Origin of the sequence: Tepidiforma thermophila (genome assembly GCF_002563855.1) — a bacterium.
Taxonomy (GTDB): Bacteria; Chloroflexota; Dehalococcoidia; order Tepidiformales; family Tepidiformaceae; genus Tepidiforma; species Tepidiforma thermophila.
Genome location: NZ_PDJQ01000001.1, coordinates 2,407,498 through 2,638,183, shown reverse-complemented (window position 1 = coordinate 2,638,183; position 230,686 = coordinate 2,407,498). Strand labels below are relative to the sequence as shown.

Genomic DNA, 230,686 nt, shown 5'->3' with positions numbered 1-230,686 from the left:
ATTTCGTCGTAGTTGATGGCGTCCCCATACGGCGGGTCAGTGATGAACAGGTCGGCGGGCCAGTCCGTCTCCTGGGCCGGCCGGCACGCAACCACCCGTTCCGTCGCCAGCGGTTGCGATGGCAGGTCGTTCAGCAGGCCGTACGGGGCGAGATTGACCAGGCCGCGCCCGCCCCAGTCGTACAGGGTATTGAGGGCCTGGTTGTAAAACACCTTCTGCACGCTTCCGCCGCCACCGGCTGAGCGGTGCCAATGACTGAGCTTCGCGTTCACGTCCAGCGATTTGGCCACCAGCAGGGAGCAGGCGGCCGAGGGGCTGTGGCCGTTGAGGAGCCCGTTGAGGAGCAGCTGACGCGGGGTGAAGAGGTGGTGCCAGTACGTCCAGCCGCGCGTTCTGATCGGCTCGTCGGTTTTTTGCCCGGGCTCAATCGGCATGTCGGGGATCCAGCCGTTCTGCTGCCACTCTTCGAGGTGCGCGGCGACGTAGTCGTGGCAGCGTTGCTCGCGGTCGAGGTCCTCATCGGTCACCGCACGGAATTCGGTCTCCCGCCCACCCTCGCGCTGCCACTGGATGCAGTACAGCCGCTCCTGGAAGATATCGCCTGGCCGGGGCGCGATGTCGGTGCGCTCCCACCGGCGGAGGCGATTGCCGGTTGTGCCGTCGGGCAGGCGGAAATCGCCGCGCAGGGCCGGGATGGAGGTGCGGTACTCGCGGCCGTCGACCGTGTGCACGAGGTAGGGGTCCTGGCCCCGGCCGGCCGAGCGGACGGTGCCGCTCCGGTCGGCGCGCTCCAGCTCGGCATCGCTGACCCCGCTGCGGATGGCGATGTCGTACCGGCGATTGACCGGGTCGGGGATGAGTTCAGCAATGACCCGGTAGCCCTTGCTGACGACCAGCGTGGTGAGCATCGGGACCATCCAGCCGGTCTGGGGGCAGCGCGTTTCGAGGCAGTAGAGGTAGGCCTTGCCGCGCCAGCCTCGACCGTCCGTCTCAACACCGAGGCGGTCCAGCTCTGAGCGGACGGTCTCCACCAGCGCCTTCGCCTCGGCCCGGAGCCGTTCCCGCTCCTCGGGCGTGCCGCCCACAATGTGAAAGGCACCCCAGGTAAGCATTGCAGCCACGGGGTTGAGGTCGGCGCCGTAGGCGTCGCAGCCGACCCGTGCTGCCTCGAACGGGATCTGGCCAGAGCCGCTGAACGGGTCGGCCACGCGAGGGCGGCGGCCGAAGCGCATGATTCCCAGCTGCTCAACGAGTTCCTGCAGGCTGTGTGCGCTGGTGCCGAGGTGGGCGTTGACCCGTTCCCAGATGTGGTCGTGGAGGTCGGGGACCTCCTCGGGCCGCCGCAGCTCCCGGATCAGCTCCCGGTAGGAGCGGGTCTCCGGTTCGAGGAACCGCGCCTCGAGCCACCGGCGGTCCGCCTCGGGCAGGTCGGGCCGCCAGGCGACCCGGACGATGGCGTACTGCGGGTCGGCGAGGTCGATGGGGGCCGTTTTCGGCAGGATGGGGGGCGCGACGGTGAAGTAGTCATAGATGTTGCTGATGGTTACGCGCTCGAGGATCTCGCGCGGTTTCGGGCGCTGCTTCGCCCGCGCGGCGAGCGAGGCGTCGTCCATCCCCATCAGGAGCTCGAAGATCTCAAGGTCTTTCGCCGGGTTGCCGGTCGCGGGAAGCAGGGAGGCGAGGACGCAGGCGCGGTTGAGGATGAGCGGCTTCCGGCCCTTCCAGTATGAGCCGAGCCCGGTGAGAGTCTGGCCGTGGACGGCCATGCGCTCCTTGTAGGTTTCGGCGGAGAGCTTTTGGACCGGGAGGAGGCGTTCGATAAGGGCCGGGGCATCGGCCAGTGACCCCGGGGTCACGGGTGGTGCGGGCGATGCTGCTGTGGTCATGGGGCACTCGCAAACAGGGGGAGGTCGGAGAGGTCGGGCTCGGGCGGGCGCGGCCGGCGGAGTTCGGGAATGGCAAGAGCGCCGTCGGTCAGGGCAAAGAACAGAGCGCGGCGCCAGCCTTTTCCGCGGTCTTCCGGGCGGCCGGAGGCGGCGACGGTGCGGAGGAAGAGCCACCAGCGCTCTTCCGGCCGGAAGGCTGCCCAGGTGCGGCAGATGACGGACACCTGGTCGGGGTCGGCCTCTTCGGCGGCCCAGGCGAGGACGCAGAGTTCGCGGCCGAGGATGCGGTCAACGAGGTTTTCGCCGGTGTGCCACCGGGCAGTGCCGAGCTTCGCCTCCTTCAACCGGGCGTTGAACGCTTCCTCGGCGGTCGGGGCGATGAGCTTCCAGGTTGGGTACCGGAGGTGGACCCGGTCCTCCTCTGTCGGGATGCCCTGGTAGCCGCCCCGGAAGCCGAAGTATTCGGCGATGCGAACCGGTTGACCCGGTCGGTCCGGGATGTAGACCTTGAAGACGTGGGCGCCGAAATCCCGGGCAGCCCCGAAATCGATGATGTCTTTGCGCCTGCTCATGGCTGCTGTACGTCGACGCTGGAGAGGTTGATTCCGGCCAGCTCGGCGAACTCGAGGAGGTCCTGCCCTCTGGCAAACGCCGCCCCCTGGAACTGCATGACGACGCTGGCATCCGGGCCGAACGCCTCTGACTGGAGGGCGCCGAGGATGCCCTCGAGGTAGGCTGCATTGCAGTCGATCCCGTTGAGGGTAGCTCTCGCAATCTGCTGGCCGTGCGGGCTCGCGGCGCTCACCGTGAGCACCACATCCGAGAAGGTGAACCCCCGCTGGCTCGCCAGTTGCAGCGCATCGTAGACGTCCTTGCGTGAGCTAAGCGAGACATTACCCTTCTTGGCTCTCACCCTGGCGGGCTGCTCCGGTTCGACGCTTGTCCCCGCCGATCCGCGCTGCGGGAAGCGAAAATCGACCGACCGCTCGTTATTGCCGGCCCGCGCAAACACGCGCATCGATACTTCGGTGTCGGGGATTTCCACGGGACCTTCGTAGAGGACACCGTTGCGCGGGTCGCTTGCATCGAGCGTGTAGCGGATCTCGTCGGAGCGCGGGAGCACAATGAGCGTTACGCGCCGCTTCAGGCCTGCCTCATCCAGCAGATTCTGGATTTTGAGGGGGTGCTTCCAGACGTACGGCTCTCCCGTCTCATGCTCCCCGCTCGGGTCGACGGCGAGGAACTCGACGCGCAACGCCGTCGTTTCGAGCTCATCGCCCGGGAGGACGTTGCTGGCTGTCGAGACCGTAGCATCCTCCGCGTAATGCACACGCGGCGCAGGGCCGGCATCGGTTGCAGTGACTCTCAGTCGAACCTTGCCGGCATCGTCTGGCTCGCTGGGTACGACTGCGACTGACGTCTTCTTCTTTCGCGGCTGCTTCGAGATGTACCCGTTCCTAAGGTCTTCCCACAGGCCGCGGTTGCAGGCGATTTGCTTGAGATCGTCGAGACCCCTTTTGGGGAGCCAGACCATACGCGGCTCCGACTCATACCGCACGACGATGTCCTGCCAGCGCGCCTCAACCATGCCCTGGGGCCAGAGCACGTCCTCGGCCAGTTCACGAACGGTGTCGAACCCTTTTTCGACGTCGAAGTAGAGCTTCGCGGGCGGTACGGTCAGGATTCTCTCGATGTCGCTCTCGCCCGAGAACGGCTTAGACTGGTCACTCTGCCACTTCACGTGGAGTTCGTCGAGACTGGCGGGTTGGTCCTTCCGCTGGCGCGGGACGAGCAGTCGGTCCAAGAGGTTCAGGATTGTGGTGGTAAGCCCCTGCTCGTAGGCTGCACGTTTTTCCTCGAGCTCCTCGCGTTGTGCGTTGTTCAGGCCGGGCCGCTCGGCGCCCTTTCGTGCCGCATACAGGTTCCGAGCGGCCTCGTCGAGCCGGACGAGGTCCGACGACTGGCCAGTCAGTACGAGCAGGTTGTTTTTCCGGTCGAGGTCGTTGAAGAACGCTCTAATGCGGTCGATCGTACTGTCCGCGGGGTTCATCACCGCCAGGACGCGGTCCTTGCCAACCTCTGCAGCGAGCTCATCCATAGTGGGAAAGACCAACAGGGCTCCGTAGGCCGCCTTCCGTTTCGGTTCAAAGAGCTCCTTTATGCGCCCGCGAAGCAGCGCATCCACCTGCGGCTGCGGTGCGTCCCGGGCGATGTTCTGGAGCATGCGAGTCAGGTTCTCCTGCCGGTCGAAGTAGTACCGGCCCTCTGTCGTGTGATGGAGGTACCAGGCCTGCTCCGCCAGCTTTCGGAACGCCTCCTTGAACCGTCCGAGGTCACGGCCGGGCGTCGCCAGGCACTCGAGCAACTCTCCCTCGGTAAGCCCCTTCACGGCCTCAACAGCGGTCGAGAGGCTGGCGACTAGCAGCAGGCTTGCGACCTGTGCTGCGTCATCGCTCCCGGCGGTAGCATCAATCTGCTGGGCGTGGGCACTTCCGGCCTGGTCCCAGATGTCGCGCGAGATGACGTCGCTCATTCCGGAGATGTTCTGAAGCGATTCCCGCACGTCCCGGTCAGAGAGGTCGAAGTGCTGTGGCCCGATGAGGTAGACGTCGTCGCTCGGACGGTTCCAGACCGACCTCAACAGCCGCGACGAGAGTTCCAGCAACCCCCGGGTTTGTCTGAAGTCTTCGTTTTCTTTAAAGAGGGCAACGATGTTCTTGAACCGGGGATGGAACGGATAGGTATCCGGCACCTCATCGGCGATAGCGTCGGCGCCGGGCTGGAGCAGCCTGGCATCGACGCCCTCCTGGAGAATGTCGCGAAATCGCTGGGCGACCTGCCGAATTTCGGCGTCATCTGGCAAAGACCTGAAGAGCCGCTTGCGGAGAATTTCGTAGACCTCGTTGCTGGACAGGTCAACCGGGACGATCGCGCGTTCGAGCCGGCCGATTTCCCGGCGGGCATCTTCGAGCGCACGGTTGATGAGGCTACTGCCCGCCGAGTAGGCGGCGGCGAGGTCAGAGACGACGATGCAAACATTGCGCTTCTTGCTTGCGGCGGTCAGCAGGTTGGCAAAGGCCCTGGTGACGATATCCGCAACGGTGCCCTGACCAATCGGCTTTGTGATGTACTCATTGAAATACGGCGGCATTTCGTCGAGGAGGATGAGGACGGGCAGGTCATCGCTGAAGAGCTGAAGCCAGTCCTCCTCCCCCGGAGCCTCAGGTCCGGATTCCCAGAATCGTTTAAACAGTTCAGCCTTGCCCAGCTGCCGGGCGATCAGACCCCAGAAGTACTCCTTCGGGCTGTTGCGGCCGTTGAAAGCGGCAACCCTGGCGGACTCGAAGACGTTGATGTACCGGACGTCCGGGATGACGCGATTGCGGAGGTCGCGGTCGCGAGCCAGGAGGCCAAAAGCGACCAGGAGATGCGTCTTGCCGCCGCCCATGGCCTGCTTGAGATGGAAAACTGAGTCATTTGACTTCCCGGCCAGCCTCGCGATTCCCTCTGAAAGGAGGATGCGCATCCCCTCCGTTACGAAGGTGCGCTCAAAAAACGCATCGCCAGTGCCCTCGTTGTTGATAAGCTGGTCGAGCTGCTCGACCTGATCGCTCACGTGGATGTCGAGCGCTTTCTCCTGAAGCACGCACGCCTGCTTGACGGTTCTCATATCGTACCTGGTCCTTGCTACTCACCGGCGGTCGCCCGGAACTCGACCGCGCCCGCAGCCCCGAGCCAGGAGCACAGCGGCGCGGATAGGGCGCACCGCGGCATTTTACGCTCCCCGGGCGTCACGCGTTGTCGCTTTCCTGTCGTGGATCGGTATGGCCGACGCGGACCGGGGTTTGAGTTGCACGGTCGTCCCACAGCCCGAAGCGGCCGAGGCCCAGGTGGTAGTCGCGCACGAGCTCGGCCAGCGCACGGCGGAGCTCCGGGCCGACGGCCGCCCGCCAGAGGACGGGGACGCGTTCGCCGTCCGGCTCGACGGCCACCATCAGCACGACCTCGCGCCCCGGGTGGCGACGACAGAGGTCGGCCACCGCCTGCGCGAACCGCTGCGCCGCCTTGTGGTCGCCCTGCTCGCGCACGGTGAAGCGGCAGCGCGGCCGGAGCCCCAGGGCGAGCCCCAGGCGGACGAGGTGGCCGCCCGGACGGGGGAGCCCCTTAAGCAGTGCGGCGACGGCTTCACGGCTCGCACGCAGCTCTGCCACGAGGGTCTCCCCCTCCGGAGTGTCGGGCCAGGTTGCGTGCACCTCCCCCCCTTTGTCGAGTGCGAGACGGATGCCCGCTCGCAGGCAGCGGTCGATGAGCTCCCGCACGTCCCCGGCGGCCGGCGCGCCGCTCACAGGACGCCCTCCCGCAGCCCGGCGGCGACGGCGGCCGCGCGGAGGTGCCAAACATTGCGCTGCGCACCGCCCACCGCCCGGCGCACGGTGGCCGTCTCCCGCTGCTGCTCGATGGAGGCGAGCAGCCCGGCCTGGCGGAGCGCCCGGCTCATCGCGCGGCGCGTCGCGAGCAGGGAGTCACCGGGCGGCGCTGCGCCCTGGGCGACCCGCATGGCGGCGTCGGGGTCGAGGTAGAGGTCGGCGCCGTCGAGCCACCCGATGCAAACGCCTCTGGGGTGCCATCGCCACTCGTCCCCGCGTGACTCCTCCCGCCACCCCCAGGCGTCGGCGTCGTCGGGCGGCGGCGCCTTGCCGTCGCGACTGGCGACGTGGGCCAGCCCGCTCCCCAGCGCGGAGCGGATGAGGTCGAGGAACCGCCGCGCCGGGTCGCTCTCCCGCTGTGCGGCGGCCTGGACGGCGGCGCCCTCGTCGCCGAGGGCCTCGACCGCCCGCGCCATCAGCCCGCCCGCCTCACCGGCGGTGATGGCGCCGGCCTCGACGGCGAACTCGAGGAAGGCGCCCAGGGCAGTCTCCAGGGCCGCCTGCGCCGCTGCCGTCCGGCCGTGCCGCCCCGCCGCAAGCTCAGCCCTGCGCGCCTCCACGCGGGCCCTGGCCGCGGCGCGGCGGGCGTCCAGTTGCGGGGCAAGCCACGCCAGGTAGCTGGCCAGGGCGCCGGCGAAGACGCCGTCTGCGGCCAGCCGCTGGAGCTCGGTCAGCCGGTCGAGGTCGACGTCGTCCGGCTCGACCTCGACCACCCAGGTGCGGGCCCGCAGGCTGTGGCCGGGCGGGATGTCCTCGCCCGTGCTGAGGACCAGGCAGCGCGGCGGGCGGGCGGCCCGCAGGCGGGCGTCCCGGCTGAGCCGCTGGCGCCCGGCGTGGTTGCCGGCGCCGCGCAGCAGCTGCTCCGCCTCACGGTACAGCCGAGCGGCGTCCTGGGCTGAGCCGGACGGCACGAAGTCATCGACCACCAGCACGCAGTCCTTGGCGAGGAAGGCGAGCGTCTCGAGGGCGTTCGCGGTCGACCGCCAGCTGGCCGGCAGGTGTCGGGCGTCCATGCCGGCGCCGTAGAAGCGCTGGACGAGGGCGGCAAGCTCCGTCTTGCGGGCGCCCGTCGGGCCGGCGAGGTGGATTGCGAAGTCCGGTTCGAGGAGCGGCGGCAGGACGGCCGCGGCGAGCAGCGGCACGCTGACGCGGTCGGGCGCTACGTCGAGGAGCGCCAGGGCGCCGCTGATGGCTGCCCGGAGCTCATCGCCTGCCGGCGGCGCCGGCAGGACGAACCGCCCAAGCTCAGCGGGCAGGCGGACCTCCAGCCCGTCGGCCCCGACCGCGCCGCCGGCGTGGAGGAACGCGTGCCGGCCATCGGCCTCCCGCCAGCCGAGGTGGGCGTAGACGTGCCGCCGGGCGATGCCCGCGCGGGATGAGATGGCCTGGATGGCGGCGCGCAGGTGGTCGCGCTTCGACGGCCCGGCCGCCACCTGGGCCTCGGGGCCCAGCTTCGCCACCGGCCAGCGCATCGTCTCGAACTCCTCCGCGCGGACCTCAGCCCGGACCGTGCGGCCGGCGACGGAGGCCTCGAGCTCGAACTCCCGCACCTGCTCGGCGCCGTCGTCAACTGTCACGTCGTCCGTGATGCGGGCGGTGAAGTTTGCCAGCTGCTCGAGGACGTCCTCTCCATCCCGCCCCTGCCGGCGCCGCCAGGTGCCCTGCCCGTCGGCGAAGTACTCCTCGCCCGCGCCGTCGGCTGCCGACAGCTCCGCCACCGCCGGGCGGCCGGGCTCGTAGCGGGCGATAGACGCCGCAATCCGGCGGACCTCGTCGTCCGGGAGCGGCGGGACGCAGCGCGCGGCATTGATGGCGCGCAGCTCCGCCTCGATCCCCGCCTGCGAAAGCCCCCAGCGGCGCAGCTTGCCGGCCACGCTCGCCAGGTAGTCGTTCCGCTGGCCTTCCCGCACCGGCTCGCCCTCCAGCTCGCGGTAGAGCGGCGCTTTCCGTGTGCAGGCGCGCTCGAGGAGCCACGCCGGGGCGGGCGCCGGCGGGAGGTCCTCGGTGCTCGCCTCGACTTCGTAGGACGCCCCGCTGGGATGGACCGAAGGCGGGGCGACCACGTAGCCCCCATCCCCCTTCAGGTCGACGCCGTCGGCCAGCTTCCGCGAGGGGAGCGGCCCGTCGATGGCGAAGTAGTAGTGCCGTCCGCCGCCGCCGGTGAGCACCGTCCAGGTCTCGGGGTAGCCGCCCGCATCCGTCGGGATGCCCCAGCCGCCGTGCTGTGCGAGCAGCCCGTCGAGCGCCTCGTCGCCGCCGTTCCGGGGGTCGATGTCGAGCACGGCGAGCTTCGAGACAGTGCCGGTGGCGATGCCCACGTTCGCCCTGGGCCAGCGGCGCCACCAGGCCTCGATGGTGGCCGGGTCGGTGGTGGCGTCCTTGACGCCGTGCTCGGTCAGCGGCTCCTTGCCGCGCGGCCTGAGCGGGAGCACCGCCCAGCCGCGCCGGGCGTAGGCGAGGGCGGCTTCCAGCAGCGGACTTGCACGGCCAGGGCCCGCCCTGCCAGAGTGTGGGTGGCGGGGCTCATCGGCCATCGGGCGCTCCCTGCTGGAGGAGCTCCTCGAGGGCCGCGGCGGGGACCAGCCGCCGGCGCCCCACCTTGATGCTCCGCAGCTGGCCGGACCGGACAAGCTTGATGGCCAGCGTGCGGCCGATGCCGAGGGCCTGGGCGGCTTCGGCGATGGAGTAGGCAAGCTTCGGCCCCATCACCGACCTCCCAGGCCCGCGGCCTTCATGCGGCGCTCAATCAGCGCCTCGACGTCCTGCCGCAGTACCATCCGGCGCCGCCCCACCTGGAACGAAGGGAGCTCGCCCTGCTTGATGAGCTCGAAGACCTTGTTGCGGCCGCAGCGGAGCATCATGGCCGCCTCCTCTACCGTGAACGTCTCCATACGAGACCTCCAGAGGTTGCTGCTGCCCCTGAGAGTGCACGTGGTAAAGTGCCGCCGTAAGGGGTGTTTTGTGGACAAATCTGGGACACGGCCGCCGGGCGAAGTCATCACTGCTGCTGAGCTATCAGGCACCTCGCTTGAGAAGGAGTTCGGGCTGCCGTATGACTCCCTATGGGTGCTGCCCGAGCGCGTCGAAATCGTGGGCGATCTCGTGCGCTGGTGGTTTCCCGGCGGTCCGAAGCAACGCGTCGGTTCGAAGGGCATGCTCGAGGCGTTCATCCGGCTCGCCGACTCGCGCGGAGTCGAACGCTTCGTGAAGAAATACGGCCCCCTGGGCCTGTGTGCTGGACATGGCTTCCCGAAATGTATGGCCTGCCTCGTCACGAGTCGGGGTCCGCTGGACGGGAACGCTTACTACGAGCGATTGCTGACAGGCGTGCCATTGCTCGACGGGGCTTACAAGGAGGAACGGGTCGACGGATACCTGCTCTTCAGCCGCGTCGCGCGAGCGATGCTCTACATCGGCGTCCAGCTGCGGCAGAACAATCCCGGGAGCGACGCTGACTGGCGCACCCTATGGGAATGGGGGATGTTTGAGCCGCGCCTGTGGGTGGAGATTGAGGGCCTGTGGGCGATAGCGACCTACAACTGGGGGGACCGAAGCGCTCGGGCCGGGCCTCTGCTCCCCATGCAGATGATGGAGGCCTATCTCGGTATTCGCGAGCAAGCATGCTGTACGGAGGCTGTTGTCCTGCTCGATGGCCGCCTGCTGGCAGATTTCCTGAACACTTGGCTTTTGCGAGGCCAAACAACCCCTGTGCTCGACCGGGAATGGGTCACCGGGGGGGTGCTCCCAGACCCCCGAGTGCGTCTGGGCGGCACGGGGTTTGGCCGCATCGGCATGCGATTGCTCGCCACCATCGTAGGCGCGGACCTTGCGGTCTGTGACGGTTGCCTGCAGGTCTACGAGCGCTATGTGAGCGCAGCCCGCACCAACGCTAATTTCTGCCCACGGTGCCACGAGGACGGAACCAAGGAGCGGATTCGCAAGCGAAAGTACCGGTCCGAAAAGCCACCCAAGCGACAAAGGGCATTAGATGTTTGAGATGACCGCCTACGACAGCTGGGCCTGAGGGGCGGACAACCCGCCGCCGTTCCGCCGCGCCTCCAGCGGGCCATGGTCTCTGGCGGTGACGGGTCGGCTGTCGTGACACTCGCGGATGGGGAGCGCAGCGGCGCGGCCGCCATGCGGTCGTGAAGGCACGTCGATAGCCAGCAGGGGGCGCCGGCCGCGAGGGGGGTAGGGCAAAGTCCCTCCGCGCGCCGCCAGGACCGCGCCGGGGGCGGTGATTTTTCGCGCGGTCATGATAAGTTGGGCGCAGGTCTCTCTCAGGCGTCCTCGGCCTGGTCTCCCTCATCCTCGAAGGGCGAGTACAGCATCTCGAGGATGTCGTCCACAGCGCGGGAGCCGTCCTGGATACGGAGTAACTGCCGGCCTCGCGGTGTCAGGCCGAACCGCTCCTCCCACGCTGCCAGTTGGCGGCTGAGCTGCGCCACCCTGGCATACAACGGGTTCAGCCGCGGCCCGCTGGCTGACTTAACCGTCGGCGCCGCGGCACACAGGGAGGACAAGCGCTCGTACTCGTCGATGTCGCGCATCCAGCGGTACAACGGGACGGCATCGGCGACAGGGTCGACCAACTGCCCCGCGGACGACGTCCAGAGGGACGTCCACGCCTCGAGGGCCAGGCGCCGCTCGCCGGTGTCCTCGAGCGGGAAGGGCGGGATGCAGTCGGGGCGGCCACCCTGGATGCGGGGCGCCACACGGGCGCGGCTGCCGCGGGGGTTGCTGAGGAGATGGCGTGGGGTGCGGGGCCGGCCAGCCATGCCGCCATGATATCGCAGCGAAATTCATTTTGTACAAGGGCGCGAATCGGCGCGCGGCCCTCTCACGGCCACCGGTCAGAAAAAACCGAATTCATTGCGGCGAACCGCATCGGCTAATGCACCGCAGCGAAGGTGCGGCCTGGCGGCCCCGGGCGGCTCGTCCCCCGAGTGCCGGGCGCCGGCCGGCGGCAGGGGCCACGCGCCGCAGCCCCGGCGGGAGATGTCGGGAGCGTCGGGATTGCCGCTTCACGCCGGAGCCGAACCCGACTACCCCCGCGGCCTTCTGCGGACTGCCACGGGCCCCCACGGCAGCTCTCTGTCTGGTATGTCAGGTATGTCGGGTTAGATAGAGAGTTATATATACGCCCCCCCTTTGCTGTGACGGGGGGTGGCTGGTACATATTTGGTACATATCTACCAGCGACATTCAACGTCTCCGCGTGGCACTAGGCGGCCTCTTCCAGATTCGGGACGTACCATAACGAACGACCGCGCATCAATTGCCGGGAACACACGGTTCACGGGGTCGGGCTCGGGTATCGGCTTCGTATAGGCCATCGGTCGAGCGAACCTCTCCTTCGAATTCGGGGCACGGCAGAACCCGCGCCCGCAGCAGTGCAGCGCCGAACCTACGGATGCGCCTCCGCCCGGTCAACTGTCCGGACGGCCAGCAAGGAAACCGTCCGCCCGATCCGCTACAGTACGCCCCCGAACACGCTACCCGGAGCTCCAGCACATGCCCCGTCTTCGCCAGGTCCCCCGCGCCGAAGCCTCGCCCGAGGCGCTGAAGGCATACGACCGCCTCTTCGGCGACCGCGACCCTGTCGCCCAGCCCGGCACCGCCACCGGCACCCCCGGCAACTGGTGGACCGTCTTCGCCCTCGTCCCCGATGTCCTCGTCCACGCCCAGGACGGCTTCGCCCTCCTCAACAGCCGCCGCCGCACGCTCACGCCCTACCAGCGCGAACTCGCCCTCGTCCGCACCGGGTTCGCCGCCGGCAGCCAGTTCGTCTTCTCCCAGCACTGCAAGGCCGCACGCGCCGCCGGCGTGCCCGAAGAAAAGCTCGCCGCCATCCCCGCCTGGGGCGTCCGCCCCGTCTTCGACGCCGTCGACCGCGCCATCCTCGCCTACACCGATGAACTCGTCCTCCAGGACGGCCGCGTCCAGGATGCCACCTTCGCCGCCCTCCGCGAGGTCCTCACCGATGAAGCCATCCTCGAGCTGACCTACGCCGTCGCCACCTACCGGATGCACGCCACCATCTGCCGCGCGCTCCGCCTCGAGTACGACGACATCGACGAACGCATCGTCGAGGTCCCGGCCCCCGGCCAGGGCGCCGGCGCCTTCGATGTCATGGGCCAAATCCAGCGCTGAAGGCTACTCGGCCGCCCCGCCTGCCGCGATGTGCGCCTGCCAGTAGTGGTTGCACTTCGCGACCACCGTGATCACGCTCTTCACCTCGTTCTTCAGCCGGAACGACGGGTGCGCCGGCACCAGCAGCCGCTCCTCGTCGCACCTGGCATCGACGTTCTCCAGGATGATCGATGCCGCCATCCAGGCCGCCATCTTCTTCGAATGGCAGGTCACCGCCAGCCAGCCCGGCTCCGCCGCCGGCTCCGAATACAGCCCCGTCGTCTCATAGATCCCCCGCCGGATCTCCGCGATCGCGTCGATTTCGGGGTTCGCCGGCACCTCGAGCGGGTTCTCGACCGCGTGCAGCGCATCCTCCTCGCCCCGGTGCGGCGGCCCGCCGTAGAGCGCGAGCTCGCAGAACCCCTGCCACATCGCGCCCCAGTCCGGCCGTCCATCCTCCCGGTACACGAACGGCGCCGAGCTCATGCTCGCAGCCTTCGAGGTCGGCGGCGCAACGAACCGGATCTCCCACCCGCCGTCGTCCTCGGAAAGCCGGTCCAGCGTCGACTCGAGCGTCCGCGACCCGCTCGCCGCCAGCGCCACCGGCGCCCCGGTGAACCCCGAAAACGACCGGCACAGCTCCTCAACGTCGATCAGCAGCTCCGCCGGGAATCCCTCGTGCACCAGCACGGCCAGCGTCGGCCGCCCTTCGGTGCTCCCCGCTCCATGCTCCGCAATCGATACCGAACCTTCCTGCTCCATGGCCAGTATTCTGCAAGAGGTAGCAGGTGCAGTAAACTGCAGCTACCACGCGCGGAGGCTCCCATGCCCCTCTACGACTACCACTGCGAACGCTGCGGCCTCGACTTCGAAGTCTCCCGCAGCATCAAGGACTCCGACATCCCCGCCGACTGCCCAATGTGCAACATCCCGGCGAAGCGCGTCTTTACCGCGCCGATGATGACCTTCACCCGCGGTGCCGCCCGCGAATCCCTCGGCAACCCGGCTCCCGCCTCCGGCGGAGCCCGCTGGTCCCACCACGGCCACAGCCACGGCCCCGGCACCCGCCCCCACTCCCACTGAACCTCCCCCGGCGCGGTAGACTCCGCCCGTGGACCCCGACCTCCGCCGCCGCCTCGAAGCCGTCGTCGGGGCAGCCCACGTCCTCGACGACCCCGATACCCGCGCCTCCTACGAAACCGACTGGACCCGCCGTTTCTCCGGCCCGGCCGCCTGTGTCGTCCGGCCAGCCTCTGCTGCGGAGGTCGCCGGCGTCCTCCAAATCTGCCGGGCCGCCGGCATCGCCGTCGTACCGCAGGGCGGCAATACCGGACTCGTCGGTGGCAGCGTCCCGCGAGCCGGCGAAGCCGTCCTCAGCCTCCGCCGCCTCGACGCCATCGAGGACTTCGACGAAGTCGCCGGCGAAGTTACCGTCGGCGCCGGTGTCACCCTCGAACGCCTCCAGGAGCACGTCCGCGCGGCCGGCTGGGACGTCGGCGTCGACCTCGCCTCCCGCGCCAGCGCCACCATCGGCGGCATGGTTGCCACCAACGCCGGCGGCGTCCGCGTCATCCGCTTCGGCCCCATGCGCCACCAGCTCATCGGCATCGAAGCTGTCCTGGCTGACGGCGCCATCCTCCGCCGCCTGCCCGGCCTGCTGAAGGACAACACCGGCTACGACCTCCCCGGCCTCCTCGCCGGCAGCGAAGGCACCCTCGCCGTCATTACCCGCGTCCGCCTCCGGCTCGTTCCCCTCCGCCCCGCCCGCGCCGTGGCCCTCCTCGGCCTGCCGTCCCTCGACGCCGCCCTCCAGGTCGTCCGGGCCGTCCGACGCGCAGCCCCGGGCCTCGAAGCCGCCGAAGTCTTCTTCCCCGAGGGCCTCGACCTCGTTCTCCGGCACACGCACCTCGCCCCGCCCTTCCCGCGGCCCTACCCCTGCTACCTCCTGCTCGAATGCGCCGGACCCGCCGACCCCGCCCCCGCGCTCGCCGCCGCGCTCGAACCCGTCGCCGACCCCGCCGCAACCCTCCTCGCCACCGACCGCGCCGACCGCGACCGCCTCTGGGCCTGCCGCGAACGCCACACCGAGGCCATCTCCGCCGAAGGTATTCCCCACAAGCTCGACGTCACCCTCCCCGCCGACCGCCTCGCTGCCTTCGAACCTGCCGTCCGCGCTCGCCTCGCCGCCGTCCGCCCCGCTGCGCGGCCCATCCTTTTCGGCCACGCCGGCGACGGCAACCTCCACGTCAACATCCTCGGCCTCGACCCCGACGACGACGCCGCCGATGGCGCCGTCCTCGAACTCGTCGCCTCCTTCGGCGGCTCCATCAGCGCAGAACACGGCATCGGCATCGCCAAAAAGCCCTGGCTCAGCCTCACCCGCTCCCCTGCCGATATCTCTGCCATGCGGGCCATCAAACGGGCGCTCGACCCGGCCGGCATCCTCAACCCGGGCGTTATCTTCGACCTGGAGCCGCCGGCCCCTGGCGTCGCAGAACCTCCCGGGCGCGTCTGATACGGGAGCTCATCGTGGCCTACCGAATGTTCGACCACGGCCGATTCGTCGAGTTCCGCCTCCTCGGCATCGTACGCGGCGTCGATCTGCCCGGCGACGACTGGTACCGCCGCATCGTCCAGTCCGGGCGCCTCCTGCTCGACGCCACCGACGTGCAAGACATCACGACCGATGTCCTCTGGCTCGCCGGCTTCGCCCGTTCCGTCCAGTCCCTGGGTCCCTTCCGGACTGCCGTCGTCGCACCATCGCCCCTGGTCTTCGGCACGTTTCGCCAGGCGCTCGCCTACCGCGGCGAACTCCCCCATCCCGCCCCGGTCGAGTTCTTCACCGCGCGCGAGCCCGCTATCGACTGGCTGCTGGCGTAACTGCCCTCGGAAACTGGCTACACACCCCGCCTCATCAGCAGAGCGGCGCGTTCCCTGGCTTCCCGCATCGCCTCATCAAGGTCCGGTACCGTGCGTTCCTCGCGCGGTTCGGTAAACACGAACACCACCGACGCCACCCGCCGCCCCGTCGCCTCCTCCGCGGCCGCCGCATACGCCCCGCCCTGCAGCCGGTAGATCGGCATCACCCGGTCGATCTCCTCCGCGCTCCGCAGCCCGTCGGTCTTGTAGTCGACGATCACCAGCCCGTCCGGACTTTCGTACAGGAGGTCGATGAACCCCTCCACCACCGTCCCGTCGAGCTCTGCGCCGACGTACACCTCGCGCCAGTACCGTCCGCTGGCAACCGCCGCCTGCACCGCCTGCGACGCGAGGGCACTCCGCGCCAGCCGCGCCACCTCCTCCCGCCGGTCGCCGATCCCCTCGGCCTCCGCCTGTGCCCGCGCGGCCTCCTCCAGCCCGTTCCCCGTGGCAAGGTCGATGCCCTGCAGCACCGCATGGACCGCCCGGCCGAGCGAGGTGCCGGCCCGGCCCTTCCGCCACGGCTCCTCGGGTCCCGCCAGCTCGTCGGCCGGCTCCTCCGGGACATCCGCCAGCCCCTCGTGCGCGATGGTGCTCGCCGCCGCCACCGGCGCCCGCCCCGCCTTCGCCGCCAGCGCCGCCCGGGCTGCCATCCATGCGGCCCGCTCCGGCACCGGCGGGGCGCCCGACGAAACACCATCTGCCGTCGGCGCTGCCGGCAGGGTGCCGGTGCTGGCTTCGAACCGCTCCCACGTCTCCGGCGGCGCCCCCTCGAGCGCGCGCTCCACCCGCGCCGCCAGGGATTTTTCCGTGCCCTTTTTCGCCCGATACAGCGATACGGTGAGCGCGTGCTCCGCCCGCGTTGCTGCCACGTAGAACAGCCGCGCCTCCTCCGCTGCCTCCTGCGCGTCCTCTTCGGCCTCGACCGCTGCAAACCCTGCTGTCGCGAACGCCCCATTCCCGCTCCCGCACCGCACCTCCGGCGGCAGCCCGCTCCCTTCCGGCGGCCACCAGACCCGCGCATCGTCGTTGCTCCTGCCTTCAGTCCCGAGCCCCATCACGAACACCACCGGGAACTCCAGTCCCTTCGCCGCGTGGATGGTCATCGCCCGCACGGCATCGTCGTCCGGCTCGGGTGCGATCGCCTCGTTCACGCGCACGCCCTCCTCCCGCTGCTGGTCGAGCCACGCGATAAACTGCCGCAGCGTCGCCACCGAGCCGCGCACCGTTAATGCCCGCGCCTGCTCCGCGATAATCCGGTACCGGCGCCATGCCTCCCGCGGGCGCAGGTCGCCGAGCGCCGCCAGGAGCAGGTGGCACTCCCCCAGCAGCCGCTCGATCAGCCCCGCCGGCGTCATCGTCCACCGCTCCCGGTGCCACGCCGCCAGCCGCTCGAGCGCCCTCCGCACGCGCTCCGGGCTGCCGTCCGGGACCGCTGCCTCGTAGCTCCATCTCCCGCCGGCCGCGGCGTGCTCCGCGAGCTCCGCATCCGTGCAGGCGAACAGCGGCGACCGCAGCGCCGCTACCAGCGCCACCTGGTCCGTCGGGTCGTCGATCGCCGTCAGCACATTCGCCAGGTCGCGTACCTCCTCCGCCGCGTACATCAGCGACTGGCTCTCGATCCGGAACGGGATGCCCCGGTCCGCCAGCGCCCGCTCCAGCGCCGGCAGCCCCGTCCGCCGCGGCAGCAGGATGCAGATGTCCTCGAACCGCGTCCCGCCCTCTCCCCCGGCCCAGTTCTCGGCCCGCGCCCGCAGCACGCCCAGCGCCACCTCGGCAGCCTCCCGCTCGCGGACCTCCCCGGCGCCCGCGCCCTCGACGGGCCCGCCCAGGACCCGTACCGGCTCGCCTTCCGGCGCATCGGGCCGCGCCTCCAGCGGCGTCCAGGGCGCCTGCACATTGCCGCCGTCGTCGAACAGCCGCCCGCACACCCCGTTCACCCACGCGACAATCCGCCGCGCCGAGCGGAAGTTCGTCGTCAGCTGTACCGCATCAGAACCGAACGCGCCCATCGCGGCCCGGTAGATGCGGATGTCTGCCCGCCGGAACCGGTAAATGGATTGCTTCGGGTCGCCCACGAAGAAGAGCCGGCCCTGCGCCACCGTCGTCTCCTGCCACGCCACGACGGTGCGCGGCTCGCCCGCGATGAGCGCCGCCAGCTCCACCTGGAGCGGGTCGGTGTCCTGGAACTCGTCGATCAGAAGATGCGGGAATCGCTCGTGCACCGCCCGCCGAGCTGCAGGGTCGGTCCGCAGCAGGTCGACCGCCAGCACGAGCAGGTCATGGAACGTGAGCCGGCCGCTCCGCCGGCGGTCCCCGGCGTACCTCAGTGCGAACGTCTGCACCGCCGGCAGCAGGTTCCCCAGCGTCCACGCGCGCACCTCCTCCAGCCATGCCTCGAAGCCCTCTTTCACCGGCTGGAACGTCCCCCGCTTCCCCTTGTTCAGTTTCACGGGTGGCATCCTCGCCGCCAGCGTGAGCAGCTCGACCAGCCGCTGGACTCGCTCCTCAGCGGTCTCGGCGCGCTCAAACGCCCGGTTCGCCGCCTCCAGTCGGTCTGCCGTCCTGCAGAGTTCCGCGAAATATTCCGGAAACGTGCGTGTTTGCCCCTCTGGGTCCACCTCATCCAGCAGCGCACGCAGCGGCGGCTCCCAGTCCGGCTCCCCGGGACGCTCGAACGTCACCCCACGCAGCCGGTCCCAGTCCGCCGCGAACTTCCGCGCCAGCCCCCGCAGGTGCCGCGGCTGCAGCCCGAGCGCATAGCCGACCGTCACCGCCTGCGCCGTCGTATCCCCCTGCTCAATCTCATCGAGGAACCGGCGCACCTGCTCCCGCGTCTCCAGCTCCTCCTCGGTTTCGTCGAGCACGTCGAACTCCGGCGGCAGCCCCGCCTGGACCGGGTGCGCCGCCAGCAGCTTCCGCGCAAATGCATGGATCGTCTGGAACGCCGCGCCGTCGATCCCCGCCGCCGCTTCACGGCAGCGCGCTCGCGCCTCCTCCGTCAGCCCCGCGTACTCGCCGTCCCCTGCCGCCGCCCGCTCCAGCTGCTGGCGCACCCGGTCCGTCAGTTCGGCGGCGGCTTTCTCGGTGAACGTAATTGCGGCTATCTGGTCGATCCGGGCGCCGTCGGCAACGAGCGCGACAATCCGCCCAACCAGCGCCGTCGTCTTCCCCGTGCCGGCGCCCGCCTCCACGAACATCGTCCTCCGCGTCTCGCGGAGAATACGCTCCCGCGCGTCCCGGTCCGCCAGCATCATGCCTCGCCCTCCTCTGCAGCCGGCTCGCCCTCCCGGAGCACGACAGCGACGAACTGCTTCAGCCGCGGGTCCTGCTTCCATCGCTCCCACAGCCGCTCGCGGTCGCTCCCCGGGCACACCCGGTCGAACGGGCAGAAGCGGCAGTTGTGCCACCGGTCGAATTTGGGCGGGCCAGCAATCGCCGGGTACAGCCCCTGCTCCCGCAGCGCCATGGCCTCACCGACTACCCGCCGGAACTGCTCCTCCGTCGAACTGTCGAGCGTCACCTCGCGCCGCTCGAACTCCCCCTCCTCCGAGATGAACCAGTAGAGCGCCCGCGGCGGCGTGCCGCCCCCCTGCCCTGCCGCCAGCGCGTAAATCGGCAGCTGCAGCAGCCACCCGCCATCCTGCTTCGCGAGCTGGCTGCCCTTCGCCGCCCTGAAACTGTCCGCGCTGCCCGTCTTGTAGTCGATGACCACCAGCCCGCCATCCTGCCTGACATCGACCCGGTCGGCCTTCCCCCGGAACGCAATCCGCCGCCCCGGGCCAACCTCATACTCGACCGTCCGTTCGCTCCCGCCCCCGAACGCCAGCTCCGCATCCCGGATCGCTGTGCCCTCTTGCGCCCGCCACCTCCAGTCCTCGTCGAGAAACCGCGCGAGGTCCTGCCGGATTCGCTCCTTGGTCGCCGACCAGCTCGCCGGCCGCCCGGTCACCCCCCGCCGCTCGTACTCCGCGAAAGCCCGGTCCGCCAGCTCGAGCAGCAGCCTCCGCTCACCCTCGGTCCACTCCCCGGCAATGACCTCAGCATGCCGCTGCTGTTTCACCTCCAGCACAAACCGCTCCAGCACCTCGTGCACCAGGCTGCCCCGGGTTGCCGGCTCAATCGTATCCAGCTCTTCCGGCCGCTCCGCCTCCCGCACCCGCAGCTCGTGGCCGAGGAAAAACCGGAACGGGCAGCTCGTCAGCGCCTCCAGCGCGCTCGCCGAGAACTCGATACCTGGCTCCAGCCTCCGCCCGATCGCCGCCCCCGTCCACGGCCCAATCCCCGGCGACCCGCCGGCGGCCGACATCCGCGAACGCTCCGCCCGCGCCGTGATGCCGTCCTGCACCCCCAGCTCGACCAGCAGCCGATGCCGCCACGGCTCCGCCGTCGCCCGCGACACTTCCGCGAGGTCCCGCTCGTGAACGTCCGCAAACCCGTCGCCCGCCTTTATCCACGCCGCGAACGAGTCCACAACCGTCAGCCAGCCCGGCCGCGCCGCTGGCTCCCGCCCCCATCGCTCCAGGTCGCGCCCGTAGACCGGCCCGCCGTTGAGCACGCCCGCCGCCTCGAGGAACCACCGCGACGGCTGCGCCGGCCGCTGGTCCCGCAGCGAGACCCGTGGTGCCGTCACCACGCACGTCCCCGCGCTCGCCGCGACCGCCAGGTAGGCCCGCCGGGCCTCCACCAGCCGCTCCGCCGCCGAGGGCACCGCGCCGTCCAGCTCCCGCCGCAGCCGCTCCGGCAGCAGCGGGTCGTCTGATGGCTGCGGCGGGAAGACCCGCTCCGCCATTCCCAGCACGAACACGTGGTCGAAGCCCATGCCGGCCGCCTCCGCCACCGTCCCGGTGAAGACGCCTTCCCCCAGCTTCCCGTGCCGCCCCGCCGGGACGTCCAGCGCCTCCCGCAGTGTCGCCTCGAACACCGCCAGCCCCACCGGGCTCGCCCCGTCCGCAGTCGCGCCGCCCAGCCCCTCGAGCACCCGGACCACCTCGTCGTAGGCCGCCAGCTCCGCCTCGGCCAGTCCACCGCCGGCGCCCGCGTTGAAGCGCGCCAGCCACGACCGCGGCAGCCACTCCGCGAGCGCTGCAGCCGCTGTGCGTGCCCACGCCGCCACCGTCAGCGCCCGCCGGCCGTCGAATCGGTCCGCCGCATCGGCCACGAACATCGCCATTCGCTTCGCCTCAGCCGCTCCCGCATCCCGCCACGCCTCCAGTCCGGGCGAATCCGCAGCCCGTGCCGCCCGTCCGGCCCGGACCACCGCTTCCGCTCGCTGCCACTGGCCGAGCCCCCGGACGACACCGGCTTCGCGCGAGAGGGTGTCCCACGCGTGCCCCGGCACCTCCTCGCCCTGCACCACCAGCGGCGCCGAAGTCAGCCAGTCTGCGACCGCATCCCGCCGCCACTCGCTCCGTGCCGCCCGCAGCGCCCCGAGCACTGCCCGCCCTGCCAGCGACTCCCCGAGCGTGCGCAGCCCCGGGCCGTTGTGCGGCGTGCCGCTCGCCTCCAGCCGGTCGTGCACGAGGCTCGCATACTGCTCCGCATTCCCATACAGAATCGCCATCCTGTGCAGCGGTATCCCGGCCTCGGCCAGCCGCCATACCTCGCGCGTCGCAAACCGGACCTCCTCCTCGGGGTCAGGCAGGCTCGCGAGCCGCCCCGGCAGCCGCGGCGCTGGCGGCCCTCCCGGCGGGTCGGCCCCGAGCAGCCGGCACCACGCCGCTGACCGGCTGTCGACCTCGCGGTCGCCCGTCAGCCCAAGGATGACCGTCGCGCCGGCCGCCCGCGCGAGCTCCGCCGCTGCCCGCGTCATCCGGTCCGGCAGGTAGAAGATCACTGTCCCGGCCTCCCGGACCGCCGGGTCGCCCTCCCGGAACGCCGCCGCAGCCTCCACCACCAGGTCGTGGTCGTCGTACAGGTCCCGGGTCGCCCGCCGCGCCGCGAGCACCACCCGGACCGCCTCCGCGACCAGCGGCTCCGGGTGCGCCTCCAGCCGCTCAATCACCTCTGCAGGTGCGCCTTTCAGGTCCGAAGCCAGCGCGGCCAGCCGCCGGAGCGTCGCCGGGTGGTCCGCCAGCTCCCCGAGCCGGCCCCCGGACGCCGCCGCCGCGACGCGGAGGTGCTCCAGCCAGAGCCAGCGCGTCCGCGGCCGCATCCCCCGCGCCTGCAGCCGCGGCGCCGCCGCCAGCTCCGCCAGCCGTTCCACGACGAGGAACCGCACATTGGCCACCGGCCGCTCACGCACCAGCCAGCGCCGCACGTCCAGCGCAACCAGGTTCGAGGGCACCACCACAGTCACCGGCGCAAGCGGGTCGCTGCCCCGCCCCTCAGCGATGACCCGCGCGAGCACGACGCGCGCCTTGCCGTACTCCGTCCCGATGACCCGCACCGCTGACATCGCGCCCTCCAGCCTGGCTACCCGGCCATGCTACCGCTCCCGCGCGACAAACCCTGTCGCATTCCGCCTGCTTAGCCCCCCAGCATCCGCAGGGCGTACTCCATATTCGACTGCATCGAAGGGGCGATCTCCTCCCAGTGCGGGTCGTGCCGCTTGCCGCGGCGGTGCAGCATCAGGTTGAACCCCGTGATGATGCCGAACTTGTACGCCGCCAGCGCCTTGAACCAGCGGATATCGCCCGGCCGTCCGCCCATCGCTTCCCAGTACCACGCTTCCAGTTCGTCGGCGTGCGGCATCCTGCTCCCCCGGTCGTGCGCCCACGCCGCCGGGTCGCTGAACACGCACACCCAGCCGAGGTCGTTCAGCGTCGGGCCCACCCCGCACAGCTCCCAGTCGATGACCGCCAGCAGCTCCCCCTCCGGCGAATACAGCAGATTCGACCACTGGAAATCGCCGTGGTACAGCCCGATCGGCGCATCGTGCGGGATGTTCCGCAGCAGCAGCTCCTTCACCCGCGGCTGCAGCGCCAAGAGCTCCGGCTCGGCCGCCCGCTCGTAAAACCGGTCCCAGCGCGTCACGTCGAACTCGTATCCCCAGAACTCCCCGAGGTAGCCGAGCCGCTCGCGCGGAACCCGGTGAATCCCCGCCAGCGCCGTCATCGCCTGCCGTGCCATCTCCCGCAGCTGCGCATCGCTGAACCGCTCCGGGTAGTCGTCCTTCAGCGTGTCGCCGGGAAGCCGCGGCTGCACGAAGTACGGCAGCCCGAACCAGTCCGGCTCGGTCCCCGCCCAGAGGATGGGCGCATGCGGCACGCCCGTCCCCTCCAGCGCCCGCACCGCCGTCACCTGCCGCATCAGGTCGGCTGTCCCCTCCAGCTTCACCCCCGGCGGCGGCAGCCGGAGGAAGTACTCCCGCCGCTCCCCGCTCGAGAGCACAGCGTCGAAAAAATACGAGAAGCCCGCGTGCCCGGGGCCGCGCTGCACGTTCTCGACCCGCGCGCCCGGGTCCCCCAGCTTCTCACGCACGAACGGCACCAGCCGCGCCTGCAGTTCATCGAGCTCCATCGTCCCTGTCCCCAGCCTGGATTCGGTCGCCGGCTGCCGGCGTCCGAAGCATGGCGATTTCCCGTCCGCGGCGCAACGAAACGCCGAGGACCCCGCCCGGGCCCCCGGCGCGCGCTGACCGGTCCTCCGGCCTACTGGAGGCCGAAATCCCAGCCGTTGCCGGCCTTGAAGCTCTGCAGGATCCGACGCGAGACCACCATCCGGTGCACCTCATCCGGACCGTCGTAAATCCGCGCCGCCCGGGCGTTCCGGTACATCGACTCGAGCGGCGTGTCACCCGAGACGCCCAGCGCCCCGTGCACCTGGATCGCCCGGTCAATCACGTTGTGCAGCACCTGCGCCCCGAAGAACTTGATCGCCGAGATCTCCACCCGGGCCTCGTCGCCCTGGTCGATCTTCTTCGCCGCCGAGAGCGTCAGCGCCCGCGCCGCCTGGATCTCCACATAGCTGTCCGCGATCCAGTTCTGCACGGTCTGCTTCTCCGAAAGCGTCGAGCCGAACACCTCGCGCTTCAGCGAGTACTCGCACATCAGCTCGAACGCCCGCTGCATCTGGCCCAGCCACCGCATGCAGTGGTGAATCCGCCCCGGCCCGAGCCGCTTCTGCGCAATCCGGAAGCCGCTCCCCGGCTCGCCCAGCGTGTTCGTGATCGGCACCCGCACGTTCGTGTACCGGATTTCACAGTGCGAGCCCTCCGTCTCCCCCATGACCGGCACCGGCCGCACGATCTCGAACCCCGGCGTGTCCGTCGGCACCACAATCTGCGTGAACCGTCGGTGCGGCGGCTGGTCCAGCTCCGTCGCGCACATCACGATCGCGAACGTCGCGCCCTCCGCCTGGCTCGTGAACCACTTGTGGCCGTTGATCACCCACTCGTCGCCGTCGCGCACCGCCGTCGTCCGCAGCCCCGTCGGGTCCGCCCCCGAAACCTCCGGCTCCGTCATCGAGTAGCACGACCAGATCTCGCCGGCCACGAGCGGCTTCAGGTACTTCTCCTGCAGCTCCTTCGAACCGAACTGCCAGAGAATCTCCGCATTCCCCGAATCCGGCGCCTGCGAACCGAATGCAATCGGCGCATACGGGCTCCGCCCGAGGATCTCGTTCATGTACACGTACGGCATAAAGCCGATCCCCATGCCGCCTGCAGCCGCCGGCAGGTGGGGCGCCCACATGCCGAGCGATTTCGTCATCGCCTGCAGCTCCTTCATCTTCTCCCGGCCGGCCGCCGATTGCCGCGGATGGTTCGCATGGAAGAACGGCTCGTTCGGGTAGATATGCTCCGCCATGAAGGCCTTCACCTTCTCACGGAGCTCCATAATCTCGGCGTCGGTCAAAACCCGGTCGCCTGCGTGCGGGTGCTCGGCTGTCGTCATCTCAAACCCATCCTCAGGTCGCGATATTGCTCCCGAACTCTACCGCGCTCCCCACGGCTCCGCTACCGCCCGTGCAGGTGATGCTCTTCGCCCGCCGCGTGGTAATGGTGCGCGTGGTGCATCCCGCGCCGCCGGTGCAGCCACCCCGCCACCAGCCCGTGATTCGGCGCAAACACCAGCGAAACGAGGAACAGGCCGGTCGCCGTCAATACAATTGTCGCCCCCGCGGCCGTCCCGGCATGGTACGACACGTACAGCCCGCCCACCCCCGATACCGCCGCCAGCAGCACACTCAGCCCAATCATCCGCAGCAGCCGGTCCGTCAGCAGCCGCGCCGCGGCCGGCGGGGTCACCACCAGCGCCAGCACGAGGATGTTTCCCACCGTCTGCAGGCTCACCACAATCGTCGCCGCCACCAGCAGGAGCAGCAGCAGGTCGAGCGCAAACACCGGGTAGCCCAGCGTCCGCGCCATCACCGGGTCGAAGGCCGCCAGCGTCAGCTCCTTCAGCACCAGCACCATCACGGCCGCTACCACCGCCGCGATGACCGCGGTCACCAGCACGTCCTGCGACGACACCCCGAGGATGTTCCCGAACAGCAGCGACCCGAGGTCGCGCCGAAAGCCGCCCTGCCGGCTCAGGATGACCACCCCGAGCGCGAAGAACGCCGCGAAAATCACGCCGATCGCCGAGTCCTCGCTCACCCGCCGGCTCCTCGCCAGCACCCCAATGCCCAGCGCAGTCAGGGTCCCGAACCCGAACGCCCCGATGAGGATGCTCTGGCCCGCGAGGTAGCTCAGCACCACCCCCGGGAAGACCGCATGCGCCAGCGCATCCCCGATGAAGGCCAGCCCCCGCAGCACGACGAAGCACCCCACCAGCCCGCACAGCGCGCCGATGATCAGCACCTCGAGCAGCGCCCGCTGCATAAACCCGTACTGGAGCGGCTCGGTCAGCCAGCTCATGGCAGCCGCTCGAACACGGGAACCTGCTCGAACACCGCAACCTGCCCGCCGAACGCCGCCCGCAGGTTTTGCGGCGTGAACGTCTCCGGCGTTGGACCGAATGCCACCATCCGCCGGTTCAGCAAGAGCACGTGCGTCGTTGTTGCCCGCACCTCGTCGAGGTCGTGCGTCGCAAACAGCACCGTCACCCCGCCGCGCGCGAACGCCCGGATCTGCTCATGGAACACCGCCCGGTTCTGCACATCGACGCCCGTGAACGGCTCATCGAGCAAGACCAGCTCCGGCTCCTGCACCATCGCCCGGGCGAGAAAGATCCGCTGCTGCTGCCCCCCAGAAAACTGGCTGATATGCCGGTGGCCCAGCCCGCCAAGCCCGAGCGCCTCCAGCGCCGCCTCGGCCGCGGCACGGTCGGCCCGGCCCGGCCACCGGAGCCACCCGAGCCTTCGGTACCGGCCCATCATCACCACGTCCAGCGCCGTGACCGGGAACTCCCAGTTCACTTCCTCCCGCTGCGGCACGTACGCGACCCGCCCGGACAGCTCCCGGAGCGGACGCTCGCCGAACCGGATCTCGCCCTCCCGCAGCGGCAGCGACCCCGCAATCGCCTTCAGCAGCGTCGATTTCCCGCTCCCGTTCGGCCCGATCAGCCCGACTACCGACCCCGGCGGGATGCTGGCCTCCACGTCGCACACCGCGAGGTTGTGGCCGTAGGCAATGGCCACACCCGAGAGCACGAGCGTTCGGCTGCGCGCAGCGATCCCCTCTGCCTGGTCCGCGTCCCCTATCTCAGCGCCTCCGCAATGAGCCGCGCGTTGTGCAGCAGCATGCCGTGCACCGTGTCGGCGCCGCTGCCTGCCGGCCCCAGCGAGTCAGCATACACCCCGGTCACGACCCGTACCCCGGTATCCTTCGCCAGCTGCTCCGCAACCTTCGGGTCAATCTCCGCCTCGGCAAGGATCGCCTTCACGCCCTCGCTGCGGATGAGGTCCGTCAGCTTCGCGAGGTCTTGCGCCGAAGGCTGCGCCTCCTTCGCCGTCCCCGGGATAATCGCCCCGATAATCTCAATCTGGTACCGCTTCGCGAAGTAGTTCAGCGATTCGTGGTTCGTCACCACCTTCCGCGCCGCCGCCGGAATCGGCTCGAACAGCGCCCTGATCTCGCGGTCCACCTCGTTGAGCTTCTTCGCGTACGCCTCCGCATCCGCCCGGTAGGTTGCTGCGTTTTCGCCGTCGACCTCCGCCAGCGCCTCCGCGATGTTCTTCACCATCACCTTCACGTTCTCCGGGTCATGCCACACGTGCGGGTCGCCTTCCCCGTGCTCATGACCGTGGTCGTCCTTTTCTTTATCCGCTTCGGAACCGTGGTCATCGTGCGCCTCACCCTCGAGCGGCTCGATGCCTTCTGTCGCCACCACCACCTTCGCCTTCGTGCCCGAGTTCTTGATCAGGTCGTCAAGCCACTCATCCAGCCCAATGCCGTTCTTCAGCACAAGGTCCGCGTTCTTCAGCGTCCGCGAATCCTGCGGCGAGGGCTCGTAATCGTGCGCGTCTGCCCCGGCCTGGAGCAGCACCGTCAACTGCACCCGGTCCCCGGCCACCTCCCGCACAAGCGCGCCGATCTGCGTCGTCGTCGCGACAACCCGTACCCCCTCGCCGCCGTCGTCGTCATCTCCGCCGCACGCCGCGCCGAGCGTCGCAGCGGCCAGCGCCGCCATCACCAGCGCCAACCCGAACCACGTCTTGCGCATCCCCGCCTCCTCTGAGAGTTCGTATCAGCAAGTCACGATACTGAGTCTCAGAGATGCGGGCAACCGCGCGCCCTCCCCGGTTCCCGGCACCCGACCGCCCCTCAGAGCAGCCCCGGCTGCGTTCCCTCCCTGGTCCCGTCCGTCGCCCCGGTGCGCCCTCCGGCAATCTGCACCACCTCCGCCGGCTGCGCCGCGGCAAACCGCCCCGGCTGACAGGTCAGCACTACCACCTGCACCTCGCTCGCGAGCTCTGCCAGCACCCTCGCAATCTCCTCCAGACGCTGCTCGTCGCTCCAACCCAGCGCATCGTCGAGGAAAAAGGGCACCCCATCTCGGGCTGCGGCCGCCGCACACGCTGCCCGGTGCAGGACCGCCAGCTGCTCCCGCGCCCCAACGCTCAGGTCCTTCACATCCAGCCATGTGCCGTTCAGCCGCCGCCGCTTCGGGGCCAGCTCCGCGTCAAGCTCGACCGCGAAATCCTCCCCGAACACCCTCCGCCCGAGTTCCGCCATCCGCTCCGCCAGCAGCGGGCCGTACATCCGCTGTGCCGCCTCCCGGTGCTTCTCCAGTGTCCGTAAGAGGAGCCGCGCTGCCTCCGCCTTCCGCTCCACCCGCTCCGCGCGCTCTGTCGCGGCCTCGAGCCGGCTCCGGGCCTCATCCAGCTGCGCCTGTAGCGTGCCGTCGCCCGCGTGCCTGAGCGCGCCGCGCGCTTCATCCATCTCTCGCTCCGCCTCACGCAGCCGCCGCTTCCCCGTTTCGAGCTCCGAAGCAACCCGTTCGAGCTCCGGTCCGGGGTCGCCGATCTCTGCCAGCCGGGCGCGCACCTCCTCAAGTCTGCGCTGCGCATGAGCCGCCGCGCCGCGCGCCGCTGCGAGCTCCTCGTCGAGCCGCGCCGACGGCCGCTCCCGCTCGGCCTGCTCCGCCTCCGCCCGCAGCCGCTCCAGGAGACCCCGGCTCCGTTCAACCCGCTTTGCGATCTCCCCCACGGCCGCATCCGCCCCGCGCAGCGCGCCCTCGGCCTCCCGCGCGGCCCGTTCTGCCGCCTCGGCGGCCGCGCGCGTCTCCTCCACCTCTGCGTCGCCCGTTTCTTTTGCCCGCCGCGCCTCCTCGATGGTCGCCGGCAGCGTCCGCCCCGCATGCGTCGCCCGGTACGCCGCGATACGCCCGCGGGTCCGCGCGAGCCGTCCCTCCAGGTCCTCGCGGTTTGGCAGGTCCATCAGCTGCCCGTGGATCGTCCGCTCCGCCTGCTCCACCTCCTGCCTCGCCGCCAGCCGCCGCTGCTCCAGCTCCCGGGCCTCTTGGGCGTTCTCCGCCCCGGCCTGCGCGAGCAGCCGTTCCAGCTCCTCCCGCCGCTCCCGCAGCCGCCCCTCCAGCAGCCCCTGGCTCTGCGAGGGACGCACCACCACCGCGAACCCGCCCGGCAGGTCGATCCGCCGCTCCTCCGTCACCTCCACCTTCAGCAGCCCCCGCTCGAGCGGCCGCTCCTCACCATCGACCACCACCGCCGCCCCCGCCGGTCCCTCCACCTCCACCTGCACCACCACCGCACGCAGCTGCGCCTCCGTCCGCTGCACCTGCTGTTCCGCCTCCTCGACCCGTTTGAGCAGCTCCGGCGTGACCCGGCAACCGGCCAGGAACGCCTGCGCCGCCTCCCGCCGCTCCTCCGCCTCAACAATCGCCTGCAGCCGCCGCTCCATCTGCGCTGCCTGGAGCAGCTCCTGCGCATAATTCAAGTCGTCTGCCAGCGTTTTCGCCCGTGCACTCGCCGTCTCGAACTGCTTCTCGGCCGCGTTCGCTGCCTCCCGCTTCGCCCGCGCCTCGCCCTCCAGCTCCGCGAGCTCCCCGCGCCGTGCCGCAAGCTCCCCTTCCAGCGACTCCAGCTCCCGCGCGAGCCGCTCCGCCTCCCGCCCGCGCTCGGCCCGCCGCTGCACCTCCTCGCCCACCTGCCGCAGCTGCGCCTCCGCAGCCTCCAGCTCCTTCCGGGCGAGCTCCTCCGCGTGCTCTGCCTCTCGCCGCGCTTCGAGCCGTGCGCCGAGCTCCCGCTGCCCGGTCTCCAGCTCCCGGACCCGCTCACGCAGTTTCGCAACCTCCGGCTCCAGCTGCCGCACCCGCTCCGCCTTCTCCTCCAGCGCCCGGACCTCGGCCCCGAGCTCCGCAACCTGCTGCTGCGCCTCTTGCATTATTTTCCGTGCCGCCTGGAGCTCGTCCGTCTCCCGCTCCTGCTTCTCGGTGTAGTAGCGGCCAAACTCCTTCTTTGCGCGCTCGAACAGCCCCTCGCCGGCGGGGTCGGATCCCGCCGCGGCATCCAGCGCCGCCAGCAGCCGCTGGCTCTTCGAGAGTCCCCCGGGCGTAACGAGGCTCTCGCCCTGCAGCACCCGCAGCGACTCGAACAGCGCCTCGTCGACCGCCTCCTCGAGCAGCCTGCGCGCCTGGTCATGCGCCTCGCGCCCGCTGTACACCGCCTCGCTGCTGCCCGAGACCTCCAGCTCCGTCACGCCCCGCCGATTGAACACCTTCCGGTACCGGCAACGCCTCCCGCCGATGCTGAACTCCAGCTCTACCTCCGGGTCCGCATCCCGCCCCAGCGGCCTCACCCGCCGCACCTCCTCCGCGTTCGACGCCGCCGTGAAGTCGAACAGCAGCCTGATCGCCTCGACGATGCTGCTCTTTCCCGCTTCGTTCGGCCCCTCGATGACGAGCAGCCGCCCCTCGGGAAACTCCACCCGCGCGTCCGAAATCCCCCGGAAGTTCCGCACGGTCACCCGGTGGTACCTCATGCCGACCCCCTCGCCAGCCGGTAGAGCAGCGCCAGCGCCTCGCTCGCCGCCTCGGCATCAGGCCCGCCACCCTGTGCCAGAGCGTCGAGCTCCTCTGCCGCCGCTGCCGCATACCCGGTAAGCCCCAGCGACGCGATGCTTTCGCCGTTCGCACGGACCACGAACTCGCGGTACCGCTCCCACGGCTCGACCGCCGCGAACGATGCCTTTAGCTCTTCCACCGCGGCCTCGATGGCCCCCAGCAGCTCCGGCCCGCCCATGCCGCGAATCCGCAGCCGCAGGATCGTCCGTCGCCGCTCCGGCAGCCGGTCCAGCTCCTCCAGTGCAGCCCGCAGCTCCTCGCTGCTCGAAATCTCCAGCGCCCGTTCGACGAACCGCCACCGCCCGACCGGCACCGCCCGTACCGCGCACCCGCCCCCGTTGAGGTCCACCACAAGCACCTTCCCGGGTTCCAGCTCGTCATAATCCGTCTGCTCCGGCGTCCCCGAATACCACGCCCGGCCGCCGCAGCCGATGTCCGTCGTCGAATGGCGGTCCCCAAGGGCGACGTACCCAATCCCGTGCTCCCGCAGCGCCGCCTCGATCCACGCCCGCTCCAGCGTAACCGCAGCCTCCGGCCCGCGCTCCACCTGCCCGTGCAGCACCAGCACCCGCTCGCCCGCACGCGCCCCAAGCGCTGCCGCCGCAGCACGGACCTCCTCCCGTCCCGGCGCCTGCTTGCTCCGCCACGGCACCCCCGCCAGCCACGTCCCGGGTGCCGCTTCCACCGGCTCCGGCCCGAGCACGTGTACGTTGCCCGGCTTCCGCCCCAGGAATCGCTCCGATTCCCACACCGACCCCGGCGCGAGCGGGTCATGGTTTCCCGGGAGCAGGTAGAACGGCACCCCGGCATCGCGCATCGCATCCAGCGCCCGCGTCACCACCTCCCGCCCGACCAGGTTCGTTTCGAACACGTCCCCCGCCACCACCACGAACGCCGCCCCCTCTTCCCGCGCAATCCGCCCCAGCGTCTCGATCGCCTCGACCCGCGCCGCCCCGTACCGCGCCTGCGCGTCGCTCCCCAGGAAGTGCCGGGTCATGCCCAGCTGCCAGTCCGAGCTGTGGAGAAACCGCACCACGCGCGGACACTAGCAGAACAGACGTTCGCATGCAAGCCTGTCCGCCGGCTAGCCCTCACAGGTCAGCGGCAGCAGCACCCGGAACGTTGTCCCCTTCCCCTTTTCGCTCTCCACGTGCACCGCTCCCCGGTGCCCGACCACCACCCCAAGCACCGCCGCCAGCCCCAGCCCGCGTCCCTGGAACTTCGTGCTGAAGAAGGGCTCGAAAATCCGCTCCAGCGTCGCGGCGTCCATCCCGACCCCGGTGTCCGCCACCTCAAGACACGCGTACGCCCCGGGCTGCGCGTCGGCGCACCCGAAGCAGGTGCGCTGGCGGCACCGGTCCAGGTATGCCCGCGTCACGCGCTGGTGCCCGACCCGCACCGTGAGCGTTCCCCCGCCCTCGGCCATCGCCTCGGACGCGTTGATGATGAGGTTCATGAGCACCTGCCGGATTCCCACCGGGTCGGCCATCACCACGACCGGCGTTTCCGGCAGGTCCGTCGTCGCCATGACGCCGTTGCCGAGCGCCCCTCGGAGCATCCGCAGGGTATCGAGTGTGACCGCAATCAGGTCGACCGGTTCCCGCGCCAGCTCGCCCCCGCCCGCAAACCGCAGCATCTGCCGCACCATCTCCGCAGCCCGCCGCCCCGCCTCCCGGATGTCCTCCAGCGCCTCCCGCAAAAGTGAGTCCTCCCCGGCACGCTGAAGGGCGAACTCTGCATTGCCGGTCACCGTCGCCAGGATGTTGTTGAAGTCGTGCGCAAGCCCCGCCGAGAGCACCCGCAGGCTCTCCAGCCGCTCTGCGCGCGCCGCCGCGGCCTGCATCTGCAGCTGCTCCGTGACGTCCCGCACAATGCAGGCAACCATGCGCTCCTCGCCGACCTTGACGGGGATCAGCGCAATCTCAGCCATAAACTCCTCGCCGTTCGCCCGCACTGCCGCCACCGGCGCCCGCTCCTGCATCCCCCGCGGGCTGACCGCCGTCGCAAAGAAGTCCATCATCAGCCCGGCATGCCGCTCCCGCATTCGCTCCGGCACAAACGCCTGCACGCTTCGCCCGGCGGCGCCCTCCGCCGTCATCCCGAAGATCTGTTCCGCCGCCGGGTTCATCGCCTGGACCCGCCCGGCCCCGTCCACCAGCAGCACCCCATCGGGCGCCCCGGCCACTACGGCCTCCTGCCAGGTTGCAGTCGGCCGCCCGACGTGAATATGGTGCGCCATCGCCGTGCCCTCCCCGTGGCAGCCAGCATGATAGGTCCGCAATGTGACCATAAATGCGGGACTTCCCCGACACCGCCGTTCTTCAAATATTTCTCTTTGGTTTTGGGCAAACCCTCCCGCAGGCACCCCCGCTGCCCGGTTCGAACTTCGCTTTGCCATGAAGAAATTTCACAAAGCCGTCCTGAAGGGTTTCTCCCGATGGCATGTTGGGTATCCCGTGACCGATTGATAGGAGGCAATCGGCCGCGAAGCCCGGTTGCAAACCACCTGCCCGGGAGTCCCGCTATGTCCGACCGCCTCACCCAACGCCTCCACATCGACCGCGCCGACCAGGCCCTCCGCCTCCGCTGGGTCGGCATCTCCGACCGCGACGCCGCGCTCGTCCGCCGCGCCGCCGCCCTCCTCCGCCCCCAGGCCGAGGAGATCGTCCGCCGCTTCTACGACCACGCCGCGGCCTTCCCCGAATGGCAGCGCAAGGTCCAGGAGGCCGGCTCCACCCGCGCCCGCCTCGAAGCAGCCCAGCTGGACTACCTCCTCCGCCTCCTCGACGCCCGCTTCGATGAGGAGTACTTCGAACACCGCCTCCGCGTCGGCGCCGCCCACGCCCGCCTCCAGATCGAGCCCCGCTGGAACGTCGGCAACTACGGCATCTACGGCCAGCTCCTGTTCCCGCTGCTGGCGAAGAAGCTCAAGGGCCAGGATCTCGCCGACACCATCGCCGCATTGATGAAGGTTTTCGTCCTCGACGCTTCGCTCGCCGTCGAAACCTTCATCAGCGAGGGTGTCCTCGAGAAGCTCGTCGATATCCACGATACCCTCGGCCAGCCCCTCCAGAACCTCGGCCAGAACATCGCCCAGGTCGATGTCGCCGCCCGCGAAATCGCCGGCGCCGTCTCCGAAGTCGCCCGCGGCGCCGCCACGCAAACCTCCACGATGTCCGCCCTCAACGCCGAAATCGATGCCCTCGGCGAGGCCAGCGAGGGGGTCGCCCGCGCCGCCGCCGGCCAGGCAGCTGCCCTCGACGAAGCCGTCCGCGCCACCGATACCGTCCAGCAGGCGCTCGAACGCGCCCGCGCTGCGGCTGCCTCCGCTACCGAGCGGGGTGAAGCCTCCCTCGCCGAAGCCCGCGAAGGCACCGCGGCCGTCCAGCAGACGGTCGAGGCCATGGCCGCCATCCGCGACACCGTTCGCCAGACGGCTGCCGAAATCGAAGACCTCGGCCGGCAGGGCTCGCAAATCGGCGCCATCGTCCAGGTTATCGACGACATCGCCGCGCAGACCAATCTGCTCGCCCTGAACGCCGCCATCGAAGCCGCCCGCGCGGGCGAACAGGGCCGCGGCTTCGCCGTCGTCGCCGAGAACGTCCGCTCCCTCGCCGAGCGCACCGCCGTCGCCACCAAGGAGATCGCCGCCCTCATCGGCGCCGTCCAGGGCGGCACCCAGCGCGCCGTTCGCGCCATGGAGACCTCGATGGCCAACGTCGACGAAGGCGCGGCCCGCGCCGAGCGCGCCGGCGCCGCCCTCGAGCGCATCGTACAGGGCGCTACGGTCGTCAATGACGAAATCCGCCGCATCTCCGAAGCCGCCCGCTCCGTCGATGAGAGCGTGGCCATGGTCGTCGATATCCTCGAGCGCGTCGCTGGCCTCGCCCGTGAGTCGGCCGCCCGCGCCGCCGAGATGACGGCCGCCGCCGATCGGGTCCGCCACGCCGTCGCCGATGCCTCCGCTGTCGCCCAGCAGTCTGCCGCCGCCAGCCAGCAGGTTTCGGCCAGCGTCGAAGAGATCGCCGCCCAGGTCTCCGAAATCGCCCGCGAAACCCAGGCGCTCGCCGGCAGCACCGCCGAGCTCGCATCCTTCATCCTCCGGTTCGGCACCCTCGCCCATAACTCCCGCGGCGAAACCTTCACCCTCCGCCAGCCCGCCGCGGCCTGACACCCCCGCCGGGGAGGGCCGGCCCCGTTGCATCCGGCCCTCCCGGCCCGCCTCCCGTGGGCCGATCGGCCCTCACCCGGGCGCAGGTTTCGCCCTACCCTCCAATCGATTCCTTCAATGGCCGAAACGCTCACCCCCCAGCTCGAACTCCTGCCCCCGGCGCGCCGCCTCCTGCTCCTCGGCCTGAAGCAGCTCGGTGAAACCGACGCCGAGTCCCTCTCGCGCGTCGCCTACCTCTCCGTCCCTGCCGTGCGCGCCCACCTTGCCGGCCTCGCCCGCCACGGCCTCGTTTCCATCACCCGGAAGCCCGAAGGCCCCGGCCGCCCCCGCAACCGCTACGCCCTCACGCCGCGCGCAGAAGCCCTCTTCCCCCAGGGCTACGCCCGCATCGCACACTGGCTCCTCGAGGCCGCCGAATCCGACCCCGCTCTCCGGAAATCGCTCTTCCGCGCTTTCGTCGAAGCCCGCCTCCGCCAGGCAGCCGAAGCCTTCGATGCCCCCGCTCCGGCCGGCCGGGTCCAGCAGCTCGTGCGCGTCCTCGACGAACTCGGCTACTACCCCCTCCTTGAAACCATCCCCGGCAGCAAGTGGCGCCTCACCCTCCGCCACTGCCCGTTCGTCGAACTCGTCGCCGACCACCCCGAGATCTGCGCCATCGAATCCCGCGTCATCCAGGTCGCCCTGCCCGGCGGCCGGGTCGAACGCACCTGCGCCCGGAGCGAGGGTGCCCCGGCCTGCACCTATCTCCTGCAAGGTTTCCACTGATTCAATTCGGAAACGTCGCAGCGTTCGCGACAGCGTTCGCGCAAGTCGAACCCTGCCGGTATCGTTGCCCCCGTGTTGGGGAGCGAACCGCCCCAGGGCGCCAGCATCAACTACCTGTCCCCCACCCGGCAGGCGCTGGTGGTAGCCATCAAGGTCCTCGGCGAAGCCACCACCGACGAGCTTGCCCGCGAAACCTTCCTCTCCCCTGGCGCCGTCCGCCAGCACCTCCTCTCTCTCGAAGCCCAGGGCCTCGTCACGTTCACCAAAGTCCGTGAAGGCCCCGGCCGCCCGCGCCATGTCTTCCGCCTCACCCCCCGCGGCGAAAGCCTGCTCCCGCAGCTCTATCCCGACCTCGCCGTCACCCTCCTCGCCGCCATCCGCGGCGAATCTCCGGAACTCCTCGATCGCGCACTCGCCGCAGTTGTCGAGCAGCAAGTGCATGCAGCCGAAAGCCAGCTGCTCGCCCTCGCCCGCGACGACCGCATCGTCGGTGTCCTCGAACTGTTCGAGCGGTTCGGCTACTTTCCGCGCGTGGAGCTTCCCGACGACCGCTCGACCCGCATCGTCCTCCGCCACTGCCCGCTCCTGAAGCTCGCCGCCGAAATCCCCGAGGTCTGCGAGGCCGAGTGCGCAATCCTCCGCGCCGTCCTGCCCGGCATGACCGTTGAACGCGTCGAACACCGCCTCGCCGGCGACCCCATCTGTACCTACGAACTCACCCCCGACGAATAATCCGCCGACCCCGCTGAGCGGACCCGCGCAGGTAAGCGCTGCTCCGCGGGCGCCCCCGCACGCATCTTGCCCGTCCCTCCGCTACCCTCGTCGCATGAGCGCTCCCTCGCCCTTCATGCAGGAGGCCATCCGCCTCGCCGCATCCGTCCGCGGCCGCACCTCCCCCAACCCCTGGGTCGGCGCCGTACTCGTCCGCGACGGCCAGGTCATCTCCCGTGGCGCAACCGCCCCCTACGGCGGCCCTCACGCCGAAGCCGCCGCCCTCGCTGGCGTCGATGCCCGCGGCGCTACCCTCTACTGCACCCTCGAGCCCTGCGTCCCCTTCGAAGGCAAGCGCACCCCGCCCTGCTCCGACGCCATCATCCATGCCGGCGTCGCCCGCGTCGTCGTCGCCCTCCTCGACCCCCACGTCGGCGGGCCCGGCGTCCAGCGCCTCCGCGACGCCGGCATCGAGGTCACCGTCGGCGATGGCGCCGAGGCCGTCACCGACCTCCTCCGGCCCTACCTCAAGTGGCGCCAGCTCGGCCTCCCGTACGTCATCGCAAAGTTCGCCGTCAGCCTCGATGGCGCCGTCGGCGCCCCGTCCGCCGGTATTACCTGGCTCACCGGCCAGGCCGCCATCGAACGCGCCCACCGCGACCGCGACTGGGTCGATGCCATCCTCGTCGGCAGCGGCACCGTCCTCGCCGACGACCCGGCCCTCACCGCCCGGCCCGGCGGCCAGCCCGCCGAGCGCCAGCCCGTCCGCGTCGTCCTCGATGCCCGGGGCCGCACCTCACCCGACTCCCGCGTCTTCGCCCCGGGCGCGCCGGTCATCGTCGCCACCGCGCACGGCTCACCGACGGAGTGGCGCGAAGCCCTTGTCCAGCGCGGCGCCACCCTCCTTGAGCTCGACCGAAGCGCTGGCCGCCTCGAACTCCGCCAGCTCCTCCGTACCCTCGGCCAGCGCAACATCCAGTCGCTCGTTGTCGAGGGCGGCCCCACGGTCCATGCCTCCTTCTTCGAAGCCGACCTCGTCGACGAGGTCCACGCCTACGTTACCCCGCGGCTTCTCGGCAGCGCCGGCATTCCGCTCGTGCCCGCCGGCACCAAGCTGCCGGTCATCCACATCGACCCCGTCGAAATCGCCCCGCTGCCGCCCGACGTGCTCATCCGCGGCTACACTGGCAGCTGGCAGCCGCCCCTGCCCATCCTCGCACCGGAGCACTGAATGCCGCGCAACTGGATCGTCGTCGGCTCCCCCGAAATCTTCGAAACCACCCGCGCCCTCGGCTTCACCCGCCACGGCTTCAAGAGCACCCGCCGCAACATGGCAAACAGCATCCAGCCCGGCGACCTGCTCGCTTTCTACATCTCAGGACGCAAGCAGTTCGCCGCTATTTGCCGCGTCACTTCCCCGGTCGTCGAGGAGCACACGCGCATCTGGCAGAGCGCGAAGAAGCCCGACGAGCTCTACCCCTACCGCGCCGGCATCGAACCCGTCATCGTCCTGCCCGAAGACCGCTGGCTCGATGCCGAGCCCTACCACGACCGCTTCCGCTGGACCCAGCGCTGGCCCCGCGCCAACTGGACCCTCGCCTACCAGGGCAACCTGCACGAAATCCCGCAGGAAGACATGGACCTGCTGCTCGCCGATTTCGAACGCGCCGCCCGCGGCGAAACCGCCCCTACCGCCTAGGATGACTTCCGGATGGTCCGCAGCGTCACCAGGTGAAGCGTCACCGCTACGCCAATCGCAATGAGCGCCAGCTGCACCCACGGCATGTCGATAAAGTACTCGCTCACCCCGATGCCGACCCAGAGCGTGGCGATGGACCACACTTTCGCCCCCACCGTCGCCCCGCGCTGCTCCTTGTAATCCCGCAGGTGCCGCCCGAACCACCGGTTGGTCGTGAGCCACCGGTACGCCCCCGGCGAACTCTTCCCGTACAGCCCCGCAGCTCCGAGGAAAAATACCGTCGATGGCAACAGCGGCAGGAACAGCCCCAGGATGCCGATACCCACCAGCGCGCTTCCCAGCCCCACGTAGACCCACCGGCGGACGCCCCGCGTTGTCGCCTGCCGCGGCACAGCGGCCGAACCTTCCAATTCTCCCATACCGGCGAAACCGGTCTCCTGCACTGCAGAAACAGTATGCCATGCGCGAAATGCCCCGTCACGGCCATTCGTGCCGTTCGCAGGCGTCCGCTCGGTCCTCTACCACGTAACGCGCCGCAGGGCGCCCCCGCTCAGGATGTACGCATCGCTCCCCCGGACCGCAAACGCCCGCGCCCCCGCGAAATCCGGGTGCCGGTACTGCCGCTCGAACGCCCCGTCGCGCAGGAACACCACCACGCGGCTGTTCGCCGGGTCCAGCACCGCCACCTCCGCCGCCGAAAGCGCCTGCGGCGTCTCGGCCGCTACCAGCTTCCGGTCGATCCCCGCCTGCGACAGCGTCAGCGCCACCCCCCCGCCGATGAACCGGTGGAGCGTCCCGTCGGCGTCAGCCGTCAGGATCTCGCTGTCCACGAACAGCCGCCGCGCGTTGGCGAGGTCCGCCGTTTCCAGCGCTTTCGCCGGCGGATTCGGGAACCCGTCCCGCTCCTGGGCGTACCGGTACACCACTTTGTGCGCCGCATCCAGCACATACAGGTCGCGTCCCCGGACGGCGATATCCGTCACCACCAGCCCCTCCGGCGTGTTAAACGCCAGCGCCGTCAGCTCGCGGTTCTCCCAAGCCCACAGCCGGTTCTGGTGATCGACGATCAGGAGGCCAGGCGACCCCCGGTCGCTCGCCTCGAGGTATGCAATGGCCACCGGCCGTCCGCGCTGCGCCGCGGCATCCTCCCCGTACACCGCCGTCGCCGACCCGTCCGCCAGCGCCACCGCGATTACCTGCGGCGTCGCCGCATCGAGCAGATAGACGTGGTCGCGGCCGGCGACCATGCGCGACGGCGCTACCGGCCGCTCGCCGAACCGGTCCAGCGACGCCACTACCTCGACCGATGACGGCTGCATCACCCGGTCCATCTCGTTCAACGCGCCCGCAACCTCGTTGAAGAGCGTCTCGGCCTGCGGGTCGCCGGCCTGGAGTTCGCGCGCCTTCAGCAGCAGCGCCTGCGCCTCCACCAGCGCCGTCCGCCGGACCGCCGGGTCGTCGACCACCCTCGCGATTGCCAGCTTCTGGGCCGCCCCGGTCACCAGGTTCGAATACTCCGCTCCCGGGTCTCCCCGCAGCATCGAGGGCAGCGTCAAAACCCCGACCAGCAGCACCAGCACCGCCAGCCCGGCCATAATGACCGCCCATGTCGGCGGCAGCTGGTAGCTCCCCAGCCGCGGCCGGTCGAGCGTCCCGCTCCCGCGCCAGCGTCCCCCCATCGACGAGCGCACCCGCACCAGCGATCCCGAGCCCGGTGCGAGCCCCGTCTCACGCGTGACCGCCGCCGCCGAGGGCGCGTCCCCGTTCGGCCGCGCCCTCCGCTCTGCAGCCAGTTCATCCACGAGCGGCAGGTCCAGCGCCTCTGCCGAAGGCCCCGGCTTCGGGCCCTCCGCCGGCGCGAGGCTCCGGGTGAAGCTCTGCGCGCGCGGATTCCGTCGCGGCGCCGGCGGTGGAGGCGGAGGTGGGCTCCCGGCGGTCGCAGCCGCCGCGCCCCACGTGGGCCGCATCCCACCGGCCGCAGCGCCGGTCCCGAGCGCGGCCCGTGCCCGTTCGGCCCGCTCCCGGCTTTCGCTCACCACCCGAACCAGCGCCGAACGCCGCTCTCCCGCGGCCATCGGCAGCGCAGCCTCCTGCTCCCCCGCGTCCGCGGCGGGCGCCGCTACCGGCAGCCTCCGCGGTGTGACCCGCTCCAGCTCCTGCCGCGCCTCGAGGACCACCCCCTGGTGCTCGTCCTCAACGAACAGGCTCGGCTGGTACAGCCGCTCCTCCCGCGACGCCCCGGCTCCCCCGCCGGTCGCATCGATGACCGCGCCTCCTGCCGGCGCCGAATCCTCCGCCGGCGCCCTGCCGCCCTTTGGCCCCGTTCCCGGCAGCGCCGCAAGCAGCACCGTCTGGTGCCGCAGGTGCTGTACCCGCCGGTACAGGTCCGGCAGCACCTCCTCGAGCGGCAGTGCCGCGATCCCCCGCAGCACCTCATCCTCGACCTCGGCCAGCGCCGGCGTCGAAAGCAGCACCACCCGGTCGCCCGCCCCGAACGGGAGCCGCCGCAGCAGCGGCCCCGGTCCCTTCCCGCCGGCTATCGGCTGGTCGAACGGCGGCTCCGGCCGGAGCAGCTCCGCCCGTCCGCCGTGCACCGCGACGGCAGCCGACGGCCCGGCCTGCCCCAGGACCACCTGGCTGCCTCGTCGCACCAGGCAGCTGACCCCGAGCGCTACCCGGTGCTGCGCAATACTCTTCCGGTTCCAGTCGGCCACCGCCCGCTCCGCCTCGGCGAACAGCCGCCGGAGAATGCCCGTCAGGCTCATATCGAGCCCTGCCAGCGCCTGCCCCATCGCCGAAACGACGTGCCCGGCGAACGCCTCGCCCGCAGGCGTCGTGCCCTCGGCAACGATGAAGAGCTCCACGCGGTCGTCTGCGGGGCCCCGGCCGTGGAATACCCCGGCGTTCGGCCCCCGGTCGACCGGTTCGTGATCCACGATCGCGAACTGGCCAACCTGGAGTGGCTCGGTCACGGGCGACCGTCCTCCAGCTCACAGTGTTGGTCACGGGGGAATGACACGATGCCCCCGGCAGCCAAAGCTGCCAGGACCCCGCCGGCACCGTCGGCCACTATACCACCGCTTCCCACCACCAAACCAACCCGGAACGCTCCCGTCTTTCGGGGAAAACCCTCACCCGTCGGCGTCGCGCCCCGCATCTGCGAGCCGCGCGAGCGCCTCGCCGGTCAGCCGATAAGTCGTCCATTCGTCCATCGCCACCGCGCCGAGGGCCCGGTAAAACCCGATCGCCGGCTCGTTCCAGTCGAGCACTGCCCACTCCAGCCGGGCGCACCCGCGCTCCACCGCCAGCGCCGCCAGCCGCGCCAGCAGCGCCCGCCCGTACCCTCGCCCCCGCGCCCCCGGCCGCACGAACAGGTCCTCGAGATAGATCCCCGGCCGCCCTTCCCACGTGCTGAAGTTGTGGAAGAAAAGCGCGAACCCCTGCACCCCGCCCTCGTCTTCCGCAAGCAGCACCTCCGCGTACGGCCGCGGCCCGAACAGGTGCTGCCCCAGCCGGTCCCGTTCCAGCCGGACCGCATCCGGCTCGCGCTCGTACTCGGCCAGCGCCCGGATCAGCTCGATGATGACGTCGAGGTCGCCCGGCCCGGCAAAACGGACCCGCATCACGCGTCCACCAGCTCCACCCGCGAGACCGTCGCCCCCTCCTTCGCAATCCGCGTCACCAGCGCGCGGCCGTCGTACCCGGCCGCCTTCGAAGCCGCCAGCATCGCGTTCGCCACCGCCCGCGCGGGCTCCTCCGGGCAAATCGCCGCCACGGAACTCCCGGCGCCGCTCAGCCACGCCGCATACGCCCCGGCCTGCCGCGCCGCCGCGAAAATATCGAACAGCGGCGGGAAGAGCGCCGCCCGCTGCCGCTGGTGCACCCGGTCATCGGTCGCCTCTGCCAGCAGCTCCATCCTCCCCGAGGCCATCGCCGCCACGAACAGCGCTGCCCGGCCGATGTTGTGCACCGTGTCCGCCTTCGAATAGCTCTCCGGCAGCGCCTTCCGCGCCTCCTTCGTCGGCATCGAATGCTCCGGGATCAGCAGCGCAATGTGCGCGTCCGCCGGGAAGCGCGATGCCGCGCGCACATAGTGCCCGTCTGCCCCCTGTACGCACACCTGCAGCCCGCCGAACAGCGCCGGGCAGGCGTTGTCCCCGTGCCCCTCCAGCTCGCTTACGAGGTCCAGCAGCGCCTGCTCGTCGAACACCCCGCGCTCCAGCTCGTTCACCGCCAGCACCCCCGCCACCCGCGCTACGGCGCTCGCGCCCAGCCCGCGCCCGAGCGGGATCGCCACCTGGTAGCGCACGCGCACCCCCCCGGGCAACGGCTTTCCCAGCCGCTGGTACGCGTGCCGCACCGCCGAAAGAACCATCTTCTCACCGACGTCCTCGGTCGGCGGCTGCTCCGCCTCGCAGAATGTCACCGTCACCGATGCAAACATATCCAGCGCGAGCCCAAGGCAATCGAACCCCGCGCCGAGATTCGCGCTCGTCGCTGGCACACGAACGGTTATGGCCGTACCCGGCATCGCTGCCTCCCTGTTCCCGGTTCCCAAAGCCCGCATGGTACCAACCACCCCCGCCAAACCTCCATCGCCCCGCCCCACCTTGCTCGTTCCAGCAGCCGTGCCATAGTATCCCCCGACTTGGGGAGGTTAGGGATGTATCAGTTTCCTAAATGCCGCAAATGTGATTACGGGGACCTCGTCCCCTTCTCCGATTTCGGCAGCCAGGGCGCACCCATCCACTTCAAAGCCTGGGTCTGCACCAACCCCGATTGCGGCTACAACATCAAAATCCGCAACGGCGACATCTTCATCGACGAGCCCATCAACGACGGCCAGGGCTACGTCCGCCGCTAGCTCGCGCGCGGCGCGCCGCCGGTCCACGCGGGACCGCGGCCTTGTGATAAACTGAACGAGCGATGGCACAGCCCAACAAGGTCTACCAGCCCCTGCCCCTGCGGACCGAGAGCGACGTCGAGCAGGAAGTCCAGCAAAACATCCTCGTCACCAGCGTCGACCAGGTCCTCAACTGGGCGCGCAGCTCCTCGCTCTGGCCCTGCATGTTCGGCCTCGCCTGCTGCGCCATGGAGATGATCGCCACCGCTACCCCGCGGTACGACATCGCCCGCTTCGGCGCCGAGATCTTCCGCGCCTCGCCCCGCCAGGCCGACCTGCTCATCGTCCCCGGCACCGTCACCTGGAAGATGGCCCCCGCCGTCCGCCGCATCTGGCTCCAGATGCCCGAACCCAAGTGGGCCCTCGCCATGGGCGGCTGCGCCATCATGGGCGGCCCCTTCGCCTACGCCTACAGCGTCACCCCCGGCGTCAACACCCTCCTGCCCGTCGATGTCTACGTCCCCGGTTGCCCGCCCCGGCCTGAATCGCTCCTCACCGGGCTCATGCTCCTCCAGGACAAGATTAAGAAGGACACCATCGGCAAGGGCTGGGTCCGCCGCGACGTCGAACCGCAGTTTCAGCGCTACCTGCCCGAGGGCGACCCCATCCGCAAGGAGCTCGAGTCGCTCTGGCCGCCCTACATCGACTACGACCGGCCGCCCCAGGGCGACGCCTTCGGCGACCGCTAACACACGCACCACACATCCCGACCGGGTGGGCCCCCACACGGTCCTGTCACGGAGGTCCACCTGTGCCTGCAGCATCCTGGGAAGAAATCGAACGCCTCGCCCGCCCCTTCTTCGAGCAGGGCATCCAGCCCGACCGCTCCGACCTGCTCGAAGTCGCCTTCACGGGTGACTTCTCCGACGACGCCATCGACGCCATCGACTCCCTCGACGGCAAGCCCATCCCCAGCCTCGAAGCGCTCCGCGAAAAGCTCGCCGCCAACGGCGTCCTCGCCGGCTGACCGGGCCCCCTCTCCCGGCCCCACCGGCCCTCGACGCGGCCCGCCGCCGGGAGCACACTCCTCCGCGTGAGTGACCGTTTCGCCGACCGCCGCGAGGCCGGCCGCCTGCTCGGCGAAGCCCTCCGCAGGCTCGCCCTCCCGCCCGGCACCATCATCCTCGGTCTCGCCCGGGGCGGCGTCATCGTCGCTGCCGAAGCTGCGCGCGCGCTCGGCCTCCCCCTCGATGTCCTCGTCGTGCGGAAGCTTGGCGTTCCCGGGCAGCCTGAGCTTGCCTTCGGCGCCATCGCCTCCGGCGGGCACCGCGTGCTGAACCCCCACGTCATCGCCGAGGCCGGCATCACCGATGCCGAGATTGCCGCCGTCGCCCGCGACGAAGAGCGCGAACTCCAGCGCCGCGAGGCTGCCTACCGCGGCGGCCGCCCGCCCCTCGACCTCCGCGGTCGCACCGTCGTCCTCGTCGATGACGGCCTCGCCACCGGCGCATCCATGCGCGTCGCCGTCGAAGCCGTGCGCGCCCTCGGAGCCGCGCGCGTCATCGTCGCGGTCCCCGTCGCACCCCCGGGCGTTTGCGAAGAGCTCGCCGCCGAATTCCCCGGCCTCGAATGTCTCGTGCTCCGCACCCCCGAACCGTTCTACGCCGTCGGCCTCTGGTACCGCTCCTTCCCCCATACCACCGATGAAGAAGTAACCGCCGCCCTCGCTGCTGCACCCGCCGGCTGAACAGCCCCACCTGCACGGCCCTCGCTACACTGATCTCGTGGCGTCCTCCACGATCTCCGAAAAGCTTCGCAAGCAGCTCGCCGCCCTCCCCGCCCGGCCCGGCGTCTACATCATGCGCAACGCCGCCGGCGAGGTGATCTACGTCGGCAAAGCCGCCCGCCTGCGCGACCGCGTCCGCTCCTATTTCGGCTCGCCCCGCGGCCTCGAACCGAAAACCCGTGCCCTCCGCGAACAAATCGACGATTTCGAATACATCGTCGTCTCCAGCCCCGCCGAGGCCCTCCTCCTCGAAGCAGCGCTCATCAAACGCCACCAGCCCTTCTTCAACATCCGCCTGAAGGACGACAAGCGCTACCCCTACCTCAAAATCGACCTCCAGAACCCCTGGCCGCGCGTCTCCATCACCCGCCGCATCGAAAACGACGGCGCCCGCTACTTCGGCCCCTACGCCAGCGCCGGCTCCGTCCGCGCCACCCTCGACCTGACCAAGAAGCTCTTCCCCTGGCGCTCCTGCACCAAGGAGATCACCGGCCGCGACCCCCGTCCCTGCCTCGACTACTACATCAAGCGCTGCATCGCGCCCTGCACCGCCTACTGCACGAAAGAGGAGTACGACGAGGTCATCCAGCAGGTCATCCTCTTCCTCGAAGGCAAGGCCGACGACGTGCTCCGCCGCCTCCGCAAACAGATGGACGACGCCGCCGAGCGCCTCGAATTCGAGCGCGCCGCCCAGCTCCGCGACCAGATCCGCGCCATTGAGCGCACCGTCGAAAGGCAGCACGTCGCCACCACCCGCAACGAAGACGCCGACATCTTCGGCCTCGCCCGCGACGGCGACGACGCCTGCGTCCAGGTCTTCTTCATCCGCGGTACCCAGATGATCGGCCGCGACAGCTTCATGCTCGCCGGCGTCCGCGACGAGCCCGACGCCACCGTCCTCGCCAACTTTCTCCTCCAGTACTACGAGGGCGCCCAGTACATCCCGAAACTCGTCGCCGTCCCTGCCGAGCCCGAAGACCGCGAGAGCATCGAGGAGCTCCTCACCGAAAAACGCGGCTCCCGGGTCGAAATCCGCATCCCGGCCCGCGGCGAAAAACGCCGCCTCGTCGACCTCGCCGCCGAAAACGCCCGCGAGGCCCTCGCGGTCGCCCGCGTCCGCTGGCTCGCCGATGCCAGCAAAACGGAGCAGGCGCTCGAACAGCTCCGCGAAGAACTCTCCCTGCCCGCCACCCCGCACCGCATCGAGTGCTACGACAACTCCAACATCCAGGGCACGAGCCCCGTCTCCAGCATGGTCGTCTTCGTCGACGGCCGCCCCGCGCCCAACCAGTACCGCCGCTTCCGCGTCAAAACCGTCCAGGGCGCCAACGACTTCGCCACCATGCAGGAGGTCCTCCGCCGCCGCTTCGGCCGCCACGCCCGCACGCCCGAGTCGCTCCAGGCCGCCGAAAGCCCTGGAGCGGAACAGTCGCCGGCCGACGCCTGGGACCTCCCCGACCTCGTCATCATCGACGGCGGCAAAGGCCAGCTCTCCGCTGCCCTCGAAGTCATGCACGAGCTCGGCGTCCACCATATCCCGGTCGTTGCCCTCGCCAAGCGCCACGAAGAAATCTTCGTGCCCGATGACGACGAGCCCATCATCCTCCCCCGCGGCTCCGAAGCCCTCTTCCTCGTCCAGCGCATCCGCGACGAAGCCCATCGCTTCGCCATCACCTTCCATCGCCAGGTCCGGGGCAAATCCACCATCCAGAGCGCCCTCGACACCATCCCCGGCATCGGCCCGAAACGGAAGAAGGCGCTGCTCAAGAAATTCGGCAGCGTCAAGGCCATCCGCGAAGCCGACGTTGACGAAATCGCCGCCACCGTCGGCTTCACCCGCGCCCTCGCCGAGCGCGTCAAAGCCCAGCTCTAGCCACGGCGACCGCTCCGGCCCGGCCCGCTACAGTGTTGAGGTGCCCCTCCGCATCCTCGCCCTCGGCGATTCCTACACCATCGGCGAAGCCGTCGACCCCGCCGAGCGCTGGCCCGCACAGCTCGCCCGCCGGCTCCGCTCGGCCGGCTTCGACCTCGCCGACCCGGTCATCATCGCAACCACCGGCTGGACTACCGCCGAACTGGCCGCCGCCCTCGATGCCGCCTCGCCCGCGGGCCCCTTCGACCTCGTCACCCTGCTCATTGGCGTCAACGACCAGTATCGCGGCCTCCCCTGCGACGAGAGCTACCGCGCCCGCCTCGATGCGCTCATCCTCCGGGCGGTCGCCAGCGCAGCCGGCGACCCCTCCCGGGTGGTCGTGCTCTCCATCCCCGACTGGGGCGTCACCCCCTTCGCCAACGGCCGTGACCGCGCCCGCATCGCCGCCGAAATCGACGCCTTCAACGAGGTAAACCGCGCAGCGGCCGCTGGCGCCGGCGCCCGCTGGCTCGATGTCACCCCCGTCTCGCGCGAAGCGGCCCGCGACCCCGGCCTCCTCGCCGGCGACGGCCTTCACCCCTCCGCCGCCATGTACGCGCGCTGGGTCGAACTCCTCCTCCCGCACGCCCGGGCCATCCTTGCCCCCTCCGTATCCGGCTCCTGACCCCGCCCCATCGACGCGCCGCTGCGAATGTCCTACCGTGGAACCGTCATGGCCGACCGGATCGAACGTGAAATCGAAGAGCTGCTCGCAAAGCTCGATACCGAACTCCCGGAGGGCGGCCGCCAGCCCATCTCGCTCGAGGAGCGCCGCCGCCGACGGAAGCCGCGCCGCTCCCTTCCACGGCTCTCGCTCCCCGACCTCGACCCTGCCCGTCTCCTCCTCGCCGGCGCCGGCACGATGATCGCCGGCCTCTTCCTCTCCATGTTCTGGAGCCCGCTCATCTGGGTCTCCTTCGCCGGTGTCGTCATCTTCATCAGCGCTTTCCTCCTCTCCTTCCGCAGCCGCCCCGTCGGGAGCATCGGCGGCTCGCGCCCCCGCCGCGTCTACTGGCGCGACCGCTACATCGACTACGGCCCGCCCGGGCACACCAGCCGCTTCCGCAACCCTTTCCGGCGCCGCTAGCCTTTCCGGGCACATTACGCCCTCGCCCCGTACCCTCGGGAACGTGATGCGCCGCTCTTTCCTGCTCCTTGCGGCCCTCCCGGCGCTCCTCCTCGCTGCCGCCTGCTCCAGCCGCGAACCCGCCGTGGCCCCGGCCGCGACCGACACGGCCGCGCCCGCAGCGGCATCGTCTCCGGCACCGGCGTCACCATCCGCCCCGCCTGTCACGCGCACGCCCCCCGCCCGCGGCCAGGCGTCCGGTCCCGCCGGCCACGACGCCGACCTCGCCTTCGCCCACGTCGCAGCCCTCGCGCGCGAACCCCGCGTCGCTGGCACGCCCGCTGAACTCCGCGCCGTTGAGTACCTCGAGGCGCAGCTCGCCTCCTTCGGCTATGACGTCGAACGCATGCCTTTCACCTTCGAGGACGACCCCTTCCGTGTCGGCGAAGTCCGTGTCCGCGGCGCGGCCCTCGAAGCGCTCACCATGTCCGGCAGCCCCGGCGGCACCGTCGAAGCCCCCGCCGTATTCGTCGGCCTCGCCGACGACGCCGGCATCGCTGGCCGCAATCTCACCGGCCGCATCGCCGTCGCCGAGCGTGGCGGCCTCACCTTCGCCGCCAAGTACCAGAACGTCGCCGCCGCAGGCGCCATCGGGCTGGTTGTCGTGAACAACCAGCCAGGCCCCTTCTCCGGCAATCTCACCCTCTCCGCCCGTTTCCCCGTGGTCTCGGTCGCGCAGGAAGCCGGCGCCGCCCTCCTCGAAGCTGCCCGTGCCGGCGAGCCGGTTACCCTCACAGCGCCCCCGGCCTCGGGCGGCACCCGGGCCTACAACGTCATCGCCCGCCCGCCCGGCACCGCCGCCTGCGCCGTCATCGTCGGCGGCCACTTCGATACCGTCCCCGGCGCACCCGGCGCCAACGACAACGCCAGCGGCACCGCCAACGTCCTCGAGCTTGCCCGCGCCTTCGCCGTCGGCGGCCCGCGCCCCGGCCTCTGCTTCGCCCTCTTCGGCGCCGAAGAATCCGGTCTCCACGGCAGCCGCGCCCTCGTCGAACGGCTCCGCGCCGAAAATGCCCTCCCGCGCTACATGGTCAACCTCGATGTCACCGGCATCGGCCAGCGCATTGAGGTCATCGGCGACACGTCAGCCGCCGCCCGCGCCATCGACCTCGCCCGTGCGGCCGGCCTCGATGCCGTCCCCTCGCGGCTGCCGCCCAACTCCGGCAGCGACCATATGAGCTTCGCCGATGCCGGCGTCGAAGTGGTCTTCTTCACCTCCGGCGACTTCTCCACCATCCACTCGCCCCGCGACGTCGTCGAGGCCATCGACCGCGCCATCCTCGACGCCATCGGCGACGCCGCGTATCTCCTCGTCGCCGACCTCCTCCGCGAGGTTGGCTGAGACCCGTGCCCGGTCCTAGCATGGTTCCCATGGCCATTGCCGCACCCCGCCGCCTCACCGCCGCTGCCGCCGCCCTCGCGATGGTGGCTGGCTTCTTCGCTGCCGCCTGCGGCGGCGGGGGTCAGCCGGAATCCGCCGGCGGCGAACGGATTACCGACCCTGCCCGTGTGCCCACGGCCACCCCAATGCAGAACCCGGTCCTCTACCGGATCCAGGGCAACCAGGTCATCCTCGAAGGCGGCAACTCCGCGTCGCTGACCCCCACGGGCGGCGCCTCCACCCCAACACCGCGCAAGACCTACACCGTCAAGCCCGGCGATACCTGTTCCGGCATCGCCGCCGCCGAGGGCATCAGCCTCGACGCCCTCATCAAAGCCAACCCCACCGCCTGCGATAACCTCCGCCCCGGCGATTCCATCGTGATCCCTGCTCCCACACCCACCCCGGTCGCGGGCGGCACCGGCGGCCTCACCTCCAACCCCACCGTCCGCCCCACGCCGACCGTCCCGCGGTCTTCAGGCGGCTCCTCCAGCGGCTCCGGCAAGGTCTACGTCGTCAAGCCCGGCGATACCTGCGCCGACATCGCCGCCAGCTACGGTGTCTCCCTCCAGGAGCTCATCGCCGCCAACGGCTTCAGCCCCGACTGCCCGCTCCAGGTCGGCCAGGAAGTCAAAATCCCCTAGGCAGCGCGCCGCTCCCGCTCAGTGGACGGACGCTGCCGGCTCCCGGTCGTTCCGGCCGATTGCCGCCGCCAGCACATCCGGGCTGATCCCCGCCTTCCGCGCCGCCGCTGCCAGCGAAGCACCGAGGTCGTCCCGGTCGAGCCCGAACGCCCGGAGCTGCTGCACGGACGCATGCTGCGCTCGCAGCACCTCGTATAGCGAAACCCGTTCCGCAATCGCTGCGCCACTGACCATGCGTGTCACCCCCACACAATGGCGTGTATCCTGCACGCCCCGCATCACAGCCGGGTCACATCCGCGTGAAGTTCGGATGTCACAGGAACCCTACCGTACGATGCCCCGCCGCTCCCGTCAGCGGCAGCGACCAAAATTTCACGTTCCGTGCCCGATTGCGGGGCTCCCCGGTGCGAATCCCGAATCCTGCGGGCGCCGGAAAACAACAAAGGGACCTGGCGGCACCGTACGCCAGGTCCCTTACGCAGCACGCCCGGAGGGGACAGGGGAGGCGGCTGCATCGGGAACGTCCCGATGCCTGCATCATCACATCCGCCTGTGAACCCGGCGTTATCACCCCGTATCGGTCATGTTTCGCGCCCCAGCCACTCCGCCAGCACCTCCGCGGTATGCTCTCCCAGCTTTGGAGCTGGCCGGCGCAGCTCCCATGCCGTCGCACCGAACCGGTATGGCGCGCCCGGCATCCGCACCGGCCGTCCCTCGCGGCCCTCTCCCTCGACGTCGACCCAGAAACCCCGGTCCTCCCAGTGCGGATCGAAGAGCGCCTCTTCCGGGCTGCGGACGATGCCCCAGGCCTGCCGCCGCTCCTGCCCGCCCCGGTACACCTCCTCCGCCGTATGCGCTGCGATGAACCGCCCCAGCTCCGCGAAGATCTCCGCCGCCTCGGGGCTCCCCCGCGCCGCCTGCCGGTTCAGCGGGTCATCGAACCGCGGCTCGTCGAACTGCAGCCCGAACCCCTCCGATTGGAACCATTCCTTTATGCGCTTCCAGCTCGCGTTGTCCCGCCCCACCCCGAACACCAGCACCCAGCGCCCGTCGCCCGCCCGGTAGAGCCACCGCTCCGTCCGCGTTGCCGCCGCGTGCCGCCCCGTCTGCCGGATGACGTTGATCCGCTGCGTGAACCAGTACGGCAGCGCAACCTCCGTTGTGCTGCTGATCGCCTCGTGCGCCGAGCAGTCGATGAACTGGCCCTCGCCCGTCCGGTCCCGCCAGAGCAGCGCGGCAAGGATGCCCTGCACTGCATAGTGGCACGCGGTCAGGTACCCCTGGTCCCCGTGCCCGCGGATCGGCGGCGCGTCCGCCGCGTCCTCAGGGTCATACCCGTTCATCATCATCGCCCCGCCCAGCGCCAGCGAGACCATGTCGGTCGCCTCGTAGTGCGCCCAGGGCCCGTCCTGCCCGAACGGCGTCATCGCGCACCAGATGAGGCCGGGCGCCCGCGGCGCGACCGCCCGGTACCCGGCCCCCAGCCGGTCGAGCTCTCCCGGCTTCCCGTCCTCGATCACGATATCCGCGGCTGCAGCGAGCTCGCGCCATGTCGCCGCGCCGTCCTGCTCCGCGAAGTCGACCATTACCGACCGCTTGTTCGTGTTGAAGTACCAGAAGTTCAGCGAACGGTCCGGCCCGGGAACGTCGTCGACGAACGGCCCGATGGCCCGCGCCTCACTCCCCCCGGGCGGCTCCACCTTCACCACGTCCGCGCCCATATCCGCGAGCAGCTTTCCCGCGTACTGGCCAAGCGCCCCGCACCGCTCAACCACGCGCAGCCCCGCCAGCGGCCCGCTCACATGAACACCCCCTGCGCCTCGAGCTCCGCGTACTCCTCCGCGCTCATGCCGAGCATCGAGGTCATCACCTCGTACGTGTGTTCGCCAATCAGCGGCGACGCCGTACGGTTCGTCCCCGGCGTCTTCGAGAGACGCGGCGCCACCCCATCAATGCCCGCATCCCCCAGCTCCGGGTGCGGCATCGTCGTCCACCAGCCCCGAGCCGCCAGCTGCGGGTCCCGCTCCACCCGGTCGCCCGCCGTCTGGCAGACCCCCGCCGGAACGCCGGCGGCCTGGAGCGTGTCCATCACCGCGTAGGCATCCCGCTCCCGCGTCCACGCCTCGATCCCCCGGTCCAGCTCCTCCTGGTGCGCCAGCCGCCCCGCGGCCGTTGCGAAGCGCGCATCGGCCGTCCAGGCCGGCTCGCCCATCGCCCGGCGCAGCGCCTCCCACTCCGCATCGTTCCGCACCGCAATCGCCACCCACCGGTCCTCGCCCGCGCACCGGTAGGTGTTATGCGGCGCCATCGCCGGCTCCCACGCCCGGTTGCCGGGCGGCATGCCCTCCCGGAGCCAGCTCCGGCCGTTCACCGTAAAGTCCAGCACTGCCGGGCCGGCCAGCACCATCCCCGTCTCAACCTGGGCGATATCGACCCACTGCCCCTCGCCGGTCCGATTCCGGTGGTGCAGCGCCATCATGACCGCGATCGCCGCGTAGTAGCCCGCGGTGTGGTCCAGGTACGAATACCCCCACCCGGCAGGCGGCTTCCCCGGCAGCCCCGACATCAGCGTCAGGCCGCTGAGCGCCTGCGCCGTCGGCCCCCAGGTCGTGTAGTGCCGGTCCCGCCCGGTGTGCCCAAACCCCGAGATCGAGCAGTAGATAATCCCCGGGTTGATCGCCCGCTGCGCCGCGTAGTCGAGCCCCCACGATTCCAGCACCCCGCTCGAAAAGTTCTCGATCACCACATCGCTCGCCCGGATCAGCCGCTCCAGCACCTCCATCCCGAGCGGGTGGCGCACATTCAGCAGCACGCTCTTTTTGTTCCGGTTGAAGTAGTTGAAAAATCCCGAGTTGTTCAGCGTAGGCCGCTCTCCCGCAATCGGCCGCCCGAACCGGATCGGGTCTGCCGCCTGCCCATGCTCGACCCGGACCACCTCCGCGCCGAAATCCGCCAGGATCCGCGTCGCCGTCGGCCCCGCGATCACCCACGTCAGGTCGCACACTCGGATGCCCGCAAGCGGCAGCTCCGTCATCGCCGCCGGATTATAGCCCCCTCGCGCCTCCCCGCTGACCCTGTAGGATCAGCGCCACATCCCTCCCTGGAGCACTGCCATGTCCGACGTCCAGCCTGTCGAGACTGACATTTTCGAAGTGATCCGAACCCAGCGCGCCATGCGCCGCCTGAAGCCTGACCCTGTTCCCGAGGAGTACATCAAAAAGATCCTCTGGGCTGCCACCCGTGCGCCCAGCGGCGGCAACCGCCAGAACTGGCGCTGGCTCGTCATCACCGACCCCGAGAAGAAGAAGCAGATTCAGGAGTGGTACAAAGAAGGCTGGGACCGCCTCGTCGCCAGCGGCTACGGCAACCGCCCCGACCTCCCGCCCGAAGAGGCCGCCAGCAACGAACGCGTCATGCGCTCCGCCCAGTACCTCGCCGACCACCTCCACGAAGTCCCCGTTCTCATCCTCGCCTGCCTCCTCGTCGACCCCGGCCAGCGGCCCGACATCACTGCCGGTTCCAGCATCTACCCCGCCGTCCAGAACCTCATGCTCGCCGCCCGCGCCCTTGGCCTCGGCACCGCGCTCACCACGCTCCACCGCTTCCGCCAGGACGATATCCGCAAGCTCCTCGGCATCCCCGAAACCGTCGAAACCGCGGCCCTCATCCCCGTCGGCTGGCCGAAGGGGAAGTTCGGCGAAGGCTTCCGCAAGCCCGTCGAAGACGTCACCTACTGGGAGCAGTGGGGCAACAAGCGCCAGTAGCCCCGCGGGGGAGCCGTTCCGTGGCCAGCCGCCTCTCCGTCTCCATTACCTACTGCCGGCGATGCAACTTCCTCCCGCGCGCCCTCTGGGTCGCCCACGAGCTGCTCCACACCTTCGGTGAATACATCGCCGACCTCCGCCTGATCCCCGCCGGCGGCGGCGATTTCGACGTCGACGTCAACGGCGAGCGCATCTTCTCCCGCCGTCAGGCCGGCCGCTACCCCGAGATCGCCGAGCTGAAGGAGGCCCTTGCCGCCCGCCTCGAACCGGAAGAGGCCGCCTCCCTCAAACGCCATCCCCATCCGCCCGCGGCCGGCTGACCATGCTGAACCCGGTCCTCGTCCGCAAGCTGAAGTACGACGGCTCCCTCCGCTCCGCCTGGCCCGGCGACCTCATCGACGCCCGCGGCGACGACTGGCTCATCGTCTTTCACGACCCCGAGCGCCACCAGAAACAGCCGCCTGAACCGGGCGAACCGCGCGGATTCGGCATTCATACCATCGGCCTCCGCGAGCCGCTCACGGTGCTCCACTGGTTCGACGAACTCGGCCGCTTCCTCGAAGCCAAGTGCGACGCCGCCCTCCCCGCCGCCCTTGCCGGCCGCACCATCGACTTCGTCGACCTCGATCTCGACGTCATTGTCCTCCCGGGAGGGCACCACTACATCCGCGACCGCGACGTCTTCGAAGCCCGCGCCGCTGCCATGGGCTACCCGCATGACGTCCGCCGCGCCGCCTGGTGCGGCATCCTCCACGCCCTCCGGATGGTCCGTCGCGGCCGGTTTCCCTTCGACGGCACCCCCGAGGCGCTCCTCGGCCGCGAACTCGCCGCCCGCGGCCCGCTCTGACGCTGGCTCAGACCGCGCGTACAATCCCGCCCACGACTCGAACCCGGAGGCTCCTGTGCCCTTCCTCGAACGCGACGGCGTCCGCATCTTCTACGAAGCAGCAGGCGAAGGCCCGCCCGTCCTCCTCAGCCACGGCTACAGCGCCACCTCGCGCATGTGGCGCGGGCAGGTTGAGGTGCTCGCCCCCCGCTACCGCATCATCACCTGGGACATGCGCGGCCACGGCCAGTCCGACAGCCCCGATGACCCGGCCCTCTACTCCGAGGCCGCCACCGTCGCCGATATGGCCGCGATCCTCGACGCCCTCGGCATCGATACGGCCGTCATCGGCGGCCTCTCCCTCGGCGGTTACATGTCGCTCGCCTTCCACCTCGCCCACCCCGGCCGTGTCCGGGCACTGATGCTCTTCGATACCGGGCCCGGCTACCGGAATCCTGCCGGCCGCGAAGTCTGGAACCGCACCGCCGAAGCCCGCGCCGTCGCCTTCGAAACCCGCGGGCTCGACGCCCTCGGCGCCGGCGCCGAAGTCCGCATCGCCCAGCACCGCTCGGCGAAAGGCCTCGCCCTCGCCGCCCGCGGCATGCTCGCCCAGTTCGATAGCCGCGTCATCGAATCGCTCGAAACGATCCGCGTCCCCACCCTCGTCCTCGTCGGCGAAAAGGATGAGCCCTTCCTCGGCGCCACCGACTACATGGCCGCGAAGATCCCGGGAGCGCAGAAAGTCGTCATCCCCGGCGCCGGTCACGCCGCCAACATCGATAACCCGGCAGCCTTCAACGCTGCCGTCGAAGCGTTCCTCGCCGCCCTCCCCTGACGGGTCTCTCCCTGCCCGGCATGCTATGCTGAATCCCCAACACCCGCGCAGGGGGACGCTTCGTGCCCTATTCTATCGTCGAAACCTGCATCGGCTGCACCGCCTGCACCAAGCGGTGCCCGACGAACGCCATCACCGGCGAGCGCAACCAGCTCCACGTCATCGACCCCACCCTCTGCATCGATTGCGGCGCCTGCGGCGTCGTCTGTCCGCCCGAAGCCATCCTCGATACCTACGGCAACGTCTGCCGCTCCCTCAAAAAAGACCAGTGGCCCAGGGCCGTCGTCATCGAAGAGAAGTGCATCGGCTCCGGCTGCGAGCTCTGCATCAACATCTGCCCCTTCGATGCCCTCTCCCTCCAACACACCGACCGGGTCGACGACTTTTTCGGTGTCTCCACCGTCGACGAGAAGAAGTGCACCGGCTGCCGCCTCTGCGAGGACGTCTGCGGCTGGGACGCCATCCACATCTTCCCGCTCAAGGAAGAGATCATCAAAGACTGGTCCGAGCTCACCGAGGAGGAAAAGCAGATCGTCGCACGCGCCCGAAAGGCGCTCGGCGTCGTCTAGTCTTCGCGCTCGGCGTGCACCGCAACGGGCCGCCCCGAAAAGGCGGCCCGTTGTCGTGCCAGGAAGACCGGGTCATCCCCGGTCAGCCCGCCCCGCCGGCCAGCTCCTCAATTTTCCGCGCGAGCTGCAGATCAAGCGCAGTCACCCCGCCGGCATCGTGAGTGCTCAGCCGAAACGTCACCCGGTTGTACACCCACGCAACCTCCGGGTGGTGATTCATCACCTCGGCCGCCACGGCCACCTGCATCACCAGCCCCACGGCCGCCACATGGTCCTTCAGCCGGAAAGTCTTCGAAATCGCCGCCGTCCCCTCCGCTTTCCACCCGCTGAGGCCCGCCAGCCCCTCCCCGATTGCCGCTTCCGTCAGCCGTTCAGCCATAGCTACTGCCTCCAGCGCTCCTAAACCGTGCGAATCCGCGGTCTGAACCGTCCATTGCCGGTCCGTACCTGCGTTTCGACCTAGTATGAAGGATCGTATGGCGTTCGAATCACCATGGCAGCGGCGGCTTACCCGCCGCAGGCTCCTCGGCGCAACCGGCGCCGCCGCGGCCCTCGCAGCCGCCGCCTGCTCCCGCGGCGGCGGTGGCCAGCCCACGCCCTTCAGCCCCACAGCGGAGCCATCGGCTTCGCCCACCCGCGCGCCGTCGCCCTCGCCGACAACTCTCTCCCCCCGCCACGGCCACACCCTCCGCCACACCGGCTTCGTCGAACGCGACGCCTTCGCCGACCCCCACAAGACCCAGGCCGGGCCGCTCCTCGGCCACCAGGCGATGGTCTTCAGTCGCCTCCTCACCTATCAGGACCAGGCGCGCGGCACCATCGCCGCCGACCTCGCCGTCGCCCTCCCCGAGCGTCCCGACCCCACCACCCTCGTCTTCCGCATCAACCCCCAGGCCCGCTGGCACGACCTCCCGCCCCTCAACGGCCGCCCGGTGACCGCCGACGACGTCAAGTTCAGCATCGAACGCCAGCGCTCCGGTGACACCACCTTTGTCCGCGCGCCCCAGTGGGCCGCCATCGACAGCATTGAGGTCACCTCGCCCCAGACCATCACCTTCAAGCTCAAGGCGCCCCTCGCCGCCGCGCATCACCTCTTCGCTGACGTCGCCTCCTTCATCGTCGCCCCGGAGATCGCTCCCGACGGCCGCGACATCTCCCTGGACGCCCAGGTCGGCAGCGGCCCCTTCCTTTGGGTCGAGTGGAGCGACCAGCGCTTTGCCAGCGTCCGCCGCAACCCCGCCTGGTTCGGCGGCGACCGGCGCCCCTACCTCGAAGGCATCTCCCTCGTCCAGCCCCGCACCACCGCTGAAGTCGAGAGCGGACTCCGCACCCGGGCCCTCGACGTCGCCGTCGTCAGCCGCACCCTCGCCGACCACCTCAAGCGCGGGCTGCCCCAGCTCGTCGAATACACCGTCGGCCACTCGATGTTCTTCAGCGTCCGCTACTCGCTGGTCAATCACCCGTATAACGACCAGCGGTTTCGCAACGCCATCACCTGGGCGCTCGACCGCCGCGAAATGGTCCGTAAGTTCTTCGACGGCTCCGGCGGCCTCAGCCCCTGGATCAGCTGGCCCGTCACCCGCTGGACCCTCCCCGAGAGCGAGCTCACCACCGTGCCCGGCTACCGCCCCGGCGATGGCGGCCGCGAAGCCGACCTCCGCGATGCCCGCGCCGCCCTCGAAGCCTTCCGCTCCGAGAAACAGCTGCCCGCCGACCCCCTGCCGCTCTTCGTCGTCGACGCGACCGAAAACGCCATCGGCCTCGGCTCGCTCATCCGCGACCAGCTCAAAGCCGCCCTCGACCTCGATATCCGCGTCGTCCCAATGCCGCTCAGCCAGCTCGTCGGCCTCCTCCTCTCCGCCGAAGCCCCCTTCGCCGCCGGCCCCGACACCGGCTGGATCGACCTCGACGACTGGGTCTACCCCTACTTCCACAGCGCCGGCACCCGCAATAGCTTCCCGCTCCGCGACCCCGACCTCGATGCCCTCATCGAAAAGCAGCGCGTCGAACTCGACGAAGATGCCCGCCGCAGCCTCGGCTATGAAATCCAGCGGCGCATCCTCGCGCTCAACCCCGGCGCCAACCTCGTCAGCGAGCGCGTCGTCGCCCTCGCCTGGCCCTACGTCAAGGGGTATCCCCTCGATACGACCGACGGCTACCAGGACCGCCTCGCCAGCTGCTGGATCGATGCCAGCGACCCCACCTTCCGCGGCCGCTCCTAGCTCGCCCGCACCTCGAACCGGTACCCGGTCCCGCGCACCGTCCGCACCGCCTTCGCCGCGCCCTTCTCCGCCAGCTTCCGGCGGATGTTCGAAACGTGCCGCCGCAGGATCTGGAGCGACCTTTCGTCCACTTCGAGCCCCCAGCCCCGTTCGATGATCTCCGCAGCCGGCACCGTCCGGTTCGCCCGCGCCAGCAGCATCGAAAGCACCTCCGCCTCCCGTTCGGTCAGGGCGATCGCCCCGCCCGGCGCCGCCAGCCGCAGCCGCACCGGGTCCAGCTCGAACGGCCCTGCCGCCACGGCAACCGCTTCGCTCACCCCTTCCCTCGCCAGCTCCCGCATCTTCCGCTCCACCGCCGCGCTCGTCCGGTGCCCGCGCACAATGCCGTCGATCTCCGGGCGGAACGTCCCCGGGATTGCCAGCCCCGGTGCCGCCGGGTCGCTCACGTACAGCACCGGCACCAGCCGCCATCGCCGGTGCGCGTGGAACGCGCTGGCAATCTCCGCCTGCTGTTCGGCCGACATTCCGCACAGGACCAGCAGGTCGAAGACGTCGCCGTCGGCCCTCGCCAGCGGTCCCTCCGCTTCGCGCACCAGGTGGGCGTCGAGCCCCTCGCCGAGGAGCGACCGCCCCTCCAGCGCCCGCGGGAGTCCGCTGTCGATAATCAGCACCCGTGCCATCGCTCCCGCTGCAACCTCCTGCTGCGCAGCATCCCGGCCCGCTCTCGAACGCATCTGGTGTCCGGTCATCGATCTTCAGGCTACCCGCCGAAAGGCCCGTCGTGGCATTGGGGCATCCCCCGCTTCGTCCCGTTAACCGGCACCACTCGACGGGGTGCGAACCCCGCCCGCTCCCTTACGTTCCCCCGCGGTCGAAGCCGCCGCGTTCCAGCAGCTTTCGCGCGATCTCCGCCGGGTCCGGCTGGTAGCGCCCTTCCGCAATCGCCCGGCGCAGCTGAGCGATGCGCAGCTCACGCACCTCCGGCGCCGCCCGGACTGCTTCGAGCGCCCGGGCCAGCTCGCGCGCCTCGTCGGTGATGCCTGCCCGGTCTGCCGGCTCCGGCGCAGGCGCCGGCCGCGGCCCGCGCAGCGGCACCGGGTCAAACGCAACCCCCCGCGGCCCTCCGGTTTTCCGTACTCCTGTCATGCGCTGCTCCTCGTTATCGCTCGGTCCGGCACGCTCCTCCCCACCATCGTGCCAGGCCCTACGCCGGGTCCCCGGGCGTGACCTCGCCCGCCAGCCGCCCGGTGACCACCAGGCGGTGCCGCAGGTCGCGCGTGCAGGTAATCAGTGTCACCGTCGCCCGCGCGTCCGAGCGGAGCACCTCCGTCGCGTCCGGGTCGACCACCTGGATCGATTCTACGACATAACGATAGGCGGCCGACCCCGCGTACACCACAATCTCATCGCCCTCCCGCACCCGGTCGAGCGTCGCAAAGACCGGCGCATTCCGCCGGTCGGCCACCGAAACGTGCCCCGTAATCACCATGTTCCCCGGCTGCCCCGGCATCGCCGAATCGATGTGATGCCCGGCTGCGTGCCACGCCGTCTCCCACCGGGCCTCGCCGTCCTCGACCACCACGCCGACCTCCACGACCGGCGCATCGATGCCCGCCGCAGGAATCACAATCCGCGTCGGTAGACCCCCGTGCGAGACCGATCGGTAGGCAACCTGCGCCTCTTGCGCCGCCGCCCTGCCCGGCAGGGTCGCGGAGGCCTCGGCTCTGGTCTGGACCGGCTGGTCCCCCCGCCCGCCCAACCAGGCGATCACGCCCGCAGCCAGGACCATCCCGACGGCCATCACCGTCGACCCCCGCTGGCTGCCCTGCTGCTTCCTCATGCAACTGTTCCCCGCGCTGGTGCGCGCTGCCGAGAGTGTCGGCACGTCGCGCGTCATTCTTGATTCGCGGACGGTGGTCGGTCAGGCGCCATTCGATGAATGCCCGGTGACGACTTGGTGCATCGCCGCTGGCTGCTCCGGCCGTGCCTCCCGGGGCGAAAAAACGCGGCGCGCCCGGTTACCGGGCGCCCCCAAACCCTTCGCTCCCCGCACGGTAGGCGGCGTTGCCGGCCTGGCCCTCCCGCAGCCGCCGCAGCCGCGCGCCAGTCGCCGCCAGCTCCGCCGCAATGATCGCGTCCCCGGCCCGCTGGAGCGCCAGGAGCTCGCCGAGCGGCTGCTCATCCCCCGGCCGTCCGTCCGCCGCTGCCGCCCGGCACGCCGCCTCCAGCGCCCGGTCCAGCTCCTCCAGGCCTGCGAACTCCCCGCCGGCCTGGAGCAGCGCCAGCCGCGCACGGGCCAGCGCCAGCGCCCGCTCGATCGGCCGGCCGGCCTCCGTCACGCCGCCGCTTCCGTTCCCGGCCGGGCTGCCGCGGCCTGCGCCCGCAGCGCTCCCGTCGCCGTCTTCCATGCCTCGCCGATCTGCCCGATGTGCCGCTCCACTTCTTCCAGCTTCGCCAGGTCGCCCAGCGACCCCTCGACAATCCGCCGCAGGCAGTAGGCGTAAATCGCAGCCAGGTTCTCCGCAATCTCGCCCTGGCTCATGTCGAGCGTCGCCCGCAGCTCCCCGATGATGAGGTACGCCCGGTTCGTCTCATCGTCGAACCCCCGCCGGTTCCCGTTCTCCCAGTGCAGCCGCGCCTTCCGGAGCGCCTTCACTGCGCCATCGAAGAGCATCGTGGTCAGCGTCACCGGGTCGGCGGTCATCGTCTCCACGGTGCGGTACGCGGCGTAGGGATTGGTGGTCATCAGGCTCGTTCTCCCGTGTTCGGTGTCGTTTCGGTTATCGGCCGGTTTTCACGCATCTTCAGCGCCGCGCCTACTTTCGGCCGCTGTTCCCCGAAAGCTGGTTCGCCAGCTGCTGCAGGTTCCCCAGGATGCTCTGGCTCCGGGCTTGCGCCCGCTCCATCTCGGCAAACTTCCGCCGCAGCTGCTCCATCTCGGCCTCAATCCGTTTCTCCAGCGTCGCAATCCGCTCCGAAATGTCCGAGGCGATCCGGTCATACGTCGCCTTCCGCTTGTCCAGCGTCCCCCCAATGCCCGCCTGGTTCTCGGCAAACCGCTTCAGCCGCTGGATGACGCTCTCCGCCGTCGCACCGACCGTGATGGTGTGCGTCCCGGCCTGCAGGGTCGGCCCCGCCGTCAGCGTCAGGCCCGGGATCAGCCCCGAATTCGAGCCGTTGGGCGCAATCGTCCCCGAAGCCGAAATCGGCGGGCCCCCGTTCGCCGGCGTGAACACCGCCGAAAGGTTCCCCGCGCCGTCATCCGTAATCACCCACTTCCCCGGCTCGGTCCCCGCATACGTTCCCGAGATCCCGGTAATCGACCCCGTCCCGCCCGGCTCCAGCGTCGCCGCAAGGCTCAGCCGGCTCAGCAGCTCCTGTACCCCCGCCTGGTTCGTCCGCACCGCCTCGGCAAACTTCGCCTCGTCGAACTGCAGCGTATTCGTCGTCCCGATGGCCGACCCAACCGCCCCGAACGTCAGCCCAATCTGCGACAGCGTCGCAAATCCGCCCTCCAGGTTCGTGCCCGGGCTCGTCAGAATGCTCCGCAGGTCCGATTTCAGCTGCCGCAGCGACGCATCACCGCTCAGCGGCCCCGACTGGTTATTCGTCTTCGACCCGTCCGCCTTTGTCGCCGCGTCGATCGCCTTCATCACGTTGTTGAACTCGGCCACGAACGCCTTGATCGCGTTCGCCGCGCTCGACGTGTCCTGCGAGACCGTCACCGTCACCGGCGCGCTCGTCGTCTCCTTGAACGTCATCGTCACCCCGCCGAACCCAACCGAGTTCGATGCCGACTGCTGTGTCGGCCCCCCGTCGATGCTGTACTCCGCGTTCTGCCCCGCCGTGAGCGTGCCCGTCGTCAGCCCGAGCTTTGCCGCCAGGTTGCCGCCCGGGGCGTCCTCCACCGTCAGCATCAGGTCGCCCGTTGCCTTGTTCTGCAGCCGCACCGTGTCGGTCAGCGAATCGTACCGCGCCGTCACACCTGCCTGGCTTGCGTTGATCCGGTTGATGAGGTCCGCAAGCGAGTCCGTCGCCGCGTTGTAGCTGATGCTCACCCCGTTGATCACGATAGCCTGGTCGCCCGGGTTCGGCGCCCCGCCGTTGAACCCCGCATCCTGCAGCTTCGCCGACGTGCTCAGCCGCGACAGCGGGTTCGAACTCGACCGCGTCGTGCCCGGCGCCGAGGTCAGCAGCCCCGTCACAGCAAGGAAGTTGGAGGTGTCCGACCCGCTCCCGAACGAGATGTTCCCCTGCGTCGAGGTCACCGTCAGGATATTCGGCCGCCCGTAGCTGTCGTTCGTGATGCTCGCCGTCACCCCGATGCCGCTCGCGTTGATGTCGGCAATCACGTCGTTCAGCGACATCTGCTGGGTGAACGCCTGGCCCGTCCGCGTTGTCCCCGCGGGCGTGCTCAGCAGACGCATCGCAGAAAGGAAATTGGAGCTGTCGCCTGAACCGCCGAGGATGATGTCCCCGTTGCTCGACGTCAGCTCCAGCCGGTTCGCTCGCCCGTTCGCATCGTTCACGATGCTCGCGGTCAGCCCGACCCCGGCACCGTTGATCGCATTCACAACGTCATTCAGCGTGTCCGTCGTCACATCGATGGTGATCGTCTGCGTGCCGCCGCCCACCGTCCCAATGGTGAACGTCCCGCTCGTCACCGCCATCTCGATGTTCGCCGATTGCAGCGCCACGCCCGTCTGCGCCGCCGCCGGCCCGACCGTGAACGTCTGCGAGCCCCCGTTCGCTGTGGCGATGGTGAATGTCCCGTTGGTCGGCGCCGTCCCGAAGTTCGACCGGTTCATCGCCTTCGTCGCATCGATCCCCGCCGCCGCCGGCGCGCCCTGCAGCCGCGTGGCCGTCGCCAGCTGGGTGACGTTCACGGTGAAGCTTCCAGCCTGCGCTCCCGGCAGCGCCGAAACGCTCACCGCCGCGCCGCTCGCCGTCGCCGTCATTCCGCTCACCGACTGGGGCGCCGCGAGCGCCTTCACCCGCTCGAGGAACGCCTTCATCGCCGTCTGCACGGAATTGACGGCGTTCTTCTTCGCCTGGTTGTCCGCACCCTTCCGTTCCAGCAGCGTCACCTGCCGCATCCGGATGGCGGTCAGCTGCTGGACGACCGCCTCCGTATCGAACGTCGCGAAAAACCCGCCGATCCGAACCGGGTCGCTCATCGTCTACCCTCGCCGTTCCAGGAGAAGTCCGTTGGCTGCCTCCTCGCTCGCCAGCCGCCAGAGGTCTTCTGCCCTCACCCGCGCAATGACGTCCCCCGTTGCCGTGTCGCGAACCTGGATGGCGACCATCATCCCTTCGTGGTCCACGACATACTCCAGTTCCAGCGTTGCCGGGTCATGCCCGGGCGCCAGCATCCGAATCATCCGTTCGCGGCTGCCGCCCTCCCGGCGCGGCCCCGGCTTCGGCCGGTCCTGCCGCCGTCCCTGGCCCCACGATGCGGGCGCCGGCGAAAGCCGGACCGGGTCGATGCCCTCCAGTCTAAGCTCCTGCATGGCGCCCATCCTTTCCGGAAACTACCTGATCATCGGCCCCCGCCTCCCCGACCTTGAGCCCGGCCGCGCGCGAAAAAGCGGGCCCGGGGGCGACCCCGGGCCCGCACGGGCACGTGCTCCCTCAGCCGCTTAGCCGCGGAGCAGGCTCAGCACGGCCTGCGCCGACTGGTTCGCCTGCGCCAGGACCGCGACGCCCGCCTGCTGCAGGATCGTCTTGCTCGCGAGTTCGCTCGACAGCTGGGCGACGTCCGCGTCGCGGATGCGGCTTTCGCTGGCGGTGAGGTTCTCGACGGCGACGCCGAGGCTGTTGACGGTGTGCTCGAGCCGGTTTTGGGCCGCGCCGAGGTCGGAGCGGCGGGTGTTGAGGGTGGTGATGGCGGCATCGATCTGGTCGATGAACGCCTGGGCTGCGGCATTGTCGGCGACAATCGTGGACGCGGAGGTCCAGTCGACGCCGCCGCCGGAGAGGAGGTTGAGGCCGGTGGACTGGGTGGCGCGGACGTCGTTGAAGGAGACGTTCATGACGTCGTAGGCCGTGGTGTTCGCCCCGACCTGGAGCGCGGCGGCGCCGGAGCCGGTGACGACGATGGTGTCGTCCGCGGCGGCGGTGAGGGCGGCGCCGATGTTGTCGGCGGATTCGCCGGCCGTGGAGGCGAGCTTGATGGAGATGCCGAGCTGGTTGAAGTTCAGGGTCAGGGAGCCGTTGGCGGCGATGGCGGAGACGGTGATGACCTGCGCCTGGCCATTGGGGCCGGTGAGGGTGAGCTCGTCGGTGGTGGCGTTGTAGGTGAAGGTGTAGGTGCCGGGCTTGGCGCCAGCGACGTTGATTTCGGTGGCGATGGCGTTGCCGACGGCATCATTGACGACGAGGTCGTTGGCGGAGGTGCCGCCGAGGGTGCCGGTGAGGGCGCCGGTGAGGAGGTTCTGGCCGTTGAAGTTGGTGGCGTTGGCGATCCGGTCGATTTCCTGGCGGAGCTGGATGAGCTCCGTGCCGATGGAGGTCCGCGCGGCGGTGTCGTTCGTGTCGTTCGCGGCCTGGACGCCCAGCTCGCGCATGCGCTGGAGGATGGAGTGGATCTCGTCCATGGCGCCTTCGGCGGTCTGGATCATGGAGATGCCGTCCTTGGCGTTGCGGATGGCCTGGGTATTGCCGCGAATCTGGGCGCGCATCTTCTCCGAGATGCCGAGGCCCGCAGCATCATCGGCGGCGCGGTTGATGCGGTAGCCGCTGGAGAGCTTCTCCAGCACCTTCCCCATCTTCGCGTTCGTGATCCCGAGGTTCCGGTTCCCGTTGAGCGCAGCGATGTTGGTGACAATCGACGACATGTGACCTGTTCTCCCCTTTGCTGTTCCCCCGGCCTCCTGGCCGGTGCCACCTCGGTGGCAGTGGTGTCAGCTTGGGTATCGCCCGGTTGCAGACCCGCATCCGGGGGCGAAACGGGTGCGTCCGGGTGGCAAACAGGTGGCCGCGGTTGCGGCCTGGGGAACGGCCGGTGACAGGAGGGTGAACGCGCCGCCGCGTCCCCGCTCCGGGACAAACCGAAGCGCCCCTCCCGTCACCGGGAGGGGCGCCTTGGGCGTTATCGGCCGGGCCGGCTGATTACCGGAGGAGGCTCAGGACCGCCTGGCTCGACTGGTTCGCCTGCGCCAGGACCGCCGTGCCCGCTTGCTGCAGGATCTGGCTGCTGACCATCTGCGTCGACAACGCGGCGATGTCGGCATCGCGGATGCGGCTTTCGCTGGCGGTGAGGTTTTCGACGGCGACGCCGAGGCTGTTGACGGTGTGCTCGAGCCGGTTCTGGGCCGCGCCGAGGTCGGAGCGGCGGGTGTTGAGGGTGGTGATGGCGGCATCGATCTGGTCGATGAACGCCTGGGCTGCGGCATTGTCGGCGACAATCGTGGACGCGGAGGTCCAGTCGACGCCGCCGCCGGAGAGGAGGTTGAGGCCGGTGGACTGGGTGGCGCGGACGTCGTTGAAGGAGACGTTCATGACGTCGTAGGCCGTGGTGTTCGCCCCGACCTGGAGCGCGGCGGCGCCGGAGCCGGTGACGACGATGGTGTCGTTGGCGGCGGCGGTGAGGGCGGCGCCGATGTTGTCGGCGGTTTCGCCGGCGGTGGAGGCGAGCTTGATGGAGATGCCGAGCTGGTTGAAGTTCAGGGTCTGGGAGCCGTTGGCGGCGATGGCGGAGACGGTGATGACCTGCGCCTGGCCGTTGGGGCCGGTGAGGGTGAGCTCGTCGGTGGTGGCGTTGTAGGTGAAGGTGTAGGTGCCGGGCTTGGCGCCAGCGACATTGATCTCGGTGGCGATGGCGGCGCCGACGGCGTCATTGACGACGAGGTCGTTGGCGGAGGTGCCGCCGAGGGTGCCGGTGAGGGCGCCGGTGAGGAGGTTCTGGCCGTTGAAGTTGGTGGCGTTGGCGATGCGGTCGATTTCCTGGCGGAGCTGGACGAGCTCGGTGCCGATCGAGGTCCGCGCGGCGGTGTCGTAGGTGTCGTTCGCGGCCTGGACGCCCAGCTCGCGCATGCGCTGGAGGATGGAGTGGATCTCGTCCATGGCGCCTTCGGCGGTCTGGATCATGGAGATGCCGTCCTTGGCGTTGCGGATGGCCTGGCTGTTGCCGCGAATCTGGGCGCGCATCTTCTCGGAGATGCCGAGGCCCGCGGCATCATCGGCGGCGCGGTTGATGCGGTAGCCGCTGGAGAGCTTCTCCAGCACCTTCCCCATCTTCGCTGCCGTGATGTTGAGGTTGCGCTGACCGTTCAGGGCAGCAACGTTCGTGACGATCGAAGACATCCTGCGTCTCCCCTTCTCGTTCTGCCGGGATGCCCCCGGCCCTGCCCCGCGTGTGGATTTGGGCAGGCCTGACGCCTTGGGTATCGGCCCCGTCACGAACGATTAGGGGTGCAGCAAGGGAACTGCCGGGGGTACACCGGTGGAGATTCAGTGCCCCCGGTGGACGCTGCGTGACAATCCCCCGTCCCGGTCATCACTGCCGACCGGCCAGCGCCCCCGCACACGGCAACGGGGAGGTCACCTCGCGTGACCTCCCCGTCCCGGGAGAGCGGCCTCGATCAGGTCGCGGATTAGCTCTGGAGCAGCCTCAGCACCGCCTGCGGCGTCTGGTTCGCCTGTGCCAACACCGCCACGCCCGCCGACTGCAGAATGTTCTGCGCCACCAGGTCGCTCGAGAGCTCGGCGATGTCCGCATCGCGGATCCGGCTCTCGCTCGCCGTCAGGTTCTCCACCGAAACGCCCAGGCTGTTGATCGTGTGCTCCAGCCGGTTCTGCGCCGCGCCGAGCGTGCCGCGCCGGCTGTTCAGCGTCTGGATCGCCCCGTCCAGCGCGCTCATCAGGTTGTGCGCGTCCTGGATCGTCTTCACCACCTGGTCCCCCAGTGTCGTGATCAGCCCCGACGACCCGCCCAGCTTGTAGGCCGGCGAACCAAGGTTCTCGCTCAGCATGCTCACGAACTCCAGCTGCAGCGTGTCCGGCACGTTCGCCCCCACCTGGAGCGTCGACGTGTTCCCCGTCCCTTCGATGATGATGGTGTTGTTCGTCGCCCCCGTCAGGTCGGTGATCACCTGCGCTGCCGTCCGCCCCGCCGGCCCCGTCTGCAGCGTCACGCTCACCCCGAGCTGGTTGAAGTCGAGCGTCCGCGTCTCGTTCGGCGCCATGTTCGTGATCGTCAGCGTCTGCGAGGTCCCGTCCGCGCCCGTCAGCGTCAGCTGCCCGGCACCCGGCGAGGTGAACGTGTAGGTCTGCGGCCGCGCCGTCGTCGCGGTAATCGTCGTCGCCGTCAGGCCGTTAATCGAAAGGTTCTGGTTGCCGCCAACCGCCATATCGGCCAGGAAGCTCGTCCAGCTGTACGGGTTCGGGTCGGTCGTAATCGTCAGCGTGAACCCGTTCGAGAACACCACCGACCCGGCCGAGCCGCCCGCAATCGATGAGCCCGAGGCGAAGCCGGCTGCCGTCGCCACCAGCGTCCCGCTCGCGCCGCCCAGCCGCATCTCCAGCACCCCGCCGTTGTTCACGAACACGTAGTCGCCAGCAGGCGCCGTCGCGAAGGTCACCGTGCGGGTGCCGCCCGACGGCAGCGAGTCGCCCGAGACCAGGTGGGTGCCGCTCGCGCCGGCATTCACGTAGCCGATGGTCTCGCCCTGGACCAGGTTGGTGCCCGCCACGCCTGCCGCCACGCTCGAGAGCGCGCCGGTCAGCACCTTCTGGCCGTTGAACTCCGTGCTGAAGGCGATCCGGTCGATCTCCTTCCGCAGCTGGACGATCTCCTCGCCGATGCTCGTCCGCTCCGGCCCGTTGTCCGCATACGTCCCGTTCGCCGCCTGGACTGCCAGCTCCCGCATCCGCTGGAGAATGGCGTGCACTTCGTCCATCGCGCCTTCGGCCGTCTGCAGCATCGAAATGCCGTCCTGCGCGTTCCGGAGCGCCTGCTTGTTGCCCCGGATCTGCGCCCGCATCTTCTCGCTGATGGCGAGCCCCGCGGCATCGTCCGCCGCCCGGTTGATCCGGTAGCCGCTCGCCAGCTTCTCGAGCGTCTTCCCCATCTTCAGGCCCGTCCGCGCAAGGTTCCGCTGCCCGTTGATGGCGCTCACGTTCGTCATGATCCGGGTCATTGTCGTCTCCTCCGGTTCTCCCGGTTCGTGATTGCTCCCGGCGAGGTTGCCGCCCTCCCGGGCTTCTACGGTGACAATCGGGTGAACACGGTGGACGTTGAGTGACAATCCGCACCTCTCGCCCAAAATCAGGGTTTGCCCCCATTCGGTCCCCGGTGCTGCGGCCGTTCGCCCGCACCCGTGCGCGGCGCCTGTGTCATGATGGAAAGACACCCGCCGACGGAGGTCCCCATGCGCACCACAGACGACTGGATCGCCCGCCACGTCCCGGATACGCAGGAAGCCATCCGCCAGGCCCTCGATATCCTCGACCGCTACGGCTACACCGCCGCCGACCTCGACTACCTGCTCTACGAAGGCCAGACGACCGAGCACGACCCCGAACTCGAGGAGGCGATCGGTCTGCTTGCTCGCCTCCGCGAGGCCGGCATCAAAATCGGCTGAGCCCCTTACCCGGCGCTCGCCGCCCGCCGCAGCTCCGCCAGGTTTTCGGCCACGCTCTTCTCCGCGTTATAGACCGACGAACCGCACACCAGCACCGTTGCGCCTGCCCGCACGCAGGCGGCAGCGTTGTGCGCCTTCACGCCCCCGTCGATCTCGATGTCCGCCCTGAAGCCGCCCGCATCCAGCAGCCGCCGGATCTGCGCCACCTTCTCCAGCTGCCGGAGGATCATCTGCTGGCCGCCCCAGCCCGGGTTGATCGTCATCACCATCACCTGGTCCACGTCCGGCAGCGACTCCTCGATCGCGGCCACCGGCGTCCCCGGGTTGATGCACACACCGGCCTTCTTCCCCAGCCGATGGATGGCGTCGATCGTCCGGTTGATGTGCGGTGACACCTCGATGTGCACGTTGATGATGTCCGCCGTGTCCGCAAACTGCTCAATCAGCCGCTCCGGCTCCACCGTCATCAGGTGGATGTCGAACGGCAGCGAGGTTACCTTCCGCAGGGCCTCCACCACCAGTGCACCAAACGTAATGTTCGGGACGAACCGCCCGTCCATCACATCCAGGTGCAGCATATCCGCGCCGCCTGCCTCCGCGGCCCGGACCTCGTCCGCCAGCCGCCCGAAATCTGCAGTCAATATCGATGGCGCTAGCTTTACTGTTGCCACGCCGCCTATTCTACCCGCCGATCCGCAGGCCTTATACTCTCCCGCATAGGCGCCTGAACATTTATGACCGTTCGCATCGTCACCGATTCCACCTGCGACCTCCCGCCCGACCTCGTCGCAGCGCACGGCATCACCGTCGTGCCCCTCACCGTCATCTTCGGCGAACAGGCCTTCGAAGACGGCGTCACCATCACACCGGTTGACTTCTACCAGCGGCTCCGCACCTCCCCGGTCCTCCCTCGTACCAGCCAGCCCTCCGTCGAGCGCTTCCAGCAGGCCTACCGCGCCGCCGGCGCCGACGGGGCCGATATTGTCTCCATTCACATCTCGTCAAAGCTCTCCGGCACGCTCAATTCCGCCTCAGTCGCCCGCGAAACACTGAAGCACGACCTCCACATCGACCTTATCGATTCCTACAACGTCAGCGTCGGCCTTGGCCTCATCGTCCTCGAAGCCGCCCGCGCCGCCGCCGAGGGCGCATCCCTCCCCGAGGTCGTCGCCGTCGCCCGCCGCGCCATGGACCGCGTCACCGTCTACGTCGCCGTCGACACCCTCGAATATCTCCAGCGCGGCGGCCGCATCGGCCGCGCCCGCTCGCTGCTCGGCTCCATCCTCAGCATCAAGCCCATCCTCACCGTCGACCAGGGCGAAGTCGCCCCCTTCGAGCGGGTCCGCACCCGCGCCCGCGCCCACGCACGCATCCTCGAGCTCGCCGCCGCCATGCCGCGCGCCAAAGAGCTCTTCATCGCCCACGGCGACCTCCCCGCCGAAGCCGCTGCCGCCGCCGAAGGGCTCCGGCCCCGCCTGCCCCATACCACCCTCCACACGGCCTACCTTGGCCCTGTCGTCGGCACCTACACCGGCCCCGGCGCCTTTGGGGTCGCCGCCCTCGAGCGCGAATGACCGCCCCCCGCACACTTGACCCCGCGCGCCTCCGCCGCGTCTTCGAACTTGAACGGCAGGGCGGCTGCCGGAACACCGCCGTCATCGGCGGCCTCGACCGCTTCCTCGTCCAGCTCGCCGAAGACGGCCACCTCCGCAACTCCCCGCTCGCTGCCGCAGCCCGGCAGCTCCCCCCCGGCGGCTACCGCTCCCTCTCCCCGGACGAGCGCGAGCGCTGGGTCGATGCAGTTCTCGCGGCCCTCGCCGGCGGCGCACCGCGCCCCGCCTCGGCCGCGCCGAAAGCCGTCCCCGGCCGCCAGCGCGCGGCCCGCCCCGCCGACCCGCCGCCCCCGCCCCTCGGCCCCGCCTGCCCGCTCACCGACCTCCCCGGCGTGAGCCGCGCCATCGCCGCACGCTTCGAAAAGCTCGGCGTCACCACCGTCGGCGATGCCGCCTTCCTCTTCCCCCGCCGCTTCAACGACTACACCAACCTCCGCCGCATCGCCGACCTCGAACCCTCCTCCACACTCCAGACCATCGTCGCTGACGTGCTTGAGGCCGCCGAGTTCAAGGCGCGCGGCCGCCTGCGCGGCACCCGCGCGCTCGTCTCCGACGGCTCCGCCGCCCTCCCCGTCATCTGGTGGAACGCCCCCTACGTCGCTCGCGCCCTCAAGACCGGCGACCGCCTCGTCCTCGCCGGCCGGGTCCGCAGCTACCGCGGCCGCCTCCAGCTCGAGAACCCCGAGTTCGAGAAGCTCGAGCGCGCCGGCGATAGCTTCGCCCGCCTCGAACCGGTCTACCCGGCCACCGCCGGGCTCGGACAGAAGACCATCCGCACCGTCGTCGCCCGCGCCGTCGAGGCCGTCGCCGACGCCGTCGTCGACCCCGTCCCCGGCTGGCTGCGCGAACAGGAGCGCATCCCCGGCATCGCCGCCGCCATCCGCACCTACCACGCCCCGGCGAAACCCGACGACGCCGAGCGCGCCCGCCGGCGCCTCGCCCTTGGCGAGTTCCTCGCGATCCAGTGCGCCGTCCTCCTCCGCCGCGCCGAATGGCAGCGCAATGTCGACGCCCCCTGCATCGACCTCGGCGCACTGCGCCAGCCATTCATCGAAAGCCTTCCCTTCCCCCTCACCCGCGCCCAGCTGCGAGCCCTCGCAGACATCGAACGCGACCTCCGCGGCCCCAACGCCATGCTCCGCCTCCTCCAGGGCGACGTCGGCTCCGGCAAGACGGTCGTCGCCTTCGCCGCCATGCTCGCCGCCGTCGCCGCCGGGTACCAGGCAGCCCTCATGGCGCCCACCGAAATCCTCGCCGAGCAGCACTACCGCTCCCTCGCCCGCCTCCTCGGCGGCGGCGAACTCTCCGCCCTCGATGGCGTCTTCAGCCCCTCGTGGCTCGGCCGCAGCCTCCGCGTCCTCCTCGTCACCGGCTCGCTCACCCCGGCCCAGCGCGCTCAGGTCCGCGGCGATGCCATCCACGGCGGCGCCGATATCGTCATCGGCACCCACGCCCTCATCGAAGACGACCTCCAGTTTCCCCGCCTCGGCCTCGCCATCGTCGATGAACAGCACCGCTTCGGCGTCATGCAGCGCGCCCGGCTCCGCCAGAAAGGCCGCAACCCGCACCTCCTCGTCATGACCGCAACGCCGATCCCCCGCACCCTGGCTCTCACCGTCTACGGCGACCTCGAAGTTTCGACCCTCGACGAACTCCCACCCGGCCGCCAGCCCATCCGCACCCGCTGGTACCGCCCCGACGAACGCCCCGATGCCTACCGCTTCCTCCGCAAGCGCCTCGATGCCGGCGAACAGGCCTACATCATCTGCCCGCTCGTCGAAGAGTCCGAATCCCTCGATGTCCGCTCCGCCGAGGAAGAGTACGAGTACCTCCGCACCGGCCCGCTCGCCGGCTACGCCGTCGAACTCCTCCACGGCCGCATGTCCGCCCGCCAGAAGGACGACGTCATGACCCGCTTCGCCCGCAACGAGGCCCAGGTCCTTGTCTCCACCAGCGTCATTGAGGTCGGCATCGACGTCCCCAACGCCACCGTCATCGTCATCGAAGGCGCGGAACGGTTCGGGCTCAGCCAGCTCCACCAGTTCCGCGGGCGGGTCGGCCGCGGCGCCAAACAGAGCTACTGCCTCCTCTTCTCCAGCGAAGAGGACCCCGGCCCCGACGCCCGCGAACGCCTCAACGCCATGTGCGAAACCACCGACGGCTTCGCCCTCGCCGAGGTCGACCTCCGCATGCGCGGCGAAGGCGAAACCTGGGGCCGCCTCCAGAGCGGCACCAACACCATGCTCCGCGTCGCCCGCCTCACCGACCGCGACATCCTCCTCCGCGCCCGCGAACTCGCCGCCCGCATCCTCGAACGCGACCCCCGGCTCGAACTCCCCGAGCACGCCGCCCTCGCTGCCGCTGTCCGGCCCTTCCTCGACCGTGCCGCCGAAGCCAACTGAGGCCCCGTCCGATATGCTGCCGCGGATGCGCCGGAGGCTCGCGAGCGGGGCAAGGACAAACTGGCCACTCCTGCTGACCCTCGCAGCCGCCGTCACCGCCTTCGCGCCTTCGCTCACCTCCCCGTTCTGGCTCGACGACTACTTTTACCTCCTCGCCGCCCGCGAACTCTCCACCCCCGACTACGTCCGCGCCGTCTTCACCCCCTGGGGCAGTGAGCCCCTGCTCCCCTTCACCCGCGACTTCTGGCGGCCGCTCGCCTTCCTCTGGTTCGAACTGCTCCAGCCGCTTGCAGGCGGAAACCCGCTGCCCTACCACCTCCTTGTCCTCGCCGGCCACCTCGCCGCCGTCGTCCTCACCTGGCTCGTCGCCGCCCGCATCGACGAGCGCCGCGCCGTCCGCGCCATCGCCGCCGGCATCGTCGCCGTCTACCCGGGCACCTACCAGGCCGTCACCTGGATCTCCTCGGTCAACAGCATCGCCCTCCCGCTCGCCCTCGGGGCATGGCTCGCGTTCCTCTACGGAACGGACCGCCCGGGTAAGGTCCGCTGGCGGCCCGTCGTCCTCGCGGTCCTGCTCCTCGCCCTGGCCGTCATGACGCGTGAATCCGGCTGGGTCGCCCTCCCCGTGATCGCCGGCTGGCACCTCGCAGTCACCTGCCGATGGCAGCTCCGGAGCCGCGCTGCCTGGCTGCCGCTCCTCCCCTTCGCCGCTCTCGCCGTCGCCTACGCCGTCATCCGCACCCGCCTCTTCACCGAGCCCCTCGCCAACCGCGAGATCTTCGACTGGGGCAACCACGCCTGGCGCAACTACCGCACCCTCCTCGAACTCCTCCTCTTCCCTTTCCGCGAGCGGGTCGAGGGGCTCCACGGCTGGCGGAAGCTGCTCCAGGAAGTCTCCGCCCCGGTCATCCCGCTCCTTACGGTTGCCTGTGCCCTGCTCGGCCGGTGGCGCCCGGCAGTGCTCCTCGTCGGCGCGCTGATCTCCCTCCTCGCGGTTGCCCCGAACCTGCTCGGCATCGGCCCCCGCTACCTCTACTTCACCGTCCCGTGGGTCGCCCTTGGCCTCGCCATCGTCGCGGCCGACCTCCTCGCGCTCCTCCCCCTCCGCCTCCGCACCGCTGCACCCGCTGCCGGCATCCTCCTCCTCGGCTTCGGTACTTTCGCCACGTTCGACCGCATTGACGAGTGGACCGCATGGGGGCCCGGCCAGCAGCAGCAGTGGGTCGACGCCCTGCGCGCCCGGCACCCGGAGCTCCCGCCCGGCGCGACTGTCTACTGCACCGGCAACGTCCCCGGCTGGCTCACCCTCTTCGACGGCGTCAACCTCGCCCCTGCCGTCCGCTGGTACTACCCGGACGCCGCCGGCGCTGTCTACATCCCGCCCGGCATTCGCCCCGAACTCGGCCCCGGCGACGTCCTCTTCGTCGCGCCCTGACGCCGGCCGCCCCTATACTCGCCGGGTGCCCCGCACCGAACGCGGCTACCGCTGCTCCTCCTGCGGCTGGACGACCGTCGCCTACGTCGGCCGCTGCACCCGCTGCCACGCCTGGAACACCCTCGAGCCGTTCGCCGATGCCCCCCGGGGGACCGCTGCCTCCAGGCGTGCCGGTGCCGTGGCCCCGGCCGCCTCGCTCGTGCGCCTCGGCGCCGTCGAGGGCGATACCGCCGAACGCCACGCCACCGCCATCTCCGAGCTCGACCGCGTGCTCGGCGGCGGCATCGTCCCCGGCTCGCTCATCCTGGTCGGCGGCGACCCCGGCATCGGCAAGTCCACCCTCATGCTCCAGGCCGCTGCCAGCCTTGCCCGCGGCGGCCTCCGCGTGGCCTGCCTCTGCGGCGAAGAATCGCCGCGCCAGGTCCGCATGCGCGCCGAACGCCTCGGCGTCGCCGATGCCCCCGTCGACCTCATCGCCGACCCGTCCCTCGATGCCGCCCTCGCCGCTGCCGAGTCCGCCGGCATCGACGTCCTCGTCGTCGACTCCATCCAGTCCGTCACCGTCGAAGGGCTCGAGTCCCGCGCCGGCGGCCCCGCCCAGCTCGCCGAAGCCGGCGCCCGCCTGCTCGCCTTCGCCAAGGGGACCGGCACCGCCACGCTCGTCACCGGCCACGTGACCAAGGGCGGCGAGGTCGCCGGCCCGAAGCTCCTGGAGCACCTCGTCGATGTCGTCCTCTACTTCGAATCCGCCGAAGGCGGCGTCCTCCGCCTCCTCCGCGCCGTCAAGAACCGCTTCGGCGCCACCGACGAACTCGGCCTCTTCGAAATGACCGGCACCGGCCTGCAGAGCGTCGAGAACCCGAGCGCCGCCTTCCTCGCGCCGCACACACCCGGTGCCTCCGGCTGCGCCATTACCGCCGTCATCGAAGGCTCCCGCCCCCTTGCCGTCGAGGTCCAGGCCCTCGCCGTCCCGTCCTCCCTCGCCGCGCCGCGCCGCATCGCCGCCGGCATCGAACCCGCGCGCCTCCACCTCCTCCTCGCCGTGCTCGCACGCCGCGGCGGTATCCCCTCCGGCGCGCTCGATATCGTCGCCAGCGTCTCCGGCGGCCTCCGCCTGCGCGACACCTCCGCCGACCTCGCCATCTGTCTCGCCCTCGCCTCTGCCATCCGCGACCGCCCGCTCCCGGCCGGCACCGCCTTCCTCGGCGAACTCGCGCTCTCCGGCGCCGTCCGCCCCGTCCACCAGGCGAACCGCCGCCTCGCCGAACTCGCCCGCCTCGGCCTCCGCGGCGCCGTCGTCCCGGCCGGCACCCCCACTGTCGAGGGGCTCCAGCTCACCCGGGTCGCATCTCTCGCCGATGCGCTCGAACGGGTGGGGCTCTCAGGTCTGCCGGTACGAGCGATGCCGCATCACGATGCTCTGCAGCAGCCCCAGCGAGGCGAACAGGCTGACCAGTGACGACCCTCCCTGGCTAACAAACGGCAGCGGAATGCCCGTCACCGGGAACAGGCTCACGTTCACCGCAACGTTGATGAACGTCTGCATCAAGATCAGCATCGTGATGCCGACGGCGACCAGCTGCCCCGCCGTGTCGCCCGCCAGTTGCGCTGCCCGTACCCCGCGCATCAGCAGCAGAATGAAGAGCGCGAACAGCACCATCGCGCCCACGAAGCCGAATTCCTCGCCCAGCAGGCTGAAGATAAAGTCCTTCGTCGCCACCTTCAGGTACTCCAGCTGCGTCTGGTCGCCCTGCATGTACCCCTTGCCGAACAACTGCCCCGACCCCAGCGCAATCTGCGACTGCAGAACGTTATAGCCCGCATCAAGCGGGTCCTCGTTGGGGTCGACCAGCACCGCCACCCGCTCCACCTGGTAATCCGCAATCGCGAACGTCCACACAAACGGCAGCACCGCAAGAAATATCGCCCCCATCACCACAAGGTGACTCCGGTTCGCTCCGGCAATCACCACAATCCCCAGCCAGATGCCCCCGAACACAATGCTCGTCCCCAGGTCGGGCTGGATGAACACCAGCCCCGCCAGCGGAGCCACAATCGCCAGCGACAGCAGCAGCGAGCGCAGGTCGCGCGCATCGCCCCCGTGCTCCGAAAAGAACCGCGCAAGACACAGGATCGCCGCCACCTTCGCAAACTCCGACGGCTGCACCTGCACCGGCCCCAGGTCGAACCACCGCGTCGACCCGTACGCCGTGCTCCCCAGCGCAAAGAGCGCCACCAGCGACAGGATCGAGAGCCCGTACAGCAGCCACGCGTAATGCAGGAACCGGTGGTAGTCCACCCGCGAGATGGCCAGCATCACTGCGATGCCGACCGCCGCGAACAGCGCCTGCTTCGCCACCGGGCTCGAGAGGCTGGTGATCGGCCCGTCGTACCACGGCCGTGACCCGCTGTGGATGAGCGCCAACCCGCACCCGACGAGCGCCAGCGCAGCACCCACCATCACGTAATCGAACCGGTCCCAGCCCCGCCAGAACGAGGTCCCCGCCCGCGTGCGCCCAAAGCTGCCGAAGGTCAGGCTCGTCACCGGCGTACCTTTTCCATGTAATAGTCGATAATCTTCCCGGCCACCGGCGCCGCCTTGTCGCCGCCGACGCCGATATCGAAGTACACCGTCACCACGATCTCCGGGTCATTGTAGGGCGCGAAGCCCGTGAACCAGGCGTGCTGCGACTTCGTCCCGTCCGGCTTGAAGAACTCCGCCGTCCCAGTCTTCCCGGCCACCGTCGTCCGTGAACTCGCGGCCCGCGCCCCGGCCCCGTACTGCACCGAACCGAGCATCCCCTCGCGCACTACCTCCAGCCACCGCGGGTCAACATCGACCCTCTCGCCTTCCGGGGCAATCGTCCGGACCACCCTGCCGTCTGGCCCAATGACTGCGTCCGCTACGTGCGGCACCGGGAGCGTCCCGCCGTTCGCAATCGCCGCCGTCATCCGCGCGATCTGGAGCGGCGTCGCCAGCACATCCCCCTGGCCGATCGCTGTGTTGTAGGTATCGCCCAGGAACCACTCGTTCTCGCCCGGCGCAAAGCCCTCGCCGACCTTCGTCCGCCGCTTCCACTGCGGGTCGGGCACGCGCCCCGGCGATTCGCCGAACAGGTCGATGCCCGTCGGCTTCCCAAACCCGAACTTCCGCGCCCACGCCGCCAGCACCGCGCCCGAGGTCTCGACATCCTTGCCCAGCCCGCGCTGCCGCTCCAGGTCGCCGCCCGCCGTCAGGAAGAAGAATACGTTCGACGACCACGCAATCGCCGTCCGCACGTCCATCACCATGTTGTGGCAGCGCCAGTCGGGGTAGTTATAGATGACGTCGTTCTCGCCCTTGATGTCGAGGCTGCAGCCGATCTGGAAGGCCGTGTTCGGCGTAATGCTCCCCTCCGCCAGCCCCGCGGTCGCCGTCACCAGCTTGAAGGTAGAGCCCGGCGCCGCCGGGTTCAGTGCCTTGTTCAGCAGCGTGTAGGTCACCGTGTCGTTCTGGATGCGCAGCAGTTCATCCGCCCGGCGCTCCGCATCCGCGTAGACGTTGTTGTCGTACGTCGGGATCGAAACGAGCGCATACACCTGCCCGGTCTTCGCATTCATCACCACCGCCGCAGCCTGCTTCGCATCGCCCCAGCCGGTACCGTTGTCCTCCATCGAAGCCTCAAGCAGCTCCGCCACGTAGCGTTGCAGGCCCGCATCGATGTTCAGCCGCAACGTGTTTCCCGGTACCGGGTCCTGCTGCCCGAGCAGCGTAATCAGCTTCCCCTGCGCATTCTGCTCCGCCGCCGTGTACCCAATCTGGCCGCGAAGGTCCGCCTCGTACCATGCCTCGATCCCCTCCTTCCCCACCGGTTCGTTCAGCTGGTATCCCCTCTCGCGCAGCCGCTTCGCCTCCTCCGCCGTCTGCGGCCCGATATACCCGAGGACGTGGGAGAATGCCGCACCGGCCGTGTACAGCCGCCCCGGCGTCACCTCGAGGCTCACCCCCGGCAGGTCCGACGACGCCTCCTCCAGCGCCAGCGCTGCCTCCCGCGGCAGATTCGTCGCTATCCGGATGGCAATGTAGTCCCGCCCCGCTGCAATCGCCTCATCGACCTTCGTCTGCACCTCCAGCGGCGACACCCCGATCAGCTCCTGCAGCCGCAGGTAAATCCGGTAGCGCGCCTCCGGCGACGCCGGCAGCATCTCCGGCAGGATAGTCGCCGCGTACACCCCGACGTTCTTCACCAGCGGCTCCCCATTCCGGTCCGTAATCAGCCCCCGCGTCGGCAGGATGTTCGTCCGGACGATGTGGTTCTCCCGCGACCGCTGCGCAAACTCCTCGCCCCGCAGGATCTGCATATCAACCAGCCGCACCGTCAGGATGGCGAAGAGGAGCAGGATGAACGCTCGCAGCACCGCCACATTGCCGTGCGGCCGGTTGCGGGACGGCCCCGCAGGCGTGCGCAGCCCTTCACCCAGCAGGCTCATCGGTAAGCGAAGTACCTTCCCCGCTGCAGCCGGAAGCTGCCCCCTTCGAGGCCCGCCAGCCGCAGCGGCAGATAACAGATCGTCAGGAGGAGCACATCCAGGAACAGCCCCGGCAGCAGCACGTCAACCAGCAGCGGCCCGAACAGCGCCGGTGCCCCGCCAAGCATCGCGCCGATGGCCAGCACGCTCCGCGCCAGGACCCCGGCCCCGGCAAGCACCAGGTACGTCCGTGCCGCATGCCCCAGCGGCAGCGGCCCATCCTCGAGCAGTGCGCCGAGCGGCAGCACCGGCAGATAGGCGATGAGCAGCAGCCCGGCATCCCGGTCCGCCAGCATCCCGTGCATCACCGCCGCCAGCGGCGTCAGCACCATCACCGGCACCGGTCCGCTGAACGCCGCAACCAGGCAGAGGCTCAGCAGCACCAGCTCCGGCACCGCCCCGTCGACCGGGAAGAGCGGCGCCACCGTCACCTGGCCGATCGCCGCCCCGAAGACCAGCGCAACCAGCGCTAGCGGCTTCACGGCCCCGCCTCCAGGTCCAGCCGTTCCGGCACGAAGCTCATCAGCACGAGCACCGTCGTTGCGGTCCCCAGCCGCGTTAGCGGTTCCACCCGCACCTTCGGAAACAGGTCCTGCGTCGTACCCTCCACCGATGTCACCGTACCGATGGGGATACCGTACGGGAATGCGCCCCCGAGCCCGGCCGTCACAATCGTGTCGCCAACCTTGATATCCCCTTGCGCCATGTCGAGCGTCAGCGTCCGCCCCGGGTTGCCGCGCAAAATACCGTCAGCGCCCTCTCCGCCCAGCACCGCTGCCCGCACGTTGCTCCGCGTGTCGGTAATCAGCCGGACAAATGACCGCGTCGGCGTCACCCGCGTCACCGTGCCCATCAACGACCCCTGCGTCGATGTCACCACCATCCCCTTCACGATACCGTCGTTCGAACCGCGGTCGATCGTAATCACATCGGTGAACGGCGAGCTGTCGCGGTGGACCACGTTCGCCGCAAGCCGCGACTGCGAGGTGTCGCCCTGCGCCAGCCCGAGCGCCGCCTCCAGCTCCTTAATCCGCTGCGCGTCCTGCTGCCGCTGCGCCAGCTCATTCCGGAGCCCTTCGTTCTCGACGCGCAGCCGCGCGTTCTCCGCCCGCAGGTCGTCCACCTCGCCCGCGCTCGAAAGCAGCCCCGCCACGGGCCGGAAGATCCCGCTTAGCACCGCCTCGAACGGTGACGTGACCCGCAGGAAAATGCCCTGCACCGGGCTCAGCACGCCGACCTGCCCGGCGATCCCGAGCAGAATCGCCAGCCCCACCATGGCTCCCAGCCACCACGAGTACCGGTTCAGAATGAGCATGACGGTCCCTCGAGGCGCACGGCGATGCTACCGCCCGGGCCGTCGCGACACCAGCTGCGACTGCACCTTCTCCAGCAGCGCCGATTCTTCCAGCACTTCGCCCGCGCCCCGCACGACACAGAGCAGGGGGTCCTCCGCCACATACACCGGGAACCGCGTCTCCTGCGAAAGCCGCCGGTCGAGCCCCCGCAGCAGCGCACCGCCCCCCGCAAGCGCAATCCCGTGCGCCATCAGGTCGCTCACCAGCTCCGGCGGCGTCACTTCAATAGAGGAGCGGACCGCCTCCACAATCGCCGCAATCGAACCCGCCAGCGCGTCCCGGATTTCGACGGTGCTCACCTCGACCGATTTCGGCAGCCCCGTGGCAAGGTCGCGCCCCCGGATTTCGATCGTCTCCTCCGGGTCCAGCGGCGCCGCTGAACCCGCCAGCTTCTTGATCTCCTCCGCGGTCCGCTCGCCGATGAGCAGGTTATGCACCTGCCGCGCATACGCGATGATGTCCTGGTCCATCTCGTCGCCGGCAACGCGGATCGACGTGCTCACGACCATGCCCCCGAGCGAAATGACGGCCACCTCCGTCGTGCCGCCGCCGATGTCGACAATCATGCACCCGGCCGCGTCCATGACCGGTAAACCGGCGCCGATCGCCGCCGCCATCGGCTCCTCGATGAGGTAGCACGCCCGCGCGCCCGCGTTCAGCGCCGCGTCGTGCACCGCCCGCTTCTCAACCTCCGTCACGCCGCTCGGGATGCCCACCACCACCCGCGGCTGCGCCAGGAAGCTCCGGTCGTGCACCGCCCGGATGAAGTAGCTCAGCATCTTCTCGGTGACTTCGAAGTCCGAAATCACCCCGTCGCGCAGGGGCCGCACCGCCACAATGTTCGCCGGAGTCCGGCCCACCATCCGCTTCGCCTCGGCGCCAATCGCCAGGATCTTCTTCGTCGTCCGGTCGATCGCCACCACCGACGGCTCGTCGATGACGATCCCCCGGCCTTTCACCATCACCAGGGTGTTCGCCGTCCCCAGGTCGATGGCGATATCGTGCGATAAAAACCCAAACAGCGAACCGAAAATATTGGGAAACGCCAAGGGCGTGAACCTGTCTTCCGAACCGCAGAAACCCGCGGGGTAGTCAGATTCAGAGTATACCCGCCATCACCACGCCCGGCGAACCGCGCCACATTCCGTGCTTCGAAAACGGTTACAACCGTTCACGAAGCATCCGAAACTGCCCCCGGCCCCCGCTCCAGCAGCGCCAGGAACTCCTCCTCCGTCAGCATCCGCGTCCCGAGCTTCTCCGCCTTCGCCAGCTTCGAACCGGCATCCGCGCCCACCACCAGGAAATCCGTCGCCTTCGTCACGGAGCTCCCCACCTTCCCGCCGCGCGCCCGGATCGCGTCCTCGGCCTCGGCGCGGCTCATCCGCTCCAGCCGGCCGGTCACCACAATCGTCAGCCCCTCCAGCGGCCCCGCGCCCGCCGCCGGCCGCTCGAACCGCGGGTTCACCCCCGCCGCGACCAGCCGCTCGACAATCGCACGGTTCTCCGGCCGCTGCACCCAGTTCTCGATGCTCGCGGCGACCACCGGCCCGATCCCCTCGATCTGCTGGAGCTCCTCCGCCTTCACGTCGAGCAGCCGGTCGAGGCTGCCGATATGCTCCGCCAGCAGTCGGGCCGTCTCCATCCCCACATGGCGGATGCCCAGCGCGAACAGCACATTCGGCAGCGGCCGGCTCTTGCTCGCCGCAATCCCGCGCAGCAGGTTCTCCGCCGTCTTCTCCTGTACCTTCTCCAGCCGCAGCAGCTGCTCCTTCGTGAGCGAGTACAGGTCGGCCACGTTCCGCACCAGGCCGCTCTGGTACAGCTGAATCGCCATCTTCTCGCCCAGCCCCTCGATGTCCATCGCCGACCTGCTCGCAAAGTGCTCGATGAGCCGGATCTGCTGCGCCGGGCAGGCCGCGTTCGGGCAGTAGACCGCTGCCTGGTCCGGGTCGCGCGAAACCGGCGTCCCGCATGCCGGGCACCGGTCCGGCATCACGAACTCCCGCTCCTCCCCCGTCCGCAGCTGCACCACCGGGCCCACCACCTGCGGGATCACTTCCCCCGCCCGCTGCACAATCACCGTGTCGCCGATGCGGATGTCCTTCCGCCGGATGTCCCCCTCGTTGTGCAGCGTCGCCAGCGAGACCCGCGCCCCGCCGACCACCACCGGCTCCAGCACCGCAAACGGCGTCAGCACGCCGGTCCTCCCAACGTTCACCTGGATGTCCAGCAGCTTCGTCGTCCGCTGCTGCGGCGGGAACTTGAACGCCGTCGCCCAGCGCGGCTCGCGGCCCACCGCGCCGAGCAGCTCCCACGCCCGCGTGTCGTCAACTTTGATGACCACCCCGTCGATGTCGTAGTCCAGCCGCTCCCGCTCGCGGCCCCACCAGTCGATCCGCGGGAACACGTCCTCCAGGTCCGGGTGGAGCCGCGCCTCCGGATTGACGGTGAACCCCATCTCCCGGAGCCAGCCGAGGATTTCGAAGTGGCTCTCCGGGTGCGGACCCTCGCACCAGCCGAGCTGGTAGACGAACATCGCCAGCGGCCGCGACGCCGTCACCGAAGGGTCCTTCTGCCGCACGGCTCCCGCCGCCGCGTTCCGCGGGTTCGCGTACATCGGCAGCGGCTTCTTCCCCTCCTGCTCCCGCCGCAGGTTCTCCTCGCCGATCGCCGCGTTCAGCTCCTCGAAGCCGCTCCGCGGCATGTAGACCTCGCCGCGCACCTCGAACCGTTCCGGGTAATTCCCGCGCAGCTGCTTCGGGATCGTCGGGATCGTCCGCAGGTTCTCGGTCACGTTCTCGCCGTGATAGCCGTCGCCCCGCGTGGCGCCCTGCACGAACCGCCCGCGCTCGTACACCAGCGCAATCGCCAGCCCGTCGATCTTCGGCTCCGAAACCAGTGCGAACCGTTCCATCCCCAGCCGCTCCGCCGCCCGCCGGTGCCACGCCCGCAACTCCTCCTCGCTGAAACAGTTCGAAAGGCTGAGCAGCGGCACCCGGTGCTCGACCACCTCGAACGTCGGCAGCGGCGCGCCGCCCACCCGCTGCGTGGGCGAATCCGGCGTAATCAGCTCCGGGTAGGCCGCCTCGATCGCCCGGAGCTCGTTCATCAGGTCGTCGTAAACCTCGTCCGGGATCTCAGGCTGGTTCAGCTCGTAGTAGAGACGGTTGTGGTAGTTGATGAGCGACCGCAGCTCCTCGCTCCGCAGCCGCGCTTCGTACTGGGTCTTCGGCACCGGGCGCATGGCCCGAAGTATAGCCCCGGCCGCGCAGAGCGCCCGTGATACACTCGCCCCATGCGAGACCGCGTGGTCGTCATCGATTACGACGCCGGCAACCTCCGCAGCGTCGCCCGCGCCCTCGACTTCGTCGGGGCCAGCCCCCTCGTCAGCGCCGAGCCCGCCGACATCGCCGCCGCCGGCGCCCTCGTCCTCCCCGGTGTCGGCGCCGCCGCCGATACGATGCGCAACCTCCGCGAGCGCGGCCTCATCGAGCCCATCCGCGAATACATCGCCGCGGACAGGCCCTTCCTCGGCGTCTGCATGGGCCTTCAGACCCTCCTCGAACGCTCAGAAGAAGGCGGCCAGGAGTGCCTCGGCATCCTCCCCGGCGTCGTCCGCCGCTTCCCCGCGCAGCCGGGCCTGAAAGTGCCCCACATGGGCTGGAACACCATCGAGTGGCGCTACCCCCACCCCGTCACCGAGGGCATCCCCTCCGGCAGCTACTTCTACTTCGTCCACTCCTACCATCCCACCACGCCCGACGCCTCGCTCGTCCTCGGCGAAACCGAATACGGTCTCCGCTTTCCATCCGTGCTGGCGCGTGGCTACCTTGTGGCTACGCAGTGCCACCCGGAAAAAAGTGGCCGCGATGGCCTCCGCTTCTACGCCAACTTCGTCCGCTGGGCCCGCGACGGGGCCCCGGTCCCCGCGGCTGCCGCTGCCCCGTGAGCTTCGAAATCATTCCCGCCATCGACCTCCGCGGCGGCCGCTGCGTCCGCCTGCGCCAGGGCGACTACAGCCGCGAAACCGCCTACAGCGATGACCCCGTCGCCGTCGCCCGCCAGTGGCAGGCCGAGGGCGCCCCGCGCCTCCACGTCGTCGACCTCGACGGTGCCCGCGAAGGCCGCCCGGTCAATACCGCCGTCATCGAAGCCATCTGCCGCGCGGTCGCCATCCCGGTCGAAGTCTCCGGCGGCATCCGCACCCTCGAGGCCATCGAGGCCGCCCTCGCCCGCGGCGCCGACCGCGTCCAGCTCGGCTCCATCGCCGTCAAAGACCCCGCGCTCACCCGCGCCGCCATCGAACGGTTCGGGCCCGCCATCGTCGTCGCCATCGACGCCCGCGACGGCGAGGTCCGCACCGATGGGTGGCTACACGGTAGCAACGTCCGAGCGCTCGACCTCGCCCGCCGGCTCGATGCCTCCGGCGTCGCCCGCATCATGTTCACCGACATCTCCCGCGACGGCACCCTCTCCGAACCGAACTTCCAGGCCTACCGCGACCTCCTCGCGGCCGTCCGCTGCCCGGTCATCGCCTCCGGCGGCATCTCCTCCCTCGACCACCTCCGCGAACTCGCCGCCATCGGCTGCGAGGGCGCCATCGTCGGCACCTCCCTCTACGAACGCCGCTTCACCCTCCGCGAAGCCCTCGCAGCTGTAGCTGCGCCGTAGCCACGGACGGCCCGCGGTCGACATCGCCCGTCTCCCGGCCCCACAATCGAATCATGCTCACCCGGCGCATCATCCCCTGCTTCGACGTCGACCGCGGCCGCGTGGTCAAAGGCGTCTCCTTCGTCCAGCTCCGCGACGCCGGCGACCCCGTCGAACTCGCCCGCGCTTACGAAGCCGCCGGCGCCGATGAGCTCGTCTTCCTCGATATCACCGCCTCCGCTGAAGACCGCGTCACGACGTACGACATGGTCGCCGCCACCGCCGAACAGGTCTTCATCCCCTTCACCGTCGGCGGCGGCATCCGCTCCACCGCCGACATGAAGGTCATGCTCGAGCTCGGCGCCGAAAAGGTCAGCATCAACACCGCCGCCATCCAGGACCCCGACCTCATCTCCAGCGGCGCCGACCGCTTCGGCAGCCAGTGCATCGTCGTCGCCATCGATGCCCGCCGCATCGACGGCGTCCCCGGCGCCTGGGAGGTCTACTCCCACGGCGGCCGCATGCCGACCGGCCTCGATGCCGTCGAATGGGCCGTCGAAGCAGCCCGCCGCGGCGCCGGCGAGCTCCTCGTCACCAGCATGGACGCCGACGGCCACCAGCAGGGCTACGACCTCGAACTCCTCCGCGCCATCTCCGACGCTGTTCCCGTCCCCGTCATCGCTTCCGGCGGCGCCGGCGGCCCCGAGCACATGGCTGCCGCGCTCACCGAAGGCCGCGCCGATGCCGTCCTCGCCGCCAGCATCTTCCACTTCGGCACCTACACCATCCGGCAGGTGAAGGAGTACCTCGCGGCTCGCGGCATCCCCGTCCGGCCCGTGCCCGAACCGGAGCCCGTCCCATGAGCGAAGTCGAGCGCCTGGCCTTCGGCCCCGATGGCCTCGTGCCCGCAGTCGTGCAGGATGCCGACACCGGCGAGGTCCTGGTCCTGGCCTACATGAACGAAGAGGCCCTCCGGCGCACCCTCGAAACCGGCCTCGTCACCTTCTGGAGCCGCTCCCGCGGCCAGCTCTGGCAGAAGGGCGAAACCTCCGGCAACACCCTCGCCCTCGTCTCCATCGCCAAGAACTGCGAGGCCAACTCGCTCCTCGTCAAAGCGCGGCCCGCCGGCCCCGCCTGCCACACCGGGCATGCGACCTGCTACTACCGCCCCCTCGACCCCGCACGCGACCTCCCCGGCTCAGCCTGAACCGCGATGGAACCCCGCAGCCTCGGCCTCCTGGTCGTCATCGTCGGCGTCGCCCTCGTCGTCATCGGCGCCCTCGTCGCCATCGGCGCCTTCTCGTGGTTCGGCCGCCTCCCCGGCGACATCCGCATCGAATCCGGCAACACCCGGGTCTACATCCCCATCACCACCATGGTCCTCCTCTCCGTCGTCCTCTCCCTCCTCGCGGCCATCTTCCGCCGCTTCCAGTAACCTGCCCCCATGCCCAAGCCCGATTACACCGCGCTCGAATTCCCCGCCCCGCCGGACGGCCGCCCCTACGTCATCATCAACATGGTCATGTCGGTCGATGGCAAGACCGTCGTCGATGGCACCGAGCAGGGGCTCGGCTCGCGCATCGACCAGCGCCTCATGCGCGAGCTCCGCGTCCACGCCGATATCGTCCTCAACGGCGCCGAAACCCTTCGCGTCAGCGGCTCCTCATCCCGCCTCGGCGACCCCATCCTCGAAACCATCCGCGCGGCCCGCGGCCGCGAGGGGCTCCCCATCGCCGCCACGATCACCGCCTCCGCCAATCTCCCCCTCGACCGCATCTTCTTCACCGCCCCCGACTTCGACGCCGTGGTCTACGTCGCCCGCGGCGCCCCCGCCGACCGCGTCCGCGCACTCCGCGCCACCGGCCGGCAGGTCGTCCTCCTCCCGAAACGCAACGACCTCGCCGCCATGCTCAGCCACATGCGCAGCGAACTCGGCGCCAGCCTCCTCCTCTGCGAAGGCGGCCCCACCCTGAACGCCGGCCTCTTCGCTATCGACGCCGTCGACGAGCTGTTCATCACCATCGGTCCCCGCATCGTCGCCGGCCGAGACACCCTGACCCCGGTCGAAGGCGACCGCGCCTTCACCCGCCGCACCATGAAGCAGCTCGAACTCGTCTCCGCCGTCCCGAACGAAGCCACCGGCGAGCTCTACTGCCGCTATCGGGTGCGACGCTAGCCCCTGCCCCGCCGGCCGCCGCAACCTGCCAGTCCCGCGCCCCGAACGGCTGCAGGCAGGGCACCGCCACCGTCGCCGGCAGTCCCAGCCCGAGCTGCAGCGCCTGCACGCCCACAGCATCGGCCGCCCGCCCCTTCTGCGGTAGCCGCCGCGCATTGAACAAACGTTCGTGTCGGCGCTACCATCCACATGGGCGCGACGGCGGTACACTCGATCCCGGCGCCCTCCCGCGCCCACATGCTCCCCCGCCGGAAAGGCCCTACGTGCCCCTCGACCACATCATCGTCCGCGGCGCCCGCGAGCATAACCTCAAGAACATCGACGTCCGCATCCCGCGCGACCGCCTCGTCGTCATCACCGGCCTCTCCGGCTCCGGCAAATCCTCCCTCGCCTTCGACACCATTTACGCCGAAGGCCAGCGCCGCTACGTCGAATCCCTGTCCGCCTACGCCCGCCAGTTCCTCGGGCTCATGGAAAAACCCGATGTCGACCACATCGACGGCCTCTCCCCCGCCATCTCCATTGACCAGAAGTCCACGTCCAATAACCCGCGCTCCACGGTCGGCACCGTCACCGAAATCTACGACTACATGCGCCTCCTCTGGGCCCGCATCGGCAAACCCCACTGCCCCGTCTGCGGCCGCCCCATCGAACGCCAGACCGTCCAGCAGATCGTCGATGCCACCCTCGCCTACCCGCCCGGCTCCCGCCTCCTCCTCCTTGCCCCCGTCGCCCGCGCCAAAAAGGGCGAGCACGCCGGCATCTTCGATGAAGCCCGCCGCGCCGGCTTCGTCCGCGTCCGCGTCGACGGCCAGGTCTACGACATCGATGAGCTCCCCGCCCTCGACAAAAAGAAGCGCCACGATATCGACGTCGTCGTCGACCGCCTCGTCGTCCCCGAACCCGGTTCCGACCCCGCCGCCGCAAGCCGCATCGCCGACTCCGTCGAACAGGCCCTCAAGGTCGGCCAGGGCGTCATGATCGTCGGCTACGCCGGCGGCGCTCCCGCCGATGCCCCCCAGCCCCCCGCCGAGCGCATCTTCTCCGAGCACTTCGCCTGCCCCTACGACGGCACCTCCATCGGCGAAATCGAGCCGCGCACCTTCTCCTTCAACAGCCCCCACGGCGCCTGCCCCCGCTGCACCGGGCTCGGCGTCGAAATGCAGATCGACCCCGCGCTCGTCATCCCCGACCGCTCAAAGTCCATCGCCCAGGGCGCCGTCGAACCGTGGTCGAAATCCCCCAGCGTCGCCGGCTGGTACCTCCGCCAGCTCGAAGCCGTCGCCGAAGACCAGGGCTTCTCCATCCACACGCCCATCGCCGAGCTGACCGAGGCTCAGCTCAACGCCCTCCTCTACGGCACCGGCGAGAAGCTCCTCCGCCTCCGCTTCACCAACCAGTACGGCCGCACCCAGGTCTACGACACCCGCTACGAAGGCGTCATCCCCAACCTCCAGCGTCGCTACAAAGAAACCGACTCCGATTACGTCCGCGCCGAGATCGAAAAATACATGGCCGCCATCCCCTGCCCCGAGTGCAGGGGCCGCCGCCTCCGGCCCGAGGCCCTCTCCGTGCTCGTCGATGGCCAGCCGATCACGGCCGTCACCGCCATGAGCATCGCCGAGGCCCGCGCCTGGTTCGACCGCCTCGCCGGCCCCGAAACCCCGCTCTCCCCGCGCGACCAGGCGATCGCTGCCCAGGTCCTTAAAGAGATCCGCTCCCGCCTCGAATTCCTCGTCGACGTCGGCCTCGACTACCTCACCCTCGACCGCGTCTCCGGCACCCTCTCCGGCGGTGAATCCCAGCGCATCCGCCTCGCCACCCAGATCGGCTCCGCCCTCATGGGCGTTCTCTACATCTGCGACGAACCCTCCATCGGCCTCCACCCCGTCGATGGCGACCGCCTCATCCGCACCCTCGAACGCCTCCGCGACCTCGGCAACACCGTCCTCGTCGTCGAGCACGACGAGGCCATGATGCGCGCCGCCGACTGGATCATCGATATGGGGCCCGGCGCCGGCATCCACGGCGGCCGCGTCGTCGCGGAAGGTCCGCTTTCCGCCATCCTCGACTCCCCCGAGAGCATCACCGGCGCCTACCTCTCCGGCCGCCGCCAGATCCCCGTGCCGAAGCAGCGCCGCCCCGGCAACGGCAAGTCCCTGCGCATCGTTGGCGCCCGCGAGAACAACCTCCGCAACATCACCGTCGAGATCCCCCTCGGCAAGTTCGTCGCCGTCACCGGCGTCTCCGGCTCCGGCAAATCCTCGCTCATCACCGACATCCTCGTGCCCCGTGCCCTCCAGGTCCTCCACGGCGCCCGCCAGCGCCCCGGCGCCCACGACACCATCGAAGGGCTCGAACACATCGACAAGGTCGTCGATATCGACCAATCGCCCATCGGCCGCACCCCCCGCTCCAACCCGGCCACCTACACCGGCGCCTTCACCCTCATCCGCGACCTCTTCGCCTCCGTCCCCGAAGCCCGCGCCCGCGGCTACAAAGCCGGCCGCTTCTCCTTCAACGTCAAAGGCGGCCGCTGCGAAGAATGCGCCGGCGACGGCTACAAAGTCGTCGAAATGCAGTTCCTCCCCGACGTCACCGTCCCCTGCGAGGCCTGCCACGGCAAGCGCTACAACCGCGAAGCTCTCGAAATCACCTTCCGCGGCAAGAACATCGCCGAAGTCCTCGATATGACCGTCTCTGAGGCCGTCGAGTTCTTCGAACGGTTCCCCCGCATCAAGCGCATCCTCGACACCCTCGAAGCCACCGGCCTCGGTTACATCAAACTCGGGCAGCCTGCCACCACCCTCTCCGGAGGCGAAGCCCAGCGCATCAAGCTCGCCGCCGAACTCTCCCGCCGCTCCACCGGCCGCACCCTCTACGTCCTCGACGAACCCACCACCGGCCTCGCCTTCCAGGACGTGGCCCACCTCCTCGACGTCCTCCACCGCCTCGTCGATAGCGGCAACACCGTCGTCGTCATCGAACACCACCTCGACGTCATCAAGTCGGCCGACCACATCATCGACCTCGGCCCCCTCGGCGGCGACCGCGGCGGCCAGGTTATCGCCACCGGCACCCCTGAGGATGTCGCTCTGGTCGACGCCAGCTTCACCGGGCGCTACCTCCGTCCCATCCTCGAAGCCGCCGGGACACTCGCCGCTGCCGCCCCTGCCGCAACGGAGCCTGGCCCGGCCGCGCGGACCCGCCGTTCAGGCCGCGGCGCCGCCGCGCCGGTCCCCACACCGCCGGCCAACGGCCGCGCCCCCGGCACCGATGGGGCGGCAGATGTCTCCGACCGCGCCGCCGCCGCAGCAGGCCGCATCGATGCCCGCGCCGCCCGCGATGCTGCTGCTGCCGCCGCCCGGCCCGGGTCCCGGCCCGCCCGCAAGCGCCCCGACGCCCGCCCGGAGACCGCCAGCGAGCGCGCCCTCCGCGAGCACCGCGAGTCCCGCCCCGCTGACTGAAGCACTGCCCGCGCCATTCCCGCCCGGCGCGTCCGCCCAATCGTGACCGCGCGCCAACCGGCGATAGTTGACGCACCCCTCCCCCCGCAATTCGGTACTCTGGCTCCATCCGTTTCAACTGAGGAGCGAGATGACGAAGAAACGTGTCCTGGGCGTCGCCGGCACCCTCGCGGCGGTGCTGGCGCTTGGCGTGGTGGGTTTCGCCGTCGGCCGCCAGCTCGGCGGCGATGATGGGTCGGCCCCGGCGGCTGCGGCCGGTACGCCGGCAGCTCCGGCAGCCACGGCGACCCCGGCGCCCGGGACAGCCACAGCCACACCCACAGGCTCCGCCGGGGTCGACCCGTACACCGGCCTCCCCCTCGACCCCGACACCAGCCAGCCGCTCTGGTACGTGCCTTACCAGGATGCCGACCGTGAGCTGCCCCGGTTCGACGGCGTGCTCGCCGGCGTCCGCATCGGGCCCGACGCCGACCATGGCGTCGACCAGTTGCCCCGTTGCTCCAAAGCCCGCTGGGGAACGCTCAAAGACGCAGCCGGCACCCGGCTCGACCTCCCGCTCAGCCTCCCCCTCCAGGGGTTCAAAGGCGGTCATCTCGGGTGGGTGATCGTCTGTGAGGATGATGGCCGGCCCCTCGAGGTGACTGTTGACTACGCGTTCGACCCGGACCCGGCCGGGGTGTTCCGGGGAGGCGGTCTCACCGTCACCAAAAGCAGCCTCGAACCGAGGAACGGTCCCCCGGCCGCGTCTCTCCGGGTGCCCGCTCCGCGCGTGCGGGAGATGGAGGTGGCCGGCGGCCCGGCCGCCGTTGCCGTCCCGATTCTCCCCGACCATGGGGTCGGCGAGGCAGCGCTGGTGACCTACCGCGACGGCATCCTGACGGTTATTCGGGGCGAGGTCCCGCTGGAGACCCTCCTCGCCGTCGGCGACCACATCCTCCGCGGAGGCCGGTGAGGCAGGCCAGCTCTTCCCTCCAGGTCCACTGCCGCTCGATCGCGCGTCGACCGGGCTGTCGCCGCTTGGCGACCCTCGAACTACTGACGCCCCGCCGCCAGCAGGTCCCCGCACCACGCAATGACCGCCGAGTTCAGCGCGTGCGCCGCCTCCCACTGCACGAAATGCCCGCAATCCCGCAGCAGGAACGGCCCCGCATGCTCCGGGAACACCCGCGCTGCCATCAGGTCGAAGTCCGGATAGATCACGTGGTCGCTTGGCCCGAACAGGATGAACGTCCGCGTCGGGTTCGGCGCCGCCATCGCTGACGGCTCGCTCCGCGCCGACTCCCGGAACGACGCCTCGTACGCCCCGAAGCTCGCCCGCAGCTTCGCCCCGTCCGCGAACGGCTCCGTCATGAACTCCACCGCCTCCGGCGTGAACGCCCCCGGGTGCGCCCAGAACCGCGACGTATAGAACGTCGCAATGTACCGCCGCCGCATCTCCGGCGTCGCCAGCTCCGCCGCCAGCCCGTCGGCATCCGTCCCCTGCCGGATGTAGTAGTCCATCGCCTCCCGCGGCGACCGCGTCCGCAGCCCCGCCATCAGCTCCCGGTCGTACGGAAGCGGCGAATTGAACAGTACCATCCGGTCAACGAACCCCGGGTACCGCAGCGAAAGGTCCTGGATCACCGGCCCGCCGAGGTCGCCGCCGACCGCCACTACCCGCTCGTGCCCCAGCACATCGTGCACCAGCGCATACAGGTCCCGCGCGTGCGATGGCACATCGTGGAAGCCGTCGGGCCCCACGTCCGAATCGCCGAAGCCGCGCAGGTCCGGCGCAATCACCTCGAAGCCCGCCGCGGCCAGCACCCCGATGTTCCGCCACCAGATCCGCTTCGTCTCCGGCCAGCCGTGCACCAGCAGCAGCGGCACCCCGCCGACCCCCTCCCGCACGAACGCCTGCCGGAACCCCCGCGGCGCCGCGACCTCCACCCGGAACCGGTCCGCCCGCAGCTCCTCACTCATCGGCGCTCCCTCCCAAACGGCACGTCCCCGCATTCTACCCCGCTCACCGCTCCCCGCTGCCGGCTCCAGCCTCCAACCTCCTCCCTCCTCCCTCGGGGCTGGCCGGGCGGCCGGGCGGTGCTCCCTCCTCCCTCCTTGCTTCTCTTCCCGCTGCACCGCACCCTTTCCCCCACACCCTCCCCAGGAGCCTCCGCATGACCTACCGCGCCCTCGTCGTTGATAAGCAGGGCGACGCCTTCTCTGTCGCCGTCCGCGAACTCTCCGAGGCCGACCTCCCGCCCGGGGACGTCACCATCCGCGTCCACTGGAGCTCCATCAACTACAAGGACGGCCTCGCCCTCTCCCCCACTGGCCGCGTCATCCGCACCTACCCCATGGTCCCCGGCGTCGACCTCGCCGGCGTCGTCCTGGAATCCTCCGACAGCCGCTTTGCTCCCGGCCAGGAGGTCGTCGTCACCGGCTACGACGTCGGCGTCAGCCACCCCGGCGGCTTCGCCGAGCTCGCCCGCGTCCCCGGCGACTGGGTCATGCCCCTCCCGCCCGGCCTGACACTCAAAGAGGCGATGGCCATCGGCACCGCCGGTTTCACCGCCGCGCTCTCCCTCGAAGCCCTCGAACATAACGGCCTGCGCCCCGAAAACGGCACCGTCATCGTCACCGGCGCCACCGGCGGCGTCGGCTCCACCGCCGTCGCCATGCTCGCCCAGGCCGGCTACACCGTCGCGGCCAGCACCGGCAAAGCCTCCGAACACGCCTACCTGCGCGAACTCGGCGCCTCCGAAATCCTCTCCCGCGAAGAGGTCAGCGCCGAAAGCACCCGCCCGCTCGAATCCGAGCGCTGGGCCGGCGCAGTCGACCCCGTTGGCGGCGCCACCACCGCCTACCTCATCCGCACCATGAAGTACGGCGCCAGCATCGCCCTCAGCGGCCTCACCGGCGGCAACGCCATCACCACCACCGTCTACCCCTTCATCCTGCGCAACGTGAACCTCCTCGGCATCGACTCCGTCTTCACGCCGATGGACCGCCGGCAGCGCACCTGGCAGCGCCTCGCTACCGACCTCAAACCCCGTGGCCTGCTCGATTCCATCGCCGTCGAAACCGACCTCGATGGCGTCCCCGCCGTCTGCGCCGATATCCTCCAGGGCAAAGTCCGCGGCCGCACGCTGGTCCGCCTCGCCTGACGGAGCCGGCCGTTAACGGCCTGTTTTCCGACGGTTCGCGACGATCGTTGGGATGGAGCGCTCGGTTCTCCTGCGCCGCCTGGAAGAACTCCAGGACCAGGCCTTGCGTGCTGCCGCAGCCGTCCCGCCAAGCCTGGTCGGCGATGCCGCAACCAGTGCCGCCAACCTCCTCGCCTACCGCGCCCTCCGCACCCGTGATATCGCCGATATCCAGGTCGCCCTCGCAGACCTCGGCCTCAGTTCGCTCGGCCGCCTCGAACCGAACGTCCTGGATTCACTTGAGCAGGTCCGCGCCTGGCTGGCCGGCACGGCGCCCCGCGCCTTCGTCCCCTCGCGCGAACAGGCGCTCCGCCTCCAGGAAGAGCGCACCGTCCGCCTCTTCGGCCGTCCCAGGCCCGGCCGGACGACCCGCATCATGGTCACCCTCGACCACACCGTCCCCGACCCGGTGCTCCACTGCATCGAACTCCTCCGCGCCGGCATGGACGTCGCCCGCATTAACGCCGCCCACGGCCGCCCCGCCGATTGGCAGGCCCTCGCCGATGCAGTCCGCCACGCGGAGCTCGAGCTCGAACGCCAGGGCACACCCCCGCCCCGGCGCTGCCATATCCTCTTCGACCTCTCCGGCCCCCGCCTCCGCATCGGGACCTTCGCCGGCGAAATCCGCCTCGGTGCCGGCGACCGCCTCCGCCTCCTTCGCTCCGCCGAACCGCTCGCCGGCTCCCCGGGCGACGACATCCCCGCGCTCCCCTGCAGTCATCCTGAAGCCCTCCGGGTCATCGCCCCGGGTCACCCGGTCGCGATCGACGACGGCAAGTTCGCCGGCACCGTCGTGGCAGTGACCGAAGCCTGGGTCGAAATCCTCCTTGAAGCCCCGGTCGGCCGGCGGCGTCGCCTCCGTCCCGAAAAAGGGCTGAACTTCCCGGGCGTCCCTCTCCCCCTCCCTGCCCTTACTGCCGACGACATCGCCAGTCTCGATGCCGCAGCAAGCTTCGCCGACCTCGTCGGCCTCTCCTTCGTCCACGCCCCGGCCGATATCGCGCGTCTCGCCGCCGAGCTCGACCTCCGCGGCCTCCACAACAACGGCATCGTCGCCAAGATCGAAACCCGCGCCGCCGCTCGGCGGCTCGTCCCAATCCTGCTCGAGGGGCTGCGCCGACCGTCGTTCGGCGTCATGGTCGCCCGCGGCGACCTCGCCATCGAAGTCGGCTGGGATGACCTCGCGCTCTACCAGGAGGCCATCCTCTGCCTCGCCGAGGCCGCCCATCTCCCCTCGATCTGGGCAACCCAGGTCCTCGAGACCCTCGCCCGCCACGGCATGCCCGCCCGGCCCGAGATCACCGACGCTGCCGCCGCGACCCGCGCCGACTGCGTCATGTTGAATAAGGGCCCGCACGTCGTCGCCGCAGCCCGCTTCCTCGACCGCCTCCTCTCGTCCGAGCACCGCCACCGCCAGAAGAAGCGTGAACTCTTCCGCGAGTTTATCTCGCTCGAAGAGGCCCCTCGCGACGTCGAGCCCGTGCCCTCCGCCGCCTTCCACGGCTGTTAACCACGCCATCCGACGATTGCAGTATGAAACTCATCGTCGCCGCGCTCGCCGCGTCCGCCGTTGCCTGGATCGCTGCGCTCCTCAGCGACGCAGCTGACTTCCTCGCCCCCGCCCCCGGCGACTGACTCGCGCCTTACTTCGCCAGTGCCCCGGGCACATCCACCTGCCCGGGCGCATCCCCGGGAGAGAGCAGCTCTACCAGGCGCTGCACCAGCGCCTCCCACGAATACCGCCGTGCGTGCGCGGCCGCAGCCATCCCCATCGACCGCCGCATCCCCTCGTCCTCCACCAGGCGCCGCACCGCAGCTGCCAGCGCCCCCGGTCGGCCCGGCGCCACATGCAGCCCGCACACCCCGGGACGCACCAGCTCCGCCGTCGCCGAGCCCGTCACGACCACCGGCGGCAGCCCGCACGCCATCGCCTGCAGCACCACCTGCCCGAACGTGTCCGTCCAGCTCGGGAACACGAACACATCCGCTGAAGCAAACGCCTCCGCCAGCTCCACCCCCCGCAAATAGCCGGTGAACACCACCGGCTTCCCGGCAAACAGCTCCTCCAGCCGCGCCCGCTCCGGACCATCGCCGACCAGCGCCAGCCGCACCCCGGGCAGCACCTCCGCCACCTCAGCCAGCGTCTCCAGCCGCTTCTCCTTCGCCAGCCGCCCCACGTACAGCACGAGCGGCCGTTCCGGTTCGCCCCCGGCCAGGCGCGCACGCATTGCCGCGCTCCGGCGGCCCGGGTTGAACAGCTCCGTATCGACGCCCCGGCCCCAGACCTCCAGCCGCGGAAACCCCAGCGCCCGCAGCTCCTCCTCCACAAACCGGGTCGGGCAGAGCGTCCGCTCCGACCGCTCCGCCATCCGCCGCAGCAGCCACGTCGCCGCGCCCACGAACTGGTGCATGCCGTACGTCTGCAAATACCGCGGGATATCCGTCGTGTAGATATTGAGCAGCGGCGTCTCCCTGCGCAGCGCCAGCGCAACCGTCGCCCCGATCGGGCCCGGCGTCAGGACAATCGCCCCGTCCCACCGCGACCGCGCAATCCGCACCACCCGGTCGAGCGCCACCCCGAGCCGCAGCTCAGGGTAGAGCGGCGCCGGTATCGAACCGATCCGCGCAACACGCGCCCCTTCCACCTCCTCGGGCCCCGGCGCCGGCGCAATCACCCGGGCCGTATGCCCGAACCGGCCCAGCACGCGGGCCACAATAGCGGCGGTATCGGAAACCCCATCAATCTTCGGCGGAAACGAATCCGTCGCCAGCAGAACCCTCACCGGTCGGCCCCGTCCGCTGCTGCCACCGGCGCCCGCAGGCAGCGGTTCGTGACAAACCCCGCCGCCGTCCACGCCCGGTGGTCGATCCCGCCCGGCGCGTCGAACACCGCATGCCGCGCCATCAGCTTCGCTGCATCAGCAGGGTCGATTGCCCGCACCCACTCCGTACGATGCGCGACGACCAGCGCGTCCGCCCCTTCGATCGCTGCCGGGAGCGTCCCCGGGCAGTGGACCCCGGCAGCCGCTCGCACCAGCGGGTCGTACCCCCGCACCTCGGCCCCGCGCAGCGTCAACTCCGCTGCAAGGGCCAGCGACCGCGATTCCCTCAAGTCATCCGTCCCGGGCTTAAACGCCAGTCCGAGCAGCGCAATGCAGCGTCCGTCGAGCCCGCCCAGCGTCTCCTCCAGCCAGGCAACGGCCCGCCCCACGCGCTCGCGGTTCACCTGGATCGTCGCCCGCAGCTGGTGGAGCGGCAGCCCCTGCGTCGCCGCGACGTACTCCAGCGCCGCGGTGTCCTTCGGCAGGCAGTGGCCGCCGAATCCGAGCCCGGGGCCAAGATACGCCTCCCGCCCGATGCGCCGGTCTGCCCGCAGCGTCTCGAACAGCATCTCCGGGTCAGCCCCCAGCCGAGCGGCCAGGTCGGCCATCTCGTTCGCAAAACTCACCGTCGTCGCAAGGAATGCATTCGCCGCATACTTCGCCAGCTCCGCCGTCACCCGGTCGCAGCAGTACACCGGTGCTGAAATCCCCGCGAACAGCCGCGCCACCCGCTCGGCCCGGGCGGCATCGCGAGCCCCGATGACGATCCGGTCCGGCTCCCGGAAGTCCTCCCAGGCCCGCCCCTCGCGCAGAAACTCCGGGACATGCACGACAGAGAGGTCGCCCCGCCCTGCTGCCCGCAGCGCCGCCTCGAGCCGGTCCCCGGTCCCCGGCGGCACCGTCGAGCGCGTCACCACAATGCCGCCCGTCCGCACCGTCTGCGCAGCGAACTCCGCCGCCGCAAACAGCTGGCGCAGGTCCGGCTCGCCGCCCGGCAGCGGCGGGGTATCAACGCACAGGAACGCGAAATCGAACCCGGCGGGAGCAACACCCTGGGCAAACCGCAGCCGCCGCAGCCGCAGCGCGCTGCGCAGCGCAGCCCGCAGCCCCGGCTCCGCCTCCCGCAGCCGCCCCGCCTGGAGCTCCTCCACTCGCCCCGCGTTCGTATCCACCCCCGTCACGTCGTGAAGGAGGTGTGCCAGCCCCACCGCCGTCACCGCTCCAATCCGGCCGACGCCAATGACCAGGACCCGTTCAGCTTCCAAAATGATCTGCTCCTCTGGTGCTCCTTGAGAAATACCCCGCCCCCGTTGTCGGGCCGTTCACGCCCCGCGAACGGAGCGTTAAGAAACCGCCATTCCCCACAACCGGCTGTTCATCTCCTCCGCGTTCACTCCTCACGTGATCCTCTTCATCACCCGCAAGTACCCGCCCGCCATCGGCGGTATGGAGGAGTTCTCCCGCCAGCTCACCGCCGCGTACCCCGGCCCGGCCCGCCTGTGCGCGCTCCGCCGCGGCCAGCGCTGGCTCCCCCTCTTCCTGCTGACCGCCGCCGTCCAGTGCGCTGCTGCCCGCGGCCGCGTCTCCGCCATCCACCTCGGCGATGGCCTGCTCGCTCTCGCCGCCCCCGTGTTCGAAGCGCTCGCCGATGCCCCCGCAGTCGTTACCGTCCACGGCCAGGACGTCACCCGCCCCTTCCCCGGTTACGGCGGCCTCGTCCGCATGGCCCTCCGCCGCCTGGGCCCCCGCCGCGTCGTCGCCGTCAGTTCCTACACGGCCGGCGAAGTCCTCCGCCGCTGCGGCTTCCGTCCGCGCGTCATCCTCAACGGCGTCGATGTCGACCGCTTCGCCGCCATCCAGCGCGCACCGGACCCGGCAGCGGCCCGGGCGGCCCTCGGCCTCCCGCGCCAGGGGCCGCTCATTGTCAGCGTCGGCCGCCTTGTCGAGCGCAAAGGCATCGCCTGGTTTGCCAGGCAGGTGCTCCCGCTCCTCCCCCGCGATGTCGTCTTCGCCGTCGCCGGCGACGGCCCGGAGCTCCCCCGCCTCCGCGCCATCGCTGCCGCCGAGCCGCGCCTCGTGCTCCTCGGCGCCCTGCCGGACCCCGCCGTCGACCGCCTCTACGCCTGCGCCGACCTCTTCGTCGCGCCGAACGTCCCCGTCCCCGGGCGCCCCGAGGGATTCGGCATCGCCCCCGCCGAAGCCGCGGCCGCCGGCCTGGCTGTGCTCGTCGCCGCACTCGAAGGTCTCGTCGACATGGCCAGCGTGAGCGGCGCCACCCTCGTCCAGCCGGGCGACCCTCGCGCCTGGGCCGCCGCCGTCTCCAGCGCCCTCGCCGCGCCTCCCCGCTCCCGGCCCCGCGTCCGCTCCTGGGCCGATGTTGCCGCCGACTACGCCCGCCTGTTCGAAAGTGTCGCCGCCGAAGCCCGCCGCGCCAGCCCGCGCCCAATCCGGCCCGCCCCGAAGTAACCCGCAGCCACGACAGCATCCACCAGCACCGCGGTCGCCCGTGCCACTACCGCCACCGTCAAAGCCGTCGCGGCCCCGAGCTCCCCGCCCAGGAGCGCCACGATAACGCTCTCCCGCACCCCCGCCCCCGAGGGCGCAAACGGCGTCACGTACCCGGCCAGGCTCGCGAGCGCAAACACCGCGACCCCCTCCTCCCACCGCGACAGCGGCCATGGGCTGACCACCACCGCCGCGACGTGAAAGGCGAGGCCCGCGAGCAGCGCTGCCGCCGCCATCGCGCCGAAACTGAGCAGCGCCGTGCCCGGAGCCACGCTCACGCCGCTCCGCTCGCCGCGCGGCCCGAACCGCCCGCTCAACCGGCGGACCAGCCCCGGCTGCGCTCCGCCCAGCGCCAGCGCCGCCGCAGCCGCCAATCCCCCCGCACTCGCCCACCACCACCCGGGACCGAACGCAGGAAGCACCAGCGCCGCCGCCACCGCAATCGATGCCGCCAGCTGGAGCACCTGCTCCACCCAGAGCAGCGCAGCGATGGCCGGCGCCTCTGCCCCGGCATCGCGCAGCGCCAGGTACTTCCCCGCGGGCCCCGTCGGCGGCCCCGGCAGATAGCGCGCCACCCACCCGTGCACGAACGCACGAAGCCACACCCCTCGGCCCCGCCCCGGCCAGGTGCCCTCGCCGAGCCAGTGCCACCCTGCCGCCAGCATCGCCACCTGTGCGCCGTAGAGGAGCGCTGCCCAGCCCAGCGCATCCACCGCCCACCCCTCATGGTTCCGCCAGATCTCCCGTCCCGCAATCACCACAGCAGCCGCGAGCGCGAGACCGGCACCCAGGCGCAGCGTAAACGCAACCGCGCGGATCACGCGGTCGCTGCCGCCGCCGGGGAAATCCCAGCCGGCCGCGCCCGCTCCAGCAGCACGACCGCGTATCGCCCAACCCGCACCCGTCCCTCGCCGAGCCATTCCCCGCCATGCACCCCGGCGACCCCATGCGCGCCCGCCCGCACGGTCGCGACCATCGGCGCCTCGCCGTAGTTCACAAGGTGAACCTCCACACCCCGCGGACCCTCCCACAGGTCCACATACCCCGACCCCGAGAGTTCGACCTGCGCGGGGTTCATCGCTGCCAGCACCCGCGCCGCCCCCTCGTCCATCGGCACCTGCGCGAACCGCCCGCCAAACACCAGCCGGAACAGCAGGTCCAGCCGGTCGACGAACCGCCGCACATGCACCCGGCTGTAGTACCCGTCCACCACCCGCGGGCCCAGCACGCGGATCGCCGGCTCGAGCGGCCCCGCAAACCAGCGGAGTCCGCTGTGCCCCCGCCGCTTCAATCCCAGCTCATCGAAGCGCATCACCCGGCCCCGGAACCATGCCGGCGGCGTCGCGCTCGCCGGGACCAGCAGGCAGCCGAGGTCGCACGGCCCGTGCCGCTCTCCGACCACCCGGAACGGGATGCCCGCGCCAACGAGCGCCTGGATCACCCGGAGGTAGTCATCGCCGTCGCCGGGGTAGAGGTCCCCCCGCCAGCCAATCGCGTCCGGCACAAACACACCGACCCGCGCAGCCTCCCGCCGCTCGCAGCCCCTCGCCACCAGCGCACCAAATTGCCGCACCACCTCCCCGAACGCCGCCAGCCGCGCGTCGTCGCGCCCCGGCCGGAGCAGCGTCCACCGCTCCTCTTCGATATACTCCGCCGCCCGCAGGACCGGCACCCCGCCGGCGGCAAAGCCCTCCGCCGCAATCTTGGCGAACGTCGATGGCGGCGGCGGTCCGTCGACCCCAATGCCCCGCTCATACGCAATGCTCAGCGCCGGCGCCCCGGGCTTCAGCGCGCGCAGCAGCTTGTACGTCCCCGCGTTCTGCACCAGCGTCCCCTTCCCGGCCCGCGGCGATTGCAGGTTCTCCACAAACAGCCAGTCCATGAACGAGGCAATCGCCGGCAGGTCGGCGCCGAACACGTTGAACGTGTTCACGTTGACACCGCCCACCGTGTTCGTCACGAAACGGGTCTCCGGGTACGCCAGCCGGACCTCCTCCACAATCCCCCGCAGAAACGCCGTCAGCGTCCCCGCCCGCCATTCAGCGAACCGCCGCGCCGCCTCGCTGCGGCCCGGCCGGAACAGCCGCGGCAGGGGAAGCGGCCTCAGCCCGCGCTGCTCCTGCCACGCCCCGAATGCCTCACGGCACCGCAGGCACGCGCACCCCGCGAACGCCGTGTAGTCCCGCGAAAGCGGGATCGGCATCCCCCCGAACGCACAGTTGTCGAAAAACAGCACATCCGCCCCGCGCTGGCACGCATCGAGGCAACGCGTCAGCACCCACTCCCGCCACGTCCGGTCGTTCAGGCAGGTGAAGAAGCGCCCGTTGTAGTACGGGATCCGCTTCCCCTTCGGCGTCATGGCGTACCACGGTTTCGAAGCGAACGAGCCGAGCGCCGCAGCGTTCGATGGCTGGATATACGCCGCAGCAAGCATCCCCAGGTCATGGCAGCGGCGCGCCGCCCGCTCGAACGTCCGCCAGTCCTCGGCCTCCAGCTCCGGCGGCAGCCCCCAGTTGTACGTGAGGAAGACGCACGTAACTCCCCCCGTATCGCGCAGCCACCGGAGGCGCTCCGGTTCGTACGCATGGAGATAGGTGTCCCCGTCTGCCGGCCGCCCGAACCCCTTCAGCCGGTGGATCACCATGCTCCCGTTGCCGGCCCAGTAGTAGGCCGGCACAAGCAGCCCGCCAGGTTCAACCCCGGAGCCCATCCCAAGCATCGTGGCGTGTCCCCTATTGTCGAACGATGAACGCCGCAGCAACGGCGCACTCGTCGGTCGGCTGTTCACGCGCCGTTCAACTGGTCTTCGCGGCTCGTTAAAGCCGCCGTCCGACGATGCCGGCCATGGCTGTTGCATCCCGCACCGATCGCCGCACCATGCCCGCTGTCCTGCGAAAGGCGACACCGTACATCTATTTCCTCGTGCTGATTGCACCGAACCTGCTGCTCCTCGCAGCATTTACCTACCGTCCGCTCATCGAAAACTTCCGCCTGTCCTTCTACGACTGGGACCTTATTTCGCCAACAAAGCGCTGGGTTGGCCTGGAAAACTACACTGACTACTTCCGCGACAGCACCTCCCTCTACGTCATGCGGAACACCCTGGTCTTCACCGCCGGCACCGTCGCCGGGACGATGCTCATCGGCCTCGCCCTCGCCCTCCTCCTCAACCTCCGCCTCCGGGGCCGCAATGTCGCACGCACCGTCCTCTTCGCACCCTACGTCCTCGGCGGCGCGGCAGTCGGCATCGTCTGGCTCTTCATCTTCGACCCCCGCTTCGGCCTCGTCTCCGGCATCCTCGACCGGCTCGGGCTCCCCTCCCCCAACTGGTACAACGACCCGAACTGGGCCATGCCGATGGTCATCATCGTCTACATCTGGAAGAACCTCGGCTACGCCACCGTCGTCTACCTCGCCGGCCTCCAGACCATCCCCCGCGACCTGTACGAGGCAGCCCAGGTCGATGGCGCAGGCCGCTGGGCCCAGTTCCGCCACGTCACCCTGCCCATGCTCTCCCCCATGACCTTCTTCCTCCTCGTGACCACCACCCTCGGGTCCATGCAGGCCTTCGACATCATCAGCGTCATGACCGCCGGCGGGCCCCTCGATAGCACCAAGACCATGGTCTACCAGGTCTACGAAGAGGCCTTCGTCCGCTTCCGCGTCGGCGACGCCTCCACGGTCGCCACCGTGCTCTTCTTCATCCTCCTCGGCGTCACGCTCCTGCAGGTCCGCCTGCTCGAGCGCCGCGTCACCTACGGGTAGAGGCCGCAATGCAGGAGACGATTCGCTCGCATCACGGGACACGGGCGGCTCACGCCGCAGGAGTCCAGGTATCCAGCCGCCTCTCGCGCGTCGCCGCCTACGTCGCGGTCATCGTCGCCGTCGGCATCATCGTCCTCCCGCTCATCTGGATGCTCACCGCCTCGGTCAAGACCAGGCAGGAGATCTACACCCTCCCCGTCTCCTGGTGGCCCGAAACCTTCCGCTGGGAAAACTACCGCCAGGCCTGGACCGCCGTCCCCTTCGAACGCTTCTTCATCAATAGCCTCGTCACGACCTCCATCGGCAGCGCCCTCGAACTCGTCAACGGCGTCCTGACGGCCTACGCCCTCGTCTTCCTCCCCTTCCCGAAGAAGAACCTCATCTTCCTCATCGTCATCGCGGCCCTCATGGTGCCCTTCCAGGTCACCATCATCCCCAACTACGTCCTCGTCGCCGACCTCGGCTGGGTCAATACCTACCAGGGCATCATCATCCCCGGCGCCGCCGTCGCCTTTGGCGCGTTCCTCATGCGCCAGCAGTTTCTTTCCCTGCCGCGCGAAATCATCGAAGCGGCCCGCATCGACGGCGCCGGCCACCTCCGCATCCTCTGGCAAATCGTTCTCCCGATGTCACGCCCCGCGCTCGTCACCTTCGCCCTTATCTCCATCGTGGCGAAGTGGAACGAATACCTCTGGCCGCTCCTCGTCACGAACGACGCCAACCGCATGACCCTGCCTGTCGGGCTCACCCAGCTACAGCACTCCGAAGGGTCCAGCGAGTGGGGCGTTGTCATGGCCGGCGCCGTCATGGTCATCACCCCCGTCCTCCTCGTGTTCCTCTGGGCCCAGCGCCACATCGTCGAAGGCCTCACCTCCGGCTCCGTGAAAGGCTGACCCTCCCACCGGCGTACCCCGCCAGCCAGGCGGTTCGCAATGCAACGACCCATCCATACCTCAACCACACGTAAGGAGAGTTCACGATGACCACGATCTCCAGGCGCACCCTCCTGGGCATGGCCGGCGGCGCAGCCGCCCTCGGCCTTGTCGGCTGCGGCGGCGACGACGACGATACCGCCGAACCGACCGCGACAGCCCCCGGCTCCTCCGGCGGAACCGCCGCCAACCCCACCCCGACCCCCCGCGGCATCAAACCCGCCTCCGAAATCACCTACTGGAGCGTCCACCCGGCCAACTCGAAAGCCGTCGAAGAGGAGCTCATCAAGCGCTTCCAGGCCGCCTACCCCGACATCAAGGTCAAGCTCGAAACCGCTGGCGCCAACTACGCCGAAGTCTCCCAGAAGTTCAACGCCGGCCTCGCCGCCCGGCAGATCCCCGACGTCGTCATGCTCTCCGACGTCTGGTGGTTCAAGTACTTCCTCGCCGGCACCATCGAGCCGCTCGACGCCCTCATCGCCGAAGCCAAAATCGACCTCAGCGATTACCAGGACACCCTCGTTAAGGACTACCAGTACGACGGCAAGCAGTGGGGCATGCCCTTCGCCCGCAGCACCCCGCTCTTCTACTACAACAAAGAAAAGTGGGCGGCCGCCGGCCTTCCGGACCGCGGCCCCAAGACCTGGGACGAGTTCGACGAGTGGGCAAAGACCCTCCAGGCCATGGCCAAGCCCGGCGAGTTCGCCTTCACCCACGTCAAGGGCGACAGCTACATCGCCTGGACCTTTCAGGGCATCATCTGGCAGTTCGGCGGCCGCTACTCCGACGACAAATTCAAGATGCTGATGGACTCCCCTGAAGGGATCGAAGCCGGCAACTACGTCCGCAGCCAGGTCTTCAACCTCAAGTACGCCAACGTCACCGCGAAGGACGTCAACGCCGACTTCCTCGCCGGCACCACCTACTCCATGCTCTCCTCCACCGGCGGCCTCGCCGGCGTCCTCCGCGATGCCAAATTCCCCGTCGGCACCGCCTTCCTCCCCGAAAAAAAGCAGTTCGGCTGCCCCACCGGCGGCGCTGGCCTCTGCATCCCGAAGGCCATCTCCGACGAAAAGAAACTCGCCGCCATGCTCTTCATCGGCTTCATCACCAACCCCGAAAACACGGCCTACTACTCGCAGAACGTCGGCTACATGCCCGTCCGGAAGAGCGCCGTAAACGGCCCCATCATGCAGGAATTCTTCGCGAAATACCCCCAGTTCAAGACCGCGGTCGACCAGCTCCCCAAAACCCGCCCCCAGGACCCGGCCCGCGTCTATGTCCCCGGCGGCGATGCCATCATCGGCAAGGGCCTCGAACGCATGGTCCTGAACAATGAAGACGCGAAGAACGTCTGGCCCGACGTCAAGAAGGAACTCGAGAAGATCGTCGACACCGAAATCCGCCCCAAGATCAAGATCTAACCGTCCGTTCCCTACCCGGGCCCGCGCGGCACCACCGCGCGGGCCCGCGCATTCCCCGGGAGGTTGCCCATGGGCGTCGAATTCGACCGCGTCTCCAAGCACTTCGGCGCCGTCCGCGCCGTCGATAACCTCAGCCTGGCCGTCGAAGATGGTGAGTTCCTCGTCCTCGTCGGCCCCTCCGGCTGCGGGAAAACCACCGCCCTCCGGATGGTCGCCGGGCTCGAAACCCCCACCGCCGGTGATATCCGCATCGACGGCCGCTCCGTCCTCGGCGTCGAACCCCGCGACCGCGACATCGCCATGGTCTTCCAGTCGTACGCGCTCTACCCCCACATGAGCGTCTACGACAACCTCGCCTTCGGCATGCGCCAGCGGAAAGTCTCCCGCGCCGAGATCGATGCCCGCGTCCGCGAAGTCGCCGACATGCTCGCCATCACCCCGCTCCTCCAGCGGCGCCCGCGCGAACTCTCCGGTGGGCAGCGGCAGCGCGTCGCCCTCGGCCGCGCCATCGCCCGCCGCCCCCGCGTCTTCCTCATGGACGAGCCCCTCAGTAACCTCGACGCTCAGCTCCGCCTGCACACCCGCGCTGAGCTGAGCGAACTGCACCGCCGCCTCCAGACCACCGTCATCTACGTCACCCACGACCAGGTCGAAGCCATGACCATGGGCACCCGGATCGCCGTCATGCGCGACGGCGTCCTCCAGCAGGTTGCCGAACCCCAGCGCCTCTACGATGAGCCGGCCAACACCTTCGTGGCCAGCTTCATCGGCAGCCCCGCCATGAACCTCCTCCGCGGCGAACTCCGGGCCGAGGGCGGCCAGCTCCGCTTCGAAGCACCGGCCATCGCCCTCACGCTTCCCCCGGCCTTCGCGCCGGTCCCCGCCGGGCCGATCGTGCTCGGCATCCGCCCCGAAGGCTTCGAGCGCCGGCCCGTCCCGGCCCCCGGCCCCATCACCGGGACCGTCGTCCTCGTCGAACCCCACGGCCCCGACCTCTACGTCACCGTCGATGCCTCCGGCCAGTCCGTCACCGCCCGGCTCGACCCGGCGTGCGCCGTCCACCCCGGCGACACCATCGCCCTCGTGCCGGACGGCCGCGGCATCCACTGCTTCGACCACGAGACCGGCCGCCGCCTCGCCGGCGCCCCCGCCGACCGTGCGCTCCCCGTCGCCTGAAACCCGGCAACACCGCGCTTGACGCCGCACCTACCGGGCGGAAAAATCGCCATGCTTCAAGAAGGAGGAGCCCTACACCCATGAACGTCAAAGCAGCGGTCCTGTACGCCCCCAACCAGCCCCTCGCCATCGAAGAGATCGAACTCGACGAACCCCAGGCCGGCGAGGTCCTCGTCAAAACCGCCGTCACCGGTGTCTGCCACTCCGACCTCCACTTCATGGAGGGCAAGTGGCTCTATCCCATGCCCGTCGTCCTCGGCCACGAGTCCGCTGGCGTCGTCGCCAAGGTCGGCCCCGGCGTTACCAACGTCAAAGAAGGCGACCGCGTCGTCGTCGCCTTCGTCCAGTCCTGCGGCACCTGCAACCGCTGCGTCACCGGCCGGCCCAACCTCTGCGAAAACACCCAGGCCCTCAACCGCATGGGCCGCGTCAAGCTCAAGGGCCAGCCCATCATGCAGTTCGCCGGCATGTCCGCCTTCGCCGAATACCAGCTCGTCAGCGCCAACGCCTGCGTCCACGTCCCCGAAGGCGTCCCCATGCGCGCCGCCGCCCTTGTCGGCTGCAGCGTCATGACCGGCGTCGGCGCCGTCACCAACACCGTCAAGCTCCAGGCTGGCCAGACCGTCGCCGTCGTCGGCTGCGGCGGCGTCGGCCTCAACATCATCCAGGGCGCTAAGATCGCCGGCGCCTCCCGCATCATCGCCGTCGACCTCCTCGAATCAAAGCTCGCCGCCGCGAAAGAGTTCGGCGCCACCGACGTCGTCGACGCTTCCAAGGGCGACGCCGTCCAGCAGGTCATCGCCATGACCAACGGCGGCGTCGACTATGCCTTCGAAGCCATCGGCCTCATGAAGACCGCCCAGCAGGCCTTCGAAATGGCCCGTCGCGGCGGCCAGGCCGTCATCGTCGGCATGCTCCCCCTCACCGAGCAGCTCACCATCCCGAACGCCGGCATGGCCTTCCTCGGCGAAAAAGGCATCGTCGGCTCCTTCTACGGCTCCACCCGCCAGACCTACGACATGCCCTGGCTCATGGAGCTCTACCGCCAGAAGCGCCTCAAGATCGACGAGCTCATCTCCCGCGAGTACACCCTCGACCAGATCAACGAGGCCTACGACGCCCTCAAGAAGGGCGAAGTCAACCGCTCCGTCATCGTCTTCAACGGCGCCTGACGGTCCCGCTGTACAGCGAACACGCAAAGGCGGCGCACCTCGCCCGAGGGGCGCCGCCTCTGTAGCATTCCGCCGGCGGCCCGGCGCCGGCCTGCGAGAGCCCCCCGCTCAGCCCTTGGCGCAGGCAACCACCGGGTCGTAGTCCGGGATGTCCGTAATCTTCTCCGTCGGCTGAATCCAGGCCACCTTCCCGTTCTTGTCCACCACGATCACCACCCGGTTCGCGATCCCGCGCCCCTCGATCAGCACGCCGTACTTCCGCGCCGTCTCGCCCAGCGGGTTGAAGTCGCTCAGGATCGGGAAGTCCACCCCGAGCTCCTTCTTCCACGCCGCCTGCGCCCAGGGCCCGTCGCTCGAAATCACCACAGGAATGGCGCCCTGCGCCTCGAACTCCTTCCGCTTCTGCTCGATGAGCGGCAGCTGGTTGCTGCATACCGGCGAAAATGCTGCCGGCACGAAGTTGATAATCACCGCATTCTTGCCCCGGTAGTCCGAAAGGCGAAACTTCTCGCCTGCCGGGCTCATCGGCAGCTCAAAGTCCGGTGCCTCGTCCCCGACCTTCAGGGTTGCTGTCTCTGCCACGGGATACCCCCATTCCTTAAAAGTGTGCCGCTCGATCGTACAGGCTCCCGTGTTGCCGCGTCTGCCCGGCGCCTGCAGCCGTCCGCCGCGGCCGCCTATAATCGCTGGTGGCACTCGCACCATCCCACCAGGAGTAACCACAGGCCATGAACCTTCTCCGCTTCCTCCGCCCAACGACCATCGCCCACGCCCACTGCGATGGCCCCTGCGGCGTCTACGACCCGGCCGCGGCCCGTATCGCCGCCGAAGCCGTCCTCTCCATGGAAAAGAAAATCGCAGCCCTCGGCGACGCCCAGGACCTCGCCACCGTCAACACCCGCACCCGCTTCATCGCCATCAAGGAGCAGCAGGCCGAGCTCGTCAAGAAGGAGCTCGACATCCTCTGGCACGACTACTTCAAGCCCGAGCACCTCGAGAAGTACCCCAACCTCCACGACATCATCTGGAAGGCCGCCAAGGCCGCCTCGAAGTGCAAGCACGAATCAAACCCCGCGAACGGTGAAGCCCTCCTGAAGGCTATCGAAGAAGTCCACAACATCTTCTGGGCCACCAAGAACCGCACCGACGTCCCCTTCTACCGCGCCAACCCCTAGGCCGCGCCCTTTCCCAGGCGGTCGGGACCACAGCGGGCGGGCTCCTGCTTCGGGAGCCCGCCCGTCACATCTGCCCCGTGTCCGCTCCGCCCGCTACACTGGTAGCAGATGTTCGAAACACTCACCGAACGGCTCCAGGGCGCCTTCAAGAAGTTCGGCTCACGCGGCATCGTCACCGAAGAAGACCTCGACCAGGCCCTGCGCGAGGTCCGGATGGCCATGCTCGAGGCCGACGTCAACTTCCGCGTCGTCCGCGAATTCACCCAGCGCGTCCGCGAAAAAGCCCTCGGCGCCGAAGTCCTTCGCAGCCTCACCCCTGCCCAGCAGGTCATCGACATCGTCCACCAGGAGCTGGTCGACATGCTCGGCGGCGAGGCGCCGAAGCTCGCCACCGCCTCCCGCCCGCCCACGGTCATCATGCTCGTTGGCCTCCAGGGCTCCGGCAAAACAACGAGCGCGGCCAAGCTGGCCAACCTCCTCAAGAAGCAGCGCCTCCGCCCGCTCCTCGCCGCCTGCGACATTTACCGCCCCGCCGCCGTCGACCAGCTCGTCACCCTGGCCCGCGCACTCGACGTGCCCATCCACGAAGAGGGCACCTCCGTCGGGCCCGCCGTCATCGCCCAGAATGCGCTCGAAAAAGCAAAGCGCATGGGGGCCACCCACCTCATCGTCGACACCGCCGGCCGCCTCCACATCGACGAAGACATGATGAACGAGGTGGCCGAGCTGCGCCGCCTGCTCCAGCCCGAGGAAGTCCTCTTCGTCGCCGACGCCATGGCCGGCCAGGACGCCGTCAATGCCGCCAAAGAGTTCCATGAGCGCGTCGGCACCACAGGGCTCATCCTCACGAAAATGGACGGCGACGCCCGCGGCGGCGCCGCACTCAGCATCCGCGCCGTCACCGGGGTCCCCGTTAAGTTCATCGGCGTCGGCGAAAAAGCCGATGCCCTCGAGCCCTTCTACCCCGACCGCCTCGCCAGCCGCATCCTCGGCATGGGCGACCTCCTCACCCTCATCGAGAAGGCCAAGGAAACCATGGGCGAGGAGGACACCGAGGCCTTCAAAGAAAAGCTCAAGAAGGGCACCTTCGACCTCCAGGACTTCATCGAGCAGCTCCGCAAAGTCCGCAAAATGGGCCCGCTCGGCCAGCTCGTCTCCATGCTGCCCGGCTTCAACCGTATCAAGATGCAGCTCCAGGTCGACGAAATCGACGACCGCTTCTTCGCCCAGGCCGAGGCCATCGTCCTCTCCATGACCCCCTGGGAGCGCCGCCACCCCGAAAAAATCGACGGCAAGCGGCGCAAGCGCATCGCCCGCGGCAGCGGCACCGACCCGGCCCAGGTCAACCAGCTGCTCAAGCAGTTCTTCGAGGCCCGCAAGATCGCCAAAACCCTCAGCACCGGCAAAATGCCCCTCTTCCGCTGATGCCCGCCATGCCCGTGCGTGGACCTAACGGCGTCATGTCGTATCCTCATACCCACCGCCAATCCCGTCCGCCTGTGGCGGGCGTTCCCCAGGAGCTTCCATGATTCGCATCCGCCTCCGGCGCACCGGCAAGAAGGGCTACCCGCTCTACCGCGTCGTCGTCGCCAACAGCCCCGACCGCCGCGATGGCCGCTTCATCGAAACCCTCGGGTCCTACGACCCCCACCAGGACCCGCCCCGCGTCACGATCAACGCCGACCGCGCCCGCGAATGGCTGAGCAAGGGCGCCCAGCCCTCCGAAGCAGCCGAGAAGATCCTCGTCCGGGCCGGCGTCCTCGAACGGAAGCCCCCGGTCGTGAAGAAAAAGGCCGCCCGCCCGGCAGCCTCCACTGATTCGGCCGAATAGCCATGCCCGAAACGATGACCGGCGAGCTCGTCGAATACCTCGCCAAAGTCCTCGTCGACCACCCTGAGGCCGTCAGCGTCACCGAAGAGGTCCACGGTGACCGCGTCACCGTTCACCTCACCGTCCACGAGGACGACTACGGCAAGGTCATCGGCAAAGGCGGCCGCATCGCCACCTCCCTCCGCACGCTCGCCAAGGTCGCCGCAGTTCGCGAAGACGTCCGCGTCAACGTGGAGATTGGCCACTGAGCGAACCCCCGGCCCCGGGAACGCCGCGTCCCCAGCGCCCCCGCAACCCGGTGACGCTCCCCGCCGAACCGCGCCCCGGCTACACCGCCGTCGCCCGCGTCCTCAGGCCCCACGCCCTCCGCGGTGAGCTCCGCGTCGAGGTCTTTTCCCCCACCGCCCGGAACATCCAGCGCGGGCGGCCCGTTTACCTCCAGGGCGTTCGCCGCATCGTCGAACGTGCCCGCCAGGCGGGCGATGACTGGATTATCAAGCTCTCCGGCCTCGATACCCGCACCCAGGTCGAACACCTCCACGGAGAGCTCATCGAAGCCCTCGATAGCGACGTCCTCCGCGACGACAGCGAGTCGTACTTCATCTACGAACTGATCGGCCTCGAGGTCGTCACCGCCTCCGGCGAATCGCTCGGCACCCTCGTCGAGGTCCTCCAGCCGGGCGCCAACGATGTCTACGTCGTCCACGGCGAACGCGGCGAAATCCTCGTGCCCGCGATCGGCCAGGTGGTCCAGGAGATCGACCTCGCCGCCCGCCGGGTTGTCATTACACCTTTGCCCGGCATGCTGGACGAAACGCCATAAACGATTGAAACCGTCTATACCCCCGACTACACTGACCCCGGCCGGTGGCGGGGTCCTTAGCCCCGGGCCAACTACCACATCCCGAATGACCCAGGGGGTAATTGCATGTCCAAGGCTGAAGCGCTCCAGGTGGTGAACGAATGCGTCCATCACTGGATCCTCGAACCTCCCCGCGGAGAGCTGACGCCCGGGCGCTGTAAAAAATGCGGCAAAGAGCGCGAGTTCACCGGCGAAACCTCCTACCGCATCGGCCGGGGCTCCTCGCACCGCTCCTGATCTAACCCCCACATCCCAGTTGACCCAGCTGCGAGCCGCTTCCTACGATGGAAGCGGCTCGTTCTGTTGGTGTGGGGACGTAGCTCATCTGGGAGAGCGCAGCATTCGCATTGCTGAGGTAAGGGGTTCGAGTCCCCTCGTCTCCACCAACCCCCGCCATCGACAGCCCCCGCCGCCGGCTCCAAAATACCGCCCGTGCACCGCGTCCGTGTCGAGCCCGGCGGCTTCGAATTTCTTGCCCCACATAACGAAACCGTCCTCGATGCCGCCAACGCCGCCGGCTACTACTGGCCCGTCGGCTGCAACCGCAACGGCGAATGCACCAACTGCGCCATGCTCGTCATTTCCGGCCTCGGGCGCCTCTCCGCCATGGGCCGCTTCGAGCGCGCCAACCTCATCCGCCAGCGCGGCCCCCGCTCCATCGAAGACCCCCGCCTCCGTCTCGCCTGCCAGGCCCGCGTCCTCGGCGACGTCATCGTCGAAAAAACCGGCGTCTTCCCCGACCCCTTCGCCGCAAAGGAACTCCGCTAACATGCCCTACGTCATCACCGAGCCCTGTATCGGCGTCAAAGATGCCTCCTGCGTCGATGTCTGCCCCGTCGATTGCATCCACACCACCGACGACGCCCCCCAGTACTACATCAACCCCGACCAGTGCATCGACTGCGCCGCCTGCGAACTCGCCTGCCCGGTCAGCGCCATCGCCCACGACGCCGCCCTCGAGGGCGACATGCGCAGGTACATTGAGATCAACGCGAACTTCTACCGTTCCTGAGCGTTACCCTAGAGTGAGACGGCATCCCGCCGTGGAGTAACCCTGTGGAACTCGCACAGCTCGAAGCGTTCATCCAGGTCGCGCACCACCGCTCCTTCAGCCGTGCAGCCGAGGCGCTCTTCCTCACCCAGCCCTCCGTCACCGCCCGCATCCAGTCCCTCGAGCGGGAGCTCGGCGAACGCCTCTTTGAGCGCACCGGCCGGAGCGTCACCCTCACCGATGCCGGCCGCGCCTTCATGCCCCATGCCCAGCGCGCCCTCACCGCCGTCCAGGAGGGCACCGACGCCATCGAGGCCGTCCGCCACGGCGAAGTCGGCACCATCCGAATCGGCGCCTCCACCTCCATCGCAACCTACGTCCTCCCCCGCATCCTCAAAAAATTCCGCGAAGTCCGCCCGCGCGTCCACATCCACCTCGCAACGGGCCAGACCGAAGACATCATCGACTCCCTCCTCGCCGGCGAGTTCCATGTCGCCGTCACCCGCCTCGCCCAGCACCCCGAAATCCAGTCCCTCCACCTCTACAACGACGACCTCGCCCTCGTCGTCCCGGCCGACCATCCCTTCGCCCAGAAAGGCAAAGTTTCCATTGCCGAAGCCGCTCGCCAGCCCTTCCTCTTCTTCGAACGCGGCTCCAGCTACCACAGCCTCGTCTACTCCATGTTTCTCCGCGCCGGCGTCGTCCCCGAGTCCGTCATGGAACTCGACGACATGGAAACCACCAAGCACATGGTCGAGGCCGGCCTCGGTGTCGCCATCCTCCCCGTTGTCTCCTTCGAACGGGAGCGCGAGCGCGGCACCCTCGCCCGCGTCGAAATCCGCGAAATGGAGCAGCCCGCCCAGCGCGAAGTCGGCGTCCACATCCTCCGGAACCGGATCCTCGCCCCGCCGATCCACGAATTCCTGCGCATCCTCACACAGGAATTCGGCATCGAAAACACCCTCCTCGCCGCGCCTGCCCGCCCCTGACCTTCGCCCGCAACCGGCAGAGAACATAGACTGATACCGACATGAACTCCGCAATCATCCTCGCCGCCGGCATCTCCCAGCGCATGGGCACCCTCAAACCCCTCCTCGACTGGGGCGGTCAGCCCCTCGTCCGCTACGAAGTCGAACAGTTCTGGCAGGCCGGCGCCGATGAGGTCATCGTCGTCCTCGGCTACCGCGCCGACGACGTCTCCCGCCAGCTCCGCGGCATCCCCTGCCGCATCATGTTCAACCCCCGGTTCCAGCTCGGCCGCGCCGGCTCCCTCCGCATCGGCGCCAAGGCTGCCAACCGCGACGCCGACCGCATCCTGGTCCAGGACGTCGACCAGCCCCGGCCGGCCTCCTTCCTCCGCACCCTCTACGAGGCGCACACCCCCGAGGCCGACTACACCATCCCCGTGCACAACGGCCGCCACGGGCATCCCGTTGTCGTCGCCGGCCGCCTCCGCGAAGAGCTCATGCGCGCCGACGACGCCACGGAAGGCCTCCGCGGCATCCTCCGCGCTCACCACGACCGCCACACCGAAGTCGACGCCGGCGACCTCCTCGACCTCACCTTCAACACCCCCGAGGAGTACCAGGCCGCGCGCGACCGCTTCTTCGCCGCCGTCCGCTGAGATGCCCCTCGTCGGGAGCGGCCGCCCCCACCCGCGGCTCGTCATCTTCGACCTCGACCGCGCGATCATCGACGCCCGCCCGGCCTTCGCCTACACCATCGAAGAGGCCGTCGCCGCCGTCACCGGCCGCCGAGTCTCCGCGCGCGACCTCGCCGATGCCTACCACACCCGGCCCTGGCGGGACGCCCTCCGCATCCTGCTCGATGACCCGCATGAGCGCGACGCCGCCGAAAACCTCTGTCTCCAGTACGCCGCGCGAAGCGCCCTCAAGCGGCTCCTCGTCTTCGAGGGCGTCGGTATGGCCCTCGACGCCCTCCGGGCCGAGCAGATTGATATGGCGGCCATCACCCGCCATCCCTACGCGCTCGCCCGCAAGCAGGTCGAGTCAACCGGGCTCGACCGCTTCTTCTCCCTCGTCATGCCCCCGCCAGAGGGCCGATTCGACCCTCCGGCCCAGCTCGGCGAATGCTTCCGCCTCCTCGAAACCGCGCCGGCCGAATCCGCCGTCGTCGCCCCGGGCCGCTTCGAACGCTCGGCCGCCGAGCGCGTCGGCGCCGTCGCCGTCACCGCAGCCTGGGCCGTCGAACACGACCCCGGCGACCTCAGCGTCGCAGCGCCCGGCGAACTCCTGGAGGCGCTCCTCCGTCGCTGGGAGGGCCGCCCCCGCTGACCGCCTTACCGGCCGGCGGCCGCGCGCGCCCGCGGCTCCACCAGGGCGTGGCAGCCAGGGCAGTAGGTCAGCTCGCGGGCCGAGGTGAACTCCAGCTCGCACTTCGGGCAGGTCACCAGCTTGCGCTTCATCGCAATCTCTCCGTTGCGGGGTTCACCCCCAGCATCGGCTCCCCCGGCCGCGGCAGGTAGGGGCATTTCGGCATCGATTTGCCGATAACCATACACAGGGGCTATGGATGCATAATCTCAGGTGAACAACAGGGGAACGGCGTCGTCCGCTAGACTGGTGCCAGCCGCTCCACCATGTGCACCTGCGACAGGAGGTACCCGTGAGCATCATCCTAACCACCACCAACGCCATCGAAGGCCGCCCCGTCCAGCAGTACCTCGGTATCGTCGCCGGCGAGGTCATCCTCGGCGTCAACGTCTTCAAGGACATCGCCGCCGGCTTCCGCAACATCGTCGGCGGCCGCTCCGGCAAGTACGAAGAAGAGCTGCGCAAAGGCCGCGATGGCGCCATCGCCGAGATGCTCCAGTACGCACAGCAGCTCGGCGCCGATGCCGTCCTTGGCATCAAACTCGACTACGAAACCGTCGGCGGCGGCCAAATGCTCATGATCACCGCCTCTGGAACCGCCGTGAAGCTCGCCTGACCCCGGCGCCGCAGGTGGAACGTTAGTCTTCGCCCGCTAGGCTACAAAGCCGAACCACCCCACCCGGAGGGACCCCGTGGCCACCAAAATCGGCATCAACGGCTTCGGACGCATCGGCCGGCAGGTCTTCAAGGCCATCACGGACCGCTACGCCGGCACCCTCGAAGTCGTCGCCATCAACGACCTCGTCGATACCGACGTCAACGCCAACCTGCTCAAGTACGATTCCAACTACGGGCGCTGGCACCGCGACATCCGCGCCGAAAAGGACGCCCTCGTCATCGATGGGCACACCGTCCGCGTCTTCGCTGAGCGCGACCCCGGCGCCATCCCCTGGGGCTCGGTCGGCGCCGAGATCGTCATCGAATCGACCGGCCTCTTCACCGACGCTACGAAGGCCGCCGCGCACCGCCGCGATTCGGTCAAGAAAGTCCTCATCTCCGCCCCGGCCAAGAACGAAGACGTCACCATCGTCCTCGGCGTTAACGCCGACCGGTACGACCCCGCCAGGCACCACATCATCTCCAACGCTTCCTGCACCACCAACGGCCTCGCCCCGGTCGTCAAGGTCATCGTCGATAACCTCGGCCTCATCAAAGGCCAGATGACCACCATTCACTCCTACACCAACTCCCAGCAGATCCTCGACAAGGCAGCGGGCAAAGACCTCCGCGAAATGCGCGCCGGCGCACTCAACATCGTGCCAACCTCCACCGGCGCCGCCCGCGCCCTCAAGCTCGTCATCCCCGAGGTCGACGGCAAACTCGACGGCCTCGCCTACCGCGTCCCCACCCCCACCGTCTCCATCGTCGAAGTCGTCGCCCTCACCGAGAAAGAAACCACCGTCGATGCCCTGAACGACATCATCCGCGAAACCGCCGCCGAGAAGATGAAGGGCATCCTCGGCATCACCATGGACCCCGTCGTCTCCATGGACCTCAAGGGCGACGAGCGCTCCTCCATCGTCGATGGTCTCTGCACCAACGTCGTCGGCGGCAACCTCGTAAAAGTCGCCGCCTGGTACGACAACGAGTGGGGCTACGCCTGCCGCCTCGCCGACCTCGCCGCCTTCGTTGCGGAAAAGGGCCTCTAGCCCGCCCGTCTTCCCGCAATCCCCTCCGCGCCCCCGCCGCCCGGCGGGGGCGCGCCGCTTCGCGCTCACGGCATGCCGTGAGCGTTTCCTTTCCCGAGGCCGCCGCCCGCGTATCCTGTAGCCCACCACTGGGAGGAGCGCGTGGCCGAAACTTCGCCCGGGCACCTTGCCGTCCGCCAGCGCATGGCCGCCCTGCGTACCGGCGCCGCCGGGCGGCTCCTCACCTGGCGCCTCGGCCTCGCTCTCGTCCTCCTGCTCGGCGCAGCGCTCCGCTTCCACGGCCTCGGCTGGGACCAGCCCCCCGAAGCCGACTACCCCCTCCAGATGCACCCCGACGAGCGCTTCCTCTCCCTCGTCGCCGACCGCCTCGATTGGCCCTCCTCCCTCTCCGCCTACTTCGACACCGCCCGCAGCCCCCTCAACCCCTATAACGACGGACAGACGAACTCCTACGTCTACGGCACCTTCCCGCTCTTCCTCGTCAAAGCCGTCGCCACGCTCCGCGGCGACGACCCCGCCGGCCCCGGCAACTCCTACGTCACCACCGTCGTCTCCGGCCGGCAGGTCACCGCTGCCTTCGACGTCCTCGCTATCCTGCTCGTCTTCCTGCTCGGCGCCGCCCTTGCCGGCCGCCGCATCGGCCTCCTCGCTGCCCTCCTCTACGCGCTCGCCGTCCTCCCCACGCAGCTCGCCCATTTCTGGACCATGGACCCCTTCCTGAACGTCTTCGCATTACTGACCCTCCTCCTCTCGGTCCACTGGGTCCGCGCCGAGGGAGCCCGCGGCTGGTGGCTCGCCGCCGGCATCGGCGTGAGCGTCGGCCTCGCCACCGCCTGCAAGGTCAACGGCGCCATCTTCGCCGCCGTCCCGGCCCTCGCCTTCGCCCTCCGCATCCTCCTCTGGGATATCCGCCGCGCCCCCGCCTCCTGGAACGGCGAGCGCCCGCCGGCCCGCCCGGGCTCCTCCTGGCTCAGCGACCTCTCCATGCTCTGCATGGCTGGAGCCCTCTCCCTCGTCGTCTTCCGCATCGCCCAGCCCTACGCCTTCGCCGGCCCCAATCCCTGGGACTTCGCCCTCAACCAGCAGTGGTGGGACGACATCCAGCGCGAGCGTAACTTCCAGCAGGGCAACGTCGACTATCCGCCGTTTGTCCAGTTTGCCGGCACCACGCCCTTCTTGGCTGCCCTCCGCAACATCACCCTTTGGGGCCTGGGCCCCGCCCTTGCCGCTACCGCCTTCGCCGGCCTGGCGGCGGCAGCCGTCCGCGCTGCGCGCACCCGCGACCTCGCCCTCGTCCTGCCGGCCGTCTTCGCACTCCTCGTGCTCGGCTTCTGGGGCCCCCGCTTCGTCGCCTTCATGCGCTACTTCCTGCCGATGTACCCCGTCCTCTGCCTTTTCGCGGCCTGGGGGCTTGTCCGTCTCGCCGAAATGGCCCGGGACGGCTGGTCGATCCGCCTCCCGCGGCGGGTGCTCCGGGTCGAGCCGCGACGCGCCCGGCCTGCAGCGCTCGCGGCCTTCGCCGTCGTTCTCGCCGCCTCCACGTGGTGGGCGCTCGCCTTCCAGCGCGTCTACCTCGAAGAGCACCCTCGCATCGCCGCCACCCGCTGGGTCTACGCGAACGTGCTGCCCGGGAAGGCCATCACCACCGAAATCTGGGACGACCCTGTCCCCTGGGACTTCCCCGGCCGCGAACGCCAGTACCGCCTCGTCGAACTCGACGTGTACCGCACCGACTCGCCCGAGAAGATCCGCGAGCTCGTCTTCGGCACCCCGGACAACCCGAACCGGCCCGGCCTCGCCGGCGCCGACTACGTCGCCGTCACCTCGAACCGAGTCCGCGACTCGGTCGCCAAACTGGAGCGCGAGTACCCCGCCACCATCCGTTACTACCGCCTGCTCGAAACGGGCGAACTCGGCTTTGAGCGCGTCGCCACCTTCCGCGTTCGCCCGTCCTTCCTCGGCATCTCGGTCGACGACTCCGGGGCCGAAGAATCCTTCACCGTCTACGACCACCCCGAAGTCCGCATCTACCGCAAAACCGCCGCCTTCGACCCCAATCGCGCCTACGCGCTCCTCTCGGAGGCGCGGCCCGAAGCCGCCGTCAACCTCCTGCCCCGCCAGGGCCGCACGAACGGGCTCCAGTTCACCGCCGCCGAAGCCGCCGCCCAGCAGTCCGGGGGCACCTTTACCGACGTCTTCAGCGCGCCCCGCTGGATGAACCGCACCGCCTGGTTCTGGTGGCTCCTCTGGCTCGAAGCATCGGCGCTTGCTGCACTCCCGTGGGTCACCTGGCTCTTTCGGCCGCTCGCAGGCCGCGGCTACGGCCTCGCCAAACTCCTCGGTCCGCTCGCGGTGGTCCTCCTGGTCTGGCTCCTCGTCGCCTGGGGCCCCGTCGAATTCTCCCGGGCGCTCGCCTGGGCAGCATTTGCCGCCTGCACCATCGCGGGCCTCGCCTTCGGCATCGCCCGCCGGCGCACGCTGCTCGCCGACGCCCGTGAAAGCTGGCGAAACTGGCTCGCCGCCGAAGCGGTCTTCCTCGCTGCCTTTTTCGCCTTCCTCCTCCTGCGCGCCGCCAACCCCGACCTATGGCACCACCCCCAGGGCGGCGAAAAGCCGATGGAGATCGCCTACCTCACCGCCGTCGTCCGCTCATCCATCCTTCCGCCCTACGACCCCTGGTTCGCCGGCGGCAGCCTCAACTACTACTACATGGGTTGGTTCTACCTCGCGGTGCCCATCCGCGCCTTCGGCATCCTCCCCGAGTACGCCTTCAACCTCGGCGTGCCGACCTTCGCCGCAACTGCCGCCAGCGTCGCCTTCGCCGTCGTCAGCGCCCTCGTCGGCGCCGCCCGTCCCCACGCCGCGGCCGTCCGCCGCCGCGCTGCTGAGCCGCTCCTCGCCGGCATCCTCGCGGCGTTCTTCCTCGTCGCCATCGGCAATCTCGATGCCGCCCACCAGTGGATCGAGCGCCTCCAGGCCGCGAACAGCTCGTCGCTCGCCTCTGGAACGCCCGTGCTCGGCGGCGCGGTCGGCATCCTCGGCGGCCTCTGGCGCTGGCTGTTCGAGGGCGCCGCCCTGCCGCCCTTCGACTGGTGGCGCAGCTCCCGCGTCCACTTCGGCTCCTTCGATATCACCGAGTTTCCCTACTGGTCCTTCCTCTTCGCCGACCTCCACCCGCACCTCATGGGCATCCCCTTCTTCACCGCCCTCGCCGCTGTCGGCATCGCCCTCGTCATCGCCGCCGCCGGGGGCGATCGGACCCGCCCGTGGCTGCTCGCGGCGCTCGCCGGCCTCTTCGTCGGCCTCATCCGCACGGTCCACACCTGGGATTTCCCCACCGCCGCCCTGGTCGCCGCTGCGAGCATCCTCCTCGCCGCCCTCCTCGCACCGGGCCCCGTCGAGCGTCGCGCCTGGACCGCCCTCGGCCAGCTCGCCCTCGCCGGCGCCGTGGCCGTCGTGCTCTTCGCGCCATACAACGCCCGCTTCGAAACGTTCGACCCCGGCATCGTCCGCGCCCCCGAGACGACGAAGTTCCACCAGTTCGTCGTGCAGTACGGCGTCTTCCTCGCCATCGGATTCGCCTTCGTCGCCCTCCGCTGCCGCGAAGAGCTCGAAGCTCGCGGGTTCGACCCCGGCCGCAATCCGCTCCTCGCCATCGTTGCCGGCTGGCTCGAAGTTGGCTCCCTTGCCTTTTTCCTCGCCGGCCTCGCGGCCTTCACCTGGCCGTTCGGCCTCACGACCGTCGCCATGGCCCTCGTCGGCATCGTCTTCCTGCTCAACCTCGCCTGGCTCGAGTTTCGTCGCCCTGACCGCGACCTTCCCCGCCTTCTCGCCACCCTCCTGTACGCGCTCGCCCTCGCCATCGCCGCCGGCGTCGATGTCGTCACCCTCAAGAACGACATCGTGCGGATGAACACCGTCTTCAAGTTCGGCCTCCAGGCGTGGCACCTCTTCGCCCTCGCCTCCGGCTACGCCGCCTGGTACGTCGTCCGCGGCATCCTCGAGCGCATGCGCGGCGCCCCGCGGCCAGGCCGGGCCGCAGGCGGGCTCGTCCTCGCCGCCCTCGCGGGCATCGTCCTCGCATCCAGCCTTTTCCTCGTCTCCGGCACCCGCGCCCGCCAGCAGGCCCGCTTCGGCGATACCCCCCTCACGCTGAACGGTTTCGCCTTCTTCCAGCATGGGGTCTTCACCGAGCCCCGCGCCGAAAGCACGACCGCCGACGACGTCACCTTCCGCCTCGACGAGGACCTGCCCCTCATCCAGTGGCTCCGCCGGAACGTCGAGGGCTCCCCGGTCATCGTCGAAGCCGTCGGACCCCTTTACCGCTGGACCGGCCGCATCAGCCAGTACACCGGCCTGCCCGCCGTCATCGGCTGGGACTGGCACCAAATCCAGCAGCGCACAGACTACGCCCCCCTCGTCCAGGAGCGCCGCACCGAAGTCCAGCGCTTCTATACCGACCCCTCCACCGATTTCGCCGAGCGCTTCCTTCGCAAGTACAACGTCCAGTACGTCATCGTCGGCTCCGAAGAGCGCGTCCATGGCACCGAACCCGGCCTCGCGAAGCTCGCCGCCATGCCCGCGCTCAGCGAAGTCTTCCGCGATGGCCCCAACGTCATCTACCGCGTCGACCAGGCCCGGCTCGCAGCCGATATCCTCGCCCGCGACCTCGCCCGTGCGCCCTGACCCCGCCGTCGTCGATCTCCTCGCCGGGTGGGTGCCCCGGCCCGACCTCCAGGCCATGCGTATCGTCACCGGCCGCCCCTGGCGCTGGCTCCCTGCCCTCCTCGGCAGGACAGCGATCACGTTCGCACCCTTCGTCATCTTCCGCGCCGGCGGCTACCGGCCGTCGACGGCCGCGGGCCTCGCCCTCATCGCCCACGAAGCGATGCACCTTTCCCAGGCCCGCGAAATGGGCCGCCCGCGCTTTTACGCCCGCTACCTGCTCGGCCAGCTCCGGTCCGGCTTCCGGCACAGCCGTCACCCGCTCGAAATCCCCTGCATCCAGCTCCAGCGGCAGGTCCGCGCCGCCCTGCGCGAACGCGGCTGGCCTGGCTGACCCCCGCGCTCAGCCGTCGTACAGCCCGAGCGCCCGGAACACCCCTTCGAACGCCGCAAGGCTCCCCGGGTTGAAGTGCGGCAGCACGTACTCCACCCGCCCGTCCCGTCCAATCACCACCACGCCCCTGCGCGACTTCCGCTCCTCCGGGTCCCAGAAGCCGTACGCCTTCACCGCCTCGCCATAGAAGTCGCTGATCAGCGGGAACGGAAAGTGGTCCCGCGCATGGAACTTTGCGTGCGAGCCTATACCGTTCGTGTTGATCCCGAACACCTGCACGCCCGCCTGCCGCAGCGTCTCGTACTCCTGCGCGAACGCCTTCAGCTCGCTCGTGCAGATCGGCATCCCGTCGTCCTGGTAGAACACCAGCAGCACCCGCCCGTTCTTCAGCAGGTCGCGCAGGCGGACCGTGTACGGCTCGCCGCCGTCGGGCACCGCCGGCAGCTCGAAATCCGGCGCCTGCTCGCCCGGCTGAATCGGCGCCCGAACGGCCGGCTCCTGCCCGTTCGTCCCGTGCGTCATGGCAGCGGCTCGAACCCCGGCGGCGTGCCGTCGATGTCCCGCGTCCCCGCAATCACCCGGATGCGCCCAAGCCCGGCCCCGTCCGTCAGCTGCTCCAGCGCCCGCCTCCGCGTGAAGTACTCCTGCAGGTCCCCCCGCGCCGCCTCCACCAGCCCCGGCAGCCCGATGCTGTACAGGAACTCCCGCTGCGACACCGGCCCCCACGCCTGCATGCCCGCATCGTCAATCGCCGCCAGCAGCTCCGACAGGTTCACGTGTGCGGTCAGGTCCTGTTCGCCCACGTGGATGTACGGGTTCTCGTGTGCCGTGTGCCGGTAGAAGCAGAGCAGCGTGCCCTGCGTCCGCCACGGCGCCCAGAGCTCCTCCTGCGGGTACCCGTAGTCGAACACCAGCACCGCTCCCCGCTCCACCAGCCCGCAGAGGCTCGTCATCGCCGGGTAGGCTGCCGGGTTCACCTCGAAGCGGCCCTCCGCCGGCGCATCGTCGATCGTTGCGACCGGCCCCCGCTCCTCCACGAACCGCTCGCCGTCCCATCGGACGTACACTTCGACCGGCCCCCGCGGCGTCCCCTCGAACAGCCGGACCGGGAATGCGTCGAACAGCTCATTCGCCACGACGACGCCCGCATCCGCAGGCGCGACCGGCGGCGCCTGCCAGCTCACCCGCGGGTCATCGCCCGGGCTGTTCGGCTCGATCGCGACGTACCGGACCACTGCGGCGAACGCCGGGTCGCGCCCCTCCGCCCAGTCCAGCACCGCCCGCGCGAGGTGCCCCTCGCCCGCGCCCGGCTCGAAAATCGTGAACGGCGACGGCCTCCCCAGCCGCTCCCACACCTCCCGGCACCACCCGGCAACCGCCCACCCGAACATCGGGTGGATCACCGGGCTGGTCAGGAAATCCCCCTGCCGCCCGATCCGCCCCCGCTTCCGGTAGTAGCCGTGCTCCGGGTGGTAGAGCGCCAGCTCCATAAACCGCTGGAACGGGATCGCCCCGCCGTCCATCTCCGCCACGATGGCAGCAATCAGCCGCGGGTTGCCCAGCGCAGCCCTACCCGGGTCGAGATCGAGTGCCATCATTCCAAGTATGCCCGCCCCCGCCGGGGAGGAGGCAAGCCGCCGACGGTGGTACAGTTCCCTCCGTACCGACGAACGACATTCGAGGCGTCCCGTGCAGTCTCCTCCCGCATCCGAAAGCGCCGTCGACGCGGCAATCCGGCTCTTCGGCGAAACCGTCAACCTCTTCGACCCCCTCCGCTTTCGCGCCTGGGCCGAAATGGGCCTCACCACCGCCCAGCTCCGCGTCCTCTTCCTGGTCCGCGAAGAGCCCGGCGTCACCGCCGGCGAACTCGCCGCCCGCCTCGGCGTCACCCCGCCGACCATCTCCGGCATCGTCGACCGCCTCGTCAAAGCCGGCCTCGTCCGCCGCGAAGACGACGACACCGACCGCCGCCTCGTCCGCAACTTCCTCACCGCGCAGGGCGAAGCCACCTGCTCCCGCCTCGAAACCGGCACCGAGATCTTCACCCGCCGCATCCTCATCGAGATGAACCACGAAGACCTCGAAGCCCTCGTCCGGGGCCTCCGCGCCTTCGTCGCAGCCAGCGAATACGTCCAGCGTGTCGAACCGGACCTCGCAGCCGTCGCCATGCCCGGAGTCAACCTCGCATGACCGCCGTCCGCCGCGTCCGCACCATCGACCTCGAAAACCCCTTCGTCGATTCCTTCGAGGGCATGGTCGAAATCCTGCTCATCCGTCACGGCGAGCAGAAGTTCTTTGAGAACATCCCCCTCGGCCAGGCCTACGATGCCCCCCTCTCGGAACTCGGCCAGAAGCAGGCCGAAGCCGTCGGCCGACGGCTCGCCCCCGCGCGCCTCGGCCGCGTCTACTCCTCCGATATGCGCCGCGCGTACGACACCGCAAAGGCCATCGCCGTCCACCACGGCATGGAGCCCGTCGTCATCCCCGACCTCCGCGAAATCGACCTCTGGCAGCGCGCCCCGCAGGACAAGGGCCTCCTCGATATCTACACCCGCGAACAGCTCGTCGAGGTCTACCGCGAGGTCACCCGCACCCGCAAGCACAGCGCCTACCCCTTCTGCGAGGACGTCGACGCCTTCCGCCAGCGCGTCTTCCGCGCCATGGACCGCATCATCGAAGAGTCGATCGGCATGCGCGTCGCCGTCGTCTGCCACGGCGGCGTCATCAACGCCATCCTCAGCGACGTCTTCGGTTCCCCCTTCGACCACCTCGTCCCGGTCCACCACACCTCCATCAGCGTCATGCGCGCCGCCGATACCCGCCGCGTCATCCTCACCATCAACGACTACTCCCACGTCATGCCCATCCAGTCGTCCCGCTCCGACCTCAACGCATGAGCCGGACCCTCGAACCATCCCCGGCCTGGTTCGAAATCGACCCGGCCTTCTACGCCCACGGCGGCTCCTGCTTCTCCGAAGACGAAACCGCCGCGCTCGGTGAGCCCGCCGGCCTCCGCGCCCTCGTCGGGCCGGTCTCCCCGGAAAACCAGGCCGAAGAGGCCCTCTCCCTCGTTAACCTCGGCGCGAGCGTGACCGCCTGGGCCCCCGCAGAGGCCGACGCCGAGCCCGGCCGCCGCCTCGCCGACGCCGCCGGGCTCGCCCTCGCCTGGCAGTTCGGCGCCCTCGAAGAGCTCGCCGCCCGCATGCCCGGCAGCTTCGACCTCATCTACCACTGCTGGGGCGGCCTCGCCCCCGATGCCGACCTCGACCGCTGGGCCGCCAGCGTCGCTGCCCTGCTCGCCCCCGCCGGCCGCCTCGTCCTCTATGACCGCCACCCCTTCGCGAACGTCGTCGGCCTCCACAAGGGGCTCCTTGTCGTGGCCCGCGGCTACTTCCCGTTCCGCCCCGGCGACAATCCCTGGACGCTCGGCGACCTGCTCACCTCCCTCGCCGATGCCGGCCTCGCACTCGAACTGCTCGACGAATTTCCCCGCTCAGAACGGTACCGCACCGCCACGGATGCTCTGCCCGGCCTCCAGTGGGAACTCCGCTTCCGCGTGCCGTCCGCGATGCTCGTTGCCGCCGTCCTCGCCTTTCAGCCGGGGCCGGTGGCCACCGGCACGCCGGAAGGCTAGGCTGATCCCATGGCCAACCTGGCGCCCCGCTGCAAACTCTGGCTCGAAGCCGGCGGCCGGCTCGTCATGTCCGACTATCGGCTTCGCCTCCTGACCCTCGTCGGCGAGACCGGCTCCCTCGCCGCCGCAGCCGCCGCCATGGGCCTCTCCTACCGACGCGCCTGGGGCAAGGTCCGCGAACTCGAGGCCAACCTCGGATTCCAGCTCGTCCGTTCCGAAGTCGGCGGCGCCGGCGGCGGGCATTCGACCCTCACCGAGGACGGCCGTCGCCTGGTCGAAGCCTACGGCCGTTTCCGCCGCCGCGTCGACGCCGCCGTCGAGCAGGCCTTCCGCGAAGAGCTCGAACCATTCGCGCCGCCAGCCCGCCACACCGCGTAAGCCCCGCCTCCGCTACCCTGTCGGACATGCTCAAGGATGCCTACTGCGGCGAGCTCCGCCGCTCCGACGAAGGCCGGGCCGTGACTCTCGCCGGCTGGGTCCACCGCCGCCGCGACCATGGCGGCCTCATCTTTATCGACCTCCGCGACACCTCCGGCATCGTCCAGGTCGTCTTTAACCCCGACAACCCCGAGGCCCACGCCATCGCCCACCGCGCCCGCGTCGAGTGGGTCCTCCAGGTGAAGGGCACCGTCGCACTCCGCAGCCCCGCCACCGTCAACCCAAACCTCCCGACCGGTGAGGTCGAGGTCATCCCCTCCGCCTGCACCGTCCTCGCCGAGGCCCACACGCCGCCCTTCTACATCAACGAGCCCGCCGACGTCGACGAGCACCTCCGCCTCAAGTACCGCTACCTCGACCTCCGCCGGCCCGAGGTCGCCAGCGTGATCAAGCTCCGCCACGAAGTGGTCCGCTTCATCCGCGACTACCTTAGCAGCCGCGGCTTCTACGAAATCGAAACCCCCACCCTCGTCAAAAGCACCCCTGAAGGCGCCCGCGACTTCCTCGTCCCAGCCCGCATCCGCCCGGGCACCTTCTTCGCCCTCCCGCAGTCGCCCCAGATCCTCAAGCAGCTCCTCATGGCTGCTGGCTTCGAAAAGTACTTCCAGCTCGCCCGCTGCTACCGCGACGAAGACTTCCGTGCCAACCGCGTCGCCGAGCACACCCAGCTCGACCTCGAAATGGCTTTCGTCGACGAAAACGACGTCATGGGCCTCATCGAAGACCTCTACGTCGAAGTCCTCTCCCGCTTCGGCACCGCAAAGCTCCCCTCGCGCTCCATCCCCCGGCTCACCTACGCCGAATGCATGGAGAAGTACGGCATCGACCGGCCCGACCTCCGCTTCGGCCTCGAATTCGTCGACATCTCCGATGCCGTCCGCGGCACGGCCTTCCAGGTCTTCGCCGGCGCCCTCGCCGCCGGCGGCCAGGTCAAGGCCATCCGCGTCGAAGGCCGCGCCGAGATGACCCGCCGCGAGATCGACGAGCTCACCGAAATCGCCCGCTCCGGCGGCGCCAAAGGCCTCGCCTACATCGGCTTCCTCCCCGGCGAGCCCCGCGCGCCCATCGCGAAATTCCTCACCCCGGAGGAGCTGGACGCGATCCGCGCCCGCACCGGTGCCCGCAATGGCGACATGGTCTTCATCGTCGCCGACCAGCCTGCCGTCGTCGCCCGCTCCCTCCACGAAGTTCGCGACGAGCTCGGCACCCGCCTCGGCCTCAAGGACCCCTCCGTCTACCGCATGGCCTGGGTCACCGGCTTTCCGCTCCTCGAGTGGCGGCCCGAAGAGAACCGCTGGGATGCCACCCACAACCCCTTCAGCGGCTTCCTCCCTGAACACGAGCCCCTCCTCGATACCGACCCTGGCGCCGTCATCGCCCGCCAGTACGACCTCGTCCTCAACGGCGTTGAAATCGGCGGCGGCTCCATCCGGATCAACAAGCGGCGTCACCAGGAAAAGGTATTCGAGCTCATGGGCTACTCCCGCGAAGAGCAGCAGGAGCGCTTCGGCGTCATCCTCGATGCCCTCGACTACGGCGTCCCCCCCGAAGGCGGCGTCGGCATGGGCATCGACCGCCTCATGATGTCCCTCGTCGGCACCGAAAACATCCGCGACGTCATCGCCTTCCCCAAGGCCTCCTCCGGCACCGACCCCCTCATGGGTGCACCCGCCCCGGTCGACCCGAAGCAGCTCGAAGAGCTCGGCATCCGCGTGATCGTGCCGCAGTAAAGCGCTCTTTTCGCCGCCCTGTGCGCGAGGTGATCCCCTGAGCCCCTGCCGCCGTGTACGCTTGTAGGCCATCCGGGGCGCCGAATCAGCGCCCCCAGCGCCGGCTTCGCCCAGCGCCGCCGCAGGAGTCCGAACGATGTCGAACCGCATGCTCGCCCTCATGATGGGCGTCGTCGCATTCCTCATCCTTGCCGTCGGGGTCGTCTTCGTCATCGCCCTCGCCGGCGGCGGCAACGACGATGCGGCCCCGGCCTCGCCCGGCGGCGACGACCGCCCGCGCTCCTCCGCCGGCGGCATCTGCTCCGGTAAGTCGCTCATCATCCCCGGCTCCCAGCCCAACACCGTCCTCGACCCGATCCAGGTCGTCGATGTCTCGACCAGCGAGTACGTCGTCGAAATCTTCGGCGGCCTCGTTACCCTCGACCCCGACCTCAAGGTCGTCGGCGATATCGCCGAGAGCTGGGAGGTCTCCAACGGCGGCCGCACCTACACCTTCCGCCTCCGCGATAACGTCGTCTTCCACACCGGCAACCAGCGCCGCGTCACCGCCGAGGACGTCAAGTACTCCATCGAGCGCGCCGCCGACCCCGCCAACGCCTCCCCCACCGTCGTCGCCTACCTCGGCAATATCGTCGGCCTCAAGGACCGCTTCCAGGGCCGCGCCCCCTCCGTCTCCGGCGTCAAAGTCATCGATGAGCGCACCCTCCAGATCGACCTCATCGAACCGTCCGACTACTTCATCTTCGAACTGACCTACCCGGTCTCCTTCGTCGTCGACCGCCAGCAGATCGAGGCCGACCCCCGCAACTGGACCCGCAACCCGAACGGCACCGGTCCCTTCCGCCTCGCCGAGTTCAAGCCTGCCGAGCGCATCCGCCTCGTGAAGAACCCCCGCTACCACCTCGGCGCCCCGAAGGTTGATGAGGTTATCTTCCAGCTCGGCGGCGGCTCCCTCCTCACCCAGTACCAGAACGACGAAATCCACCTCACCCCTGTCCCTGCCTCGCTCCTCGATTCCATCCTCGATGGCTCGAACCCCCTCTCGAAGCAGTACCGCTCCTACCGCGGGCTCGCCACCTTCTACTTCACCCTCAATCCCAATAAGCCCCCGTTCGATGACCCGAAGGTCCGCCAGGCCTTCGCCATGTCCATCGACCGCGAGACCATCAACACGGTCCTCCTCTTCAACTACTACGAGGTCGCGGGCGGCATCGCCCCCGGCGCCATGCCCGGCCGCTCCAGCTCCGTGAAAACCTACCCCTACGACCCGCAGCGCGCGAAGCAGCTCCTGTCCGAATCCAAGTACGCAGGCAGCATGCCCCGCATCATCCTCACCTACGCCGGCAGCGGGGCAGCCCCCGGCGACCTTCTCGTCGCGATCCAGGAAAACTGGCAAAACGTCCTCGGCGTCACCGTCGAGCTCCAGGCGATCGATACCGCCGCCTTCCTCCGCGAACAGCGCCAGGGCAACTTCCAGATCCAGAGCGACGGCTGGTCCGCCGACTACCCCGACCCCGAGAACTTCCTCGGCAAGCTCTTCGCCTCTGACAGCCCCCTCAACTACACGAAGTACCGGAACCCCGAAGTCGACGCCCTCCTCAAGCAGGCCCGCGTCGAAACCAACCGCGAGCGCCGCTACCAGCTCTACGCCCAGGCAGAGCAGAAGATCATCGATGACGCCTCCATCATCCCCACCTTCTGGTCCGTGGAGCACATGCTCGTCAAGCCGTGCGTCCAGGGCCTGCCCGATGCCCCAATGACCATCCCGAAGTTCCGGTACGTCGAAATCAAGGAGCCGTGACCCGTGGCACCGGGCCTCGCCGGTTACATCGTCCGCCGTCTCCTCTGGGCGATCCCGGTGCTCTTCGCCATCTCAGTCATCGTCTTCTACATGCTCCGGCTCGCCCCCGGCGACCCCGTCGACACCCTCCTCGGCCAGCGCTACCAGGAGGAAGAGGCTGCGCTGCTCCGCAAAAAGTACGGCTACGACCAGCCGATTCACATCCAGTACGTCAAGTACATGCAGAACCTCCTCCGCGGCGACCTCGGCATCTCAACCCGCCACCAGACCTTCACCGTCTCCGAAATCATCCTTCCCAAGATCTGGGTCTCCGCCCGCCTCGGCCTTATCGCCCTCGTCATCAGCTTCTTCCTCGGCATCGCCGCAGGCATCTATGCCGCCCTCGCCCGCGGCACCTTCCTCGACCCGGCCACCATCTCCTTCTGGCTCGCCATCGACGCCATCCCCATCTTCGTCGCTATCCCCTTCCTCCAGTGGCTCTTCGCCGTCAGGCTCGACCTCGTCGGGCTCGGCTGGGAAGGCTTCACCAGCGCCAACATCATCCTGCCCATCCTCGTCCTCTCCCTCCCCGGGACCGCCGGCATCGCCCGCTTCGTCCGCGCCTCCGTCATCAGCGTCATGAAAGAGGACTATGTCCGCACCGCCCGGGCCAAGGGCCTCCCCGAGCGGATCGTTGTCATCCGCCACATCGCCCGGAACGCCCTCCTCCCGCTCATCACCATCATCGGGCTCTCCCTCCCCGGCGTCGCCGGCGGCTCGCTCATTGTCGAGCAGCTCTTCGGCATCCCCGGCATCGGCGCCGAAAGCTTCGAGGCCGTCCTCGCCCCCGATTTCGATGTCATCCTCGCCCTCGTCCTCTTCGGCTCCGTGCTCTTCGTCCTGGCCAACATCCTGATCGACATCCTCTACGCGGTCATCGACCCGCGTATCCGCCTCGGAGCCCAGCGCGGATGAGCACCGCCATCGCCGCTGACCCGCTCGCCGTCGAAGCCCGCGCTGCCGCCTCGCCCCGCCGCCGCTTCTTCCGCCAGCTCCTGCGCAAGAAGCTCGCCATGCTCGCCATCGTCTACCTCGCGATCTTCTACACCTGTGGCATCTTCGCGCCGCTCATCGCACCCCACGACCCGTACCAGCAGAACCTCGTCCCCGGCGCCACCCGCCAGGGCCCCTCAGCTGAACACTGGCTCGGCACCGACGCCCTGGGCCGCGACCTCGCCAGCCGGGTCATCTACGCCGCCCGCACCACCGTCGTCTTCACCGTCGTCGTGCTCATCAGCGGCAGCCTCGTCCTCGGCCTCGGCCTCGGCTTGCTCGCCGGGTACCGGGGCGGCTGGGTCGATACCCTCATCATGCGCGTGGGCGAGGTCCTCGCCGGCCTCCCCACCCTCCTCCTCATGCTCGCCATCACCGCCGCCTTCCGCACCCGCATCAACGACGTCGCCTTCTGGCTCCAGGACAACACCTTCCTCGGCTCCGATGCCCGCACCTTCGTCAAATTCGCCATTATCGTCTTCGCCACCGTCCCCTTCGCCTGGATCGGCACCAGCCGCATCGTCCGCAGCCAGGCCCTCGCCATCCGCGAAGAAACCTACGTCCTCGCCGCCGAAGCGATGGGCGCCTCCTCCTGGCGGATCATTACCCGCCACATCCTCCCCGGCGTCCTCCCCCTCTTCGTCGTCGGCGTCTCCGCCGGCATGGCCGGCACCGCCGGCGCCGAGGTCACCCTCAGCTTCCTCGGTCTCGGCATCGACCCGCCCACCGCCAGCTTCGGCTCCCTCATCGCTGCGGGTGCCGGCCCCCAGACCTTCGAGCGCTACCCGCACCTCCTCCTCGCACCGGCCATCCCGGTCACCCTCTTCTTCTTCGCCTGGAACCTCCTCGGCGACGCCCTCGTCGACCTCCTCGAGCCTCGCACGCAGGCGGTCCGCTGACGCCGGGCCGGGCCCTGCCGGGCCCTGCCGGGCCCAGGCCGAACCGTTTGCTATACTCGAAGCGGAGGAACGTTTCAGCCCGTGAAGGTAACCCTTGAGCGGCTCCCCGAGAGCCGCGTCCAGCTCGAAATTGAAGTCGACGACGAGCGTCTCGAGCGGTCGCTCGACGCCGCCTACCGCCGAATCGCGAAGCGCAACCGCTTCCCCGGCTTCCGCCCAGGCAAGGCCCCCCGCGCCATCGTTGAGCGCGCCTTCGGCCGCCAGGGCCTCATCCGCGAAGCCCTCGATGACCTCGTCCCCGATGTCTACAACGAGGCCATCGAAGCCCAGGACGTCCCGGCCATCGGCCAGCCTGAGCTCCAGATCGACTCCCTCGAACCTTTGCGCTTCAAGGCCATCGTCCCGGTTCGCCCCACCGTCGAACTGAACGACTACCGCAGCATCCGCGTCGAGCGCGAGCCGGTCGAAGTCACCCCCGACATGGTCGACCAGCAGCTCGAAGCGCTCCGCAAGCGCCACGCAACCCACGTCCCGGTCGATCGCCCGGTCCAGTGGAACGACATCCTCATCGCCGATGTCTCGGCTACCATCGACGGCGAAGAAGTCCTCCGCGATGACGGCGCCGAGTTCCAGCTCCGCGACGGCGAAACCCTCTTCGTCGAAGGCCTTGCAGAAGCCTTCCTCGGCCTCGAAAAGGGCAAGTCCCGGACCTTCGACATCACCTTCCCCGATGACTTCCACATCGAGCGGTTCCGCGGCAAAACCGCAACCTTCACCATCACCGTCCACGAGGTGAAGGAAGAACAGCTCCCGGCGCTCGATGACGAGTTCGCCCAGTCCATCAACGCCGACGAATTCCCCACCCTGCAGGCCCTTCGCGAGCGCATCGAGGCCGACCTCCGCCGCACCCTCGAAGAAGCCGCCGAAAACCGCTTCCGCACGGCAGCCGTCGATAAGCTCGTCGAAATAGCCACGATCGAATACCCGCGGATCCTCGTCGAGCACGAAATTGACCACCTCATCCGCGACGCCATGGGCAACGACCGCCAGCAGTACCTGGCCTACCTCCAGACCATCGGCCGGACGGAACAGGAGTTCCGCGAAACGTGGCGGGAAGCCGCGGAAACCCGCGTCAAGCGCTCCCTCGTCCTCGAAAAACTCGCCGAGGCTGAAGGGATTACCGTTTCCGCCGAAGAGATAGAACAGGAGCTCGATTCGCTGGTCGCGCCCATGGGCGACGATGCCGAACGGTTCCGCCAGATGTTCGCCACCGAAGAGGGGGTCGCCACTATCCGCCGCAACCTGCTCTCGCGGAAGACCCTCGAACGCCTTAGCGCCCTCGCCCGGGGCGAACTCCAGGAGGAACAGGCATGAATCAGCCCCCGCGCATCCACCCGCTCATCTACGACGTCATCCCGACCGTCATCGAATCCGGCCCCCGCTCCGAACGCGCCTTCGACATCTTCTCCCTCCTCCTCAAGGAGCGGATCGTCTTCCTCGGCACCCCCATCGATGACCAGGTCGCCAACCTGATCGTCGCCCAGCTCCTCTACCTCCAGCGCGAAGACCCCGAGCGCGATATCTCGCTCTACATCCACTCCCCCGGCGGCGTCATTACCGCCGGCCTCGCCATCTACGACACCATGCAGCTCATCGAGCCCGACGTCTCCACCATCGCCGTCGGGCAAACCGCCTCCATGGCCACCGTGCTTCTCTGCGCCGGCGCCAAGGGCAAGCGCTACGCCCTCCCGAATGCCACCGTCCACATGCACCAGGCCCTCGGCGGAGCCCGCGGGCAGGCCGCCGACATCGAAATCGCCGCGAAGGAGATCCTTCGCAACAACGAAATCATCCGGAACATCATCGCAAAGCACACCGGCCAGCCCGTCGAACGCGTCACCCGCGACTTCGACCGCGACTTCTACCTCGACGCCGAGGGCGCCAAAGAATACGGCTTCGTCGACGAACTCCTCCGCCCCGTGGCGGACGGCAAATAGCACCGAACTACGCAGAGGGGACACCACCGCCTTGGCCACCAATCGAACCAACCGCGTCCAGTACCATTGCTCCTTCTGCGGCAAGAGCCAGGACCAGGTCCGGCGCCTCATCGCCGGCCCCGGCGCCGTCTACATCTGCGACGAATGCGTCGACCTCTGCCGCGAAATCATCGACGAGGAGAACGGTCAGGCCGCGTCCGGTTCCGGAAGCCGCCACGGCACCGTCACCGTCCAGAACGTCCCCCCGCCCCGAAAAATCTACGAACACCTCAACGAATACGTCATCGGCCAGGAACAGGCCAAGAAGGTCCTCTCCGTCGCCGTCTACAACCATTACAAGCGCATCGGCCACAACACCGACGGCGACATCGAACTCGAAAAGTCGAACATCCTCCTCGTCGGCCCCACCGGCGTCGGTAAGACCTACCTCGCCAAGACACTCGCAAAACTCCTCGACGTCCCCTTCTCTATCGCCGATGCCACCGCCCTCACCGAGGCCGGCTACGTCGGCGAGGACGTCGAGAACATCCTCCTCCACCTCATCCAGGCCGCGGACTTCGACATCCAGAAGGCCGAGCGCGGCATCATCTACATCGACGAAATCGATAAGATCGCGCGCAAGGGCGACAACCCGTCGATCACCCGCGACGTTTCCGGCGAAGGCGTCCAGCAGGCCCTCCTCAAAATCATTGAAGGGTGCATCGCCAATGTCCCGCCCCAGGGCGGCCGCAAGCACCCCCACCAGGACTTCCTCCAAATCAACACCGCCAACATCCTCTTCATCTGCGGCGGCGCCTTCGAGGGCCTCGAAAACATCATCGAAAAGCGCCTCACCCGCGACCACGTCCGCCTCGGCTTCCAGGCCGCCCAGCGCGGCTTCCGCGGCCAGAAGCGCAAAGACGAGCTGCTCTCCCACGTCACCCACGACGACCTCCTCGAATTCGGCCTCATTCCCGAATTCGTCGGCCGCCTCCCCATGGTCGTCGGCCTCCAGTCCCTCGACGAGGATGCCCTCGTCCGCATCCTTACCGAACCGAAGAACGCCCTCGTCAAGCAGTACCAGCGCTACTTCGCCATGGACGGCGTCGAACTCGTCTTCACCGACGATGCCCTCCGCGCCATCGCCGACCTCGCCATCAAACACAAGACCGGCGCACGCGGCCTCCGCACCGTCCTCGAAGAAACCCTCATGGACGTCATGTACGAAATCCCCGGCCGCACCGACATCAAGAAGTGCGTCGTCAACGCCGATTGCGTCGTCAATAAGACCCGCCCGCTCCTCCTTACCCGCGGCGGCCAGGCAGTCGACCTCTCCACCTCCGGCGAAGGCGTCCGCGAGCCGGCCTGAGCACACCCCGTTTGCCCCCTCCTCCCGCCCGTGTGCTTCAATAGCACACCGGGGGGTTCGCACGTGTTGACACGTCTCGACCGCATCCTGCTCGTTGTCCATGACCGCGCTGAGGCCGCAGAGCGCTTTGCCGCCCTCTTCGGCGCCCGCCGCCTCGCCGAAGACGCCTCGGCAGTCCTCGGCGCCCGCCGCACCACCCTCCAGGCCGGCGAGTCGCTCATCGAACTGCTCACCCCCTCAGGGCCCGGCCCCGCCCGGCAGTTCGCCGACCGCTGGGGCGAAGGGCTGTACGGCGTCGGCTTCGCCACGCCCTCCATCGAGGCCATGGCTGCCCGCCTCGACGCCAACCACGTTCCGTACACCGTCGAACACGGCGCCCTCTATCTCCGCGAAGCCCCCTACGGCATGCCCGCCGTCATCATCCAGGACGTTCACCGCGACCCGGTCGGGGATATCCGCTCCATCTACGAAGTCACCAACCCCGTCCCCGACTGGCGCGCCGCCGCCGACTACTACACCCGCATCTTCGGCCTCGAACCGGCCCACTTCGTCCCCATCCGCAGCGAACTCTACGGCTACGAAGGCGTCCTCACCCTCTTCGACCCGCCCCACCGGCTCGACCGCATCGAAATCACCCAGACCTTCGGCGGCGGCGCCATGGACCGCTTCTTCCAGAAGCGCGGCCCCTCCCTCTACATGTGCTACCTCGAAACCGATGACGTGCCCCTGCTCGAGGCACGCCTCGACGCGCTCGGCCTTCAGTACTCCCAGGCCGAGGGGCGCCCGCCCGGCACCAACATCTTCATCCATCCAAAATCACTCTTCGGCATGCTCGTCGGCGTTTCGAAGACCAACTTCGCCTGGCTGTGGAGTGGCCGCCCCGACCTCAGTGGCGCTCCCGAAGGCACCCCCCTCATCCATTGACCCCGCGAGCCTGCCCATGAGCCTCCGCCGACTCCTGCTCGTCCTCGGCCTGGTAGCTGCGAGCGCGAAGGTGCTCACCGGCCGCCTCCAGCGCGCCGAAATCCAGGGCGAAAGCATGCGCCCCGCGCTCCGCCCCGGCGACTGCGTCATCGCCGACCGCCGCGCCTACCGCACCCACCCGCCCCGCCCCGGCGACGTCGTCCTCGCCCACGACCCGCGGAACTTCGACCGCCTGCTCGTCAAGCGTGTGGCGCGCGTGCACGCCGACGGCGCTGTCGAACTCCGCGGCGACAACCCGGCCGCCAGCACCGACAGCCGCGACTTCGGCGCTGTGCCGCCCTACCTCATTGAAGGCCGCATCCTCGGCCGCTACTGGCCCTGGCCCTCCGTCGCCAGGCGTCGCAGCACCAGCGCGTCCGTCGGGAATGCCAGCTCCGGCGGCTGAGCCGGGTCGAACCACCCCAGCTCGCTCAGCTCCCCGTCCGCCGGGCGAAGCCGGCCGCCGGTCACCCGTCCCACGAACCAGATGCCCACGGTCAGCCGGTCCGGGTCATGGAAGTTCGAGTGCACGTCGTACACGCCCGCCAGTTCAACCTCAAGCCCCGTCTCTTCCCGGAATTCGCGAATCGCTGCCGCCCGCACCTCCTCCCCCCACTCCAGCCGCCCGCAGGGGATGCACCACAGCCCGGCCCGGCGCCCGCCGGCCCTCCGCCCCAGCAGCACCCGTCCCTCCCCGTCCCGCACGATGACCGCCACCCCGACGCCGGGATACCGCACCTCCCGGTAGCCGCACCCCGGGCACGGCGTCGTCGGGTCCACCGGGCCTGAGTCCCGTTCCTTCCCGCATGCCGGGCAGAACCTCCAGCCGCTCATGGCGCCGGCAGCCGCCCCTCCGCCCGCAGACGCCCGAGCGCCATGAGCGCCGCCGCCGCCCGCTCAATGGCCGCCGCCACCTCCCCGTTTGCCGGTCCCGCGCCCTTCCCCCACTGCTCCGCCGCCCGCGAGACCACCACGTCGGGCACCCCGGCCACCGCACCGATGTGCCGCAGCACCCGGGTCACGTCCGTCCCGCCCGGCTCGGCGTCGCCCCCGGCAACCGCTACCACCAGGAACGGCTTCCCGCCCGCCTCCGGCGCGTCGATGAAGTCGAGCGCATTCTTCAGTCCGCCCGGCAGCGCCCCGTGATACGACGGCACCGCCACCACAAACCCGTCGGCCTCCCGGCACGCCGCCCGCCACGCCCCCACGGCCTCCGGGTATTGCTCCGCCGGGCGCCCGTCCAGCAGCGGCAGCTGCCCGATATCGAACGTCACGCAGTCGGCCCCGAGCGATGCCAGCCGCCCCAGCGTGAACTGCAGCGCCCGGTCAGCCGTGCTGCCGGGCCGAATCGCCCCGTTGATGCCAAGTATCCGTACCATGCCGCGAAGCCTACGCCGCCGGCGCCGCCCGGGCGAGCCGCGCTACACTGCCCCCGTGGCCCGCATCGCCGTCGTCGGCTCGCTCATGATGGACCTCGTCGTCCGCGCCCGGCGCCCTGCGCTCCCCGGCGAATCCCTCATCGGCCGCTCCTTCGCCACCTTCGTCGGCGGCAAAGGCGGCAACCAGGCCACCGCCGCCGCCCGCCTCGGCGCGCAGGTCACCATGGTCGGGGCCGTCGGCCGCGACCCCTTCGGCGAGACCATCCTCGCCAGCCTCGCCGCCGCGCGCATCGATACCCGCTTCGTCCGCCAGCTCGACCACGAAGGGACCGGCGTCGCTGTGCCGGTCGTCTTCGATGACGGCAGCAACCTCATCTACGCCCTCCCGCGTGCGAACCTCGCCCTCGCCCCCGCTGACGTTGAAGCCGTCCGCTCCGCCATCGAAGCCGCCGACCTCCTCCTCGTCCAGTTCGAAGTCGCGCCCGAAGCCACGCTCACCGCCCTCCGCATCGCACGCGACGCCGGTGTCCGCACCCTGGTGAACCCCGCGCCCGTCGCGCCGCACCCGCCCGAGGTCTTCCGCCTCGCCGACCTCCTCATCCCGAACGAGGTCGAGGCCGCCGCGCTCTCCGGCCTGCCCGCCGCTGACCCGGCCGCGCAGGCTGCAGCGCTCCGCAAGCTCGGCCCGGCCGCCGTCATCATCACCCTTGGCGAGCGGGGCGCATTCGTGCACGCTCCCGATGGCGACACCTGCGTGCCTGCGCCGGCGGTCAACGCAGTCGATACCGTCGGCGCAGGCGATGCCTTCTGCGGCGCCCTCGCCGTCCGCCTCGCCGCCGGCGACCCCCTCCCCGCCGCCGCTGCATTTGCCTGCCGGGCCGCAGCGCTCGCCTGCACCCGCCGCGGCGCCGCTGCCTCGCTCCCCACCCTCGCCGAGGTCGAAGAATTTACCTCCCGGTTGCCCGCCTGATGGGAACCTTTTCCGCGCCCTCGCCGTTCCGTCTTGAAGATGGAGATCACGGCACGGATACTGGGAGACGCCCCGGGGTCCCAGCTTGAGCGTTCAACAGCGTTTCTGCCCCCTCTGCGACCGCGCCTTCGACGACGGCGAAGCGGTGCTCCGCTGCACCGGCTGCGGCGTCCTCCACCACCCCGGCTGCTGGGTCGCCAACAACGGCTGCGCGACCCGCGAACCCCACCAGTCCTCGCCGCAGGCGATAGCCTACGGTGCCCCCGGCCGCCCGCCCGGCGAACCGGCGCCCCATCCCGGAGAGGGCACCCGCGTCGCGCCGCCCCCGCCCGCGCCGGCGGCCCCCGGGGCGATGCCGCCCCGGCCGCAGGGTTCCGAACCCGAACCCGTCATCGGCACCACCTTCGTCCGTCGCCAGCTCCCCGACGACGTCGCGCCCCCGGTCGGCAGCGGTCCGCGCCGCTACCAGCCCCCGCGCGACGAACCCCTTCCCCGCAAGCCACTGCCCCGAATCTACGAACGCCACCGCTGGCTCACCTACTGGTACATCCCGCTCGCTGTGCTCCTCGCTGTCGGGGTCGCGTTCGGCATTACCTGGGCCGCCGACCGTCTCACCGGCAGCGAACCCGCTCGACCCGACCCAACCCCCACCGCCGCCCCGGCTGCTACGGCCACGCCCACCGCACCTGCATTCAGCACCCCGGGCCCGACCGGCTCGCCCGCACCGCCCACGCCGGCGGTGACGGCTTCCGTCGGCCCCGGACGGTTCACCGCCGGGCAGCGCCTCATCGTCACCGGCACCGGCGACTGCCTGAACGTCCGCACCAATCCCGGCACAGAAAACGACGCCATCATATGCCTGCAGGATGGCGCCGAGGTCCGCGTCACCGGCGGACCCCAGCAGGCCGGGAACTTCACGTGGTGGAAAGTTCAAACCACGCTGGGTGAAGGATGGGCGGTCGAAAACTACCTCACACCGGCGCCCTGATCGCGCCCCTCCTCGCAGCACTCGCCATCGTCACCGGCGGCTGCGGTTGCGGCACCGCCGCCGACTTCGTGCCTCCGTCCGAAACGCCGGCGCCAACGGCCACCCCCACGCCGGCGCCGACCGCGACCCCAACCCCCGACCCTATCGGCCCGCCCCCGCGCGACATCGCCGAAGCCCGCCAGGCGCTGGAGCGGCTCCAGCGCACCGCCGGGCCGTGCAGCCCCGTGGTTGCTGAGCGCTGGGGCCTCTCCTGCATCGAGGCCGACATCGACGGCGACCTCGCTCCCGACTCCGCAATCCTCCTCCCGCTGCCCCAGCCCGCACCGGTTGGCCCCTACCCCGGCGTCGTCTTCGTCAATCTCACCACGGCCCCCGGGTTCGTCGCCCTGTCGCCGCCCGGCGCTGCCGACACCTCCATCCTCGGCCGCGCTATCTTCTCCGTAGCCGACCGCGACGGCCGCCCGCGCCCTGAGGTCGCCTTCCTCGAAAACTTCTGCACGGCCACCCGCTGCGCCACCCTCGTTCGCGTCTACACGTGGGACGGCTCCGCCTGGCGCGACATCGGCCCCGCCGACCAGGGCATCACCGGCGTCGACCGCGTCGCCTTCGAGGGCGCCGGCGCGTCCACCGCCATCGTCCTCCACGCCGGCCCTTCGAGCAGCCTCGCGGCCGGCCCCACCCGCGGCGGAACCTACCGCTACACCCTCTCCGGCGGGAGGTTCAGCGCGCTCAGGGTCGACCTCGACCCGCCCGTCTTCCTCTTCCATGCCATCCTCGATGCCGATGACCGCTTCGCCCGAGGCGAATGGGAGGCCGCCATCGCCGCCTACGAAGCCGCCATCGCCGACAAGACCCTCCGCGACTGGAAGGCCGAAAACGGCCGCGGCGACTCCCGCGATGCACTGGTCTCCTATGCACTCTTCCGCATCGCCGTAGCCACGGCTGCCTCAGGCGCCGACCCCAACCCCGCCCTCGACCGGGTTATCCGCGAGGGGCGCGAGCAGGTCTTCCTCAACGCCGCCGAGGCCTTCCGCAAGGGCTACCAGGAGCGCGGCTCCGTCGTCGGCGGCTGCCTCGAAGCAACCCGCTATCTCGCCACCACCGGCCCGGGCATCGATACCCCGGGCTACGTCCAGCGCCTCCTCGACCACGGCTACGCCAATCCCCAGTACACCTACCGGGACATCTGCCCGCTCTGACCGCACACCGGCGGGCTACAACAACTGCCGCCGCAGGTTCGCCATCTCGATGGCCGCAAGCGCCGCCTCCTCGCCCTTGTGCCCGTCCTTGCCGCCTGCCCGCGACAGCGCCTGCTCCACCGTGTCGACCGTCAGCACCCCGAAGATCACCGGTACCGTCGTCTCCACCGCCACACGCTGAATCCCCTCCGCGGCCCCGCCTGCGACATATTCGAAGTGCGCCGTCTCGCCGCGGATCACCGCCCCAAGGCAGACCACGGCGTCGAACTGCCCCGACGCCGCCGCCCACTTCGCCGCGGTCGGCAGCTCGAATGCCCCCGGCACCCACGCCACCGTGACATCCGAATCGGCGACGCCCCGCTCGCGCAGCACCTTCTCCGCGCCCTCGAGCAGCCGCCGGGTCACGAACTCGTTCCACCGCGAAACCACCACGCAGACGCGCAGCCCGGCCCCGTCGAGCGCCCCTTCCAGCACCCGGCTCACGAGCCGCCCTCGACAACCAGCGACTCCAGCCCGTCCAGCAGGTGCCCCATCCGCTGCCGCTTCGTCTCCAGGTAACGGATGTTGTGCGGGTTGGGCGTCGTCACAATCGGCACCCGCTCGACCACTTCGAGCCCGTACGCCTCCAGCCCCGCCCGCTTCGCCGGGTTGTTCGTGATGAGCCGCATCTTGCTCACGCCGATATCCCGCAGGATCTGCATCCCGATGCCATAATCCCGCCGGTCGGCCGGGAAGCCCAGCGCAAGGTTGGCGTCAACCGTATCCAGCCCCCGCTCCTGCAGCTCATAGGTCCGCAGCTTGTTGTGCAGCCCGATCCCGCGGCCCTCCTGCCGCATGTACAGGAAGACGCCGCCCTCCTCGGCGATCATCCGCAGCGCCTTCTCCTTCTGCTCCCCGCAGTCGCACCGCAGCGACCCGAACACATCCCCTGTCACGCACTGGTCGTGCACCCGCACCAGCGTCGGCCGGTCCGGGTCAATCTCCCCCTTGACCAGCGCGACGTGCTCGTCTGGCTGCCCCTCCGCCTTGTACCCGAGGATCATCATCTCCCCGTACGGCGTCGGGAGCCGCGTTTCCGCGACCCGCGTCACCAGCCGCTCTGTCCGCAGCCGATACCGGATGATGTCGTTCACCGTGACGATCCGCAGGCCGTGCCGACGCGCGAACCGCTTGAGGTCCGGCATCCGCGCCATCTGCCCGTCCATCTTCATGATTTCGCAGATGACCGCTGCCGGGTACAGCCCCGCCAGCTTCGCGAGATCGACGCTCGCCTCCGTCTGGCCCGCGCGCACCAGCACCCCGCCCTTCCGCGCGCGCAGCGGGAACATATGCCCCGGCCGCGCAAGGTCCTCAGGCTTGGTCGCCGGGTCGATCAGCACCTGCACCGTCCGCGCCCGGTCGGCCGCGCTGATGCCCGTTGTCACCCCGGTCCGCGCCTCGACCGAAACCGTGAACGGCGTCCCAAAGCCGGAGGTATTCGAGCGCGGGTCCACCATCAGCGGGAGCTGAAGCTGGTCGCACCGCTCCTCCGTCAGTGAGCAGCAGATGAGCCCCCGCCCGTACTTCGCCATGAAGTTGATGTGCTCCGGCGTCACGAACTGCGCCGCAATGCACAGGTCCCCTTCGTTCTCCCGGTCTTCGTCGTCGGTGATGATGACGAACTTCCCGCGCCGGTACTCCTCGATCGCCTCCGGCACCGTCGCCATCACCGGGTCGCGCTCCGTCATTGCCCCGCCTCCTGTGCTCGCGCCTCGAGCAGCGCGTCAACGTACCGCGCCAGGATGTCCGTCTCCAGGTTCACCCGGTCGCCAGGCTTCCGGCCGACCAGGTTCGTGTGCTCCTGCGTGTACTGCACCAGCGAGACCGAAAAGCTTTCCGCGTCCTTCGCGATGATGGTCAGGCTGATGCCGTCGATGCACACCGGCCCCTTCACCACCATGTACTTCAGCAGCTCCCTGGGCGCCCGGATCCGTACGATCACGGCATCCCCCTCCGGCATGAACGATTCGATCGTCCCGGTTCCCTCCACCACCCCGCGGACAATGTGCCCGCTCAGACGGTCGGTCGGGCGGCACGACCGCTCCAGGTTCACCCGGTCCCCGGGCCGCAGCTCACCGAGGTTGCTCCGACGGTACGTCTCCGGCATCAGGTTCGCGAAGAACGTGTCCCCGGCGATCTCCGCCACCGTCAGGTCCACCCCGTTGATGGCAATCGAGTCGCCGAGCTTCGTGTCCTGCAGGATGAGCGGTGCGCGGATGCGCAGCGTCCCCTCGCCCGCCTCCACCACCTCGCCAACCTCTTCGATGATTCCCGTGAACATCAGCCGTGCCCCTCGCCCGCCGGATGGCTGATGTCACCTTGCGCTGCTGCCATCGATGCCTGGCCCCCGGGTCCGTAGTCGCGATCTCCCCGGGGCAGACGGGCATACGACGGCGACCGCCGACCGGCGCCGCGCATAGCGCAGCGCCAGCCCTGTTCTCTCCCATCCGGACTGTTACCGTCGGCCCCGGGATTCCACCGGGTCAGCCCCTCGCCGCGCCAGCGGCTCGGGGGTCGCGGGCTCTCACCGCCGGTGGGGAATTGCACCCCGCCCCGAGAACATCACCTGTATCGTTCGCCTTGGGCTAAGGGTTGTCAAGGGGCCAGCGCCCGCTGCCGGCGCCCCTCGCTCACCGTTGCCGAGCCCTTGACCCCCCCCAATTTGTGGCTAGCATGACGAAAATTATGCACCGGAGGTCGCCCATGAAGCGAGTGGCTGTCATCGTTGCTTGTGCGACAGTCACGCTCGCGTCGTTCACGGCAGAACGGAGCGCTGGGGCACTTGCGACGCAGGTCTGGGTAATGCCAGCCCATCAGAACGGCGGTGCTTCCGTTGCTGATTATGGACTGCATTTCGACGACTACGCGGGCCTCGGAGCCTATGACTACTCTGGGTCGCTCTCGCTTTCAACACCGGTCTACGTCCGGGCGATGGCACCCGTCACGCAGGCGTATCCCGTCCGGTACTGGTACTTCCTTGCCGAGGACTGCCGCGTGCGGGCCCGCATGCAGCGCCTGGTCGCAGGGACCTGGGTCACCGATTACGACCACGACATTGACATCCTTCACGTTTCCACGGCCTCTGTGAGCTCCGGGTACACATCAGCCGTCAGCTCCGCAGGGCAGTGGCTTGCTTCCGTCGTTGCCAATCCGGGGTATTGTGGGACGAGCGCGCTCCACCTTCATATGGCCATGCGGCCCTCAGCGTACGTGGCCGTCGTGGATAAGACGGACGACACGTGCTGGGCGAACGGTTCAGAATGTTCGGTAATGGGCGGCAAATCAGTGGGGCTGCATGGACCTTCGGCTACGTCGTGCCCCGGATATCGTGTCGGCTCGACCATCAACCGGTCGGGCGGGGTTGGCTATTCCCCGTCATGGATTCCCTACTCCTGTCAGAACTGGTCCTTACGCTGGCGCTCGCCCGACACGCCAGCGTTCGAAGCACATTGAGCGGCCGGGCAGTGGCGCCCGGCGAAAGGAACCGCGCCATGGCTTCATCGAACATCTCGTGGAGGCACCCCCGGCAGCTTGCGCTGACGGCAGCCGCACTCGCCGCGGTCATCATCGCCGCCGGCGCGCTCCTCTGGAACGCGAGGAGCGGCAGCAGCGAGCAGCCGCCGGTGTCTGCAGCCCCGACGCCTACGCCCGGCCTTCTCTCCGGAGTCCCCGCTGACCCCGTTGGGGCGCTTTCCCGGCTGCAGCAGGAAGCTCCTGCGGCGGCTTCTGCCCTCGATGGGCTCCTCCGCGGCGACCCGGCAGCGACGCTCTCCCGCCTTCGCACCCTGTCGGTCGCCTGCGAAACGATCATGGTGCGCGGCGAAACAGACTGCACGCGCCTCGGCGTGGCCCCCGGCACCGTCATCCGAAAGGTGACGCTCGACCGGCGGCCGAACGGCTTCTGGGCTGATGAAGCCGATGCTCGCAGGGCGGTCGAGTACCTCCTGGCAGGCCCGGTGCCGCGGCTCGACCTCCTCGCCACTATGGCGGATGGCACCACGCTGGCGATCCTCGGGATCGAACCGCGCGACCCGTTCGACGTCCCCGGCGGGCCTGTGCAGGCCTCCCGCCCCGAGAACCGGGTTGCACGCCTCCAGGTTCACATCGCTCCGGACGGGACCATCCTCGGGATCGCTCAGGCCACGTTCTCGACGCCCCCGCTCGAGGTGATCCGCTACGACGAGCACAACGGCATCGGCAGATACACCATCCGCTACGCCTCGCCCGAGCTCCGGCAGCAGGAGGCGGACTTCGCGGCAGGGCTCGCGGACGCCAGCAGGCCTTAGCGTTCCCTCTCGGCCGTCAGCCGGGCGACCCGTTCCACCAGCTTCACCAGCACGTCGTACGTCGCGTACGCATCCGCCAGCGCCCCGTGCTCCCCCATCCGGCCGATGCCCAGCCGGTCCGCCACATGCCCGAGGTTGAACCGGTCGACTTCGCCGTTGCCGCGGAGCAGCGCCCGCGCAATCACCTGCACATCCAGTGCCGCCAGCGCGAACGGCCACGGAGACCCCAGCGCACGGAACGCCTCCGCGAGGAAGGCGAGGTCCTGCGCCATCCCCCACCCCGCAATCACCGCGTCGCGCCCAACAGCCGCGAACCGGTCCATCGCCGCCTCCAGCTCGAGCGCGGTCTTCCACGCCTTCGGTGAATACCCCACCACCTTCAGCGCCGCGGGCACCGCATTTCCGATCCGCCGCGGGCGCACCCGCGCGCTCCATGCCTCCTCCTCGGGCAGCCCCGGCACAAGCGCGGCCCGCACGCCCCCGATGTCGAGGATTTCGTGCACCTGCGGGTTCGGCCCCGACATCTCGAGGTCGACCACGAACAGGGCCGTTACCCCCTCGAGCAGCTCCTGCCCGGCCGGCTCGCCGGTCAGCCGTCCCTCCGCGTCAAGCCGCCGCAGCCCGAGCCCAAGGAGCGAATGGAGCGCCTCCACTGCCTATACCCTCCGGAGCTCCCGGCTCCCCAGGGTCAGCGCAAGCGTGAGCGCGGCAGCCGCCATCATCCACCAGAACACCGTGTGGGGCGCACCCCAGCGGTCGATCATCGCGCCCATCAGCAGCCCGGCGAACGGTGTCATCCCCCAGGTCATCGTCTGCAGCGCCACCACCCGCGACCGGAACTCCGGCGCCGCCTTCATCTGCATGAGCGAGGCGTTGAACGCTGCGTAGATGCTGTGGAATACCCCCGCCACCACGAGCGCCCCTACCGCCAGCCACAGCTCCCGCATGAACGTGAACGAGGCCACCGAGAGGCAGTACAGCAGGCACGACCACATCATCGGGGGACCGAGCCGCTGCCGGTTCGAGGTTGCCGCCACAATCGCGCCCCCTGCCAGCGACCCCAGCCCGACCGCTCCCGCAAGGAACCCGTACGCCTCAGCTCCCTCGTGCAGCACGTCCTTCGCGAACAGCGGCAGGAAGCTGACATACGGGTAGACCAGCACGCTCGGGAGCACCGCCATGCCCACAATCAGCGCCATCCGCCGGTCGCGCACCACGTACGCAATCCCCCGCGCCACGCTCACAAAGGCGTTCTCCTTCGCCTCCGCCAGCTCCGGCTCGAACCGCCGCAGCCGCGCCGTCAGCACCAGCGATACCACGAGGCAACCCGCCTGCACCTCGAACGTCCCCTCCGTGCCGATCAGACCGATGAGCGCCCCGCCGATCGCCGGCCCGATCACCCGCATCGCGTTCCCGCCGAGCGCATTGAGCGCCACCGCATTCGTCATCTCGTCGGGTCCGACCGAATCGAACACCAGCAGGCTCCGGATCGGGCCCGCGAGCGCCTCCACAATCCCCGCCAGCGCCGCCAGCACGTAGACCATCCACAGCTCGATCCGTCCCGTCGAAACCAGCGCTGCCAGCAGCACCGCGATGACCGCGCTCACCGCCGTATAGAGCATCAGCAGCCGCCGCCGCTCCTGCCGCCCCGCGATGACGCCCCCGAACGGCGAAACCAGCACCAGGAACGCCCCCCGCAGCAGCGCCACAACCGCCAGGTTCGTCGCCGACCCGCCCAGGTCGTGCACCACCAGCCAGCCCTGGCCGATCGTCTGCACCCACGACCCGACCTGGAGCGCCATCGTCGAAGCCAGCAGCACCCGGAAGTCCCGGTGCCGCAGCGATGCCAGCGGCCGCCCGGGCGCGGTCAGCCCGCCCGCACGGGGCCTCCGTTCGGCTGCAGGGAGCGCAGGGGACGCCAAGCGAGAGCTCCGGGCGCAGGGGCACCCTGTCGTTCGATCCTGCACAATCATCGCCCAACGCTCCACCCGGGCCTTCCCCGACCCGGCCCCCTCACCCTGCTACGATCGAACCATCACACCGGGAGTTCCCCAGATGCCCGACCCCGCCGCAGCTGCGCTCCAGTTCTTCCGCGAGCGCTTCGCAATCGACCCCGCAGTCACCTCCTCGCTCCTCTCCGTCGCGCTCTCCCGTGGCGGCGACTTCGCCGAGCTGTACTTCGAACACCGCACCAACAGCGCCATCACCTGGGAAGACCAGCAGGTCAAGAGCGCTACTCGCACCGTCTCGCAGGGCGTCGGCATCCGCGTCGTCCGCGGCGACGCCATCGGCTACGCCTATACCGAATCCTTCGAATTCGAAGCCATGCGCCGTGCCGCAGAGACCGCGGCCCGCATTTGCGCCGGCGAGCGCACCCCGCCGCCCATCGACGCCACCCCCTTCCTGGTCGGCACCAGCTACTACGAGTTCGACCATCCCCTCGTCGCCGAACCGGCCGCCGCCAAGGTCGCCCTCCTCGAGCGTGCCGACCGCGCAGCCCGCAGCTACGACCCCAGCATCGTCCGCCTCGACGCGTCCATCGGCGACGAGCTGAAGTACATCCTTATCGCCCGCAGCGACGGCAAAATCGTCGGCGACGTCCAGCCGCTCATCCGCTTCAACGTCTCCGCCCTTTCCCAGCGCGGAGAAAGCCGCCAGGTCGCCCGCCAGGGCGGCGGCGGCCGCATGGGCATCGAATACTTCGAGCAGGTCACCACCCCCGAAGCCCTCGCCCGCGAGGCGGCCCGGCAGGCCGTCCTCCAGCAGGACGCCGCCGAGGCCCCCGCCGGCACGCTTCCCGTCGTCCTCGCCGCCGGTGATAGCGGCGTCCTCCTCCACGAAGCCGTCGGCCACGGCCTCGAAGCCGATTTCAACCGCAAAGGCACCAGCAACTACACCGGCCGCATCGGCCAGCCCGTCGCCAGCCCGCTCGTCACCGTCGTCGATGACGGCACCATCGCCGCCTCGCGCGGCTCCATCAACGTCGACGACGAAGGCAACCCCACCACTCGCAACGTCCTCATCGAGAACGGCATCCTCCGCGGCTACCTCCACGACGAAATCTCCGCCCGCCACTTCCGCGTCGCGCCATCCGGCTCCGGCCGCCGGCAGAGCTTCAAGGATTACATCATGCCCCGCATGACCAACACCTTCATGCTCCCCGGCGAGGATACCCCCGAAGACATCATCCGCAGCGTCGACCGCGGCATCTACGCCGTCTCCTACTCCGGCGGACAGGTCAATATCTCCAACGGCGACTTCGTCTTCTCCGTCACCGAGGCCTACCTGATTGAAAACGGCCGCATCACTACCCCGCTCAAAAACGTCATGCTGATCGGCAACGGCCCCGATGTCCTCTCCAAAGTCACCCGCGTCGCCAACGACTATCGCCTCTCCGACGGCCGCTGGACCTGCGGCAAGGATGGCCAGTCGGTCCCCGTCGGCGTCGGCATGCCGACGGTCCTCGTCTCCGGCATCACCGTCGGGGGCACCAGGCTGTGACCGCCCGCGCCGCTGAAGGCATCTCCGCGCTCGACCTTGCGCGCCGCGCCGTCCAGCTCGCCCGCCGGGCCGGCGCCGAGCAGTGCGACGCCATCGTCGTCGCCGGCAGCGAAAGCACCGTCGCCGTCCGCCTCGGCGAGGTCGAGAAGCTCATCGAGGCCGGCTCACTCGGGCTCGGCCTGCGCGTCATCATCGGCGGCCGCACCGCCGTCTGCTCCACCTCCGACCTCTCCCCCGCGGCCCTCGAGCAGTTCGCTGCCGAAACCGTCGAACTCGCCGCCATCAGCGCCCCCGACGAGTTCGCCGGCCTGCCCGACCCCTCCCTCTTCGGCCGCCCGGCCGATGCCGCCGCCCTCGGCCTCTACGATGAGCGCATCGAAGCCCTCTCCGCCGACGAGAAAATCCGCCTCGCCCTGGCCGCCGAGTCCGCCGCACTCGCCGCCGACCCCCGCATCACCAACACCGACGGCGCCACCCTCTCCACCCACGTCGGTGAGGTCGCGCTCGTCAACTCCCTCGGCTTCGAAGGGAGCTACCCGGCCACCTCCATCTCTCTCGCGGTCGAGGCCATCGCCGACGACGCCGAAGGCAAGAAGCGCAACGGTTACTGGTTCTCCGCCGAGCGCTCCCTCTCCCGCCTCGGTGACCCCGAGGAGGTCGGGCGGACCGCCGCCCGCCGCGCCGTCGACCAGCTCGGGGCCAGGAAACCGGCGACCACCCGCGTTCCCGTCGTCTTCGAGCCGATGATGGCCGTCTCGCTCCTCCGCCACCTCGCCGGCTGCGCCACCGGCGATGCCCTCTACCGCGGCGCCACCTTCCTCGCCGGGCGCGAAGGCCAGCCGCTCGCCTCCACCCTTGTCACCATCGTCGATGACCCGCTCCTCCCGGGCCGCTTCGGAACCCGCCCGTTCGACGGCGAAGGCGTCGCCAGCCGCCGCAACGTCCTCGTCGAGTCCGGGACCTTCCGCGGATTTCTCTTCGACTGCTACACCGCCCGCCGCCTCGGGCGGGCCACCACCGGCAGCGCGTCCCGCAGTCTCGAATCCGCGCCGTCGCCCTCGGCCTCAAACCTCGTGCTCCAGCCCGGCACGCTCACCCCTGCCGAAATCCTCGCCGGCATCCCGGAGGGGCTCTACGTCACTGCCCTGATGGGCGCCGGGTTCAACCCCGCCACTGGCGACTACTCCCGCGGGGCCGCCGGATTCTGGATCGAAAACGGTCAGCTCGCCTACCCCGTCACCGAGGTCAACATCTCCGGCAATCTGGCGTCCATGCTGGCCGATATCGACGCCGTGGGCAGCGACCTCGCCTGGTTCGGCTCAGCCGCTGCCCCCACGCTCCGCATCCGCGAAATGACCGTCGCCGGCCGCTGACTGTCGCCTACCGCACGGCTACCTGCGCCTGGCCCTTCGCAATGACCCAGTACGCGGCGCCCGGGCGAAGCTGCCCCAGCGTGTTCAGGTAGGCCGGCATCCCCGGCAGATACCGCTTCCACGTGCCCGTTGCCGGGTCCCATTCGTACACCACCGCGACCTGGCTGTTCGACCCGAACACCTCCGCCGGCGAAACCGGGCTCCCCGGCCACGCGATCAGGTTTGCCCCCGGCGAAAGCGGCAGCGAGGGCGCGCCCCCGTTCCCCTGCCGCGGGGTCGGCGTCGGCGTTGCCGTCGCCTCGCGGGTCGGCGTGACTGTCGGTGTCGGGCTCGCCTGCCGCGGCGTCGGCGTGGCCGTCGGCGGCAGCGGCGGCATCGTCGGAGTCGCCGTCGGCTGCCACTGCCCGCCTCCGCCCGTCCCGCCCGGGGGCGTCGGCGTGGCCGTTGGCGGCAGCGGCGTCGGCGTGCTCGTCGGCGACGGAGATGGCGACGGCGTCGCCGGGGTGTTCGTAGGCGTGGGCGTACTCGTGCTCGTCGGGGTCGCCGTCGGCGTGTTCGTGGGCGTGGCGGTCGGCTGGCCCGCCCCGCCGCCGCCCGTGCCGTCGTTTGTCGCCCCGAAATTCGTTGCCCAGTACCACCCGTACGGCGAGCCCGCCCGGTAGTACCGCGCAATCCCGATCTGCTGGTAGAACGACGTCAGCATGTTCTGGTTGTGCCCCGGCGAATTCCGCCACGCCTCGAATGCCGCCTGCGCCGTCGACCAGCTCGACCCCGCCGCAAGGTTCTCCCCCGCCCCCGACGGATACCCGCAGTCGATCGCCCGCTGGTACGGCGACCGCCCGAGACTGTCCGTGTGCGAGAAGTACCCCTTCGTCGCCATGTCCTCGACCATCCACGCCGCAGCCCGGTTCAGGTTGGTCGAAATCGTCAGCGGCCCCAGCCCGTTTTGCGCACGGTACTGGTTGATCAGCGCGAGGAACGCCTGCTCCTCGCTGTCCAGCGCATCGTGCGTCACCGAACAGTTGGTCAGCGCGTCCGCCCGTTGCCCGGCGCTCACCGTCATCGAAAGCCCCGCCAGCAGCGCGCCGAGCAGCGCCGCCGCCAGCGGAAGTGTGGAACGTCGAACCCCAGCAGCCATGTCGTCCCCCGGGCCCGCACTTGCGAGATGGGCCCACTGGGGAATTCGGCCGTCACAGGGGGCCGGCCGGTGAACGTGACGTTGAACCGCCGGGAACGATCGGGGTGCCGCTGAGGCGGCTGCGTCTCCTCAGCTGCCCGCGGCCTGCCGCCGCTCGAAATCCGCGACCGCCGCCTTCAGCGCATCGGCCGCCAGCACGCTGCAGTGCACCTTGTCGCGCGGGAGCCCGCCCATCGCCTCCGCAATCGCCTCCCGCGTCAGTTCCCGCACCTGCGCCAGAGTCCAGCCGCGCACCAGCTCGCTCGCGAACGAACTCGTCGCAATCGCCGCCGGGCAGCCGCGCGTCTGCCAGCGCACCTCCGTCACCCGTCCGTCCGCAACGCGGATCATCACCGTCATCCGGTCGCCGCACACCGGGTTCGACCGCTCCCCGATGCCGTCGGGGTCGTCGAGGACCCCCGCGTTGCGCGGGTGCTCGAAGTGCTCGCGCACCAGCGGCGAATAGCCTGCCATCGCGCCTCCCTCGGCGCCGATCCTACCCGTGCGCCAGCAGCACCGCGAACGCCGTGGCCGTAAAGCCCGCTACCGCCAGCAGCAGCTGCGGGTCCGTGAACAGCACCCGGTCCGGCGCATCCGCCTGCCGCGGCCCGCTCATCAGCAGCAGGAACCGGAACAGGGCGAACACCACGAACGGGATCGTCAGCGCCATCGAACCATCCTCCGGCACCCGCGCCGATTCAATCGTGTAGAGCGAGTAGCTGAGCAGCGCCCCGGCAGCGCTCACCCCCAGCATCAGCTCCAGCACCTCCGCGTTGTAGGCCGCCAGCGATGGCCGGTGCCGCGCCGCTTCGGCCCCCAGCTGCCGGAACTCCGCCCACCGCTTCGTCGTCGCAAAGAAGAACGCCGCGAAGCTCGAACACACGTACAGCCACGGGCTGATGTCCACCTCGATCGCCGCCGCGCCGCTCACCGCCCGCCCCACGACCCCCGCACTGAGCAGCAGGATGTCGAGGATCGCCACCCGCTTCAGCCCCAGCGAGTAGAACGTCATCGCCGCCAGGTATCCGGCCAGCACCAGCCCCGCCATGGCGTCGACGACGGTGGCCCCCGCAACGCCCGCCGCGCCCAGCACAACCGCCGCACCGACCGCAAGGCGCGGGGAAAGCGCCCCCTGCGCAATCGGGCGGTACCGTTTCCGCGGGTGCAGCCGGTCCGCTTCCCGGTCGCGCACGTCGTTCACCAGGTACGTCGCCGAAGCCGCCAGGCACCACAGCCCAAACACCACCATCGACCGCCACAGCAGCGGCCACCACGTCCCCGGGTCGCCCGGCGTCCAGGCCTCCCCCGCGCTGAACACGAACGCCGCAAACACCACCGCATTCTTCGGCCACTGGTACGGCCGCATCGCCGCGACCAGTGCGCGCAGCGTCCCGCCGCGCGGCCCCGGCTCCGCGCTCACGCCCGCTCCTTCGCAATCGCCGCCCACTGCCCGCCGATCGCTGCCGCCAACGCCGCGAGGGGCGCCGCGAACACCGCGTTCGGTGCACCGGCAGCCGCCCAAACTGTCTCGAACCGCCGCAGCGAGTCGTCGATGACCACATCCGCCGGCCGAGGCCAGCCGACCGGCGCAACCCCGCCCACCTCGTAGCCCGTATACTCCCGCACCTCCTCCGCGGTGCCCATCTTCAGCCGCTTCCGGCTCACGCCCAGGATCTCCGCCAGCGCCGCCGTGTCGACCTGCCGGTCGCCCGCCATGAGCACCATCGTCGGCCGCCCATCGGCCAGGAAGAACAGCGTCTTAACGATCTGCCCCGGGGCACAGCCCACTGCCGCGGCAGCCTCCCCGGCCGTTGCCGTGCTTTGCTCGAAGGTGCGCACCTCCGCGGGGAGGCCCAGGGCTGCCAGCGCTTGCGCCACCCGTTCCGGCGGCGTCATCCCCGGCCCTCCAGCGCCCGCCGGGCCGCCTTGACCGTGTTGACCAGCAGCATCGCCACCGTCATCGGCCCGACGCCGCCGGTGTAGGGCGTCACCCACGAGGCCACCTCGCGCACGTCCAGCGTCGCATCCCCGACCAGCCGGTACCCGCTCGGGCGGTCCGGCGCATCCACCCGGTTCACTCCCACGTCGATCACCACCGCGCCCGGCTTCACCATCTCCTTCGTCAGCGTGCCGGCCCGCCCCGCCGCCACCACCACGATGTCGGCCCGTCGCGTGTGCTCGGCGAGGTCCGGCGTCGCCGTGTGGCAGATCGTCACCGTCGCGTTGCCGCCCCGCGCCTTGTTCGATAGCAGCACCGCCAGCGGCCGGCCCACCAGCGTGCTCCGCCCCACCACCACGACGTGCTTCCCGGCCGGGTCGTTCCCCGTCCGGAGCAAGAGCTCCACCACCCCGTGCGGCGTGCACGGGATCGCCCCGTCCAGCTCCCCCCGCAGCAGCTTCCCGAGGTTGACCGGGTGGAGCCCGTCAGCGTCCTTCGCCGGGTCGAGCGCGTCGATAACCGCGAGTTCGTTCACCTGCGGCGGCAGCGGCAGCTGCGGCAGGATTGCGTGGAACCGCGGGTCGGCGTTCAGCTGCCGGACCAGCGCAATCACCTCGTCCTGCGTTGCTGTCGCCGGCAGCCGGAAGGTCTCCGAGAAGATGCCCGCCTCGGCGCACGCCTTCGTCTTCATGGAGACATAACTAATCGAAGCCGCGTTATCCCCGACAATGATCGCCGCCAGCCCCGGCGTCACCCCCGCCTCCCGCAGCGCCGCGGCCTCCCGCGCGACCTCCGCCCGGATCTCGGCCGCAATCGCAGCCCCGTCAATCAGCTTTGCTGGCATGCGCGTAGCGTATCGGGGAACCCCGCTCCGGGCCAAAATCCCCGGCCTGCATCCGCTGGCCGGCGCGCAATCGGCGCTGCTCGCGTACGATCCGCACCAGCCTGCCAGCCAGCATCATCCTGCCCCCGGGGTCGCCCATGCCCGACGACATGCCCGCGCACCGCCCGCGCAAGTTCGCCCACGGCATCGACGTCATCGAAACGCACCGCATCGCCGACGTCATCGCACGCCACGGCGACCGCTTCCTCAACCGCGTTTACACCCCCGATGAGCTCGCCCACTGCCGCGGCCGCATCCCCGAGCTCGCCGTCCGCTTCGCCGCCAAGGAAGCCGTCATGAAGGCGCTCGGCACCGGCATCCGCGGCGTCGGCTGGAAGGACATCGAAATCCTCCCCAACCGGCGCGGCAAGCCACTCGTCTTCCTCTACGGCCGCGGCGCAAAGCGCGCCGAGGAGATTGGCCTCCGCGGGCTCGAAGTCTCCATGACCCACCTCGCCGACCTCGCGATGGCCTCCGTTGTCGGCGAGCGCGACCTCTCCGAGGCCGAAGACACCCCCCGCCGCGGCGAGACCGCCCTGCGCCTCATCCGCGAGAAAGGCCTCCGATGAAACTCGTCACCGCCGCCGAAATGCGCCAGCTCGAGGCCGCCGCCATCGCCGCCGGCTCCTCCGAAGTCCAGCTCATGGAGGAAGCCGGCCTCGCCGTCGCCCAGGAATCCTGGATGCTCCTCGGCACCCTCGAAGGCCGCCGCATCCTCGTCCTCGCTGGCCCCGGAAACAACGGCGGCGACGGCCTCGTCGCTGCCCGCCACCTCTACGACTGGGGCGCCGACGTCGCCGTCTACTTCCCCAAAGGCCACCGCGAGACCGCCCGCCTTGACGAGCTCCGCGCGCGCGAAATCCCCCTCCTCATGGGCGAGGACGACCCCGAGGGCCAGCAGCTCGCCGCCCAGCTCGCCGCCGCCGACCTCGTCATCGACGCCTTGCTCGGCATCGGCCAGCGTCTCCCCCTCGACCCCGCCGACCCCATCGCCCGGGCGCTCGCGGCCCTCGCCTCAACGCGCTCCTCCTACCAGCCGCCCAAAATCGTCGCCGTCGATGTCCCCACCGGCCTCGATTGCGATACCGGCGCCGTCGACCCGCTGCTCGTCCGCCCTGACATCACCGTCACCTTCGGCCTGCCGAAGGTTGGCATGTACCAGCTCCCCGGGAGCGACGCCGTCGGCCGCGTCCAGGTCATCGATATCGGCATCCCAAAAGACGCCGTCGATGCCGTCCCCCTCGAACTCATCACCTCCCGCTGGGTCCGCCAGCACCTGCCGGCCCGGCCAGCCGATGCCAACAAGGGCACCTTCGGCCGCGTCCTCGTCGTTGGCGGCTCCCGCCGCTACCGGGGCGCCGTGGCCCTCGCTGCGGCCGGCGCCTACCGGGCCGGCGCCGGCCTCGTGACCATCGCCACGCTCGAAGAGCTCGCGCACGACCTCGCCGGGGCAATCCCCGAGGCCACCTGGCTCCCCCAGCCCCCGGGGCCCGACGGCTCCCTCCCCGGCGAAACCGCCATCACGCTCCGGTCGGAGTGGGCCGCCGCCCGGGCAGCCGTCATCGGGCCGGGCCTTTCGCTCACCGACGATACCCGCGCCTTCACCTGGGCCGCCCTTCCCGACACCGCTGATTGCGCCGGCGGCGTCGTCGTCGACGCGGACGCGCTCAACGCCCTGGCCGCCATGGACGACGCCTCTGCCCGCCTCCACCCCCGCGCCATCCTGACCCCGCACCCGGGCGAAATGGCCCGCCTCCTCCGGACCACCGTCCCCGAGGTCCAGCGCGACCGCCTCGGCGCAGCCCGCGCCGCCGCCGACCGCTTCGGCTGCATCGTGGTCCTCAAGGGCGCCCATACCGTGGTCGCCGCTCCGGGCGGGCGCGCCGCCCTCTGCCCGTTCGCCAACCCCCTGCTCGCCACCGCCGGCAGCGGCGACGTCCTCGCCGGCATCATCGCCGGCTACCTCGCCCAGGGCGCCGACCCCTTCACCGCCGCCCGCCTCGGCGTCTACCTCCATGCCGCCGTCGCCGAAGCCCTCGAACCCGAGTACGGGCGCGCGGGCCTCATCGCCGGCGAAATCGCAGCACGCCTCCCCCGTATCGTCCGGGACCTAACCCAATCCTGATGTACACTCAGACCAACACGTGACGAACCACGCATCGAACCCCGCCCGTCGCGTCGTCGTTACCGGCCTCGGCATCGTCAGTCCGCTTGGACAGAACGCATGCGATACCTGGAACGCCCTTGTCGAGGCCCGCTCCGGAACCCGCCGCATCACCCTCTTCGACCCCGCCGGCTTCGACTCCCAGGTCGCCGGCGAAGTCCCCGATTTCGACCCCACCGCCTACATGGACCGCAAAGAGGCCCGTCGCGCGGACCGCGCGACGCAGTTCGCCTTCGTTGCCGCCGACGAAGCGCTCGCCCAGTCCGGCTTCCGCCCGGCGCCCGACGACGGCTCCGAAGTTGCCGTCATCGTCGGCACCGCCATCGGCGGCATCACTACCCTCTCCGCTGAGTTCGAAACGCTCCGCACCCGGGGCCCCGGCCGCGTCTCGCCCTTCCTCATGCCGATGATGCTCGCCGATATGTCCAGCGGGCAGCTCAGCATCCGCATCGGCGCCCGCGGTGTGAACTACTGCCTCGTCAGCGCCTGCGCCAGCGGCGCCGACAGCATCGGCGAAGCCGCCAACATCATCCGCCGCGGCGACGCCGAGGTCGCCCTCGCCGGCGGCACCGAAGCACCCATCACCCCCATCGTCGTCGCCGGCTTCGCCTCATCGAAAGCGCTCACGACCGCTAACGACGACCCTGCCCGCGCATCACGCCCCTTCGATGCCCGCCGCGACGGCTTCGTCCTCGCCGAAGGCGCTGCCATCCTCGTCCTCGAAAGTGAAGAGCACGCCCGCGCCCGGGGAGCGACCATCCTCGCCGAACTCGCCGGCTACGGCGCCACCTCCGATGCCTACCACATCACCCAGCCCGATGAGCGCGGCGAAGGCGCCGCCCGCGCCATGCAGCTCGCGCTCCGCCAGGCCGGCCTCCAGCCCGACGAGATTGATTACCTCAACGCCCACGGCACCTCCACACCGATCAACGACCGCCTCGAAACCCTCGCCATCAAACGCGTCTTCGGCGAGTACGCCTACGACCTCCCCATCAGCTCCTCCAAATCCATGACCGGCCACCTCCTCGGCGCTGCCGGCGCCGTCGAAGCAGCCATCTGCGTCCTCGCCCTCCAGAAACAGATCATCCCGCCGACCGCCAACTACGAGGTCCCCGACCCGGACTGCGACCTCGACTACGTCCCCAACGTCGCCCGCCCGGCCCGCCTCGAAGCGGTCATGACCAACTCGCTCGGCTTCGGCGGCCACAACTCCAGCCTCATCTTCCGCACCTACCGGGCCGCGCCATGACCCAGCTCGTCGGCGCCCTGCCTCCCCGCTGGCGGCTCCGCGACCCCTACGCCCACCAGAACGGCATTCCCCGGTACCCGCCAGTCCTCGCCACCGTGCTCGCCGCCCGCGGCATCACCACCCGCCAGCAGGCCGAGGCCTTCTACCGGCCCCACCTCCTCCCCGACCACGACCCCCTCCTCCTGCCCGGCATGGCCGACGCCATCCTCCGCGTCGACCGCGCCCTCCGCGATGGCGAACTCATCGCCCTCTACGGCGACTTCGACGTCGATGGTGTCACCTCCATCGCTATCCTCCACGAGGGACTCGCCCCGCTCGGCGCACGCACCCTGCCCTACATCCCCGACCGCTTCACCGAAGGCTACGGCCTCAACTTCGGCGCCATCCGTTCCCTCGCTGCAGCCGGCGCCACCCTCCTCGTCACCGCCGATTGCGGCATCTCCTCGGTCGCCGAGGTCGCTTACGCCAACGAACTCGGCCTCGACGTCATCATCCTCGACCACCACACCGTCCCCGACGTCCTCCCCGACGCTCTCGCCGCCGTCAACCCGAAGCGGATCGATTCGCCCTACCCCTTCGACGAACTCGCCGCCTGCGGCGTCGCCTACCGCTTCCTCGAAGTCCTGTACGACCATCTCGGCGTCGCCTTCAACGACACCGACTTCATCGACCTCGCCGCCCTTGGCACCGTCGTCGATGTCGCCCCGCTCATCGATGAAAACCGCCGCATCGTCGCCCGCGGCCTCGAGGTCATGCGAACCGGCGGCCTCCGCCCCGGCCTCGCGGCCCTCGCCCGCGTCAGCGGCGTGGCCCCCGAACGCTTCACCTCCGAAACGCTCGGCTTCGCCCTCGGCCCCCGCATGAACGCCGCCGGCCGCCTCGCCCACGCCAACATCGCCCTCCGCCTCCTCCTCGAACGCGACTACCGCCGCGCCTTCGACCTCGCCAGTGAGCTGAACGCCCTCAACCGCGAGCGCCAGCGCCAGACCGAAGAGGCCACCCAGCTCGCCGAAGAGCTGCTCGGTCCCGCCGATGCCCCCCTGCTCTTCGTCGTCACCGACCGGATCGCTCCCGGCATCGTCGGGCTCGTCGCCTCCCGCCTCGCCGAGCGCCGCAACCGGCCTGCCGTCGTCCTCTCACGCGGCCCGGAAGAATCCCGCGCCAGCGCCCGCAGCATCCCCGGCTTCGATATCGTCGCCGCCATCCGCAAAGAAAAGGACCTGCTCGTACGCCACGGCGGCCACCGCTCCGCCGCCGGCTTCACCGTCCGCAACGAACACCTCGACGAACTCCGCGAACGCCTGACTGCCACCGCCGCGGCCCAGCTTGGCCGCGAGCCCGCCCGCCGGGTCATCGACATCGACGCCGAGGCGCCCCTCGCCGCTCTCGACGGCCTGGAAGTCAAGGGGCTCATGAAGTTCGAACCAACCGGCCACGGCAACCGCAAGCCGGTCCTCCTCAGCCGCGGAGTTCGCCTCCTTGATGCCAAACCGGTCGGGCAGACGGGCGACCACCTCCGCCTCGCCGTCCGCGACGGCCAGGTGACCTGGCGCGGCATCGCCTTCCGCCAGGCAGGCGCCGAACTCGACGACGAAGTCGATATCGTCTACTCGCTCCAGCACGACCTCTCCGGGACCGGCGTCGAACTCGAGGTCCTCGACCTCGCGCCCACGGCCGCCGCTCGGCCCCTCGAACGCGGCCGATGACCTCCGAAGAGCTCACCCTCGCCCCCGACGCCGCCCAGGCACTCCGCGAGTCCCAGGCCCTCTGCTACCGGATGAACTGCGCGATCGTCGCACCGGAACACCTGCTCGCCGCCTGCCTCCTTCGCCTCCACGCAGCCGGCGCCGTAGGCCTCCCGTCGCCCGGGGCAATTCAGCAGGCCCTCGTGGCCACCCAGGGAATCGGCGAGGACCCCCTCGACCGCGACGTCATCTTCGGCTCCGCCGCCCGCGACGCCATCTCCGCGGCCGCGGCCGCTGCACGCGCCGCCGGAGAACGGACCATCACGGCCCGCGGCCTCGCCATCGCCCTCGCTGAGTCCGGCGAGTGCAGCCCCATGTTCTTCGCCTCGCTCGGCATCAGCCGCCGCGAGCTCGCCGACGTGCTCCGGGCTGCCTGAGCCGGCCCCCGGCTCCGCCGCTCAGGCCGAGGCCCGCGGGTGGGCCTGGTCGTACGCCTTTCGCTTCTGCTGGTCGGTCAGGTGCGTGTAAATCTGCGTCGTCGAGATGCTCGCGTGGCCCAGCGCATCCTGCACGTACCGGAGCGGCATCCCCCCGGCGAGCATGTGCGTCGCATACGTGTGGCGGAGCGTGTGCGGCGTGATCGCCGTATCGAGCCCCGCCTCCTTCGCGTAGTTCTTCAGGATCAGCCAGAACCCCTGCCGCGTCAGCCGTTCGCCCCGCCGGTTCACGAAAAGCGCCGCCTCCCGCCGGTTCCGCACCAGCCGCGGCCGCACATGGAAGATGTACTGCCGGAGTTCATCCACCGCCGTCGGAGGCAGCGTCAGCACGCGCTCCTTGTCGCCCTTGCCGACGCAGCGCACCGTCACCGGGTCGCTCTCCAGGGCCACGTCGTTCACGTCGAGCGATACCAGCTCCGTCACCCGCAGGCCGGTCGCATACGCCAGTTCGAGCATCGCCTTGTCCCGGCGGGCCTCCGGCGTATTCCGCCGCGCCGGCTGCTCCAGCAGCTCGTCAACCTCCTCCACCGTCAACGCCCGCGGAAGCTGCTTGCCCACCTGCGGCGACTTCACCTGCTCGGTCGGGTCCGCTTCGATAATCCCCTCCCCCACCAGGAAGCTGAAAAACGACTTCAGCGAGGCGACCTTCCGCGCCACCGTCGTGTCCTTGTACTTCCGCTCCCGGAGATGCTCCACGAACGCGACGAGCTGGTCCTTCGTCATCGCCTCAGGCGCAACCCCCGGGAACGCCTGCTCCATGAACGAGGTGAACTGCAGCAGGTCGTTCCGGTACGCCGCCAGCGTGTTCTGCGAGGCGTTCTTCTCCACCGCGAGAAAGTTCAAAAACTGGTCGATGCGCTCGTTGGTCACGTCGCGTTACCTCGGTGCCGTTGCGGTCGTGGGTTCCAGGGGCGGCGCCATGATAGGCAGCCGCTTCCCATGGTGTCCACGCATTTCGAGCCCCGTTCCGTGAATTTCCGTGATCTGCCGTCCGGATTCCTGCATAACAAATACGAATTACCTTCCCCGGGGCCCGGGCGGTTCTCTCCACTGAGGCTAGCCCGCCGCGATGAACCGTGCACCCCCAGCCGACCGTTGCTCTACCGGCTGGTAAGCTGTGCCTCACGCCCTTCCCGGAGGAGATGCGCTGATGGTTTCGCTCGAACTCAACGACGAAGAAAAGCTCATCCAGCAGGTCGCCCGCGACTTCGCCCGCAAAGAGATCCGCCCCGTCGCCGCCTACTACGACGAACGCGAAGAGGTCCCCTACGACCTGATCAAAAAGGCCGCCGCCGTCGGCTTCGGCATCTCGAAGCAGGGCTCCCTCCTCGATGGCGCAGGCTCCTCCCTCATCCCCTCCATCATCGCCGAGGAGCTCTCCTGGGGGTGCGCCGGCATCGCCCTCGCCATCAACAGCTCCGGCCTCGCCGCCGCCGCCATCGCCGCCACCGGCACCCCCGAGCAGCGCCAGCAGTGGCTCGCCGCCATCGCCTCCGACGAGCACGAAGTCCGCCTCGGCGCCATGTGTCTCACCGAGCCCGATGCCGGCTCCGACGTCGCCAACATCCAGACCACGGCCACGCGCGACGGCGACTTCTACGTCCTCAACGGCGAAAAGCAGTTCATCACCAACGGCGGCATCGCCGATGTCCACGTCGTCTTCGCCACCGAGGACCGCTCAAAAGGCTGGGGCGGCATCAGCGCCTTCGTCGTCCCGAAAGGCACGCCCGGTCTCCAGCAGGGCACCGTCTGGAAGAAAATGGGCATCCGCGCCTCCCACACCGCCAATGTCATCTTCAACGACTGCCGCATCCCGGCCGAGTACAAGCTCGGCGCACCGGCGAAGCCGGGCGGCTCCGCCGGCCCTGGCGCCGTCGGCGCCCTCATGACCCTCGAGCGGACCCGGCCCGTTGTCGGCGCGTACGCCGTCGGTATCGCCCGCGCCGCCTACGAATACGCCCTCGACTACGCCAAAACCCGCGTCCAGTTCGGCCGCCCGATCATCAAGAACCAGGGCATCTCCTTCATGCTGGCCGACATGGCCATGGCCGTCGATTCCGCCCGCCTTATGGTTTGGCGCGCCGCCTGGATGGCCGGCGCCAACGTCCCCTACCTCCAGGCCGAGGGCTCCATGGCCAAGTGTTACGCCTCCGATGTCGCCATGAAGGTCACCGTCGATGCCGTCCAGGTCCTCGGCGGCCAGGGCTACATGCGCGACCACCCCGTCGAAAAGTGGGTCCGCGACGCCAAGATCTTCCAGATCTTCGAAGGCACCAATCAGATCCAGCGCCTGGTCATCGGCCGCGCCCTGGAGGCCCTGCCCCCGCGCGGCTGAAACAGGCCGCATCGCCGCGCACGCAAACGGCCCGCCGGCAACCGGCGGGCCGTCGGTCATCCCTGTCGGGGGCCCGTCGAGCCCTCAGCTCTGCGGAACCTCCTCGCAGCCGCCCGCCGGTCCGCCGTTCGGCTCGGCCCCGCGGAAGGTCAGCGCGCCGTCGCGCCCTCCGAACTCGGCCGCGTCCCACGCCGCGACGCCCGCGGGTGTCGGCAGACCGGGGCCGGGGCTCGCTGGCTCCTGCTCCAGCACCAGGGTCGTATCACGTGCCGGCGCTCCCGGCGTCATCAGCACAGCAGCGAGCGGAAGGAGGGCAAACGTTAACGGAAGCGTCACAAAAATGACAAAAGCCCGGCGCACAGGCGGCCTCCTTAACCAACTGCCATGCAGTCTACCACGCCCGTCCAGCCTCCGCCTTGCCCCCTCCCCCATCCCGGCGCAAGCTGGGATTGGATCATGCCGGTTCACCCGCACGACATCATCGCAGTCATCGACGTCGGCTCAAACTCCGTTCGCCTCCTCGTCGCCCGCGCCCTCAGCCACACCGCCTTCGAAGTCATCGACGAAGCCCGCTACAGCGCCCGCCTCGGCGCTGGACAGGCCGGCGGCAACCTCACCCCCGAAGGCATCGACCGCGGCCTCCGCGCCCTTGCCATCATGACCCAGCTCGCCGAGTCCTACGCGCCCGCACGCCTCCTCGCCGTTGGCACCGAAGCCCTCCGGCGCGCCCCGAACGCGGACGAATTCCTCGAACGGGTCCGCGAGCGCACCGGCGTCCGCATCCGGGTCCTCTCCGGCTTCGAAGAAGCCCACGCCGGCTACATCGGCGTCATCAACAGCACCACGCTCACGGACGGCTACCTCCTCGATCTCGGCGGCGGCTCCCTTGAGCTCATGACCATCGCCGGGCGCCAGCTCCGCGAAGTCCAGTCCGTGCCGCTCGGCGCCATCTACAGCCGCGAAACCTACTTCCACTCCGACCCGCCCGCTCCCCGCGAAATCCGTGCCCTGCGCAAGGCCGTCCGGCGCTCGTTCGTCCCGGTCGCCGGCGCCCCGCCCGTCCTCTTCGGCACCGGCGGCGCCATCCGCAACCTCGCCCGCATCGTCCGTATTCGCCGCCGGTACCCCCTCGGTCGATTGCATGGTCTCGAACTCGCCCGCAAAGAGGTACGCCGCCTCGCTCGCGAACTCAGCGCCGTGCCCACCGAGGCGCGCCGCCGTATCCCCGGCGTTGGCAGCAACCGCGCCGACCTCCTCCATGCCGCTGCCATCGTCATCGACGAAGTCATGGACATCCTCGGCGCCGACGCCCTCACCGTCTCCGGCCAGGGCCTTCGCGAAGGCCTCGCCTGGCAGGCGATCCGCGGCGAAGCCCCCATCCTTCCCGACGTGCGTTCCGCCAGCCTCGCCGGTCTCGCCCTCGCGAACGGCGTCGATGTCACCTCCGCCGAACCAACGGTCTCCGCAGCTGCCAGCCTCTTCGACGCAGCCCGGCCCCTGCACGGCCTCGGCGATGCCGATCGCCAGCTCCTGCTCGATGCCGCCCGCCTCGCCGGCATCGGCATGCACATCGACTACTACAACCGCGACCGCCACGCGGAATACCTCGTCCACAGCGGCGACCTCCACGGCTACTCCCACCGCGAAGTCGTCCTCCTCGCCGCCCTCGTCCGCTGGGCCGATTCCGGCACCCCCGACCTCTCGCCCTACCGCGCCATCATCCAGCCCGACGACACCCGCCGCGCCGCTGTCCTCGCCTCCCTCCTCGGCCTCGCCCGGGCCATCCGCCGGCGCTCACCCTCACCCATCCATGACGTGCACGCCGTGCTCGAAGGTACCGCCCTGCGCCTGCAGCTCCGCGCAGCCGCGCCGATCGACGCCGAGCTGTACGAACTGGAGAACCGGCGCCGCAGGTTCGAAGCCATCCTGCGCTGCCGCCTGCTCGTCGAGCACGTGCCGGGCAGCTAACCCTTCTGCTCCCCCGCAACCCGCCGCAGCACGCCCGGAGGAATCAGCCACTCGAGCCAGCACCCGCCCGGTCGCGGCTCTCCCGCCGAGCGGGCCAGCGCTGCCCCGCCCTTCTTGAATGTCACCCCCATGCCGGCGGGGTCCCCGGTCACCAGGTACGCTAGCAGCTCCCCCATCCACGGCTCATGCCCCACCAGCGCGACCGGCGATGCGTCCGTCTCCGTCGCCGCCTCGATCACCGCGTCGTAATCAGCGCTCGCCAGCGCCTCGCAGACGCGCACCCGCCCCAGTCCGTACGTCTCCCGCAGGATCTCCGCCGTCTGCATCGCCCGCAGCCACGGCGAACTCAGGATCGCCTGCGGAGTGATCAGCCGCGCCAGCCCCCGGGCGGCCTCCGTCATCCGCGCCCGGCCCTCCGGAGTCAGGGGCCGCTCTGCATCGCTCGCCACAGTGCCCCGCTCCACCGCAATCGCGTGCCGGACGAGCAGCAGCTCCATCGCCCCAGCCTACCTTTCCGGCGGCGGTCCCCCGCCCTCGGCGAGTTCAAACCCTGCCAGCCCAATCTCGACGACCTTCCACTGCCCCACCATCGGCCGCCACGTCGTCGCCACCGTCACACTGCCCATCGAGGAGCGAAACCGGACGCGGTAGCGCGCCTCTTCTGCCGACGACGACACTTCCTCGACCTCGAAGCCGTCGATGGACGGCAGCTGCGCCGGCGAGAGACCCTGCGCACCCGACGCCAGCTGCATCAGCTGCGCCATCGCCTCCGGCGCGAGGTCGGCCATCACCTGCGCAAGATTCCCGGTCATCACCGCCCGCGCCGTCCGTTCGACTGCCGCGCGCACGTCGCCGGGCTCCGCACTCACGACGCCGTCACTTCCTTCACGTCGTCAATCTGCCACTTCCCACCATTCTCGACCCACTTGCTCCAGACGACGCGCGTCGTGTCGCCGATGTACGAAATTTCCACCTCGTTATTGCCGAGGTCCTTAATCTCGAAGCTCGTCGCCCGGATGGGATTGGCGGCCAGCGCCATCACCTTTGCCATCGCGTTCGGCGTAAAGTCGCCCATCAGCCCGGCCACATTCCCTGTCACCACATCCTGCGCGTGTCGCTCCTGCGTCGCCCGCAAATCGGACATTTTGTGATGTACCTCTCTCTTAGTTCGTTATTGTTCACCACAGATTCAGACGGCGGGTCGGCCCGTCTCGTTATGGTCGCGTCGGTACCCTAAAATCCGCCCGTGTAGCTGTCAAACTGCTGTCACCGGCTCGCCCCCGGTCGGGCCCCTATCCGGCGGCTTCAAACGCGCGACGCAGCCCCCTCGAAGTGCCACCAGGAGCGAGTGGTATCATCAAACAACCGGCCCAACAGGCCCAATGACCAGGTGGGTAGGTTCCCGGCGGCCATGGCGGTACCGCCGCGTTCACCGCGGTACTCCACCTCTGGGTCGGTTCCGCCCCGAGAACCGGCCCACGACAGGCCCAACCGGCCCACTGCCGCGGTCGGCGCCGCCGGCAGACCCGACCGTCGGCGGCGGTGCTGACGGACAGCTCTGACGATGCGGCCGCCCTAGCGCCGAGTGGCTATCGAGCCCGGTCGCGTGACGCCCCTGCCCGCCTGTGTCCTTTCGGGCCCTGCTGCCCTGCCCTGGAGGGTCACCCGTGCCAGGCTTTGGCCCCGGCCTTGGGTCACGGGCGTTGAATGGGCCATCAGCCCCGGGAGGCCGGGCGGCACAGATCTCTCAGTGATGACCTTTTCCCCAGCTCCGTCGTCGGCGCCCCGGCATTGCGGGACGGTGTCCCCCGGTGCCGCCATTTCGGCCCATGTGACGGTCAGGACTCCCCCGGCTGCTGCCAGGGTTCGAAGGTAGAGGCAGCGGCGTTCTCGTGGCGTCTCACCGCATCAGCGGAGCCATCCCCCTTGTGCCCCTTGGATGCCGATCGCACAATCCCGACTATGCGCTTTGGTGCTGTCATTTCGCTGCTTTTCGCTGCGGCCGTGCTGGCTGCCTGCGACGATGACAGCGAGGAACTGCTGGCCCTTCGGGAGGAGGTCGCAGAACTTCGCACCCAGGTCTCTGCAGCGTCGGCCGCATCGCCCGGTCCCGGCACACCTCTGGCGTCCACCCCCACGCCGACCGCGACCTTCACCCCGACGGCAACAGCGACACCGGAGCCGCCGACCGCCACGCCGACACCGCCTCCGCCGCCCCCTCCACCTCCGCCGACTCCGATGCCGGCCGCGACTCCGAGCCCCCGCCTGACAGCGGAGCAGGTTCGGCAAGCGGCGTATCGCCGTTTTGGGGACTGTGTCCAGCAGGGCAGTGCGGTGACTGTCTTGCCGGTGTCTTTTGATGCCACCTACGTCGGTGACGGTGTTTGGAATGTGGGTGGTCCGGGCGTAATGGTTGGCGGCTACTACGGGTTTTTCGAGGCGACGCTGAGTGAGGTCACAATGACCTGGCTCGTGGTCTTCGCGCCCCCGGAGTGCCGGTAGCCTGCTCGCCCCGGCGACGGCCTGAGGCCTGGGCATATCTGGCTGCCTGGAGGCCAGGGGCTGATACCGGCCCGGGGTCGACGCCTTATAGCTCCTCTCCCCTCTGCGCCTCTGGCAGTCTCAGCGCTCTCGAACGTCGCGGCCCGCGTCGCTTGCTCGAGGTCGCCACCGGCGCGCCTCGACGTCCAGACGATGGGGACGGTTGGGAGCGGTTGTTGTTCCCGGCCCGCCAACGGCTGCTAACAAGGTTTGGGCATTCCGGCATGCAGGGTTTCCGAGTCCGGAGCGGTCAGAGCATGATCGCTTATCGAGCCTTGCCCGCGCGCGGGATGCGCCTGGGCGCCTGCCCGGCATCTCGCCGATAAGTCGTGGCGCTTTGGCCGCAACATCCGCACATTCCAGGAGAGGCGATGCCGCGACTCGGCTGCTAATCCTGGGCCTGACTCATATAGCGAGCTTGGCCGCCCGGGACACTCGCCGGGCTGCGGCTGCCTGTTCCTTCTCTCGGTTGCGTCAGCTCCAGCGTGTGCGGCGCCGGGCGCCGCCATGGCGGACGGTCCGTCGCGGTGCCGCGAATTTTGCACGTCGGCCCGAGGGCGTTTGCCCATCGTCCGGCCATCGAACTAGTCCAAGCGAACTTACTGCGGCCTGAACGACGCTACCTGATTGACGCCGTCGTAGCGTCCCGTATCGGTTAGGGTCCGACAGCCATCATCGTCGCCCCCTCTCCAATGGCGGCAGACGCAGCCATCTCTTGCCATAGCTCGGCGCACGTCTGCATCTCGCCCAGTCGTGCACTCCCGCCTGCGCTTTCGATGGCTCTGGCCGCTTCGGTGCCAGGTGCGAGGACGAAGCACGGCGGTTCCCCTGGCAAGGTCGACGCCAACCTCCGGGTTGAACAATGGGCGCGTCAGGATGAAGAAGTGCGCCCTAGCGTGCGTCGATGGGTGGGCGCCAGGACCACGCAAGAGCCCGCACGGGCGGGTACCGAGACGCTTGCCCCTGGCGATAATGCTCTGGACCGCTCCTGCGGACGTGTCGCCCGCCTCCAGTCCCTGTCCTCCACGGCGGCTTCCCGCATGCCTCGCTTCGCGCGCTCCGGAAGAGCGCGAGCGACTGCGTCGTCGGGGGCCGCGCTTGGAGAAGATCTTGAGGTCGCACACGTGCATGCTCATGGTCTGGGACCTGGCATCGCAGGGTGGCCGAAGGCAGGAACCCAGGCGCCCGCTTGCCCGGCGATTTCGGCCGCTGCCTGGGCTGTGCGCTTAAGGCAGGCTCTTGCGAGATTGCCGCCCGACTCACGGTTTGATTGGCATCTGGTAATGTCTTGTTCAACTTCTGAGCAGTATTTCTCAACTTCCAGCCTTCCTTCCATGAAAGAAGCGATCGCTTATTCAAGATTTTATACGCATCTAAAGTAGTTCCATTCCTGATTTTTCTAATTGTAGTCATTCTGTAAGGAATGTTCTTGCGGATAGATTTGCGATGTTGATAGCGATGGACGATTGCTCATATCCGACTCTGGCAGTCACCCTCGGCGCGTTGACCACGAGCCGGGGAGAAGCGAGAATACCGGCCTACGGCGGACCGGCGTTCGCGAAAACTGTCGCCTAAATGTCGCAGTTGCGGATGTCCCGGTTCTCCGGACCATGTTCCAACTCGACGGGAGGTGGTCACGATGGACGAGAAGGAAAAGGAGCTGCAGGAGCTTTACCGGCGAGCCATCTTCATACCGATGGGCCCCCGGGCAGAGGAGCCTGACGAGGCTGCGAGCGAGGAGCAGGAGAAGGAGGAGAAGGACAAGGACAGGAAGAACGGCCAGTCGGCTTAGGCTTAACGGGGCCCGAACGGTTGCAGGCTGTGCAATGCCCGTATGCCACCGGGCTGCCTTTCGGGCTTACGTGTTCAAAGGGCTCCTGTGCAGCCTGAAATGCGGCGCGGGACTTGGCTCTGGCCGTCCCAGAGCTGGTCAGGGGGTGCCGCACCTCATTGGCCTGCTGCCTGGCCGGCTCTGCACATCTCGACCTGTCCTCGGATAGGCCCTCCCTTCGCCTGCGGTGGGTTTCGGTTGCCCCACCAGCCTCGTCCGATTCAGGAGCCTTACGCCGGGCGAGCGATAGCAAGCGAAGCCGATCCGTGCCCTTAGCCTGATGTCCGCGAGGACGGCCGACTCGCCCCGTTGCGTTGGCGAATGTGAGGCCGGGGACCGTTGGTGGCTGATGGGTTGCAGCCGGCTCGACCCCTGTCTGGCCCCGGATGTCGCTGCTTGCCGGACTGGCCGCCCCGAGCGATGCGGAGCTGAATCCTGCCGATTGCGTTTCGGGCCAAGGGGAAGGCGGTTGGCCTGGCGCATGCAGGGTCAAACCGGCGGTGCGCAGCCTGCAAGGCCTTCCCCGTACCGAGGGTCCCGGCGTCGTAGCCGAGGGGCGCACGGTGCCGCCGGCGCCGACATGGGAACCCTGGCGCTGCAGCCGCGAGGGCAGCCGGCACGCGGCCCGGTGCGGCAGTGGGCACCCGCAAATGCCGTGTTGCCAGCCGCCAGAGGAGTCTGTACTGTCCACGGCGCCTGTCGAACGGCTGGGCATCGACGCTGGGCGCGTCGCGCAAGGGGCACGGCCCGGTCGCTTTTCAACTTCGAATCAGGTTCCCGGGACCCGCTGCGTTGCCAGCAAGCTCTGTTCAACCTCGGTCGTCCGCGCAATCCGGAGCACGGCGTGCAGGGAGCCTGCTGCTGCCGAAAACGCAGAAGCATGACGCGAATTTGTCGCATACAGGATCGCGTCCCTCAGTGAGTCCGGTCCACGTGCGTCGTCCAGTGTCTCCGCGCCAGGTATCCACAGCTCGGGCTGCTCAATGGCCGGAGATCTGTGGCTGCTTTGGTGTTGATGCCGGTATGCCTTCCGGCAGGTAAACGTGTCAGGTGTGTGTCACTGTGCCGTCCACCCACTCTAGAACCGTGGAATGGGCTTGCGTCGGCGGTGCCGGCTGCGGCAAGATAAGTGGCCGCGGACTACGACGACACTGCAAAAGTCGGTCAAGGGAAATGTCGTAGCCCAGCTCTAGGGGAATACGGATATGTCAGGCGAGAGAACCGAAGACCTTAAAAGCAGCATGACTCCTGAAAAATTGGCCGAGCTTATCGCTGACGATTTTGGCTGGTTGCTTCATTCAGACGATCCTAAGAAGGTAGCTCTGCGTCTCATCGATGAATTCGGATTCGAAACCGTGCTTGATACTTGCTTCCATCCCGACCCTTTTGTTAGAGCTGAGGTCATTGGTGGTCGGATGAGAGAAATGTCGGACTGTTCTCTGGATGTCGCTAGGTGGCGTCTGCACAACGGAGACGACTACTCGCCTTACGTGGAAGCGACAGTTTACCGAGGAAGGTTCTACAACTCTAGTTGGTGCGATGCGGAGAAGATTGGGGTGGTTTTGGACGACGGGAGTTACATGGACTTCGGCGAAGCTTCTGACTCTCTCGACTGGCGTGAAGCCGTAGACTGCCTGCCGGTCGGCGAATATACGGTCGTGGGCAACGAACCGATTGTCAGCGAGGTTTTAGAGCGTCTCAGGTCAAGGGGATCGAAGGCGTGGGATGAAAAGTCTGCTGCCGAATGGGATGAGGAAGAAGCCGACGAAGAGGAGGCCTGAGGGGGTTCGAACACGGCTGAGGGGGTACCACGCGTCCGACGATGGGGCTTAAGGGGAAGCCCCCTCCCCCGGTCCCCTTGGGCAGCTCGCCGGTCCAAGAGAGGCTTTGCGCAATTCGCCGGGGATTACTGGGCTGGTGCCTCTCTGAAGGCCGGTTAGGTCTCTGACGCATGTTTGAGGTTGTTGGCCATCTTGTTTCGTCTGCGCCAGGGGCCGCGCCCGGGGCGGGCGGCTTGCCTCCTGCCTGGGCGCAAATTTGACTCCACCGCTAGGAGAACCTTGTTACCGGTAGCAGTTACCACCCCGCGGCCCCGCTTCGTTGCCCGGACGCAGCGCAGTGGGCTCTTTTTGGGGAGCTGTGTCACGCTTCAGCCCCGCCTCTCCATTTACCTTCAGTACCCCCGTGAGGTGCGGTAACCACGGCAGCGCATTCCACAAAAGAGCCGACAGAAGACCGGGTCGATTGCGGCAACCAGGAGCTTCCGGCCGCCACGATCGGCCGTTGCACCCCCAACGGCGCCTGCAGTTCGTTCCACTCTCCCTGCCCCATGGCCGAACCGCAGCCGAGCATCCGGCCGGCTGGGCGTCGCTGACGACCGGCAGGCGACCGATTGCCCGACCGCTGCGGCGTGACGCGGCTCTTTGCAAAGGGCCGCGGCTCCTCACCGGCAGCCGAAGGCCGATGTCCGGGGCGTACCGTTGCCGGTCGGCGGAGCCATTCACCCTTTCGGTGGCCGCCCTGGCGATGGCGGTTGAGTCATGGTCTGACGGCTCGCCGTACGCAAGGTTTAGTTTCCCCCTGTCGCAGACGGCTGGATGCCAGCCATCTGGCTCCACTTCCGGGGTGTATTCGCGTGCCGCTGCCGCTGTCCGCCCATTCTCGCGGCTGCGGTGCTTCCGGCCCGGTATCCGCCAGCCCCAGAAACCGAGTCCAGCACCCGGTGTCGGCTGTGCCCTGGCCGAGCGCTGCTGAACGTTTCGAAGCCGACCGGGCTGGCCTCCATGAGTGGCTGTCGAACCAAACCCTTTGTGGCGAAGGGTTCCCCTGCCCTCTCAGCCGACTAATCCGCAGGCCGCTTCGCCAGGGAGGCTCAAGTGGCCAAAAGTTCTGTTTCTATGCCACCGTGGATGGCGGGCCAAGGCGTCTGGCCGGTTCGCTGCGGCCGAGGCCTTGGCCCTGGCGAAGCGTGGAGACCTTCCTTGGTGGTGCGCAGTTCATCTCGCGTTCAGCCGGCGGCGGCTCTGCCGGCACTTGCTTTGAGTAGACGAGCAGCCGGGTGGCTGGACCCAATGTGGCGCGACACGTCCCTGCCAAGCCGCCCCTGATGCCGGCGGGCAGTGCATGGCTTCCCTCGAGCATCCGAACCGGTCAGCGGTCGCCAGCCAGCGGCGCCGGCTTCCCCCGAAATGCCATGCCCAGCCCATATCGACAGCTCAACAGTGTGTACGAGAAAGTCCGGACAACATCGCTGTCCACGGGCTCTATCTCGATAACTCGACTCTGGTGGCCAGCCGATGCCCCTTCGGCCATTGGGTCGATGCCGGCCCTCGACGCTGCGGGTCTCCCAATCGTCGACCAAGGCGAAGGCTTGCGCCTGGGCCAGCGGACCGGTGAAAACCCACTGCCTCGGCCACCTCGTCAGGGAATGCTCGGCCCCCGGGCAGGCCTGCTAGCTCCCGGCGCGTCCCTGCCGGCTCTCCTCGCCCAGCCCTCTCGGGGAACTCCAGTAAGGTGCGATGAACTGACTCCGGCTGGGGTCCTCAGTGTCGCCCGGGGGTCTGAACAGGGCAGGCACGCTGCCCTCTGCCCTGTTTGCCGCTAGAATCCCGGTACTGTTCGTTCGGGCTCAGACTTTTCCGTCACCTGGAGCAGCCATGGACGTCTTCTCCCTCCGGAATAGCCTGGTCAAGGAGTATCGCGACTTCGTAGAGAGCTTCCTGACTATCCGGGATGACCGAATTCGGGCAGTCGTTGACCAGGCCCTCAGCGAAGGGCTGCTCTGGCCTGAAGCACTGGTCCAGCTAAACCCTGGCTTCAAAACGCCGGCAGACATTGACACGCTCGTGGACCGTGGCCTGCTTCACGAGGAGTGCCGCCGCATCTTCCGCAAGGATAAAAGCGAGCATGACCCTGTTGGCAGGCCACTGAGGCTCTATCAGCACCAAATCGAAGCTATAGAGGTCGCAAGGCGCAGCGAAAGCTACGTGCTCACCAGCGGCACCGGCTCAGGCAAGAGCCTTGCCTACCTCATTCCAATCGTGGATGCCATCTTGCGAGAAGGCCCCGGTAAAGGTATCCGGGCTATCATCGTGTACCCCATGAACGCCCTGGCCAACAGCCAGGCTGGCGAACTCCATAAGTTCCTCGAGCTTGGGTTCCCTGGAGGTCAGGGGCCCGTCCGTTACAAGAGGTACACGGGTCAGGAGTCGGACGAAGAGCGACAGGAAATTGTCGCCAATGCTCCAGATATCCTGCTCACCAACTATGTCATGCTGGAGCTCATCCTGACCCGGCCCTTCGAGCGGCCCCTTGTCCAGGCTGCACGCGGCCTCAGATTCCTGGTTCTGGACGAGCTCCACACCTACCGCGGGAGGCAGGGCGCCGACGTGGCCATGCTCGTGAGGCGGGTCCGGGAGGCCTGCGAAGCTCGCCAACTGCAGTGCATCGGAACTTCGGCAACCCTCGCAGGTGTCGACGACCTCAAGCAACAGCGCGAGCGTGTCGCCGAAGTCGCAACGCTTCTCTTTGGGACCACCGTCGGGCCCAACAGCGTCATCCTCGAAACCCTCCAACGCGTCACCGACCAACGGGACATGTCGGACCCCGCATTCGTCCTTGAGCTTCGTCGCGCCGTCGAATCCGGGTCGGTCCCTGCCTCAGCCGAGGAACTGAGGAGAAACGCCCTTGCCTGCTGGGTTGAAGAAAAACTGGGAATCGAGCAAAAGGGCCAGCACTTGCGGAGGGCCAAGCCCCGGACGATTCGTAAGGACGGCGGCCTCGCAGCCGAGCTGGCCGAGCTCACAGGCCTCGACCCCGAACGATGTGCACAAGCGATCGAGGCCATCCTCTCTTCCGGGTTCCGTGTCCTCAATCCAGAGACGGGCCAGCCCATGTTTGCCTTTCGGTTGCATCAGTTCTTCACCAGGGGCGATACCGTCTACGCCTCGCTCGAACCCCCGGAATCCCGGTATCTGACCCTTCGCGAGCAGCAGTATGTTCCTGGCGACCGGTCAAGGCTGCTCTTCCCTCTCGCGTTTTGTCGAGAATGTGGCCAGGAGTACTACTCGGTTGTCGAAACGGCCCAGGGGGCGAACGACAATGTCTCGTTCCAGTCCGGCGATGTGTCACCGACCACGTTCGAACCTAGGGACCCTCGGTCAGGAGGCGAGGGTGCTGCTTACCTGTACCTGCCTGACCCTGATGAAGCACCAGATGCGTACCGAGAGCGCATTCCTGACTCCTGGGTCGACCCTTCGACTGGAGACGTCCTGAGAGCCCGGCGGAGCAAGCTCCCCCGCGCTCGCCGCGTGGGGGCGAACGGAGAGCCCTCACCAGACGGCCGCGAAGTCCTGGTCATTCCCTCGCCAATTCCGTTCTGTCTCCGATGCGGGGTGTCCTACGAGGGGAAGGAAAGGCAGGACTACGCCCGCCTCGCGACCATCGGTGAGGGTGGCAGGGCTTCTGCGACGACTATCCTGGTCGCCGAAGCACTGCGCCGCCTTAAGGATGCCGCCGACCTTCCGCAGGAAGCCAGGAAGGTTCTGAGCTTCACCGATAACAGGCAGGACGCCTCGCTCCAGGCAGGACACTTCAACGACTTTGTTCAGGTTGGCCTGCTTCGCTCAGCGCTGTACAGGGCGGTCTCTCAGGCCGGGCCCCAAGGCCTGAGGTATGACGAACTAACCCAGGCTGTCTTCAAGGCCCTTTCCTTACCGTATGAACAGTATGCAAAGGACCCCGAGAAGGGGTTTGCCGCGAGAGACGAGGCTGCCCAGGCGCTCCGGGACGTCCTCGGCTATCGCCTCTATCGCGACCTCGAGCGAGGCTGGCGGCTCACCGCACCAAATCTTGAGCAGTGCGGGCTTTTGAGGTTCGAGTACCTCTCCTTGGCGGAACTCTGCTCCAGCGAGAGGGACTGGCAGAGCCTTCACCCCGCGCTCGCCGGGGCGACTCCCAACGAGCGAGAGGAAGTATCGCGGGTACTTCTCGACCTTCTCCGCCGCGAGCTGGCCATTAGCGTCAACTACCTCGAGTCCGGCTATCTGGAGCGGATAAAACAGAGGTCTGACTCCCGCCTGGCAGCCCCTTGGGCTTTCGACGAAGACGAAAAGCTCAAGAGCGCATCAGTAGCCTACCCCGGCCCCCGCCGCAACGGCGACGATAAGGACTGGAGGCACGTCTTTATCTCGTCGAGGAGCCTGTTCGGGCAGTACCTGAGAAGGCTCAACCGCAGCTCAGGTCGTCCAGCTCTCAGTCAAAGGGAAGTCGAGGCGGTCATTGCGGACCTATTTAAGGTCCTTCGCATCGGCGGGCTGGTTGACGTCGTCGATGACCGGGATGAAGCTGCTCCCGGCTACCAGCTCTCAGCCGCTTCGATGGTTTGGTTGGCCGGCGATGGCACCAGACCCATGCATGACCCCCTGCGGGTGACCCTCTTAAATGAGACCCCCAGGGGCGCAAATCGGTATTTTGTCGACCTTTATCGGCAGGTTGCGGACACGATGGTCGGATTTATGGCCGGGGAGCACACCGCCCAGGTCCAGTCAGGAGTCCGAGAATTCCGCGAAAAGGCTTTCAGGGAAGGCAGGCTTCCCGTGCTTTTCTGTTCGCCAACCATGGAGCTTGGGGTCGACATCGCCGAACTCAATGTGGTGAATCTCCGTAATGTTCCCCCAACCCCGGCCAACTATGCCCAGCGCAGCGGCCGTGCCGGCAGGCGGGGCCAGCCAGCCCTGGTCTTTACCTACTGCTCAGCTACCAGCTCTCACGACCAGTACTTCTTCAATCATCCCGTGGAAATGGTCGCCGGCCAGGTGTTGCCTCCCCAGCTTGACCTTGCCAATGAGGACCTCCTCAAGGCTCACGTCCACGCCGTCTGGTTGGCCGAAACCGGCCAGGACCTTGGGTCGTCGATGGCCGATGTCCTCGACGTGTCCGGCGAAGCGCCTTCCCTGGAACTCCAGGCCTCACTGAGAAACGCTCTGGCCAATCCCGCGGCCAGGGAGCGTGCGAATGCGAGGTGTGCCAGCATCCTGGACACGGTTCCTGGCCTTAAGGAAGCGGACTGGTACCACGAAGGCTGGCTCGATGAAGTCCTCAGCAGGGCCCTCACGAGCTTCGACGCCGCCTGTGACCGCTGGCGCTCCCTCTACCGGGCAGCGCTCAACACCAGAGAGGAACAGAATCGCATCATCGGGGACGCCTCACGCTCCAGGCAGGACCGTGACCGTGCCAAGCGGCTCAGGGCCGAGGCCGAATCCCAGCTTGATCTGCTCCGCGCTGATACTGCTGGAAACCGAACATACCAGTCAGATTTCTACAGCTATCGCTACTTCGCCAGCGAGGGGTTCCTGCCCGGGTACAACTTCCCCCGGCTCCCGCTCTCCGCATTTATCCCCGGCCGGCGCGGCACCAAGGGGCAAGACGACTTTCTCTCACGCCCAAGGTTCCTGGCTATTGAGGAGTTCGGGCCCCGCGGCATCGTCTACCACGAAGGGGCTAGGTACGTTATCAGCCGGGTCCTTCTGCCGCCGAGCAGAACTCTTGACGGAAAGCTCATCACCAGCTCGGCGAAGCAGTGCAGCGAGTGCGGCTACCTCCACCTTATTGCCGAACCCCCCGGACCTGACCTTTGCGAGCGCTGTGACCGCCTCCTCGACGCCCCCATCGATAGCCTTTTCCGCCTTGAGAATGTCTCCACGGTTCGCCGCGAGCGGATTACCTCCGACGAGGAGGAGCGCGTTCGGGTTGGCTACGACGTGCAGACCGGCATCCGCTTCGCTGAGGAGGCCGGTGCTACTCGGGCCAGGATTGCTGAGGTGCGCAAGGACGAGGAGAAACTCGCAACCCTTACCTACAGCGGCGCCGCGACCCTCTGGCGGATTAACCTCGGCTGGAGACGGCGCAAGAGCACGGCTGGAGTGGGGTTCTGGATTGACCCTGAGCGCGGCACCTGGCAGCGGCGCGAAGATGAGTCCGATGATGCAGAGGAAAAGCAGGAACGGCCTCGCCAGAGGGTGGTGCCCTACGTAGAAGACCGCCGCAACGCACTTCTGTTTGAACCTGTGACCCCCCAGGATGTCCAGTTCATGGCCTCACTGGCGGCTGCATTGAAGCGGGCCATACAGGTAGAGTTCCAGCTCGAGGAATCCGAGCTTGCTGTCGAACCGCTGCCCCGCCGCGAGAAGCGCAATCTACTGCTCTTCTACGAAGCCGCCGAAGGCGGAGCCGGCGTCCTCCGAAGGCTTGTCGCTGATACTCAAGCAATGAGCCGGGTCGCCCGCCGCGCCCTCGAGATTTGCCACTTTGACCCCGATGACGGCAGAGACCTCGGAAAAGCCCCACATGCCAGCGAGAACTGCGAGGCAGCCTGCTACGACTGCCTCATGAGCTACACCAACCAGCCCGACCACAGACTCCTTGACCGGCAGTGCGTCCGTGACTTTCTCCTCGACTTGGCCGGGGCCAGGGCCGAGCCATCGCCCGTCGCCACCCCTCGCCACGAGCACCTCCAGGCCCTCCTGAACCTTTGCCAGACCGAGCTCGAACGCCAGTGGCTGCGCTTTGTTGATGAACTTGGGCTGACCCTGCCAACCAGGGCCCAGAAACATATCCCCGCAGCAGATGCGAGGCCTGACTTCACCTACGATGACAGCCTCACGGCAGTCTTCGTTGATGGACCGGTTCACCAGTACCCTGACGTGGCCGCCAGAGACCGAGAGGCTGAGCGTCGCCTTGAGGACGAAGGCTGGACCGTGGTCCGCTTTGGCAGCGATCAGGACACGTGGGAAGGGGTGTTCCAAAAATGGCCGGACGTCTTCGGCAGGATTTCCAGGTAGGGTCCCTCGTCAGGGTCCGTGGCCGAGACTGGGTAGTCCTGTCCGACGCTGACCCTGACCTCCTCATGCTCCGCCCTCTCGGCGGTACCGATGAGGAGGTCACCGCTGTTTACCTCCCCATTGAGCCAGTTAGTCCTGCCTCCTTCCCTCGGCCCGACGCATCGGACCTCGGCGACTTTCGCTCTGCCAAACTCCTCCGCGATGCTCTCAGGCTCGGCTTCAGGGACACGACGGCCCCGCTCCGGAGTATCGCCCACATCGCATTCGAGCCTCGACCGTACCAGCTCGTGCCCCTCCTGATGGCACTCAGGCTCGACCCTGTTCGCCTTCTCATCGCCGATGACGTTGGCGTCGGGAAGACCATCGAGTCTGCCCTGATCGCCCGCGAACTCCTCGACCGCGGCGAGGTCAACCGCTTGGCCATTCTCTGCCCTCCGCATCTCGCCGAACAGTGGCAGCGCGAACTCGCCGAGAAATTCAACCTCGATGCCGAACTCGTCCTTCCGGGGACCGCGAACCGCCTCGAGCGTGGCCTCGCCCTGAATGAGTCCATCTTCGACAGGTACCCTTTCGTCATCGTCTCCACCGACTTCATCAAGACAGACCGGCGCTGGCAGGAGTTTGTGAGGGCATGCCCCGAACTCGTCATCGTCGACGAAGCCCACGAATGTGCAGACCAATCAGGTGGACGCTCAAGCCACCAGAGGTACCGCCTCATCGCTGAGATCTCCCGAGATACCTCGCGTCACCTCATCCTCGTGACTGCGACCCCGCATTCCGGCAACGAAGGCGCCTTCCACAACCTCCTCGGTTTCCTCGACCCCAGGCTCGGTCAGCTCCCCGATGACCTTTCTCCCGAGGCCCGCCGGGCAGAGCGCAAGCTCCTCGCCAACCACTTCGTCCAGCGTCGGAGGTCAGACGTCCTCCGCTACCTGGACACCAGCACAGCGTTCCCAAAGCGCGAGTCCCTCGACCAGACCTACAAGCTCAGCCCCGAGTACCGGCAGTTCTTTTACGATGTCCTCCGCTGGTGCCGTGAGCGAGTCAGGCAGTCCGGCGGTGGAGAGCACCGGCAGCGCGTCCGCTGGTGGGCTGCCCTGGGGCTTCTCCGTGCCATCGGCTCGAGCCCCGCTGCTGCCGCCGCAACGCTCTACCAAAGGGCCCTGCCCGAGGCCACGGCCTCAGCTGCAGAGGCCGATGACCTCGGCCGGCGGACCGTCATGGACCTCACCGATGAGACCGCCGAAGGCACCGACGTCACCCCCGGCGCTGAGCCCGAATCCGACGAACCCACGCTCGGTGCCTCCGAACGCCGCCGGCTCCGCGAGCTGGCCCTCAGGGCCCAGCAGCTGAAGGGCCCGGCCGACCGCAAGCTCGAAGCCGGCATTGCTGCCGTCCGTGAGCTGGTTAGCCGCGGCAAATCCCCAATCGTCTTCTGTAAGTTCATCGAAACCGCTGAATACGTCGCCGCCGCACTCCGCAATGAGCTGCGCGACGCCACCGTCGAGGCCGTCACCGGCAGGCTTCCGCACGACGAGCGCGAGCGTCGCGTCGCTGCTCTCGCTGAGCACCCCAAACGCATCCTCGTCGCCACCGACTGCCTCTCGGAGGGCATCAACCTCCAGGAGCACTTCGACGCAGTCCTTCACTACGACCTGGCCTGGAACCCAACGCGTCACGAACAGCGCGAAGGCCGCGTCGACCGCTTCGGCCAGCCCAGCAAGAGTGTCTTCACCGTCATGCTCTACGGCGACGACAACCCCGTCGACGGCATCGTCCTCGATGTCCTCCTCCGAAAACACCGCGCGATTCGCGAGAGCCTGGGCGTCAGCGTGCCCGTTCCTGAGAGCCAGTCCGTCCTCGAAGCCATCCTCGAGGGCCTGCTCCTCCGCGGCCGTCCCGACGAGGAAATCCTGGGCCAGCTCGAACTCTTCGAACGCGACGTCGTCGCTCCTCGGCGCATCGAATTCCACCGCGAATGGGACCGCGCGGTCGAACAGGAGCGCAAGTCACGCTCGCTCTTTGCCCAGGAGGGCATCAAGGCCGAGGAGGTCGCAGCCGAGCTGGAGGCTACCCGCCAGGCCCTCGGCGGGCCGCTCGATATTCGCTGGTTCGCCGAAAACGCCCTGGTTTCCCTTGGTGGAGTCGTGACCTCCATTGACCAGGATGGCCTCCAGGCCAGCCTTGACCATGCCCCAAGGGCACTCCTCGACCAGCTCGCCGTCGAACGGCGGCCCGGCGCCAACGGCAACCGGGATGACACCTTCCCGTTCCCCTTCTCCCGCACCCACCCCAATATCCAGGCCCTCGCATCCTTCGTCCTCGATACCGCTCTCGACCCCCACGCACCGTCCGAACTCCGTATCGCTAGGCGAGGAGGGGTCATCCGGACCCGCGGCGTCGAACGCAGGTCCACCCTCCTGCTTCTCAGGCTCCGCTACAACTTTGTGACCAGGCATGGAGCAGATGTCAGGCTGCAGCTCGGCGAGGAAGCCGGCCTCTTCGCCTTCTCAGGCTCTCCAGACCGGCCAGAGTTCCTGGCCCCCGCCGAAGCCGAGCGTCTCCTCAGCCTCGAGCCCGCGGCGAATGTCACCCCGGACCAGGCCAGGTACCACCTCCAGCGCATCATCGATGGACTGCCTGCTCTTCAGGACGCCCTGGAAGCCTTCGCCCATCAGCGCGCAAAAGCCATTCATCGCTCCCATGAGCGTGTCGCTGCCGGCGCCAAAATCCGCAGCCTCAACCTCTCGATCGAGCCCTGCCTTCCGCCCGATATCCTCGGCGTCTACGTCTACCTCCCGGTTGGCCAGCAGTGAGCAACGCCCGCAACCAGCTCTTCTCAACCATCCGCACCGAGGGCGGCATCCTGCCTCCAGACCTCCTCGCACGAATCGCTGCCAACGACCAGTCCCTCGGTGGCCTCGAGCCCGGCGACTACCACCTCTCCCCCGGCGACCGCCTCGGCGAGGCCATCACTCGCTCCTGGAACAGGCTCGTCGGCACCTGGCGCGCATTCAGGGATGAACTCGAACGCCAGCAAAGCCAGCCCGGGCAGGGCGAGTCGTTCACCACGCTGACCCGGGAGCGCTGGCTGCTCCCCCTCTTCTCCGAGCTGGGCTACGGCAGGCTGCCCACGTCCAGGGCCATCGAGATTGACGGCCGCTCCTACCCCGTCTCCCACAGCTGGGGCCCAGTCCCCATTCATCTCCTCGGCTGGGGCGTCGACCTCGACCGCCGCACCAAAGGCCTGGCAGGTGCGGCCTCCCAGAGTCCTCACGGCCTCGTCCAGGAGCTCCTCAACCGCTCAGAAGAGCGGCTCTACGGCTTCGTATCCAACGGCCAGGCGCTTCGCCTCCTCCGCGACTCCACCTCCCTGACCCGCCAGTCCTACGTTGAGTTCGACCTGGCCGCCATGTTCGATGGCGACAGCTATGCCGACTTCGCCCTCCTCTGGCTCACCTGTCACCAGTCTCGTCTCGAAGGCGAGCCCCCGGAATCCTGCATCCTCGAACGCTGGCGCGAATCAGCCCGAGAGCAGGGCGTCCGCGCCCTCGAGGCCCTCCGCCAGGGCGTCGAACATGCCCTCCAGGCGCTCGGTTCCGGATTCCTCGCCCATCCATCCAACACCGCCCTTCGCGAAGCACTTCGCTCAGGAACCCTCGACCGCCAGGACTACTACCGCCAGCTCCTTCGGCTCGTCTACCGCCTCATCTTCCTCTTCGCCGCCGAAGACCGTGAAGTCCTCTTCGCGTCCGACGCCGACCCCCAGGCCCGTGACCGCTACACCAGGTTCTACTCTACCCAGCGCCTCCGCCGGCTCTCCGTTCGACGTGTCTCACCCCGCCACGGCGACCTCTGGGAAGGCCTGAAGGTCGTCATGCGCGCCCTCGATGCCCACGCCGGCGAACCTGGGCTCGCCCTCCCTCCGCTCGGCAGCTTCCTCTGGTCCCCACGCGCCATCCCCCACCTCGAAGCCTGCAGCCTCTCCAACGACGTTCTCCTCCGGGCAGTTGGCCACCTGGCCCGCGTCAGCGACGGAGGGACCGTCCGCGCGGTCGACTACCGCAACCTCGGAAGCGAAGAGCTCGGCGGCGTCTACGAGTCCCTCCTCGAACTCCGGCCCGAACTTAATATCGACCAGGGCACCTTCGAGCTTCGCGTCGAGGCCGGGCACGAACGGAAAACCTCCGGCAGCTACTACACCCCTCCCCAGCTCGTCCAGGCCCTGCTCGATACCGCCCTCGAGCCAGTCCTCGAGGAACGAGCCCGTGCCAGCAACCCCGAGGCCGCCATCCTCTCCCTCAAGGTCCTCGACCCGGCCTCAGGCTCCGGGCACTTCCTCGTCGCAGCGGCCCACCGCATCGCTCGCCGGCTCGCCGCAGTCCGCACCGGGGACCCCGAACCCTCCCCTGAAGCGGTTCGTCACGCCCTCCGCGACGTCGTCTCTCACTGCATCTACGCCGTCGACGTCAACGAGATGGCCGTCGAACTCTGTAAGGTCTCCCTCTGGCTCGAGGCCCTCGAGCCTGGCCGCCCGCTCTCCTTCCTCGATGCCCACATCAGGCGCGGCAACAGCCTCATCGGCGTCACCCCGGCCCTCCTCGCCTCCGGCATCCCCGACGAAGCCTACGAACCCCACGCCCTTGATGACCGCGAGACCGCCCGCGCCCTCAAAAAGCGCAACCGTGAGGAGCGCAAACGGCTCCAGCATGGAGCCCTCCAGCTCACCTTCGATGACGCCCTCTCCAGTGACGTCCGCGAGCTCACCGAGGCAGCCAGGCGCCTCGCCGAGGCCCCCGACGATACCCCCGACCAGCTTGCAGCCAAGGAATCCGCCTTCCACGAACTCATCCACGGCCAGGCCTATCAGCACGCCAGGCTGGTCGCCGACGCCTGGTGCGCTGCCTTCTTCCTTCCAAAGCAGAAAGGGGCCGAGGCCATCACCACCGACGTCCTCCGTCGGCTCGCCCGCAACCCTGAGCTCGTGCCGGCTGCCCTCCGCGACCAGGTCCAGCACCTCGCCCGCGAACTCGGCTTCTTCCACTGGCACCTCGAGTTCCCCGAGGTGTTCCGCAGCGTCAACGGTACCTCCGACAACCCCGAGGCAGGCTGGTCTGGGGGCTTCGACGTCATCCTTGGCAACCCGCCCTGGGAGCAGGTTCAGCTCGACGACCGCGAGTTCTTTGCATCGACCCGGCCGGACATCGCCGAAGCTCCTAGCATGGCCGTTCGTAAGCGAATGCTGGCCAAGCTCTCGGAAGAAGACCATAGCCTCTTCAAGCAATACATCGGTGCCATTCATTACATACAAGGCTTGCAATCATTCGTACATAGCTCTGATCTATTCCCTCTGACGAGTCGCGGCAGAATCAATCTTGCACCTTTGTTTGCCGAGAATGTTTTGCGTCTTTGTGATGCGGCCGGATATGCGGGATTAATTGTTCCAACAGGTATTGCTACTGACGCGTTCACCCAGAACTTTTTCGCTCACATCGTGGAACGTCGCCAGCTCGCCAGCCTCTACGATTTCGAGAACCGGAGAAAGTTGTTCCCGGCGGTTGACAGCCGGATGAAGTTCGCCATTCTCACGCTCACGGGGCAGGCCCGTCCCGCGGCAGCCGCCGAGTTCGCCTTCTTCTGCCACGACATCTCCGACCTCGCCGACCCCGAGCGTCGCTTTACCCTCACCCCCGAGGACTTCCGCCTCCTTAACCCCAATACCCGCACCGCGCCGGTCTTCCGCACCAGGCGCGACGCCGAGCTCACCCGCCACATCTACCGCCGTGTCCCCGTCCTGGTCGATGAAACCAGGGGCGATGCCGGCAACCCGTGGGGCTTCAAGGGTTTGCTCATGTTCATGATGAACACTGACTCCGGCCTCTTCCGCACCCGCGAACAGCTCGAGGACGCCGGCTTCCGCCTCGCCGGCAATCTCTTCGTCCGCGGCGACGAGCGCTACCTCCCCCTCTACGAGGCCAAGCTGGTCCACCAGTTCGACCATCGCTGGGCCACCTACAACGACTCCGGCGCCACCGAAGACGTCCCCGACGCCGCGAAGTGCGACCCCGGCTACACCGTCCTTCCCCGCTACTGGGTGCACGAGCGCGAAGTCGAATCCCGCCTCGCCGGCCGCTGGGAGCGCGGCTGGCTGCTCGGCTGGCGGAATATCACCAACGCCACCAACGAGCGCACCGTTATCTCCGCCGTCATCCCCCGCGTCGCCGTCGGCAACAACTTCCCGTTGGCGCTCGCAGCCGAGGATGCTGCACCCTTACTCAGCACAATCCTGTCCGCCCAGGTGCTGGACTTCGTCGCCCGCCAAAAGGTGGGAGGCATGAACCTCAACTACTTCATCTTTCAGCAGCTTCCTGCCATCACAGCAGAATTGTTGGCCAACGTTTGCCCGTGGCTTGACTCATATTCGATCGCCGACTGGCTCCGCCCCCGTATCCTCGAGCTCACCTATACCGCCTGGGACCTGGCCCCCTTCGCCCGCGACCTCGGCTACCACGGCCCGCCCTTCCGCTACGACCCCGAACGCCGTGCCCGCCTCCGCGCCGAGCTCGATGCCTGCTTCTTCCGCCTCTATCTCGGCAGCGAGGACGAATGGCAGGCCCAGGCAAGCCCGGAGCTCCGTGCCCTCTTCCCGGCGCCGCGCGATGCCGTGAGCTACATCCTGGACCAGTTCCCCATCGTCAAACGCCACGACGAAGAGCGCTTCGGCGAATACCGCACCGCCCGCCTCGTCCTCGAGGCCTACGACCGGATGGCCGCTGCCGAAGCATGCCGCGCCCCTTACACCTCACTCCTCGACCCTCCCCCGGCCGACCCCTCCGTCGCACATCCTGCCCCCCAGCCGGCTTCGTGAATCACCGCATCCGTAAGCGCCCGCACCGCCCGGCGCCCCGAAAGCATGGCGTTGCGCACCGGCCCATGGCCCGGAGAGCGAAGATTTCCGACTTCCAACGCCGGCAAACGTGTCCGAGTTGGTACCTCCAGGCTCGGAACGCCAGCCTGCCACCTGCCTTCCCCCTGGCCGTCGCCACGGAGTTCGCCCTGCCCCCCCGTGGCCAGTCCCTCAGCCAGGCGGCCACTTCCCCGTCCTGCGCCGCCGCGCAACCGCAGCCACGTCCCGCGGAACTCTCGCTCCCTCGCGCCACTGAACAAGGCCGAAGCCCAGGCCCTAGGCTGGGAAAGTCCGACGGGCTTTCGGGGGTACTGCGCGGCATCCCAATTGGCGGTACCTGGCGTCGGGTCGTGGCCGGAATTGACCTGCTAGCCCCTTGCCGTGCCAGCACCTGGAGTAGCTGAGCCACACCCGCTCACCTCCTGGGCGGGCGACGCTCATGCAGGTGCCTGGCCGGCTTTTCGTCCACCATTGGTCCTGCCTTCATCGCTGGGAACTGTCAGTCTTCGAGCTATACGCTCCGGAAATTACCGGCCTGGCAAACCTTGACCTTTCCTGCATCAACTGGTTCCGGCAAGAGAGAACACCTCGCCGATGCGCGCTGGCTCGCACTTCACTCTTTCGGCTTCCTTTGGCCGCTCCACCCACCGCGACGGGTCTGAGCACGCTCCCCCTGAGCATGAAAGAGCAAGGCTCCCTGCTACTGCTGACCCTCGCGTCCTGGAGGTCGGTCAATCGTCCCAACTTCCTAGCATTAAAGCACATGTCCTCCTCCGACATACTGTCATGTTGTTTCACGCATGTCGTAAAAGTCGATCGCTACGTGCTTCCTGTACGAACGAGCCAGGTTGGGTGCTTGTATAATCTCCACAGGACTTTCGGTGGTCACGCAGTGATCTCCTTAGTTCCCTCAAGCTAGCAAGGTATTTGATGCAATTCAGGTGCCTTGCTGGAACGAAGCATCTCTCCGAAAGGAGGTGAGAGCCATGGCCGATCGCCTCACGTGCACGGTCGAGGAAGCTGCCAGGCTGCTCGGCATCAGCCGGACTCTTGCCTACAGGCTCGTCAAGTCAGGCAAGCTTCCGTCGTTCAAGGTCGGCAAGCGGCGTCTTATTCCGGTAACAGCGGTTGAGACGTTCATTGCCGAGCAGCTGAGCTCCGCAAATGCTTCCTAAAAACATCGCATCTGGAAGGAGGAAAGCCATGAATCAATCAACCACTCTTGGGAGCGCCATCAATGTCGGGCACAACAGCACCGTAGAAGGTGCAGGGCGGCCGCTGTCTGAGGAGCGCGACCGGCCGGCGACGAGCGAGCCCCCAGCGGCCCCCAGGCCACCGCACCGGGACAGAGTGCCGCCGATGATTCCGAGAACCGAAGGCTTGCTCATCCGGAAGGGGTCCAGGTCCGCGACATCCTGGCGAGCCGCCGCGACCAGCGCCGCCAACGTCGGGGCCGGCCCGGCGGCCGGGGATGCACCCCGGGCCGCTGGCCGATAGGGCCGCAGGACAGTCCTGCCCCCGGCGAGGACCTCTCCGGTGCCGCAGATGACCCGCATCCTGGCCTGCATGAGCCCGCACCTGCCCTCCCGGCCGGGGTTGCCGCGCCGGAGCCCGAGGGCCGGGTAGACCGGGGCGCCGTCCCGGCAGGTGCCGAACCGGGCGGTCACGCTGCCTGCCGCGAGGCTGCCCTCGCCTACGCCCGGCGCGGCTGGAAGGTGCTCCCGCTCAAGCCGCGCGGCAAGGAGCCGCTGACCGAGCACGGCGTCCACGACGCCACCACCGACCCGGCCGCCATCGAGGCCTGGTGGCGCCGCTGGCCGAAGGCGAACGTCGGCATCGCCACCGGCGCCCCCTCGGGGCTCGCCGTGCTGGATATCGACCCCCGGAACGGCGGCGACGTGGCCCTTGAGCGGCTGCTGGCTGAGCACGGCGGCTGGGGCGTACCCACCGACGCCGGCGGCCATCCCGAGACCTATACCGTGCTCACCGGCGGCGGGGGAGCGCACTACTACTTCGCCGCGGACGGCCCCGTCCCTTCGCGGAAGCTCGCCCCTGGTGTCGACCTGAAGGGCGACGGCGGCTACGTCGTCGCCCCGCCGTCGGTCCACCCCAGCGGCCGGCCGTACGCGGTGGAGGCCAGCACCGAACGCCTGCCGCTGGCTCTTATTCCGGCGTGGCTCCTCGAGGCCGCCGGCGCACGCAGGGCGCCGCTCTACCGCGAGCTGGAGGGCGGGCCGGTGCGAGAGGGCCAGCGGAACGACTGCCTGGCGAGCCTGGCCGGCCGGCTGCGCCGCCGGGGACTTTTGCAGGCGGGGATTGAGGCGGAACTGCTCGCCATCAATGCCGCGCGCTGCGTCCCGCCGCTCCCCGATGATGAGGTCCGCCGGATTGCGGAATCCATCGCCCGCTACCCGGCTGAGGGCCCTTTGGACGCGGCTGCCGCGGCCCCCAAAACACCCATCGAGTACTTCGCCGACGACAGGGGCACGTGGCGGCGGAGGACCAGGGACGGCGGCCCCCAGGACCTCGAACAGCTTGCCACGTTCTCGGCACGCATCAGGAGAGAGTTAATCATCGACGACGGCGAGCTTGAGCAGCGCGAGTTCGAAATCGAGGCCGCCGTCAACGGGGCGGCGAAGAGCTTTACGCTCAGCGCTGCGGAATTCCAGAAGATGGACTGGCCCCTCGAGCGCCTCGGAGCCTCAGCCATCGTCTTCCCGGGTCCTTCGGTCCGCGACCATCTCCGTGCCGCCATCCAGCAGCTGTCCGGAGACGTGCCCGAGGTCCGGGTCTATGCCCACCTTGGCTGGCGCGAGATTGACGGCCGTCAAGTCTTCCTGCACGCCTCCGGCGCAGTCGGCGCCGAGGGCGTCCTGACGAGGCCTCCAGCCGACCTTCAGCGTTTTGCGCTGCCGAACCCCCCGTCTCCCGAAGAGCTGCGCCGGGACATCAAGGAGGTGCTCCCCAGGCTGCTCGACGTCGCGCCGCCGCGCATCAGCTGGACGCTCCTGGCTGCGGCCTTCCTGCCCACCCTTTTCGAGCCTGACTTCGCTGTCCACCTTGCAGGACCAAGCGGAGTTCGGAAGACCGAGCTGGCTGCGCTCGTTCAGCAGTTCTATGGCCCCGGGATGAACGCACGGAACCTGCCTGCCAGCTGGCGGTCGACCGCGAACGCCCTCGAGACGCTCGCCTTCTTGGCAAAAGACTGCGTGCTGGTGGTCGATGACTTCGTCCCGGTCGGGTCGCCGCAGGACGTGACGCAGCTGTATCGCCACGCCGAGCAGCTGCTTCGCGGCGCCGGCAACCGGGCAGGCCGGCAGCGGCTCACCAGGGATGCCAGACTCCAAAACGGCAGGCCGCCTCGCTGCCTCATTCTCAGCACGGGCGAAGACATCCCGCCCGGCCACAGCCTCCGAGCGCGCACCTGGGTGGGCGAGGTCGAGCCTAGCGACGTGGACCTCGGCCGGTTGACAGAGCTTCAGAGGCTCGCGGCCGATGGAGCCCTCGCCCGCTGGATGGCCGGCTGGCTGGAATGGCTCGCCGCAGACTGGGGGGCCATCCGCGTGATGGCGAAAGACCTGCTCGAAAAGCGCAGGAGCGAGCTTGCTGCAGGCCGGCATGGACGAACGGCATCAGCTCAGGCCGCCCTTGAGGTCACCGTCCGGTTTGTTCTCCAGTTCTGCGTTCAGGCCGGCGCCCTCACCCAGGCCCAGGCCGATGAACTTTTGAAGCAAGCCGTCGCAGCGCTGGAGGAGGGCGTTGCGACCCAGGCATCCGCCCAGCGGGAGAGCGACCCCGCGCGGCGGTTCCTCGACCTGCTCCGCTCGGCCCTTGGTAGTGGGAAAGCTCACATCGCCGATGTCTCCGGAAAATGCCCGGGGAAAATGCCCGAAGTGCTCGGCTGGCGCGAGACCGAGGGGGGCATGAGCGGGGAATGGCGGCCCCAGGGCGTCTGTATCGGCTGGGTCGACGGCGAACACATCTACCTCGACCCCAATTCCGCTCTCCAGGCTGCCCAGCAGGCCGCCCCGGCAAGCGAGCCCTTCGTGAACACCGGCCGCGCTCTCGGCTGCGCGCTCAAGCAGAGGGGGTACCTGGCCGCTGCTGACGAGAGCCGAGGTAAGAACAGGGTGCGCAAGACCATCGGCGGGGTCAGGCGGGAGGTGTTCGTGCTCCCCATCGGTGCAATCCTCGAGGACTCCCGAGAAGTCGAGCTGTGATGGAGCTGCTTGAACGCTGCTACGGGGCTGGCCTCAAGGTCTCCCTGGCCGACGGCCAGAAGCTGAATGTCAGCGTGCCGGATACACCCGAGGCAGAACTTCTCCTCGAGGAGCTCAGAGCGCACAAACAGGAGGTCATCGACTGCCTCCGCACCTTGCCGCCTCCGGGGGGGCATCTCTTGAGGCTGGCCGTCGAACTTGGGCTTCAGCCCCGCTGCCGCTGCACGCTCCGGCCCCGCACCGCGGAGGAGGCCGCTTCCGCGGTCGGGGCCGTCACTGAGCTCTGCAGCCGCAACCCCGGGCGAGACTCGGTCCTGGTAAAGGTGGTCCGCCCAGACGGTTCCACCGAGCATCACGTCCTGCGGGCGCACGCCGACCGCGGAGTCCGCAAGGCGATGGCGATGATTGTCCGTGACTGCAACCTCGGTGGACCGCAGCGAGCCGCCCGGGAACAAGCGCGAGATTTGAGCGAAGGAGGAAGAAATGGGACGCCGATTCAACGGTGAGGGTTCGGTCTACAAACGCAACGATTCGCGGCGGGCCAAAAAATGGGTCGCCCAGAAAACCCTGCCCGACGGCAGGCGGAAATACTCGTACGCAAGGACGAAGCAGGAGGCGATCGAACTGCTCAAAACCATGCAGGCTCAGGTGCGTGAAGGTGCGCTCCCGCCTTCAAGTGAGCGGCTTACCGTGAAGCAGTACTTCACCGAGTGGCTGGCAATGAAAGAGCGACAGCTGAAGCCGTCCTCGCTCCGCACCTACCGGGAGCGGGTTGAGAACGTCATTCTCCCGAACATCGGCCACCGCCAGCTCTCGAAACTTCACCCCCTCGAGCTAGAAAAGCTGTACCGCCAGCAGCTCGAGAAAGGGGACTCTCCGGCCACGGTCCAAATGCTTCATCGCATCATCCACCGTGCCCTGGGGGACGCCGTCCGCCTGGGTTACCTGCCGGCCAACATTGCCAAAAACCTGGCCCCTCCGCGGGGAGCCCGCTCAAGGGCCGAAAGGGCCATGCTGCCTGAGGAGGCGCGACGGCTCCTGCAGGCCGCCCGCGGAGACTCCCTCGAGGCGCTGGTCGTGCTGGCGCTCACGACAGGGATGAGGAAGGGGGAGCTGCTCGCCCTGCGCTGGCGAGACATCGACCTGGATAACGGATTGCTTCAGGTGTCAGGGACACTCGTAAGGATTGCCGGTGATTACCGCATCGAGCCGCCCAAGTCGGCCTCCGGCCGCCGCCGCATTCCCCTCCCGCAGGAAGCCGTCGACGCGCTTCGCGCCCACCGTCAGCGCCAGCTGGAGGAGCGGCTCCGGGCCGGCCCGGCCTGGCGCGAACTCGACCTCGTCTTCTGCCGTGCTGACGGCTACTACCTCAACGAACGGTCCGTCCTCAGGTGGTACCACGAGCTGCTCGAGCGTGCAGGGCTGCCCCGCTACCGATTCCATGACCTGCGGCATACCGCCGCGACGGTAGCCCTCGCAAACGGCGTCAGCCTGCGGGAGACTTCGGCGCTGCTGGGGCACTCGCGGCCCTCCATGACCCTCGACACGTACGCTCACGCTGTGCCGGGCGCGGACGAGAAGGCCGTCCGCCGCATCGCTCAGGCCTTGATGAGCTAGCAGCAGGCCCGCTTGCCGGGGCTCGTGTGGGCCGATACTTGGGCCGGTTCCGAGAAGGGACCGGCCCCAGGCTTTTGTACCGCCGGGAACGCACACATGCAGAAGCGCACGCCTGCGTACGCCACTCTGCCGGCTGGGCCGATTGGGCCGGAGATTTTGGGGCAGAGCACCACTACTCATTCGCCCACCCCGCGCGCCGTTGCATTGCATAAGACACGCACGGGCCGCCCCCTCATCTCTCTCCTTCGTTGCTGTCAAATTGCTGTCAAACCGCCCCGATGCGAATGTTTATTGTCTAGTTCAGATTCACTGACCGGCCGTTTGTTAAGACTGCCCGCAAATCGGACATCCCCGGCTCCTGCTCCAAAGTCTCGCCGGCAACCACCGGCCGCCCGCAGAATACCCGCCCCGCCGGCCCGCTTCAATCAGCTTTCCTCCCGCCCGGCCCCTACGCCGCCGGCCGCGATGCGCCGAGCGTGTAGTCGTCCAGGCGGCCGGTGCGCTCCAGCCACCGGATGAACGCCTCCACGCAATCCGGATCAAGCTGCGTGCCCGCTACCCGCCGGAGCTCTTCTAGCGCCTCAGATACCGGTCGTTTCGGCCGATACACCCGCGTCGATGTCAGCGCATCGAACGTGTCGCCGACCGCCACCACCCTCGCCTCGATCGGAATCTGCTCCCCCTTGAGCCCGTCGGGATAGCCGCCCCCTGCGAAGCGTTCGTGATGGGCCCGAATCACCGCCGCCAGGCCCTCGAGTTCGGGGTGGAGCTTCGCAATGTGCGCGCCCCGCACCGTGTGGTGCTTCATCACCTCGAATTCCTCTGGCGTCAGCTTGCCGGGCTTCAGAAGCACCGCATCCGGGACCGTGATCTTGCCGACGTCGTGAATCCTCCCGGCCGCCGCGCATACCATCACCTGCCGCTCCGGGAGCCTGAGCTCCCGCGCCAGCCCCTCGGCAAACTCGGCGACCCGTCCCATATGGTGCCGCGTGTAGGCGTCCTTCCGCTCTACCGCTTCCTCCAGTGACTCCAGCACCCGCACGTCGGCAATCGAGCGGACCTCATCCAGCGAGTCCCGCAGCTCGAGGGCCCGCGCAAACACGATAAGGCTCTTCGCCCGCGCTGCCTCGATCGCCCAACCCCCGATCACCACGAGGAAGGCCATGAGCAGGAGGCCGTGATACAGCCACCAGCTGAGCTGCCACAGGTCGCTGTAGTACATCGAAAGCTGCGCAACCCCGAGCAGCCCCAGCGCGGTCACCATGGCCAGCTGGCCCGGCAGTTCCGTGAGCCGCCAGGCCTGGAAATAGCGCCAGCCGGCAATCCCCAGGAGAGCGATCGTGGTCCCTGCCAGCACGCTATCCCACGACCGCGACCTCGGCACAAAATCCCACAGCTCCGGCCGAAGCACCATGCTCACAAGGTAAGCTGCCAGCACTGCCAGGCCCGCCGCCAGGACGTCGGTGCTATGCCGCTGGACAAATGTGCCCCCGGGCCAACGCCGCGGCACGACGCTGAGCGCAATGAAGATCGCCCCCAGGAACTGGCTCAGCCCCGCCGAAATGATGACCGCGTACGGGTAATCCGTCTCCGGGATGAGCAGCCCCGGAGTCCCGAGGCCATGCGTCGCGAACACCATCGCGATGGCGACGAATCCCAGCGCAAGGTACACCGTCCGGGTTGTCCGCACGCTCTCCACCGACATCGCAAGGCCGGTGCCAACCAGCGCCGAGAGGAGTGCGGCCGCCGACACCACCCAGAAATGCTCGACCGGGTACACAAGCATTGGGTCCCAGCCGGGGACCAGCTTCATTGCTGCAAACCCAACCAGCGGTACGAGCACCGCGCCCATTGAAAGTAACAGCCAGCTCCGGGGCCGCATCATCCAGGCCTCAAAAAAGGATGTTCGTGTACCTACAGTCGGCCGGGGGCCGGGATGCCTGAACCCCCTCCGGCCCGCGGCTTACCATTCCTTACGCCCGTGCACCACAACCCGCACACGCCGCGAACCCGCCGTCGCCGCGTCGAGCGCCCGCCCCAGGTCCCCGAACATCCCCAGCGGCTGCTCGCTTCCCTCCCGCACCAGCGCCCACCCCGCCGGACCCGGCACAAGGTGGAGCTCCCTGACTGCTTCCCTGCCGCGCATCGTCATACTCCGAACCATCGTCCGTTCCCCGCGCGGCAGCAGAGGGGAATACCCTGGACCTCCGCCGGAGACCCCTGCATCCTCTTGGGCAGCAGGCCGATAGACTTGTCGCCATGCCTGACGATTCCCTGCCCCTGCCCGCCCCTCCGGCACGCGCCCCCGAGTGGGGCAAAGCCGTCAACGGCGCAGAAGAACGCCAGTTCCTCGAAGGCCCGGCCGACCGCGGCTCCGAGCTCATCCGCACCCTCCGCATCTCCGCCGAGTTCATCCGCGGCTTCCGCAAACTCCACTTCGTCGGCCCCTGCGTGACCATCTTCGGCTCCGCCCGCTTCACCGAAGACCACCCCTACTACGACCTCACCCGCCGCGTCGGCCAGGCCGTCGCCCGCGAAGGGTTCACCGTCATGACCGGCGGCGGGCCCGGCCTCATGGAAGCCGCCAATCGCGGCGCAAAAGATGTCGGCGGCCATTCCGTCGGCTGCAACATCCAGCTGCCCCACGAACAGAAGCCCAACCCCTACCTCGATACCTTCGTCGAGTTCCGCTACTTCTTCGTCCGCAAGGTGATGCTGGCCAAGTACTCCTACGCCTTCATCGCCATGCCCGGCGGATTCGGCACCCTCGATGAGCTCTTCGAAATCGCTACCCTCATCCAAACCCGCAAAATCCGCGACTACCCCTGCATCCTCATGGGCGTCGACTACTACGAACCCCTGATGGACTTCCTCCTCAACCGCCTCGTCGCCATGGGCACCATCGACCCCGAGGACCTTGACCGCCTCGTCCTCACCGACTCGCCCGAGGAGGCCGCCGCCATCGTCCGCGAGGTCGGAATCCGCAAGTTCGGCCTCCGCTACCGGCAGGCGGTCCCCCGGCGCCGCCGCTTCCTCTTCGAATAGTCGAACCCAACACGCGTCCCCCACGCAGGAAACGCAGCGGGAGCCCGGCCGCAAGGGCGGGCTCCCGCAAGAAATGTTTCCCCCGGGAGCTTACCCCCGCACGGTAATCGCCGCGTTCGTGATGACCGGCGTCCCACGCTCCTTCGTCTGGGCTGCCACGAGAATCGTGTTCCCCTCCCGCCAGAACGAGGTCACGATCGTCTCGCCCGGGAACACCACGCCCGCAAACCGCGCCTGGTAGCGCGCCACCTTCCCCGTGTCGCCGCCCAGCGCGTGGTCGACCACCGCCTTGCACACCACACCGAACGAGCACAGCCCGTGCAGGATCGGCCGGTCGAAGCCGCCCATCTTTGCGAACTCCGGGTCCGCGTGTAGCGGGTTCTTGTCACCCGAAAGCCGGTAGAGCAGCGCCTGCTGCGGCAACGTCTTCGATTCCACCGTCCCATCCGGAGCCCGGTTCGGGGCCTCGTTCCCTGCCGGGGGCCCGCTCTCGCCGCCAAAGCCGCCCTCGCCGCGCAGGAAGAGCGAGAACCGGTTCACAAACAGCGGCTCCGCCTCGCCCTTCAGCGTGGTCTCCGTCTCCAGCACGACGAGCGCAGCTTTCCCCTTGTCATAAATCCCGGCAACCTTGCCCCGCGTCTCAACCTCCCCCTCGACCGGGATCGGCTTCCGAATCTCCAGGTCCTGCTCCCCGTGCAGCAGCAGCGCAGGATTGAACTGCAGCCCCGGCACCTGGCCCACCCCGCCCAGCGAGCCGAACGCCGGGATCACCCCGAAGCTCGGCAGCACCTTCAGGTTCCGCTCGTACGTATAGGCCAGCTCGTTCGGGTCCGTCGGCGGGTCGCCCGCCCCAATCCCGAGGTGGTAGAGAATCACCCGGTCCCGGTCCCACCGGAACGAACCGCCCTGGATCGGCGCCCCAAGCGCCTTCGAAGGATCGATTGGCACGTCAACAACCTCGCTGTCTCAGGTGTTGCGGCCGAACCCCGTTCGGCCAACCGGCAGCGTACACCGAACCCGCCGCTCCTGTCCCGTCCCGCGCCGTACACTGGCCCCATGTCCATCCCCACCCGCCCCTTCGGCGCCGCCGGCTTCGAACTCCCGGTGCTCGGCCTCGGCGCCATGGATACACCTCACTCCCCCGAAGCCGAGGCGACCGTCCGCGCCGCCCTTGATGCCGGCATCCGCTTCATCGATACCGCCCGCGACTACGAAGGCTCCGAGTACCTCCTCGGCAGCGTCCTCCGCGAGCGGCCCGCCGCCGATGTCTTCCTTGCCAGCAAGACCTTCCGCCGGACCGCCGCCAGCGCCCAGTACGACATCGACCGCTCCCGGCAGGTCCTCGGCCGCGAGACGGTCGACCTCTACCAGCTCCACGATGTCTCAACCCCGGAGGCGTGGGCGCAGGTGATGGCCCCCGGCGGCGCGCTCGAAGGCCTGCGCGATGCCGTCGACCGGGGCGCCATCCGGCACATCGGCATCTCCACGCACAGCCTCGAAGTCGCCCGGCTTGCCATCGACTCCGGAGCCTTCGCCGCCATCATGCTCGAGTACTCCGCCTTCTACCCCGAGTCGCTCCCCGTGCTCGAACACGCCGCCGACCGCGGCCTCGCGGTCATCGTTATGCGGCCCCTCGGCGGCTCCGGGCGCACCAGCACCATCCGCGGGCGCATCGCACGCGGCGAAGCCGGGCCCCTCACCCCCGCCAACCTCCTCCGCTACGTGCTCACCTGCCCCGCGGTCTCGGTCGTCATCCCCGGCGCCCGGTACCCCGACCGCATCCGCGCCAACATCGAAGCTGTAGAAGCGTTCGTGCCGATGAGCCCCGCAGAAATGCGCGAACTCGAACAGGCCGCCGCAGCCCTCTACGACTGACCCGCCCGCGGCGCCGAGCTGAAGCCCTCGCGCTGGTGCGCCCCGTCGCAGAACGGCTTCGTCGCCGAATGCCCGCACCGGCAAAGCGCCACCACGTCCTTCTTCTCGAACGGCTTCCCTTCCGCGTCAACCACCGTGAATTCGCCGCGGACAATGTACGGGCCATTATCCCGGACCGTGATCGTCGTCTCTGCCATCCTGTCGACTCCTTTTCGGGACTGCGTTCAGCGGGAAATTTTCCGCGCCTGCTCGCCGCCGGCGCAAACCACGCCGCCGTACAATGCCCGGCATGGCTGCCGTCGCGCTGTTCGACCCCTGCTACCTGCAGGCCCTGCGCCCCGGCGACGCCGCCTGCGCCCGCCGGGTCCTCGAAGCCCTCGGCGATACGGTCACCCTCATCGACGGCCGCTGCTGCGGCCAGCCCGCCTTCAACAGCGGCTTCCGCACCGAAGCCCGGGCCGTCGGCCGCCAGCTGCTCCGCGCCGCCCGCGCGCACGCCGCCATCGTCACCGCCTCCGGCTCCTGCACCGCAATGGTGCGTCACTACCTCCCCGCGCTCTGGGAGCCCCCGCGCTCCGCAGCCGCGGCTGCCATCGCCAGCCGCTTCGTCGACTTCCCCACCTACGTCGCCCGCCACCCGGGCTTCGAACGCCTTGGCCTCCGCCTCCCCGGGGTCGTCGCCCTCCACGAATCCTGCCACTCCCGCCGCGAGCTCGGGGCGTCCGCTGCCGTCGCCGCCGTGCTGGCCCGCATCGAAGGCCTCGAAGTCCGCGAACCCGCCTTCGCAGAGGAGTGCTGCGGCTTCGGCGGCACCTTCGCCGTCAAAGAGCCCGAAGTCTCCGTCGAAATGATGCGCGCAAAGCTTGAGGCCCTCGCCGCGACCGGCGCCCGCGTGGTCGTCTCCCCCGACTACTCCTGCCTCGCCCACCTCCAGGCCGGCGCCGCCGGGCTCGGCATCCAGCTCGAAGGCTGGACCCTCCCCGAACTCCTCGCAAGGGCCCTCGAATGACCGCCTTCCGCGACCGCGCCTGCCGAGAAATCGCCGCCGGGCACCCCTCGGCCACCCTCCAGCCCATCATGCGCAAGCTCGTCGAGGATTCCCGCGCCATGCTCGCCCGCGGCCCCGCCGATGCGCGCGCCCGCGCCACGGCCGCCCGCGCCGCCGCCGTCGAGAACCTCGAAGCCCTGCACCGCCAGCTCCGTGAGCAGCTCGCGCTCCGCGGCATCGGCTACCACCGCGCCGCGACGGCTGCTGAAGCCGTCGACATCGTCCGGCGGCTGCTCGACGGCGCCCGGCGCGTGGCCAAGTCGAAATCGATGGTCGCCGAGGAGATCGGCCTCACCCGCGCCCTCCGCGCCGACGGCATCGACGTCCTTGAAACCGACATCGGCGAGTACATCGTCGACCTCGAAGGCCGCGGCCCCAGCCACATCACCGCCCCCGCCATCCACCTCAACCGGGGCCGTATCCGCGACATCCTCCGCCGTGCCGGCGCCAGCCTCGATACCGACGACCCCGTCGTCCTCTCGCAGCACATCCGCGATGTCGTCGCCCGCTTCTTCGAAGACTGCGATGCCGCCATCACCGGCGCGAACATGCTCATCGCGCGCTCCGGCCGCATCGCCATCGTCGAAAACGAAGGCAACGTCGCCCTCGGCGTCTCCCACCCGCGCCGGCACATCATCGTCACCGGCCTCGAAAAGATCGTCGCCGACGAGGCCGCCGCCCTCGCCGTCCTGCAGGTCCTCGCCCCGAGCGCCACGGCCCAGCCCCTCACCGCCTTCACCCACATCCTCGGCTCGCCGCCGCCGGGCCAGGAGCGGCACGTCGTCATCGTCGATAACGGCCGCTCCCGCGTCCTCGCCGACCCCCGCTACCGCGACGTCCTCCGCTGCATCCGCTGCGGCGCCTGCATGAACGCCTGCCCCGTCTACCGGACCGTCAGCGGCATCGCCTACGGCTCGCCCTACATGGGCCCGATCGGCGCCGTCCTCTCCCCGCTCCTCTGGCCCGGCCCGGACCATGCCGACCTCCCGTTCGCCAGCTCCCTCTGCGGTGCCTGCACCGAGGCCTGCCCCGTCGGCATCCCGCTCCATCGCATGCTCCTCGACCTCCGCGCCGACGCCGTTGCCCGCGGCCTCGTTGCCGGCCGGGCAGAGCGCGCAGCCTGGAAAGCCTGGTCGGCAGCCTTCTCGCTGCCCGTGGGTGCCCGGGCGGTTGCCGCCCTCGCCCGGGTCGGCCTCCGTGGCGCCGGGCGCCTCCTTCGCCCCCCGGCGCCGAATCGCGCGGACCCCGGCATCCTCCCGGAACCCGCCGAACCGCACGACCCTGCCCTCCTCCAGGCCGCGGGGCCCGACCGCACCGAACGCACCGTGATCGCACCCGGCGAGGTCCTGCCGCCAACCCCCGCCGAGCGCTTCCGCCTCCGCGCCGGGGCGCTTGGCGTGGCCTTCGCCGAAGCGCCCGCCCCCGGGTCGCTCGTCCTCCGGGCCGCTGCCGCCGTCGCCGGCACCGGGTCCGTCCTGCTCACCGGCAGCCCGATCGACCGCCGAGCGCTCCTCGCCGCCCCGGCCGTCACGCTCATGGTCGACCCCGCTGCCGTCGTCGAGCACCCCGCCGGCCTCGAACCCTTCCTCGGCACCGACGACGCGCTCGTCCTCACCGGCCCCAGCCGAACCGCGGACATCGAGAAGGTGATCGTCCGCGGCATCCACGGCTCCCAGGACTACGCGGTTGTGCTCCAGCCGCCGCTGGCGTGATCAAACTGCCCTAACAACAACCGCGGTTAGCTCGGGCAAATTCTCGCAAAATAGGGAAAATCCCGAGGTTCCGCTGCGCAATGCCCCGTACGATGCCAGCGACGAAAAGGACGCGCAGGTGACATCCAGCGAGGACGGTGCCTCCCCGACCCGGCCGCCCGGTGAAAGCCTGCCCGGCTTCGCCGGCGGACTGCCGCCCGGCATCTTCTTCGCCGACCACCCGCTCCCGGCACTCGTCTTCGAGCGCGGCACCCTCCGCATCCTCGAAGCCAACCGCGCCGCCTGCACCCTCTACGGGTATTCTGCCGAGGAATTCCGGCGGCTGACCCTCGCCGATATCCGCCCGCCCGAGGATGTCCCCCTCCTCCGACAGTTCGTCGATGGCACCCTCCCCGGCCCGCCGCCCGCCTTCTGGCGTCATCGCACGCGCGACGGGCGCATCCTCCAGGTCCGCATCGCCGGCCAGGACATCACGTACGACGGACGCCCGGCCCGCATCACCTTCATCCTCGAACACACGCCCGTCGACGAAGCCCTCGCCATCGCCCGCGATGCCGAGCAGCGCTTCCGCTCCATCTTCGATTACGCGGGCCACGCCATCGTCGTCTTCGACATGGACCTCGGCCGATTCGTCGAGGCCAATGACGACGCCTGCCGGCTGTTCGGCATCTCCCGCGAACAGCTCCTCCAGTCGTCTCCAGCCTCGCTCAGCCCCGAGCGCCAGCCCTCAGGCGAACGAAGTGACGAGCTCGGCCGTGCGCTCCTCGAGCGCGCACTCGCCGGAGAAGCACTTGAGTTCGAATGGGTCCACCTGGACGCCTCCGGCCGCCCGATCCTCTGCGAAGTGCGCCTCGTCCGGATGCCGCCCTTCGACCGCCGCCTCATCCGCGGCGCCATCCTCGATATCCGCCAGCGCCGCGCGGCCGAGGCCGAGCTCCTCCGCCGCGAGCGCGAGTTCCGCACCCTCGCCGAAAATTCCCCCGACCTCATCGTCCGCTTCGACGATGACCTCCGCATCATCTACGCCAACCCCGCAGCCCTCGCCAGCGTCGGCGCCGACCTCCGCTCCGTCGCCGGCCTCCGTCCGACCGACTTCCTGCCCGGCAACGCTGCGCTCGAGCGCTGGGAACGGGCAGTCGCCACCGTCCTCGAGACCCGCCAATCCCTCACCCTCGAAGGCCCCTCCGATTTCCGCGGCCCCGGCGCCTACAGCCAGACCTACCTCATTCCCGAGTTCGCCGAGGACGGTTCCGTCGCGACCGTTCTCTCCATCACTCGCGACCTCACCGAACTCCACCGCGCCGCCGCCGAAAATGCCCGGCTCGCCTCGATCGTCGCCTTCTCCCGCGATGCCATGGTCACCACCGACCTCGAGGGCCGCATCACCTCCTGGAACCGCGGCGCCGAGCTGGCCCTCGGCTACACCGCTGCCGAAGTCCTCGGCCGAACGACCGAATTCTTCTTCGAGCCAGACGCGCTCCCCATTCGCGAATGGATCCGCTCCCGCGTCCTCGCCGGCGAAAACATCGAAGACATGGAACGCGCCTGGCGCCGGAAGGACGGAACCACGGTCATTCTCTCCAGCTCCTACTTCCCCCTCCGAAACCCGGCTGGCGACATCATCGGCATCGGCAGCGTTGCCCGCGACGTTACCGAACGCGTCCGCGACCGCGCTGCCCTTGCCGAAAGCGAAGCGCGGTTCCGCCACCTCGCCGACTCCGCCCCGATCATGATCTGGACCGCCGGCCCCGACCGCCAGGTCGACTACATGTCCCGCGCCTGCTTCGACTTCACAGGCCGGGGAGAAGAGATCCTGGGCCAGGGCTGGGCTGAACTCATCCACCCTGGTGACCTTCCCGGCGTCCTCGAGGACTACGCCCGCTGCTTCGAGCAGCCCGGCCCGTCGACGCTGCGCTACCGCCTCCGCCACCGCTCCGGTGAGTACCGCTGGGTCGTCGAATACTCCACGCCCCGCCTCGACGACCAGGGCGGCTTCCGGGGCCTGATCGGCACCGTCATCGATATCCACGAAACTGTCCTCGCGCAGCGGGCCATCGAGCGCAGCGAGGCCCGCTTCCGCGAACTTCTTGATGCCGTCTCTGCCGCCGTCTGGGTCTCCGACGGCGCGAGCGCCCTCTTCGTCAACGCCGAAATGGAGCGCCTCACCGGCTACTCCCGCGATGAACTCATGGCATCCGGTTTCCTCGCCTCGCTCATCGCTGCGGAGGACATCCCCGTCATGCTCCGCCACTTCGAGCGGCGGCGAGCCGGCCTCGAACAGGTCTCCCGCTTCACCATCCGCATTACCACCCGCTCCGGCGAACTCCGCCACCTCCGCGTTGCAGCCTCTCCCTTCCAGTTCGATGGCCGCGACGCGACCATCCTCTCCGCCCTCGACACCACCGACCTCGTCCGCGCTGAAGAGGAGCGGCGCCGCCTCGACCTCCAGATGCAGCAGACCCAGAAGCTCGAGAGCCTCGGCGTCCTCGCCGGCGGCATCGCCCACGACTTCAACAACCTCCTCGTCGCCATCCTCGGCAACGCTGGCCTGGCGCTCATGGAGCTCCCGCCCGAGTCGCCCGCCCGCCAAACCGTCCTCGCGATCGAAACCGCCGCCCAGCGCGCCGCCGAGCTCACCCGCCAGATGCTCGCCTACTCCGGCAAGGGCAGGTTCGTCATCGAGCGCCTCAACCTCTCCCGCATCGTCGAGGAGATGGCCCACCTGCTCGAAGTCTCCGTCTCCAAGCGCGCTGTCCTGAAATACCGGTTCGCGCCCGACCTCCCTGCCATCGAAGGCGACGCCACCCAAATCCGCCAGGTCATCATGAACCTCATCACCAACGCTTCCGACGCCATCGGCGACCGCTCCGGCGTGATCTCCATCGCCACCGGCCTCATGTACGCCGACGCCGCCTACCTCCGGACGGCGTACATGGACGATGGCCTCCCTGAGGGCGATTACGTCTACCTCGAAGTCGCCGATACCGGCATCGGCATGGACCCGGAGATTGCCGCCCGCATCTTCGACCCGTTCTTCACGACCAAATTCACGGGCCGCGGGCTCGGCCTCGCCGCAGTCCTCGGCATCGTCCGCGGCCACCGCGGCGCCATCAAGCTCTACACCGAGCCCGGCCGCGGCACCACGTTCAAGATTCTCTTCCCCGCTGCCGGCTCCGGGCCCGCGGGCGCTCCGGTCGGCGTCGCCGAAGCGTCACCGCCCTCCGCCGCACCCGCAGTGATCCTCGTCGTGGACGACGACGAGACGGTCCGCACGGTGACCCGCCGCATGCTCGAGCAGGCTGGCCATACCGTGCTCGTCGCAGCCGATGGCCACCACGCCCTCGACGTGTACCGCGAGCGGCCCGGCATTGACCTCGTTCTCCTCGACATGACCATGCCCCGCATGGACGGCGAAGAGACCTTCCGCGAACTTCGCCGGGTCGACCCCGGGGTACGCGTCATCCTCACCTCCGGCTACAACGAGCAGGACGCCACAGAACGCTTCGCCGGCAAGGGCCTCGCGGGATTTATCCAGAAGCCCTACCGCCCGCAGGACCTGCTCGAAAAGGTGCGCGCCGCCCTCCAGCCGAAGCCCTAGGACAGGCAGCGCAGCGGCCGCCCGCCGTTAAAGGCCAGCATCTCTGCGAACATCTGCCGGTAGTCCAGCGGCGTGCCCCGCGGCTCACCTCGGAGCTCGCTGTATACCCGGTGAAGGTTCGGCACAATCCGCTCCCGGTCGTGCCACTCCGCGAACTCGCCGAACTCCAGCCCCTGCGCCAGCTCCAGCGGCGGCACCCCCCGCGCGAACCCCTCCCGGCCCACGGCCAGCAGCCATTCCAGGTACCGCCGCACCTGGCCGAGCACCTCCGGCCCCGCCACCGGGCCATGTCCCGGGACAATCGTTTCGGCCCCCAGCGCCTCCAGCCGGTCGAGTGCCTCCAGCCAGCCACCGACTGACCCGCCAAGCGCGAACGGCGTCCCGCCGTTGAACACCAGGTCGCCCGTGAATAGAAGCTTCCGCTCCGGGATCCACGCCACGATGTCGCTCGTCGTGTGCGCCGGCCCCATGTACAGCAACTCCACCCGCAGGTCGTCCACGTACACTGTCAGCCGGTCCTCGAACGTCACCGTCGGCGGCGTCAGCGGGCACTCCCCGAAGTCCACCATCGGGAACAGCGCGTAGACCGCATGCCCCGCCGCGAGGATCTCCTGCCGGCACCGTTCGCTCGCGATAATGGCGCTCGCCGGCGCGAACATGAAGTTCCCGTGCGTGTGGTCGCCGTGGCTGTGGGTATTGATCAGCGCGCTGACCGGGAGCTGGGTCACCTCCCGCACCGCAGCGTGGAACGCCCGCGCGCGGCGCTCCGTCCCGGTCGTGTCAACGACCGTCGCCGACCGGCTCCCCACAATGCAGCCGGCGTTGTTCAGGAACCAGCTCCCATCGAGCTGGATGTAGGCGTAAATCCCCGGGCTGACCTCTTCGATGGTCGGCGGCGGCACCTCGTCGTGCGGCCCCGGCAGCTGCGTCGACACCGTGTACTCCCCTCCGGCGTGGTCCGCTGGAGTCTACCGCCGCCGGCGCCGCCGATCACCCCATCCCCTGTCCGGCCTGCCTGCCCCCATCCCGGAACCGGCCGGCCCGGGCCGCACCTACTGGATCGGCTGGATGAACGGCTTGAACGTCGGCTCCATCCGCTCGAACAGCTCATCGACCGTCCACATCTTCGAGCCCTGCAGCACCACCTGCGGCGCGATGTTGCTGTAGAGCGTGATCCGGTACCCCGCAATCCCGAAACACCGGCCCGAAATCCAGCCCCCGGCGTCGCTCGCGAGGTAGACCAGCGGCGGCGCGATGTTCGCCGGGTCGCGCTCCGTCCCCTTCGCCGCATCCGAGGTCACCCGGTTCGGCCCCGCTGCCGAGCGCTCCGCCGGGACCGTGTCCGTCATCCGCGTCGCCGCGCCAGGCGCAATCGAGTTCGCCGTCACGCCATACCGCCCCAGCGCCCGCGCGCAGCTCAGCGTGAACCCCCAGATGCCCATCTTCGCCGCCGCGTAGTTCGGCTGGCCCGGCGCGCCGAACAGTCCCGACCCCGACGTAAAGTTGATCAGCCGCCCGCCGTTCCGCGCCTGCCGCCAGTGCAGCGAGGCGAACTTCGTCGTCGCGAACGTGCCCTTCATGTGCACCCGCACCACCGCATCCCACTCCTCCTCCGTCATGTTGAACACCATCCGGTCCCGCAGGATGCCCGCGACATTCACAAGGATGTCGAGCTGGCCCCACTCGTTCAGCACGGTCCGGACCATGTCCTCGGCAGCATCGAGGTCCGCCACATCCCCGAAGTGCGCGATCGCCTCGCCCCCGGCGGCCCGGATGTCCGCCACGGTCTGCGCCGCCGGCGATGTATCCGCACCTTCACCCGCGACCGACGTCCCGAGGTCGTTCACGAGGACCTTGCAGCCCTCCTGCGCAAACAGCAGCGCCACCTCGCGCCCGATGCCGCGCCCCGCACCCGTAACAATCGCCGTCTTCCCGGCCAGCCTTCCAGCCATCGTTCCCTCCGAACAGCCGAATCGTGATGGCCCGAAAGCGTACCCTCACGTCAAGGTTGGCGAAAACCCCCTCAGCCGGCCGCTTTCGCCGAAGCGATTCGCTCGCTGTTCTCCACCAGCACATCCACCTGGCTCTCACTCAGGTGCTCGTCCAGCAGCGGCAGAAACACCGCATCCTCCGCCTCGAGGTGCGCCCGCGCCAGCCCGTAGAGGCCGAACAGGAGCGGCTGCAGGTAGCGCGCATAGGCACGCGTGTCCCCGTCCTGCTCCGCTGCCGCGGCCACCTGCCGGAGGTCGCCCGCCATCTGCCGCATCGCCTCATGCTGCCGCTCGAGCACCGCGCACGACCCCGTCAGCCCCAGCACGCCGTCCACCGCCGGGAAGAGCGTGAACTCCTCCGCCCGCGAAGCCGGCAGCAGCGTCTCCTCGACGTAGCGCACCGCCTCGGCGAGGGCAGCACGCGCTGCATCCTCCGGGCCCTGCCCGGCCGTCGCTCCCGCCATTGCCAGCGACTGCAAACCGCTGCGCAGCGAAGCCCGCCACTCCCGGTACGGCCCGATGACGCGGTCCATGGCGTGCACCTCCCCTGTCGGTCCATGGAGTGTGACGCCCGCTCACTGCCCCGGCAACTTACCCAACCCCGTGCTACCCTTTTCCCACATCCCACCGCACGAAACCGGAGCAGCCTGTGGCCACCAGGGACCCCCGCGAGCCGTTTACCCGCATCACCGTCCATGAAGCGAAGGAGAAGCTCGACCGCGGCGAAGCCGTGCTCATCGACGTCCGCGAGCCCCACGAATACGTTGAGGTCCACGCCAGGGGAGCCCGGCTCATTCCCGTCAATACCGTCATCAACGAGGTCAAGCAGATCCGCGAATTCGCCAACGGTAAAGAGGTCCTCTTCATCTGCCGCAGCGGGCAGCGCAGTGCCCTCGCCGCAGAGTTCGCCACCGCAGCCGGCCTCGATGACCTTCCACTCTACAACGTCGAAGGCGGCACCCTCGCCTGGGTCGAAGCCGGCTACCCCACCGGCGACTGACCGCCCCCGCCGCGCTGCCTCCCCTTCCGGCCCGCTGCGCGTCTTGACCATCGGCGCCGGGCATGGCTAGGATTCCGCGACTGCGGCACGCACAATTCGGGGTTACCACCCGGTAAACCGCAGCGTCTACATGAGGAGGGATGCGCAACATGATCGAACGGAAGGGACGGCCCAGGCTCGCCTGGCTCCTGCTCCTCGCCGCCTTCGCCATGGTCCTCGCCGTCGCCTGCGGCGGCGACGACGATGACGACGACGCCGGCGGCGGCGAGGTCACCTACGGCAAGGCCGGCTTCAAAACCGTCGAAATCGCCTCCGGCCAGCCCATCAAGATCGGCTACTCCGGCCCGCTCTCCGGCGACCTGAAGGGCATCGGCGAACCGATCCAGAAGGCCGTCGAACTCGCAGCCAAGGACAAGACCATCAAGGGCCGCACCATCCAGGTCATCGGCAAGGATGACCTCTGCTCGGCTGATGGCGGCGCCTCCGCCGCGACCCAGCTTCTGCAGGAAGGCGTTGTCGCGGTCGTTGGCCCCGTCTGCTCCGGCGCCGTTGTCGCCGCCCAGCCCCAGTACGAAGCCGCCGGCATCACCCACGTCTCGCCGTCCTCAACGGCCCACAAGCCCACCTACCCGGACCGCGGCCAGGTCTTCCAGACCTTCCTCCGCACCACCTACTCCGACGACATCCAGGGCCCCGCGCAGGCGAAGTTCGCCTACAAGACCCTCGGCGCCAAGACCGCGTATATCGTTTACGACACCGACGCCTACGGCACCGGCCTGCGCGACGCCTTTAAGACCGCCTACGAAAAAGAGGGCGGCAAGATCCTCGGCAGCGAGGGCTACGAAAAGAAGCAGACCGACTTCAAGGCCGTCGTCACCAACATCAAGAACGCCAAGCCCGACCTCGTCTACTTCGCCGGCTTCTACTCCGAGGCAACCCCCTTCATCAAGCAGCTCCGCGCCGAGATGAAGGACGTCAAGTTCCTCGGCGGTGACGGCGTCAAGAACGACGAGTTCATCAAGGGCGCCGGCGCCGATGCCGAAGGCGCCTACCTCTCCCTCCCCAGCCCCGTCTACACCGGCGAGGCCTATAAGACCTTCGGCGACCTCTTCGAGAAGGAAACCGGTATCAAGCGCGACGCCAGCCCCTTCGTCGCCGAAGCCTACGACGCCGCAACCGTCATCATCCGCGCCCTCGAAAAGGTCGCCGAGGAGAAGGACGGCAAGCTCGTCATCGACCTCAAGAAGCTCAACGAGGAGATCCGCAAGACCGAACTTGATGGCGCCTCCGGCAAGATCAAGTTCGACGCCCGCGGCGAGAACGTCGGCGGTGCGACCCCCGTCAGCCTCTTCCAGGTCAAGAACGGCGCCTTCGAAGAGATCAAGCAGTAGCGCTCGCAGGGCGCAAGCCTACATACTCCCGATTCGCAGCGGAGAGGCGCCAATCGCGGCGCCTCTCCGCACGTCAACCCGTCGGCAGAGGAACGTCCATGCCCCTCGCCTTCACCCTCTCCGTCAGCTTCTGGTCCGACCAGTTCGTCAATGGCCTCACCACCGGCAGCCTCTACGCTCTCATCGCCCTCGGCTACACCATGGTCTACGGCGTCCTCAAAATGATTAACTTCGCCCACGGCGAAGTGTTCATGCTCGGCTCCTTCGCCGGGTACGGCGCCCTCGTCGTCATGGGCGGCAACGAACTCTCCGGGCCCATCATCGCCCTCGCCATCCTCGGGGCCGTCATCGTGGCCATGGCCGCCTCCGTTAGCGCCTCAGTCGTCATCGAGCGGCTCGCCTATCGCCCACTCCGGAACGCCCCCCGCCTCGCGCCGCTCATCAGCGCCATCGGCGTCTCCATCTTCCTCCAGTACCTCGTCCTCGAACAGACCTCCGCCCGCGCCAAGTTCTACCCCGATATCTTCCCCCGGGGGTCAGTCGCGGCCGGCCCCTTCGCAATCACCTACATCCAGCTCTTCCTTATCGCCAGCTCGGTTGCCATGATGGCCGTCCTCTACACCATCATCCAGCGCACGCGCCTCGGCCGCGCCATCCGCGCCGTCGCCGAAAACCCCACCAACGCCTCCCTCATGGGGGTCGACGTCAACCGCACCATCGTCTTCGTCTTCATCCTCGGTGCGGCGATGGCTGGCGTCGCGGGCGTCCTCTACGGCCTCTTCTTTCAGACCATCCGCGGCTCGATGGGCTTCATCCCGGGCATCAAAGCGTTCACCGCGGCGGTCCTCGGCGGCATCGGCAGCATCCCCGGCGCCATGGCCGGCGGCTACGCCCTCGGCCTCGCCGAAACCGTCGGCCGCGAACTCCTGAACGAGCTCCCCGGCATCGACCTCGGCAACCAGTGGCGCGATGTCATCGCGTTCACCCTCCTCGTCGCCATCCTCATCTTCCGGCCCACCGGCATCTTCGCCCAGCGGAGCACCACCCGTGCCTGATACCCCTGCCCCCGACTGGGCCCGCACCGCCCTCCGCATCCGCTGGCCGCTCTTCGTCGCGCTCGTCTGCCTCCTCCCCGTCGTCCTCTCCGATGTCTGGGTCCAAATGCTTGTGTTCGTCGGCCTCTTCATCGTGCTCGGCCTCGGACTCAACGTTGTCGTCGGCTTCGCCGGCCTGCTCGACCTCGGCTACGTCGCCTTCTTCGCAGCCGGCGCCTACACCATGGGCCTCCTCACCTCGCCCGGCTCGCCGATCGACTCCGGGCTCAACTTCTGGCTCATCCTCCCCCTCGGCATCCTGATCGCCTCCGTGGTCGGTCTCCTCCTCGGCCTCCCTGTCCTCCCCCTCCGCGGCGACTACCTCGCCATCGTCACCCTCGGCTTCGGCGAAATCATTCGCCTCTTCCTCATTAATCGCGACGACCTCACCCGCGGCTCCCAGGGCCTTTCCGCAATCCCCCGGCCGGAATTCTTCGGCTATCGCATCGACTCCTTCACGGAGTGGTTCTACTTCGTCATCGCCGCGGCGGTCCTCGTCGGTTTCTGCACCGCCCGCCTTCGCGATTCCCGCATCGGCCGCGCCTGGGAGGCCATCCGCGAAGATGAAGACGTCGCCGCCGCCATGGGCGTCAACACCACGAAGTACAAGCTCCTCGCCTTCGCCACCGGCGCGGCGATCGGCGGCCTCGGCGGCGTCATCTACGCCTCGTTCATCGGGTTCATCAGCCCGGCCGCCTTTTCCCTCCAGGTCTCCATCGACGTCCTCGCCATCGTCATCATCGGCGGCATGGGCAGCACCCCCGGCGTCATCCTCGGGTCCCTCATCCTCATCGGCATCCCCCGCATCCTCCAGTTCCGCGAAACCGGCGACTTCCTCGCCCGCCTCGAGTGGCTGCGCGACGGCCTCAACGGCCTCATCGGCGCCGTCGATGCCGCCCTGCCCGGCTCCATTGGGCGCCTGCCTCCCGCCGAAACCTGGGGCGCCCAGCTCGCCGACGATACCCGCTTCATCATCTTCGGCGCCCTCCTCGTTCTCGTGATGGTCGTCCGTCCCTCGGGGCTCTGGCCCTCCTCCCGCCGCCGCCTCGAGTTCGCGCACGACGAAACCGAACCTTCCGCCCCGGTGTCCGCCGCATGACCGCTGCAGAGCTGGTTGTCGATGGCCTCGGCATGCAGTTTGAGGGGCTCACCGCCCTCGACGGAGTCACCCTTCGCGTCCCGCCCGGCGAAATCCACGGCCTCATCGGCCCCAACGGCGCCGGCAAAACCACCTTCTTCAACTGCCTGACCGGCTTCTACCGACCCACCTCCGGCGCCATCTACCTCACCGGCCAGCGCATCGACGGCCTCCCGCCCCACGTGATCACCGGCCTCGGCGTCGCCCGCACCTTCCAGAACATTCGCCTCTTCGCCAATATGACGGTCCTCGAAAACGTCCTCGTCGGCGAACACCAGCACATCGCCGTCGGCGGTACCGACATCCTCAGCACGCGCCGTCCGGTTTACCCCACCGCCGTCGAGCGGCTGCTCATCCTCCGCGGCTTCCCGCGCGCCGCCGTGAACGGCGTCATCGAAATCGCCGGCGCCATCGCCCGGCCGGCGCGTGTCCGCGCTGCCGAGGCTGCTGCTGTCACCCGGGCCCGCGAACTCCTGGCGGCAGTCGGCCTGCGCGGCCGCGAAAACGACCTCGCCCGCAACCTCCCCTACGGTGACCAGCGCCGCCTCGAAATCGCCCGCGCCCTCGCCACCCGTCCCTCCCTGCTCCTTCTCGACGAACCCACCGCAGGGATGAATCCCCAGGAGGCCGGCGCCATGGTCAGCCTCATCCGCCGCATCCGCGATGAGTTCGACACCACGATCATCCTGATCGAGCACCAGATGCGCGTCGTCATGGGCGTCTGCGAGAACATCACCGTCCTCGACTACGGACGCAAAATCGCCGAGGGCCCGCCTGCTGCCATCCAGCGCAACCCCACCGTCATCGAAGCCTACCTCGGCTCCCGCGCAATCCAGGGAGGCGGCCATGCCGCTCCTTGACGTCCGCGACCTCCGCGCCGGCTACGGCGCCATCACCGCCGTTAAAGGCATCACCCTCCACGTCGACGAAGGCGAAATTGTCACCCTCATCGGCTCGAACGGCGCCGGCAAGTCCACTACCCTCCGCGCCATCTCCGGCGTCATCCGCCCCCGCGGCGGCCAGGTGACCTTCGCCGGCCAGCGCATCGACCGCCTCCAGCCCCATGCCATCGTCCGCCTCGGTCTCTCCCACGTCCCCGAGGGACGCGGCATCTTCCACAGCCTCTCCGTCTACGAAAACCTCCTCATGGGCGCCTACACCCGCAATGACGGCGCCGGGCTCCAGGCAGACCTCGAGCGCGTCTATCGCCTCTTCCCGCGCCTCAAAGAACGCCTCCGCCAGCCCGGAGGCACCCTCTCCGGCGGCGAACAGCAAATGCTCGCCATCGGCCGCGCCCTCATGGCCCGCCCGCGCCTCCTTCTCCTCGACGAGCCTTCCATGGGGCTTTCCCCCGTCCTCGTCGAAACCATCTTCGAAACCATTCAGGCCATCCGCCGCGAAGGCGCCACCGTCCTCCTCGTCGAACAGAACGCCCTCATGGCCCTCGAAATCGCCGACCGCGCCTACGTCATCGAGTCCGGCGAAATTACCCTCAGCGGCACCGGTGCCGAGCTGAGCCGCGACGACTCCGTCCGCCGCTCCTACCTCGGCGAAGCATGAACGCCGCCCGCCTGGCGCACGCGGCGCTCCTGCTCTCCGTGCTCATCGGCGGGGTGGCTGCCGCTGCGGCATCGGCCCAGGACCCGGCGGCGCTCCTGCCCCGGGCCGTCCTCCCAAACATCGCCGCTGGCGACCTTACGCCGACGCCCACGCCTGTACCCCCCTTCGCCGGCCAGGTTGCCGCCCTGGTCGTCCCCGCCGCCGGCGTCGACGGCCGCTTCCCGATCGAGCAGCGTGACACCGCCATCGTCGCCGGCCGCGAGGCCTTTGAAGACCCCTCCCGCCCGGACGCCATCGCCTGGTACCCCCGCTTTGGCCGCCCGGGCTTCCCCGGCGGCAACAGCATCTTCGCTGCCCACATCGACTACGTCGGCTACGGACCCGGCCCCTTCGCCCGCCTTACCTCCGTCCGCCCTGGCGACTCCGTCTCCCTCGTCATGGAGAACGGCCTCGTCGTCACCTACACCGTGGTCTCCGTCGATGTCGTCCGCCTCGCCGACCTCGATATGGACGCCGTCGTTTTCCCCCCGCTCCCACCCGACCGCGAACGCGTCACGCTCATCTCCTGCGGCGGCACCTTCATCCCGCGACCGGGCGGCGGCGAGTACGATAGCCGGGTCATCCTCGTCGCCGAGCGCACCGTCCCCCGCTGACGGGCCCATCACGGGACAGCCAGGCCACGAATCCGGCAGAATCTCGGCGGCAGCACATCCCATTCCGGAGGAACCATGGACGCACTCCAGGGCGTCACCATCCTCGATTTTTCCAGCCATATCGCAGGCCCCTACTGCACCAAACTCCTCGCCGACCTCGGCGCACGAGTCATCAAAGTCGAGCGCCCGGGCGGCGACCCGGCCCGCAACCTCCCGCCGTTCCTCGGCGATGAGCCCGGCCCCGACCGCAGCGCAACCTTCCAGTACCTCAACACCAACAAGGAGTCGGTCGTTCTCGACCTCAAGCGGCCCGAAGCCCGCGACGTCGTCCGCGCCCTCGTCCAGCGCGCCGACCTCGTCGTCACCGCCTCGCCGCCGCGCGTCGAAGAAGCCCTCGGCATCGATTACGCCACCCTCTCCAGCTACCGCGACATCCCCGTCGTCGCCATCACCAACTTCGGCCACGACGGCCCCTACCGCGACTACTCCCTCGACGACCTGGTCGTCTACGCCATGGGCGCCGAGATGTACAGCCACGGCCTGCTGCACCGCGAACCGCTCAAGCTCGGCGGCACCGCAGCCACCCTCCAGTGCGGCGCCATGGCTGCCGTCGCCGCCCTGGGCGCCCTCACCGCCTATGAGGTCCACGGCGTCGGCCAGCTCGTCGATGTCCCCTGCTTCAACGTCCAGGTCAACAACATCGACCGCCGCAGCTCCAGCATCCTCGCCTACCGGTTCTCTGGCCGCGTCCAGGACCGGCCCGCCTCCCACATCTCCGGCCTCGCCGGCGGCATCTACCCCGTCGCCGACGGCTACGTCGAAATCGCAGCGCTGCCCGGCACCTACTGGCGCCGCTTCGTCGAAATGATCGGCGATGAATCCCTCAAAGACCCCGCGCTGGACAGCCCCCTCGCCGCCCTCCAGCCCGGCGCCCGCGAGGCCGTCGATGCCATCGTCATCCCCTGGATGCTCGAACGCACCCGCGCCGAAGTCTGGGAGGCCGCCCGCGAACACCACGTAATGTGCGGGCCCCTCTACACCGGCCTCGACCTCTGGAACGACGAGAACTTCCGCGAACGCGGCCTCTGGACCACGATCCAGCACCCCGAACTTGGCGAACTGCCGATGCTCGGCCGGCCCTACATCTTCGAGAAGACCCCCTGGCGCATCCGCTCCGCTGCGCCGCGCCTCGGGGAGCACACCCGCACCATCCTCCAGGAGGCGGGCTTCGAACCCGCCGCCGTCGACACCCTCGCTGCTTCCGGAGTCATCGCATGAGCGCACCCCTTCCCCTGCAGGGCATCCGAATCTGCGACTTTACCGCCGTCTGGGCCGGCCAGACAGCCACCATGTACCTCGCCGACCTCGGCGCCGAGTGCATCAAAGTCGAAAACCCGTTCATCTGGAACCCAATGACCCGCGCCGCCAGCCCGCGCATGAACGCCATGATGGCCCAGCTCATGCCGCCCTGGATCGCCGGCCATCCCCCGGAGCCCGGCCCCCGCCCCTGGAACAACAGCCCCGCCTTCATCCAGGTGCTCCGCAACAAGAAGTCATTCACCGTCGATAGCCGCCGCCCCGAGGGGCTCGCCATCGTCAAACAGCTCATCGCCATCAGCGATATCCTCGCCGAGAACCTGGCCATCGGCACGCTCGAAAAGCTCGGCCTCGATGACGACGCCATCCGTGCCGTCCGCCCCGACATCATCATCCTCCACATGCCCGCCTTCGGCCGCACCGGCAGGTATGTCGAAGGCCGCGGCTACGGCGCCCACATCGATAGCGTTGCCGGCTCAACCATCCTCCGCGGCTACCGCGACACCGCCCCCGTCGACAACGTCAGCATCTTCGCCGGCGACTACTGGGGCGGCATGCACGGCGCCGTCGCGGTGATGGCAGCCCTCCGCCACCGCCGGCGCACCGGCGAGGGCCAGGTCATCGAAATGGCCCAGGTCGAATCCTCCGCCCACATGTTCCCCCAGGCCGCGCTCGACGCCGCCTGGAACGGCCGCGAACACCGCACCATCGGCAACCGCTCCATCGAAGGACACGTCCCCAGCGGCGTCTTCCCCGCTGCCGGCACCGACCGCTGGATCTGCATCTCCTGCCGCGACGACGCCGAATGGCGCGCGCTCGTCGCCTTCATGGGCAGCCCCGCCTGGGCGACCGCACCCGAACTCGCCACCGCCGAGGGCCGGGCCGCCGCCCAGGACATGATCGAAGAGCGCCTCGCCGAGTGGACCGCCACGCGCGACCGCGATGAACTCTTCCACGCCCTCCAGCAGGCAGGCGTCACGGCCGGACCCGTCCTCAACGCAAAAGAAGCCGCCGAAGACCCGCACCTCGCCGCAACCGGGGCCTGGAAGCGCCTTCCCGCTACCGAAGACTACCCCGAGGTCGACTGGCTCCGCCCTGCCTACCGGTTCTCCAGGTCGGATGTCGACCTCCGGACCCCGCCCTGCCTCTTCGGTGAACATAACGACTACGTCTACCGCGAAGTCCTCGGCCTCTCCGACGAAGAGATCGAGCGGCTCGCCGCCGCCGGCCATATCGCCACCACGTTCGACCCCGAAGTGATCGCCACCGCATGATCCCGGGCGCCGAACGCCGCATCGTCACCGTCGCGCCCGGCGTCGACCTCGAGCTGTGCGAGGCCGGCGCCGGGCCGGCGGTGATCCTCCTTCACGGCTTCCCCGAGCTGGCGTACTCCTGGCGCCACCAGGTCGGCCCGCTCGCCGCCGCCGGCTACCGCGTCATCGTGCCCAACCAGCGCGGCTACGGCGCGAGCAGCGCTCCCGCTCCCGTCGAGGCGTACGACCTCGACAGCCTCGCCGGCGATGTCGCGGCCCTGGTCCGCTGGGCCGGCGCCGGGCCGGCCGTCGTCATCGGCCACGACTGGGGCGCACCCGTCGCCTGGCACGCCGCGCTGCGCTACCCCGGCCTCATCCGCGCGGTCGGCTCGCTGAGCGTCCCGCACGCCGCCCGTCCGTCACGCCCTCCGCTCGAACTCATGCGCGAAGCCGCCGGACCCGACCACATCCACTACATTGACTACTTCCAGCAGCCCGGCCTCGCCGAAGCCGAGTTCGAAGCCGATGTCCGCGCCGGCCTCCTCGGCTTGTACTGGTCAATCTCCGGCGATGCACCCCGCGACGAACGGTTCCGGCCCATCCGCCGCGACGCCCGTTTCATCGACTCCTTCGCCCCGCCCGCGCAGCTTCCCGCCTGGCTGACCGCCGCCGACCTCAACGTCTACGTTGACGCCTTCACCCGCAGCGGCTTCCGTGGCGGGCTCAACTGGTACCGCAACGTCAACCGCAACTGGGAGCGCTCCGCCGACCTCGCCGGCGCCGTCGTCCGGCAGCCCGCGCTGTTCGTAACCGGCAGCCGCGACCCTGCCCGCAACCCGCCCGCCATCGAGCGCCTCCGCGATGTCGTCCCCGACCTCCGCGTCTTCGCCATCCTCGAAGGGTGCGGCCACTGGACCCAGCAGGAGCGCCCCGCCGAAGTGACCGCTGCGCTCCTCCGCTTCCTCCGCGAGGTCGCCCCGCCCGCGGGGCAGTAACGCAGCCGCCTCCCGGCTGTCACGCAGCCGTCCGCACAATTTGCGCACCGTTTACGAACTCCCCGGACCGGTTTCACATCGCCCCGCTACCGTACTGAGCGAAGGGTACGGAGGTTCGCACGCTCTCCCCCACCTTCTCCGCACCCGGGCCCCCTCCCGGGGACGGCCATGGCGGACCTCCTCCCTCAGCAGCACCCCCGCCGATCCAGTCGGCGGGTCCGTCCTCCCAGGCGCCCGTCTTTCCCCGGGGCGGGCGCCTGGCCAAAACCCCGGTCTCCTGGCGTTTACGCTCCTGCCTCTCCAGCAACAACGCCGCAAAAGCGAACCCGCCGTTTGGCCCGGCGGGTTCGCTGCATGCTCCGCTGAAACGATACTCCAGCGCGTCTGCCGCCCGATGTCAGGCAGTCGCTGCCGGCACCCGTGCCTCGACCCGCACCGTTGCAATGTCCGCGCCGTCGAACAGACCGGTCACGGCGCCGCCCTGGAACAGGCACGAGATGTACACGTGCCCGACCGGCACTCGCTCCGTCACCCAGGCGGGTGCCTCGATGCTCACGCCGTTGGCTGATACCCGCACCGGGTCGCCCGTGGCGATGCCCAGCGCGGCGGCATCCTCCTCGCTCACCTGGACCCGGTCATACCGGTGGAGCTTCTCCGCCTCCGGGTGCCGCAGCGCCGCGGCATCCGCCGCCGTGTACAGGTCTCGCGAGGTGATCACCCGCCAGCCGTCGCCGGCCGTGGGTGCTGCCACTGGCGCAGCCTGCGCCCTCGGCGCCAGGCCGATGGGCAGCTTCACCCCCTCGCCGATGATTAGGTCCCACGCCGGTTCGTAGGCGGCGTTCGCTTTCGCAATCTGCCCGAGCGCGTCGTCCGGCGTCGCCGGCAGCTCCACGCCCAGCTCCTTCGCAAGCACATGGAGCGCCTCCCACAGCGGCACCGCATCGCCCTCCGGCCGGATCGCCGGCGCGAGCTTCTGCACGCGGAAGTCCGCGGCCGTGTACGTGCCCGCAGACGCATACGCCCGCCCTTCAGCTATCACCGCCTGCGCGCGCTTCGCCGTCGGGTGGGCGACACCATCGACCACCACAATCGTCCCGATCTGCTCGAGCGCCGCCGCCGCGCCCGGCAGCCGCATGGTGGGGTCATCGCGGATCACCAGCAGCCCCGCGAGCTCCTCGAGCGGCTTCGCGCCGCCCTCGGCGCCGATGCCCTGGTCGAGCAGCCCCCACGTGTTCGCTTCCGGCGGCAGCACCGCGAGGCCGTCGCTCGCCCGTTCGCCGAGCAGCGCAATCGCCAGGTTCGCCGCGCCACCGGTCATCGCCGCCGCGACAGCCGGGCTCACCGGGTTCGGCGCGCACACAACCATCGTCGACTCCGGTGATGCCTCGCGCAGCAGCGCAGCGGCCCGCGCAATCTCTTCGTTCGCCGGGGTGCCGCCCTGCAGCGCCTCCGCCAGCTGCGACGCCGCCAGGCCCTCTTCGCCGGCCGCCGTTCGAATCCAGGCCGCCGCGAAGTCCACCAGCTCGCTCCGCAGCGGCCCGATGACCACCAGCTTCGCCTTCTCCCAAACCACTGCGTCCTTAATCCGGACGCTCACCACGTTGTGGCTCTCTTCGATGTCGTCCGCGACCGTCACAATCGCCTTCGCCTTGGGCAGCCGTTCGAGGTTGGCGGCCATCCGCCACGTGCCGAACCGCTCCTCCAGCGCGCCCTTGATGGCGCGCACGACCGGGCCGAGCGACTGGTCGGGCGTCGCCCCCAGCGCCTGCGCCAGCTCCCGGATGGCGAGCGCCTCTTCGTTCGTCACAGTCCCCCCGACCAGCACACCCACCCGCCCGCGGCTCTTCGCCTCGCGCAGCAGTCGCGCCGCCTCAGCCGCCGTCTCGGCAAGCGTCGCCGGGGCCTGGATGTTCCCGCGCCGCAGCAGATGCTTCGACAGCCGCTCACGCGGCTTCAGCGAATCGTAGTGGTACCGCCCGCGCACGCAGATCTGGTCGCCGCTGAAAGCGTTGCCGTCGCCCGGCCGCACAATCACGCCCCGGCCGTCCTTTGAGCCCAGCCGGATGCTGCAGCCCACCGCGCACGAGTCGCACGTCGTCGATGTCCACTTCTCCGGCTTCGCCACCCACTTGTTCGGGTGCTCCATCAGCGTCGCCGTCGGGCAGACGTCGATGCACGCCCCCGAGAAGTCGCAGTTGCTCTCGTGGATCGGTCCGCCCGCCCCAAAGGCAATCATCGCATCCCACCCGCGCCCGCTCAGCGTAATCGCGCCCGTGTGCCGCTTCTCATCGCACGCCCGCACGCAGCGCGTGCAGATGATGCACATCTGCGGGTCGAACTCCATGAATGGGTTGCCCCGGTCGGCCGGCGGCTGCGGCGTCTGGTACCACGTCCGCTGCTCGCCGACCCACGGCTCATACCCGGCGCTCCCCACCATCTCGCAGGTCGCCTGCAGCTCGCACCGGTAGTTTTTCGAGCACGTCAGGCAGCGGTGCGTCACCACATCATCGCGCAGGCAGATGTCGCCCGGGTGGCAGTGCTCACGACGGTGGCACGTCAGGCAGCGGTCGCTATGGTTCGCCAGGATGATCGACAGCACCGAACGGCGGCCTTCGAGCACCTCCGGCGTGTTCGTCCGCACCACCATGTTCTCGGTGACCACCGCCGTGCACGAAAGCTGCAGCCCCGGCGGCCCTTCGATATCCACCAGGCACGACCGGCAGCCCGCATACGGCTTTAGGCCATCGATGTAGCACAGGCTCGAAACATAAAACCCGTTGTTCTTCAGGACTTCGACCAGCGGCGCACCCGCCGGCGCCTCGATGACCTTGCCGTCGACTGTTATCTGGACCATGGGCTCCCTACAGGCGGTGGAAGTCGGCGTCGGGGTCCGGCGCCTTCATGCCGTTCGGATACGTGTTGTTGTTCCGCTTCAAAAACTCCTGGGCCACCCGCGTCAGCGCGTGCTTGTCGCGGTACATCTCCTCGAAGTCGTACACCGCGTCGTCGAGCGGGCCGCCCGGCTGAATCGCCTCATACGGGCACGCCTCCGTGCACAGCCCGCAGTACATGCAAATCCGGAAATCAATTTCGTACCGGTCGATGTTCCGCCGGCCTTCCGCGTCCTGGCTCGTCGCTACCAGGATGCAGCCGTCCGGGCACGCCTGCGCGCACGTCGAACAGCCCGTGCACCGCTCCTCGAACCACAGCAGGTTCGTCCGCGCGTAGACCGGGACCTGCCGGACCTCCTCCGGGTACTGGATCGTCGCCGGCGGCCGGAACATGTTCCGCAGCGTCAGGCTCATCCCCTTCGCGATGCCCTTGCCGTAAGCCATGGGGAGGTCCTCCAGTCCCACGGGGCGCACTCGGGCCCCGTAGCGTCCCGATCCTACCAACGGGGGATTGTGATTACAAACACAAGGCTTACTCCGCGGCGAGCTCCCCTTGCCCCGCCCCGGCCGGGCCCCGCTCCTGCACGAACAGCCCGTACATGGCCATCGAAACCAGCGCCAGCGCCGCCGCCGTCGGGCCCAGCGCGGTATACCCGCCGGCCTCCAGCGCCAGCCCGCCGACTACCGACCCCGTCACAATCCCGAACTGCTGCCCCGCCGCGTTCAACGCCATCACCGTTCCCCGGTCGTTCGGCGACATCTCCGTCATGATCGCCTGCGAACTCGCGAACCGCGCCCCTCCTGAGACTGCAAACAGGAACAGGAAGCCAAGTCCGACAGCCATCGCCACCGCAGCCGTCGTCGTCAGCGCAATGAACACCGCGCACGTCAGCGACGTCCACAGGATGACCGGCCGCTTCCCGACCCGGTCCGCCAGCCGCCCGCCCGCGTTGCTGCCCAGCAGCACCCCGAGGCCCATCGTCATCGTCAGCCCGCCCAGCGCCCACTTCGCGACCCCGAACTCATCGTGAAAGTAGGCGCCCATGTATGTCGCGAACACGAACCAGTAGCTCGTCGAGAGGTAGTTCGAAAACAGGGCCGCGCTCGTCGAGACGTCCCGCAGCACCCGCGGAATCGCCGCCATCCCGCTCCCCGCGCTGCCGTCCCTGCGTCGCGGCGGGTCCGCCGGCAGCCTCCGGAACAGCAGCCACGTGAACACCACCAGCAGAACCGCCAGCGCCACAAACGTCCACCGCCACGAGAACACGCCGCTCAGCACCGCGCCCGCCGGCACCCCGAAAATGCTCGCGCTCGTGTTTGCCGAAATCACCCACGACATCGCCCGCCCCCGCTCTTCGTACGAGAAATAATCCCCCACCGCCGCGAACACTGCGGGCGTCAGGCACGCCACCCCCAGCCCCGCCATCGCCCGCGCCAGCAGCAGCGGCACGAAGCCGGGCGCAACCGCCGAGAACGCCGTCGCCACTGTCAGCGTGGCCATCCCCGCAACCACCACAGGCTTCCGCCCCAGCCGGTCGATGAACGGCCCCGAGAATACCGCCGCAATCCCGCCGGCTACCGCGTACGCCGTCACCAGCAGGCCCGCCACGGCGACCCGCACCCCGAAGTCCTCCGAAATCTCCGGCAGGATCGGCGTGATAATCAGGTTGTTGAAGACGACAGCAAACGAGGCCACGCACAACAGCGCCAGCACCAGCGTCCGTTGTGACCGTGGCCCCGCAAGTGACACGCCTCCAGCCTACACGGCAGGCGCGCTGGACGTCAGTTCAGCAGCTTCAGCAGCTCCTTCGTCGCTTCCGCCGCCGCGATGACCTTTGCCCGCTCCTCGTCCGTCAGCGGCAGCTCGAACGTCCGCTGGATGCCGCCTTCCCCGAGCTGGCACACCGTCCCGCTGAACACGTCGCGGATGCCGTACTCGCCCTGGTGGTACACCGAACACGGGATCAGCCGCCGCTGGTCGAGCAGGATCGCCTCAACCATCGCAATCGTCGCCGCCGAGGGCGCGAAATACGCCGACCCCGTCTTGTACAGCTCCCCGATCTCCGCGCCGCCGCGCATCGCCCGCGCGACAATCGCCTGCACCTTCTCCGGCGGCAGCAGGTCGGTCAGCGGCACCCCGCCCACGCGCGTCTGCGAAACCACCGGCACCATCGTCGTATCCGTGTGCCCGCCGATGACATACCCGTGGACGTCGTTCACCGAAACCCCGAGCTCCGCCGCAATGAAATACCGGTAGCGCGCGCTGTCCAGCGCCCCGCCCTGCCCGATGACCCGCTCCCGCGGAAAGCCGCTCGCCTGCATCGCCACGTGGCACATCGCATCCATCGGGTTCGAAAACACGATGATCACCGCGTTCGGCGAGACCTTCGCCGCCGCGGCCACCTTCGACCGCACAATCTCCGCATTCCCGTTCAGCAGCTCCTCGCGGCTCATGCCTGGCTTCCGCGGAGCCCCGGCCGTGACCACCACGACGTCGCTGTCGGCGGTCTCTTCCCAGCCGTCCGTCGCCATAATCCGCGTCGAAAACCCCTCCCATGGCGCCGCCTGCGACTCATCCAGCGCCTTCCCGTGGTGCATCGTCCCCGCGAATTGCGGGTCATCCTGCAGCACCACATCGCAGATGTCCCGCTCGATCAGGCGCTGCGCCATCGCTCCGCCGGTCATCCCGGCGCCAACAATCGTGACCTTCTTCCGAGGCATGCGGCTCCCTGCTCAACTGGTTTGTGCCTGCCAAGGCTAGCACGCGCCCGCCTTACCCGCGCCTCGAACCGCCCCGTACGCCCGCCCTCGCGTACACTCGAATCGTGGACCAGTCCCACATCCGCAATTTCTGCATCATCGCCCACATCGACCACGGCAAGTCGACCCTCGCCGACCGGCTCCTCGAACGCACCGGCACCATCTCCGAGCGCGAAATGGCCGAACAGGTCCTCGATTCCATGGACCTCGAGCGCGAAAAGGGCATCACCATCAAAGCCGCCGCCGCCCGCATGCTCTACCGCGCCTCCGACGGCCAGGAGTACGAACTCAACCTCATCGATACCCCCGGCCATGTCGACTTCGCCTACGAGGTCTCCCGCTCCCTCGCCGCCTGCGAAGGCGCCCTCCTCGTCGTCGACGCCTCACAGGGCATCGAGGCCCAGACGCTCGCCAACGTCTACCTCGCGATGAACCAGGACCTCACCCTCATCCCGGTCCTCAATAAAATCGACCTTCCCCACGCCGAGCCCGAACGCGTCGCCGCCGAGCTCGAGCGCGTCATCGGCTTCTCCCGCGACGAAGTCATCCTCGCCAGCGCCAAAGAAGGCGTCGGCGTCGACGAGATCCTCGAAGCCATCGTCGCCCGCATCCCGCCGCCCTCCGGCAACCCCAACGCCCCCCTCAAGGCGCTCATCTTTGATTCGAAATACGACGCCTACAAGGGCGTCGTCGCCCACGTCCGCGTTGTCGACGGCGAGATGCACGGCCGCCGGAACCTCAAGCTCATGTCCACCGGCGCAGTCTTCGAACCGCTGGAGTTCGGTATTTTCAGCCCCGGCATGCGCCCCCTCGAGGGCCTCGCCGCCGGCGAAGTCGGCTACGTCGCCACCGGCCTCAAGGACGTCGCCGAGTGCCGCGTCGGCGACACCATCACCTGGGCCGACGAACCCGCCGCCGAGCCGCTCCCCGGCTACCGCCGCGCCAAGCCCATGGTCTTCGCCGGCATCTACCCCACCGATTCCGACCAGTACCAGGAGCTCCGCGACGCGCTCGCCAAGCTCGTCCTCAACGATGCCTCACTCGTCTACGAACCCGAATCCTCCGTCGCCCTCGGGTTCGGCTTCCGCTGCGGCTTCCTCGGCCTCCTCCACCTCGAAATCGTCGTCGAACGGCTCGAGCGCGAATACGGCCTCTCCCTCCTGACCACCGCCCCCTCCGTCGAATACCGCGTCCAAACCACCTCCGGCGAGGAGATCGTCGTCGACAACCCCGCCGACCTCCCCGACCCCTCGCGCATCGCCGTCATCTCCGAGCCCTGGGCGAAAATCGATGTCATCACCCCCAGCCGCTACATCGGCCAGGTCATGGACCTCGTCACCAGCCGGCGCGGCCAGTTCCTCCGCATGGAATTCCTCGAAGCGGAGAACGAACTCGCCCCCGGGGAGGCCCGCGTCCTCCTCGAATACGACGTCCCGATGGCCGAAATCCTCGTCGACTTCTACGACCAGCTGAAGAGCTCCACCTCCGGCTACGCCAGCCTCGATTACCAGGTCAAGGAATACCGGCCTGCCCGGCTCGTCAAGGTCGACATCCTCGTTAACGGAGTCCCGGTCGATGCCCTCTCGGTCATCACCCATGCCAGCAACGCCGAAAAAGTCGGCCGCGCTCTCGTAACCAAACTCAAAGACCTCATCCCTCGCCAGCTCTTCGAAGTCCCCATCCAGGCGGCTGTCGGCGGCAAAATCATCGCCCGCGAGACCATCCGCGCCATGCGCAAAAACGTCCTCGCCAAGTGCTACGGCGGCGACGTCACCCGCAAGCGGAAGCTCCTCGAAAAGCAGGCCGAAGGCAAGAAGAAGATGAAGCGCGTCGGCAGCGTCGAAATCCCCCAGGAAGCCTTCATGGCCGTCCTCCGCCTCAGGGAGTGACCAGCGCCGCCCGTAATCCGTTCGAAATCCGGGCCTGTTAACCTTCTTCAATCCCGGCACACCGTGCCGAACCACGTGGAGCGCCGTTCATGGTGAAAGCCTTCGTCCTCATCGTCGTCGACCCCGCCAAAACCATTGAGGTCTACGAAAAGCTCCGCGCCGTCGAAGGCATCTCCGAGGTCTACCAGGTCATGGGTCCCTACGACATCGTCGCCGTCGTCGAGGTCCCGAACCTCACCGACGTCCCGGCGGTCATCTCGCGCCACATCCGCGCCATCGAGGGCATCGAAAGCACCACGACCTGCGTCACCTTCCCCGAGACAGCCGGCGCACGCTGAGACACCTACGGGCAGGCCGCCAGCGCCTCCTCGATGAGGCGGAAGAGCCCCCCGGCATCCACCTTCGTCGCCAGCCGGCAGTTCGGCTCCGGTGCGCCGGCCGACCGTCGCAGCTCCTCGCTCGCACCGATGTACCGGTGGTCGACCACCGTCATCCCCCGCGTCTCCTCGCCCCGCAGCTCCACCGCAACGTGCGCCTCAGTGAGCTCGAACAGCTCCGGCGCCGCCAGGGCAGCCACCGCACAGGGGTCGTGCAGCGGCACCGTGGGCGTGCCGTAGACCCGCTCCGCTGACGCGCGGTAGTGCTCCAGCAGGTCCGCCACGACGCTCGCGGTTCGCGTCCCGGCTGCGCGGAACCTCGCAATCGTCTCAGCCCCCACCGCCGCCTGCCGCGTCAGGTCGAGCCCGCACATCGTGATCCGCGCCCCTGATGAAAACACAATATGCGCCGCCTCCGGGTCCGCCCACGCGTTGAACTCCGCCGCGGCGGTAACGTTCCCCCACGTCGCCGACCCGCCCATGATGCTCAGCCGCGCGATGCTCTTCGCCAGCCTCGGCTCCACCCGCATCGCCAGCGCAACATTTGTCAGGGGTCCCGTCGCAATCACCACCGTGCCCGCGTTCGCCATCACCGTGTCAACCAGGAACTCAACCGCGCCCCTGGTGATAACCCGGTTCGAACCGCGCGGCAGCTCCGCGCCATCGAGCCCGGTCGCCCCGTGCACCCGCTCGCCCGCCCGTGGCAGGCTCCCAATGATCGGCTCGGCGGCCCCGCGGGCCACCGGCACCTCCGGGCGGCCGATGAGCTCCAGCACGCGCAGCGCGTTCTCTGTCACCTGCCAGGCCGGCGCATTGCCGCCCACCGTCGTGACACCCAGCAGGTCGAAATGCCGCGCCGCCAGCAGGATGGCCACCGCATCGTCGTGGCCCGGGTCGCAGTCGATGATCGCCTTCGTCCGCTTCATACAGGCACCTCCGCGTCAGAGTCGTGACAGGTGAAGCGTACGGCACTGGCGGGGTAACGCCGGCGTCCGACCGGTCAGAAAATCGGGCCCGTTTCGGGCGCCTCCTCGTCTTCCAGCCCCAGCAGCTTCGGCGCCTCGAGCAGCCCAGCGCCGTTCAGCAGCCGCCTCCGCATGCCCAGGAGCGCTGCTTCGTCCGCGCCCCCGAGCGCCCGGCGGACCAGTTCAAACAGGGTCCGGGCGGTCACCAGCGCGTACCGGTAGTTCTCGCAGGCGCGCACGAGCGGCTCGCTGAGCTCGCCGCTTCGCTGTTCCGGCTCCCGGTCGCGGTACCCGTTCGCGATGATCAGCCCCCGCGGCGCCGGCCGCCCGGCCAGCAGCTCCGCCTCGATCCGCCGCTGCAGCCGGATGTACGGCCATTCCACCACCTGCCCGCTCGCGCTCTCCAGCTCCACGAACGCCAGCACATCCTCGCTCTGGACCGCCAGCGGCTCGCCCGGCCGCGAAACCACCGCAAAGCCCAGCGCCTGGAGTGCCGCACGGGCAGCCTCCCCGTAGCCGGGTCCGTCCTTCCAGAGCAAGCCGCGGTGGCGGGCCAGCGCATCATGTCGCTCACGCACCGCCGCAAGCCGCTCCCGCGCCGCTGCCTCGGCCGCCGCCGCCTCCTCCAGTTCCGCTTCTACCTGTTCGAGCCCCGGCACCGCCACCGACCGCACCCAGTACGGCGCCTCGGCCCCCGTGTCCACGCCGGCCATCTGCCGACAGGCATCGACCAGCGCCTGCGCCAGGTTTGTGCGGGGCGTACCGTACGCCTCTGACATCGCGGGAATAAACACCACGCGTCCGCCCAGCACCTCGAAATCCGCCGCTATCGGCACGCCCGAGCCGCCGAGCGCAATCGGCCGCCCGTGCCGCCGAAACTCCGCCTGCCGCTCATCAAACCACGCCCGCCAGCCCACCTCGCTCCGGAACTCCCGCAGCACCGCGCTCATCGGATGGTGCTCATCGGCGATCCGGACCGTCTTCCCTTCGCCCGCCCGCAGCCAGGGCGTCGACCAGCTCATCCCGCCCGGGGCCGGCAGCCAGTGATACCGGTCACAACCTTCGAAGCCGACCACCCCGGCCTGGAACGCATCCGGACGTGCCAGCACCACCACCAGTCCGCCGGCCTCCAGCAGCCGCCGCGTCTCCTCCAGCCGCCGCCGGAGCTGTTCGGCAATCCCGGCCACCGTGGCCGAACCCGGCACATTCAGCACCGGGCGCCCGTCAAACGCCTCGAACTCCTTCCCCTCCTCGATGACCTCCCGCACCACCCGGTCGATGCCCGCCGGGTCGATAATCAGCGCGTCGTAGTCGTTGTAATTCGGCGCCGTCAGCGGGTTGTAGTTGTCGATCGCCACATTCGGCAGCGGGAACGAAATGCTCAGGATGCGCACGGCTCCTCCTCGTTCAGCAGCGGCGCCAGTCGTTCCCGCAGCGGCCCCGCCAGCTCCGGCCGCGCGAGCGCGGCAGCAACATTCGCGACGATATACCCCAGGGGCCGCCCCGTATCGTACCGCCGGCCCTCGAACCGCAGCGCCGAAACCGGCTCGCCCGCTGCAATCTGCCGGGCAATCGCATCGGTAATCTGCAGTTCGCCGTTCTTCCCCGGCGGCGTCGCATCGATGTGCGCGAGAATCGTCTCCGAAAGCACGTACCGCCCCACGATGCCCAGCCGCGAGGGCGCCTCCTCCAGCCGCGGCTTCTCAACGACCCGCCGCAGCCGCGCAGGGTTCCCGTCATCCGCGGGGTCCACAATCCCGTACTGCGGCACGTCCGCGTCGGCCACCTGCTCCACCGCGATCACCGTCCCCCCCGTCGCGGCGTACGCCTCCACCAGCTGCGCCGTGCACGACTGCCGTCCGAGAATGACGTCATCCGGGAAGAGCAGCGCGAACGGCTGTCCCTCAACGAACTCCCGGGCGCACGCCACCGCATGGGCGATGCCCAGCTGCTTCGGCTGGTACACCGCATGGAACTCCGCCTTCGCCGCGATCGCCGCCAGCGAATCTGCCAGCGCCTGGTTCCCTGTCTCCCGCAGCGCCGTCTCCACCCGCGCCCCCGCGCGGAAGTGCTCCAGGATCGACTCCTTCCCCTCCGCAATCACGAACACAATCCGCGTAATCCCCGCCGCAACCGCCTCGTCGACGCACCAGTCGATGAGCGGCCGGTCCACCAGCGGAAGCATCTCCTTCGGCACCGCCTTCGTCGCCGGGAGCATCCGCGTCCCCAGCCCAGCCGCGAGGATGACTGCCGTGGTAACCGGCTGCACCATACGCCCTCGATCCTAGGCCCCTGCATCGTTACCGGATATACAGAACACGCCGCCCTTGCTAGGATGAGAAGCTGTCCGAATCTCTTACGGGGAGCATTTTGAGGAGACGACCTAAGGTTCCACCACGGCCGGCACCGCCGGAGCCCCGGATCAACGAACGCATCCGCGTTCCCGAAGTCCGGCTCATCGACGAAGAAGGGCGCCAGATCGGCATCGTCAAAACGTCCGAGGCGCTCGCCATGGCGCGGCAGCGCGACGTCGACCTCGTCGAGGTCGCAGCCCAGGCCAGCCCGCCTGTCGCGCGGCTCATGGATTTCGGCCGCTACAAATACGAACAATCGAAGAAAGAGCGCGAGGCCCGCAAGCACCAGGCGAATGTCCAGCTGCGCGAAGTCCGCATGAAACCGAAGATCGACGATCACGACATCGACTTCAAAACGCGGACTGCGGCCAAGCTCCTGAAAGAAGGGGACAAGGTCAAGATCACGGTCATGTTCCGTGGCCGTGAAATTACCCACCCCCAGATCGGCAAGGCCCTGCTCGACCGGGTGGTCAAAAGCCTTGAGCACATCGCCCTCGTCGAGAAGGAAGCCATGCTCGAAGGCCGTCACATGACGGTCATCCTCGCCCCCGATAAGAAAAAGCTGGCCGCCCTGGCCAAGGCCTCCGCGCAAAAGCAGGCCGAGGCATCGGCCGCCGAGGAGGAGGACGAGGCCATAGCCGCCGCTGCCGCAGCAGCACCCGTCGTCGGCGACGACGACATCAACAGCGATGACGACGACGGCGACGACGCCGAAGAGGAGTAACCGATGCCCAAGCTCAAGACGCACAAAGGCGCCGCCGCACGCTTCCGCGTAACCGGCGGCGGCAAGATCATGCGGATGTACGGCAGCCGCAACAACTTCCGCCGCAAGAAGCGGACGGCCGTCAATGCGCTGTACAGTCGCACGGTCGAGGTCGCGCCATCCCACACGAAGCTCGTTCGCCGGCTCCTGGCCGGTCAGGGCTGAGCTAACCCAGGAGGCACCGCATGAGCCGCGTCAAGCGGGGCGTCACCGCCCACCGCCGACATAAAAAGGTCCTCGCCCTCACGAAGGGTCACGCCGGTCAGCGCCACCGGCTCTTCCGCCGCGCCAACGAGAGCATGCTCCACGCGCTGCGCTACAGCTACGAAAACCGGCGCGACCGCAAGGGCGACTTCCGCGAGCTCTGGATCGTCCGCATCAACGCAGCAGCCCGCCTCAACGGCCTCAGCTACAGCCGCTTCATCAACGGCCTCAAAAAAGCCGGCATCGAGCTCGATCGCAAGGTCCTCGCCGACCTCGCGGTCACCCGGCCCGACGCCTTCTCGCAGCTCGCCGAGAAGGCCCGCGCGGCACTCGCAACCTGACTCTCCCGGCCGCAGCAACTGCGGGGCGGCGCCATTCCGGCGCCGCCCCGTTTCGTATGCTTCACCGCCGCTAGGGCCCCGCTGCTCCCTGCGCTACTGCCCCGACCAGGTCAGCGTCGGCAGCCGGCTGAAGCCCAGCGCGTACACTGCCGCACCAAGCACGGCCAGCACCGCAAAATCCACGCCGTACCCGATGAACCCCTCGCTCCCGGTCGCATACGTGGCCAGCTGCAGCGCATCGACCGCGTAGGTCAGCGGGTTCACGTACGCCAGCACCTTCATCCAGGCCGGCAGCCCATCGACCGGGAAGAACGCCCCCGAGAAAAACAGCAGCGGAAAGAGCGCCAGGTTCATAACCAGGTGAAACCCCTGCATCGAGTGCACCCGGGTCGCCAGCGCCTGCGCCAGCCCGGTCAGCATCAGGTTCAGCAGCACCACCGTCAGCAGTGCCAGCCCAAATCCTGCGGCCATCCCGTGCTGCCAGCCGAAATCGACGAACGGGGCCGCCACCGCCAGCACCAGGAACGCCTGGGCCGCGCCGATCAGCAGCGCCGCTAGCGACTTCCCCAACAGCACCGTCCGCGGGTCGTGCGGGCTCGAAAGCAGCAGACGGAGGAATCCGCTGTCCCGGTCCCGGTAATACGACGCCGACGAAAACGTCGAAGAGAATACCGATGTCATCACCACCGTCCCCGCGACCAGGTAGGCGGTGAAGTCGCCGGCCGGCAGCCGCGACGGCTCCAGCCCCTGCGACACCCCGTTCCCAAGAAACACCAGCAGCATCAGCGGCGTCAGCACCGAGGAGTACAGCTGCGACCGCGCCCGCGCCACCGCCCGCAGGTCCCGGAGCGCGATCGCTGCCGCCACCCGGGCGCCGTCCATCGCGCCGCTGCCCCGCGCCGCCGGGCGCACCGCCGCCCCTGCCGCGGCTGACGTTGTTTGGCTCATCGCACGGCCTCCATGCGTCGCTGCACGAACTGGAAATACGCGTCCTCGAGCGAGGCTTCGTCAATGCGCAGGCCGCGGATCGCCGTACCGACCGCTGCGAGCAGCTGGGCGGCCAGCGCCGGAGCGTCATCCGTCGTAAGCAGCAGCTCGCCGTTCGCTGCAGCCACGTTGTCGGCCCCGGCCAGCTCCGCAATCCGCGCCTCGACCTCGCTGCTCGCGCTGTGCAGCTCGACCCGCACCGTCTGCTTCCGCAAGTTCCGCTTCAGCTCAGCCGGCGAGCCCGTCGCCACGACCCGCCCCGCCTGGACGAACGCCACCAGGTCGCACACCGCGTCAGCCTCGTGAAGGTCGTTGGTCGCCAGCAGCACCGTCGCACCGCCCCGCTCCGCCAGCACCGTCTCCCAGAGCAGTTTCCGCTCCTCCGGGTCCACGCCGGTCGTCGGCTCATCCAGCAGCAGCAGCGCAGGTCGGTGCAGCAACGCCCGCGCAACCTCCAGCCGCCGCCGCATTCCGCCCGAGAGGGTCGAAATCGGGTCGTTCGCCCGCGCTGCAAGCCCAAATCGCTCGAGCAGGTCCGCCGACCGCTCCCGCGCCGCCCGCCCGGTCACCCCGAACAGCCCCGCGGCGAAGAGCAGGTACTCCAGCGGCGTCATCAGCGGGTCCGATGCGTTCTCCTGGAACACGGTGCCGATCCGGGCGCGCACGCTGCGCGTCGGCGGCCCCCCGAGGATCGTCAGCGAGCCCTCCGGCGGCCGTTCAGCGCCGGCAACCAGCGCGAGAAAGGTGCTCTTGCCGCTCCCATTTGGGCCGAGCACCCCGAACACGCTCCCCTCCGGTACTTCAAGCGAAAAACCGTCCAGGGCGACCCGCTCACCGTATTGCCGCCGGACACCCTCCGCAACGACCGCGCTGCTCACACGCCCAGTGTCACATCCCGGCGGTGCTGGATCGAGTGACCGGGCCGGCACAGGCCGCCGTCGGCGCCTACGCCGGTACCACCAGCATGGCGACCAGCTGCTGCATCACCAGCAGCGCGAGGATCGCCATCATCGGCGAGAGGTCGATCATGCCCGCCCGCGGGATCACCCGCCGGAACGGGTCGATGATCGGCTCCGTCACGCGGAACAGCAGCTGATACAGCGGACTCGACTGGTCGATCGGCAGCCAGCTCAACAATGCCCGCGCGATAATCGCCCAGGTCAGGATGTTCAGGAAGGTAAACGTCAGCTGGGCAACATACGGATTGATGGCTCGTCCTCCCGGCGTCGCTCCCTTCAGCTTAGCAGATCGGCAGCATCGGCCCCCGTCAGGAGCCCTTACTGGGCAGCCGCGCGCCGGACCACTTCGATCATCACGTAGAGCAGGATGATGACCACCATGCCCGAGAAATCGATTATCCCGGTCCGTGGCAGCACCCGGCGCACCGGCTCCAGCAGCGGCTCGGTGATGCGGTACAGCAGCCGGGCTGCCTCGTTCTCCTGGCTAATGGGAAACCAGCTCAACAGCGACCGCAGGAAGACCGCCAGGATCAGCAGCCACAGGAACAGCGTGAACAGCGACGCCACAGTGTCGTTCATGCCGGCCCGCCCAGCTCGACCGCCCGGGCGTACGCCGCCCGGACGCCCTCGATAATCGCCGCCCTGAGCGCCGCGCGCTCCATCTCGAGCAGCCCCGCCGCGGTCGTCCCCGCCGGCGACGTCACCATCGCCCGGAGCTCAGCGGCGCTCTTCCCGCTCTCCTGGAGATACTGCGCCGAGCCCACGACCGTTTGGACCACCAGCTCCTCCGCCTGCGCTCGCGGCAGCCCAACGTTCACCGCCCCTTCGATCAGCGCCTCGATGAACAGGAACACATAGGCCGGCCCGCTGCCGCTGACGGCCGTCGCCATGTCAATCTTCCGCTCGTCGTCGACGTACAGCTCCCGCCCGATGGCCCCCAGCAGCCGCCGCGCAATGCTCCGCTGCTCCACCGTCACCGTCGGCGCCGCCGTCCACGCAGTCATCCCGGCCCGAATCGCCGCCGGCGTGTTCGGCATCGCCCGCACCACAAACGGGTGGTCGAACGCCTCCTGGATGGTCGCGATCCGCACCCCGGCCATAATCGACAGGATCAGCGCACCCGGGCGCACCCGCCCCTTCACCGTCGCCAGCTCCTGCGGCTTCACCGCCAGCACCACGAGCCCGGCATCGCCCATCGGCCCGAACTCGGCCGTGGCCTCCACGCCGTAGGCCGCCCGTAACTGCGTCCGGCGCGCATCGACCTTCTCGATGACCGTGACATCCTGCGGCTCGAACACGCCCCGGTCGAGCGCCCCGGCGAGGATCGCCTCGCCCATCACGCCGCCGCCGACGATTGCGACCTTCATCCGCGTTCTCCAAATATCGCCCGGCCGATCCGCACCATGGTGGCCCCTTCCTCAATGGCGACCTCAAAATCCTCGGTCATGCCCATCGACAGCTCGGGCAGGCCCAGGCCCCGGGCCAGCTTCGCCAGCCGCCGGAACACCGGCCGCACGTCCTCGGGGTCATCCGCCCGCGGCGCGACGGTCATCAACCCGGCCACTTCGATGTGCGGGAGGGTCTGCGCCAGCGCCACGGCGCCGGCTACGTCCTCCGGCGCGAATCCGAACTTGCTCGGCTCGCCGGCGACATTCACCTCCAGCAGCACCCGCACAGGGGCCGCTGCAGCACGGTCGAGCACCTGGAGGAGCCGGGTCGAATCGATGCCGTGGAGTATAGCAAAGGCCCCCGCAGCGGCCCGCGCCTTGTTCGTCTGGAGGTGCCCCACCAGGTGCCACGTCGGCACCGGGAGCCCCCGCTGCGCCGCCAGCTCCGCCACCGCCGGGACCTTGGCCAGCGCCTCCTGCACCCGGTTCTCGCCGAATTCGTGGATGCCCGCCGCGAGCGCCTCCGCCACCGTTTCCGGCCCGAAGGTCTTGCTCACCGCGACCAGCCGCACCGATGCCGGGTTTCGCCCGGCCCGGGCACAGGCCCCGGCGATCCGCTCGCGCACCGCCGCGACTCGCTCTGCGATGCTGCCAGCCGCCGCCGTCATGGCAGGTCCGGCGGGTGGCGGGCCTCCCAAATTCCCCGCGCCACTACCGCTGCGACCGCAAGCCCGAGGAGTGCGAGCCCCAGCCACGGCGAGGTCAGGAAGGCCCACAGGATGAGCACGAACCCGAGAATTGCCCCAAACAGCAGCCCGAGCGGCAGCGCCAGCGCCTTGAATACCACCCAGATGATCAGCAGTGTCTCCCGCCAGGAGCCTGGCGGGGGGTCGTCCTGCGGCTGGCTCGGCCCGTAGTAGAACCCCATGCCTCCGATTGTGGCCGCGGCATCGCTCCCTGTCGAACGGACAGAGGGGCAGGCTCACTGGCCTGCCCCCCTTCGTCGTGCGTGCCCCGTCCGCGGCTCAGGTCAGCCGCACTTGTTGTAGAAGCAGTTGTGGCAGACGAGGCAGCCCTCCGCGTAGTACAGCACCGCGCCGCACTCCGGACACCCGACCCCGCTGGCGACCGCGTCGCTGTGCAGCTTCGCGGCCACGTTCGCGCCCGTGCTCTCGACCACCAGGTCTGGCGGGATGAGCGCCGGCTGGGCCGCCGCCTTCGAGCCGCCGAACTTCAGCTCGAGCCACCGGAACACATAGTCCACGATGCTCGTCGCGATCGGGATCTCCTTGTTGCTCGTCGGGCCGCTCGGCTCGAACCGCGTGTTCTTCAGCTTCGAAGCCAGCTCCGAAAGCGGCACGCCATACTGCAGCGCGTAGCTCGTCAGCATCGCCACCGTGTCCATCAGCCCCGAGACCGTCGAGCCCTGCTTCGAGACATTGATGAACACCTCGCCCGGCGTCCCGTCCTCGAACAGGCCCACCGTCATGTACCCTTCCTGCTCGCCGACCCGGAACTTGTGCGTGATCGCCTGCCGCTCGTCCGGCAGCCGCCGCCGCACCGGTCCCGCAGCCTGCGCCACAATCGCCTGCGCCGCCTCGACCGCCTTCTCCGCGTCCGACTTCTCCGCGTGCTTCAGCACCTGGAACTCGCGCGAGCCGTCCCGGTAGATGGTGATTCCCTTGCACCCCGTCCGGTACGCCAGCTCGTACGAAATCCGCACATCATCGACCGTCGCCGAGTTCGGGAAGTTGATCGTCTTCGAAACCGCGTTGTCCGTGAACTCCTGGAAGGCTGCCTGCATCCGCACGTGCCACTCCGGCGAAATCTCGTGCGCCGTCACGAACACGTCCTTCACCCACTTCGGAACCTCCGGCCGCTCCGACAGGTGCCCGCCCTCGGCCAGGAACCGCATCAGCTCCTCGCTGTAGAAGCCCTCCGCCTTCGCGACGGCCTCGAACTGTTCGTTCACTTCCGTCAGCTCGGTTCGCTTCGTCGGGTCGTTCTTGTCCAGGTAGTGCGAGCGGATGAAGGCCAGCGCAAACACCGGCTCAATCCCGCCCGAGCAGTTCGCAATAATGCTCAGCGTGCCCGTCGGCGCAATGGTCGTCCGCGTCGCATTCCGCATCGGCCGCGGCCCCTCAGGCCCCTTCGGCCCATAGATCGAATCGGCCCAGTCCGGGAAGTTCCCCCGCACCCGCGCCAGCTGCTCGCTCGCCGCGTCCGCCTCCTTCTGAATGAAGGACATCACCTCACGCGCCAGCCGCAGCGCCTCCTCCGAGTTGTACGGGATGCGCAGGTCGATCAGCATGTCGGCCCAGCCCATCACCCCGAGCCCGATCCGCCGGATCGCGTGCGAAACCTCCGCAATCTCCGGGATCGGGTACTGGTTCATCTCGATCACGTTGTCGAGCAGGTGCACCGCCCGCCAGACCGTCGTCCGCAGCCGCTCGAAATCAACCGTCTTCGCCCCGGGCTCCCCCTTCGTGAAGTGCTTCAGGTTGATCGAACCAAGGTTGCACGAGTCGTGCGGGTAGAGCGGCTGCTCGCCGCACGGATTCGTCGACTCCACCGGCCCCCGCTTCGGCACCGGGTTCGCCCGGCTCGCGTTGATCCGGTCGATGAAAATCACCCCGGGGTCCCCGTTCTTCCAGGCGTTCCGCACCATCTTCTCCCACACCTCGCGGGCGTCCCGCTTCGCGACCGCTGCGCCTGTCTGCGGGTCGATGATGTCGTAGGTCGTCCCCGCCTCCAGCGCCTTCATGAACGCCTCGGTCACCGCCACGCTGATGTTGAAGTTCGTCAGCGTGGTCATGTCCGCCTTCATCTCGATGAACTCGTCGATGTCCGGGTGGTCGACCCGCAGGATGCCCATATTCGCGCCCCGGCGCGTCCCGCCCTGCTTAATCGCCTCCGTGGCCGCATCAAACACCTTCATGAACGAGACCGGCCCGCTCGCCACGCCCATCGTCGTCTTCACCTTCGCGTTCGCCGGCCGCAGGCGCGAGAACGAAAAGCCGGTCCCGCCGCCCGACTTGTGGATGATCGCCGTCTGCTTGATCGCCTCGAAGATGCCCTCGATCGAATCCGGCACCGGCAGCACGAAGCACGCCGAGAGCTGCTGCAGCTCCCGCCCGGCATTCACCAGCGTCGGCGAGTTCGGCAGGAAATCAAGCGACGCCATCAGCCGGTAGAACGACTCCTCCGCCGCGGCCCGGTCCTGCTCCGTCCCGCCGAACCGAAGCTCCGCCTCAGCCAGGTTCCGCGCAACCCGCCGAAACACCTCGTCCGGCGTCTCAACCGCATCGCCCTGCTCGTTCCGCTTGGCGATGCGGCGCTCGATCACCACCTTTGCATTGTGCGAAAGCTCCGCCGGCTGAAAGTCGCCCCCGAGCCCGGGAATGTCGTGCGTGGTGGTGACCATGGTATTCCTCCCTGTGTTTCGCGGTCCGCGGGGTGGGACCGTAGTGTACGAACAAATGTTCCGCTTGCCTAGGGGCTCCACCGGCCGGCTTCGGCCAGCGGCACCTCGTCGTTCCGCCGCAGAATCGGCTCGC

General features: G+C 69.1%; 208 protein-coding genes, 1 tRNA gene and 1 riboswitch (2 of these 210 running past the window's edge). Of the genes, 116 read left to right on the top strand and 93 right to left on the bottom strand.

The genetic code is table 11. From position 1 onward, the window contains the following. The 7 genes from A9A59_RS12795 to A9A59_RS14175 form a co-directional block, all read right to left on the bottom strand. Positions 1-1,886 carry the 5' portion of an anti-phage-associated DUF1156 domain-containing protein gene (locus A9A59_RS12795; RefSeq protein WP_098504636.1) on the bottom strand. Its footprint begins 1,138 nt before the window's first position, so only the first 1,886 of its 3,024 coding nucleotides appear in the window; the start codon lies at positions 1,884-1,886; its stop codon lies off the left edge, out of view. Further along, entirely contained in the window at positions 1,883-2,458 is a 576-nt protein-coding gene (locus A9A59_RS12790; protein ID WP_098504635.1) for an anti-phage-associated DUF3780 domain-containing protein, read from the bottom strand. Before A9A59_RS12790 ends, A9A59_RS12795 begins: the two co-directional genes overlap by 4 nt. Then, a complete protein-coding gene (locus tag A9A59_RS12785; protein WP_098504634.1) occupies positions 2,455-5,556 on the bottom strand; it encodes an anti-phage-associated DUF499 domain-containing protein in 3,102 nt (1,033 codons plus the stop codon). Before A9A59_RS12785 ends, A9A59_RS12790 begins: the two co-directional genes overlap by 4 nt. Before the next feature lie 121 nt (positions 5,557-5,677). Continuing rightward, positions 5,678-6,232, bottom strand: coding sequence for a hypothetical protein (locus tag A9A59_RS12780; RefSeq protein ID WP_098504633.1), 555 nt, complete (start codon positions 6,230-6,232; stop codon positions 5,678-5,680). Then, positions 6,229-8,847, bottom strand: a complete 2,619-nt coding sequence (locus tag A9A59_RS12775) for a bifunctional DNA primase/polymerase (RefSeq protein ID WP_098504632.1) — start codon at positions 8,845-8,847, stop codon at positions 6,229-6,231. The genes A9A59_RS12780 and A9A59_RS12775 overlap by 4 nt, the downstream gene beginning before the upstream one ends. Further along, positions 8,837-9,019, bottom strand: coding sequence for a helix-turn-helix domain-containing protein (locus A9A59_RS12770; RefSeq protein ID WP_098504631.1), 183 nt, complete (start codon positions 9,017-9,019; stop codon positions 8,837-8,839). Before A9A59_RS12770 ends, A9A59_RS12775 begins: the two co-directional genes overlap by 11 nt. Next, positions 9,019-9,204: a helix-turn-helix domain-containing protein gene (locus A9A59_RS14175; protein WP_165772733.1), complete on the bottom strand. Its 186-nt coding sequence runs from the start codon at positions 9,202-9,204 to the stop codon at positions 9,019-9,021. Before A9A59_RS14175 ends, A9A59_RS12770 begins: the two co-directional genes overlap by 1 nt. A gap of 70 nt (positions 9,205-9,274) precedes the next feature. Between A9A59_RS14175 and A9A59_RS12760 the strand changes: the two genes are divergently transcribed. Further along, complete coding sequence (locus A9A59_RS12760) at positions 9,275-10,309, top strand: hypothetical protein (RefSeq protein ID WP_165772732.1); 1,035 nt, start codon at positions 9,275-9,277, stop codon at positions 10,307-10,309. A 284-nt stretch (positions 10,310-10,593) separates the two neighbouring features. Here A9A59_RS12760 and A9A59_RS12755 read toward each other — a convergent pair whose 3' ends face one another. After that, on the bottom strand, positions 10,594-11,091 hold the full coding sequence (locus A9A59_RS12755; protein WP_098504628.1) for a hypothetical protein: 498 nt from the start codon (positions 11,089-11,091) through the stop codon (positions 10,594-10,596). A gap of 736 nt (positions 11,092-11,827) precedes the next feature. Between A9A59_RS12755 and A9A59_RS12750 the strand changes: the two genes are divergently transcribed. Next, on the top strand, positions 11,828-12,466 hold the full coding sequence (locus A9A59_RS12750; protein WP_098504627.1) for a carboxymuconolactone decarboxylase family protein: 639 nt from the start codon (positions 11,828-11,830) through the stop codon (positions 12,464-12,466). A 3-nt stretch (positions 12,467-12,469) separates the two neighbouring features. On the opposite strand, the gene A9A59_RS12745 is transcribed toward A9A59_RS12750, so the two are convergent. Then, positions 12,470-13,207: a hypothetical protein gene (locus A9A59_RS12745; RefSeq protein ID WP_098504626.1), complete on the bottom strand. Its 738-nt coding sequence runs from the start codon at positions 13,205-13,207 to the stop codon at positions 12,470-12,472. Positions 13,208-13,270: 63 nt separating this feature from the next. Here A9A59_RS12745 and A9A59_RS12740 point away from each other — a divergent pair, with 63 nt between their 5' ends. The 3 genes from A9A59_RS12740 to A9A59_RS12730 are packed head-to-tail and all read left to right on the top strand — an operon-like array spanning position 13,271 to position 15,325. Further along, complete coding sequence (locus A9A59_RS12740; RefSeq protein ID WP_098504625.1) at positions 13,271-13,528, top strand: FmdB family zinc ribbon protein; 258 nt, start codon at positions 13,271-13,273, stop codon at positions 13,526-13,528. Positions 13,529-13,556: 28 nt separating this feature from the next. Then, positions 13,557-14,960: an FAD-binding oxidoreductase gene (locus A9A59_RS12735; RefSeq protein ID WP_098504624.1), complete on the top strand. Its 1,404-nt coding sequence runs from the start codon at positions 13,557-13,559 to the stop codon at positions 14,958-14,960. A 14-nt stretch (positions 14,961-14,974) separates the two neighbouring features. After that, positions 14,975-15,325, top strand: a complete 351-nt coding sequence (locus tag A9A59_RS12730) for a hypothetical protein (RefSeq protein ID WP_133117624.1) — start codon at positions 14,975-14,977, stop codon at positions 15,323-15,325. A gap of 17 nt (positions 15,326-15,342) precedes the next feature. Here A9A59_RS12730 and A9A59_RS12725 read toward each other — a convergent pair whose 3' ends face one another. From A9A59_RS12725 to A9A59_RS13800, 10 genes are all read right to left on the bottom strand, one after another. Then, a complete protein-coding gene (locus A9A59_RS12725) occupies positions 15,343-18,621 on the bottom strand; it encodes a UvrD-helicase domain-containing protein (RefSeq protein WP_165772731.1) in 3,279 nt (1,092 codons plus the stop codon). Next, a complete protein-coding gene (locus tag A9A59_RS12720) occupies positions 18,618-21,761 on the bottom strand; it encodes a PD-(D/E)XK nuclease family protein (protein WP_133117623.1) in 3,144 nt (1,047 codons plus the stop codon). Before A9A59_RS12720 ends, A9A59_RS12725 begins: the two co-directional genes overlap by 4 nt. Before the next feature lie 71 nt (positions 21,762-21,832). Further along, a complete protein-coding gene (locus A9A59_RS12710; RefSeq protein ID WP_098504620.1) occupies positions 21,833-22,825 on the bottom strand; it encodes a phosphotransferase family protein in 993 nt (330 codons plus the stop codon). A 131-nt stretch (positions 22,826-22,956) separates the two neighbouring features. Then, positions 22,957-24,198 carry an acyl-CoA dehydrogenase family protein gene (locus tag A9A59_RS12705; protein WP_278286910.1) on the bottom strand — a complete coding sequence of 414 codons (1,242 nt, stop codon included), beginning with the start codon at positions 24,196-24,198 and terminating at the stop codon, positions 22,957-22,959. Positions 24,199-24,260: 62 nt separating this feature from the next. Then, positions 24,261-25,163 (bottom strand): metal ABC transporter permease, encoded by a 903-nt coding sequence (locus A9A59_RS12700; RefSeq protein WP_098504619.1) that lies wholly within the window; start codon positions 25,161-25,163, stop codon positions 24,261-24,263. Next, positions 25,160-25,885, bottom strand: a complete 726-nt coding sequence (locus A9A59_RS12695; protein WP_278286909.1) for a metal ABC transporter ATP-binding protein — start codon at positions 25,883-25,885, stop codon at positions 25,160-25,162. The genes A9A59_RS12700 and A9A59_RS12695 overlap by 4 nt, the downstream gene beginning before the upstream one ends. A gap of 59 nt (positions 25,886-25,944) precedes the next feature. Then, positions 25,945-26,910, bottom strand: coding sequence for a metal ABC transporter substrate-binding protein (locus A9A59_RS12690; protein ID WP_098504617.1), 966 nt, complete (start codon positions 26,908-26,910; stop codon positions 25,945-25,947). Positions 26,911-27,011: 101 nt separating this feature from the next. Continuing rightward, a complete protein-coding gene (locus A9A59_RS12685; RefSeq protein WP_098504616.1) occupies positions 27,012-29,687 on the bottom strand; it encodes an AAA family ATPase in 2,676 nt (891 codons plus the stop codon). Next, on the bottom strand, positions 29,684-30,805 hold the full coding sequence (locus A9A59_RS12680) for a metallophosphoesterase family protein (protein ID WP_098504615.1): 1,122 nt from the start codon (positions 30,803-30,805) through the stop codon (positions 29,684-29,686). The genes A9A59_RS12685 and A9A59_RS12680 overlap by 4 nt, the downstream gene beginning before the upstream one ends. 48 nt (positions 30,806-30,853) lie before the next feature. After that, a complete protein-coding gene (locus A9A59_RS13800; protein WP_165772730.1) occupies positions 30,854-32,008 on the bottom strand; it encodes a two-component system sensor histidine kinase NtrB in 1,155 nt (384 codons plus the stop codon). 285 nt (positions 32,009-32,293) lie between these two features. On the opposite strand from A9A59_RS13800, the gene A9A59_RS12665 reads away from it, so the two are divergent. From A9A59_RS12665 to A9A59_RS12645, 5 genes are all read left to right on the top strand, one after another. After that, a complete protein-coding gene (locus A9A59_RS12665) occupies positions 32,294-33,940 on the top strand; it encodes a globin-coupled sensor protein (RefSeq protein WP_165772729.1) in 1,647 nt (548 codons plus the stop codon). A gap of 117 nt (positions 33,941-34,057) precedes the next feature. After that, positions 34,058-34,705 carry a helix-turn-helix transcriptional regulator gene (locus A9A59_RS12660; protein WP_098504613.1) on the top strand — a complete coding sequence of 216 codons (648 nt, stop codon included), beginning with the start codon at positions 34,058-34,060 and terminating at the stop codon, positions 34,703-34,705. Positions 34,706-34,777: 72 nt separating this feature from the next. Continuing rightward, positions 34,778-35,437 carry a helix-turn-helix transcriptional regulator gene (locus A9A59_RS12655; protein ID WP_165772728.1) on the top strand — a complete coding sequence of 220 codons (660 nt, stop codon included), beginning with the start codon at positions 34,778-34,780 and terminating at the stop codon, positions 35,435-35,437. Between the two features lie 94 nt (positions 35,438-35,531). Further along, positions 35,532-36,647, top strand: a complete 1,116-nt coding sequence (ribD, locus tag A9A59_RS12650; RefSeq protein WP_098504611.1) for a bifunctional diaminohydroxyphosphoribosylaminopyrimidine deaminase/5-amino-6-(5-phosphoribosylamino)uracil reductase RibD — start codon at positions 35,532-35,534, stop codon at positions 36,645-36,647. Continuing rightward, positions 36,648-37,115 carry an EVE domain-containing protein gene (locus A9A59_RS12645; protein ID WP_098504610.1) on the top strand — a complete coding sequence of 156 codons (468 nt, stop codon included), beginning with the start codon at positions 36,648-36,650 and terminating at the stop codon, positions 37,113-37,115. Here A9A59_RS12645 and A9A59_RS12640 read toward each other — a convergent pair. The 4 genes from A9A59_RS12640 to thrB form a co-directional block, all read right to left on the bottom strand. Beyond that, the gene (locus A9A59_RS12640) at positions 37,112-37,534 is read right to left on the bottom strand and encodes a YbaN family protein (protein WP_098504609.1); all 423 of its coding nucleotides are present in this window, start codon (positions 37,532-37,534) and stop codon (positions 37,112-37,114) included. The genes A9A59_RS12645 and A9A59_RS12640 overlap by 4 nt on opposite strands. Positions 37,535-37,633: 99 nt before the next feature. Then, a complete protein-coding gene (locus A9A59_RS12635) occupies positions 37,634-40,087 on the bottom strand; it encodes an NHL repeat-containing protein (RefSeq protein WP_098504608.1) in 2,454 nt (817 codons plus the stop codon). Positions 40,088-40,246: 159 nt separating this feature from the next. Further along, positions 40,247-40,738: a GNAT family N-acetyltransferase gene (locus A9A59_RS12630; protein ID WP_098504607.1), complete on the bottom strand. Its 492-nt coding sequence runs from the start codon at positions 40,736-40,738 to the stop codon at positions 40,247-40,249. Beyond that, complete coding sequence (thrB, locus tag A9A59_RS12625; RefSeq protein ID WP_165772727.1) at positions 40,738-41,619, bottom strand: homoserine kinase; 882 nt, start codon at positions 41,617-41,619, stop codon at positions 40,738-40,740. Before thrB ends, A9A59_RS12630 begins: the two co-directional genes overlap by 1 nt. 159 nt (positions 41,620-41,778) lie before the next feature. Between thrB and A9A59_RS12620 the strand changes: the two genes are divergently transcribed. The 9 genes from A9A59_RS12620 (at position 41,779) to A9A59_RS12580 (ending at position 48,807) form a co-directional block, all read left to right on the top strand. Beyond that, a complete protein-coding gene (locus A9A59_RS12620; RefSeq protein WP_098504605.1) occupies positions 41,779-41,979 on the top strand; it encodes a hypothetical protein in 201 nt (66 codons plus the stop codon). A 62-nt stretch (positions 41,980-42,041) separates the two neighbouring features. Next, a complete protein-coding gene (locus A9A59_RS12615) occupies positions 42,042-42,707 on the top strand; it encodes an NADH-quinone oxidoreductase subunit B (protein WP_098504604.1) in 666 nt (221 codons plus the stop codon). Between the two features lie 62 nt (positions 42,708-42,769). Beyond that, positions 42,770-42,985, top strand: coding sequence for a hypothetical protein (locus tag A9A59_RS12610; protein WP_098504603.1), 216 nt, complete (start codon positions 42,770-42,772; stop codon positions 42,983-42,985). A gap of 66 nt (positions 42,986-43,051) precedes the next feature. Further along, a complete protein-coding gene (locus A9A59_RS12605; RefSeq protein WP_098504602.1) occupies positions 43,052-43,705 on the top strand; it encodes a phosphoribosyltransferase in 654 nt (217 codons plus the stop codon). 37 nt (positions 43,706-43,742) lie between these two features. Then, on the top strand, positions 43,743-45,617 hold the full coding sequence (gene uvrC, locus A9A59_RS12600; protein WP_278286908.1) for an excinuclease ABC subunit UvrC: 1,875 nt from the start codon (positions 43,743-43,745) through the stop codon (positions 45,615-45,617). 40 nt (positions 45,618-45,657) lie between these two features. After that, positions 45,658-46,281: an SGNH/GDSL hydrolase family protein gene (locus tag A9A59_RS12595; RefSeq protein WP_098504601.1), complete on the top strand. Its 624-nt coding sequence runs from the start codon at positions 45,658-45,660 to the stop codon at positions 46,279-46,281. A 48-nt stretch (positions 46,282-46,329) separates the two neighbouring features. Further along, positions 46,330-46,743: a hypothetical protein gene (locus A9A59_RS12590; RefSeq protein WP_098504600.1), complete on the top strand. Its 414-nt coding sequence runs from the start codon at positions 46,330-46,332 to the stop codon at positions 46,741-46,743. Between the two features lie 46 nt (positions 46,744-46,789). Beyond that, positions 46,790-48,124: a M28 family metallopeptidase gene (locus tag A9A59_RS12585; RefSeq protein ID WP_278286937.1), complete on the top strand. Its 1,335-nt coding sequence runs from the start codon at positions 46,790-46,792 to the stop codon at positions 48,122-48,124. A 29-nt stretch (positions 48,125-48,153) separates the two neighbouring features. Beyond that, positions 48,154-48,807: a LysM peptidoglycan-binding domain-containing protein gene (locus A9A59_RS12580; protein WP_165772726.1), complete on the top strand. Its 654-nt coding sequence runs from the start codon at positions 48,154-48,156 to the stop codon at positions 48,805-48,807. 18 nt (positions 48,808-48,825) lie between these two features. Here A9A59_RS12580 and A9A59_RS14170 read toward each other — a convergent pair whose 3' ends face one another. The 3 genes from A9A59_RS14170 to A9A59_RS12565 all read right to left on the bottom strand — a co-directional run bounded on the left by A9A59_RS14170 (position 48,826) and on the right by A9A59_RS12565 (position 51,841). Then, entirely contained in the window at positions 48,826-48,972 is a 147-nt protein-coding gene (locus A9A59_RS14170; RefSeq protein ID WP_165772725.1) for a hypothetical protein, read from the bottom strand. Between the two features lie 416 nt (positions 48,973-49,388). After that, positions 49,389-50,609, bottom strand: a complete 1,221-nt coding sequence (locus A9A59_RS12570; protein WP_098504596.1) for a CaiB/BaiF CoA transferase family protein — start codon at positions 50,607-50,609, stop codon at positions 49,389-49,391. Next, entirely contained in the window at positions 50,606-51,841 is a 1,236-nt protein-coding gene (locus A9A59_RS12565; protein ID WP_098504595.1) for a CaiB/BaiF CoA transferase family protein, read from the bottom strand. Before A9A59_RS12565 ends, A9A59_RS12570 begins: the two co-directional genes overlap by 4 nt. Before the next feature lie 79 nt (positions 51,842-51,920). Here A9A59_RS12565 and A9A59_RS12560 point away from each other — a divergent pair, with 79 nt between their 5' ends. From A9A59_RS12560 to A9A59_RS12540, 5 genes are all read left to right on the top strand, one after another. Then, positions 51,921-52,571, top strand: a complete 651-nt coding sequence (locus tag A9A59_RS12560; RefSeq protein ID WP_098504594.1) for a nitroreductase family protein — start codon at positions 51,921-51,923, stop codon at positions 52,569-52,571. 20 nt (positions 52,572-52,591) lie between these two features. Then, on the top strand, positions 52,592-52,891 hold the full coding sequence (locus tag A9A59_RS12555) for an Rdx family protein (RefSeq protein WP_165772724.1): 300 nt from the start codon (positions 52,592-52,594) through the stop codon (positions 52,889-52,891). Between the two features lie 2 nt (positions 52,892-52,893). Then, positions 52,894-53,418, top strand: coding sequence for a ribonuclease FAU-1 family protein (locus A9A59_RS12550; RefSeq protein ID WP_098504593.1), 525 nt, complete (start codon positions 52,894-52,896; stop codon positions 53,416-53,418). A gap of 55 nt (positions 53,419-53,473) precedes the next feature. Further along, entirely contained in the window at positions 53,474-54,232 is a 759-nt protein-coding gene (locus A9A59_RS12545; RefSeq protein WP_098504592.1) for an alpha/beta fold hydrolase, read from the top strand. 62 nt (positions 54,233-54,294) lie between these two features. Beyond that, the gene (locus tag A9A59_RS12540) at positions 54,295-54,801 is read left to right on the top strand and encodes a 4Fe-4S binding protein (RefSeq protein ID WP_098504591.1); all 507 of its coding nucleotides are present in this window, start codon (positions 54,295-54,297) and stop codon (positions 54,799-54,801) included. Between the two features lie 82 nt (positions 54,802-54,883). Here A9A59_RS12540 and A9A59_RS12535 read toward each other — a convergent pair whose 3' ends face one another. Beyond that, positions 54,884-55,180, bottom strand: a complete 297-nt coding sequence (locus tag A9A59_RS12535) for a 4a-hydroxytetrahydrobiopterin dehydratase (protein WP_098504590.1) — start codon at positions 55,178-55,180, stop codon at positions 54,884-54,886. Positions 55,181-55,277: 97 nt separating this feature from the next. Between A9A59_RS12535 and A9A59_RS12530 the strand changes: the two genes are divergently transcribed. After that, positions 55,278-57,023 carry an ABC transporter substrate-binding protein gene (locus tag A9A59_RS12530; RefSeq protein WP_165772723.1) on the top strand — a complete coding sequence of 582 codons (1,746 nt, stop codon included), beginning with the start codon at positions 55,278-55,280 and terminating at the stop codon, positions 57,021-57,023. Here A9A59_RS12530 and A9A59_RS12525 read toward each other — a convergent pair. From A9A59_RS12525 to A9A59_RS12480, 10 genes are all read right to left on the bottom strand, one after another. Continuing rightward, complete coding sequence (locus A9A59_RS12525) at positions 57,020-57,772, bottom strand: winged helix-turn-helix domain-containing protein (protein ID WP_098504588.1); 753 nt, start codon at positions 57,770-57,772, stop codon at positions 57,020-57,022. The genes A9A59_RS12530 and A9A59_RS12525 overlap by 4 nt on opposite strands. Before the next feature lie 106 nt (positions 57,773-57,878). Next, entirely contained in the window at positions 57,879-58,169 is a 291-nt protein-coding gene (gene flgM, locus A9A59_RS12520; protein WP_098504587.1) for a flagellar biosynthesis anti-sigma factor FlgM, read from the bottom strand. 58 nt (positions 58,170-58,227) lie between these two features. Beyond that, positions 58,228-58,863 carry a sortase gene (locus tag A9A59_RS12515; protein WP_165772722.1) on the bottom strand — a complete coding sequence of 212 codons (636 nt, stop codon included), beginning with the start codon at positions 58,861-58,863 and terminating at the stop codon, positions 58,228-58,230. A 178-nt stretch (positions 58,864-59,041) separates the two neighbouring features. Continuing rightward, the gene (locus A9A59_RS12510) at positions 59,042-59,362 is read right to left on the bottom strand and encodes a hypothetical protein (protein ID WP_133117620.1); all 321 of its coding nucleotides are present in this window, start codon (positions 59,360-59,362) and stop codon (positions 59,042-59,044) included. Then, positions 59,359-59,769 (bottom strand): flagellar export chaperone FliS, encoded by a 411-nt coding sequence (fliS, locus tag A9A59_RS12505; RefSeq protein WP_098504584.1) that lies wholly within the window; start codon positions 59,767-59,769, stop codon positions 59,359-59,361. Before fliS ends, A9A59_RS12510 begins: the two co-directional genes overlap by 4 nt. A 70-nt stretch (positions 59,770-59,839) precedes the next feature. Beyond that, the gene (fliD, locus tag A9A59_RS12500; protein ID WP_098504583.1) at positions 59,840-62,200 is read right to left on the bottom strand and encodes a flagellar filament capping protein FliD; all 2,361 of its coding nucleotides are present in this window, start codon (positions 62,198-62,200) and stop codon (positions 59,840-59,842) included. A gap of 3 nt (positions 62,201-62,203) precedes the next feature. Next, complete coding sequence (locus tag A9A59_RS12495) at positions 62,204-62,533, bottom strand: hypothetical protein (RefSeq protein ID WP_133117619.1); 330 nt, start codon at positions 62,531-62,533, stop codon at positions 62,204-62,206. Positions 62,534-62,662: 129 nt separating this feature from the next. Beyond that, positions 62,663-63,859, bottom strand: coding sequence for a flagellin N-terminal helical domain-containing protein (locus tag A9A59_RS12490; RefSeq protein WP_098504581.1), 1,197 nt, complete (start codon positions 63,857-63,859; stop codon positions 62,663-62,665). 274 nt (positions 63,860-64,133) lie between these two features. Then, positions 64,134-65,327, bottom strand: coding sequence for a flagellin N-terminal helical domain-containing protein (locus A9A59_RS12485; protein ID WP_098504580.1), 1,194 nt, complete (start codon positions 65,325-65,327; stop codon positions 64,134-64,136). Between the two features lie 290 nt (positions 65,328-65,617). After that, entirely contained in the window at positions 65,618-67,270 is a 1,653-nt protein-coding gene (locus A9A59_RS12480) for a flagellin N-terminal helical domain-containing protein (RefSeq protein ID WP_133117618.1), read from the bottom strand. Positions 67,271-67,393: 123 nt separating this feature from the next. Here A9A59_RS12480 and A9A59_RS12475 point away from each other — a divergent pair, with 123 nt between their 5' ends. Then, positions 67,394-67,606: a hypothetical protein gene (locus tag A9A59_RS12475; protein WP_098504578.1), complete on the top strand. Its 213-nt coding sequence runs from the start codon at positions 67,394-67,396 to the stop codon at positions 67,604-67,606. A gap of 5 nt (positions 67,607-67,611) precedes the next feature. On the opposite strand, the gene rpe is transcribed toward A9A59_RS12475, so the two are convergent. Continuing rightward, positions 67,612-68,277: a ribulose-phosphate 3-epimerase gene (gene rpe / locus A9A59_RS12470; RefSeq protein WP_098504577.1), complete on the bottom strand. Its 666-nt coding sequence runs from the start codon at positions 68,275-68,277 to the stop codon at positions 67,612-67,614. Positions 68,278-68,340: 63 nt separating this feature from the next. On the opposite strand from rpe, the gene A9A59_RS12465 reads away from it, so the two are divergent. Genes A9A59_RS12465 through radA form a run of 4 tightly spaced genes read left to right on the top strand, consistent with a single transcriptional unit; the run spans position 68,341 to position 74,515 of the window. Then, complete coding sequence (locus A9A59_RS12465; RefSeq protein WP_098504576.1) at positions 68,341-69,180, top strand: DegV family protein; 840 nt, start codon at positions 68,341-68,343, stop codon at positions 69,178-69,180. Further along, positions 69,177-71,621, top strand: coding sequence for an ATP-dependent DNA helicase RecG (gene recG, locus A9A59_RS12460; protein WP_098504575.1), 2,445 nt, complete (start codon positions 69,177-69,179; stop codon positions 71,619-71,621). The genes A9A59_RS12465 and recG overlap by 4 nt, the downstream gene beginning before the upstream one ends. A gap of 25 nt (positions 71,622-71,646) precedes the next feature. Further along, complete coding sequence (locus tag A9A59_RS14165) at positions 71,647-73,056, top strand: hypothetical protein (RefSeq protein WP_165772721.1); 1,410 nt, start codon at positions 71,647-71,649, stop codon at positions 73,054-73,056. Between the two features lie 25 nt (positions 73,057-73,081). Then, positions 73,082-74,515: a DNA repair protein RadA gene (gene radA / locus A9A59_RS12455; RefSeq protein ID WP_165772720.1), complete on the top strand. Its 1,434-nt coding sequence runs from the start codon at positions 73,082-73,084 to the stop codon at positions 74,513-74,515. Here the strand turns inward: radA and rodA are convergent. From rodA to ligA, 6 genes are all read right to left on the bottom strand, one after another. Further along, positions 74,438-75,601, bottom strand: coding sequence for a rod shape-determining protein RodA (gene rodA / locus A9A59_RS12450; protein WP_098504573.1), 1,164 nt, complete (start codon positions 75,599-75,601; stop codon positions 74,438-74,440). The genes radA and rodA overlap by 78 nt on opposite strands. Beyond that, the gene (gene mrdA, locus A9A59_RS12445) at positions 75,598-77,526 is read right to left on the bottom strand and encodes a penicillin-binding protein 2 (RefSeq protein ID WP_098504572.1); all 1,929 of its coding nucleotides are present in this window, start codon (positions 77,524-77,526) and stop codon (positions 75,598-75,600) included. Before mrdA ends, rodA begins: the two co-directional genes overlap by 4 nt. Then, on the bottom strand, positions 77,523-78,047 hold the full coding sequence (locus tag A9A59_RS12440) for a hypothetical protein (RefSeq protein WP_098504571.1): 525 nt from the start codon (positions 78,045-78,047) through the stop codon (positions 77,523-77,525). The genes mrdA and A9A59_RS12440 overlap by 4 nt, the downstream gene beginning before the upstream one ends. Continuing rightward, on the bottom strand, positions 78,044-78,880 hold the full coding sequence (gene mreC / locus A9A59_RS12435; protein ID WP_098504570.1) for a rod shape-determining protein MreC: 837 nt from the start codon (positions 78,878-78,880) through the stop codon (positions 78,044-78,046). The genes A9A59_RS12440 and mreC overlap by 4 nt, the downstream gene beginning before the upstream one ends. 27 nt (positions 78,881-78,907) lie before the next feature. Further along, positions 78,908-79,969 carry a rod shape-determining protein gene (locus tag A9A59_RS12430; protein ID WP_098504569.1) on the bottom strand — a complete coding sequence of 354 codons (1,062 nt, stop codon included), beginning with the start codon at positions 79,967-79,969 and terminating at the stop codon, positions 78,908-78,910. A gap of 122 nt (positions 79,970-80,091) precedes the next feature. Continuing rightward, positions 80,092-82,164, bottom strand: coding sequence for an NAD-dependent DNA ligase LigA (ligA, locus tag A9A59_RS12425; RefSeq protein WP_098504568.1), 2,073 nt, complete (start codon positions 82,162-82,164; stop codon positions 80,092-80,094). 51 nt (positions 82,165-82,215) lie between these two features. Here ligA and hisH point away from each other — a divergent pair, with 51 nt between their 5' ends. The 8 genes from hisH (at position 82,216) to A9A59_RS12385 (ending at position 90,165) form a co-directional block, all read left to right on the top strand. Then, positions 82,216-82,869 carry an imidazole glycerol phosphate synthase subunit HisH gene (gene hisH / locus A9A59_RS12420; RefSeq protein ID WP_098504567.1) on the top strand — a complete coding sequence of 218 codons (654 nt, stop codon included), beginning with the start codon at positions 82,216-82,218 and terminating at the stop codon, positions 82,867-82,869. Next, the gene (hisA, locus tag A9A59_RS12415) at positions 82,866-83,591 is read left to right on the top strand and encodes a 1-(5-phosphoribosyl)-5-[(5-phosphoribosylamino)methylideneamino]imidazole-4-carboxamide isomerase (protein ID WP_098504566.1); all 726 of its coding nucleotides are present in this window, start codon (positions 82,866-82,868) and stop codon (positions 83,589-83,591) included. The genes hisH and hisA overlap by 4 nt, the downstream gene beginning before the upstream one ends. Before the next feature lie 50 nt (positions 83,592-83,641). After that, on the top strand, positions 83,642-84,433 hold the full coding sequence (gene hisF / locus A9A59_RS12410; RefSeq protein WP_423242400.1) for an imidazole glycerol phosphate synthase subunit HisF: 792 nt from the start codon (positions 83,642-83,644) through the stop codon (positions 84,431-84,433). Then, entirely contained in the window at positions 84,430-84,777 is a 348-nt protein-coding gene (gene hisI, locus A9A59_RS12405; protein WP_098504564.1) for a phosphoribosyl-AMP cyclohydrolase, read from the top strand. Before hisF ends, hisI begins: the two co-directional genes overlap by 4 nt. Positions 84,778-84,783: 6 nt before the next feature. After that, on the top strand, positions 84,784-85,005 hold the full coding sequence (locus tag A9A59_RS12400; protein WP_098504563.1) for a DUF2905 domain-containing protein: 222 nt from the start codon (positions 84,784-84,786) through the stop codon (positions 85,003-85,005). 9 nt (positions 85,006-85,014) lie between these two features. Further along, positions 85,015-85,746, top strand: a complete 732-nt coding sequence (locus A9A59_RS12395; RefSeq protein ID WP_098504562.1) for a dihydrofolate reductase family protein — start codon at positions 85,015-85,017, stop codon at positions 85,744-85,746. A gap of 263 nt (positions 85,747-86,009) precedes the next feature. After that, complete coding sequence (gene uvrA, locus A9A59_RS12390; RefSeq protein ID WP_106427081.1) at positions 86,010-89,213, top strand: excinuclease ABC subunit UvrA; 3,204 nt, start codon at positions 86,010-86,012, stop codon at positions 89,211-89,213. A gap of 130 nt (positions 89,214-89,343) precedes the next feature. Continuing rightward, positions 89,344-90,165 (top strand): hypothetical protein, encoded by an 822-nt coding sequence (locus A9A59_RS12385; RefSeq protein WP_098504561.1) that lies wholly within the window; start codon positions 89,344-89,346, stop codon positions 90,163-90,165. Between the two features lie 80 nt (positions 90,166-90,245). On the opposite strand, the gene A9A59_RS12380 is transcribed toward A9A59_RS12385, so the two are convergent. Further along, entirely contained in the window at positions 90,246-91,172 is a 927-nt protein-coding gene (locus A9A59_RS12380) for an alpha/beta fold hydrolase (protein WP_165772719.1), read from the bottom strand. A gap of 194 nt (positions 91,173-91,366) precedes the next feature. Here A9A59_RS12380 and A9A59_RS12375 point away from each other — a divergent pair, with 194 nt between their 5' ends. Together A9A59_RS12375 and A9A59_RS12370 are read left to right on the top strand one after the other, a co-directional pair. Beyond that, entirely contained in the window at positions 91,367-92,356 is a 990-nt protein-coding gene (locus A9A59_RS12375) for an acrylyl-CoA reductase family protein (RefSeq protein ID WP_098504559.1), read from the top strand. Between the two features lie 52 nt (positions 92,357-92,408). Continuing rightward, positions 92,409-93,905: a pyruvate kinase gene (locus A9A59_RS12370; RefSeq protein ID WP_098504558.1), complete on the top strand. Its 1,497-nt coding sequence runs from the start codon at positions 92,409-92,411 to the stop codon at positions 93,903-93,905. Positions 93,906-94,038: 133 nt separating this feature from the next. Here A9A59_RS12370 and A9A59_RS12365 read toward each other — a convergent pair whose 3' ends face one another. Together A9A59_RS12365 and A9A59_RS12360 are read right to left on the bottom strand one after the other, a co-directional pair. Next, on the bottom strand, positions 94,039-95,178 hold the full coding sequence (locus A9A59_RS12365) for a glycosyltransferase family 4 protein (protein ID WP_165772718.1): 1,140 nt from the start codon (positions 95,176-95,178) through the stop codon (positions 94,039-94,041). After that, on the bottom strand, positions 95,175-96,482 hold the full coding sequence (locus tag A9A59_RS12360; protein WP_165772717.1) for a UDP-glucose dehydrogenase family protein: 1,308 nt from the start codon (positions 96,480-96,482) through the stop codon (positions 95,175-95,177). Before A9A59_RS12360 ends, A9A59_RS12365 begins: the two co-directional genes overlap by 4 nt. Positions 96,483-96,618: 136 nt before the next feature. Between A9A59_RS12360 and A9A59_RS12355 the strand changes: the two genes are divergently transcribed. After that, entirely contained in the window at positions 96,619-97,683 is a 1,065-nt protein-coding gene (locus A9A59_RS12355; protein WP_098504555.1) for a glycosyltransferase family 4 protein, read from the top strand. Here the strand turns inward: A9A59_RS12355 and A9A59_RS12350 are convergent. Both A9A59_RS12350 and A9A59_RS12345 read right to left on the bottom strand, forming a co-directional pair. Further along, on the bottom strand, positions 97,605-98,543 hold the full coding sequence (locus A9A59_RS12350) for a hypothetical protein (protein ID WP_098504554.1): 939 nt from the start codon (positions 98,541-98,543) through the stop codon (positions 97,605-97,607). The two genes, A9A59_RS12355 and A9A59_RS12350, sit on opposite strands and share 79 nt — an antisense overlap. Next, positions 98,540-100,432: a hypothetical protein gene (locus tag A9A59_RS12345; RefSeq protein ID WP_098504553.1), complete on the bottom strand. Its 1,893-nt coding sequence runs from the start codon at positions 100,430-100,432 to the stop codon at positions 98,540-98,542. Before A9A59_RS12345 ends, A9A59_RS12350 begins: the two co-directional genes overlap by 4 nt. Before the next feature lie 134 nt (positions 100,433-100,566). Here A9A59_RS12345 and A9A59_RS12340 point away from each other — a divergent pair, with 134 nt between their 5' ends. From A9A59_RS12340 to A9A59_RS12320, 5 genes are all read left to right on the top strand, one after another. After that, positions 100,567-101,487 (top strand): carbohydrate ABC transporter permease, encoded by a 921-nt coding sequence (locus A9A59_RS12340; protein ID WP_278286907.1) that lies wholly within the window; start codon positions 100,567-100,569, stop codon positions 101,485-101,487. 8 nt (positions 101,488-101,495) lie between these two features. After that, positions 101,496-102,380 (top strand): carbohydrate ABC transporter permease, encoded by an 885-nt coding sequence (locus A9A59_RS12335; RefSeq protein ID WP_098504552.1) that lies wholly within the window; start codon positions 101,496-101,498, stop codon positions 102,378-102,380. 86 nt (positions 102,381-102,466) lie between these two features. Next, complete coding sequence (locus tag A9A59_RS12330; protein ID WP_098504551.1) at positions 102,467-103,843, top strand: ABC transporter substrate-binding protein; 1,377 nt, start codon at positions 102,467-102,469, stop codon at positions 103,841-103,843. Positions 103,844-103,912: 69 nt separating this feature from the next. Beyond that, positions 103,913-105,019 carry an ABC transporter ATP-binding protein gene (locus A9A59_RS12325; RefSeq protein ID WP_098504550.1) on the top strand — a complete coding sequence of 369 codons (1,107 nt, stop codon included), beginning with the start codon at positions 103,913-103,915 and terminating at the stop codon, positions 105,017-105,019. Between the two features lie 80 nt (positions 105,020-105,099). Further along, positions 105,100-106,191 carry a Zn-dependent alcohol dehydrogenase gene (locus A9A59_RS12320; protein ID WP_098504549.1) on the top strand — a complete coding sequence of 364 codons (1,092 nt, stop codon included), beginning with the start codon at positions 105,100-105,102 and terminating at the stop codon, positions 106,189-106,191. 108 nt (positions 106,192-106,299) lie between these two features. On the opposite strand, the gene A9A59_RS12315 is transcribed toward A9A59_RS12320, so the two are convergent. Beyond that, a complete protein-coding gene (locus A9A59_RS12315; RefSeq protein ID WP_165772716.1) occupies positions 106,300-106,773 on the bottom strand; it encodes a redoxin domain-containing protein in 474 nt (157 codons plus the stop codon). A gap of 146 nt (positions 106,774-106,919) precedes the next feature. Here A9A59_RS12315 and sodN point away from each other — a divergent pair, with 146 nt between their 5' ends. The 12 genes from sodN to A9A59_RS12260 all read left to right on the top strand — a co-directional run bounded on the left by sodN (position 106,920) and on the right by A9A59_RS12260 (position 113,344). After that, entirely contained in the window at positions 106,920-107,366 is a 447-nt protein-coding gene (gene sodN / locus A9A59_RS12310; protein ID WP_098504547.1) for a superoxide dismutase, Ni, read from the top strand. A gap of 108 nt (positions 107,367-107,474) precedes the next feature. Beyond that, positions 107,475-108,791 (top strand): signal recognition particle protein, encoded by a 1,317-nt coding sequence (gene ffh, locus A9A59_RS12305; protein WP_098504546.1) that lies wholly within the window; start codon positions 107,475-107,477, stop codon positions 108,789-108,791. Between the two features lie 100 nt (positions 108,792-108,891). After that, on the top strand, positions 108,892-109,197 hold the full coding sequence (rpsP, locus tag A9A59_RS12300; RefSeq protein WP_098504545.1) for a 30S ribosomal protein S16: 306 nt from the start codon (positions 108,892-108,894) through the stop codon (positions 109,195-109,197). Positions 109,198-109,199: 2 nt separating this feature from the next. Next, positions 109,200-109,445, top strand: a complete 246-nt coding sequence (locus A9A59_RS12295; RefSeq protein WP_278286906.1) for a KH domain-containing protein — start codon at positions 109,200-109,202, stop codon at positions 109,443-109,445. Between the two features lie 50 nt (positions 109,446-109,495). Then, the gene (gene rimM / locus A9A59_RS12290) at positions 109,496-110,020 is read left to right on the top strand and encodes a ribosome maturation factor RimM (RefSeq protein ID WP_165772715.1); all 525 of its coding nucleotides are present in this window, start codon (positions 109,496-109,498) and stop codon (positions 110,018-110,020) included. Positions 110,021-110,125: 105 nt separating this feature from the next. Further along, positions 110,126-110,296, top strand: a complete 171-nt coding sequence (locus tag A9A59_RS14160; protein WP_165772714.1) for a hypothetical protein — start codon at positions 110,126-110,128, stop codon at positions 110,294-110,296. A gap of 73 nt (positions 110,297-110,369) precedes the next feature. Next, positions 110,370-110,445: transfer RNA gene (locus A9A59_RS12285), tRNA-Ala, on the top strand. 46 nt (positions 110,446-110,491) lie between these two features. Then, on the top strand, positions 110,492-110,827 hold the full coding sequence (locus A9A59_RS12280; RefSeq protein WP_165772713.1) for a 2Fe-2S iron-sulfur cluster-binding protein: 336 nt from the start codon (positions 110,492-110,494) through the stop codon (positions 110,825-110,827). Position 110,828: 1 nt separating this feature from the next. Further along, a complete protein-coding gene (locus A9A59_RS12275) occupies positions 110,829-111,071 on the top strand; it encodes a 4Fe-4S dicluster domain-containing protein (RefSeq protein WP_098504542.1) in 243 nt (80 codons plus the stop codon). A gap of 44 nt (positions 111,072-111,115) precedes the next feature. Continuing rightward, positions 111,116-112,039 (top strand): LysR family transcriptional regulator, encoded by a 924-nt coding sequence (locus tag A9A59_RS12270; RefSeq protein ID WP_098504541.1) that lies wholly within the window; start codon positions 111,116-111,118, stop codon positions 112,037-112,039. Between the two features lie 41 nt (positions 112,040-112,080). After that, the gene (locus A9A59_RS12265) at positions 112,081-112,674 is read left to right on the top strand and encodes a nucleotidyltransferase family protein (protein WP_098504540.1); all 594 of its coding nucleotides are present in this window, start codon (positions 112,081-112,083) and stop codon (positions 112,672-112,674) included. A 1-nt stretch (position 112,675) separates the two neighbouring features. Next, the gene (locus A9A59_RS12260; protein WP_098504539.1) at positions 112,676-113,344 is read left to right on the top strand and encodes an HAD family hydrolase; all 669 of its coding nucleotides are present in this window, start codon (positions 112,676-112,678) and stop codon (positions 113,342-113,344) included. Between the two features lie 5 nt (positions 113,345-113,349). On the opposite strand, the gene A9A59_RS14365 is transcribed toward A9A59_RS12260, so the two are convergent. Then, on the bottom strand, positions 113,350-113,475 hold the full coding sequence (locus tag A9A59_RS14365) for a hypothetical protein (protein WP_278286905.1): 126 nt from the start codon (positions 113,473-113,475) through the stop codon (positions 113,350-113,352). 206 nt (positions 113,476-113,681) lie between these two features. Between A9A59_RS14365 and A9A59_RS12255 the strand changes: the two genes are divergently transcribed. The 4 genes from A9A59_RS12255 to A9A59_RS12240 all read left to right on the top strand — a co-directional run bounded on the left by A9A59_RS12255 (position 113,682) and on the right by A9A59_RS12240 (position 120,151). After that, entirely contained in the window at positions 113,682-113,999 is a 318-nt protein-coding gene (locus tag A9A59_RS12255) for a YbjQ family protein (protein ID WP_098504891.1), read from the top strand. Between the two features lie 76 nt (positions 114,000-114,075). Next, positions 114,076-115,092, top strand: coding sequence for a type I glyceraldehyde-3-phosphate dehydrogenase (gene gap / locus A9A59_RS12250; protein WP_098504538.1), 1,017 nt, complete (start codon positions 114,076-114,078; stop codon positions 115,090-115,092). 141 nt (positions 115,093-115,233) lie between these two features. Further along, entirely contained in the window at positions 115,234-119,778 is a 4,545-nt protein-coding gene (locus A9A59_RS12245) for a DUF2298 domain-containing protein (RefSeq protein ID WP_098504537.1), read from the top strand. After that, entirely contained in the window at positions 119,768-120,151 is a 384-nt protein-coding gene (locus A9A59_RS12240) for an eCIS core domain-containing protein (RefSeq protein ID WP_165772712.1), read from the top strand. The genes A9A59_RS12245 and A9A59_RS12240 overlap by 11 nt, the downstream gene beginning before the upstream one ends. A gap of 9 nt (positions 120,152-120,160) precedes the next feature. Here the strand turns inward: A9A59_RS12240 and A9A59_RS12235 are convergent, their stop codons facing one another. Together A9A59_RS12235 and A9A59_RS13575 are read right to left on the bottom strand one after the other, a co-directional pair. After that, positions 120,161-120,673 carry a redoxin domain-containing protein gene (locus A9A59_RS12235; RefSeq protein ID WP_098504535.1) on the bottom strand — a complete coding sequence of 171 codons (513 nt, stop codon included), beginning with the start codon at positions 120,671-120,673 and terminating at the stop codon, positions 120,161-120,163. Beyond that, positions 120,670-121,746: a class I SAM-dependent methyltransferase gene (locus A9A59_RS13575; RefSeq protein WP_165772711.1), complete on the bottom strand. Its 1,077-nt coding sequence runs from the start codon at positions 121,744-121,746 to the stop codon at positions 120,670-120,672. Before A9A59_RS13575 ends, A9A59_RS12235 begins: the two co-directional genes overlap by 4 nt. 94 nt (positions 121,747-121,840) lie before the next feature. Here A9A59_RS13575 and A9A59_RS13570 point away from each other — a divergent pair, with 94 nt between their 5' ends. The 13 genes from A9A59_RS13570 (at position 121,841) to sodX (ending at position 134,399) form a co-directional block, all read left to right on the top strand. Beyond that, complete coding sequence (locus A9A59_RS13570; protein WP_165772710.1) at positions 121,841-122,341, top strand: MarR family winged helix-turn-helix transcriptional regulator; 501 nt, start codon at positions 121,841-121,843, stop codon at positions 122,339-122,341. Continuing rightward, positions 122,338-123,048, top strand: coding sequence for a histidine phosphatase family protein (locus A9A59_RS12225; protein ID WP_098504533.1), 711 nt, complete (start codon positions 122,338-122,340; stop codon positions 123,046-123,048). Before A9A59_RS13570 ends, A9A59_RS12225 begins: the two co-directional genes overlap by 4 nt. Beyond that, entirely contained in the window at positions 123,045-123,785 is a 741-nt protein-coding gene (locus tag A9A59_RS12220) for a class I SAM-dependent methyltransferase (RefSeq protein ID WP_098504532.1), read from the top strand. The genes A9A59_RS12225 and A9A59_RS12220 overlap by 4 nt, the downstream gene beginning before the upstream one ends. Positions 123,786-123,794: 9 nt before the next feature. Next, the gene (locus A9A59_RS12215; RefSeq protein ID WP_098504531.1) at positions 123,795-124,163 is read left to right on the top strand and encodes a winged helix-turn-helix domain-containing protein; all 369 of its coding nucleotides are present in this window, start codon (positions 123,795-123,797) and stop codon (positions 124,161-124,163) included. A gap of 26 nt (positions 124,164-124,189) precedes the next feature. Beyond that, a complete protein-coding gene (gene aspS / locus A9A59_RS12210) occupies positions 124,190-125,953 on the top strand; it encodes an aspartate--tRNA ligase (RefSeq protein ID WP_098504530.1) in 1,764 nt (587 codons plus the stop codon). Positions 125,954-126,089: 136 nt separating this feature from the next. Then, positions 126,090-127,754, top strand: a complete 1,665-nt coding sequence (locus A9A59_RS12205) for a peptide ABC transporter substrate-binding protein (protein WP_098504529.1) — start codon at positions 126,090-126,092, stop codon at positions 127,752-127,754. A gap of 3 nt (positions 127,755-127,757) precedes the next feature. Next, entirely contained in the window at positions 127,758-128,708 is a 951-nt protein-coding gene (locus A9A59_RS12200) for an ABC transporter permease (RefSeq protein WP_098504528.1), read from the top strand. Next, positions 128,705-129,685 (top strand): ABC transporter permease, encoded by a 981-nt coding sequence (locus A9A59_RS12195; RefSeq protein WP_098504527.1) that lies wholly within the window; start codon positions 128,705-128,707, stop codon positions 129,683-129,685. Before A9A59_RS12200 ends, A9A59_RS12195 begins: the two co-directional genes overlap by 4 nt. Before the next feature lie 81 nt (positions 129,686-129,766). Beyond that, the gene (gene tig, locus A9A59_RS12190) at positions 129,767-131,059 is read left to right on the top strand and encodes a trigger factor (RefSeq protein WP_165772709.1); all 1,293 of its coding nucleotides are present in this window, start codon (positions 129,767-129,769) and stop codon (positions 131,057-131,059) included. After that, positions 131,056-131,682: an ATP-dependent Clp protease proteolytic subunit gene (locus A9A59_RS12185; RefSeq protein WP_098504525.1), complete on the top strand. Its 627-nt coding sequence runs from the start codon at positions 131,056-131,058 to the stop codon at positions 131,680-131,682. The genes tig and A9A59_RS12185 overlap by 4 nt, the downstream gene beginning before the upstream one ends. A gap of 31 nt (positions 131,683-131,713) precedes the next feature. Further along, positions 131,714-133,030 carry an ATP-dependent Clp protease ATP-binding subunit ClpX gene (clpX, locus tag A9A59_RS12180; protein WP_098504524.1) on the top strand — a complete coding sequence of 439 codons (1,317 nt, stop codon included), beginning with the start codon at positions 131,714-131,716 and terminating at the stop codon, positions 133,028-133,030. 66 nt (positions 133,031-133,096) lie between these two features. Further along, on the top strand, positions 133,097-133,954 hold the full coding sequence (locus tag A9A59_RS12175) for a VOC family protein (RefSeq protein ID WP_165772708.1): 858 nt from the start codon (positions 133,097-133,099) through the stop codon (positions 133,952-133,954). Positions 133,955-133,970: 16 nt separating this feature from the next. Further along, positions 133,971-134,399 carry a nickel-type superoxide dismutase maturation protease gene (gene sodX, locus A9A59_RS12170; RefSeq protein WP_098504522.1) on the top strand — a complete coding sequence of 143 codons (429 nt, stop codon included), beginning with the start codon at positions 133,971-133,973 and terminating at the stop codon, positions 134,397-134,399. Here sodX and A9A59_RS12165 read toward each other — a convergent pair. Together A9A59_RS12165 and A9A59_RS12160 are read right to left on the bottom strand one after the other, a co-directional pair. Then, complete coding sequence (locus A9A59_RS12165) at positions 134,324-134,773, bottom strand: NUDIX domain-containing protein (RefSeq protein WP_278286904.1); 450 nt, start codon at positions 134,771-134,773, stop codon at positions 134,324-134,326. The genes sodX and A9A59_RS12165 overlap by 76 nt on opposite strands. 50 nt (positions 134,774-134,823) lie before the next feature. After that, positions 134,824-135,372 carry an NADPH-dependent FMN reductase gene (locus tag A9A59_RS12160; RefSeq protein WP_098504520.1) on the bottom strand — a complete coding sequence of 183 codons (549 nt, stop codon included), beginning with the start codon at positions 135,370-135,372 and terminating at the stop codon, positions 134,824-134,826. Positions 135,373-135,427: 55 nt separating this feature from the next. Here A9A59_RS12160 and A9A59_RS12155 point away from each other — a divergent pair, with 55 nt between their 5' ends. The 3 genes from A9A59_RS12155 (at position 135,428) to A9A59_RS12145 (ending at position 138,529) form a co-directional block, all read left to right on the top strand. Further along, on the top strand, positions 135,428-136,342 hold the full coding sequence (locus tag A9A59_RS12155; protein WP_278286903.1) for a ribokinase: 915 nt from the start codon (positions 135,428-135,430) through the stop codon (positions 136,340-136,342). An 85-nt stretch (positions 136,343-136,427) separates the two neighbouring features. Beyond that, positions 136,428-137,330: an RING finger protein gene (locus A9A59_RS12150; protein ID WP_098504518.1), complete on the top strand. Its 903-nt coding sequence runs from the start codon at positions 136,428-136,430 to the stop codon at positions 137,328-137,330. Beyond that, positions 137,294-138,529: a hypothetical protein gene (locus A9A59_RS12145; protein ID WP_098504517.1), complete on the top strand. Its 1,236-nt coding sequence runs from the start codon at positions 137,294-137,296 to the stop codon at positions 138,527-138,529. The genes A9A59_RS12150 and A9A59_RS12145 overlap by 37 nt, the downstream gene beginning before the upstream one ends. Before the next feature lie 15 nt (positions 138,530-138,544). Here the strand turns inward: A9A59_RS12145 and ribH are convergent, their stop codons facing one another. The 3 genes from ribH to A9A59_RS12130 are packed head-to-tail and all read right to left on the bottom strand — an operon-like array spanning position 138,545 to position 140,849. Continuing rightward, positions 138,545-139,012, bottom strand: coding sequence for a 6,7-dimethyl-8-ribityllumazine synthase (gene ribH, locus A9A59_RS12140; protein ID WP_098504516.1), 468 nt, complete (start codon positions 139,010-139,012; stop codon positions 138,545-138,547). Next, the gene (locus tag A9A59_RS12135) at positions 139,009-140,256 is read right to left on the bottom strand and encodes a bifunctional 3,4-dihydroxy-2-butanone-4-phosphate synthase/GTP cyclohydrolase II (protein ID WP_098504515.1); all 1,248 of its coding nucleotides are present in this window, start codon (positions 140,254-140,256) and stop codon (positions 139,009-139,011) included. Before A9A59_RS12135 ends, ribH begins: the two co-directional genes overlap by 4 nt. Continuing rightward, positions 140,253-140,849 carry a riboflavin synthase gene (locus A9A59_RS12130; protein WP_098504514.1) on the bottom strand — a complete coding sequence of 199 codons (597 nt, stop codon included), beginning with the start codon at positions 140,847-140,849 and terminating at the stop codon, positions 140,253-140,255. Before A9A59_RS12130 ends, A9A59_RS12135 begins: the two co-directional genes overlap by 4 nt. A 150-nt stretch (positions 140,850-140,999) precedes the next feature. Next, a riboswitch (FMN riboswitch) is annotated at positions 141,000-141,133 on the bottom strand. A gap of 926 nt (positions 141,134-142,059) precedes the next feature. On the opposite strand from A9A59_RS12130, the gene A9A59_RS12125 reads away from it, so the two are divergent. Then, the gene (locus A9A59_RS12125) at positions 142,060-142,854 is read left to right on the top strand and encodes a hypothetical protein (RefSeq protein ID WP_133117616.1); all 795 of its coding nucleotides are present in this window, start codon (positions 142,060-142,062) and stop codon (positions 142,852-142,854) included. Here A9A59_RS12125 and A9A59_RS12120 read toward each other — a convergent pair. Together A9A59_RS12120 and A9A59_RS12115 are read right to left on the bottom strand one after the other, a co-directional pair. Further along, positions 142,851-143,507 (bottom strand): 3'-5' exonuclease, encoded by a 657-nt coding sequence (locus A9A59_RS12120; RefSeq protein ID WP_098504512.1) that lies wholly within the window; start codon positions 143,505-143,507, stop codon positions 142,851-142,853. The genes A9A59_RS12125 and A9A59_RS12120 overlap by 4 nt on opposite strands. Positions 143,508-143,510: 3 nt before the next feature. Beyond that, positions 143,511-144,776, bottom strand: coding sequence for an MFS transporter (locus A9A59_RS12115; RefSeq protein ID WP_165772707.1), 1,266 nt, complete (start codon positions 144,774-144,776; stop codon positions 143,511-143,513). Positions 144,777-144,909: 133 nt separating this feature from the next. Between A9A59_RS12115 and A9A59_RS12110 the strand changes: the two genes are divergently transcribed. Together A9A59_RS12110 and A9A59_RS12105 are read left to right on the top strand one after the other, a co-directional pair. Then, a complete protein-coding gene (locus A9A59_RS12110) occupies positions 144,910-146,355 on the top strand; it encodes a TldD/PmbA family protein (protein WP_098504510.1) in 1,446 nt (481 codons plus the stop codon). Then, positions 146,352-147,728 carry a TldD/PmbA family protein gene (locus A9A59_RS12105; protein ID WP_278286902.1) on the top strand — a complete coding sequence of 459 codons (1,377 nt, stop codon included), beginning with the start codon at positions 146,352-146,354 and terminating at the stop codon, positions 147,726-147,728. The genes A9A59_RS12110 and A9A59_RS12105 overlap by 4 nt, the downstream gene beginning before the upstream one ends. A gap of 7 nt (positions 147,729-147,735) precedes the next feature. On the opposite strand, the gene A9A59_RS12100 is transcribed toward A9A59_RS12105, so the two are convergent. From A9A59_RS12100 to A9A59_RS12080, 5 genes are all read right to left on the bottom strand, one after another. Further along, a complete protein-coding gene (locus A9A59_RS12100; protein ID WP_098504509.1) occupies positions 147,736-148,866 on the bottom strand; it encodes a CAP domain-containing protein in 1,131 nt (376 codons plus the stop codon). Positions 148,867-148,995: 129 nt separating this feature from the next. Then, the gene (locus tag A9A59_RS12095) at positions 148,996-149,379 is read right to left on the bottom strand and encodes an iron-sulfur cluster assembly scaffold protein (RefSeq protein WP_098504508.1); all 384 of its coding nucleotides are present in this window, start codon (positions 149,377-149,379) and stop codon (positions 148,996-148,998) included. A 22-nt stretch (positions 149,380-149,401) separates the two neighbouring features. Continuing rightward, on the bottom strand, positions 149,402-150,325 hold the full coding sequence (locus tag A9A59_RS12090; RefSeq protein WP_133117615.1) for a decaprenyl-phosphate phosphoribosyltransferase: 924 nt from the start codon (positions 150,323-150,325) through the stop codon (positions 149,402-149,404). Then, the gene (locus tag A9A59_RS12085; protein ID WP_098504506.1) at positions 150,322-150,801 is read right to left on the bottom strand and encodes a YbaK/EbsC family protein; all 480 of its coding nucleotides are present in this window, start codon (positions 150,799-150,801) and stop codon (positions 150,322-150,324) included. The genes A9A59_RS12090 and A9A59_RS12085 overlap by 4 nt, the downstream gene beginning before the upstream one ends. Next, positions 150,798-151,688 (bottom strand): bifunctional 5,10-methylenetetrahydrofolate dehydrogenase/5,10-methenyltetrahydrofolate cyclohydrolase, encoded by an 891-nt coding sequence (locus A9A59_RS12080; protein ID WP_098504505.1) that lies wholly within the window; start codon positions 151,686-151,688, stop codon positions 150,798-150,800. Before A9A59_RS12080 ends, A9A59_RS12085 begins: the two co-directional genes overlap by 4 nt. A gap of 137 nt (positions 151,689-151,825) precedes the next feature. Here A9A59_RS12080 and acpS point away from each other — a divergent pair, with 137 nt between their 5' ends. From acpS to A9A59_RS12055, 5 genes are read left to right on the top strand one after another with little or no spacing between them, the layout of a single operon-like run. Further along, a complete protein-coding gene (gene acpS / locus A9A59_RS12075) occupies positions 151,826-152,296 on the top strand; it encodes a holo-ACP synthase (RefSeq protein WP_278286901.1) in 471 nt (156 codons plus the stop codon). Beyond that, entirely contained in the window at positions 152,293-153,852 is a 1,560-nt protein-coding gene (locus tag A9A59_RS12070) for an NAD(P)H-hydrate dehydratase (RefSeq protein WP_098504504.1), read from the top strand. Before acpS ends, A9A59_RS12070 begins: the two co-directional genes overlap by 4 nt. 19 nt (positions 153,853-153,871) lie before the next feature. Further along, positions 153,872-155,140, top strand: a complete 1,269-nt coding sequence (gene fabF / locus A9A59_RS12065) for a beta-ketoacyl-ACP synthase II (protein ID WP_098504503.1) — start codon at positions 153,872-153,874, stop codon at positions 155,138-155,140. After that, positions 155,137-156,846, top strand: a complete 1,710-nt coding sequence (gene recJ, locus A9A59_RS12060; protein ID WP_098504502.1) for a single-stranded-DNA-specific exonuclease RecJ — start codon at positions 155,137-155,139, stop codon at positions 156,844-156,846. The genes fabF and recJ overlap by 4 nt, the downstream gene beginning before the upstream one ends. Further along, positions 156,843-157,262 (top strand): hypothetical protein, encoded by a 420-nt coding sequence (locus A9A59_RS12055; protein WP_098504501.1) that lies wholly within the window; start codon positions 156,843-156,845, stop codon positions 157,260-157,262. Before recJ ends, A9A59_RS12055 begins: the two co-directional genes overlap by 4 nt. 21 nt (positions 157,263-157,283) lie before the next feature. Here A9A59_RS12055 and xerD read toward each other — a convergent pair whose 3' ends face one another. Next, a complete protein-coding gene (gene xerD / locus A9A59_RS12050; RefSeq protein ID WP_181950233.1) occupies positions 157,284-158,192 on the bottom strand; it encodes a site-specific tyrosine recombinase XerD in 909 nt (302 codons plus the stop codon). Between the two features lie 280 nt (positions 158,193-158,472). On the opposite strand from xerD, the gene A9A59_RS12045 reads away from it, so the two are divergent. Beyond that, the gene (locus A9A59_RS12045; protein WP_098504500.1) at positions 158,473-159,657 is read left to right on the top strand and encodes an acyl-CoA dehydrogenase family protein; all 1,185 of its coding nucleotides are present in this window, start codon (positions 158,473-158,475) and stop codon (positions 159,655-159,657) included. 84 nt (positions 159,658-159,741) lie between these two features. Here the strand turns inward: A9A59_RS12045 and A9A59_RS12040 are convergent, their stop codons facing one another. Beyond that, positions 159,742-160,017 carry a hypothetical protein gene (locus A9A59_RS12040; RefSeq protein WP_098504499.1) on the bottom strand — a complete coding sequence of 92 codons (276 nt, stop codon included), beginning with the start codon at positions 160,015-160,017 and terminating at the stop codon, positions 159,742-159,744. Between the two features lie 96 nt (positions 160,018-160,113). On the opposite strand from A9A59_RS12040, the gene A9A59_RS12035 reads away from it, so the two are divergent. Beyond that, complete coding sequence (locus tag A9A59_RS12035; protein WP_165772706.1) at positions 160,114-161,625, top strand: Ppx/GppA phosphatase family protein; 1,512 nt, start codon at positions 160,114-160,116, stop codon at positions 161,623-161,625. Here the strand turns inward: A9A59_RS12035 and A9A59_RS12030 are convergent. The 3 genes from A9A59_RS12030 to A9A59_RS12020 are packed head-to-tail and all read right to left on the bottom strand — an operon-like array spanning position 161,622 to position 162,769. After that, positions 161,622-162,122, bottom strand: coding sequence for a SixA phosphatase family protein (locus tag A9A59_RS12030; protein ID WP_098504497.1), 501 nt, complete (start codon positions 162,120-162,122; stop codon positions 161,622-161,624). The genes A9A59_RS12035 and A9A59_RS12030 overlap by 4 nt on opposite strands. 9 nt (positions 162,123-162,131) lie before the next feature. After that, positions 162,132-162,494 carry a hypothetical protein gene (locus A9A59_RS12025; protein ID WP_098504496.1) on the bottom strand — a complete coding sequence of 121 codons (363 nt, stop codon included), beginning with the start codon at positions 162,492-162,494 and terminating at the stop codon, positions 162,132-162,134. Continuing rightward, the gene (locus tag A9A59_RS12020) at positions 162,491-162,769 is read right to left on the bottom strand and encodes a hypothetical protein (RefSeq protein WP_098504495.1); all 279 of its coding nucleotides are present in this window, start codon (positions 162,767-162,769) and stop codon (positions 162,491-162,493) included. Before A9A59_RS12020 ends, A9A59_RS12025 begins: the two co-directional genes overlap by 4 nt. A gap of 3,036 nt (positions 162,770-165,805) precedes the next feature. On the opposite strand from A9A59_RS12020, the gene A9A59_RS14155 reads away from it, so the two are divergent. From A9A59_RS14155 to A9A59_RS11970, 8 genes are all read left to right on the top strand, one after another. Beyond that, positions 165,806-165,958, top strand: coding sequence for a hypothetical protein (locus tag A9A59_RS14155; protein ID WP_165772705.1), 153 nt, complete (start codon positions 165,806-165,808; stop codon positions 165,956-165,958). A 1,280-nt stretch (positions 165,959-167,238) separates the two neighbouring features. Further along, entirely contained in the window at positions 167,239-167,778 is a 540-nt protein-coding gene (locus A9A59_RS13795; protein WP_133117614.1) for a hypothetical protein, read from the top strand. 1,875 nt (positions 167,779-169,653) lie between these two features. Next, entirely contained in the window at positions 169,654-174,837 is a 5,184-nt protein-coding gene (locus tag A9A59_RS12005) for a DEAD/DEAH box helicase (RefSeq protein WP_098504492.1), read from the top strand. Positions 174,838-175,136: 299 nt separating this feature from the next. After that, on the top strand, positions 175,137-177,653 hold the full coding sequence (locus A9A59_RS12000; RefSeq protein ID WP_278286900.1) for a helicase-related protein: 2,517 nt from the start codon (positions 175,137-175,139) through the stop codon (positions 177,651-177,653). Further along, a complete protein-coding gene (locus tag A9A59_RS11995) occupies positions 177,650-181,705 on the top strand; it encodes an Eco57I restriction-modification methylase domain-containing protein (protein WP_098504490.1) in 4,056 nt (1,351 codons plus the stop codon). The genes A9A59_RS12000 and A9A59_RS11995 overlap by 4 nt, the downstream gene beginning before the upstream one ends. Positions 181,706-182,730: 1,025 nt before the next feature. Continuing rightward, the gene (locus A9A59_RS11990; protein WP_098504489.1) at positions 182,731-182,919 is read left to right on the top strand and encodes a helix-turn-helix domain-containing protein; all 189 of its coding nucleotides are present in this window, start codon (positions 182,731-182,733) and stop codon (positions 182,917-182,919) included. 237 nt (positions 182,920-183,156) lie between these two features. Further along, positions 183,157-185,964 (top strand): bifunctional DNA primase/polymerase, encoded by a 2,808-nt coding sequence (locus A9A59_RS14360; RefSeq protein WP_341454994.1) that lies wholly within the window; start codon positions 183,157-183,159, stop codon positions 185,962-185,964. Between the two features lie 483 nt (positions 185,965-186,447). Further along, positions 186,448-187,581, top strand: a complete 1,134-nt coding sequence (locus A9A59_RS11970; RefSeq protein ID WP_098504485.1) for a tyrosine-type recombinase/integrase — start codon at positions 186,448-186,450, stop codon at positions 187,579-187,581. Between the two features lie 448 nt (positions 187,582-188,029). Here A9A59_RS11970 and A9A59_RS11965 read toward each other — a convergent pair whose 3' ends face one another. Together A9A59_RS11965 and A9A59_RS13790 are read right to left on the bottom strand one after the other, a co-directional pair. Beyond that, a complete protein-coding gene (locus A9A59_RS11965) occupies positions 188,030-189,424 on the bottom strand; it encodes an HD-GYP domain-containing protein (protein WP_165772704.1) in 1,395 nt (464 codons plus the stop codon). A 120-nt stretch (positions 189,425-189,544) separates the two neighbouring features. Continuing rightward, a complete protein-coding gene (locus A9A59_RS13790) occupies positions 189,545-189,727 on the bottom strand; it encodes a hypothetical protein (RefSeq protein WP_133117613.1) in 183 nt (60 codons plus the stop codon). Positions 189,728-189,840: 113 nt separating this feature from the next. On the opposite strand from A9A59_RS13790, the gene A9A59_RS11955 reads away from it, so the two are divergent. Then, complete coding sequence (locus A9A59_RS11955; protein WP_098504482.1) at positions 189,841-190,626, top strand: LOG family protein; 786 nt, start codon at positions 189,841-189,843, stop codon at positions 190,624-190,626. Positions 190,627-190,716: 90 nt separating this feature from the next. Here the strand turns inward: A9A59_RS11955 and A9A59_RS11950 are convergent, their stop codons facing one another. Continuing rightward, a complete protein-coding gene (locus A9A59_RS11950) occupies positions 190,717-191,574 on the bottom strand; it encodes a MaoC/PaaZ C-terminal domain-containing protein (protein WP_098504481.1) in 858 nt (285 codons plus the stop codon). 108 nt (positions 191,575-191,682) lie between these two features. Here A9A59_RS11950 and A9A59_RS11945 point away from each other — a divergent pair, with 108 nt between their 5' ends. Next, entirely contained in the window at positions 191,683-192,501 is an 819-nt protein-coding gene (locus A9A59_RS11945) for an aldo/keto reductase (protein ID WP_098504480.1), read from the top strand. Here the strand turns inward: A9A59_RS11945 and A9A59_RS11940 are convergent. After that, the gene (locus A9A59_RS11940) at positions 192,492-192,698 is read right to left on the bottom strand and encodes a CDGSH iron-sulfur domain-containing protein (RefSeq protein ID WP_098504479.1); all 207 of its coding nucleotides are present in this window, start codon (positions 192,696-192,698) and stop codon (positions 192,492-192,494) included. The genes A9A59_RS11945 and A9A59_RS11940 overlap by 10 nt on opposite strands. A gap of 92 nt (positions 192,699-192,790) precedes the next feature. On the opposite strand from A9A59_RS11940, the gene A9A59_RS11935 reads away from it, so the two are divergent. The 3 genes from A9A59_RS11935 to A9A59_RS11925 all read left to right on the top strand — a co-directional run bounded on the left by A9A59_RS11935 (position 192,791) and on the right by A9A59_RS11925 (position 198,859). Beyond that, complete coding sequence (locus A9A59_RS11935; protein ID WP_165772703.1) at positions 192,791-193,510, top strand: (Fe-S)-binding protein; 720 nt, start codon at positions 192,791-192,793, stop codon at positions 193,508-193,510. After that, on the top strand, positions 193,507-195,261 hold the full coding sequence (locus tag A9A59_RS11930; RefSeq protein ID WP_098504477.1) for an LUD domain-containing protein: 1,755 nt from the start codon (positions 193,507-193,509) through the stop codon (positions 195,259-195,261). Before A9A59_RS11935 ends, A9A59_RS11930 begins: the two co-directional genes overlap by 4 nt. Before the next feature lie 118 nt (positions 195,262-195,379). After that, complete coding sequence (locus A9A59_RS11925) at positions 195,380-198,859, top strand: hybrid sensor histidine kinase/response regulator (protein WP_165772702.1); 3,480 nt, start codon at positions 195,380-195,382, stop codon at positions 198,857-198,859. Here the strand turns inward: A9A59_RS11925 and A9A59_RS11920 are convergent. The 3 genes from A9A59_RS11920 to A9A59_RS11910 all read right to left on the bottom strand — a co-directional run bounded on the left by A9A59_RS11920 (position 198,856) and on the right by A9A59_RS11910 (position 201,383). Further along, positions 198,856-199,794 carry an MBL fold metallo-hydrolase gene (locus tag A9A59_RS11920; protein ID WP_098504475.1) on the bottom strand — a complete coding sequence of 313 codons (939 nt, stop codon included), beginning with the start codon at positions 199,792-199,794 and terminating at the stop codon, positions 198,856-198,858. The genes A9A59_RS11925 and A9A59_RS11920 overlap by 4 nt on opposite strands. A 117-nt stretch (positions 199,795-199,911) precedes the next feature. Further along, entirely contained in the window at positions 199,912-200,811 is a 900-nt protein-coding gene (locus A9A59_RS11915) for an SDR family NAD(P)-dependent oxidoreductase (protein ID WP_098504474.1), read from the bottom strand. 71 nt (positions 200,812-200,882) lie between these two features. After that, the gene (locus A9A59_RS11910) at positions 200,883-201,383 is read right to left on the bottom strand and encodes a hemerythrin domain-containing protein (RefSeq protein WP_098504473.1); all 501 of its coding nucleotides are present in this window, start codon (positions 201,381-201,383) and stop codon (positions 200,883-200,885) included. A gap of 116 nt (positions 201,384-201,499) precedes the next feature. Here A9A59_RS11910 and A9A59_RS11905 point away from each other — a divergent pair, with 116 nt between their 5' ends. From A9A59_RS11905 to A9A59_RS11860, 10 genes are all read left to right on the top strand, one after another. Further along, positions 201,500-201,850, top strand: a complete 351-nt coding sequence (locus A9A59_RS11905; protein WP_098504472.1) for a rhodanese-like domain-containing protein — start codon at positions 201,500-201,502, stop codon at positions 201,848-201,850. A 140-nt stretch (positions 201,851-201,990) separates the two neighbouring features. Beyond that, positions 201,991-203,241 carry a branched-chain amino acid ABC transporter substrate-binding protein gene (locus tag A9A59_RS11900; protein WP_098504471.1) on the top strand — a complete coding sequence of 417 codons (1,251 nt, stop codon included), beginning with the start codon at positions 201,991-201,993 and terminating at the stop codon, positions 203,239-203,241. Positions 203,242-203,339: 98 nt separating this feature from the next. Beyond that, positions 203,340-204,296 (top strand): branched-chain amino acid ABC transporter permease, encoded by a 957-nt coding sequence (locus A9A59_RS11895; protein WP_098504470.1) that lies wholly within the window; start codon positions 203,340-203,342, stop codon positions 204,294-204,296. After that, positions 204,289-205,434: a branched-chain amino acid ABC transporter permease gene (locus tag A9A59_RS11890; protein WP_278286898.1), complete on the top strand. Its 1,146-nt coding sequence runs from the start codon at positions 204,289-204,291 to the stop codon at positions 205,432-205,434. The genes A9A59_RS11895 and A9A59_RS11890 overlap by 8 nt, the downstream gene beginning before the upstream one ends. Then, positions 205,431-206,333, top strand: a complete 903-nt coding sequence (locus A9A59_RS11885) for an ABC transporter ATP-binding protein (RefSeq protein WP_098504468.1) — start codon at positions 205,431-205,433, stop codon at positions 206,331-206,333. The genes A9A59_RS11890 and A9A59_RS11885 overlap by 4 nt, the downstream gene beginning before the upstream one ends. Beyond that, positions 206,320-207,033 carry an ABC transporter ATP-binding protein gene (locus A9A59_RS11880; RefSeq protein ID WP_098504467.1) on the top strand — a complete coding sequence of 238 codons (714 nt, stop codon included), beginning with the start codon at positions 206,320-206,322 and terminating at the stop codon, positions 207,031-207,033. The genes A9A59_RS11885 and A9A59_RS11880 overlap by 14 nt, the downstream gene beginning before the upstream one ends. Beyond that, positions 207,030-207,686, top strand: a complete 657-nt coding sequence (locus tag A9A59_RS11875) for a class F sortase (RefSeq protein WP_098504466.1) — start codon at positions 207,030-207,032, stop codon at positions 207,684-207,686. The genes A9A59_RS11880 and A9A59_RS11875 overlap by 4 nt, the downstream gene beginning before the upstream one ends. Before the next feature lie 75 nt (positions 207,687-207,761). Continuing rightward, positions 207,762-208,964, top strand: coding sequence for a CaiB/BaiF CoA transferase family protein (locus A9A59_RS11870; RefSeq protein ID WP_098504465.1), 1,203 nt, complete (start codon positions 207,762-207,764; stop codon positions 208,962-208,964). Further along, complete coding sequence (locus tag A9A59_RS11865) at positions 208,961-210,277, top strand: CaiB/BaiF CoA transferase family protein (protein WP_098504464.1); 1,317 nt, start codon at positions 208,961-208,963, stop codon at positions 210,275-210,277. The genes A9A59_RS11870 and A9A59_RS11865 overlap by 4 nt, the downstream gene beginning before the upstream one ends. Continuing rightward, positions 210,274-211,251: an alpha/beta fold hydrolase gene (locus tag A9A59_RS11860; RefSeq protein WP_098504463.1), complete on the top strand. Its 978-nt coding sequence runs from the start codon at positions 210,274-210,276 to the stop codon at positions 211,249-211,251. Before A9A59_RS11865 ends, A9A59_RS11860 begins: the two co-directional genes overlap by 4 nt. Positions 211,252-211,648: 397 nt before the next feature. Here A9A59_RS11860 and A9A59_RS11855 read toward each other — a convergent pair whose 3' ends face one another. From A9A59_RS11855 to mdh, 4 genes are all read right to left on the bottom strand, one after another. Next, entirely contained in the window at positions 211,649-214,105 is a 2,457-nt protein-coding gene (locus tag A9A59_RS11855) for an NADH-quinone oxidoreductase subunit G (RefSeq protein ID WP_098504462.1), read from the bottom strand. A gap of 7 nt (positions 214,106-214,112) precedes the next feature. Continuing rightward, positions 214,113-214,586 carry a NuoI/complex I 23 kDa subunit family protein gene (locus A9A59_RS11850; protein WP_133117612.1) on the bottom strand — a complete coding sequence of 158 codons (474 nt, stop codon included), beginning with the start codon at positions 214,584-214,586 and terminating at the stop codon, positions 214,113-214,115. A gap of 88 nt (positions 214,587-214,674) precedes the next feature. Further along, entirely contained in the window at positions 214,675-215,892 is a 1,218-nt protein-coding gene (locus tag A9A59_RS11845) for an MFS transporter (protein ID WP_098504460.1), read from the bottom strand. Between the two features lie 32 nt (positions 215,893-215,924). After that, positions 215,925-216,863 carry a malate dehydrogenase gene (gene mdh, locus A9A59_RS11840; RefSeq protein ID WP_098504459.1) on the bottom strand — a complete coding sequence of 313 codons (939 nt, stop codon included), beginning with the start codon at positions 216,861-216,863 and terminating at the stop codon, positions 215,925-215,927. Positions 216,864-216,964: 101 nt separating this feature from the next. Between mdh and lepA the strand changes: the two genes are divergently transcribed. Both lepA and A9A59_RS11830 read left to right on the top strand, forming a co-directional pair. Continuing rightward, the gene (gene lepA, locus A9A59_RS11835; protein ID WP_098504887.1) at positions 216,965-218,791 is read left to right on the top strand and encodes a translation elongation factor 4; all 1,827 of its coding nucleotides are present in this window, start codon (positions 216,965-216,967) and stop codon (positions 218,789-218,791) included. Positions 218,792-218,880: 89 nt separating this feature from the next. Beyond that, positions 218,881-219,129: an Lrp/AsnC family transcriptional regulator gene (locus A9A59_RS11830; RefSeq protein WP_098504458.1), complete on the top strand. Its 249-nt coding sequence runs from the start codon at positions 218,881-218,883 to the stop codon at positions 219,127-219,129. A 5-nt stretch (positions 219,130-219,134) separates the two neighbouring features. Here A9A59_RS11830 and A9A59_RS11825 read toward each other — a convergent pair whose 3' ends face one another. The 3 genes from A9A59_RS11825 to A9A59_RS11815 form a co-directional block, all read right to left on the bottom strand. Continuing rightward, positions 219,135-220,094: a nucleoside hydrolase gene (locus tag A9A59_RS11825; protein WP_098504457.1), complete on the bottom strand. Its 960-nt coding sequence runs from the start codon at positions 220,092-220,094 to the stop codon at positions 219,135-219,137. Between the two features lie 74 nt (positions 220,095-220,168). Then, on the bottom strand, positions 220,169-221,527 hold the full coding sequence (locus A9A59_RS11820; protein WP_098504456.1) for a hypothetical protein: 1,359 nt from the start codon (positions 221,525-221,527) through the stop codon (positions 220,169-220,171). Continuing rightward, on the bottom strand, positions 221,515-222,405 hold the full coding sequence (locus A9A59_RS11815; RefSeq protein ID WP_098504455.1) for a UTP--glucose-1-phosphate uridylyltransferase: 891 nt from the start codon (positions 222,403-222,405) through the stop codon (positions 221,515-221,517). The genes A9A59_RS11820 and A9A59_RS11815 overlap by 13 nt, the downstream gene beginning before the upstream one ends. 98 nt (positions 222,406-222,503) lie before the next feature. On the opposite strand from A9A59_RS11815, the gene infC reads away from it, so the two are divergent. Genes infC through rplT form a run of 3 tightly spaced genes read left to right on the top strand, consistent with a single transcriptional unit; the run spans position 222,504 to position 223,795 of the window. Next, positions 222,504-223,211: a translation initiation factor IF-3 gene (gene infC, locus A9A59_RS11810; RefSeq protein WP_098504454.1), complete on the top strand. Its 708-nt coding sequence runs from the start codon at positions 222,504-222,506 to the stop codon at positions 223,209-223,211. 3 nt (positions 223,212-223,214) lie between these two features. Beyond that, entirely contained in the window at positions 223,215-223,415 is a 201-nt protein-coding gene (locus A9A59_RS11805) for a large ribosomal subunit protein bL35 (RefSeq protein WP_098504453.1), read from the top strand. Between the two features lie 20 nt (positions 223,416-223,435). After that, on the top strand, positions 223,436-223,795 hold the full coding sequence (rplT, locus tag A9A59_RS11800; protein ID WP_098504452.1) for a 50S ribosomal protein L20: 360 nt from the start codon (positions 223,436-223,438) through the stop codon (positions 223,793-223,795). A gap of 93 nt (positions 223,796-223,888) precedes the next feature. Here the strand turns inward: rplT and A9A59_RS11795 are convergent, their stop codons facing one another. The 9 genes from A9A59_RS11795 to A9A59_RS11755 form a co-directional block, all read right to left on the bottom strand. Next, positions 223,889-224,743: an ABC transporter permease gene (locus A9A59_RS11795; RefSeq protein WP_098504451.1), complete on the bottom strand. Its 855-nt coding sequence runs from the start codon at positions 224,741-224,743 to the stop codon at positions 223,889-223,891. Continuing rightward, positions 224,740-225,660: an ABC transporter ATP-binding protein gene (locus A9A59_RS11790; RefSeq protein ID WP_165772701.1), complete on the bottom strand. Its 921-nt coding sequence runs from the start codon at positions 225,658-225,660 to the stop codon at positions 224,740-224,742. The genes A9A59_RS11795 and A9A59_RS11790 overlap by 4 nt, the downstream gene beginning before the upstream one ends. Before the next feature lie 67 nt (positions 225,661-225,727). Beyond that, the gene (locus tag A9A59_RS11785) at positions 225,728-225,949 is read right to left on the bottom strand and encodes a YggT family protein (protein ID WP_278286935.1); all 222 of its coding nucleotides are present in this window, start codon (positions 225,947-225,949) and stop codon (positions 225,728-225,730) included. A 110-nt stretch (positions 225,950-226,059) separates the two neighbouring features. Next, positions 226,060-226,320 (bottom strand): YggT family protein, encoded by a 261-nt coding sequence (locus A9A59_RS11780; RefSeq protein WP_098504448.1) that lies wholly within the window; start codon positions 226,318-226,320, stop codon positions 226,060-226,062. Then, the gene (gene proC / locus A9A59_RS11775; RefSeq protein ID WP_098504447.1) at positions 226,317-227,108 is read right to left on the bottom strand and encodes a pyrroline-5-carboxylate reductase; all 792 of its coding nucleotides are present in this window, start codon (positions 227,106-227,108) and stop codon (positions 226,317-226,319) included. The genes A9A59_RS11780 and proC overlap by 4 nt, the downstream gene beginning before the upstream one ends. Continuing rightward, positions 227,105-227,797, bottom strand: a complete 693-nt coding sequence (locus A9A59_RS11770; protein ID WP_098504446.1) for a YggS family pyridoxal phosphate-dependent enzyme — start codon at positions 227,795-227,797, stop codon at positions 227,105-227,107. The genes proC and A9A59_RS11770 overlap by 4 nt, the downstream gene beginning before the upstream one ends. Further along, the gene (locus A9A59_RS11765) at positions 227,794-228,057 is read right to left on the bottom strand and encodes a hypothetical protein (protein ID WP_098504445.1); all 264 of its coding nucleotides are present in this window, start codon (positions 228,055-228,057) and stop codon (positions 227,794-227,796) included. Before A9A59_RS11765 ends, A9A59_RS11770 begins: the two co-directional genes overlap by 4 nt. A 102-nt stretch (positions 228,058-228,159) precedes the next feature. Beyond that, entirely contained in the window at positions 228,160-230,553 is a 2,394-nt protein-coding gene (locus A9A59_RS11760) for a vitamin B12-dependent ribonucleotide reductase (RefSeq protein ID WP_098504444.1), read from the bottom strand. 68 nt (positions 230,554-230,621) lie between these two features. After that, positions 230,622-230,686, bottom strand: partial view of a hypothetical protein gene (locus A9A59_RS11755; RefSeq protein ID WP_098504443.1) — the 3' end only. 259 nt of this gene lie beyond the right edge of the window; only the last 65 of its 324 coding nucleotides appear in the window; its start codon lies beyond the right edge, outside the window; it ends in the stop codon at positions 230,622-230,624.

Excerpts from the sequence above, each read along its gene's own strand:
- A9A59_RS12790 (WP_098504635.1), bottom strand. The coding sequence starts at position 2,458 with ATGAGCAGGCGCAAAGACATCATCGATTTCGGGGCTGCCCGGGATTTC.
- A9A59_RS12785 (WP_098504634.1), bottom strand. The coding sequence starts at position 5,556 with ATGAGAACCGTCAAGCAGGCGTGCGTGCTTCAGGAGAAAGCGCTCGAC.
- A9A59_RS12775 (WP_098504632.1), bottom strand. The coding sequence starts at position 8,847 with ATGGCCGATGAGCCCCGCCACCCACACTCTGGCAGGGCGGGCCCTGGC.
- A9A59_RS12770 (WP_098504631.1), bottom strand. The coding sequence starts at position 9,019 with ATGGGGCCGAAGCTTGCCTACTCCATCGCCGAAGCCGCCCAGGCCCTC.
- A9A59_RS14175 (WP_165772733.1), bottom strand. The coding sequence starts at position 9,204 with ATGGAGACGTTCACGGTAGAGGAGGCGGCCATGATGCTCCGCTGCGGC.
- A9A59_RS12755 (WP_098504628.1), bottom strand. The coding sequence starts at position 11,091 with ATGGCTGGCCGGCCCCGCACCCCACGCCATCTCCTCAGCAACCCCCGC.
- A9A59_RS12750 (WP_098504627.1), top strand. The coding sequence starts at position 11,828 with ATGCCCCGTCTTCGCCAGGTCCCCCGCGCCGAAGCCTCGCCCGAGGCG.
- A9A59_RS12745 (WP_098504626.1), bottom strand. The coding sequence starts at position 13,207 with ATGGAGCAGGAAGGTTCGGTATCGATTGCGGAGCATGGAGCGGGGAGC.
- A9A59_RS12740 (WP_098504625.1), top strand. The coding sequence starts at position 13,271 with ATGCCCCTCTACGACTACCACTGCGAACGCTGCGGCCTCGACTTCGAA.
- A9A59_RS12725 (WP_165772731.1), bottom strand. The coding sequence starts at position 18,621 with ATGATGCTGGCGGACCGGGACGCGCGGGAGCGTATTCTCCGCGAGACG.
- A9A59_RS12720 (WP_133117623.1), bottom strand. The coding sequence starts at position 21,761 with ATGTCAGCGGTGCGGGTCATCGGGACGGAGTACGGCAAGGCGCGCGTC.
- A9A59_RS12710 (WP_098504620.1), bottom strand. The coding sequence starts at position 22,825 with ATGGAGCTCGATGAACTGCAGGCGCGGCTGGTGCCGTTCGTGCGTGAG.
- A9A59_RS12705 (WP_278286910.1), bottom strand. The coding sequence starts at position 24,198 with ATGACGACAGCCGAGCACCCGCACGCAGGCGACCGGGTTTTGACCGAC.
- A9A59_RS12700 (WP_098504619.1), bottom strand. The coding sequence starts at position 25,163 with ATGAGCTGGCTGACCGAGCCGCTCCAGTACGGGTTTATGCAGCGGGCG.
- A9A59_RS12690 (WP_098504617.1), bottom strand. The coding sequence starts at position 26,910 with ATGCGCAAGACGTGGTTCGGGTTGGCGCTGGTGATGGCGGCGCTGGCC.
- A9A59_RS12685 (WP_098504616.1), bottom strand. The coding sequence starts at position 29,687 with ATGAGGTACCACCGGGTGACCGTGCGGAACTTCCGGGGGATTTCGGAC.
- A9A59_RS13800 (WP_165772730.1), bottom strand. The coding sequence starts at position 32,008 with ATGGCGCACCATATTCACGTCGGGCGGCCGACTGCAACCTGGCAGGAG.
- A9A59_RS12665 (WP_165772729.1), top strand. The coding sequence starts at position 32,294 with ATGTCCGACCGCCTCACCCAACGCCTCCACATCGACCGCGCCGACCAG.
- A9A59_RS12660 (WP_098504613.1), top strand. The coding sequence starts at position 34,058 with ATGGCCGAAACGCTCACCCCCCAGCTCGAACTCCTGCCCCCGGCGCGC.
- ribD (WP_098504611.1), top strand. The coding sequence starts at position 35,532 with ATGAGCGCTCCCTCGCCCTTCATGCAGGAGGCCATCCGCCTCGCCGCA.
- A9A59_RS12645 (WP_098504610.1), top strand. The coding sequence starts at position 36,648 with ATGCCGCGCAACTGGATCGTCGTCGGCTCCCCCGAAATCTTCGAAACC.
- A9A59_RS12640 (WP_098504609.1), bottom strand. The coding sequence starts at position 37,534 with ATGGGAGAATTGGAAGGTTCGGCCGCTGTGCCGCGGCAGGCGACAACG.
- A9A59_RS12630 (WP_098504607.1), bottom strand. The coding sequence starts at position 40,738 with ATGCGGGTCCGTTTTGCCGGGCCGGGCGACCTCGACGTCATCATCGAG.
- A9A59_RS12620 (WP_098504605.1), top strand. The coding sequence starts at position 41,779 with ATGTATCAGTTTCCTAAATGCCGCAAATGTGATTACGGGGACCTCGTC.
- A9A59_RS12615 (WP_098504604.1), top strand. The coding sequence starts at position 42,042 with ATGGCACAGCCCAACAAGGTCTACCAGCCCCTGCCCCTGCGGACCGAG.
- A9A59_RS12590 (WP_098504600.1), top strand. The coding sequence starts at position 46,330 with ATGGCCGACCGGATCGAACGTGAAATCGAAGAGCTGCTCGCAAAGCTC.
- A9A59_RS12585 (WP_278286937.1), top strand. The coding sequence starts at position 46,790 with ATGCGCCGCTCTTTCCTGCTCCTTGCGGCCCTCCCGGCGCTCCTCCTC.
- A9A59_RS12580 (WP_165772726.1), top strand. The coding sequence starts at position 48,154 with ATGGCCATTGCCGCACCCCGCCGCCTCACCGCCGCTGCCGCCGCCCTC.
- A9A59_RS12565 (WP_098504595.1), bottom strand. The coding sequence starts at position 51,841 with ATGACGGAGCTGCCGCTTGCGGGCATCCGAGTGTGCGACCTGACGTGG.
- A9A59_RS12560 (WP_098504594.1), top strand. The coding sequence starts at position 51,921 with ATGTCCGACGTCCAGCCTGTCGAGACTGACATTTTCGAAGTGATCCGA.
- A9A59_RS12550 (WP_098504593.1), top strand. The coding sequence starts at position 52,894 with ATGCTGAACCCGGTCCTCGTCCGCAAGCTGAAGTACGACGGCTCCCTC.
- A9A59_RS12535 (WP_098504590.1), bottom strand. The coding sequence starts at position 55,180 with ATGGCTGAACGGCTGACGGAAGCGGCAATCGGGGAGGGGCTGGCGGGC.
- A9A59_RS12530 (WP_165772723.1), top strand. The coding sequence starts at position 55,278 with ATGGCGTTCGAATCACCATGGCAGCGGCGGCTTACCCGCCGCAGGCTC.
- A9A59_RS12525 (WP_098504588.1), bottom strand. The coding sequence starts at position 57,772 with ATGACCGGACACCAGATGCGTTCGAGAGCGGGCCGGGATGCTGCGCAG.
- flgM (WP_098504587.1), bottom strand. The coding sequence starts at position 58,169 with ATGACAGGAGTACGGAAAACCGGAGGGCCGCGGGGGGTTGCGTTTGAC.
- A9A59_RS12515 (WP_165772722.1), bottom strand. The coding sequence starts at position 58,863 with ATGAGGAAGCAGCAGGGCAGCCAGCGGGGGTCGACGGTGATGGCCGTC.
- fliS (WP_098504584.1), bottom strand. The coding sequence starts at position 59,769 with ATGACCACCAATCCCTACGCCGCGTACCGCACCGTGGAGACGATGACC.
- fliD (WP_098504583.1), bottom strand. The coding sequence starts at position 62,200 with ATGAGCGACCCGGTTCGGATCGGCGGGTTTTTCGCGACGTTCGATACG.
- A9A59_RS12495 (WP_133117619.1), bottom strand. The coding sequence starts at position 62,533 with ATGCAGGAGCTTAGACTGGAGGGCATCGACCCGGTCCGGCTTTCGCCG.
- A9A59_RS12490 (WP_098504581.1), bottom strand. The coding sequence starts at position 63,859 with ATGTCGTCGATTGTCACCAACATCGCTGCGCTCAACGGGAACCGGAAC.
- A9A59_RS12485 (WP_098504580.1), bottom strand. The coding sequence starts at position 65,327 with ATGTCTTCGATCGTCACGAACGTTGCTGCCCTGAACGGTCAGCGCAAC.
- A9A59_RS12475 (WP_098504578.1), top strand. The coding sequence starts at position 67,394 with ATGCGCACCACAGACGACTGGATCGCCCGCCACGTCCCGGATACGCAG.
- A9A59_RS12465 (WP_098504576.1), top strand. The coding sequence starts at position 68,341 with ATGACCGTTCGCATCGTCACCGATTCCACCTGCGACCTCCCGCCCGAC.
- recG (WP_098504575.1), top strand. The coding sequence starts at position 69,177 with ATGACCGCCCCCCGCACACTTGACCCCGCGCGCCTCCGCCGCGTCTTC.
- A9A59_RS14165 (WP_165772721.1), top strand. The coding sequence starts at position 71,647 with ATGCGCCGGAGGCTCGCGAGCGGGGCAAGGACAAACTGGCCACTCCTG.
- mrdA (WP_098504572.1), bottom strand. The coding sequence starts at position 77,526 with ATGAGCCTGCTGGGTGAAGGGCTGCGCACGCCTGCGGGGCCGTCCCGC.
- mreC (WP_098504570.1), bottom strand. The coding sequence starts at position 78,880 with ATGCTCATTCTGAACCGGTACTCGTGGTGGCTGGGAGCCATGGTGGGG.
- ligA (WP_098504568.1), bottom strand. The coding sequence starts at position 82,164 with ATGCGCCCGGTGCCGAAGACCCAGTACGAAGCGCGGCTGCGGAGCGAG.
- hisH (WP_098504567.1), top strand. The coding sequence starts at position 82,216 with ATGCGAGACCGCGTGGTCGTCATCGATTACGACGCCGGCAACCTCCGC.
- hisI (WP_098504564.1), top strand. The coding sequence starts at position 84,430 with ATGAGCGAAGTCGAGCGCCTGGCCTTCGGCCCCGATGGCCTCGTGCCC.
- A9A59_RS12400 (WP_098504563.1), top strand. The coding sequence starts at position 84,784 with ATGGAACCCCGCAGCCTCGGCCTCCTGGTCGTCATCGTCGGCGTCGCC.
- A9A59_RS12395 (WP_098504562.1), top strand. The coding sequence starts at position 85,015 with ATGCCCAAGCCCGATTACACCGCGCTCGAATTCCCCGCCCCGCCGGAC.
- A9A59_RS12385 (WP_098504561.1), top strand. The coding sequence starts at position 89,344 with ATGACGAAGAAACGTGTCCTGGGCGTCGCCGGCACCCTCGCGGCGGTG.
- A9A59_RS12380 (WP_165772719.1), bottom strand. The coding sequence starts at position 91,172 with ATGAGTGAGGAGCTGCGGGCGGACCGGTTCCGGGTGGAGGTCGCGGCG.
- A9A59_RS12375 (WP_098504559.1), top strand. The coding sequence starts at position 91,367 with ATGACCTACCGCGCCCTCGTCGTTGATAAGCAGGGCGACGCCTTCTCT.
- A9A59_RS12370 (WP_098504558.1), top strand. The coding sequence starts at position 92,409 with ATGGAGCGCTCGGTTCTCCTGCGCCGCCTGGAAGAACTCCAGGACCAG.
- A9A59_RS12345 (WP_098504553.1), bottom strand. The coding sequence starts at position 100,432 with ATGGGCTCCGGGGTTGAACCTGGCGGGCTGCTTGTGCCGGCCTACTAC.
- A9A59_RS12340 (WP_278286907.1), top strand. The coding sequence starts at position 100,567 with ATGGCTGTTGCATCCCGCACCGATCGCCGCACCATGCCCGCTGTCCTG.
- A9A59_RS12335 (WP_098504552.1), top strand. The coding sequence starts at position 101,496 with ATGCAGGAGACGATTCGCTCGCATCACGGGACACGGGCGGCTCACGCC.
- A9A59_RS12330 (WP_098504551.1), top strand. The coding sequence starts at position 102,467 with ATGACCACGATCTCCAGGCGCACCCTCCTGGGCATGGCCGGCGGCGCA.
- A9A59_RS12325 (WP_098504550.1), top strand. The coding sequence starts at position 103,913 with ATGGGCGTCGAATTCGACCGCGTCTCCAAGCACTTCGGCGCCGTCCGC.
- A9A59_RS12320 (WP_098504549.1), top strand. The coding sequence starts at position 105,100 with ATGAACGTCAAAGCAGCGGTCCTGTACGCCCCCAACCAGCCCCTCGCC.
- sodN (WP_098504547.1), top strand. The coding sequence starts at position 106,920 with ATGAACCTTCTCCGCTTCCTCCGCCCAACGACCATCGCCCACGCCCAC.
- ffh (WP_098504546.1), top strand. The coding sequence starts at position 107,475 with ATGTTCGAAACACTCACCGAACGGCTCCAGGGCGCCTTCAAGAAGTTC.
- rpsP (WP_098504545.1), top strand. The coding sequence starts at position 108,892 with ATGATTCGCATCCGCCTCCGGCGCACCGGCAAGAAGGGCTACCCGCTC.
- A9A59_RS12295 (WP_278286906.1), top strand. The coding sequence starts at position 109,200 with ATGCCCGAAACGATGACCGGCGAGCTCGTCGAATACCTCGCCAAAGTC.
- A9A59_RS14160 (WP_165772714.1), top strand. The coding sequence starts at position 110,126 with ATGTCCAAGGCTGAAGCGCTCCAGGTGGTGAACGAATGCGTCCATCAC.
- A9A59_RS12275 (WP_098504542.1), top strand. The coding sequence starts at position 110,829 with ATGCCCTACGTCATCACCGAGCCCTGTATCGGCGTCAAAGATGCCTCC.
- A9A59_RS12265 (WP_098504540.1), top strand. The coding sequence starts at position 112,081 with ATGAACTCCGCAATCATCCTCGCCGCCGGCATCTCCCAGCGCATGGGC.
- A9A59_RS12260 (WP_098504539.1), top strand. The coding sequence starts at position 112,676 with ATGCCCCTCGTCGGGAGCGGCCGCCCCCACCCGCGGCTCGTCATCTTC.
- A9A59_RS14365 (WP_278286905.1), bottom strand. The coding sequence starts at position 113,475 with ATGAAGCGCAAGCTGGTGACCTGCCCGAAGTGCGAGCTGGAGTTCACC.
- A9A59_RS12235 (WP_098504535.1), bottom strand. The coding sequence starts at position 120,673 with ATGACGCACGGGACGAACGGGCAGGAGCCGGCCGTTCGGGCGCCGATT.
- A9A59_RS13575 (WP_165772711.1), bottom strand. The coding sequence starts at position 121,746 with ATGGCACTCGATCTCGACCCGGGTAGGGCTGCGCTGGGCAACCCGCGG.
- A9A59_RS12225 (WP_098504533.1), top strand. The coding sequence starts at position 122,338 with ATGACCGCCGTCCGCCGCGTCCGCACCATCGACCTCGAAAACCCCTTC.
- A9A59_RS12220 (WP_098504532.1), top strand. The coding sequence starts at position 123,045 with ATGAGCCGGACCCTCGAACCATCCCCGGCCTGGTTCGAAATCGACCCG.
- A9A59_RS12215 (WP_098504531.1), top strand. The coding sequence starts at position 123,795 with ATGGCCAACCTGGCGCCCCGCTGCAAACTCTGGCTCGAAGCCGGCGGC.
- aspS (WP_098504530.1), top strand. The coding sequence starts at position 124,190 with ATGCTCAAGGATGCCTACTGCGGCGAGCTCCGCCGCTCCGACGAAGGC.
- A9A59_RS12205 (WP_098504529.1), top strand. The coding sequence starts at position 126,090 with ATGTCGAACCGCATGCTCGCCCTCATGATGGGCGTCGTCGCATTCCTC.
- A9A59_RS12195 (WP_098504527.1), top strand. The coding sequence starts at position 128,705 with ATGAGCACCGCCATCGCCGCTGACCCGCTCGCCGTCGAAGCCCGCGCT.
- A9A59_RS12185 (WP_098504525.1), top strand. The coding sequence starts at position 131,056 with ATGAATCAGCCCCCGCGCATCCACCCGCTCATCTACGACGTCATCCCG.
- sodX (WP_098504522.1), top strand. The coding sequence starts at position 133,971 with ATGAGCCTCCGCCGACTCCTGCTCGTCCTCGGCCTGGTAGCTGCGAGC.
- A9A59_RS12160 (WP_098504520.1), bottom strand. The coding sequence starts at position 135,372 with ATGGTACGGATACTTGGCATCAACGGGGCGATTCGGCCCGGCAGCACG.
- A9A59_RS12145 (WP_098504517.1), top strand. The coding sequence starts at position 137,294 with ATGGGCGGTCGAAAACTACCTCACACCGGCGCCCTGATCGCGCCCCTC.
- A9A59_RS12135 (WP_098504515.1), bottom strand. The coding sequence starts at position 140,256 with ATGACGGAGCGCGACCCGGTGATGGCGACGGTGCCGGAGGCGATCGAG.
- A9A59_RS12130 (WP_098504514.1), bottom strand. The coding sequence starts at position 140,849 with ATGTTCACGGGAATCATCGAAGAGGTTGGCGAGGTGGTGGAGGCGGGC.
- A9A59_RS12125 (WP_133117616.1), top strand. The coding sequence starts at position 142,060 with ATGGCTTCATCGAACATCTCGTGGAGGCACCCCCGGCAGCTTGCGCTG.
- A9A59_RS12110 (WP_098504510.1), top strand. The coding sequence starts at position 144,910 with ATGCCCGACCCCGCCGCAGCTGCGCTCCAGTTCTTCCGCGAGCGCTTC.
- A9A59_RS12100 (WP_098504509.1), bottom strand. The coding sequence starts at position 148,866 with ATGGCTGCTGGGGTTCGACGTTCCACACTTCCGCTGGCGGCGGCGCTG.
- A9A59_RS12095 (WP_098504508.1), bottom strand. The coding sequence starts at position 149,379 with ATGGCAGGCTATTCGCCGCTGGTGCGCGAGCACTTCGAGCACCCGCGC.
- A9A59_RS12085 (WP_098504506.1), bottom strand. The coding sequence starts at position 150,801 with ATGACGCCGCCGGAACGGGTGGCGCAAGCGCTGGCAGCCCTGGGCCTC.
- A9A59_RS12080 (WP_098504505.1), bottom strand. The coding sequence starts at position 151,688 with ATGCCAGCAAAGCTGATTGACGGGGCTGCGATTGCGGCCGAGATCCGG.
- acpS (WP_278286901.1), top strand. The coding sequence starts at position 151,826 with ATGCCCGACGACATGCCCGCGCACCGCCCGCGCAAGTTCGCCCACGGC.
- A9A59_RS12070 (WP_098504504.1), top strand. The coding sequence starts at position 152,293 with ATGAAACTCGTCACCGCCGCCGAAATGCGCCAGCTCGAGGCCGCCGCC.
- recJ (WP_098504502.1), top strand. The coding sequence starts at position 155,137 with ATGACCCAGCTCGTCGGCGCCCTGCCTCCCCGCTGGCGGCTCCGCGAC.
- A9A59_RS12055 (WP_098504501.1), top strand. The coding sequence starts at position 156,843 with ATGACCTCCGAAGAGCTCACCCTCGCCCCCGACGCCGCCCAGGCACTC.
- A9A59_RS12045 (WP_098504500.1), top strand. The coding sequence starts at position 158,473 with ATGGTTTCGCTCGAACTCAACGACGAAGAAAAGCTCATCCAGCAGGTC.
- A9A59_RS12035 (WP_165772706.1), top strand. The coding sequence starts at position 160,114 with ATGCCGGTTCACCCGCACGACATCATCGCAGTCATCGACGTCGGCTCA.
- A9A59_RS12030 (WP_098504497.1), bottom strand. The coding sequence starts at position 162,122 with ATGGAGCTGCTGCTCGTCCGGCACGCGATTGCGGTGGAGCGGGGCACT.
- A9A59_RS12020 (WP_098504495.1), bottom strand. The coding sequence starts at position 162,769 with ATGTCCGATTTGCGGGCGACGCAGGAGCGACACGCGCAGGATGTGGTG.
- A9A59_RS14155 (WP_165772705.1), top strand. The coding sequence starts at position 165,806 with ATGGACGAGAAGGAAAAGGAGCTGCAGGAGCTTTACCGGCGAGCCATC.
- A9A59_RS13795 (WP_133117614.1), top strand. The coding sequence starts at position 167,239 with ATGACTCCTGAAAAATTGGCCGAGCTTATCGCTGACGATTTTGGCTGG.
- A9A59_RS12005 (WP_098504492.1), top strand. The coding sequence starts at position 169,654 with ATGGACGTCTTCTCCCTCCGGAATAGCCTGGTCAAGGAGTATCGCGAC.
- A9A59_RS12000 (WP_278286900.1), top strand. The coding sequence starts at position 175,137 with ATGGCACTCAGGCTCGACCCTGTTCGCCTTCTCATCGCCGATGACGTT.
- A9A59_RS11990 (WP_098504489.1), top strand. The coding sequence starts at position 182,731 with ATGGCCGATCGCCTCACGTGCACGGTCGAGGAAGCTGCCAGGCTGCTC.
- A9A59_RS11970 (WP_098504485.1), top strand. The coding sequence starts at position 186,448 with ATGGGACGCCGATTCAACGGTGAGGGTTCGGTCTACAAACGCAACGAT.
- A9A59_RS13790 (WP_133117613.1), bottom strand. The coding sequence starts at position 189,727 with ATGCGCGGCAGGGAAGCAGTCAGGGAGCTCCACCTTGTGCCGGGTCCG.
- A9A59_RS11955 (WP_098504482.1), top strand. The coding sequence starts at position 189,841 with ATGCCTGACGATTCCCTGCCCCTGCCCGCCCCTCCGGCACGCGCCCCC.
- A9A59_RS11945 (WP_098504480.1), top strand. The coding sequence starts at position 191,683 with ATGTCCATCCCCACCCGCCCCTTCGGCGCCGCCGGCTTCGAACTCCCG.
- A9A59_RS11940 (WP_098504479.1), bottom strand. The coding sequence starts at position 192,698 with ATGGCAGAGACGACGATCACGGTCCGGGATAATGGCCCGTACATTGTC.
- A9A59_RS11935 (WP_165772703.1), top strand. The coding sequence starts at position 192,791 with ATGGCTGCCGTCGCGCTGTTCGACCCCTGCTACCTGCAGGCCCTGCGC.
- A9A59_RS11930 (WP_098504477.1), top strand. The coding sequence starts at position 193,507 with ATGACCGCCTTCCGCGACCGCGCCTGCCGAGAAATCGCCGCCGGGCAC.
- A9A59_RS11915 (WP_098504474.1), bottom strand. The coding sequence starts at position 200,811 with ATGGCTGGAAGGCTGGCCGGGAAGACGGCGATTGTTACGGGTGCGGGG.
- A9A59_RS11910 (WP_098504473.1), bottom strand. The coding sequence starts at position 201,383 with ATGGACCGCGTCATCGGGCCGTACCGGGAGTGGCGGGCTTCGCTGCGC.
- A9A59_RS11900 (WP_098504471.1), top strand. The coding sequence starts at position 201,991 with ATGCGCAACATGATCGAACGGAAGGGACGGCCCAGGCTCGCCTGGCTC.
- A9A59_RS11895 (WP_098504470.1), top strand. The coding sequence starts at position 203,340 with ATGCCCCTCGCCTTCACCCTCTCCGTCAGCTTCTGGTCCGACCAGTTC.
- A9A59_RS11885 (WP_098504468.1), top strand. The coding sequence starts at position 205,431 with ATGACCGCTGCAGAGCTGGTTGTCGATGGCCTCGGCATGCAGTTTGAG.
- A9A59_RS11880 (WP_098504467.1), top strand. The coding sequence starts at position 206,320 with ATGCCGCTCCTTGACGTCCGCGACCTCCGCGCCGGCTACGGCGCCATC.
- A9A59_RS11875 (WP_098504466.1), top strand. The coding sequence starts at position 207,030 with ATGAACGCCGCCCGCCTGGCGCACGCGGCGCTCCTGCTCTCCGTGCTC.
- A9A59_RS11870 (WP_098504465.1), top strand. The coding sequence starts at position 207,762 with ATGGACGCACTCCAGGGCGTCACCATCCTCGATTTTTCCAGCCATATC.
- A9A59_RS11865 (WP_098504464.1), top strand. The coding sequence starts at position 208,961 with ATGAGCGCACCCCTTCCCCTGCAGGGCATCCGAATCTGCGACTTTACC.
- A9A59_RS11860 (WP_098504463.1), top strand. The coding sequence starts at position 210,274 with ATGATCCCGGGCGCCGAACGCCGCATCGTCACCGTCGCGCCCGGCGTC.
- A9A59_RS11855 (WP_098504462.1), bottom strand. The coding sequence starts at position 214,105 with ATGGTCCAGATAACAGTCGACGGCAAGGTCATCGAGGCGCCGGCGGGT.
- A9A59_RS11850 (WP_133117612.1), bottom strand. The coding sequence starts at position 214,586 with ATGGCTTACGGCAAGGGCATCGCGAAGGGGATGAGCCTGACGCTGCGG.
- mdh (WP_098504459.1), bottom strand. The coding sequence starts at position 216,863 with ATGCCTCGGAAGAAGGTCACGATTGTTGGCGCCGGGATGACCGGCGGA.
- A9A59_RS11830 (WP_098504458.1), top strand. The coding sequence starts at position 218,881 with ATGGTGAAAGCCTTCGTCCTCATCGTCGTCGACCCCGCCAAAACCATT.
- A9A59_RS11825 (WP_098504457.1), bottom strand. The coding sequence starts at position 220,094 with ATGAAGCGGACGAAGGCGATCATCGACTGCGACCCGGGCCACGACGAT.
- A9A59_RS11815 (WP_098504455.1), bottom strand. The coding sequence starts at position 222,405 with ATGGTGCAGCCGGTTACCACGGCAGTCATCCTCGCGGCTGGGCTGGGG.
- A9A59_RS11805 (WP_098504453.1), top strand. The coding sequence starts at position 223,215 with ATGCCCAAGCTCAAGACGCACAAAGGCGCCGCCGCACGCTTCCGCGTA.
- rplT (WP_098504452.1), top strand. The coding sequence starts at position 223,436 with ATGAGCCGCGTCAAGCGGGGCGTCACCGCCCACCGCCGACATAAAAAG.
- A9A59_RS11795 (WP_098504451.1), bottom strand. The coding sequence starts at position 224,743 with ATGAGCCAAACAACGTCAGCCGCGGCAGGGGCGGCGGTGCGCCCGGCG.
- A9A59_RS11780 (WP_098504448.1), bottom strand. The coding sequence starts at position 226,320 with ATGAACGACACTGTGGCGTCGCTGTTCACGCTGTTCCTGTGGCTGCTG.
- proC (WP_098504447.1), bottom strand. The coding sequence starts at position 227,108 with ATGAAGGTCGCAATCGTCGGCGGCGGCGTGATGGGCGAGGCGATCCTC.
- A9A59_RS11770 (WP_098504446.1), bottom strand. The coding sequence starts at position 227,797 with ATGACGGCGGCGGCTGGCAGCATCGCAGAGCGAGTCGCGGCGGTGCGC.
- A9A59_RS11765 (WP_098504445.1), bottom strand. The coding sequence starts at position 228,057 with ATGGGGTTCTACTACGGGCCGAGCCAGCCGCAGGACGACCCCCCGCCA.
- A9A59_RS11760 (WP_098504444.1), bottom strand. The coding sequence starts at position 230,553 with ATGGTCACCACCACGCACGACATTCCCGGGCTCGGGGGCGACTTTCAG.